This is a genomic window from Lawsonia intracellularis PHE/MN1-00, from assembly GCF_000055945.1.
Lineage (GTDB): Bacteria > Desulfobacterota > Desulfovibrionia > Desulfovibrionales > Desulfovibrionaceae > Bilophila > Bilophila intracellularis.
In genome coordinates, this window is record NC_008011.1 from 792,843 (window position 1) to 1,023,528 (window position 230,686).

Genomic DNA, 230,686 nt, shown 5'->3' on the forward strand with positions numbered 1-230,686 from the left:
CTTCCTGAACATAGTTTTCTCCAAAAGCTTTTTGTCCATAATTAAATACATTCACTATTGTTTTTACAGGATGGAATTTTGAAATAGCAATAAGTTTTACTGATTTTTTATCACGTCCAGAGCTTACAACGGCTTGCTGAATTTGATCATGTAAAAATTCTAATCGCTCTTTTAAAAATTCTTCAGATATCATCCTATTTCCTCTGTACCAAAACCAAGTTCATACAAAAACTGATTATCATTAATCCAACTTTCACGGACCTTTACCCATAACTCTAAATGTACTTTCTTCCCTAACAAAGCCTTAATTTCTTTACGTGCCATTGTTCCTATAGATTTAATCCTTTCGCCTGCTTGGCCAATGACCATAGCTTTATGTGAGGCTCTAGCTACATAAATGACAGCATATATCACCACTTGGTTCTTTCTAGATTCTTCATCCCATTTTTCTACTTCAACAGCTACAGCATAGGGAACTTCTTGATATAACTGCTCAAATAACTTTTCCCGTATTATTTCTGCTACCATGAAACGCACTGGAACTGTAGAAAGTTGATCCTCAGGGAATATTGCCTCACCTTCAGGCAACTTCAAACAAATTGTATCTAATAATTTATCTGTACCATTTTTATAACGTGCTGAAATAGGAAAGATTTCTGCCGTTGGGAAATACTCTCCAAGTTTAGCTAACATTGGTAACATACGAGACTTATCATGAAATACATCAATTTTATTTACTACAATAACTATAGGACGTACTTCTTGTCTCAAAACTTCAACAAAAGGCTCAATATCCCTATCCATAAGGTCAGGTTTTTTTAGATATAATCCACCATCTAAAACACAAACTATACTATCAGCAATAGCAAGACCTTGCCATGCAGATTGCAACATAAGCTTTCCAAGCTGACCCTGTACATGATTCTTTTCGGAACAAATTCCAGGTGTATCTAAAAAAATAACTTGCATATCATCTTGTGTAAGAATTCCACCTATCTTATTTCTAGTTGTTTGAGGCTTTGAGGTTACAATAGCAACCTTTTGACCTACAAAGGTATTTGTTAAGGTGGACTTCCCTGCATTTGGTGGACCTATAAGTGCTACCCAACCACAACGATATGTTTTTAATTTATCTCCAATATTACTGGATGACTGTGTATTCATATTAGTTACTTCATCACTCCTATAATTACTCTAAATACGTTAATAATATTGAGTAAGTAATGTTAACGTGACATAGTTATTCCATATATCTATATATAGTTAATTATTTTATTCTATTCATTCCACTTGGGACGACATAAACGTTAAACAAGCTAACAACTATTAATCACCTTAAAAGTTAAGATGATCCTTCAATTCTAAAACATGATTACATATATAAGACAAGTTAATTATGATTTTGGACCATAGCTCGTAATCGTATGACTCTATCATGAATATCGGGGTGGGTACTAAATAAAGTAGCCATATTCCCACTAAACAATGGTGCAACAATAAATAATTCTGAAGTTGATGGATTACCTTGTTGCATTGGAATCTGTTGGTTCCAATTAAAAAGTTTTTCCAAAGCCCCTGCAAGAACAAGAGGTTTACCTGTAAGCTTTGCACCTGTTGCATCTGCTAAGTACTCTCGTGAACGAGAAATAGCAAATTGAATGATTGTTGCAGCAATTGGTGCAAGTAATGCCATAGCTAATACTACAAGAGGATTTGAGTTTTCACCATCTTCATTGTGTTGTCCAAAACCAAAAATAGCTGTAAACTGTAATAAATTGGCAATAGAAACTATCGCCGAACCTATAACACTTGCTACTGTTTGAATAAGGATATCTCGGTTTGCAATATGTGCAACTTCGTGTGCTAAAACGCCTTTCAATTCTTCTGGAGATAAAATACGTATAATCCCTTCCGTAACAGCTACAACACTATGTTCTGGATCTCTACCTGTAGCAAAAGCATTTGGTGCATCTTCAGGAATAACCACAATCCGTGGCTTAGGTATACCTGCACTTTGTGCAAGCTCTTCTATCATAGTATGAATCATAGGTGCTTCATCAAATGATAAAGGTTCTGCATTATACATACGTATAACAAAGCTATCAGAATACCAATAACTCCAAATATTCATAAGTAAAGCTAAACCAAAGGCAATAATAAGGCCTGTCCTCCCACCTAACACCCCACCAATAACAATAAGTAAGCCAGAAAGGACTGCAAGTAGAATAAAAGTTTTTATTTGACTTGTCACAACTCTAATACTCCTTAACAACAATTTTGTATTGCAATCCATATAATCCAAATTATCTTACTATAGTAAGAACAGGAATACATTTTGACAAGAATTAATAAGCTAAACTTGATTCTTTAAGCATATTAGTTACCATTCAATCCTAGCCTAAAAGCTTTATTAATTATACTATACAAAGTAATTAGTTATATTGCTATGCATTAATTTACCATATGTTATAGGATAACTTTGACAATGACTTATCCACCTATAATGATTATTGCCTTACTAAGGAGCTAGTTATGTATATTGGACTTGATATGGGTGGAACTCATACTGATGCAGTTATCATTAATAATAAAACCGTTGTTGCTGAAGCAAAAGTACCTACAAATCATAAAAATTTTTCATCCTCAATAGAACAAGCTCTAACACAACTTTTTTTTACATCAAAAATTTCTTCCTCACTAGTTACACGTATAACCTTTGGAAGTACTCTTGCTATCAATGCTATTGTTCAGAACAAACAATCACCAGTAGGACTTCTCTTAGGTTCTGGCCCAGGGATTAATCCTAATTGGTTTACTATTGGCGAGCATAGCTTTCTTACATCTGCTAAGCTTGATCATAGAGGTATAGAGATTAATCCTTTACAAAGAGGTCCACTACAAACATGTATCAATGAATGGAAAAAAAATGGTATTAATACATTTGCGTGTGTATCTAAATTTTCTATTCGTAACCCTAAACATGAAAATGACATGGAATTAGTTATACAAAAAATATTTGAACACTATACAACACCAGTTATCTCAAAAGGCCATATGCTATCAGGCAGTTTAAATTTCCCACGTCGTATTACAACAGCATACTGGAATGCTGCTGTATGGAATATCCATAATAAATTTATAACTTCGATTGAACTTGTACTTAAAAAATTTTCTATTAATGCTCCAACTTTTTTACTGAAAGCAGATGGTGGATCCATTCCTTTAGCACTATCACGTTCTATCCCTATAGAGGCTATTCACTCTGGCCCTTCTGCAAGCATCATGGGACTCATCGCATTATATCCTACTTCTGAAACATGTCTCCTTTTAGATATAGGTGGAACAACAACAGATATTTCTATCATAGTAAAAGGTAAACCAATATTATCAACATCAGGGCTAATTATCCAAAAAAAACCTACATTGATAAGAGCATTAGCATCTTACTCTATACCTCTTGGAGGAGATTCTTTAGTAAATATTCAACTAATGGATGGAATCCCCCATATAAAAGTAGGACCACTACGTGAAGGACCTGCAATGGCTTTTGATGGGGAACACCCCACATTTCTTGATTGTCTTAATATCTTAGGCTATGCACAAGTAGGGAATATTACTAAATCTTATGATGGTATTTCCTTACTTTCTAAAAAATATAATATAATTCCACAAGATATTGCACAATCTGTTGTATACTCAGCACAACAACAACTACAAGAAGGAATTAGCCATCTTCTCAATGAAATAAACAGTAAGCCTATACATACAATTGAAGCACTTCTTGAAAACCATAATGTACAACCAACACTATGCATAGTTACAGGAGGACCTGCTAGTAGTATTAAACCATTATTAAATACTATACTAAATCTACCTATAATAACACCAACTAAGTATACTTTAGTCACAAATGCTATTGGAGCAGCACTGACAAAACCAACAGCTGTATTAGAACTTTATGCAAATACAGAAAGACAAGTTTGTTTAGTACCATCCCTCAACACCCAATATCCTATTCCTAATTCTTACTCACTCAAAGAAGCTTGTCATGACGCATCTAACATTCTGAAAAAATACCTTCAAGATATTACAAATACAACAACTTCCCCAATAATAGATATTATTGAAGCACAAGAATTTTCAACACTAGATATGGTTGGTAAAAAAGGAAAAGATATCAGAGTAGTCTGCCAAGTAAGACCTGAACTTGAATTCTCTTTGAATTAACAATAACTGTTATTCATAGTAGATTGAGTTATGTTATAAACGTTTCTATTCAGAATCTGTATTAAAGTTTGGCAAATTTTTTGTGGGTCAAAATAAGGAGCATAAGTTTTAGTTATCAACTCTGTAGAAATCAATTCTATACCATTTCTTATAAGCCATTTATAAGGAATACCTCCTGGATAGTTATTTGTATTTCTATCTACAAGTATTATATCTGGATAAATATTCTGTTTTGCTTCACCGCTTCTTAAGATATATCCTAGATATTGTATTTGTTCTTTTAAAGAAAGACCAAATAACTCTGGATCATTATTAAGATTAGGAATAAAAACTTTTGGACAACAGGTATTACATATTGCTTCAGCAATCCCCACAGGCAGTAAGTTTGCAACCACAGAAGAAAAAAAACTTCCCATAGGAAAACAAATCAAGTCAGCAGAATGAATATATTCACAAATAAACGTATCTGCCTTAAGAACAGCTAATTCTACTTTGTCCAGTGATTTTGAAAACCATATTTTACGTATTGGTGAAGAAACTTGGCTATCTTTCTTTCCTGTAAAACGATGTTGACCTATATAAATTTCACCGTTTTCTAACTGTACACATAAATGTATATTAGCATCTATAAGAGGTCTAACAACACCTTTACTCCCTAACCAGTGAGAAAAAAATGTCACTGCTGCAAAAAGATCTCTGTTTTCTTGTAAATACCTTGATGTCAAAAGAATGTTACCTATACTTGCTCCAGATAAATCAAAACCTTCTGGTAATTGTGTAAGAAAAAAACGAATTTCTTCCTTTACAAATTGTAAAGTGACATTTGAAAAATGATACATCATTGGATGGTTACCATCCCTCAGTTGACACATTTCATCTAATAATGCCTTTGATGATGCTTGTTTTGGTAACCTGTATTCAAATAAAAAAATCTTTTCTTTATATTCTGGAGAAGTTCTATCTGCTAGAGATATCAATCTTGAACGTAAATCCCCCACAGCAGGCATAGAAAAAGCTTGACGTAATACTGCAGAACTCCCACCAGAATCAAATGGTGTAATAAGATATGTAGCATTCTTTGTGTACTGTGTAAGACACGATGCTACTTCTCTAAGAGCTGTCCCACCACTAAAAAATACAATCTTAGGATCAACAACTAATCCCTGCTGTATACTTAAACCATAAGTAAGTGTTTGATATTTCATTAACGGTGACAACTTAGTCATTGATATACCCTCTTCCAAACTACCTATAATATAACTTAGCTATAATATCTAATAGTTTCTCTCTACATTAACTTAATAGATCTCTAAATAACCTTTGAAAATACTATATGTAACATATACCTAACTGTAATTTACTACTCTATCTATATTGACCATGAAAATAGCTAGTTACATCTGCATGCAATTATATATCAAGTTATAAAAACTTCAATTTATCTAATTTTGTATTAAATTTAATTGTGATAGATAAGTCCTATTACAACTAGCGAGCTCTCTATTTTTAACATCTAGCTATATTATAATTGTTAATAACAAACTTATTGAAAAGTTAAATTATTCAATTTTAACAAATCTAATATTTGTTGTACTACTTACTACTAAAGTTATTCTTCATCATAAGAATAGCGTATATAAAAGTACACTAACAATACATTAATATAATATTATTGCTAGCTAACCTAATTAGTTATCTACTAAGGCCTAATTATCACTACTCCTTATCCTTGATAATAAAAACTAATACATCTCTGTGTTTTTATTCTTTCTTTATAGATTTCATATAGACAAATAAATCTTGATGTCTTGTCAGATTAGATTATGTAAGCTATTTTTTATATACTACATTAGTAAGTAACAAAAAATCTGGCTCTATCTAAATATATCTTACTTAGAGATCAAACTAGATTAAATGACTTTATTCTTTTTAATCAAAAAACTATATATGATAATAGGACAAAACAATTTGTCTGCTGGAGATATTCATGACTGATGTAACACTCCCTAAAGCGTATGAGCCTAAAGACATAGAAACATATTGGCGTGACCATTGGGAACGTAACAATACCTTTACTCCTAACCTGAATGAAAAAGGGGAGCCATTTTGTATAGTCATTCCTCCCCCAAATGTGACTGGAATTTTACATATAGGTCATGCATTAAACATTACGCTTCAAGATATTCTTTGTCGTCATGCTCGACAACAAGGTAAAAAAGTTCTCTGGATACCAGGAACTGATCATGCAGGCATAGCAACACAACATGTTGTAGAACGTATGCTTGCTAAAGAAAATGTATCTCGTGAACAACTTGGTAGGGAAGCGTTTATCCAAAAAGTTTGGCAGTGGCGTGAAAAGTATGGTACACATATCCTTGAACAACTTCGTAGAATTGGGGCATCTGTTGATTGGACACGTGAAAGATTTACCATGGATGACGGCCTCTCTCAAGCTGTTCGAAAAGTATTTGTTGAGCTTTATAAACAAGGGTATATCTATAAAGGAAAATATATTGTTAACTGGTGTACGTATTGTCATACAGCCCTCTCTGATGATGAGGTCGAACATCGTACAGAGAAAGGGAATCTTTACTATGTCCGTTATAAACTTGAAGATGGTTCTGACGATCTAATAATAGCAACAACACGTCCAGAAACCATTGTAGCCGACACAGGGATCTGTATAAACCCTAAAGACAAACGATATACTAATTTCATCGGGAAAAAAGCTGTTGTTCCTATTATAAATAGAATTGTTCCAATCATTACCGATAGCTATGTAGATCAAAATTTTGGAACTGGAGTTTTAAAAGTTACACCTTGCCATGATGTTAATGATTGGATGCTTGGTCATCGACATAACCTTGCTTTTATCCAAGCCATTAATGATAAAGGTATCATGACTGATGAGGCAGGACCTTATACTGGACTCTCTAAAGAAGCATGTCGTAAGCAAATTGTAGAAGACCTTCAAAAACACAATCACCTTATCAAGATTGAAGATATTGAGCATACAGTAGGATACTGTTATCGATCTCATACAGTAATAGAACCGTATGTTTCTGAACAGTGGTTTGTTGCTGCAACCAAAATGGCTCCTCAGGCACGTGCTGCTGTTCCAGAACAAACAAAACTTTTTCCTAAAAGCTGGTTAAAAACTTATTACAACTGGCTAGATAACATCCGAGATTGGTGTATAAGCAGACAAATATGGTGGGGGCACCGTATCCCTGCATGGACTTGTACTTCTTGTAATAAACTTTTTGTAGAAGAAACTGAACCATCATCATGTCCATGTGGCTCTCATAATCTTATCCAAGAAACAGATGTACTTGATACATGGTTTTCCTCTGCAATCTGGCCATTTAGTACTCTTGGTTGGCCAAATAAAACTCCAGAACTGGCTATGTTTTACCCAACCTCAATCCTTGTAACTGGCTTTGACATATTATTTTTCTGGGTTGCCAGAATGATGATGTTTGGCCTTCATTTTATGAAAGATGTACCATTCCGTCATGTATATATTCATGCTCTTATCCGTGATTCAGAAGGACGTAAGATGTCTAAATCATTAGGTAATAGCATAGATCCAATCCAAATGATAGAAAAATATGGAACAGATGCTTTACGATTTACCCTTACTGCATTTGCAGCTATGGGAAGGGATATTCGCCTTTCAGAAGAACGAATTGAAGGCTATAGACATTTCATGAATAAGCTCTGGAATGCTTCTCGCTTTGCATTGATGAATCTTCCCACAGATTCTGTTCAATTAGTATCAATAGAAGAGATTACAGCTCTCCATCATAAATGGTTTTTACACCGCCTTGAAGAAGTAAAAATAGATGTAAACGACTCTATAAAAAATTATCGCTTTAATGATATGGCCCAAACACTTTACAAATTCTTTTGGAATGAATTCTGTGATTGGTATCTAGAAATCATAAAAATAGATTTCAAAGAAGAAGGATTACACAAAACTCAAGCACAATATGTTCTTTGGCTTGGATTAAAAGAACTACTTATTCTCCTACATCCTATTATTCCCTTTATCACAAGTGAAATTTGGAAGGCGCTTCCTGGTCATACACAAGAACTTGCTTGTGAACCCTTTCCTTCAACTCGTTCTCACTGTCTTTCTCCTAACGAAGCTAACCAGATGATCTTTTTACAAGAGGTAATAAGTGCTATTCGGACTATCAGAGCTGAACTAAATATTTCACCATCTTATAAACTCTCTGTACTATTACGTCCTATCGACTCTATCCAATTATCTCTTCTACAAAAAAATTCTAACCTTATTATAACACTTGCTAAATTAGAAACTCTTACTATTGATTCTAACCAAAAAGCTCCTGGTCCTTCAGCAAACCATATCATCCAACATTGTGAAATCATAGTTTTTCTATCTGGTGCTATTGACTTTAATGCAGAATACAAACGACTAACTAAAGAATTAAATAAAATTGATACTGAGCTTCAAAAAATAACAGAAAGGTTAAAAAATAAAAATTTTATACAAAATGCTCCTAAAGAAATTGTTCAAAAAGAACAGGCTAGAAAAGATGAACTTTTATCTTCTCATCAAAAAATATATGTATTAATGAACCAATATCTTAATAATATTGATAAATAACTACATTAATAGTATGTATAAATAATTTTATTACTTTTATAATAAAAAAATAAAAATGAGTATAAATAATACAAAATAAATATATAAATAGTATAATAATAAAAATTTATGTATATACATTAGTATAATTAATTATAAATTTATATTATAAAAATTTTAAGTTTTACTAAATAACTAAAAAAATTTTTATGTATAAAAATATGTTATATATTATTATATTTTTTATGTATTAAATCTAAATTATAAAATATATAGTACTAACTACTTAAAACTGTATAATTACCATAAAGATAGTAATACTACTTTTATATTTTTTCTTTTTTTTTTTGAAAAATATTTAAAAAAATGCTTGAATAACAACTTGTTATAGACTAATCTTATATCTAGTTAGTTGAGAATATTATATTGAATATATCTCTTTTAAAAATGGAAAAAAATTTTAAAGAGATATAATAATAAAATTAAGTAAAATTTCTAATAGTCATAATTATAGAAATACAAAAAAATTACATTAGAGTTATTTTTTAGTAAAAATATGACTGTGGAAGATAGAATAATAAATTTCTACAAAATAATAAATTCCTACAAATATTTTTAATTCAATAACTATAATAAATATATAGTCATATATTGTTTTACTACTAATAAAATATTGAGAATGACAAAAGAAGTAATGTAGTATTTATAGCTAGGTTTGTATACAAATTTAACCTTACTACTAATTATTACTATTAATAACTTTTAAGTTTAGCTTTATACTAGGACCTTTTATACATATTCTTTGAAAGAATTTAGTTATAAAAGTAAATTATAGGAAGTCATCAATGTAATAAATTTTAAATTTTTTAATTATGTAATTTAAGTTAGTTTTGGCATTAGTTAAATTTAGATGTAGTAATTTATTAATTTTAATATTTTTTACAGGAAGAGGTTATGGCATACCTATCTATTTCAAAAAATCAATGTAAGTCTTTTTTAATAACTCTAGTAACTATATTTATAATGACATCAATACCACAACTAGCTGAGGCTGTTGAACACTTTGCTAATGGTGTCCCCACAGTAGTACAAGATGTTAATGTCCCAGCTGACTCATACTTTGGTGGTGCTGACTCAGCTGTAGGTCCAAACCCAATAGCTTCTACTCACCTTACAATTTCTACAACTCAAGGGTTTGGACAAAATGCACTAGAATTTGTTGTGGGTGGTAGCCTTGCAAATGGTAATGGAAATCCAGCCAACATAAATGGAGATATAGTCCTTATTGTTGAAAATACAAATACTCAGAATAGTATTATTGGTGGTAGTATGGCAAATGCTGCCCCTGTAACTATTGGTGGCTCTATTTTTATGACTCTTAGAAATGTTACTGCAGTAGATCCAATTTTTGGTGGCTCTGTAGATGTACGCTTTTTCGCCCAACAGCAACCTAATGAGGATCAACTTGTAGGTGGAGATATTAATATAAATCTAGAGAATGTAACAACTCCAGAGTTTTATGGTCTAGGCTACGCAAATGGTGTAATACCTGTTAACGTCCTCAATAGAAATTTTTTGGTAGCTGTTCAGGGAAATATAACTACAAATATTTCTAATTCTAACATTGCAACCGTTATGTTAGGTTCACACTATGATACAACTATGGCTGTAGGAGGTAATGGAACAATAAATGTTGATAATTCAACAATTGGTTATCTTTCAGCTAGCAATAGTAGCGACTTTGTTAACCCTGACTTAACAAACACTGTTACTTTTAATATTGGTCCCAACAACAGAATAGCAAATATTTTTGCAAGCAATAATGGTGTTATCCCACATTTTATTGTAAATATGGATGGATCTGGAACAGAAATACAAGAGTTAACACTTGGTAATGTAATTCGAGGTGGCCTTGTACTTACTTCAGAGCTAAATCTATCTCAAGGAACAATAAATAATTTAATCACTGGTAATGAATATTACGATAGATCAGGATTAAGAACTACTGTAAATGTTAGAGGAGGTACAATTGGCGTATTGACTTCAGGAGGTTCTGACTATTCAGAATTAAACTTCATTCCTGGAGAAATATCCACTATATTAGCAACAAATTCAATAGGTAACCAAGATTTTGCATCTCTTTCTCAAGTTACAATACACCAAGGTGCTGAAACTCTTTGGGGAATGAGAGATGAAGTATTTGAACTTCAAACTAACAATCTACAGTTAGGTGGTGAACTATTTATTCCTGCTGATGGAACTGGAGGAGTAGCCCTAATCACAAATCATATTATTGCAAATTCAGGTGTGATAACTCCGGTAAATATGTCTCCAGAAAGGATGACCCCTATCATTGGATTTTTAGAACCTACTGGTGAGGTAGCACAGTTAACAATATATGGACCACTTACAGTTAACCTTAGCCATTCTCCAGAAATTCTTGGGAAAATTATTACACAACCTATCCCTATTGCAGTTACTAATAGTGATGTTTTTGGTACTTCTAAACTATTTGTGGAACATAACACAAAAGGACTAATTTGGAGTGATATCATTTTTAATCCTCAAGATAAAACATGGTATCTAACTAACTTTAGAGGTTCTGAAGACTTCTACGGACTTTCAGCAGCACGGGAAGCATCTAATTGGTTAAGACAACAACATATCTGGAGCCTACAACGTCGCTCTAATAAATTATTAGATCATGGTGTAGATGGGTTATGGATGAATGTTCAAGGTGGTTATGAAAAGCTTGATGCAGCAATTGGTGATGCTAAGATGCCTTGGATTATGGCAAGCTTAGGATATGATTTTATGCATAAGTTAAGTGATTTTTATAACTTAAAAGCACTTTATGGATTCGGATTTGGATTTGCTACAGGTAAAAATAAATGGAATACCATAAACTCAACTACTAATGATATCTACATGGGGCTGGTTGGTGCCTATGTTGGCCTTATGCATGAAGCCACAGGCCTTTATGGTACAGTATCCGGACAGTTTGCAACTAACCGTACAAAAACAAAATGTACAGGCTTTGATGAAACCTATAACTGGAAAGAAAATGTACCAACAGAAGCTATTGAAATTGGTTGGAAATGGAGCATTGATGAGTTTAAAATAAACCCACGTGGACAAGTTATTTTTGAACAATTATCTAAACATCACTTTAGTCTCTCACAAGAAGGTGATACTGCTATCTTAGATAAAGAATTCTTAACTACAACCGTTATAGGTATCTCTGGAGAATATGATTTAGATTTAAGAAGTAAAATAATAAAGCTTCAAGCTAGTGTTGACTGGATTAAAGGCATCTCTGGTGACTTTGCAGCTAAATCCGAAGTTCTTAATATGAAGTTTAAAGATAAAAATGATACTAGTACATTTAGAGGAACACTGGGTGCTAGTGCACAACTTCTAGAAAACTTTGAAGTTCACCTTGATATTTTTGGTGATCTTGGCAATGATAAAGGTATTGGTGGACAGGTAGGAGCTACTTATAGATTCTAACTGTAAAAATTAGATATGATAAAGAGGCTTATGGAATTATTCACAAGCCTCTTTTATATCTATTCAAAAAACTATAAATTTAATTTTCTGATTCCATCACCAGTAATCATAAAATTTTACAAAAAATAATTCATGTTTCAATAACTAATTTAAAATACTACAATCTTAAATAACTTTATCACATTATTATCTCTACGTTTTTTCTCTTACTCCTTGAAAAAACTTGCAAACTAAGCTAATAGACACTATTATATCTAAAGATTAGAAATAGTAGTTACCTACCTAACATATATCTAATCTATAACTATAGGTTAGGGAGAGCTGATATGGATAATGAACTATTCCAAAATACATTTAAAAATATTGTATTACGATTAGATAATGGTACAGAGATGTCTTTTTTAGGTAGACAGTTTGCAGGTGGTGCTTGGTATGATGAAGAAACAAATATACTTACACGACAACATCTTTATGTTACAGATACAAATGAACATATTTATTCTATTGTATCAATTGATGGAGGTAAAAAAAGCACTAGGGCTTACCGTGTAAAACTTTGTGGAAATCAATGTATACTTAATAATGGTCGTACAGAAATGATACTTGAATTTGAAATGCTTATGGTTGCAGTAAGAGCTTTAACAGGAATTGATAAAGAAGATACACCATCTCTTAACATAATTGAAGAAACACTTCGTGCTGCAAATGCATAATCGTACTTATTAACTCCTATAGATATTTATCCTTCCATAAGAATATTACATAAATGAATACTATACCATAAAAGTTCTATTATCTATAATAATATTATTACCCCTTGAATCCCCATAAGTTGTTTATATTTTATTTTTTATCATTAAAAGGAGCTAGGTTGTGAATACACATTATACTCTTATTCGTGAAGTTAAAATTCCTGAAGTTTCAGGTATTGCTAAATATTGGCGACATAATGGTACCAATGCTGAAATCCTTTCTATCTCTAACAATGATGAGAATAAATGTTTTGGTGTTACATTTAGAACACCTCCTCATGATTCAACAGGAGTAGCTCATATTCTTGAACATTCTGTATTATGTGGTTCAAAAAAATATCCTATAAAAGAACCATTTGTAGAACTACTTAAAGGTTCATTACAAACTTTTCTTAACGCATTCACATTCCCTGATAAAACTTGTTATCCTATTGCAAGTGCAAATTTGCAAGACTTTTATAACCTCATAGATGTATATTTAGATGCTGTTTTTTTCCCCCTGATTACTAAATCAATTTTTCAACAAGAAGGATGGCATATAGAGATAGAAGATACAAAAAAACCTCTTACATACAAAGGTGTTGTATTTAACGAGATGAAAGGTGTATATTCTTCACCTGATGCTATACTTATGGAAAAATCACAACAATCTCTTTTCCCCAATATGCTCTATAGCCTTGACTCAGGGGGAGATCCCAAAATTATACCTCAACTTACATATGAAAAATTTATAGAGTTTCATAGCTCTCACTATCATCCATCAAATGCACGGTTCTTTTTCTGGGGAGACGACCCTGAAGAAGAGCGGCTTATGCGATTACTACCTATTCTGTCACAATTCACAGAAAAAAAAATAGACAGCACTATCCCTCTACAATCCTACTTACAAAAAGAAAACGTATTAAAAGTCCCTTATGCTACTGGCGAACAATCTGAGAAAGGACATATTACTTTTAATTGGCTTTTATGTCCTACAACAGAAGCTGATGAAATTTTACTACTTGAGATACTTGAACATATCCTCCTAGGATTACCAGGTTCTCCATTACGTAAAGTGCTTATTGAATCTGGTCTTGGAGAAGATGTTACAGGTGTTGGATTTGAAAAAGATCTTCAACAAACCTATTTTTCTGTTGGATTACGCTCCATTAACCCAGAATCATCTCATAAAATAGAAAAATTGATTCTCCAAACACTAGAAGATCTCTCTAACAATATTCCTACGCCTATTATTGATGCTGCTATTAATAGCATAGAATTTAGCTTAAGAGAAAATAATTCTGGGAAATTCCCACGTGGTTTAACTGCTATGTTGCGAAGTCTTAGGACATGGCTCTATGACGCTGATCCCTTAATTCCATTACGGTGGGAAAAACCATTATCAGATATTAAACAACGTCATGCAAATGGAGAAAAAATTTTTGAGAAAGCTATCCGAAAATGGTTTATAGAAAATAAACATAAATCAATAGTTACTCTAATCCCAGATTCAAAACTTGCAGAGCAACGTGAAAATGATGAACAAAAACAGTTAAAACAAATTAAGGATAGTCTATCTGAACTTGAAGTAAACCAACTCATAAAAGATACTATTACTCTCCAAGAAAACCAACAATGTCCGGATACACCTGAAGCACTTGCAACTATCCCATCCCTTACATTAAAAGATTTACCACCTAAAAATGCTGTCATTCCCTGCATAGTTGAGAATGACAAACAAATTACTATTTTAAAACATCCAATTGATACCTCAGGGATTGTTTATGTTGAATGTCTCTTCTCTTTAGATGCTGTTCCTGATGACTTACTCTATCTTGTTCCTCTTTTTGGTCGCTGTTTAACGGAGTTAGGTACACACAAACATTCTTTTGTAGAACTTGGAGTACTATTAGCCTCAAAAACAGGTGGAATTGATATCTCTCCACTTATTACTACAACTAGGGGAACTCAACTACCTGTAGCTAAACTATGTATAAGTGGAAAAGCTACAGAAGATCATATTACAGATCTTTTTTCTATACTTGAAGAAATACTTTTAGAAACACAATTTGATCTCAAAGATCGCTTTCTACAAATGGCATTAGAAGAACGCGCAAGAATCGAACAGGCCCTCATCCCTGCTGGACATAATGTTGTTATAACAAGACTACGCTCACCCTATAGTATTGCTGGACAAATAAGTGAAAACATTGGTGGTGTCTCGTATTTAGAAGCATTACGTAATCTTACAGAACGCATTCATTCTGATTGGCATTCAATACATACAGATCTCACCAAGTTACAACAAATTATTATTAATAAGCAGCATACCATCTTTAACATTACTGCTAGTGAAACTCTTTTATTAAAAACATTACCACTTATTAATCAAATTGAATATAAGCTTCCATATGTAGAAAACAATCCTATACTACGCACTACCAAGAAACCTCTTATAGGAGAAATTCTTCAAGTACCATCACAAGTCAATTATGTTGGAAAAGGTTGTAATATCTATGAGTTAGGGTATAAATGGAATGGTTCTGCACATGTTATTACACGCCATTTACGAATGGCTTGGCTTTGGGATCAAGTCCGTGTCCAAGGCGGAGCCTATGGTGTCTTCTGTACATTGGATCGAATGAATGGTTCTCTCACACAAGTATCATATAGAGATCCTAATGTAGAAAGAACAATTAAAGCATTTGATCAGTCCGCCAATTATCTTAAAAATCTTCAGTTAACAGATAGAGAATTAACACGAGCTATTGTTGGTGCAATTGGAGACTTAGATAGTTATATGCTTCCTGATGCTAAGGGTATGGCTTCACTTACAAGGTATCTTACTGATGATCAAGATGAGATACGTCAACATATGCGTGAAGAAATTCTAAGTACAACAAAAAAACAATTTACAGAGTTTGCTGAAGTAATGGCAGAAGTAGCAAAAACTGGCTCTGTATGTATCCTTGGTGGCTCTGCAGCCACTGATATTGCACAACAAAATAATTGGGTTATTCATCAATTATTATAAAAAATAGGTATAACTTTGGTTAAAAAGTTAAAAATTTTATGTAAAAGGAAGAGGTATAGTAAAAAAAGTATTAATTTACACTGTAATTCCATATAAAAGGAGGACAAGATGTCTAAGCGTGTGATTATCATTGGTGCTATTGCTGCTGGGCCCAAAGCTGCTAGTCGCTTGAGACGTCTTGAACCTACAACAGAAATACTTATGGTAGATAAAAATGAATATATTTCATTTGGTGCTTGTGGAATTCCATACTATATCTCTGGAGAAATAAATTCTATAGATTCACTACGTTCTACTGCCTATGGTGTATTAAGAACACCTGAATACTTCCAACAAAAAGGGATTACGACATACAATAGGACACAAGCAATATCCATTGATCGAAAACAACAAATTGTACTTTTAAAGCATCTTCTTACAAATAAAGAATACACAGTTTCGTATGATAAGTTAGTTCTTACAACAGGAAGCAAACCTAAGCTTCCAACCATTAAAGGACAACATCTAAAACATATTGTAACTATTAGTAATACTAGCCTTGACTCTGCTCAACATATCCAAACATTATGTGCATCAAAAAAAATTAAACATGCTGTTATCATTGGTGGTGGTTTTATTGGATTAGAAATGGCAGTTTCCCTTGCAGGAAAATGGAAAATAAAGACCTCTATTATTGAGGTTAAGCCACAAGTTATGCCAGGCTATGTCTCACCTGACTTTGCTGATATGCTTTGTCATGATCTTACAAAAAATAATGTAGAAATTTTTACCTCTGAGCAAGTATTACAATTCAAAGGTAAAAATGATTCCGTTAATTATCTTATTACAGATAAAAGAAAAATTGAAACTGATCTTGTTATCTTTGCAACAGGTTTTTTACCTGAAACAACACTAGCCCAAGAAGCAGGACTTGCCCTTGATCCTAAGACAGGAGCTATACTTGTTAACCCATACATGCAAACCTCAGATCCAAATATTTATGCAGGAGGCGACTGTGTAGCTGTACCTAATCCTATTACTGGAGAACATAGTTGGTTCACTCTTGGCTCTTTAGCTAATCGACAAGGCCGTATTATTGGAACTAACCTTGCTGGAGGTAGTGATACATTTCCAGGTGCAGTAGGGAACTGGTGTATCAAACTTTTTACTTTATCTGCTTGTGGTGCTGGACTCACACTTGAAAAAGCAAAATCCCTAGGATTTGATGCCATCTCAGCTAGTATTGAGCAAGCAGATAGATCACAATCATACCCTGAACATAGTATAATCTCTTTAGAGCTTATCGTAGATTGTTCAAACCGTAGAGTTCTTGGCATTCAAGGTATATGTAGTGCTTCAGATGTTGTTAAAGCACGCATTGATGCTATAACTATGCTATTACAATATGGTCATCCTACAATAGATGATATTTCTAATGCTGAAATGTCCTATGCTCCACCATTTTCTTCAGCTATGGATCCTATTAATGTTGTTGCAAATGTAGCAGATAATATACTTTCTGGTCAGCTAGAATCTGTTACCTCAAAAACATTCACAACCATGTGGAATGATAGAAAAAATAATACTATCTTCTTTGTAGACACAAGACCTACAACTGCCTCAAAAGAACTTAAAGAAAAATATCCTAATGAATGGCATACTATTCCTTTTGAAGAAATTTCATCATATCTTTCAGAACTTCCTAAAACTCAGCCAATTGCATTAATTTGTAATACTGGCCTAAGAGCATATGAAACAATGTCATACTTGCGAGGGAAAGGCATAACAAACACAATAGATGTTCTTGGTGGGATGTATGCAATTAAAAAGCGAGGAGAAGAATTATAGTCTCACCTCTTACCTACTCATCATACTAATAATTTCAATCTTATGTAAATATGGCCATTAATTCTGGAGCTGCTCTTCTATCTTTCCCATTACAACTTATAAAACGCTGTACGCTAAAACAATCTATCTTTGCCATAGAATACAGTTCTCTTGTCACTGGTGTATCATGATTACTTAATACAACAGGGATGCCTTGCTCCGAAGCTTTATAAGCAAGATTAGCCAAATCTTTTTGATCATCATAACTGAAAACTGTTCCAGAGTATGTAGTAAAATTTGATGTATTTGAAAGTGGTAAATATGGAGGATCGCAATAAACAACATCTCCAGGATAAAGATTTTTAAAAGCATCCCTAAAATCACATACAGCAAAAGTAATAGATGTTTCTTTCATCTTCTTTAAAAAAGCTTCCATTTCTTTTTTAGGAAAATAAGGGTTATTATATCTCCCAAATGGTACATTAAATAATCCCATGGAGTTATAACGAACTAACCCATTGAAAGAATGTCTATTAAGGTATAAAAATAAAACTGCTCTTTCAAATGGATGTATAGAATGATTAAAAATAGTTCTTAATGTATAATAAGTGTTAGCATTATTATACCGAGTAGTAAAAAAAGTTTGACATATTTTTATAAAAAATTCGCCTTCTTGTTGTAATACTTGAAATAGCCCTATTAAGTCAGGACTGCTATCATATATACAAAATTCTTTAAATGAAGCATTTAAAAATACAGCACCTGAACCAACAAAAGGTTCTATAAGACGCTCTCCTTGAGGAAGATGATATAATATACGATCAAGTAATCTAAATTTCCCTCCTGGCCATTTGAGAAAAGGCTTCACTAACTGCATACAAATTTTCTTATAAAAAATTAATATAAAAACAGAGAGAGACTTATAGTTTCCCCAGAGGAGTTGGACCAGGTTTTCCTCCGGATTTTTCAAAACGTATTATAGCTTCTGGCATAATTTTTTCTAATGCCAAAATTCGATTCTCATTCACTGGATGCGTACTTAAAAATTCGGGTATAGACTTTTTATCTAATAAAGAAAAATTTTTCCATAACTGAATAGACTCTTGTGGGTCATAGCCAGCATCTGCCATTAAAAGAATTCCTACATGATCTGCTTCATATTCATGCTCACGACTATATGGTAATAAAATTCCAACAGTTGATGCTGTACCATACACTTGTCTAAATATCTCTGCATAAGATGATTTTCCATATTTATCAATAGTTGCTGCACCAACCTCTCCACCAATTTGCAAAAGGAGAGCCTGACTCATACGTTCTGAACCATGCCTCAAAATAACATGAGTAATTTCATGTCCCATGATAGCAGCTAGTTGTTCTTCTGTTTTGGCAACTTGTAAAATCCCTCTATAAACAAAAACTGAACCACCAGGCACAGCAAAAGCATTAACAGTATCATCATCAATAGTATAAAAACGCCATTCATACTCTGATTTAGGCAAAACTGCAGCAATCCGCTTACCTATTTCATTAACTTTCTTTGAAAATTTTGAATCTTTTTCTATTTTTTCTTTCTCTAAAAGAGAAGATGTTAATTCTGAACCTAAAATCTCTTCGACACAAGTGGGTATAAGGAGAAGCTGGCTTCTTTCTGTATATGGAGTTATTGCACATCCTGTTATTAAAATAGCTGTTATAAAAAAAAGACCTTGTAGTATTATAGAATGAATCATACTCTTTCCCATATGGTATGGTTAAAGATTATTAGCTTGACCTTATTAAAAACTAACATAATGCTATTTGTGGATATAGTAAACTTTTTATTAGACTTTTTTGAGGAACGTTTTTATGGGCAAAAATCTCATTATTGTTGAGTCTCCTGCTAAAGTCAAAACTATCAAAAAATTTCTTGGTTCTGGCTATGTAGTTCAATCAAGCGTTGGACATATCCGTGACCTACCTAAAAAAAATATTGGTGTCGATGAAAGTAAAAACTTTTCTCCTCACTATGAAATAATCCCTGGAAAAGAAAAAATTGTCCAAGGACTTCGTGAAACAGCAGCAAAAGTAGATACTGTTTATCTTGCACCAGATCCAGATCGTGAAGGTGAAGCCATTGCTTGGCATGTTGCAGAACTTATAAAAGATAAAAATAGTAATATACAACGAATTCAATTTAATGAAATTACATCTAAAGCTGTTCAAGAAGCATTAAGTCATCCACAAAAACTTAATAAAAATCTTTTTGACGCTCAACAAGCAAGACGTATTCTTGATCGCCTAGTAGGATATAAGATATCTCCATTATTGTGGAAAAAAGTAAAACAAGGCATATCTGCTGGGAGAGTACAGTCAGTAGCACTAAGGCTTATTGTAGAACGGGATGAAGAACGTTATACTTTTATTCCTGAAGAGTACTGGTTATTCAAAGCAAATCTTGAAGGTTCTAACCCTCCCCCTTTTAAAGTAGAACTTTGGAAAGTTAATAACAAAAAACCTATTATTCCTGATGCAGTAACTGCTGCTGCACTTGAACAACAAATAAAGGATAAACCATTTATTGTTGACTCAATAGAAGAAAAAGAACGTCAACGTTCACCAAAACCTCCTTTTATAACTTCTACACTTCAGCAAGCAGCTAATCAACGTTTAGGTTATACAGCAAAAAGAACTATGAATATTGCTCAACGTCTCTACGAAGGATTAGAGTTAGGGGATAAAGGAACAACCGCTCTTATTACTTATATGCGTACGGACTCTGTTCGAATTGCTAATGAAGCTAAACTTGCTGCAGCAACACTCATAGAACAAAAATTTGGGAAGGAATATTTAGCTAAAGGTGGTAATGGTAGAAACTTCAAAGGAAAAGCTGGAATTCAAGATGCCCATGAAGCTATTAGACCAATTGATGTTACAATCCTTCCTGAAGATGTGAAACCTTATCTTGCACCAGATCAATATCAAATTTATCGTCTTATCTGGTCACGATTTATTGCATCACAAATGTCTGTAGCTCAATTCCATGATACAATAATTACTATAAATTGTGAAAACTCTCAGTGGAGAACAAAAGGAGAACGTCTTCTATTTCCTGGATTTTTAGCTGCGTTTCCCAACACAAAAGAGGAAGAAGATACTAACTTACCCGTGCTACATAAAGGAGAAATACTAAAGCTACATTCCCTTATAAAGGAACAAAAATTCACCCAACCACCACCACAGTTTACCGAAGCATCCTTAGTCCGAGAGTTAGAAGAACTTGGCATAGGTCGCCCATCAACATATGCATCTATTATTTCCACCTTGCAAGATCGAGATTATGTACGTCTTGAAGATAAACACTTTATAGCTACAGATTTAGGCCGTGTTGTTTGTATGTTATTACAGGACTATTTCAAAAATCTTATGGATGTAACATTTACTGCCCATATGGAAGAACTCCTTGATAAAGTAGCTGAGGGGAAACAAGATTGGGTGGAACTACTCCAAAATTTCAGTGAAACTTTTAATCCCACATTAGAAGAAGCCACAAAAGCTATGAGTCAGGTCAAAACTGGTTTAGAAACTGATATTAATTGTCCTGATTGCAAAAAACCTCTTGTCATAAAATTTGGTAAGTCTGGACAGTTCTTAGCATGTTCTGGGTATCCACAATGTAAATTTACCTCTAACTATCTACGAGATGATAAAGGACAAATTCATCTTCAAGAAAAGGTCCAACCTGAACTGCAAAAAATAGGTATTTGCCCAAAATGTAATAAAGATCTTGTACTAAAAAAAGCACGTACAGGAAGTCGTTTTATTGCCTGTTCAGGATATCCTGAATGTAATTATACTGAAGCTTTTTCTACTAATGTGCCTTGTCCTTGTGAAGGCTGTAAAGGAATGTTAGTAGAAAAAAGTTCTAAAAAAGGTAAAGTATTCTATGCCTGTAATACATATCCAACATGTGATTATGCTATATGGAATTGGCCTATACAAAAATCATGTCCAACTTGCAGTTTTCCTATTTTAGTCGAAAAAATTACAAAAGCTAAAGGAAAACATCTTGCTTGCCCAGAAAAAAACTGTCGCTATACTTGTGAACTAGAAGAAAGCGATATAGAAACCTAATGAAACCTACACTGCTATTAAGTGAATATTATTCTATATGGTATTTCTTATTATTACTTCATCTTAAAAATACCTAAATTCAACTGATGGAGTCACCTTATGTCTATTTTTACTATTCCATTAGGGATGTTAGAAACAAATTGTTATATTATACAAAAAGGTAAAAATGCACTTGTTATTGATCCAGGTGGAACTTCTCCTGAGGATCTCTCTATAATAACTACATTTATTACACAAAATAAGTTATCTATCCAGGCTATATTGTGTACACACCTTCACTATGACCATATTTTTAGTACAGCAATGCTTCATAAACAAACAAATGTACCAGTATTTGCATCCACAAAAGATGATTTCTTATTAAAAACTCAGGCAAAAGGAGGAATAGGAAAACTAGCTTGTCCAAAAATAGAAATTTTTCAACATGAAGATTTGACAGAAGGTCTACACACATTTAATACATTTTCATGTGAGGTTATTAATACACCAGGTCACACCCCAGGAGGAGTATGTCTCTATTTTAAAGAAATGAATACTCTTTTTACTGGTGATACATTGTTCTACCACACTGTTGGAAGGACTGATCTCCCTGGTAGCAATACAAATGATTTATTTACATCTTTACATAAAAAAATCTTTGTACTTCCTAAATATACAATTGTATACCCTGGACATGGTCCTAAAACTTCAATAGAAGAAGAATTAACAAATAATCCCTACATCTAACTATTTTATTTTGCTAATTAATATAGATACTACCTATCTACAATTACAATAAGGAAAACTGTTGTGTCTAATAGAATAAAAAAAGTTGTTTTAGCCTACTCTGGAGGACTAGATACATCTGTTATATTAAAATGGCTTATTGCTACTTATAACTGTGAGGTCATTGCTGTAACTGCCGATCTTGGTCAAAATGAAAATTTTCATGACATTGAAGAAAAAGCAATAGTAACAGGTGCTAGCAAAGCATATGTTGTAGATCTTCGGAATGAATTTGCTAAAAATTTTATTTTCCCCATGCTAAGAGCAAGTGCTATCTATGAAGGACGATATCTCCTTGGGACTGCTATTGCTAGACCCTTAATTACAAAACTTCTTATTGATATTGCTAGAGCAGAAGAAGCTGATGCAATTGCCCATGGAGCTACAGGAAAAGGAAACGATCAAGTTCGATTTGAACTTGCAGCCGCAGCACTTGCACCAGATATTCACGTTATTGCTCCGTGGCGTGAATGGGATTTAATATCTCGAACTGCATTAACTACTTTTGCAGAAAAGCATAATATCCCTATATCTACTTCTCATAAACGTTACAGTAAAGATCAAAATATGCTTCACTGTAGCATTGAAGGAAGTGAATTAGAAAACCCTTGGGAAGAACCTCACATTGAATCATATACAATGACAGTCCCTATTGAACATACGCCTGATTCTCCAGAATATATTACAATTGATTTTGAAAAAGGAGACCCTATTGCTATTAATGGTCAACAAATGATCCCTGCTGATATTATGTTTACATTAAATGACATTGCGGGAAGACATGGTATTGGACGAATTGACATGGTAGAAAGTCGCTTTTTAGGGATAAAATCACGTGGTGTATATGAGACTCCTGGAGGGACAATTATCCATATAGCACACCAAGATCTTGAAGGTATTACCCTTGATCACATGACTCTTCTTACTCGTAATCAACTTATTCCTTCATATGCAGATGCTATATATAATGGATTTTGGTTCTCCCCAGAGCGTGAAGCCATACAAGCATTCATGGATAAAGCACAAGAACGTGTGACTGGCACAGTTAAACTAAAACTTTATAAGGGTATGGCTTATCCTATAGGCAGAAAATCTTCTAATAGTCTTTATAGCTCCCAACTTGCAACCTTTGAAGAAGACACTTCATATAATCACAATGATGCAACAGGTTTTATTAAACTTAAAAGCTTACGTATCCGTGGTTATCAAAAAAGTTAATGAAACTCTCATAACCTTATTATAATAATTATAATAAGATAATTATCTCTATTCCTATCGTTAAGTTAGAATTGAAGGGAAAGACATATGCCTAAAAAAAAACTTTGGGGAGGCAGATTCCATGAAAAGACAGCTAGTCCTGTGGAACAATATACCCAGTCTATTTCTTATGATAAAAAGATGTATGCTCAAGATATTGCTGGTTCAAAAGCGCATGCTTCCATGCTAGGCCGTCAAGGTATTCTCACCTCTGAAGAAGTACTACTATTACTCAATGGCTTAGACTCTATTCAAAAAGAAATTGAAACAGATACCTTTCCCTGGAAGATTGAACTAGAAGATGTCCATATGAACATCGAAAGCAGACTTACAGATCTTATTGGGACTGTGGGAGAAAAATTACACACAGGTAGAAGCCGAAATGATCAAGTTGCTCTTGACTTCAGACTCTTTGTTTCTGATAATATTAGTCTCTGGAAAAGACAACTCCTTGAACTCATAGGAATTTTTGTTGCAAAAGCAGAAGAATACAAAGATACTATCCTTCCTGGTTTTACTCATCTTCAACCTGCTCAACCTGTGAGCCTAGCACAACACTTACTTGCTTATGCATGGATGTTTAAACGTGATGTTCAACGTGTATATGAATGTAATCAACGTGTAAGAGTTTCGCCACTAGGTGCAGCAGCGCTTTCAGGTACTACCTACAACATTGACCCCTTCTTTATAGCAAACGAACTCCATATGTATGGTGTATTTGATAATAGCATGGATGCTGTCTCTGATCGTGATTTTGTTATTGAAGCTCTCTTTTGTGCAAGTGTTATTATGATGCACCTTTCTAGATTCTGTGAAGAACTTATTATTTGGTCAAATCCAGCATTTGGTTTTGTCCAACTTCCTGATGCATATGCAACAGGTTCATCCATTATGCCTCAGAAAAAAAATCCTGATGTAGCAGAAATTATGAGAGGAAAAGTTGGAAGAGTCTATGGTGCATTATACAATATGCTTACTATCCTTAAGGCATTGCCTCTAACATATAACCGTGATCTTCAAGAAGATAAAGAGCCTTTCTTTGATACAAATACAACAATACAGTCATCACTTTCCATTATGGCAGATATGCTTGCAGCAATTACATTTAATAAAAACAAAATGGCTAGTGCCCTTTCGGATGGATACCTTAATGCAACAGAATTAGCAGATTACTTAGTAACTAAAGGACTCTCATTTAGAGAAGCTCATCATACAACTGGATCAATTGTTGCATTAGCTGAACAACAAAAAATTCCATTAGAAGAATTATCTCTTCAGGATTTTCAATCAATATGTGATAAAATCGAATCAGATGTTTTTCATGTTCTTGACTACCATGTTTCTATAGAACGAAGAAAAAGTACTGGAGGTACTGGTTATCATTCTATAGAAAAACAAATAGAAAAACTCAAATCTTGGTTGACACAATAGATAGTATCATGAAAAGTATTTTTGACTTATAAAAACTCAACACCCTATAATAACTAAATTACTTTAAAAATAACTTTTAACTACAATTTACAACTATGAGAACATCAAACTCTATTCATGCTGTTGCATTACTTTCAGGTGGACTTGATAGTCTTCTTGCTACAAAGCTTATTATGGAACAAGGGTTAAACGTACGTTGTCTCCATATGATTTCCCCTTTCTTTGGCAAACCAAACAAAGTGCAACACTGGGAATCATTATATAATCTTACAATTGAAACTATAGATATCAGTGAAAAGTATATAGAGATGTTACAGCAACGACCAAGGTATGGTTTTGGGAAAGTACTTAATCCCTGTATAGACTGTAAAATGCTTATGATGAATATAGCATATAATCGTATGCTAGAATTAGGTGCTTCGTTTATTATTTCAGGAGAAGTCATTGGCCAGAGGCCTATGTCCCAACGAAAAGAAGCACTAAACCTTATATCAAACCGTGTAAATATACAAAATATACTTTTACGCCCACTTTGTGCTCAACACTTATCACCAACAGATCCAGAGCACTCTGGACTTGTAGATCGCACAAAATTACTTGCTTTTTTTGGTAGAGGTAGAAAAGAACAACTACAGTTAGCTAATTCTATGGGTATACAAGAAATACCTACACCTGCTGGTGGCTGTAAACTTGCTGAGAAAGAAAATGCCAGACGCTATTGGTTAGTACTTACTAAGTTAAAGAACCCAACAGTTCAAGACTTCAACCTTGCCAATGTTGGAAGGCAGTATTGGTATAATAATTATTGGCTTATTATTGGTAGAAACAAAGAAGATAATCAAAAACTTGAAGTTTTAGCTTCCCAAAATGATACTCTTATAACTCTTAAAGACATTCCTGGACCAACTGGACTAGCAAGAAATACAACCTTATGGGATTCAAAAATCCTTTATGAAGCTGCAAGTCTTGTTGCATCCTACTCCCAAGTAGCTATAAAAAAAGAAATGCCTATAGAACTACAACTAACATCTCAAACTGAAAGTATATGTCTAACCGTAATCCCATCACGAACAGGACTATTCACAAAAGAATGTTTTCAATTTGAAGATGTTAAACAAGCTATAAAAAATGAATTTCATCCATCAATAGCAACTGCAGTATCTTAATGAAAAATCTTATTGTTTCTTATCTCATTAACTACAACAATATTCTTAACTCATATTGAAATAATTACATAATATCAGATGGATAATCTAACTTAAGTTAGACCACTAATTTAATCTTTAAAAGTCAATAATAATAATAATAATAATAATAAGGGGAAATAAGAGATAATTTAAGATGATTCTTTATCTTACCTAATAAAACTATGATTAACTACTAAAAATAACTAAATAATTATCTTAAATAACCCTTTTAAAAATTATAACAATAGATAACATAATAACAAACCATATAGGATAAGACAATTAACCAAAAACTTATGCACTGCTAAGAATTAATGTAATTATACATTCAATCAAAAATTATAAAAAATAAACTATTATTACTTTAAAAATTAAGTCTTATTAGTGATTGTAAATGAAGTATAGTATCACGCCAACATGTATAAGTTTTATTGGGATATCAGACTTTAAAAAAGATTTTATTGGGAAATTATTTGCTCAATATATTAATTGGGCCTACTTAAATACAAATCACATTATAGAAGCATATTATGGGATGGCAATTAAAGACATTATTTATAATAATAAAAATGAATCATTTCTTACTATAGAAAGTAACATTATCTCTTCCCTCAATATAAAACGAACCATTATTTTTACAGGAAATACTTGTAGTTATAAAATGGAAACTATGCAGTATCTACAACACATTGGCCCTGTTGTATATATCTATACTCCATTTTTAAAAATTCTTCCATATCTTAACCAACTTAAAAGAAAAGATATGTTAATAAGTCCATCTATCACTACTAATAACTTTGAAGCATTTTTTTATGAAAGGGACACACTATATAGTTACTGGTCAACACACATAATAAATGACAATCAGCCTATTCAAAAAATTATAAACATCCTTCTTAACTTATTCTATAATTCACAAGTAAAAACTAACTAACTTGCTTTAGACTCTTCACTTACAAAACCTTTAGAAGGTATTTCTATTAATTTTGTTCCAGCAATTTTTGAAAGATATGTATCTCCAAGAGTTTTAATATGACCATCTGTATTTGAAAAGTAATTTAAATGTGACTGTTCTTCTTCAAGAATATTTTCAAAAAGCTTTGCACTAATAGAATCACCATTTTCTCTACAGATATTAAGAAGCCTATTGTACTCATCAATTGTTTTTGTCTCAAGATCTGTATCATAAGAAAAAACTATTCTAACTTTTTGCCCCTTAGTTACCTTCTCAGCAAGATCAGATGTTGGTTCACCATCAAGTTCTTTTATACGCTCTGCAAACATTTCTGCATGCCTCATTTCGTCAATTGCAATTAATTTAACATTTGAGGCAAACTGGCCATAATCAGAATTATCAAGATTATAATGCTGATTCATATATTGACTAATAGCATGTAACTCCATACTTCTTGCATAATTTAATGCATCAATTACCTTTGAAATACGTTGTTCTTTAATTGTTTTCTTTGCCATTCCGTTTACTCCATAGTATATTTAGTATAACAGGCTAAAAATGATACAGATACAATAAAAAGTTATTTTAAATAATCTACAAATTAAATTAAAGATTACTATCATCCATCTATTATATATAACGTATTTAATCACAACAATCTTAAATTAAATACAGTTATATTAAAATGGAGGATGTTTACTCTTTCTATATGTATTATTTTGAAAAAATAACAAACACGAATATAAACGTCAACTTTTATGATAGACTACCCTTTTCAAATATCTTATTATAATATATAATCTAATTTATCGTAATGAATATCAACATAACCTCACACAATAGATAAATTCTAACACAATTGTTATTATATATTGTAACCAGCTAATTAATGATTATTATAATAAATATATGCATATTTTCTAGTTAACCAAAATAAATGCGTTTTAAGGATTTTTTCAATGTGTGGAATTATTGCCTATGCTGGCCATAGACCTGCTATCCCTGTTATTATTGAAGGACTTCGCCATCTAGAGTATCGTGGGTATGACTCTGCTGGGATAGGCTTTATCCAAGGGGAAACGCTCTATCATGTTAAAGCAAAAGGTAAGCTTAATGCTTTAGAAAAAAAACTCTCTACCTATTCACCAATGCTTTCTACAGTTGGTATTGGCCATACACGATGGGCTACACATGGATCTCCCTCTGAGTGTAATGCACACCCTCATGTAAATGAAGAATGTGGTATTGCCATTGTTCATAATGGAATTATAGAAAACTTTCATGAGTTAAAACATACCCTTTCTGAAAAACAGTACCAGTTTAAATCAGAAACAGATACAGAAGTTCTTACTCATCTTATCGCAGAAGGATGTAAACAATATTCTTCTTTAATCGAAAGTTTTGCATGGGCATTACGCCAAGCAAAAGGGACATATGCTGTTGCCCTTATTAGTGAGAATAATCCTTCTATGGTACTTGCTGCACGTATGTCTGCTCCTCTTATTCTCGGCGTCGGTACTGGAGAATATTTTATTGCTTCAGATATTCCTTCATTCCTAAATTATACACGTGAAGTTGTATTCTTAGAAGATAATGAAATTATATCTATTACAGATAACTCATGGCAAGTTAATGATTTATTTACATTAAATCCTGTAAAAAAATCTATTCAGACTATCTCTTGGGATAAACATTCAGCACAAAAGAATGGTTATAAGCATTTCATGCTTAAAGAAATTTTTGAGCAACCACAAGTTATTGAAGAATGTCTTTCTGAAAGAATTAATCAAGAAACGGATCATATCTACTTCCCAGAATTAGATAATTTACCTATCCCAACACGTATAATTGTTGTAGCATGTGGATCTTCCTATCATGCTGGAATATGGGGAAGAAATATATTGGAACGTTGGGCAAAAATCCCAACGCTACCTGAAATTGCTTCTGAATTCCGATATCAAGAGCTTATTACTAGCCCTGGAGAACTAATAATAGTTATTAGTCAATCTGGAGAAACAGCAGATACATTAGCTGCACTTAAACTTGCTAAAGAAAAAGGATGTAAAGTTATTGCATTATGCAATGTTATAGGTTCAACAATTGCTCGTGAAGCAGATGCTACTATTTATACCCAAGCAGGACCAGAGTTAAGTGTAGCATCTACAAAAGCTGTCTGTAGTCAAATGATTCTTTTAGCTCTTCTTGCATTGTATTATAGTCAACGAAAAAAAACCTTAGATATTCAGTTACAACAAAATATTTTATCTGACTTAAAACAACTACCACAAATTTTACAACAATCACTTCCTACTATACAGGATAAAGCTAACGAACTTGCAAAATGCTACTCAACGTCTTCAAGCTTCTTTTTCCTTGGTCGAGGAGAAGCATACCCTTTAGCTCTAGAAGGAGCATTAAAACTAAAGGAACTCTCATATATTCATGCTGAAGGTTATGCCTCTGGAGAAATGAAACATGGCCCAATTGCTCTTATTGATAAAAATTTCCCAACAGTTGTAATTGCACTATACAATAATCTATTTTCTAAATCTCAATCGAATATTGCAGAAATACAAGCTCGAAATGGACCAGTTATTATACTCACGAATGCACCTCTTCATTCTAACACATATAATGAAAATCACTTATGGACTATACCAAACGCAGGTTTTTTTACAAACTTTGTAACCCTTTCAGCATTACAACTTTTTAGTTATGAAATGGCTGGATACCTTGGGAAAGATGTAGACCAACCTAGAAATCTAGCTAAAAGTGTTACTGTAGAATAACTAATCTTTTTTACTTATCTCCTTACTTTTCTTTTATAACTTAGTAATATATTTATTATATACTACTAACTTATAAACATAATAAACTATCTTATGTTACAGGATACCTAATTCCAATTATAATCTATAACTAAATCTTGCTATTATATAACATATCTAGCAACAATTACTATATATATATATATGTCTTATTGTACTAATTTTTATATCATATTTTCCTTATTAAAGTTAAAAAGGATATCAATAACACATATTATCTACTTTTTTTATACAATAGTACATCTATTTCTTTTTATACATCCTTCCTATGCAATAATTGATCTAGGTACACTTGGAGGAACAAACTCACAAGCGTGTGCTATTTCTCCTGATGGGCTTACTGTTGTTGGATTCTCAAATACCTACCTAGGCACTAAGCATGCATTTAAATACAAACTAGGCAGAATGTTTGATCTTGGTACACTTGGAGGAAAAAATTCAACTGCCATTGCAAGTTGTGAGTTTGGTAGCATTATAATTGGTAATTCAGATATACCAGGGAATAATCATAACCATGCATTTGTATATACAGATCATCATGGATTATATGATCTTGGTACACTTGGAGGAAAAGACTCAACCGCAAAAGCTATCTCACATGATGGGAAAGTTATTATAGGTTCTTCAATGACAGAAAATGGTGACGTTCAAGCTTTCATCCAAAAAATGACAACATTCTTTGTAAATGATCAAATATTTTTCACTCCTCAAGGCAATCTAATTAACTTAGGAACTCTAGGTGGACCATTCTCATATGCAACCGATCTTTCTTATGATGGAAGAGTTATTGTTGGCAGTTCAAGTACTCCACTTGGTGAAGTTCATGCATTTAAGCATACGCCTCTATTGGGAATGTTCGATCTAGGAACTCTAGGCGGAACATTCTCAATAGCAGAGTCTGTATCTCTTGATGGAGATACTATTGTTGGTTCTTCAACTACAAATCAAGGAACAACCCATGCATTTAAGTATACACCTCTATTAGGAATGTATGACCTAGGAACATTAGGTGGTACTTACTCAAAAGCTATAAAAGTATCTGGATTAGGAAACGTAGTAATAGGAGAATCATCAATTTGTAATGGGAATATACATGCGTTTAAGTATAGTGACTCAACAGGAATGGTTAATTTAGGGACCTTAGGAGGAAATCAGTCTCAAGCCATAGGACTTTCATATTATGGGACTATAGTAGTTGGAAATGCACATACTTTTCAAAATAAAATGCATGGATTTATACATACAGATCAAACAGGAATACTTGATATTGGAACATTAGGTGGAGAGGAGTCTTTTATTACAGGGATATCATTAGATGGACAAATAATTTGTGGGTATAGTAATACTTCTAATGGAGCTATTCATGCTTTTATCCATCGTACTAATATAGCTGATATTCCCCCAAGACCACAATCTGTAATAAGATTACAACAACCTCTTTCATCTCCTGATTATACTCCACCTGACTCTTTCAGCATCATTACTAGTAATCCTTCCACTCCTACCTCAGAAACAAGCTCTCTTAGTAACCATACTTCTCCTCCTTCCTCTCCCTCAACTTCAACCCCTCTTACTTCTTATTGTCACCACTTCCCTTCATCTTTTTATAAACTTACAAATATCACCCCTCTATCTAGTAATGATACCTCTATGGTCATGGCTTCTCCTCCTGCCTCTCCTTCAACTTCAACCCCTCTTACTTCTTATTGTCGCCACTTCCCTTCATCTTTTTATAAACTTACAAATATCACCCCTCTATCTAGTAATGATACCTCTACTGTTATAACCTCTCCTCCTGTTCATTCTTCCAATAAATCTTATCTATCAACGCCTAATAGTGATAACAGCTTAAAAAATAATGATTGTCTTTCTCCACAATCTAGCGCTAATAGCTCACCAATTTGTGGACCTGATTCAATATTACAAAGGTTACAAGCAGTAGCAACAAAGCTGGAAATATTTCAACAACAGCAACAAACCTCTTCTAGCAGTAATCCTGACCAAATAGATGGGACCTTACAACATAGCTCTTACGTTTCCTCCCCTCAACAACCTTCAAGAAATTCTGCTACCTATCATTCTTCTAACACTGAATCTCCTGATACTTCTGGGAACTTTACACCTCCAGAAGAAGAAGAAGAAGAGCAACAACAAATTATTCAGAGATTAGGAGCAACAAATCCTCAATTAAACCAAGCTAACTCTCAAGTAAGTACACAAACAACATCTTCATCACAACAAGTAACTCCTGAAACTGAAGTTTATATTCACCACCTATTTAACCCAAGAAAACTTGTTGATGTACATAATACATCACTAGCGTTAGAACTTGATGCAGCACAGTTATCAAATATTCTTGCAAACAATTATGAAGAAATTAACCAAGCACTCAACTCTGATTGTAATACATTTGGTCCATATGGATTTTGTTTAAATGTTGGGAACCGTTATTTATCGACTAAAGACTCAAAAGTATCTCAATCTATAGGTATGGTTAATGTTGCTTTCAAATTTACTCCTTATTTAAGAATTGGACTTGCTTTGGACAAAGCTCTAACAAAATACAATAATCAATATAAAATTAAATGTTCAGAACCGCTTACAACATTATATTGTGTCTATGAGCAATCAACACAGTCTACAGGAATTAAGTTTAAAATAACTGGAACCCAAAGAATATCTGATGTAAAGATTGCTCGAATACTACTACCATATACAGAAGAAGGTAAAGGACATACAAAAATGAAAAGTTTTGGATTTGAGGCACAAGCTGGTTATGGGTTTATGTTATCTTCTAATTGGTCTCTCCAGCCAATTGTTGGTGTACAGCATATAAATATTACTCGAAAAAAGTATCAAGAGTTTCCTCAAGTTCAATTCCCAATTACCTATAACCAAGCAGGAATTCAAATAACAAATGTAGAAACGGCTGCTCTTCTAGAAGGAAAAGTAACTAACTGGTTCACCATAGATTTTACAGGAAGTATAAAACACATTATACATCAAAATAATAAAAGTTATACTGGGACTATACCATATCTAGGAGAGTTCAAGTTACCTTTCAACACAAAAAAAAAAAATACTATGCTGTTAGAGTTGGTACAACATTTTTACTTGATTCTAAACAAACTTTACGTTTACAAATAGAATATAATCAATCTTTTTTTCATAAAAAAAATAACCTTTGTGTAACCCTTCAATATTGTGTTGGATTTTAAACACTAAAATAGAAAGCAGTACCTATTTATTAATTATTAGTTGTATCTTTATTTCTTATATAATATTAATAGATATATCTTTATGATAGTTATATAATTAAATTAATTTATTTAGTACTATTATATGCTAAGATGTGAGCTTAGCTTTATATTACACATGGTTAACTCACTATCTATCTATTAAGTTGTAACTTCTTTTCTTTCAGTTACATATTGTTCAAACTAATAACTAGTAAAAAATGCACTCATACCTATTAGCTGTACCTATGACAATTCTATTATACTAGCAGCATGTTCTCCACCACCAATAAGCATAATAATTACGGCAACTGAACTACAAATAGCCCCCTATGCCAAAAGTTCCCCATGAGAAAGATTTCCTAATAAGATCATAACCAAAGGAGCAACAATTAAAGGAGCATAAAATTGATAAGAAAATAAAAGAATATCCATTACATTTTGGATACTCATAGAATAATTACAGAACTAATTCCTATTAATAATGAAAGGAGTCTGGCAACAAAGGTTTCTCTTTAAGGATGTTCAGTTAACTTAGGAGCAAAGATAGGCTCAGCTACATCATGAATCAAACATATAACAGTAGCATTAAGAAAAGCATCTACGGATGACATTACAATTGAAATAACAGCTGCAATAGCTCTAACCCTCTTAGCCCTATTAGGAAGAATAACTTTCAAAATTCGTTAGCATCCTTTGTTAGGTTAACAGCCGGAGATAAAAGATCAATCTCACCTGTAACTAAAAAAATGGAATCGAAAGCAAGATAGTAAAAAATACCCCCTTAGACATTATTGATGCATTACGTCCAAAATTCTTTGGATATATGGAGGTAATAAAGATTCTCCCACTAAAAAAGATAAAAATAATCCAATAAATAATATTGATGTTAATTCATTATTAAAAATCTGTGTATGTTCTAAGGAAATTTTTGTTAAAAAAGCTTCAATTCCACCTAATTCTTGAAGCCCAATCCATAAAAAAGAGGAATTATAATTACTAATACAGTAAATTGAACAAGATCTGTTAATACAACTGAATGCATACTACCAAATATAGTATAACTAATTATAATACCACAACCCAATAAAATACCTTGTGTTGATGTTAAACTTGTATATGTACTAAACAATACACCCATAGCTCCAACTTGAGTGGCTAAAATACCTGTACATAATACACATCCTAAAATTTCTGCAATAATACGACCTTTTTTACCTAAATTAATTCCCATAATATCTCCAACTGGTATACCATGTCGAAAGTTATCCATTTTTAGGAGCTAATTTCATAAAAATAAAAAAGAGTGCTATAGAGAATCCCCATAATGTTATTGCAAAACCTATCCCACCACTAAATGCTTTAGCAGCATTACCACTTGAATAGCCGCCACAAATAAAAAATATAGATAATGTAACAAATAAAACTAAAGAAAGGTAAGAACGTCCTGCTATTACATACTCATTAAGATTTTAACATTACGACTAGCTATCATACCAACTAAAAATACAATAAGAAGATAATGTTCTATAATTAGTATATCTATTGAAGTAATGTATTCCATAAATTTATACTTTTCTTAAATATTAGAACTTTCTTTATATTAATTATATAAAATGTTTAATTGAATTAATTTATATAAAACTAGTAATAATAACTAAACATTATAAATAAGATATTCTATCTTTAGAATAAAATATTAATAGTTAATTTGTTACAAATAAAAGATAAAAAATAAGTATAATATACTATTTACTCTATAGTTATACTATTTGACATAGAAAATCATTTTTCTTAGAGAGAGTCCTCAGTTTATACAAAGACAAACTTATTTAATTTTTTTTTACTCCTAATAATTTTTATAAAAAATAAAAATTACTGATATTGACTTCTTACTATGATATCTTATTTTATGATATCTTATTTATTATTTTAAATAATACCAAAATACACTAAACTAGAAGGTTAGATTAATAAAAACAATAGTATAAGCTATAATATCCACTATATATAGGAAATGTTTCATGAGTTCTCAGTACTTCCAACAAATTATGGAAGATTTTTTTAAAGAACTTGGGATTGAATCTTATAAACAACCTGAATTAACTTATGTCTTAACAGCCCAAGACTTTGGGGAAATTATTATTGCTGAACAACCTACACAATGGGTTACACTACTAGCTCAAATAGGAGAAAAACCTTTTGATTCTAGTATATTATGGTATCAAGATATACTTATTGAAAATTCCCTTTTAGATAAAGCTACTCCTAAGCCCAGTCTTGGACTTATAGGGAAAACACTTATACAAAATGCACAACTCCCCTTAGAATACCTCACATTACAACTACTAAAACAATGGATTGAATTCTTTCTTAAAATTGCTGTTGAAAATCAAAAAAGATTTATCGTAAATTGGAAAGAAAATGTATAAAACTACTTACTATATTTAGTAGATTATATACTTTTACTTAGAGAGTATTAATCTTATTGTTGCTTACAATGCTAACACATTGTGAGTTGTTTGTTTTCCTATACCAATATCTATTTATCACTCTTTATTTCTAATTTTTAAATATCAAAATATATGTATTAATTATTGGGGTTGCATTCAAAATCTACTAATTATAGCTTACCAGATTAATGATACATATGATTTTCCTCATATAAAAAATTATTATTCAACTAACCTAATAGATCAACTCCTTATGTTTATTCTTATTTAACTATAAATAAAGGTAGTGATTATGTATCCTATAACTAGTCCACATAATACTTCTCAAGTCACATACAATATTCCTAACTGGACAATAAATAATGAAGAAACAAAATTAGCTAGGCTTCAAAATGCATTGGAACAAAAATATCATATAGGATTATCTTTAATGAAAACCTGTTTCTCCAGAACGCCTAGTTTAATTGTTGGTAGTATTGTTGGGGCAGGGGTAGGTTCTTTATCTTTACCACTTTCCTTACCTTCAGCTACTATTGCAGGTGGTATTACAACAGTTGGTATACATGCATATAATACTTTAAAAGAAAATAATAATAGTAGTAAACAAATAATAAATCTTATTACTAGTTCAATAGTATATGACATAGTTCATAATAACAATAAACTTCAAAAAGTATGCTTAGAACCTTTTTCTCAAATAAAAGGTGATTTTTACAGAACATTATGCCGTTTCTCCATTGATGAAACAGAACAAGCAAGCAATGGTATTTGTCATGGCCTTAGTTTTCTTTGGATTCGAGAAATGATCATTAATGCAAATGATCCAAGTTCTATGAAAGAAAGCCTCCAGCAATTGAAAACAATAAATAGTTTTCCTCCTAATGAACCTAACAGCATTACTATACATAGAGAACTATATACTAATGATGGGTTTGGTTACTTTAAATTACTACCTGAATGTGAAGCTTGTACACCAAAATTTCACTTTTGTAGAGAAAAAGAAACCTATGGCACAATAGCTAGTGAAGATAGACCTGAGAAAAATCCTATTACTTTTGGGAAGACATTAATCAAGTCCCTATTAGAAAGTGAGCTTAGTTTCAACCAAAAATATGCAACCATTACACTAAGTTTATCTTGCTCAAATTGGCTAGAAAAACATAGTTGTGCTGTCTCTATTGAAACACCACCTTTAAAAAATGAAGAGAGAGAAGATATTGATAACAGTAGCCAACCAGTTATAATTAATTATTTTGATCCTAATTATGGTCAGTTTCAACTTAAAACATCAATTTCAGAAGCTCCTCAAACTTTTTCTGAATTCTTTCAATATTTCAATAGTATTGCCTATCCTTTTGTAAATAAAAATTACTCTTGTGAAATAATATTCAAACCACATAAAAATGCTAAAAATAGAATACCTCAAAATGCATTAAGATTAACATTGTGATAATAAATGAGTAATTAAAAAATTAACTACAATAATTAAAAATAGTAAAAATAATTATATATAATATATGCTGACTACATTGTTTAATTATTAATAATTATATCCTCATTATAGTACTAAGCAATAAATAAAAAATTGCCTTACTAATGATATGATACTGTTATATAAATAATATAATTTTACTAGTATCACTATATAGTAATATATAATTACCTATACTATCTATATAACAAATATCGTTAAGAACATATATTTTATAATAACGTATAAAATCTATTTTTTTAACTTAATTAAAACGTATTACAAATTTTTCTACATTAACTTTGTAAGATAGAAAATATTTTAGCCTCTGTATAAAGAATTTTTGACTACCTTCATTATATTTTGTAAACTAGTATAAGTAAGGAAACAACACAACAGAGATATCAATACAACACCACTAGCTTACTCTTGTGGAATAGATGGTAATGGATGATGTGCTTTACTGTTATCTTGTACAGAAGTCTTATTGCTCTGTTGTTGAGTGCCTGATACATCCAGATAATTTACATAAATTGGCTCTTGCTTTAGCTCTGGCTGATGATGTTGTCCCTCTCCTGGATTTAAACTAGAACCTTCTGACTGAACTTGTCTAGTCCTATAGGAACATAATCCTTTAACTCCATTAACAACATATTGCACTCCATGAATAATAGCTGCTCCTACCCTACCTAGACTACTTTGAATCGATGTAACCATCCTTGACAAAAAGGAAGACTTTGTTTTCTTTAGTATAGACTTACCAGGAACAGCATCTGGATCATATGTAGTTCTGACATCACTTCCTGGAGAATATACATACGTGCTATTACTACTCTGATCAAACCTAACGCCTCTATCTCCAGTAGTCTGTTTTAATATAGACTTACCAGGAATGGCATTTGGATCATACTTAGTGTTAATTCTTTCCTCTTCGTGTGTTACGTCATCTTCATGAGGATAGGAATAACCGGAATTGCTATTTTCATCGAATGTCACTCGTGGGCCATTATTAAAAAGTTTCATTACTTTTATCCTCCACATATATACTTTAACATATTGATATTATTAATATATAAATATACATTGTTATGGGGACTAATTATAATCTAAGCTGTATATTCTCAAACAAATAATGTCCTATTTATTAACCTAACCAATTCTATGTAACAATTACCTAACTGACTCCATTCATTTCAACTATCTTTAGTTATTCTTCCCTTTATTACCACTTGTAGAGATAGAAGTTGTTTTAATTTCAGCATAAATGGGTTCTGTTACATGTGGACCTGGTGATACACTCTTTAAATTTTCGTATATAACAGGCTTCATTTTACCAGGAGAATTAGGCCCAAGGGTAAAATCAAGTTCTGCATAAATAGGCTCTGATGAAGGGTTGTTTTCTGGAATAGGAGGTAACGGACGCTGTGCAAGAGGGGTACTAGGATGAACAACTGTAGCATAAATTGTATCTGGAGAATCAACAGGATTTGATGTAAATGGTCCAGATGTATTCTCGTGACGAGGAACTATCCTTGGTGTACTACTTACTTTCTTTCCTTCTGAAGTACCTGTTGTATCTTTTTTTGCATCATAATCTTTTAAAGCTTGATGTGTACGAGCACCAATCATTTTCATAGTAGAATGCTTTACCCTCTGAAGAGTATTACTCCATGACGCACGCAATTTGCTTAAAATTGAGCTCTCTTTTTTAGTAGGCTCTAAAGATTTGTTTTTTACAGAACTACTAGTACCAGTGGCATTACCATTTTCTTCTACTCCACTATTATGACTACTGCTATGTTTAAATTGAATTTTCATCTTACCCTCTTACTTCTTTACGTTGAATACTATCAAGTAGAGCAATAACAATCCTATATGATATGTAAAAAGTATATGTATCTCCTAACTATATGCCCAACTAAAAACTCATTAATATTACTCTCATAGAAATTTTTACAAGACGGTAATGTCGTTATGGAAAAAGCAAACTAATATATCTTCATCTACATCCTAGTATTGTCATAACTCTATAAAAAATTTATAATTAATCAGTAAATTTTGCTAAATAGACGTTAATCTTTTTCCCCTGCTTTGCTTCATAAAAAATACACATGTTAGAACACACCAAATATTAACCCATCACAATCTTGTCTCATTTTTCTTCTTCCAAACAACGATAACTCAGCTAATTAATATTTAGATAGTCCATACTACACAACAATCATTTACTGGTATTAACGCTATCTAGACAAATAACTAATTACCTTTGATAGAATCATAGGTAACTATCTCCTACTATTTTCCTTTTCAGGTCAGAAAAAAATTTTAGGACAATTACAACAAAAAATAATTCTAGCATAAAGTATACCTTTAACTACTTCTTAATAAAAATTCAGGGGATTAACTAAAGTAATACATAAAAAAATTGAAGGAAATAAAACAAAATCAATTAATCTTGCTATTATCATTTTAAAGAAAGTATAAAAACAATTTTATAGTATAGTTATAGTATAGTTATAGTATAAGATATTATGATGTATTTTAGCATAATGTTTACTAAGTCAAAAAATTGATTGTAATCAGCTGTTAAAAAGGTAGAAATATCTTGAAAGATATTCCTACCTTTTTAACAGCTGATTACATATTTATATAAATATTTTTATGCTTGTTTCTTAAAATATACATAGCTACATATTGTACTCTCTCGTAGAGGGCAAATAAAAATGTACATTATGTTATGTATAGTTAAAAAAAACATAATATGCTTCTCAGTAATAGCCTTACTCAGCCAGACTATAGTTATACTCCACAAAAAATAGTGTATTTCTCCTCATCTTAATATAAAGAATGCTCTTCTTTAGTTACATGAAGGGGAAAATACAATTCAACCATGGAGGTTTATAGAAAAAGTATTCCTAAGGGATAGTAAGACATTTGATGACATATTGATAAAGACTAATATTAAGCTTAACAATATCTTATTGATAAGAAAGCAACTTTTTTTTACCTGTTACAAACTATAATCAATATTTTCTTTTTTTAATTAAAACTCATCTAAATAAAAATATAATCTAAGGAATACTCCTTAAATTATATATTACTCATCATTAATAATGTTAAAAAATCAAAAATAAATAGATATCTCAACCAATAAAAGATTATCTGTCAATCTGTAAAACTCTTAAAACTAGATAAGTTACCTATAGTAAAGAAAGAGATTCAAAAAAATATTGTTATAAAAATATCTATCCACAAACTGCACTCTAAAATTGAAGTTAAATATCTTGCATACTTCTAAGTAGATTACTAAAATTTACTCCATAGTAACCCCTACCAATATTTATTCTTATGTATTCTCTATAACCTTTATTTCACGTTTATTAATTAATAAGCTATAACAATCTATCTCTTTATATCTTGCTGTATTATATATAATTTCTCTCATATCAACTCTCAACCATTTTACCTTAAAAGTCGTACCAGAAATGAATTCCCATACATTGAGGTTTTATACTTTTATCTTTTTCACCATCTTTTGTACGGATTCCAACATTAACACCAACTCCACAATTATGAGTAATTTTAAAATCAATGTTACTTCCAACTTCAAGCTGTTTATATCTTGATTTATCTTTACCGCTTGAGATACTTACTGAATACAATGATATTGGTTTTGCGGTTACACCTGTATTATTTCTCTCTCCTAAAATAGCAGCCCCCCATGCTTGGATTTTACAAACATCTGAAATATGCCAATCGACTTTCAATCCAGCTCTATGTTCAATAACATGTTCTCTAGTTGCACTTATTTTTGCGGGTAATATCCGACCAGATTCTTTATATGAATCCCAACGAGCTGTTGCAATAGATACTTCAGCATAAGGTGTAAGCATCATCATTGGAGTAATTTCTATATTATACCCTACACGTGCTATGCCACCATTTGTTGAAGTATGTGCTGCACCTTTAGTTGTGATACGTTCACCAGCATGAGTAAATACACGTGTATTTTTTGTTTCACCCCATCCAAATGTGCCTTCAACATATCCCATAAGCCCTGGTTCAGCTACATTCCATGCAGCAATAACTGAAGCTTGATTTGTTTCTGTTTTAGCTTTAGCTCCACCATATGCTTTTGCTATATCTACTCCTTGATACTCTTTTTTTCTCTCCCTACCTTGAGATATAGCTGTACCAACCCATAATTTTGGAAACATAGGTATAGCATACATTACACCAGCTTGTGTTGAAGCCCCGCTATTTCTTTGACTACTTGCTTGTCCACTGAGTGAACCAAATATACGGAATGGTTTCTCAGATGTTAATCGTGCTGTATTCATATTTAATGCTAACACTCTCATAGAATTTTGTACTTCTTGTATAGCTCCATGTATAACATAACTCAGTCCTTTTACAGACCCTTGATTTGCTATTACATTATAGCCTGATTGAGGTTGTGTTGGTTTTTTATCTTTATCTTGATATACTAATAAGTTTAAAAAATCCTTCACTTTCTCTAATAATTGTCTACTATCTCCTTGTCCTTGAATATTATTAGCACCAAACCCTGGAGCTGGAGCCATATTCCCAAGAGGATTTCCAGAACCAGAATCTATCAAAATAAATTCACTCCAATCACCTTCACTTCCTAGATCACTTGAACTATCACTGCTATCTAGATCACTTGAACTATCCTGAGTATCACTAGTATAACTAGTAATGTCACTGGAACTATCATCAAAATCATCTTCGAAATCACTGTCATCGAATTTATCATCAAATTCGTCTGCACTATCACTAACAGAACCTTCACTGTTATCAGTATCAGTATCAATATCAGAAGAAACCTACACTAACCCCCTATGCCACATATCTTCTAACTCTTGTCCAAGAGACTCTAATTCTGATTTCAAACTTTCATTTTTTTTATGTATAGCAAAAAGTTTTGCACGTAACTCTTCATTTTGATTGGAAATCTGGAAAAAACCATACATACCTTCATACACTCTTTCTCCTTTTTCTAGGTCTTCCTTAAGCTTAAGCCATTTTTGTCTTCCTTGTTCATAATTTTCAACCAAACAAGAAGAAGATAATGATGATGGCGATGATAACCTATCTCTCTGATAATCTTGTATATCTTGATGTTGAGCAATCACTCCAGCAAATAAAAGCTCCATAGCAGCTCTATTCTTTTTATAGTCTTCACTTTGTCTTCCTGTCGGCTTTAAAGGCTCTTTTAAGCTTTGTGCATTCCACCCTTCTTCTTTAAAAAAAAAAGCACCAAGTTTACTTTGTGCCTCTTTAAATGCATTGTTTGGCTCATCTCTTGGACCTATAGGCTTCTTTGTTGGCTGCTGTGGTGGCTCATGCCGTTTTTGCATAAAGACTTCCAGTTTGGCTTTAGCAGTATCAAATGAATCACCAGGCTCTCCCTCCTGATGAAGACTTAATGGACAAGAACTAGATGAATCCACCAAACGTCCATTTTGATAAGAGCTTGCTGAGGGAGAAGCAGATGACTGATCTCTTTCTCCCCTTTCGCTTATAGTATTCCTAGAATATGTCCCATTTAAAACAGAAGAAAACAATGACTGTCCTTGCTCTAAAAAATCTTGTTTCATTCCATGCTCTACAGCACTACTTTCAGGATGAGGAGCATCCCAACCATCATCACCCCAGTCTTCATCATTATCAGAGTTATTTGATGTAGTTAGTTTTACAGAGGTAGTTAAGGGAATACTTAATCTTTGAGGCTTTTGAGGTACTAGTGGTGCCTGTTTTATAGAGGAGTCTTGTGTAGTAGTAGTAGTAGTTGTTGTTGTTGTTGTTGTTGAAATATTACTTGTTGAGTCTATTTTCACAGACATCTTACTACTTGAACTTTTAGTTAATGGTTTATCCACCTCTTGAGTTACTTTTACCACAGAAGAGCTTGAAACTACACTTGATAATGTTGCCGTTGAAATAACAGAAGAGCTAACTAGAGAAGAAGGACTGGCTGAAGCAAAAGGTGCTCTCACTTGTTGCCCTTCTGGGACTGGCTGTTGTCTTTCTTGACTATATGCTACTTCCAGTTTATGTAGTCTATGTTCCGCACTTTCTACATTACTGGCAGCTTCATTTAACTTTTTCTGTAATCTAGGATCATCAGGATTTCTCTCAACTTTTTTATTTACTTCCTTATATCTTGTAACACACTTCTCAAGCTCAACTCTTGCCTTTGTAAGATCTTTTTTTTTATTTTATGTGGATCGGTCTTACCTTTTTGTTTACTTATAGTATGACTACTTAAATCCTCATCCCTTTCACTTGAACTAACACTAGAAAAATATTTTCCTAACATTTCTTTAAGCTCTGATTCTAAAATCCCAAGTACTGTTTGAGCTTGTTTAACTGTTTGAAAGGAGGCATTTAACCCCTCTTTTGTTTCATGAGTACTAACCTGCTGTGATCTAAGATCTTCTAATAATTTTTTTGCTTCTTCAATTTTCTCTACTTTTTTTTGTATTTCTTTTCCTGAAGGCTGATGTGATTTATGTTTAGAATGATGAAGAGGTTGTTTCACTTGTTTAACATGCTGTCTATCACTACTTTCTCTATCTGAAGCAAATACTTTACTCTTTCCACATAACAAACAAAGTAAATAAAATGTTGTCAAAATCAGTTCTTTTTTTAACCATCTTGCTCTTAAACTCTTTTTACAGATAAATTTAGTTGTAAGAAACTTTAATAAAATTTGCTTTACTCTTATAATAACTGTAAAAAAATATATATATATATATTATTTTAATTACATTAAATAAAAATGTATCTATATTCTTACTAAATTTTATATACATAATGCATTTCTCCATAAAATACACTATAATATATTTATCGTGTAATAATAAATTATATATAAATTATGAAAAATTTTTTATGATCTATAAAAATAATTATTTAAGTATAAATAAATATAATTATAAATAAATGTATGTAGCTACATTACTATATTGAATAGATATATAGAAAATTATGAATAAATAAATTGTTAAAATCTATATTAACATTATTTATAAAATTAAATATTTATGTTTTATTATAAACTTTATTGAATAATAAAGAGATACGTATAAAAACATACAATTAAAAATTAACTGCATGTATTTATATTACTATAAAAAATACATATGTAGTAGATTATAAATAAATTAAATTATCTAAATCTATATTACTATATTTATATAGATAATATGTTCTACTTTATTAGACACTATTTTGATATGTAATAAGCAAAAATAAAGACTGTTAAAAATTAACTATGTTCTTTTCTTTGATGGGACAAGTGATATGAAGGAATTACTATAGTAACAAAATATCCTAATTTTTTACCATATTAAACTACTATTTCAATAGGTTAAACAAACTCCTATTTATTTTTTATTATAACTAATAAAAACAAAATATACTTTTATCCTAACTGAGGAATAAGTAAAATATATTTTAATATATTTTATGTCAACTAAAAAATTATTTTTACATACTTTTTATAAAGTTAAAGGTATAATTTATTATTTTACTATAAAAAACTATTTTTTATTTGTATAACTATTTAACACATAGCTATATAAAAGTATAATCAGTTTTTATATAGTATAATACTTCTTATATAGTACTATATACATATAGATATAATTATTTTTTACATAGATTATACAAAATATTTTGACTATTGATACATTTATATTATATTCAGCAGTAAACAGTAGAGGATATTATCATTTTTTTGACTTACAAAATATTTTCATTTTGTATTTTATACAAGGCTAATTATATCGAATAAATGTTCTTTATAAGGACAATATAGTCACTCATCATGAATACAAAATATCTTTTTATATCTAAAATGAAAAATTACCTAATTCCTTTAAACTAATTCTTTTTAAGCAATATTATAATATATAAATATATTATAAAAACATATCATAACTCTTAGAAAGAACATAAACCTTTCAGCTTGAGCACAAACAGCAATCATAAAGCATCTCGAGCATGTGTATCTCTAACAACTATTTCACATCTATTATAAATAAACTCTTATTTTAAACGTCAAATTAATGACTGCCTTGTTTACTCCCATAAATAACACAACCACATTTATACAAATCGATCCTTCCTGTTGCTATCTTTCCACTTTCTGCTAGTGAGCAAAAACTTTAAAAAACTATATGTTATCAATAATTGTTGCTTTAAATGATGTTAGGAGATGGAACCTCAAGGACATAAAATAAAAAAGTTTATCTCCTCCATAGGACATCCATTTTACAATAATACCTTAACAAGAGATAATTCATTAATCTTTTGAAAACACAAATGAAAATAAAAAATAACTACTAACTATAATATAATAATTTATCTATTAATTTAGAATAGTTCATAATCATATAGCTAAAAGATATCCTTAACTACTTTGTAATAAAACTTAACTGATACCTATTTTTGTTATTAGGAGTTTTAGCAATATTTTTATCCTTAACCTTCACTTTTAAAAAAGTATAGCACTGGCAATACATAACACTACACCTTCTTAAGCTCACAGGACATACAATGATTGGCTCTTTTTAGAAAAATTGAAAGTTATTAACTAAAAAGATACGTTTGGATTTATAATTAAATAGAAGACACAATCCAGACTATTTACCAAACTAATCATAATAACAAACTAATTTATTTTAATGTATTATCAATAAGTACTCTATACATTAAAAAGTCAGGATAAAAACAGGATAAAAGCAGATAAAATTATAGGATAAAATTATAAGATATGAATAACACCTTTAAAATACTGGTCGGGATGGCGAGATTCGAACTCACGACCCCTTGAACCCCATTCAAGTGCGCTACCAAGCTGCGCCACATCCCGACGGGCTGACAGATACCTTTAATATGACAATTATGTCAATAGACTTTTCTTACCTTATTTGTATATAATTATTAAAATAATAACTAGCAGATTGTCTTAGCGTACATACTGTATCTAAAAAATAAACCTATGAATAAACGACATTGATTATATATACATTACCTGTTAAAGAATTATCTTATTTTAATAATTAGTTAATGTTATCATTTTTTTACTATTTAATGATACCGATAAAGCAGCTTTTGGAGGACTCCAATGATTCAGACTTCCCCTATTCCAGTTAATCTTTCTTTACCCTATAAAATTGCTGATATCTCTCTAGCAGATTTCGGGAAAAAAGAAATGCAACTTTCAGAAAGGGAAATGCCTGGTCTTATGACATTGATCCAACGCTATAAGGAGAAAAAACCTTTAAAAGGCCTAAAAATTACAGGTTCTTTACACATGACTATCCAAACTGCTTTACTTATAAAAACACTTTATTACTTAGGTGCAAATATTCGTTGGGCCTCATGTAATATTTTCTCAACACAAGATCATGCTGCTGCTGCTATCGCAGACCTAAATTATGCCAGTGTTTTTGCATGGAAAGGAGAAACATTAGAAGAATACTGGTGGTGTATAGAGATGGCACTTACATGGCCTGATGGTTCTGGCCCTGACCTTATTATTGATGATGGTGGAGATGCTACACTTATAATCCATAAAGGGGTAGAAATCGAAAAAAATCCTGAGTTATTAAAACAAAGCCATAGTGATAAAGAAATAAAAATTATTATGGATCGACTTAAAGTAATGTATAATACTTCTCCTACTCACTGGACGAAAATAGCTAAAAATATTCGTGGAGTCTCTGAAGAAACAACAACAGGGGTACATCGTCTTTACCAGCTTGCTGAAGAAAATAAACTTCTTTTCCCTGCAATTAATGTTAACGATTCAGTAACAAAGTCTAAGTTTGATAACCTTTATGGATGTAGGGAATCTTTAGCAGATGGAATTAAAAGAGCTACAGATATTATGATCGCAGGGAAAGTAGTTGTCATTGCTGGATATGGTGATGTAGGGAAAGGGTGTGCACAGTCTATGCGCGGCTTTGGAGCTCGTGTAATTATTACAGAAATTGATCCTATTTGTGCATTACAAGCTGCTATGGAAGGCTTTGAAGTTATGACAATGGAACAAGCTGCAGCTGAAGGCGATATCTTTGTAACAGCTACAGGCAACCTTCATGTTATTACACATAACCATATGAATAAAATGAAAGATGAAGCTATTATTTGCAATATTGGGCACTTTGATAATGAAATTGAAATGAGCTGGCTAGAAAATAATTCAGAATGTAAAAAAGTAAACATTAAACCACAAGTAGATAAATGGGTCCTCCCCAATGGACGATCAATGATTGTTCTTGCTGAAGGAAGACTTGTTAATCTTGGATGTGCCACAGGTCACTCAAGTTTTGTTATGTCTACAAGCTTTACAAATCAAGTCCTTGCTCAACTTGAATTAGCCCATAATAAATTAGAAAATAAAGTCTATATTCTTCCTAAAAAGCTTGATGAAGAAGTCGCACGCCTACACCTTGAACGTCTTGGAGTAACTCTAACAACATTAACACAAGAACAAGCTGACTATATTGATGTCCCTATTGAAGGACCATATAAATCAGAACATTACAGATATTAAAAATAATATTTAACTATAAATTTAATAATGCTAGTTAACCATATTCAAAATATATTTTTTAATATATTGTATATTCCAATAATAAAAAATATAATTAAAACAATTAATGGATTAACACTTATATATTTTGCTGAATAATAGCATATAGCATTTAACATGGATATACCCCCAACCTCTTCTAACTAACGTTTCTAACTTAATAGTTAATTTTTACTAATTACCTATCATTCTACCTAATTCAATATGTTTTTATTTTTTATATTGCATAAATAAGGAAATACTCATGAGAGTAGCAATTATATCATCTTCTTTTGCTCGATATGATAAAAAACCACTTGAACTACTTAGCCAAGCTGGAATTGAATATATCCTTAATGAACAGGGGTATCATCTCACTGATGAAGAACTAATACAAATAATAGATGGTTGTGCTGGTATCATTGTTGGTTCAGAACCATTACCCAAAAAAGTTTTAGAGACTAACCCAAGACTCAAAACTATTGCTTGCTGTGGGAAACATCTTGATAATATTGACGTTGAATATGCTCAAGAAAAAAATATTATTATTTATAATCCTCCTAAAGGTTATGCAATTGCTGTTGCAGAATTTACAGTGGGCCTTATCCTATCTCTTATACGTCAAATACCATACCAAGATAAAGAAGTTCGTTCAGGAGTATGGCATAAACGTATAGGAAATCTTTTACATGGGAAACGTGTTGGTATCATAGGTCTTGGACAAGTAGGAAAAGCAGTAGCTGAACGACTATTACCATTTGGTGTAGACATTGCTTATAATGATCCAAATGTATATAGTACTACATTCCAAAAATTTGATCTTGATAAACTTATAGATTGGTCAAATATTATTACTATTCACTGTAGTAAACCTATAAAAGCCGGCCCTATTCTTGACTTGGGAAGACTTTCACTAATGCAACCAGGAAGTTATATTATTAATGTAGCACATGGAGGATTAATTGATGAAAAAGCATTATGTGGACTTTTAACTGCAGGTCATTTAGCTGGAGCTGCTCTGGATGTCTTTGGGAAAGAACCATATGATGGTCTTCTAAAAAATATTAATAATACAATTCTTACACCACACATAGGAGCTTATGCAAAAGAATCAAAAATAATTATGGAAACAGATGCTGTAACAAACATCATTGATACATTAAAAAACTCCTAATTTAATAATTGCTCCTTAACAAAAATAAACATGTTTGATACCTCTACTCTTAATAGTGCTCAACTTGAAGCTGTCACTGCACCAGATGGTCCTGTCCTTGTTATTGCAGGAGCAGGTAGTGGTAAAACTCGAACTATTATCTATAGACTTGCCTGGTTAGCTGAACAAGGTATTCCCCCATCTTCTATGTTACTTCTTACCTTTACTCGTAAAGCTAGCCAAGAAATGCTTCATCGTGCTACAATGCTTCTTAATTATAGTCTTGGTGACGTTAATGGTGGAACATTCCATAGCATAGCTTTTTCTACTCTACGTCAATATAAACCCTCCTGGGCAACAGGGAAAGTCACTATAATAGATGCACAAGACACCCTAACTTCTCTCCAACACTGTAAAGAAGAACTCAAAATTGCTAAAGGTGATCGTTCGTTTCCCAAACTACAAACAGTTGCAGCTTTATTAAGTAGAGCAAGAAATAAAGAAATAACATTTAAGGAACTTATACAAAAAGACTCTCCTCATCTTATCTCCCATATTGATTCATTAACAACTCTTGTTGAACGTTATACTACATATAAAAAACAACAAAATTTACTTGATTATGACGATCTTCTTTTTGAGTTTGAATTACTTCTTAAAGGTGATGAATCAAAAAACATTCCTCCATTAGCTCCATTATTTCAAGAACGTTATCAATATATTATGGTAGATGAATATCAAGACACAAATCGTGTCCAAGCACGTCTTGTTCGGCTTCTTTCTGGAAACACAAATAATACAATGGCTGTCGGGGATGATGCACAATCTATTTATGCTTTTAGAGGAGCGACAGTAAACAATATCCTAGAATTTCCTAATCTATTCCCAGGGACCAAAATTATACGTCTAGAAGAAAATTATCGTTCTACCCAACCTATATTAGATACAGCAAATGCTATACTTAAAGAGTCACAAGAAGGTTTTCATAAACATTTATTTACTAATCGTATAGGAGGAGAAAAAGTTCGCCTTATACGATCATTAAGCGATCTTACTCAGGCAAATCTTATTGCTAATCGAATAAAAGAATTACTATCTATATATCCTCCCAAAGAAATTGCAATCCTATTTAGAGCAGGATATCAATCTTACCATTTAGAAATTGCTCTTGCCAAGCATACTATTCGATTCAGAAAATATGGCGGCCTCAAATATACTGAAGCTGCCCATATTAAAGATATGATGGCATTTATAAGGCTTATTGTTAATCCACTAGATATGCCATCATTTTTACGTATTGCTGCCTTTTCAAAAGGAGTTGGCCCCAAAACAGCTCAAAAAATTTACCAAATAGCAGCACAAGGAAATTTTTTAGAGCTTCAAAAAGTTTGTAATAAATACCCTGATCTTCTTAGTGATATGACTCTACTTGATGAGATACGACAACAGCCTTTAGAACCTACAGAAATATTAACCAAAGTCTTTGAACATTATCAACCAAAACTTATAGTCCATTTCCCTGAAGATTGGCCACGCCGTCAACAAGGGCTTGAAGAACTTATACATATTGCTTCTGCCTATACAGATCTTGAACAATTTATTGCCGATCTTTCTTTAGAGACTCCAGAAGAAGAGCTGAATGAAGAAGAAAGCATTGTGCTTTCTACTATTCATTCTGCAAAAGGTCTTGAATGGGATGCTGTTATTATCCTTGACTTAGTAGAAGATAGATTTCCTTCTAGACATTCGCTTATACGCTCTGAAGATTTTGAAGAAGAAAGACGCCTTATGTATGTAGCATGTACTAGAGCCAAAAAACAGCTTGAACTTTCTGTTCCTACTACACTCTATAATAAACAATATGGATGCAATGAACCTGCAATCCCAAGCCCTTTTGTACAACAACTTCCAAGTATAGTAATAGAGGAGTGGCAAGAAGGTTATTCAGGCAACATATATAAAAAAATTACAATACCTACTAATCAACCAGATAGCAAAACATGTTCCCAAATACCTGCTTCTAACAATACATATAATAAAGAAGAGTTATCTTATAGTTTTTGTCGACACAAAATTTTTGGTAGAGGTAAAATTATAGAATATTTATTACCTGATAAATGTAGAGTAAACTTCCCTGGATTTGGCCTTAAAGTTATCTTAAAAGACTACCTAACTATTGAAGATTAATAATAAAGGGATATTATGAACCAGTATTCTTCATTGGTTTCAGAAGAACATATCCTCTCGTGTATTAATAAATATTTTCCTGATCAATCTCATTTTATCACAGCTGGTAGAGGTGATGACTGTGCCATACTTTCTGTAACATCACCTCTATGTATTAGCACTGATATGTTTATTGAGAATATTCACTTTCGCCATAGCTACTTTAGTCCAGAAGATATTGGTTGGAAAGCATTAGCTGTAAACCTAAGTGATATAGCTGCATGTGGGGCACAACCAATAGGCTTTACTGTAGGACTTGCTTTACCCTTAAATACATCTATAGATATTCTAGAAGGAATATATTCTGGAATGTCCCGTCTTGCTAAGCAATTTAACTTACCGTTATTAGGAGGAGATCTCTCCCAAGCATCAGAACTCTCTATTTGTATTACAATATTAGGGGAAACTCATGCTCCTTTATTAAGAGCCCAAGCACAGCCAGGGGACATTATTTTTATAATAGGACAAGTTGGACTTGCTCATACTGGACTTCAACTTTTAGAACAACAGGGGACAAAAGCTATTGAACTATATCCAAAATCATGTATGGCTCATTTAAGACCTTTTCCTCTTATTCATGAAGGTCTTGCTCTTTCAAAAATGGCAAAAAGTTGGTCTCAGCAAACCAACACTCCTCACAGACTAGCATTAATAGATAACTCTGATGGTCTTGCACAAGATATTCCTAGATTACTAGGGAAAGGAAAAGGAGCAGATATCACCATACCTGCCCTTGATCATGAAATCATTCAATTCATTGAGTCACATTATACAGAAAATGAATACTCTCCTGACTTACATGCAGTTATAGGAGGTGAAGACTATAGTCTTATTGGTACATGCTCTCCTAACTTTGGAGCAAAATTAAACATGGTTATATCTAATCTTACTATTATTGGTTCTGTTACAGACTCAGAACCTATCTTATTTAATGGACAACAAATGCAAGGATTTGATCACTTTAGGGGGAATTATATTAACCCCTCGAACAAATTATAGAACATATATCTATAACTTAATGTAGTTATACATTCTCCTTAGCTTCATTAATCCATTGCATAAGTGGTGTCTCCACTTCTTTACGGATAGACATTAAATGCTCTTCTGTGTCTGCTTCAAATCGTGTTACTAATACAGGTTGTGTATTTGATGCTCTTACTAAACCCCAACCATAAGGGAAATTAATTCTAGCACCATCAATTTCAATTGTTTCATATTGAGATTTAAAATAATTTTTTACTTTTTCAACTACAGCAAACTTAATTGTATCTTTACAAGGAATATTAATTTCTCTAGTAGCAAAAGAAGGAGGCCAACCAGGAAGTTCTGACATTGGTTTTTCTTGAGCAGAAAATAAACTTACTAAACGAGCTGCGCCATAAATAGCATCATCAAAACCATACCATCCATCTGAAAAAAACATATGTCCTGACATTTCTCCTGCTAATGGAGCATTAAGCTCTCTCATTCTAGCTTTTATAATAGAGTGACCTGTTGCTGACATCACAGGATTTCCACCATGCTTCTGGATATCATCAAAAAGTCTATTTGAACACTTCACATCTCCAATAACAATTGAACCTGGCTTATGTACAAGGAGTTCTCGTGCATAGATAGACAGTAATTCATCCCCAAATAATAAACGACCATTTGAATCAATGATACCCAATCTATCAGCATCACCATCTAACCCTATACCTAAATCTGCATGTTCAGCTTTCACTTTATTAGCCAAATCTTTCATATTTTCTTCTACCACAGGATCAGGATGATGATGAGGAAAATTTCCATCTGGCTCACAATAAAGACAGGTTACCTCTGCACCTATCCTCTTTAAAATATCTGCACAAATAGTACCACCAACACCATTGCCCCCATCAACAACTACTTTAACTGGACGTAACAGTTTACACCATGCTTCAACAGCAGCCATATATGATGGTATAATATCATGGAAAGATAAAACACCTTGCCCTGAAGCAAACGAACCTACTTCAAATAATTTATGTATACTTTGAATCTCATCACCATAAATTGTAGATTCACCTGCCCAAATCTTAAAGCCATTATATTGCGATGGATTATGACTTGCAGTAATCATAACACCACCATGACGATTCAAATACTTAACTGCAAAATATAAAACTGGCGTTGGAATCATCCCAATACTAATTACATCAACTCCAGTTGATAACAATCCTTTCACTAATGCATTATTATAGTCCACCGATGATTTTCGACAGTCATAACCCACAACAGCCGATGAAATACCCTGACTTACAAAATATGTTCCAATGACCTTACCTAACTTTTCTACCCAATCCAAATCAAAATCTACATCTACAATACCTCGGATATCATATGCACGAAAAACATTACTTGTTCCCATGAATTCTCCCTATTTATTGTACAAAAATTAATATAATAAAATTATTTTTCTCATAGTATAAAAAAATTCTATCTTAATCCTGTAGAAAACCTTATTAAATAATCATTCTACAACTATTTCATAAATAATGCCAGTAAACTAAAATCAATATACATACTATATTACCTCTTATAATATTTAAGATTATAGATATACTACTAAAAATATATACACTTCTAAATTAAAGTTAAATTTAGTAACTTCCTTGACCGTAAAAATATTATGTTCTATTGTTATCCATTATGAATTGGGACTGGGAAAAGCTACAAGAAAAACGACAGAGGCAAAACTGGGGACAAGGTCGTACGCCAAAAGACTCAGGTAATAACACACCACCACCAAATGGCTCAGATCCTAACCCTGAACAACTTTTTGGAAATTTTTTCAAACAGTTCAGACTTAAACCTAACAGTGGGAAAGTAAAATGGATTATACTTATCCTTATTTCTTTGTGGTTATTATCAGGGATTTATATTGTAAATCCTGATGAACAAGGTGTAGTCCTCCAATTTGGAAAATATAACCGTACAGTTGATGCAGGCCCACACTATGCTCTACCTTACCCTATAGAAACAGTATATAAGCCAAAAGTTACCCAAGTAAGACGGGTGGAAGTTGGCTTTCGTTCAACCTCTCTTGGTGGTACATTTCAACAAGGTGCTACACGAACTCTACCTGAAGAAGCATCTATGTTAACTGGTGACGAAAATATTGTTAATGTTCAATTTAGTGTACAATACCAAATTAACAATCCTGTAGAATACCTTTTTAATGTTACTAATCCTACAGCAGTTATTAAAAGTGCAGCTGAAGCTGCTATGCGAGAAGTTATTGGTAATAGTATGATTGACTCTGCTCTGACTGATGGAAAACTTCAAATTCAAAATGAGGCTACAGAATTATTACAAGAAATTCTTGATCGTTACAAAGTTGGTATACATGTTTTAGCAGTTCAACTACAAGACGTACATCCTCCTAAAGAAGTAAGTGACTCTTTCAAAGATGTTGCTAGTGCTCGTGAAGATAAAAGTCGTATTATTAATGAAGCTGAAGCATATCGAAATGAGCTTATACCTAAAGCTAGGGGACTAGCAACAGAAATTGAAAATAAAGCTCAAGCATACAAAGAAACACGTATTCGTAATGCAAAAGGTGAAACAGCAAAATTTCAAGCTTTGCTTTTAGAATATAATCAAGCAAAAGAAATTACTAAAAAACGTATGTACCTTGAAGCAATGGAAGGGATATTAAGTCAACCTGGTATAGAAAAAATTATTCTTGATAACAAAGTTGCTGGAAAAGCCTTACCACTTCTACCCCTTTCCCAAAAAGGACTCTCAGAATATTCTGTACCAAAAGATAAAATAAAGGAAAATAAGTAAATGCAACACAAAATTTCTATTCTTGTGAGTGTACTAGTTATTATCCTTATTATTAGTTCACAATCCATTTTCATTGTAAATGAAACAGAAAAAGCTCTTGTTTTACAACTTGGAGATCCTGTTGATCGTATTTTTGGGCCAGGATTACATTTTAAAATCCCATTTATTCAAAAGGTAATTTTTTTTGATGCCAGGATATTAGATTATGATGCACGTGCAGCTGAGGCTCTTACAAGCGATAAAAAAACAATAGTCCTTGATAATTATGCTAGATGGCGTATTGTTAATCCATTAGAATTTTACCGCACCGTCAGAACTATTCCTGGAGCTCAAGCACGTCTTGATGATGTAGTATACTCACAGTTAAGAGCTCAAGTCGGTAGCCATACTCTCACTGAAGTTGTATCTCAAAATCGTAGTAACATAATGTCAGATGTTACACGCCGCACTTCTGATATTATGAAAGAATATGGGATTGAAGTTATTGATGTTCGTATCAAAAGGACAGATCTCCCTTCAGAAAATCAACGTGCTATTTTTGGCCGTATGCGTGCAGAACGTGAACGACAAGCAAAACAATACCGCTCAGAAGGTGTTGAAGAATCTACTAAACTTCGCTCTCAAGCAGACAAAGAACAAGCAATTATCTTAGCAGAAGCTAATCGTAAGGCATCTATTATACAAGGTGAAGGTGATGCTATTGCTACAAAAATATATGCAGATACATTCCAAAAATCACCAGAATTTTATGAATTTCAACGAGGTCTTGAAGCACTTAGGAACGGACTAAAAGAAAATACTCATATGGTCATCACAAATGATGATCTATTCTTTCGCCCCATTCAAAAATAATATGAGGCAAACTCTCCGGGAGAACGCTATGACTTTCTTTCAAGAAGTTTATGACCGAGTTCGATTTGCCACAAATACAAAGACTCAAGCTGAATTGGCAAATATACTTGAAATTAGACAGTCTAGTATATCCGATGCAAAGCGAAGAGATTCTGTCCCCCCTGAATGGTATATAAAACTCTTTGAAAAGTTTGGATTAAATCCGGATTGGATTAAGCAAGGAGTGGGGCCTATGTATCTCCGAACAGAACAAGGATATATTCCTAGAGAGCTTCCATTAACAGGTGTACAAGAAACACCTATGCATTATGGTGATCCTATCTCAAAAAGTGTATTACATACTGTCTTTTCTATGAGGTGCAATTACATAGAAAATAGTAATTCACTACCTATCTTACAGCCCACTGGGAAAATTGCATTACCTCAACCATATACAGGAGCAAATATCCTTGTATTTCAAACCGAGTCAGATGCGTTTCTTCCTCTAGTTCGTCGGTATACCTATCTAGGTATTAATACAGACTTTACACATCCTCAATCTGGAGAAATTTACGCTGTTTTTATGCCATATGAAGGAATAGCTCTTAAACGTCTTTTTTTAAGTACACAAAAAAATGGTTTTTGTTTATGTACAGATCAAAATGATAGTCACGAAAGCTTCTTACCTGCTCAAGAATGTCCTATACGTATACTAGGCCGGCTTGCTTGGGTTTTCCAAACCTTTTAAATATTAACATTAATCTATAATATTAATAAACTAAAATTTAGTTACCCTAACAGAACTTCTAATAACTATCTGCTAGGGCAACTAAATCATATGAATGAGATTCCATAATATCGGCCTCTATGAGTTCCCCAGGCTTTATATTTGGTCCACTTATATATACCATACCATCAACTTCTGGAGCTTGAAACCATGCTCTTCCTGTATACAACTCTGGCCACTCTGGATGAACATTGTCTACAATAAGGGATAACCGCTTACCAACAAAATTTTTAAGCCATTTTTCACTAATTTTTAATTGAATTTCCATTAATTCTGCTTTTCGTTGTTCTTTTACTTTTTCACCAACTTGATTTGGCATGACAGCTGCCGGAGTTCCTGCTTCAGCTACATATGAAAAAATACCTAAATGCTGAAATTTAATTTCCTCTATAAATTTGCTTAAATATACATGATGTCCCTCTGTCTCTCCAGGGAAACCTGTAATAACTGATGTTCGAAGGACAGCTTCAGGAAACACAGATCGAATATTATCTATAACTTTTCTTGGATTTTTTGCAAATGGTCTTCCCATACAGGAAAGAATATCTGGATGTGCGTGTTGTATTGGAACATCAAAATATGGAACAAAAGGTTCACCTACCGATTTCAAATAAAGTAAAAAATCCTTTGTTAATCCTGTAGGATATAGATACATAAGTCGTAATCGCTTTAATCCATCTAAAACTAATAAGTGATCCAATAGAGTTTTTAAACCATAGTTATTAGGAAGATCTCTCCCCCATGCTGTTACATCCTGAGCAACAAGTACTAGCTCTTTTACTCCTTGATCAAGAATATGACGACTTTCTTTAACAAGTTCATCTATTGAATATGAGTGTAACGAACCACGTATAGAAGGAATTGTACAAAAAGAACATGAGTGTTGACAGCCATCACTTATTTTAAGCCATGCATAAGATTTGCCTGTAGTTATTATACGATCAGTGACTAAAAATGTAGACTTTATATTTAATGCTAACAAAATTTGTTCGTTCCAACTTTCTATCTCTTTATTATCAAGCCATAAATCTACTTCAGGAATATCTTTCTTCAAAATTTTTTCACCATAACGTCCAACAAAACATCCAGCAACTATAATAAAAGGTTTTTCAGATAACTCTTCAACATCAGCAACAAGTTGTAAAATAGTATTTACAGACTCTTGAACAGCTGTGTGTATAAAACTACATGTATTGATAAAAACAAAATCGGCATTATTAGGATAATCTATAAAAGTTAAAGGAATACCTAATGAACCCAATAATCTTTCGGTATCTACCCTATTTTTTGGACAACCAAGGCTTATAGCATGACAACGTAATGATGGAGAGTGACTATTCATAAAATAACCTCAATAAAAACTTGACCCATTACAATGTTAAGGTCACTGTATGGCGATAAAAATTACCTAATATACCTTGCTAACGACATAAAAGGAATTTCAATGGATTCATCCTTCAACCTTCAAGCACCTGATATAAAAACTACAGAAAAAAACAATGCTATCCCTACAGTAATACTTGCCACACGAAATACAGGGAAAATTCAAGAATTAAAAGATATGTTATGTAATTTTAAGTTACATATACTTTGTCTTGAAGATTTTCCTGAAATTCCAGAAATAGAAGAAACAGGCAAAACTTTTGAAGAAAATGCATTAATTAAAGCTAAGGTAGTATCACAATATACAGGACTCATAGCTATTGCTGATGACTCTGGACTTGAAGTTGATATATTAAACGGTGCCCCAGGTATATATTCCTCAAGATACGCAGAAGATATACCAAATATACATAATTTAACAATAGATCAACATAACATATCAAAACTTCTTTCCATACTTACAAACGTTCCCTTAACACAACGAACAGCAAAACTATGCACAACAATAGTTGCCTATAATACAAATGGAAAGTATATCACTGCAAAAGGAATAACAAAAGGTTTAATCTCATTAACATCAAAAGGAAATAACGGCTTTGGTTATGATCCTATTTTTTTTGATACTAACTTAGGAAAAACATTTGGAGAACTCCCTCTTAAAGAAAAAAAACAATATAGCCATAGAACAAAAGCATTAAAGAAACTTTTAGAATTATGGCCAACATTATATAATGAGATATAATAGTTGTATTCTACTATTCTACTTTCATTTTTTTATAAAATAAACAAAGTTTTGGTCTAGTTATCATGATTAATTTACTAAATATTACTTATCCTGAATTTGAATCACTTATTGTAACTACGCTTCAAGAAAAAACATATAGAGCTATGCAAATATGGCAGTGGGTTTGGCAAAAACAAATAACAGATATTGAGTCAATGACCAATTTACCCCAAAAAATTCGAGCTTCTCTTACTGCCTTAATAAAAATTAATTTGCCTGAAATAGTTACAATACAACAGTCATCTGATGGTACTAAAAAATTTCTACTTCGTCTTTCTGATGGAGCTTTAATAGAAACTGTCCTAATACCTAGCATAGATAAAGCAGGAAATATAAGAATAACACAATGCTTATCATCTCAGGTTGGATGTTCTATGGGGTGTACTTTTTGCAGTACAGCTACAATGGGATTTATTCGAAACCTGACAGCAGGAGAAATTGTAAGCCAAGTACTTTTAGCAAAACTACACTTAAACGATAATAAGCCAGATAAACCTATTATCCGTAACATTGTTTTTATGGGCATGGGAGAACCACTACTCAACCTAACTGAACTTACACGTGCTTTACATATCTTACATTCAGAAAAAGGACTAAACTTCTCTGCTAGACGAATTACTGTTTCTACCTGTGGCATAAAAAAAGGAATCCAAGCCTTAAGTGAAAATGGCTTAGCCTTCTTAGCACTATCTCTCCATGCCTCTAATCAAGAGCTACGGAGTACAATAATGCCTAAGGCTGCAAAATGGGATCTTAAAGAACTTATAGACACACTAAAAAATTATTCCCTAAAAAAAAGAGAAAAAATTACATTTGAATATTTACTATTAGGAGGAATTAATGACTCTCCTGAACATGCAAAAGAACTTGCTAAACTTATTACTGATATAAAAGGAAAACTCAACCTTATTCCTTATAATCCTGCGCAAGGACAGCCTTACTTAAAGCCAACAGAAGAAAACATTCTCAAATTTCAAAAAGTATTATGGTCTAAGGGAATTGTTACGATCCTCCGTAAAAGTAAAGGACAAGACATTAATGCAGCTTGCGGTCAACTAAAAACAACTTATCTCTCTCAGTCTTCTAGCACTATTTATTAAATATAATAAAAATTATTGCTCTAACATAGATATTATAAGAGATGCACATTTATCTGCCCCTCCCTTTCTGCTCTCAAGCCAAGTATTAAAACGTGATATAATCTCCTCTTTTGGTTCAGGATGTTGTAACTGACGTTCTAACTGTTCTATTAATTCAAACGGAGTATGACAAATTCTAATAAAAAAAGAAAAATCTTCATGTTCTACATTTAATGGCTCAAAAACCCATGAAAAATTATCTAAGTACTTACCAACACATGGAATTTTTCCAACACTTAATGGTTCAAGAAAATTTTGTCCTCCAAGGGGTACTAAGCTTCCACCAACAAATACTGCTTGAGCTAAATTATATAGCTTATCTAACTCTCCAAATGTATCCCAAATTATAACTGGTATACTAGTTTGATATAGTTCTTCTTTATATGGTGTTAAAACAGACCTTAGCTGAGTGGTTATTCCAACAAAATTTAATTTTTTTATCCACTCTTTTACTCTAGATTCATGCCGTGGTGCAACTATAATACAAGTATCTTTTCCATGACGAGAATATAGTTTTTTAATAACAGGAACTAACAATGCCTCTTCTTCTTCCCTAACTGAAGCTAACAATATAATAGGTTTATCAGGTAAAATTTCAGTCAATACATTTTTTGAGGAATCGCTTTGAGATAATGTACAAATTGCTCTATCAAACTTAATATTTGGTACCACTCCTACACAATATTCACCAAAAAGAGCAGTAAACCGTGCTGCATCTGCAGAAGAAATAGCCGCTACATACTTAGGTGCTATAGCTCTCCAAAATTCTGGGAAAAACCAACTAAACCAGTCATAACCTCTCAAACTTTTTTCTCTTACACGTCCATTAAGAACTAAGACTGGAATATTTCTTTTATTACAGGCAAAAAGTAGCCCAGGCCATATTTCTGCTTCTATTAATACTACTAACTGTGGAGAGACTTGTATTAACGCTTTTTCCATAAGTGCAGGTTCATCTAATGGAACATATTGAACTTGAATAGAAAGATCTGATCGAGAAGATTCTAAAATACTTTTTGTTTCTTCTAAAATAATACGGCCTTGGGGAGTCCAAGTTGTAAGAAGAATATGTAGAGTGGAATCCTGTATTGGTAAATGTTCAAGTAATGAACGTACTAAGTAGGCTTCTCCTCCTGAGGAAGATTGAATCCAAATAGTTGCAGGCTCTGCCCAATTAGTAGGAACTAGACGTTGAGAAAAATTTTCATGTAACCGTTTATGTTGTTGCAAAAATGGTCTAGCAAGACGCCACAAAAAGGTATACCCTTTTGAAAACACATCAAAACTATTCACTCTTTTATTTCCTATGATCTCTGATTGCAAGCTGAATCAACTTTTCAACTAACTCTGGGAAAGTGAGCCCCATAGCTGCTGCCTCTCTTGGGACAAGACTTGTAGCAGACATTCCTGGGATTGTATTAACTTCCAAAAGAAATAACAACTCATCGTCTCTAAGAATAAAGTCTGCCCGACTACATCCCTGTAAATTTAATGTATTATGAGCTCTAAGGGCATACTCTTGGATATGTTTTAATACATGAGGCTCAAGAGGCGCAGGACAAATTTCCTCTGCACCATTCTTAGCATACTTATTATAATAATCAAAAAATTTACCCTGACTACGTATTAAAATAGGAGGTAATGCTTGATCATCAATAACACCACAAGTTACCTCTTGTCCTATAATAGCTTCTTCTAATAAGACTTCCTCACCTGCATTAAACAATGCTTCCATAGCAATAAATAGCTCTTCATAATTAGTTACCAGATGTACATTTACACTTGAGCCACCAATATTAGATTTAACAAAAATTGGATAATTTAACCCAGGTTCCCAAGTTACTTCTGGCTTTAAAGGCAGAAAGACACTTTTGGGTGTAAGAAGCCCTTCTCTACGGAAAAGAGCTTTAGCTGCAGCTTTATGTAGTGCAAGCAGTGAACCTGCTGGACTTGCCCCTTGGTAGGGACAGCCCACTCTTTCTAATAAAGCTTGTAATATTCCATCTTCTCCTGGTGAACCATGTAGTAAAATAAATGCAACATCTTGCTTTTCAGCCACTTCTACAATTTTATCAAAATCATATAGTGGATCAAGACAAGTAACTGTATGTCCATATTCTATCATAGCAGAAGTTATCAATTCTGCACTCTGAAGGGATACTTCACGCTCGGAAGACCAACCTCCTGCCAATAAGAGTATATTCATATAGAGGTAACTCCAACTGCGTTGAAAGAACGCGTTCTATATTTTTAAGATGTTCCCAACTTCTATAAATAGCTTTACGGGAATCTTCTGTTTTACCATAACGAAGTATTAAGTCTGTGTAACGATTTTCAAGAGATACAGGAATATTATGTTGCACTCTCTTATCTGAATACATAACAATAAATAATGGATGTATTAAACATTTTGGTAAGCTCCATTTCCACTCTACATGATTTAAAACAACTTGGCCAAGCCTATAGTTTCCTGTAGAAGATATTACCCATGAAGCTCCTAGCTGAGCATGACTACCTCCATAGTGCACTGTATAACTTTTTGCAATATCATGAAGAAGCCCTCCAGCTCTACAACTTTTTATATAGTTTGTATAGCCAACCTTTACAGCTTGCTTGGCTAATGCTTCTGCAAAATTTGCAACTACTACACTATGTTGTCTGATATTATCAAATACACCATATTTATCCCATAATGTTATACAGTCTTTATCACTTGGAACAAAATTTGAGTCTATATCATAGTAAAGCGTAGGTATGACATTAGAGTTTATCATATATTTTAGATTTTCAACAGTTTGACACAACAGTTTGAGGAATAAATATTTAATGAAGTATTTGAGAAACAGCAGTAACGATTTTATAGCCGTACGATTTTCAGTAGATTACGATGCTATGCTGTCAAATAACCCTTTCTAACTACAAGTGTCAATTTAATAATAATAATAATAATAATTATTATTATTATTATTATTAAGAATATGATTATAATTCCGTAGGATGCACCGCTCTAAATTGTACTCATTTGTTTTTATTAACTCTTCCATAACCAAATTAGTAGCTAGTCGTTTTTCTATGACTTTTTCAAATCGTAAAATATTACAAAGATGACTTTCTATATATTTCCTATTAAATATTAAACAGATATATTTTATCTGTTGTGGATACTTGATGAGAAATCCTTTTCCCAATAAAAAGGGATATCATCCCTCCATAATAATATTTTGAAAACTCAATACAGGTTTTTATTATTTCACAGCCTATCGGCCATAAATAATTAGCCAACTCAACGTCATTACTATTAACCGAAAGTTTACATTAACCACTATCTAATGAGACCTATTTTCAAATGTTTTATTAATAAATATAGATAGTTATGCTTTCCCAATACTCTTTATGCCAATAAAGTTTTTCCTGTATGTATATCTCCAGGAATCAATATGGCCATAGTTTATAATTCTTTTCTCATTATGTAATTTTTGAAAAAAACCCCTTGCTTTTCAACTTCTTGAAGTCTAATTATCTTATATCCCCAATTTTCAAAGAAGGACTTAGCCGTAATTGAAGCATAAACAATGATACATTTTGTTCCAACTTCGTTTTCCAGCCGATTGCATAGTGCTGTTGCTACACCTCTACCTTGAAAATCTTTATGAACAAATAATCTGTCTAAATATCCTGTTTCATCAATGTCTCCAAAACCTATAATCAAATCTTTTTCAATTGCAGCATAAGTAAGATGTTTCAGAAATGAAGTATCCCATTTCTTAAAATTAATATTCCCTGTTGCCCATACATTTAATTGTTGCTCAGTATAATCTTTTATATTCACAGCATGGACTGTTTCATAAAACAATCGTGTTATTTGTTCTAAATCAATAGATTTATATTGTCTGATTTTCATATTTCAAAGTTACAAAAAGCAAATTAAGATACAAAGTAAAAAGGTATTATTTTTATCCTAATATGACTCCAATAATTTTTAGGAAGTCAAAATAAACCTAAAAGATTCCTGTAACTAACTATAAAACTTTACTTCAACTTAGTTAATAAAGACAACACTAATTTATTATTATATAGTACTAATAAATTAATAATAAGTAGCTAGAAAAAGGAAAATAAATAAAATTAAACTTGTTATATATTTTTAATTAATATCTTTTGAAACAAAAGATAAAAAACACATAACGTAATAATGTAATTTATAAGTAATAAAATAGTAAAAGATAATCTATTCAATCAAAAAACTAAAAAAATTATAGCTAGTAGCCTCATTCAAGCAATACCTTCAATTACTGAAAAAGTATTATATTATCTCTAATAATTTGTACTAACAAAAAAGGAGGGTGGTGACTCCCTCCTCTAAAAAACTACTTAATATAATCCTACAAGGGAAAAAATATTTCTATATCACTAAAAAGTAGTTATATAGAAAAACTTCCACCTGTTGAAGATGATGAACTATGAGGTTCAAGACGATATCCCATTTCTAAAGCCATCTTTTCTAAAGGTGACACATTCCCTGTTGTCTTCATAATATGTAATAAAGTCTCTGCTCCTAATTTTGCTCCTGTGTCATAAGGATTTACTTCACGTAATAAGGTTGAATAAGGCTTACCAACTGCTTGTGCAATTGCTTTTGCTCCAAGAGGACTTTCTAATACAAGATCATGAACTGCACTAATAAGATCGTTAGGCATGACTCTTCTCCTAAACTACAAGTTTACATTTCCAAGATTACTAGAAACTTTCATAACCACATACCCATAAAGTCATTAAAATTATTAATACAAAAAAATTAATTTACATTACACTCCATGCATTGGAGTTTAAACTTTCATCCTTCATTTTTTGTTAGTGTTATAATGGAGCAAAAAAAATGACTAATGTAAGGAGTATTATAAGGGTAGCAACTTACAAGATCATAATACCCATATTTATACCCCCCCCCTATAATGGATCTAATAAAAAACATAACTCCCTAAAATAAATATTGTATCAATACAATTAATACATATAAAAAAATACTACTTCCTATTATAACTTTTGATCTCTCATAATAACATAATAACATTACATAGTTATTACACTTTAATAATTTTATACCTTGTTTTGACTATAAACTATTAGTGTATACTTTATGTTAGTATCATTAAAAATAAAATAATTCATTAACAATGAATTATAATATATCAAAAAAATTTCTTTTTTTATATAAATGTCAACTATAAAAATTAGTTACCATCTATATAATAACAACATACAAAAAAAAAAAAATTACAAAAAATTATGATTGTACTGTAAATTATTAGACGCTATAATAGTTATACTATATTAATACTATTAATTTAATAGTATTAATATAGTATAACTATTAATAAAGAAATATTTAGTCTATTAATATAATAGAAACTAGTTTTTTATGATTATAAGAAGGGATAATTTAGAAAGGACTATAACAAACAAATATTATAAGGATGGCTATTTCATACCTATGGCTTGACCAAGTTTCCTTGCAACTTTTTTCACTTTTTCTATTGGACGACCTTCTGTAATTGCCTGAAATTCCATTAAAAGTTCTTGTTGTCTCTCTGTTAACTTTGTTGGAGTAACAACAGATATCTTTACAAGTAAATCACCATGACGTTTCTGCCCCACATAAGGGAGTCCCTTATTTGGAATGCGTAACACAGAACCACTCTGAGTTCCTTTAGGCACTTTTAATTCTAATGTTTCATCATCTAGACCAGGAATACTTAATGTACAACCTAGTGAGGCCTGTGGAAAAGAAATATCACAATAGTAAAAAAGATCTTGTCCTTGCCGTTGATAAATTTTGCTATCTTCGACAGTAACTGCAATATGTAAATCTCCAGATGGTCCACCATGTGTACCAGGCTCTCCCTCTCCACGTAACCTCAAACGTGTTCCACTAGCTATCCCTGCAGGGATATGTACAGTTAGTTCTTTAGACTGTTGTGTAACCCCTTTCCCTTTACATCGAGGACACAAATGGGGGATGGTAGATCCTTCACCATGACAAACTGGACAAGGAATAATAAACTGAAAAAATCCTTGAGAATTACGGACCTGCCCAGAACCATTACATTCCTTACAAGTTTCTGGTAAAGTTCCTGGTGCAGCACCTGAACCTCCACAATCCTCACAAGAAACATCTTTTGGGATAGTTATAGAAATGTCAGAACCTTTTACAGCTTGCTCAAAAGACACTGTAAGTTTATACAATAAATCAGAACCTGCTGTTGCTCTAGGTGTATTTTTTCTACGGCTTCCACCCATCGAAAAACCAAAAAAATCACCAAATATATCACCAAAATGAGAAAAAATATCCTCTGCAGAAGAAAAGCCACTAAAGCTTCCACCTAAGCCTGCAGCTCCAAACTGATCATATCTTGCACGCTGTTCAGGATCACGCAGCACTTCATAAACTTCTGCAGCCTCCTTAAAGCGTTGCTCTGCTTCTGGATTGTTTGGATTATGATCTGGATGATTTTGTAGGGCTAATTTTCTATAGGCTTTTTTAATCTCTTCTTGAGAAGCATTACGAGAGACACCTAGTACTTCATAATAATCACGATGAACCATAATATTTATTAACTAACTAAATAAAATGTTAAATATTAATCAATAGGGCTATAATAACTCATATCTTCAGGGAAAATTTTACCAGAAGCAATTTCACGCAATGCTGTTACAATTTCTTTATTACGAGAGGGAACTAATGATTCATAGCCTTCACGATATTGATGTACACGTTTTATTGTCATCTGAACAAGCAAAAATCTATTCCCAACACGTTTCTGGCAATCTTCCACTGTAATACGTGCCATTCAACCCTCCAACAATAATGAATAAAAGCTATCTATAGCTTGATTAGCTTTATTTAAAAAGAAAAAAAAAAAAAATAATTCTCATCACTCATAATGTCAACTGGATATTTTCTATAGATTATTATCATTATATCAAAAAGTTATATAATAACAACAATCATATTCTATTTTAGCTATAGTCCATAACAAATTCAATAAGTGTTCTAACAGAAAAACCTGTTCCACCAGTAGGACATAGATCCTTTTTTTTAGAAGTAAAGCTAGGGCCAGCAATATCTAAATGTGCCCACTTTGTATCTTCTTTTACAAATTGCTTTAAAAATACTGCAGCAGTTGAAGCTCCTCCTTCTCTACCTCCAACATTTTTAAAATCGGCAAAGTCACTCTTAAGACTTTCAAAAAATCTATCATCAAGAGGTAAAGACCAATACGATTCTCCAACTAACTCACCAATATTACGAATTTTATTTACAAGCTCTATCTCATCACAAAAAACCCCTGCGATATCGTCTCCAAGAGCCACAACACATGCACCTGTTAGTGTTGCAATATCAATAAGAACAGCTGGAGTCCAATGTTTTTGTGCATATGTCATAGCATCACATAATACTAATCTTCCTTCAGCATCTGTATTAACAATCTCAACAGTCTTATGGCTTAATGTGACAACTACATCGCCAGGACGAGTAGCTTTTCCATCAGGCATGTTTTCTGCGCATGCAAGTAGCCCTATAACTTTAACTTGTGGTTTAAGTTGACCCAATGCCTCAAATAATCCAAGTATAGCACCAGCACCAGACATATCACACTTCATTTCTTCCATTTTAGCTGAAGGCTTAATAGAAATACCACCTGTGTCAAAAGTTATACCTTTACCCACAAAAACAAGAGGATCATCATTTTCATGCCCTAATGGTGCATACTCCAAAATAATAAACTGAGGTTCCTGGGAAGAGCCTTCAGCCACAGATGCAAAAGCACCCATACCCGCAGAAATAATACTTGCTCGATCCATTACTTCACACTTCATATTATATTTTTTAGCAATCTCAATAGACTTTTTAGACATCTGGATAGGTGTCATTATATTAGCAGGAGTATTATCAAGAGTACGTGCTAAATTAACGGCAGTTGCATGAACTTCACCTCTTCTGGCAGCATTACAAATAGTTTCATCAGCAACAGTATCACGAAAAAGTACCCCAATCCATTGTGGGTCCTCTGGAAGCTCTTTAAGATCCTCTTGAGATTTACAGTCAACAAATCTATATAGTGCTAGTCCAATAGCACAAATGACTTCTTCAATTATTCTTTCAAGATTATAATCAAAGCGTTCAAATGATCTTACAAGAATAGAAAAATTCTTTAATCCTAACTCCCTACAATAACTACTTGCTTTACCAATAGTATTCCTTAAGTTCTCAAGAAGTTTAATTGGGGTAATTTTTTTACGCTTTCCAAGTCCTACGATAACAACTCTTGGGATAGTTGTTGAAAGTGGACCATATACCACTACCACCTCTCCTTTTTTCCCTTTTACATCTTCTAATGCTGGAGCAACTTCTAACCATGGAAGTACATTAAGTAATTCAGCATAAGCCTCTTTAAAAATTTCATCTTCAAAAAAAGGTATAATAATAGCATCTGTTGACCAGCTAGATACTCCAATCTGAAAACGTACTTCCATAAAGGTCTCCTTATACAAAAAATAAAGTCAAAATAGATCACTCAGACAGATAAATACCATAGCTTTTTAGCTTTCTATATAAATAACTTCTTTCAAGTCCAATAGCTTCTGCTAATCGGGTAATATTTCCTTGATAAGCATGTAATTTTTCAGTTAAAAATTTTGTTTCAAAAGCTATTTTAGCCTGTTTAAAATCTATATCTGAAGAAGTTATAATGGAAGAAATTTCTTGAGAAATATTAAATTGCTTTTTACTAGGATCAATACTTCTTTTAGTATGCATTTCCTGAGGTAGATCTGTCAAACATACTTTCTTCCCTGAATAAAGAATAACCATTCGTTCTACAAAATTAAGTAATTCTCTTACATTCCCTGGCCAACAATATTGTTTCAATACAGGGAAGACCTCATCTAAAAAAATAGGCGGCTCACGTCTATAACGTTTACTCAACTGAATCACAAACCTATTTAATAATAGCTCAATATCAGAATCACGTTCACGAAGAGGGGGAAGATGCAATGGAACAACTCGTAAGCGATAATACAAATCTTGACGAAATGTTCCATCGCTAATAGCGTCTTCAAGATTCTTATTTGTTGCTGCAATAACTCTTACATCAACTTTAATAGTTCTAACACTACCAATTTTTTCAAAACATTGTTCTTGCAAAATACGCAAAATTTTTGCTTGTGTTTTTAAACTCATATCTCCTATTTCATCAAGAAATAATGTTCCTTTATGTGCCAACTCAAAACGACCTGCACGAGAAGCATCGGCACCAGTAAAGGCCCCTTTTTCATGACCAAATAGTTCGCTTTCAATCAATTCTTCAGGGATAGCAGCACAATTAACAGCTATAAATGGTTTTTGATATCGTGAGCTTCCTTTGTGCAATGCTTGTGCAGCTAACTCTTTACCTGTACCATTCTCTCCTGTAAGTAGTACCCAAGCATCTGTTGGAGCGACCTGTGATAATAAACTTTTAAATTTTAAGATAACAGGAGACTGTCCTATAAACTCACTCTCCTCAGGTAATACAGTACGTAGTAATTTGTTTTCCCTTCTTAATCTTACTGTTTCTATAGCTCTATTAGCTGTAATAAGGACTTTTTCCAAAGAAAGAGGCTTTTCAATAAAATCATAAGCACCTTGACGGATAGCTGTTACAGCAGTTTCAATTGTGGCATGACCTGAAATCATAATAACAGGTAATTCCTGATGAAGAGCCTGAATATGGTCTAAAGCCATAAGACCATCCATCCCAGGAAGCCAAATATCAAGAAAAACAAGATCTGGAGACTCTACATCAACACACTTAAGTCCTTCTTCTGCTGAAGCTCTTTCTAAAACTTCATGGCCCTCATCTTCAAAAATTCCTTTCAATGAAAATCTAATAGAGTCTTCATCATCTATAATAAGTATACGTGCTGACATGATTACTAGCCCCTAACCTATACTGCTTTATATATGTTAGAATTAATATATCTAAATAACAAAAAACTAACTAGTTAAAATTATACTAATAAAAATTTTTATAATAAGAATATCAAAATAATCGTCTTACTATCTTATATAATATAACTAGTTATATTTTGCTGTTGACTATAGCTATTAAATAATACATAGCTGTTACTCTTTAAATAAAAAACAATAAAACTTCTTGACCAGATCTATCTCTCAGCTTCATTATACTAGTTATGCAAAAAGTATGTTATTTTTTTCTTATAACCTTTTTCTACTTTTTCATAACAGAAAATTATCTCTTTGCTACATCAATTACCACTTCCACAATTAACCAACAACATATAGCATATACAGTTACTTTTACCTCTCCAGAAAATCCTAATCTTGCAACAGAGATGGAAACACATAGTGAATTAGTAAAGCTTGCAAATCAATCTTTAGATAGTAAAATAGGTTTAAATTTACGTGTTAAAGAAGATATAAGTACAGCACAAAAAATTCTTGACTCGAATGGTTATTATAGTGGAAGTGTCGAGGGAAAGATTGACTGGCAGACGAACCCTATTAGTATCCAAATCCAATTTAAACCAAATGTACAATATAAAATAAATACAATACATATCCAATACCTTGATAGTGAACTTGCATATCTCCCTCTTTCCTTAGAAGAATTCAATCTCTCTAAAGGTAATCCTGCTCTTGCTGTTAATATCCTATCCTCTGTAAGTAGCCTCATGCAATATATACATAATAATGGATATCCATTAGCCAAAATAAAAAAAACTCAATACATAATTAATCGGATGGATTATACATTTGATATTGATTTAGTAATAAGACAAGGACCGTTACTCCATATGGGTAAAGTACAACCTCAACATAATCTCAATATTTCAACAATATTCCTAAATAAAATTGCTACATGGAAGGAAGGAAGGGTATGGAACAATGCACTCCTTGATTCTTATCGAACACGGCTTCAACAAACAGGCCTTTTCAGTTCTATAACTCTCAATCCAAGGAATCAAAAAGAACAAAATGGTAACACCTCTATAGAACTTGTTGCAACAGAAGCCCCTCCAAGGACTATTAGTGGTGGCTTACAATACTCTTCTGATCAAGGTATTGGTGCACGTGGGACTTGGGAACATCGAAATGTTTTTGGTAATGGAGAACTTTTTCGTATAACAGCACCAATAAGTCGAGATGATCAAAAAATTATGGCAAACTTCCAAAAACCAGCCTTTGGCCGTCCAAATCAATCATTAATTAGTGAAGCACAACTTAAAAAAGAAAATACAAAAAGTTACAAACAACAACTTGCATCTATTGCTTTAGGAATTGAACGACAATTTAATAGACGTTGGTTTGGTAGTAGCAGTCTTTCAGTTGATACAGGATTTATGGATGATCGAGATTCTATAAAAAAAATATTTACTCTTTTTGGCATCCCCTTATCAATAACAAGGGATAGTTCTAAAGATCCTCTTAATCCTATCCAAGGAACAAAAGCTACCTTAAATGTTACTCCTTATATTGGTAAATATAAAAAAAAGATTTTGACTTTACGTAGTCGGTTTGATTTTAGCTTTTACATAGACGTTCTTAAAACAGGGAAACTTATCTTGGCTAACAAAATAGCAATAGGTTCCCTCCTAGGGAAAGATATAGAAAACTATCCTGCAATACTAAGGTTTTATGCTGGGGGTGGTGGTAGTGTAAGAGGGTATGACTATCAATCATTGGGACCAAAAAATAAATATGGGGATGCTATTGGAGGACTTTCTTTTTCAACTATTAGTTTTGAGTTACGATTAAAAATAACAGAATCCATTGGCATTGTGCCATTTATTGATGGAGGAAATATTTACGAAAAAAAATTTCCTGACTTTAAAAAATCAATATATTGGGGGGTAGGCCTTGGGCTACGATATTATACAAGTTTTGCCCCCATACGTTTAGATATAGCAACTCCACTTCAAGATAGAAGCCATAATAAACACTTTCAACTTTATATTAGTATTGGGCAAGCATTCTAATGAATAACACAAAAATACTTTCTAAGTTACTCTATACCCTCTTAGGAGCATTTACGTTATTTTTAGGACTTATTATTACAGGCATTCTTTTTATACGGACCTCTACAGGCATTGCTTGGATTAAAAATACAGTTTCTTCTTTACTTCAACAACAAGGAATTATACTACAAGTATCTTCAATTATTGGACCATTCCCAGAACAAATTACTATTAATGAACTTAGCCTTAGTGATGTGAATGGAACTTACCTTACAATATCTAACTTAGAAATCCAATCAAACTTATGGGCTTTATTCAAAGGTCAACTTGAAATTCTGTCTTTTGAACTTAATGATCTTGTATTATATCGCTTACCCTCAAATAATAATCTAAAAAAATCATCTACAAGTTTTGTGTTACCTCACATATCATTTGATTTAACTCCATGGTGGACTGAACATATTCGTATTCAAAACATCCATATTAACAATACACAACTTTCCTCTGATATTATAGGTATTCCATTGGTATTATCCCTTGAGGGTGATGGTACATTAACAAATTGGAATGGAACATTTCAACTATCCTCTTCTAACAAAACAAAAATTATAGGAACGCTTCGTTACCAAGGGAATAAGACACAATTTTTTGAATATGTTCATCCTACACGGATAGTAACACTAGAGATAGACAGCGTAGCTGATAAAAAGTCATATAATAATAGTATCCTTGAACAACCTCTACATTTACACCTTTCTATTTATCCTGAACATAATAGAATTATCTTACACTCATTACTAGCTGAATATGGTAGCTGGTTACTTACATCAGAAAGTATTGAAGTATCTAATGAGCAATTAAAAGGAAATATTTTATTAAAATATAATGGAGAAGCTACTCATCAACTTCCTATAAAAAAACTTAACTCATCAATTACCCTCAGTGGCTCACTAAATAAACCTAATTTTAGTATACAAATGACATTACCTGAAATTAACATTACAAAAAACATAATAGATCTTCAAACAGAACTTGTTATTAATCTAGGACTTTTCTCTACTCACTCTGATATTCTTACATCTGGGACAATTACAGTACAGGGAGAAACTATACCCAATAGTATTCTTTCCAGTGCAGTTGATATAATAGCCTCTACAACAACACATACAATTACCTTAGAGCATGCAACCTTAACATCTCCAGAAATGCATTTTTCCCTATCTGGAGAATTTAATAGTCTTCTAGGAAATATCGATGCAAACCTAAAAGGTAATACTCCAACTCTTAGTATATTTTCTTCTCTTCTTGGACTACCTGATCTTACTGGGCAAAGTAACATTACTATAGGATTACACCGTCAAGGGTCTTCCTCTTCAATAGAAGGAACAGCAACTGTCTCACTTAATAATATGAACTGGGGAGTACAAGCATTACAGGGGACATTAGGTGATAATGCAACTCTAAGTGGAATATATAATTTAACTCCCATAGACTGGTCTATTTCTTTAAACAAATTGAAATTAACAGCAAAGAATGTTTATGCTGAAGGCCTTATTAATTTTCAAAAAAAATACATAGATAGCTCTATAAATCTTATAATTCCTAACCTTCAGCTAATAGCTCCTCCTATATCTGGAGAGTTACAATCCTTAATTACAGTGTCTGGAAAACTTGACGCACCTTCTATAGAAAGCAAAATTTTTTCATCACAACTCACCTGGAATGCGCTCCAACTTAATAATCCTCAACTCATAATAACTACTACTCAATCTTCTTCCTCTGCGATTAAAGGTAATATAACACTCTCGGCTGAGCCAGCTTCATCTGAGGCATTAACCTTTTCAAGTAATTGGGGAATCCTACCTACGGAAATACTAGTAGAAAAAATTATAGGAAATATATTAGGAGTAAATCTTGATGGTAATATTAAAATAACAAAAAAAGATTACCTTATAAATGGTGATATTATTGCAGAAGTTCAGTCTTGGAAAGATATTGCAAACATATTGCAAATACCTATTAGAGGTTCAGCATCAATAAAAATACAGTTTGATCCAAAGAATCAACAATGTATTTCTACTCAATGGCAATTAAAAAATTTCATATTAGGTAATAATTTTAATGTAACTACTATAAAAGGAAGAGCAGATACAATACAACTTCATAAGAATCCTACAATTGCTCTCTCTTCAAAAATTGGTGCTGGTACATATGAAGACTTTCAATGGACACAAGGGACGTTAGACATAAAAGGCACATTAAAAAATTTTAATAGTAAAATAAATATAGCAGGACAAACAACTGTAAACGCAAACTTTCAAACAAATCTTTTTGAAAAAAATATTAATATAACTACTCTTAATTTAAAAAATATTCAAAAAAATATAGGAATTAAGCTCCTTCAGCCAATAAAAATTATAGTCTCACCTCAACAATTTGTTCTTAATAACTGTTCACTAGCAATTCTTCCATCTGGAACAATTACAACTGATATATATGTTACTCCTCAACGACTTAATGCTAATGCAATCATTAAAGAAGTTTCACTTCTCTCTTTCCAACCATTTAGTATACTTCTTCCTCAAGGAAATATAAATGGACACATAACACTTACAGGAATACCTAGTAAACCTAAAGGAACACTCTCATTTGATATTCTAAACATACATTATCCAAGGCCAAATCCATCAATAGCAAACTTACATGTAGAAGGGGAAATTATATCTTCTCCTAACAATATATGTAAACTTAATGCAACCCTAACAGAAAAAAAAGAGCCTATACCTATATCAATACAAGCAACACTCCCTTTTGAGTTCACAGAAAACAATATCCCTATGCTATCTAAAATGAGGCCTTTTTCTGCCCATATCAAGTGGACTGGAATATTAGATACACTTTGGAAACTCATTCCACTTACTGATTACATTATGGCTGGGAATGGATCTTTAGATGCTTCTCTTTCTGGGACTTTAGATAGTCCAACATATGCAATTATAACAACACTTTCTAATGCTAACTTTCAAGATCTCTCCCTTGGTCTTTACTTAGAAAATATCAATGCTAAATTACAGGTCTTTTCTAATAGAATCTCCCATATTCAAGCTACAGCATCTGATGGTAAACAAGGTAGTATACAACTTATTGGTAATATTGGCTCATCTAAAGAACACTTTCCTTTGTCTATTAATGGCTCCTTTACAAACCTTGCTCCATTACAACGTAAAGACCTAAGTCTTACACTTTCAGGAGCAGCTACTCTTGAAGGAACATTAAAACAGTCTGAAGTTAAAGGCGATATTGTTATTAACCAAGGCGAATTTCAACTTACTGAAGGGTTAACCAGTAATATTCCAACTCTTAATGTAGTTGATAGCACTCAACAACAAAATACAAAGACCAAAAAAGCTACCTATCAACAACCTACCTTATCTATTGCGTTAAGTATCCCGAATCGTTTTTTTGTCCGTAGTAGTATGTTTGAAAGTGAGTGGGGAGGGAACCTAACTATTAACAAAGTCATAACAAGTCCTGTTATTACAGGAGCACTAACTTCTATAAGAGGAAATTTTAATTTACTAGGAAAACAATTTTCTCTTGCTAAAAGTACAATATCATTTTCAGGATCAGTTCCACCAAACCCACTACTCAATATTTCTTTAACATATTCATCACCTTCTATTACAGCTATAGGCATTATTAAAGGTACAACTAGTAATCCTAATATTACTTTTTCAAGTACACCACCTTTACCTCAAGATGAAATAGTTTCCCAAGTTCTTTTTGGTAAAAGCTCACAAAGTCTTAGCAGGATACAAGCCATACAACTTGCTCAAGAATTAGCAAACTTAACAGGATTTAATACTGGAAGTATGAATTTCCTAACAAATATTCGACAGACATTAGGGTTAGATATACTTAGCTTAGGGACAACTTCTAATAGAAAAGCCAATACATCCAACTCAAACGATCAAATAGAAGATATCCCTGTTATAGAACTAGGTAAATATATTACAGACACTGTTTATGTTGGTGTTGAACAAAGTTATTTAGATAGTAATGATACTGGGGCAAGAATATCAGTTGAACTTGCACCTAATTTTAATCTTGAAGGTAGAACAGGGACTCAATATAGTGAGATAGGTATTAATTGGAAAAAAGATTATTAATGGCTTATTTTTTATATCTAAAAAGGATATTTTGTTATTAATACAAAATATCCTTTTTAACAAAATTATTTCCCTCTTCCACTTTTCAATGGAGTCATTGGAGCTCCAGAATCAGGTTCCATATTATTATATCCACCCATACCATAGTATCCCATACCATGACGATGCATCAACCCGCTACCATAAATATAGTGGCCACGAATGCCTACTTCACTAGATAACTTCTCATACATTTTTTCATATTCAGATGATAATTCTGTATGCATTTTAGCAATTTCACGAGAGAGCTCTTGAATCACTGAACGATCAGGTTTGCTACTTTGTGCCATAGCTTGCAACTCTAGACGTTTTGCTAAAATCTTTTCTCTTAATTCCTGGGTCTTTTTAGCAAACTCTTTAACAATGGTATCACATTTAGTTTGCATCTCAGGTGTTAAATATTGATAAACACCACTACCACTTTTTCCATTATTATCCCCCCCTGGACAAGGAGAAAGCCTTTTTGCGTCAACTAATGTAGTATTAATACATATTAATCCTACCATAACAAACATAATAAAATATTTTTTTAAAATGCCATTCATTAACCAACCTCCATAGATTAAACTTCAATAGATTTACTACTCACCCTTATCTTCATTAACTCATCTTTTAACATTTAACATTAAAAATTCACTATAATTACAGTACATATTAGATCAAACTATAATAATTATATAATCATCAATGACAAAAATTTGTCTCTTGTTAAGAGCTTACTAAAGTTAACACAGCTATGCAACTAGTTGTAACTAAATAATCTTTTATCTTCTAATAATAACAAGACATTCCAATTAAGATATTATATATAGATTATAAATATAGTAGGACCTCAGCTAAGCTGAGGTCCTACTATATTTATAATTTTCTGGTCGGAGCGACTGGATTCGAACCAGCGGCCCCCTGGTCCCAAACCAGGTGCGCTACCAAACTGCGCCACACTCCGCTATTTTATTATATCTATTACACCACAAAATAGGTAACATCACAATAAATCAAAATTACTTGGCAATAATACGAAAATCATCACGACGATTTTTTGCCCATACAGCTGGCCCTGTTCCTTCAACAGCTGGACGCTCTTTCCCAAAACTTATTATCTCAAGCTGAGATGGATTTACTCCAAGCATGACTAAATATTCATATGCTGCACGTGCACGACGCTCTCCAAGTGCTAAATTATACTCTTGAGTACCACGAGCGTCACAATTACCTTCTATACGGACACGAATACAAGGATATTCTTTTAAAAGTTCAGCTTTCTTCTGCAACATATCACGATATTCAGGTTTAATATCATATTTATCAAAATCAAAATAAATAATCCCATCAGTTATAGTTTCTGCAGCTGCATTAATTGCTGGTGCTGGAGCAATACACTCCGTTGCTAAAGATTGTTCTACATCAACACTCTTTTTACAACAACCAAAACCTGCACTTAATACTACTAACAGAACCAGAACTATGCCATAACGTCTAAATACTTCCATTTCCTTTCCTCCTAAGTCTCTTCACACACTGTGTTTCCCCAGCCATCGATTAACACACCACTAGTTAATTCTAATATTTTTTTACTTTAACAAAATTTACTTATTTATTATACATAAATATATTCTAGCTGGACTAATATAATAGCTATCTAGCTTTATTTGCAACTGTTATTTTCCCCCAACGTGGGAACGATGCATCGCCATGTCCTGTAGGGATTTGCTTTGCATCTCCACCATGACGTGTTATCAAATAAATCTGCTTTTTACCACTACGTGTTGATGTAAAAGCAATAAAATAGCTATCAGGAGCAAAAGATGGTTGCTCATCATTACCAGGGCCAAAAGTAACTTGTCTCTCAATTCCTGTCAGCAAATCTTGTACAAAAATACGATTACCATCATCTGTCAATCGAGAAAATGCGATGAGTGTCCCATCAGGACTCATAGTAGGCTCTGTATTATAACAACCTTGACGGCTAACACGACTAACTTGTCCTGAAGAAAAATCTTTCATAAAAATTTGTGGATTACTTAGCCTATTAGAACAAAATGCCATTTTTGTTCCTTTAGCATCAAATGATGGAGAAACATTTATAGCAGGGCTTTCCTCTAGCACTTTCTCTTTTTGAAAAGTATGATCCAATAAAAAAATATCTGGATACTTACCAGTAGAAAGGCTAACTGCTACTTTATTGTCTGGCATAAACACAGGTCCTATAACCGTATTCCCAGGGAAACGAATTCTCTGGATTTTATTTGTTAACCTATCCCAAACACCTAGAGCATGTGATCGATCGTCTAAATGTGTAAAGACAATAAACCTTCCATCTATAGACCATGAAGGTGACATTGCCGTTCCTGAAATATCTGTTATCTGACGTAATTCTTTCCCTGTTGGTTTAACTAGCCACACATCTCTTACATTCTTCCCATTACCTTGTTTCACAAAGGCTAATGTAGAAAGAAAAAAATCCCCACTACCGGTTAAAGTCTTCATAAGATCTGCGCAAAACTTATCTGCTATATTAGAAATTTCACTTTTAACAACACCACTATATGCTGTACCAAAAACAAACTTGCCAGAATATGTTTCATATAATCTTAATTCAACACTAGAGTCAGAATGATCTCCCTTTGGCCAACCAACAGTTATAAGTAAATCGGAACCTGCCAATTGAAAACGTTTAAAATCTATATTTGGCGGCTGATAACCCTCTAGCGAACTTCCATTTAAAATTGCCTTTTCATCAGTAAGCCTCATAAATGGAAGATAACTTAGATTATTACGAATAGCTCTATCAAGATCAATGCCAAGATCTGTTGCAAGGACTCCTGGGGAGATAATTGGTCTAGCCATAGCTACATGTACAATATTTTGACCAGGACCATAAATATCTATCTGCATAGCTGATAAGGCTGGATGACATAAGCATACTAATAATAAAATTATCAATATTCCTAATGATCTGTAAGTGTTACCTCTACTCATAATAATAAACACCAATAAAAATTATATAGTTAGGTATAGTTAGTAAAAATAGTCAGTATTTAACTTAGGGTACTAATTTATTTATCCTCTAACACAAAAAATCATTTTAAGTGATTACTCTCTCTATTATCAGTTTACAATATCGGCTACTAATCCCTTATTATCTATCAAAAATTAGATTTCCTCGAAAAGACTAAAAATATTTCTTAATAAAATTATCATATCTATAGATGAAGTAGCAACATGTTAGTTCACTTTCTACATAAAAAGCTATCTATATAACAAAAAACGTTAGAGAAAGAGTAAAATAATTCTATTTTAAAATATCTATAACAAATTATAACTATTATAATATTACTTTTTTAAGAGCCAAATATCCTTAACTCAAATTAACCTAAAAAATATTTTCTTAATTAACAAGATATTACAATAAGTAAAATTTTTAAGTTGTCTAACCTGTTACAACATACGGAAAGTATTACTGAACTTCTAGCGAGTTAAAAACAATAATCATATCTTGCTGTGCAGGTGTTGGTGGTGGTGGTAATATTTTTGTCCTAATTACCGCATTTACAGCAGAAGCATCAAAATCTGATCTACCAGAACTACGCTCAATTACACAGGAAAGAACATTACCATCTGCATCAATACGTACATGGACTAGTGCAACTAAATTATCACGAGAATACGTTGGGATACTCCAGTTTGGTCGAACAGACATCATTACTAATCCAGCATAAATATCATGTAATCCACCACCTCCACCATTACCATCACTTACTCCACCTCCACCACCGACTGTAGAAGTTTGTTTTTTAAACCCAGCTAACGCATTAGTTACAGAAGTATTAGGAGAAACTTTTTGTGATTTTTGAATATTTGTCTTTTTCTTTGCATCTAATAATGCATCTTTTAAAGAAGCACTCCCTCCTATTGGTTCTGTCTTCTTTACTATTTTTTTAGCTGGTTCTCCTTTTGGTTGCATTTTTTCAACTTTTTTAGCTAATTCTTGTTTTGCCTTTGGAGTATCTAAAATTTTTTCTGTAGGAATTTTTTGCTCTATCCTTTCATTAACTGCTATCTCTTCCCTTACAGGAACTGCAATTGGTTGAAGTTGGTTTTGAGACTCATGACCACCTATTGTTTCTTGTCTAAGAGGTACAAAATCAGAACTAGTCTGAACAGAAGGATTCTTTAGAACTGGAATATTTTCTATTGGGATAGAAGGTGTAACTGTTGAAGTTTTAGTAGGAACAGGGATCTGCTGTCCTAATACAGGAGAGGGTAGTCTACCACCTCCTATAGACTCCATAGTTAAGCTAATCTGAATTGGACGCTCAGGTCTTACAATAGTCTTAGTAGGCCAAAAAACTATAATTAAGATCAACCCAATATGTAGAATGAGTGATGCGATATAACTAATAAATCGCATAATTCTATTTACCTTTCACCTATGACACAAAAATACATCTATTCAATAAATGAATAATAACATAAAAATTTTGTCCTTGACCATAGTAATCAAAATATCATTACTTTTTAGAGGTTACCCCAGAGCCAATCTCTTCCCTAGTCGCAATCATACCAAGTTTATCAATACCTGCCTCACGAACTCTCCCCATTACCTCTACAACAACGCCATAAGGTATTTCTTTATCCGCCTGTAACAAAAGCTCTTTATTTTGAGACCTCACTAAAAGATCTAATTTTTCTTGGAGTTCATCCATAGAAACAGGATAGGTATCAAGGTACATGTTACCATCTCTACGGATGGTTAAAATAAGATTTTCTGACTCTAGTGGTAGTGTTTCTACAGCTCTAGTTTGAGGAAGATCTACTTCTAATCCTTCAGTCATCATAGGTGCTGTCACCATAAAAATGATAAGTAAAACTAACATAACGTCTACAAATGGCGTCACATTAATCTCAGAAACAAAACTACTTTTCCCCCCTAAAGATGCCCCCATAATTCCACCAAAAACTTTCTCTATTTTTTCTACTAATTAAGTATGAATGTATAAGTCTAAATAAATTATCCTTAACCTATCTTTATGTCTTATTTGCATTAAGCTCACGATGGACACGATTAAGAAACATTCCTGCAAAATTAACTAATTTAGATTCAAGATCCCCTAATTTCCCAACAAAAATATTGTAACCAACAGTTGCAGGAATAGCTACAGCAAGCCCAAAGGCAGTAGCTATTAGTGCTTCAGAAATACCAGGTGCAACAGTAGCAAGAGAAGCTGACTTCATAGCACCTATAGAATGGAAAGTATGCATTATACCCCAAATTGTTCCAAAAAGTCCTATAAAAGGAGCTGTATTTGCTGTTGTTGCAAGGAAAGAAAGAGAGCTAGATAATCGTGTCATTTCTGTACTTACTCCCTGACGTAGTGCTCGACGGACATTTTCTACAATAACCTCCTCAGAGTTCCCAGCCTCTTTTGAACGATTAAATTCTGTCACTCCTTCATGTGCAACGACATACAACGGTGAAACCATGTCTCTTCCAATTGAGTGCACAGCATTTCGTAATTCTCTAGCATCATGAAAACGCTCACTACCTAACACTGTTTTTTTCATGGCTAACCTAATAGCTATCCACTTCTGGAACATCATTGCCCAACTTAGTACACTCATGAGCAAAAGAATTAGTAGCACAACCTGACCAACAACTGTTGCTTGAGCAATTAAAGAAATTATACTCAAATCCATTCTATTCACCTTAACAAGAAATAATAAGCACAGAAAATGTTTTCAATCTTCTTTATAACTAATATTAATACCTTCAATATCTTTAATTATAAGAACTTATCCTTACTAATAAACATATTAGCCTTAAATTTCGTACAGATACTACTATGATACGTCAAGCTATATCATAAAGAAGATACAATAACTAGCCATAGCTAATAAGTTACTGTTACTGTTTTTATAGCATATATATTACTTTTTAATTAAGCAATGCCTGTTTTTTATAGATAAAAAACACACAGAGCCTACAAGGCTACTTGACAGATACTTTTTAGGACAATATTTAATAATTCTTAAATGCTAGCTGACTCATATCTATCTAATTTAATATAGTTTCTCAGTTTAGCATATAGAAGGAATTTATATAATAAAAGTTGTAGTTACTCATACTACCTTAATTTAATTAATTTTTAACTAAGCTATATCTCTCTTTATTTTTAACAAATTAAGTACTATAATTAGACTATGTCTCAAATATTATCTACAACTATTCTTAATTAAAAAACCTTCTTCTAATCAAATTAGCAGTCTACATTTTTAATTATAAAATTGGCTAAAATAAAAATATAAATACTAACTTAAAGGAAATATTTATGAAATCTTTAAAGGGCACTAGAACAGAAAAAAATATCCTTACTGCTTTTGCTGGTGAATCCCAAGCAAGAAATCGATATGACTACTTTTGTGTAACTGCACGAGAAGAAGGTTTAATGCAAATATCTGAAATATTTGCTGAGACTGCACTTCAAGAGAAAGCTCATGCTAAACGCCTTTTTAAATTTCTTGAAGGTGGTGAAGTAGAAATTCAAGCTGCATATCCTGCTGGAGTTATTTCTACTACAGAAAATAATCTCCTGGCTGCAGCACATGGGGAACATTATGAATCAACAGAAATGTATCCTCAATTTGCTCAAATTGCTGATCAAGAAGGTTTTTGTGAAATTGCATGTGTTATGCGTAACATAGCAGAAGCTGAAGCATACCATGAAAAACGTTATCTTGCCTTTGCAAAAAACCTAAAAGAAGGTAAAGTGTTTGAACGTGAAGTTGCTATTTCCTGGCGTTGTTTAAAATGCGGCTATATTCATCATGGGAAAAATGCGCCAGAAGTTTGCCCAGCTTGTGGACATCCAAAAGCATACTTTGAAGTCTTACATAACCCATGGTAATAGAGATCCTTTTATGTCAGAAAGTCCAATCATGACAGAGCCAAAAGAAATGTGGCATTGTCAAATAACAAACTGTGGATATATCTATAATCCTGAAAGAGGAGATAAAAGAGCTAAAATTCCACCAGGAACGGAATTTGAATCGCTACCTGATAATTGGCATTGTCCTGTTTGTGGTGCTTCTAAAAAAAGTTTTAAGCCACTAACAGATAGTTAACTTACTTATAAGTCAAGGAGAGAAATTTCTCTCCTTGACTTATTTTTTTAAGAAATGCATTCAATTTTTCTAGCTAACTAACTAAAACTTTTTTTAATAATTTATGAAAAATATTGCTGTATGGAATACTGCTTTTCTTGGAGACACAGTACTTACTCTTCCTCTTATCCAAACTCTTGCAAAAACTTACCCAGAAGCCTCTATTGATTTCTATGTTCGTAAAGGTAATGGCTCTCTTTTCTCTTCACATCCAAATATTAAAAATATTATTGAATATAATAAAAAACAACAATTCATAAAAAGTACAATAAAACTTATCCAACATATAAAAAAACAAAACTATGATCTTTGGATTAATGCACATACAAGTATTCGCTCTTCTATTATTACACTATGTTCAAATGCTAAACTACGTATAGGTTATTCTGAAAATATCATCCAACCATTATGTTGTACACAGCTCATTAAACGTAAACTTGGTTCTCTTGATGAGATAGAGCGTCTTTTAGATCTTCTCTCAAATTTGCCTATAAAAAAATCAAATATCCAATACTGGCCTAATATTGTCTTAACCCAAGACGCACAGCAACAAGCAAATACCTTCTGGAGGAAATATATTTTAGGTCCTGTTTTAGGAATTAATCCTGGTTCAGTATGGCCTACAAAACGTTGGTTACCAGAACGATTTGCAGCTATTTTACATAGAGCTATAAAAAAAAATATTCATGTACTGCTCTTTGGAGGACCAGGAGAGGAACAGCTTGCAAGTGAAATTATTTCATTATCTGGTATGACTGGACACCCCTTACTCCATAATCTTTGTGGAACACTCACGTTACAAGAATTAGCTGCATTTATAAAAAAATTGAATTGCTACCTTACTAATGATTCTGGCCCCATGCATATTGCATGGAGCCAACATACGCCTGTTACTGCTATTTTTGGCCCTACCGTAAAATGCCTAGGATTTTCTCCCAGAGGTGAGCATTCAACTGTAATAGAAATATCTCTTTATTGTCGACCCTGTAGTCTACATGGAGGAAAAACTTGTCCTGAAAAACACTTTAGGTGTATGAAAGATATTACTATTGATGTCGTATGGGAAAACATAGAAAAAAAACTCTTCCTATAACTATAATAAATGTAATGCCTCTAAATATAACATAACCAAAAATTGCATGGCAACCTTTTTCTTCTTTCCTCCTCTTCCTTCTATTACAGGGGGTATGTATGTTATACTTACTATTGCAAAACATTTACATACAATTGGCCATAAAAGTACATTAGTCTTTCGTGAGTACTCACCTTATATTGATAGCATTACACCTCAAATCCCTACTACACACTGGGACAAACTTACACTTAGCAAAGATGATGTTTGGGTTGTTCCTGAAGGTTGGCCAATGGCTCTTATCCCAGGACTACGTTCTCAAAGTCGTTGTGTTGTCTATGTACAAAACTGGGCATATTTACATGGGAAACTTCCAGACAATGCTTCATGGGAACAACTTCCTGTGACAATGATCGCTGTTTCAAATCCTGTAGCTTTCTTTATAAAAGAAACAACAGGAATAAATGCTCATATATTACGCCCTGGGATTAACCTTAATATATTTCATGTACCAACTTGTAAGTCTTTTAAATCTCAAAACAGACCTATACGAATTGCTTGGATGCCTAGAAAAAATAAAGCACTTGCACATCAAATACAACAAAGTATTAAAGCAAAACTTTCTAGTTGTAACTCATCAACTTCTTTAGAGTGGATAGAAATTCATAAAAAAACACCAGAAGAAGTTTCTGCCTGCCTTAAAACTTCTGATATCTTTCTTGCTACAGGATTTCCTGAAGGATGCCCATTGCCTCCATTAGAAGCACTAGCATGTGGATGTCTTGTAGTAGGATTTGGAGGATTTGGAGGATGGGATTATATGCGTCAAGCACTACCTAATGGTTATACACCTTGGTGGCCCTTAGAAAATCTTCCATGGGGAGGAAATGGACTATATGTAGCTGATGCTGATATATTAGGAACTATTTTTGCCTTAGAATACGCTATAGATTTACTACACTCTCATAATGAAGAACTTAACTCTATATATTTGCAAGCTGAAAAAACAGTTAAAGAATATTCCCTTAATAATCACTATAATGCTGTCTCAAATCTTTGGGAACAGCATTTTATATAATTTAGTAACTATTTATAAGATATTAACATAATTTATTTAAATTTTTATAGAAAAAACTCTGGAATTTTATATCCCAGAGTTTTATCGATACCCCTTGCTTTAAATTTTAATAATATTCTAGCTAACTCTAAAAATCTCTGGAGGAGATTAAATTATATGTAATACTTTATAATAACTACTTATAGTTATTACTATGCTGCCAACATAATATGATTGAAAAATTCTCTAGCAACAATACTAGATGGGTTATATTCAAGGACTGTTTCAATTTGTTTTATAGCTTCTTTATTACGACCTAAAGAAATTAAACATCCAGCAAGAGAAATACGAAGCTCCTCTCTATCTGGGAAAATATTTACACACTCTTCAAGAACTGAAACAACTGACTCAAGGCGATTTAATTTATAGCCTTCACGGACAAGGCAATTAAGTGCTACTGCATTTGCAGGATTAGCATGTGCTGCTTTTTCAAAATAAGAAAAGGCTTCTTCATCTTCGCCTAATTCCATCTTAATAAGACCCATACCAGCTAATGCTTTATCTTGAAGACCAAAATCAAAAGCCTTATTATAAAAGTCCATTGCTGTATCAAAGTCTCCACGTTGTATAGCTATAGTAGCAAGACCCATATAAGGTTCAGGCTGTGTTTCCATAGAAGTATTAGCTTTTTTATAATAATCTTCAGCCTTATCAAAATCACCCATAAACAAATAGCATTCACCTAACTCTTTGTTAATTTCATAATCAAGCTGATTTTGGCTACTCATAATCTCCTCCATATCCTTTTTACTAAAAGTTATACTTAACTAAATTAATAAGGGTGTATTGATATAAAGGATAAAGCAATGCACATGCCAAAATATCTTTTTTAAGTAAATTTATAGAGTTCCATGTAATATAGAGCTTATCTATAAGATATTGTCAGTGATTTGACCCTATCATATCAAATATATTAATAGAATTATCACTGGTTACGTAATGACTGCAATCTCTCTGCCAACATACGAGCTTTTGCTTCACCAATCCCAGGAATAGCTTCTAAATCCTTTATGGTAGCACATGTCATTGCTTCAACAGTCTTAAAATGACTCCACAAAAGTTTTGCTGTGGCTTGTCCTATACCAGGGATACGTAATAACTCACCTAACAGAGCTGTATTTTTTCTAGCTTTTCTATGTTTGCCAAGTACAAAATTATGTGCTGTATCTCTCACATATTGCAAAAATAATAACTCTGGAGATCCTTCTTTTAAGGTCAGAGGATTCATTCTTCCTACGACAAAAATTTTATCTCCAATATTCCCTGCACGACGATCTACTCTACCTTCTTCATTCCTTGCTTTAGCTATTCCTGCTAATATAAATACGTCTTTAAGATGATGCTCATTAAAAACACGTTGTACGGCATTTATTTGACCCTTTCCTCCATCAATAAGAACTAAATCTGCCCAAGGAGGGCCTGACTGTATTCTTCGTTTTGCCCATGATGCAAGAGCAGCATAATCATCTCCTTTAATAAAAGGACTATTATCTTCTGTTGTACTATATATTCTATAATCATTTTTAAGAGGTTGAGAATCTTCAAAAACAACCATTCCTACACGAGTATTTGTCCCACTTATATGTGATACATCAACACATTCTATTCGAAAAATGGGTTTATCAGTATGAAAAACTTTTGCTAATTTAGCTGACATAGGCTCCCCTAATTTTGTCTGTACAGCTTCACGAGCATTAGTTACTGCAATATCTACCAAATTACTTTCAATTATATTTTTAGGAACCTCAATACGAACTGTACTATTACGTATATCTTCTAATACATATTTTAATGTTTCAAAGGTATCTTCACTTATTTCGTCTTTATTATTTGTTGATTCAGGAAGCCATGGGACAATAATTCTTGGAGGGATTGAAGATATAGGACTATAAAATTGACTTAAAAAACTTCCTAAAAGCTCAGGACCATCATCAAGTTCAAGACCTGGCCAAAAAAATGTCCTTCCATCTAACAGTTTTCCTTCTCGAACAAACAAAAAACCAAGAGCTAACCCATTATTAACTACCGCAATTCCAATAACATCCATATCACCTCCCTCAGGGAGAACAACACTTTGTCTCTCTATAGTATGCTTAATAGCTTGGATTTGATCTCTTAAGGTTGCTGCCTTTTCAAACTCTAATGCTTCAGAAGCATACAACATATCTTTCTGTAATAACTCTACAAGTTCTTTGGATTTCCCAGATAAAAATAACTCTACTTTTTGTATCAATACAGCATAGTCTTTAGGGTCTACTTCTTCTGTGCATGGAGCAAGACATTGTTGTAAATAAAAATAAAGACATGGACGTATACGATTATTAAAAACTTTATCTGAACATCGACGAAGAGGAAAAATTTTATGGATAAATTTCCATGTATCACGGACAGATGTACCAGATGTAAATGGACCAAAGTAAACAGCATTATCTTTATAAGATTGCCTTACAATTTCAAGTCTAGGGAAAGGAATTCCTTTTTGAATTCGAAATAGTAAATACTGCTTATCATCACGTAATACAATATTATAGCGTGGACGATGTTTTTTTATCAGGCTAGCTTCAAGTAATAATGCTTCTTTCTCTGTATTAGTAGATATTGTTTCCAATAAATTAGCATGATTCATCATTGCCTTTGTTTTAGGCGTTATCACTAACCCATCACGAAAATAAGATAATACTCTCTTTCTTAAGTTTCTGGCTTTACCTACATAAATAATCCGACCTTGTGAATCTTTGTATAAATAAACACCAGGAGTTGTTGGAATAGATGATGGATGAGGTCTCTCCATATTTCCTACTATCTTGAATACGTTAAAAAATCAGAGGATATAGTCTCTTCACTATTTTTATTCAATACAACTTTTATTGCTTTCCTCTTTAATAAACGTTTTACTAACTGGGGAAGAGGTAAACCTAATATCGTAGTATAGTTACCTTCAATAATATCTATTAAAAAAGCTCCTATACCTTGTATTGAAAAAGCTCCTGCTTTATCATTTGACTCACCTGTACTTACATAAGAAGATAAAATATCTTTATCCCATTGGCCAAATTGGATACTTGCTGTATCATAAAATATTTCATATTGCACAGAAGTGATATTTTCTTCTAATGGCCACACAATACAGCAACCTGTTATAACTTGATGTTTTCCTCCCTGAAAACGAGAAAGCATAGAAAAAGAATCATTGCCTGATTGAGGTTTGCCTATTATTTCAAAAACATCATCTTTAGTATATATAACTACTGTGTCTGCAGCAATGATAACTGAACGTGGTTCTAATGCAGCAGCAGCAAAAGCTTTTACTTTTGCAGCCCTTATAACATACTCTAAAGGATGTTCAGAAGAAAGTGGTAAAGGCTCACTGTCTACACTAACAATTTTAAATAAAAGACCTAATTGCTCAAGCAAACTTCTACGTCTTGGAGAGGCTGATGCTAATACTATTGGTACGGTTTCTATAAAAACACTTGATACTCTTTGTTGAGTCATAGTTTAGTCCTAATCTATCTCTTTCTCTAACATATTTATTTAATTATTGACTTCGTAATTAAAATATAGGTTTATTGATGTATAAAAAAGTAATATAGAGAACTTCCATATTATCTTTAAATAAGGTATGAAACGGTATCTGATCTGAACCGTTATCATAATGGTGCCTTTGCCTTTTCTGAAAGACAATTAATAAAGCTAGAAGTAGTAAAAGAGCTATAGATCAGACTTATTGAAAAGTCATTCAAAGGATTTGCAATGCCCATTTACCGTAAAGTTGGTGCTCGTCTTACCCAAATGCAGGAATTATTCTCCCGAAATGATAACTGGCTGATCATAATTAATGCTGATCCTGATGCTATTGCATCAGCTATGGCTCTAAAACGTATTATGTCCCGTCGAACTGGGAAAGTATTTATTGCACGTATTAATGAAATTACCCGGCCAGATAACCTAACTATGTTGAGACAGTTATATATTCCTCTTGTCCCATGGAGTGAAACACTCCTCCCCTTTTTCCAAAAATTTGCTTTAGTAGACTCTCAACCACATCATAGTCCTATATTCCAAGACATACCATTCTCTATTGTTATAGATCATCATCCTATTCTACCTGAATTTCCTTCAAAAGCTACATATTCTGATATTCGACCTGAATATGGTGCGACTAGTACTATCTTTACTGAATACTTGCGTAGTCTTCATATTAGACCTGGAAGACGTCTTGCAACAGCGCTACAATATGGTATTCGAACAGATACTGGAACATTCACTCGTAAATTTACAGATGCTGATATCAGAGCCTATCAATGGCTAGCTAAACATGCAAGTAATACACTGCTAATACGTATTACCCGTAGTGAATACTTACAAGACTGGTTAAAGTATTTTACTCGAGCCTTTACTTCTCTTCATGACTGTGGGAAAGGGAAATTTGCCTTCTTAGGAAATATTGAAAATCCTGATATTTTAGTTGTTGTAGGTGATTTTTTTACTAAAGTTTATGGGTTAAAATGGACTGCTATTTGTGGAGTCTATAAAGAACAAGTTGTTATTGTTTTTAGAGGAGATGAAAGTATAGATCTTGGAAAATTTGCTAGTGAACGTTTTTCATCATTAGGCTCTGCAGGTGGTCATAGGGCTATGGCAAGAGCTGAATTCCCACTGAAACTTGTTGAAGGAAAAAATTTAGAAGTTTTTATATTTCGAAAACTTTCAGAACGTCTACATTCAAAAAAGAAAAACTCTAAGAAAGAATCAGAGAATAATGAAGAACTATCAACAAAAGAAGAACATAAACATCCATCAGAACCATTAAATACAAATCAAACTAGTTAACTATTATTAATTTCTTAATCTTCTTTTACTCTCTATGTACCTTACGTTACCATTCAATTTTAAAAACTAAAATTACATTCCTTTAAAATTCTAAATAACCTGGTGTTCTGGGAAATGGTAATACATCACGAATATTAGAAACACCTGTTAAAAGCATCACTAACCTTTCAAACCCTAGACCAAAACCAGCATGTGGGACAGTACCAAATCGTCGTAAATCCAGGTACCACCAATACTCTTCTATAGATTGACCTAGTTCTCTAATTCGAGACAAAAGATTATCAAGTCTTTCCTCACGTTGACTCCCTCCAATCAGTTCGCCTATACGAGGAACAAGTAAATCCATTGCTGCAACAGTTTCTTCGTCATCATTTTGGCGCATGTAAAATGCTTTTATTTCTTTTGGATAGTCAAAAATAATGACAGGATGTTTAAAATATTCTTCAGTAAGATATTTTTCATGCTCAGATTGAAGATCTAACCCAAAAGTAACTGGAAATTCAAAATCTTTATGGCTAGATAATAATATTGTAATAGCATCATGATATGAACAACGTATAAATGGCTTGGCAATAATATTCTCTAACGCCTTAATAAGTCCTGGTTGAACATATTTATCAAGTAACATTATGTCATCTATATGACACTGAAGAACTTTCCTAATAACTTCACAGGTTAACTCTTCTGCTAGATTCATATTATCTTGTAAATCAGCAAATGCCATTTCAGGCTCAACCATCCAAAACTCTGCTGCATGTCGAGGTGTATTAGAATTTTCTGCACGAAAAGTAGGACCAAATGTATATACTTTTCCAAGTCCCATAGCTAAACATTCAGCCTCAAGTTGTCCTGAGACTGTAAGACTACATTCCTTACCAAAAAAATTATCACTAGATTGAGAATCATTGCTTGAGTGTGCTGTAGTAACTCTAAACATTTCACCAGCTCCTTCACAATCAGAGCCTGTAAGAATTGGAGTATGGATGTAATAAAACCCTTTCTTATAAAAATAATTATGGATAGCCTGTGCAGCCTCAGCACGGATTCTAAAAATAGCGCCATACTTATTTGTACGAACTCGTAGATGTGCAATAGTTCTTAAGAATTCATCAGAATGACGTTTCTTTTGTAAAGGAAATACCTCAGGAGCAGCAAGACCATGTACAACCATTTTTTCTACTTGAATTTCCCAGTCTTGACCTCTGCCAGGAGAAGGTACAAGCTTACCATAAACAGATACACAAGCTCCTGTATTAACACCGTCAAGCATATCCCAAGCAGCACTACCTTCATTTATAATACATTGTATATTCTTTAGACATGAACCATCATTAAGTTCAAGAAACACAAACCCCTTAGCATTACGCCTTGTCCGTATCCATCCACCAACATGAACATCTGCTTGTGCTGTTTTCGAACAAAGAATTTCTACAATAGTACTAGGTAGCATATATACACCTTAATAAACAAATATACTAGAATGATAAAAGGAAATAAAAACAATATATATACATTATATTCTCTTCCGTCTCACTCCTAACCGAACCCACTCAATAATAATAGGTAATAAAGAAACAATAATTATTCCATAAATAACTAAACTAAAATTTTTCTTTATTAATGGCATATTACCCAAAAGGTATCCTGCAGAGACTAAGCCTATCACCCAAATAGCTGCACCAACAATATTATAAAATAAAAACCTGCTAGGATTCATATAGGTAACTCCAGCAACAAATGGAACAACGGTACGGATAATAGGTATAAAACGTGCAAAAATAACTGCTTTCCCACCATGCTTTTCATAAAAATTATGCGCTTTAATAAGTTGATCTTTATTCAAGAGCCATATGTTACGACTAAAAACATTTGGACCAATATAGTTACCTATCATATAATTTACAGCATCACCCATAATTGCTGCAGTTAAAAGGACAATAACAAGTATTGGATAATATAAATAACCTGCACCTACAACTGTCCCTGCAGCAAACAGTAAAGAGTCTCCAGGCAAAAAGGGAGTAATAACTAGTCCTGTTTCACAAAAAACAATAATAAAAAGAATCACATATAAAAAAATTCCATACTCAGCCACTAAGGGAAAAAGGTGTGTATCAATATGTAATATAAATGAAAAAAACTGTCCCAGCAATGATGAATCCATAACTCTCCTTTGAATAACAAGGTCGCTTTCTACTAACATCTTATTAATTATACATTATAGCATGCTATAGTATATTAAAGTTAATGCAAAGTTTACAATAGTAGCTTTTGAATAAAACTAATGTTAAAATAAAGAAAGTTGACTAGGTTTTTTTTGTATATGTTTCATCAGCTGACTACGCTGAAACATATCTGGAAGATTAACTAAAAATCTAGAAGGAGCAAGCCTTAACACATTACCAAATATAGTTCTTTGCTCTGAATAGCTTAAAAATAATGCATCTTTGGCACGTGTCATCCCAACATATAATAACCGTTTTTCTTCAGCAATAGTCTCACTATTTTCATACTCTTTCTCTGCCTTTTGTAAAAGTCGTTGTGTACCTAAATATGGTAAAAGTCCTTCCTCTAATGCTGGTAAAAAAATAACTTTAAATTCAAGTCCCTTAGACGCATGTAGTGTCATAATTTGAACCTGTTCTGAATGACTTTTTACTAAATCAATTTCTTGTCGCAAACAAAGCCAATTCAATAAACTCTCCCAAGAACCATGTACTTTATAGGCTTTTAACAACTTCTTAAAACTACTGGATTCACGAAATAAAGGATCAAATGGTGGGACAGATTCTAACCATGAAAGAAGTGCTGAAGGTCCTCCATTCCAAATATGTGTTGCAATAGAAGAAGGATCAGGAACTGTTTGTATTCCAAAAGGTCTTCCAAATTTTCTTCCTGCAAGACCTAATAACAAAGCTACACGCTGATCTTCCCAAAATAATTCAGTTTCTGGAACAGAACAAGGTACACCTAATCTTACCAAAGACTCTTGGAATGGCTTCATGAGTGCCTTCATTCTGACAAGAATAGCAATATCACCAGGACTACATAGTCCTGCTAATGGATGAGGTTCATTACCAGCCCGTGCATCTACCAATGTATGAGAACTTCCTCCAATTAATTGAGATACCTTACTTGCAACCCATGAAGCTTCACGGCAATAATCAGGTGCTGTAAAAAGGTGTAATAACCCTTTATCCTTTCTAGTAGAAGTAAGGTTTTTACTTTGCTTACCAGAAGCAAGAAGAGCTGAAGCTGAGTAAACAACTTCTTTTACAGAACGATAGTTCTCTGCAAGAGTAATAACTTTTATACCAGGCCACATTTTACTAAGAGCTAATTGAACATTAGGATGAGCACCTCTAAAACCATAAATTGACTGGTCAGGATCACCTATACCAAAAAACCCCTTACCTGATGATGGAACAAGTAATTTTACTAATGCAAGTTGAAGTGAAGAAAGATCTTGAATTTCATCAACAAGGACTGCCTTCCAAAATGTTCCTCTGCTTTTCTGCAAAGTAGAAATCCATTGTTCTAATAAGTCGCTATAATCAACCATATTGCGTATTTTTTTATACTGTCTATATTTTTCAAGCATAGGAAGATATGCCTGTTCAGGCAATACTGACGTATCAACTTGCTTTTCACGTACTAGATTTAAAATCTCCCAAGCTTTTTTGATTAACTTTGGTTCATTCTCTTCGTTAGCTTTAATAAATACAGCCTGTGAAGCCTCCTCAGAAAGGACATGTGGCTGACTGCCATCTTCTTTTTTGGGCCAGTATCCAAGAGCTAAAGCATGAAGTGTATCGACTCTAATTGTTCCCTTCCCTATAGAATTTCGTATACGTTCTTGTAGCTCCTCTGCAGCTCTACGGCTAAATGTAACAGCCAAAATTTCACTGGGTTTTATCCCACTGAATAGCAAATGTTCTATCCTTCCTATTAATGTCCTTGTTTTACCTGCACCTGGTCCAGCAAGAACTAATATAGGTTGGATATCAGCCTTTATAGCTTCATTTTGAGAAGTTGAATAAGAAAAGTTAGAAGAAGAACTAGTAGTAGTTATTATCTTTTTATCATGATCTTTTTTAGTTAAAAAAATATCACCATAGCTAGCCGCCGTTACACTAGAAGATTTTGGGGAAGACGTTTCTTTCTCTCCCTCCAAAAGAACGCCTGTAGCTGCTAACAAAGGCATAGTCATATATTTGGGTGATAAATTCTTTATTGTTTTTGATTTTTCTTGTGTTGTTACTCGAGGCTTTGAGCTTCTAGAAAACATTTTTCCAGGTAGAAATGAAGCTCTTTCTGCATCACTAAAGACTCGGATAATGCCATACTCTCCATCATAACCACCTTGACGTATAACTTGCCCACGACGCATACGCACAATAGCTTCACCTAATTCATTCCAGTATTGGCGAAGATCACGTTCAGAAACCACATGAAGTATATTAAATTCCGTTCCAAATCGATGAATAAGTTGTCCATATTTATCAAGCACTCTCTTACTCATTGAGCCAACTCCCAATATCTCTCCTAGTAACTCCACAAGAGGGATAAAGGGATAATAAGGAGGAGTAGCTGGCATATAGGCTTCTGTCCTATCAGCTAATTCAAGAATTCGATGCAACACTCCAATTGTAAGCTCATTCCCACAAACAGGACACATATTTCCCATACGCATGGCTTCTTTTGGCTCAACAACAACACCACAAGCACGATGGCCATCTAAATAATATTTCCCCTCATCTGGGAAAAATTCAACTGTACCTTTATATTGAACATTATTAGGTATAGAAGGGAATCTTCCAGTAGAAAAACGTAGTGCATTAAAAATTCCATCATAAGATGGTAGTCCCTCAAATAAATTGGCTTCTCGACCAATTTTATCCCCAGAATGTGCATCAGAATTAGAAATTAAAGCACAACCATCTAAATGACTCCAAAGACGATTCATTTCAGGATCAGAAGAAAGACCTGTTTCTAAAGCAAAAATATGTGGTGCAAGATCACCAAAACACTCATCCAAACTATTAAATCCTGACTTTGAACCAAAAAGAGAGAACCATGGTGTCCAAATATGGGCAGGAACGACAGTTCCTCTTTCGTCAACTTCTAAAACAATCTCAAGTAAATTACGACAATCAAGACCAAGAATAGGACGACCATCTGAACGTAAATTCCCAATTGACTCTAATTTTCGACATAGTTTCTCTATGCTATCAAAGTCAGGCATGAAAATCATATTATGAACCTTACGTACTAATCCATCTTTTTTGTAAATAGAGCTAATTTCACCCTGAAGTAAAAATAAAGGATCTGGTGAATCAGAAGGAATCTCTATTCCTGGGACTTCACTCTGAAGGACTTCTTTAGAAACAGGAAGCTTATAAAGCCCTGAGGCTTCATCTAATATAAGTTGTTGTTGTAACTCTTCTCTCCACACAGGATGTGTAATATCTCCTGTAGCAATAACAGAAATACCTTTGATGCGGCTCCAAGCAGCTAAATGTGGTGCTGTAAGCTTTTTACTGGTAGCTCTAGAAAAACGAGAATGTATATGTAAGTCAGCACAAAATATACTCATATAAGATCCTACAACTGTAATATATTAATTAATTATAGATAATAAATAGAAGAAAAGAAAAACATTATTGAGAGATAATAACATTATAATAAAATGAGATATAGTTATTTTTAGAAAATAAAAAGTTTACAACATTTTATTATTATAGAATTTTTTATATATTAATAAAAATAATAGATAAAAATAGTATAATATAATGCTACCCATAGAGCATAATTAAGTATCCTATAGTACATTTATAATAGATTGAAAACTTTACTATAAAGGAACAATAAAAGATAACCTTTCTTTCTAACAACTATAGATTATATTAAATTACAATCAGATATAATTTCAGTCAGGTTAAATTATATCTCACCATTGTTGAACTCTATCTTTTAGGGATAGTTACTATCAAGTCAAGCTAAAACCATGCTAGCCCAATAAGCTTGTCCAAAACTAATTCCTCCATCTCCTGATGGTACATTTTTATGCATAAGTGGTGTAAGCCCTCGATACCTTAATGCTTTGGGTAATAAAGAAGATATAGTTTGATTATTTAATACTCCACCAGATAACCCAACAGTTTTAACTCCTGTATTCTCTGAGCCAATCAAGGCTAAATCTGCTAATCCTTCAACTAGCCCTATATGAAACCTGCGTGCTAATATAGAAACAGATATTTTTTGTTGTAATAACTCTATTAATTCTTTTAAAAAAACTGTTGTATCTAATTCATAAATACTATCTTTTTCAACTATAGAAATAGTAAGACTCTCATTACATGACATATCCTGTTGATGTTCAAGACGAATAGCTGCTTGCCCTTCATATGTAATGTAATCACATAATCCAAATAAAGTAGAAACTGTATCAAATAACCTCCCACAACTTGAAGTCAACTTCACTTTATCTTTGGATACCATTTCTCTGATTGCACTATGAATCGTCCATCTCTCAGGAGAATTTTTCCATAGCTGTCTTACAAGGCTATCTACTCCTTCTAGTTCATGTATTTTTAATAATGCTAAAAAACCGCTTAACAAACGCCATGGTTCATGAATAGCTTTTTCTCCTCCAGGAAGAGGAAGGAGTGATAGTCTAGCTAGTCGTTCCCCTTGCTCATATGACTTCCCTTTTACAGCTTCTGGATATAAATAAAATAATTCTCCTCCCCATATAGTTCCATCCATACCATATCCTGTACCGTCAAGAGTCAATACGAGTGCCGGCTCTTTATGTCCATGTTCAGCTAACACACTATAACCGTGTGCAATATGATGCTGTAACTGTAAGATTGGTAAACCAAACTCTGCGGCATACCGTGTAGTAAAATAGTCTGGATGTAAATCACAGACAACAACTTCAGGAGAAAATCCAAATAATTGGGAAATATGTTTTACTGTTTGACAAAATGACCATTCTGTTTCTGGTTCAGAAAGATCTCCTATATGTTGACTTAAAAATATATCCTGTCCCCTTGTAAAACAAAATGTACTTTTATGTTCTGCACCTAATGCTATAATGCAAGGAGTATTATCCTTTAAAGTTTTAACTGTTATAGGTAGTGGTGCATATCCTCTTGCACGTCTGATAAAATGCCAATTAGGTGATTGTCCTATGTTGTCCTCTCTTAAACAAACAACAGAGTCATCAACTGGCACAATAATATTTCTATTATGAAATAAAAAAAAATCTGTAATAGTATTAAGTCGTATCAGTGCATCGTCATTATTATATATTATAGTACCACCACTTACATTAGCGGAGGTCATAACAAGAGCAGGAATTATTCTTTCTAGCTCAGCAACTTTTGTTAATGTATTACATAAAATGTGATGCAGTGGAGTATAAGGAAGCATAAGACCTATAGTAGAAACATCTGGAGCAATATTTTTTGGTAAACTATGAGGAATTGCTTTCAAAATAACTATAGGACACTCTGGTGATTGCATTTTTTGGATTTCTACTTCACTAATATAAGCAATTTGTCGAGCAATATTTATATTTGGAACCATAACAGCTAATGGTTTATCTGGGCGATTTTTCCGATAGCGTAATGTATTAACTACGTCAGCATTAGTAGCATCACAAATAAGATGAAAACCACCAATCCCTTTCATAGCAATAATCTTACCTTTATAAATATACTCTATAGCTAACAATATTGCTTCACTATTATAAGTAATATATCTATTATCATGATCTGTTAACCATAACTGTGGGCCACATGTTGGACATGCATTAGATTGTGCATGGAATCGTCTATCTAAAGAATTATTATATTCTTTTTCACAGGTAAAACAAAAAGGAAAAGAGGACATAGAAGTATGATGTCGATCATAAGGAGCTTTATGTATAATAGTATATCGAGGACCACATAGTGTACAACTTATAAAAGGATATTGATAACGATGATCAGTAGTTGTATTCAATTCCTTAACACAATACTCACATGTAGCAATATCTGGACTTATTAATGAAGTATACTGTATCCCATCAGAGCTTTCTTCAATAAGAAACTCTGTTTCTTTATCCTGAAAACCAAGAGATTGCATAGTAATTGACGTAAATTGAGCAATAGAAGGTTTTTCATTAGTGATCATTTCTTTAAATATATTTAATTTACTATCATCCCCTTGAACTTCAATCCATACTCCATATATAGTATTTTTTACTTTACCTGTAAGGCCTAATTTTGTAGCAGTACAGTATACAAAAGGACGAAAACCTACACCTTGTACTCGACCTTTTATTGTATAACCTTGTCTCTTTAACTGCATATTATATAACCTATTTAACACGCCCATTAATCAAGAGTAAAATATAAGAGTATTACTCCTATGCTAGTGATTAATTAGCATAATGCTATCTATTCTCTCAACAAATATTATATAGAAATATAACAACATTTATAAAGACTTGCCACAAAATCATAGTCTCGATATATTAATTTTTTCTATTGTAAAAACTGCATTAACTTTCTAAATTTTTATTTAGAAAAACACAGAGGTAAAGATAATGCTCTTTTCTTTTCGTTTTATTACCTATCCCCTCATAACAATTTTTATATTATATACTTGTCATAATGCGCTTGCTAGTAATAATGATTCAATGATTACCTCTGAAAATTTTGAAAGCCAATTACGACTTCTTCTTCATAACCATCCTGAGCTTGTCCTTGATGTACTAAGAGAGCATAGCGAACTTGTCCTTGAAATTGCCCAACAAGGTTCTAAACAGCGTCAACATAAATCCCTTATAGCACAGTGGAAAAAAGACATAACTACTCCAAAAAATATGCATCTGGAAAATAGACCAATCCGAGGGAATCCAAAAGCACCCGTAACTATTGTAGCATTTTCAGACTTTACATGTTTGTACTGTTCACAAGCTTCTAAAACTGTACAACAAATGCTTATTGATTATAAAGATAATGTAAAATATATTTTTAAACACTTCCCGCTTAAAGGACATACTATTTCACAACAAGCGGCAATATATTTCATTGCTGCATCTTTCCAAAGTAATGAAAAAGCATGGGCACTTTATGATCTTCTTTTTCAAAAAAGAGATGAGCTATTACAAAACGGTGAACAGACTCTTAAACAAGCAGTAAAAGAAGTGGGACTAGATATAAAAAAGTTAATGAGTGACCTCAACAAAGCAGAAGTAAACAATATTCTTGGACAAGACATAAAAGATGCTGCACAACTTGATATTAGTGGTACTCCATACTTTATTGTTAATAACCTTATCCTTCGTGGTGCATTACCTCCTGAATTATTCACAGAAGCAATTAATATGGCCTTAAAAAATACAAAAGAAGTGTCAACATCTCCAAAATAAATTCTAAAAGGTGTCATAACTACAACACATTACTATATAATGAAACCTATGCTAGTATATTTATTACAATACTTTTTAGTTAGCTTTTTTAACATGTTATCCATCTTTTCATGATTATCAAATGTGATATTGATACAATTGCCCTCCCTAAAAACTTTCTTAAAGAAAAAAAGACAACCATTACTTTAGGAAATTTTGACGGTGTCCATCTTGGACACCAAGCTTTGTTAAAAACTATTTATTTAACAGCTAAAAAACAGCAATCTATCTCAACGGTTATTACCTTTGAACCACATCCACAGGCCGTCCTTATAGGAGAATCCCCATCTCTCCTGACTACAAAAAAAGAAAAATTAAAGCTAATTAAATCAATGGGGATAGATCTTATCTTCCAGCTCAACTTTACATCTACATTAGCAAATATGACAACGGAACAATTTGTGCAATCGATTTTATTGGAAAGACTTCATATGGAAGGTATAGTTTTAGGACACGACTTTTCTATGGGGAAAGAAAGATTAGGAACACAACATGTTTTATCAACCCTAGGAAAAACAATGGGATTTACAGTAACACATCAACCTGTTTTCACATTTAAAGAACAGCCTGTTAGCTCAAGTCTTATCAGAGAAGCTATCCAAGAAGGAGCTATAGAAAAAGCTAACTTACTCTTAGGTCGTTGTTACTCAATAGATGGTACTATTATACATGGGAAAAAACGTGGTAGAATGCTTGGGTTTCCTACAGCTAATCTTGCATTATCATCTAATTTAATTCCATCTACTGGAGTTTATGCAACATTAGTCACCCTAGAATCAAATCAAGATAATACCTTTTATATACCTGTACAACATCAAAAAAATACATTTTTAGCTGTGACTAATATAGGAATAAATCCAACTTTTGGAGATTCAATTCCTAAAATTGAAACTCATTTATTAAATTTTCATAATGATCTCTATGAGCAACATATGACAATCAATTTTCTAAAAAAATTAAGAGAAGAAGCCATATTCTCTAATATCTCTTCTCTAATAACACAAATTAAAGATGACATATCCCAAACCAAAACAATTTTTAAGAACATGTTGTGGCCTCAATCACTCAGTTTAGAAGATCCAGTTGATCGCATGGATGCGACCCTAAAAACCTAATAGACGGGTATATTCAAGGAGGAATTATATGTCTCTTGTCATTAATAACAACCTGATGGCCGTCAATGCTCAACGTAACTTAAGCAAGTCTTATGGAGAACTGAGTTCTTCTGTTCGAAAACTTTCTTCAGGTCTTCGTGTAGGAACTGCTGCTGATGACTCAGCAGGGTTAGCCATTCGAGAACTCATGAGATCTGACATTGCAACAACACAACAAGGAATACGAAATGCGAATGATGCTATTTCTATGATTCAAACTGCGGATGGTGCACTTGGAGTCATCGATGAAAAGCTCATTCGAATGAAAGAACTTGCTGAACAAGCTGCTACAGGTACATATAACTCCACTCAGCGTATGATTATTGACTCTGAATATCAAGCTATGGCCTCAGAAATTACTCGTATTGCTAATGCGACAGAATTTAATGGTATAAAACTTCTTGATGGTTCATTATCAGGTAATCATGATGGGAAAAAAATAAATTCAACTGGTGCAGTACGTATCCACTTTGGGACATCTAACAGCTCTGCTGAAGATTACTATGATATTAAAATTGGTGGCTCTACAGCTTCTGCATTAGGACTTGGTAATACAGTAAAAGGTGCGGGTGCTACAGTCTCTACTCAAGCTGCAGCACAAAATGCCTTAAAAGCTATAGATAATGCCATTGTTTCAAAAGATAAAATTCGAGCACACCTTGGTGGATTACAAAATAGACTTGAAGCTACAGTTGATAATTTAAGTATACAAAATGAAAACTTACAAGCTGCTGAATCTCGTATATCTGATATAGATGTAAGCCAAGAAATGACACAATTTGTACGTAACCAAATACTTACACAAACAGGTGTTGCTATGCTTTCACAAGCTAATTCTCTACCACGTATGGCTCAGCAACTTATTGGCTAAAAAAAAATATATATATACAACGGCTCCTCTTTATTAAGGGAGTCGTTGAAATATACAATTAACTTCACTCAAAATATCTTTATCTGGTAACTAAAGAACTAACTATTATCTATGAAACTATTTATTGTAATATGAGTTATAAAAATTTAAATACTACGTTCATTACCTATAGAATGCTTAATAAATTCTCTAAAAAACGTATCATGCTTTTTGACAAAAGTAACTATTTTTGACTCCAACACAAAAGGTTTTGAATCTGCTGTATATTCAAAAACAGCTATAATAATCATACAAAAAACAAAAGCTTTTAATGCACCAATTACTCCTCCTCCCAGCCAATTTATCCAACCTCCAGACTTCCATCCTAAATGCTTCTGCAATAACCCACTCATAATAGAGGAAATAATCATTACACTAAAAAAGATTGCTATATATGCTAAAAAGTAAGACCATTTTTGAGAACCTATATAACTTAATAACATATTACCGAATTTTATATATAACATATAAGCAGTCCATAAGCTTATAATAAAAATTATTATACCTGCTAATTCTTGTAATAACCCCCTATTAAGACCTTTTAAAATAAAGAAAATACATAAGATAACTAATACAAGATCTAATATATTTAGTTGATATAATAAGTTCATAATATAAAATATATCTATAATATTGTTATTAAATTTTTAACATATCTCTAGTCTTCTTTAACTATATATTAAAGTAGGCTAGATTAGCCTTCAAATTTATACTATATATAAAAATAGTTATAAAGTATACTAAGATATTTCTAAAAATGTATAAAAATATAAAAAGTATTGTTAAAAAATCTACTAAAAATTTTTCTACAAAATAATTTTTTTAAAAGATAGAAATTTTTTCAAATATTTTAAAAAATAATTTAGAATATAAAAATATATTGTGAAACTATATTCTTTCTCTAACTAATATTTATTAGTCCCCAACAGCATAGAAAGCAATATTATGTAACTTAATTTGCTTAAGTATAATAATATTACCTTTCTTATAAAATTATAATAATATCTTAATAGGGAATTGAGTTATTTCTAACTTGACCAATATATCAAATTCAGAATACATTATAACTGTGACTAATCAATGGAAGGGTGGCAGAGTGGCTTAATGCGGCGGTCTTGAAAACCGTTGACGTTGCAAGGCGTCCGGGGGTTCAAATCCCTCCCCTTCCGCCAGAATCCAAATAATACCTTTAATCTTTAATATAATTTTTTATATAAAAATTATAAGACAAATTTTTAATCTACTCTTATCCAAAAATTCTTTATAAATAAAAATAGACAATATTTTACTCTACTTGCAATGAACCTCTGAATGAATCAAAGTTTTTGATACCAAGTTCATTACAAATAATAGGTAATGCCTCAGCAATACGAAATGCAATATCTGGTTGAATAAAATTCATTGTTCCAATCTGTACTGCATGAGCTCCTACAAGAATAAATTCTAAAACATCTCTTGCTGAGGTAATCCCACCAATACCTATTACAGGAATGTTTACAGCCTTACACACTTCCCAAACACATCGTAGTGCAATAGGTTTAATTCCTGGACCAGATAGGCCACCTATAACTGTAGATAACAATGACTTACGTTTTCTAATATCTACAGCCATTCCAGTTAGTGTATTAATACAAGAAATAGCATCAGCTCCAGCACTCTCAACAGCTTTGGCAATAATAGTAATATCTGTTACATTAGGAGAAAGTTTAACCATCACAGGTTTACTTCCTGCATTCTTACACACAGCTTCAGTAACCTTAGCTGCTAAACTAGGATCCTGGCCAAAAAATGTTCCACCACTTTTTACATTAGGGCAAGAAACATTAACCTCTAAAGCAGCAACTCCCTCTTCTGCTGCCAAAATAGCTGTAAGTTCACTAAATTCTTCAACTGATGTCGCATATAGATTAGCTATAACTGGAGTTTCTTTCCAAGGTAAGCGTGGAAGCTTTTTTTGTATAAATAATTCAACACCATCATTTTGTAAGCCTATAGTATTCAACATCCCACATGGTGTTTCAGCAATTCTAGGTAATGGGTTTCCTTTTCGTGGCTTTAACGATAAGCCTTTAACAATAATCCCTCCAAGTTGAGACAAATCACCATACCCTATAAACTCTGCTCCATAACCAAATGTTCCAGATGCTGTTAAAACAGGATTTTTCAAAACTAAAGGAATGCTTGAAGTCGTAGTAAGAGATACGGTATAGTTATCCATGGTGATCCTCACAATGTAATTTGATCAGCCCAAAAAACAGGTCCATTTGTACATGTAGGAACAGGCATACCAGCCATATTTTTTACTGGCCATTTATCTGTAGTTTGCACAACACAACCAAGACAAGCACCAACCCCACAAGCCATTTGTGACTCAAGAGAAAGTTGTGTTCGAACATTATTTTCAAGAGCAATAGACTGCACAAACTTTAAAAATGGGGTAGGTCCACAAACAAGGATCAAACCATTACAAGCAGCATAGTTTTTAACTTGTGTACTAACTTGTTCAAGAAATACTTCTCTATCTTGAAGAGTATTTTCTTGGAAAGAAAAAAAATTTACTTTTTCTGATAAATTTTCAATAGGATAGCAATCATTAGGATATTTATGACTAAACATCATATAAAGATTTTTAGGGTTGGGATGAGAATCAATATATCCAATAAAAGGAGCAATACCAATCCCTCCGGCCAAAATCAGTGTAGGCTTTTCTTCTGTACTAAAACGGTTGCCTAATGGTCCCCATAAATGGACCATATTACCACTCCGTAAGTAAGCCATCCGCTCTGTACCTTTACCAGAAACTTGAAAAAAAATAACTAATTCTTCTTTAGTTACCCTACAGATAGAAAAAGGACGTGCCCAAGGAATTTCTAAATTCCAACTTTGAGGACGTATCATAACAAACTGTCCTGGAGCCCAACCTTTCCAATCTGGAAGTTCCAAACGTAGTGCAAAAAAATGTCCTTGCATACCTGCAAGACCAAAAGGGATATTATCAATAACTGCAAGGTTATAAAAATTGGCACTTGCCATAATAGACCTAGCCTTATTGGTTTAATCAATTAATGATAACAAAGGATCATCTTAAAGGTAGTGTCCTATCAAAAGAAGGTCAAGAGCAGAAAACTTGTTTTTTCTTTCAAAAACACTCTTTACCTTTTTACTATTGTTACCTAAATTATATTGTTAGGTAAAGATAATAAAACCTCCTCCAATGATATACTATCTACTATAAAAAATTACTAAACAAATAAAAGGCGTTAAACAGTTATGTATAATATGCCCAAAGGATTTCGTTTTGCTACAGCTAGAGCTGGGTTCCGTAGAGCATACTGTAATGACACAGCTCTTGTTGTTAGTGAAACACCTGCTGTTGCTGCAGGCACGTTTACTTTGCACAAATTCCCAGCAGCTCCTGTCCAAATAGGAAAGGAAAGACTATCTAATAATCTAACAATGCGAGCTATTCTTATCAATTCAGGACAAGCCAATGCTTGTACTGGCTATGAAGGATTAAAAAACTGTCGCCACACTCTTGAACTCCTTTCTAATGCTATTGGTTTTAATTCACAAAATATTTTACCTGCCTCTACTGGAGTTATTGGTGTTCAATTCAACATGGCTCTCTGGGAAAAAGTTATTCCTGTCCTTATAGAACGACTAGGTAAAGATGGTCCAGAAGACTTTGCTAAAGCTATTATGACTACAGATGCTTTCCCTAAATTTACTCATAAAAAAGTTCAATTATCTCAAGGTACAATTAATATTGTAGCAATGGCCAAAGGTGCAGGAATGATCTGCCCACAGATGGCAACAATGCTAGCTGTTATACTTTGTGATGCTGACATTCAAGTAGAGTGTTGGAGAGAACTTATCTCCCATACAGTAAACATAACATTCAACCGAATAACTGTTGATGGTGACACATCTACTAATGATACTGTTTATGCTCTTTCTAATGGCTGTTCTGGTATTTCTATTACAAATAATGAATCATTGAATCTTCTTCAAGAGGGGCTTACGTCTATATTAAGCGAACTTGCTTATATGTTGGTACAAGATGGTGAGGGAGCCACAAAGGTTGGACATATTTATGTCACAGGTGCTTTATCTGACACCGACGCAGAGACTGTTGCACGTACCGTTGGCAACTCTCAACTTGTAAAAACAGCTCTTTTTGGCCAAGATGCTAATTGGGGCAGAATTATAGCAGCTATTGGGCGTAGTCATGCAACATTTGACCCACTAGCGGTTTGTGTTAAACTTTGTGGTGTAACTGTTTTTTTAAATGGTCAACCCACCAAAGATAACTTTGATGACATACTTAAAGAACCATTACAACAAAAAGATATCCTAATAGAAATTCAACTAGGACATGGACCTGGTATGTATAAACTTCTAACCTCTGACTTAACACACGATTATATAACATGTAATTCAGCATATAGAAGCTAACTTCCCATATATAAATTATAGAAAAAATCTTTTTAAGAGTAATACTCTACTAGTAAAAAATTCTTAAACCTTACTTCTTAGCTATAACTTATAGTAATTTTATACAGTTATAATAATTATAAGTAGATATCTTCTTATTATCTATATGTTTTTTAGTATAACTTTTGTATATCGAGCTTATTATGCAACCTATTATAGTTAGTTCAAATGAGGCAGGACAAAAACTTTTTCAATTTTTAACTCGCCGTTTAACTGTACCCAAAAGCATATTACACCGCTGGATCCGTACAGGACAAACCCGTATTAATGGGAAACGTGTGACCCCCTTTACTATAGTAAACTTTAAAGACAAAATACGTATTCCACCTTTTGCATACGAATATAAAAAAAAAGATTTAACAACCTCTCTTATACATAATCAATATGATATAAGCCCTATAAGCTCTCATACTACTTCTCCACTTCCCCCAGTTATAGCTCACTCCCCAGAGTTTATTATATTTTATAAGCCAGCTGGCCTAGCTGTTCATGGTGGGACAGGACAAACAGATAGTTTAGCTCACCGATTATCACAACATTATGCACATAGTACTTTTATGCCAACACCTGTACATAGATTAGATAAAGATACATCTGGGCTTCTTCTTGTTGCTAAAACATATAATAGTCTAAGATATTTTTCTGAACTTTTTGCTTCACATAGTACACAACTAACAAAAGAATATCTTGCATGGGTAGTTGGGATATGTCCATGGACTCAACCCATCTGCCTTGAAGATATCCTTACTAAAAAACAAAAACAGGATAACTATTCAAGACTTAATAGTTACCAAAATAAACTACAACAAACTTCAGCTCAAAAGGCTTCATTAACAGTACGTTGTATAAAACAGTATAAAGATAAAAGCCTATTACTTATCAAGCTTCATACTGGCCGTACACACCAAATTAGAATTCAACTTTCTATTCATGGTTTTCCAATTATTGGAGATAAAAAATATGGGAATACAATACGTTCTCACAATCTTAAACTTCATGCTTTCAGATTGAGTTTTCCAGGATATACGTTTACTATTCTTCCCTCATGGGATGATAAGTGGCAAGTTACTCAAGAAGATATACCTAACTAATTTAATTATGAGATATTATATAACTTGTTACAACAATAGCATATTGTAGATATTTTTTTTATACCTTATAGTAACTAGCAAATTATATTGTAATAGCTAAAACAACATTATATGTTTTCCAAAAGATAACTGGGACTATTCATGAAGTACATGCTTTCTCTATGGATTAATATCTTATTTTGCTTTTTTTTTATTGTAAATCCAATATATGCTGAAAAAAAAGAACATTATATTAATGGAATTGACGCTCATTATCCACCTTTTAGTTTTATAGATGAACATGGGGATCCTACAGGATTTGATGTCGAAGCACTTAATTGGATTGCAAACAAACTAGGCTTTACAGTTGAACATCGTCCTATAAGTTGGGATGGAATTATTCCTGCACTTCTTGCAAAAAAAATTGATATGATCTGCTCAGGAATGAGTATTTCTCCAGAACGTGAAAAAAATATTCTTTTTACAAGACCATATTGGATAACACAAAAAATACTTATTGTTCATAAAGATAGTAAATTAACTCCTGAAGAAATTTTTTATGGAGAAAATATCATAGTAGGAGTACAATGTGGTACAAATGAAGCAACGTTTCTTGAAAAAGAGCTAAAAAACAAAGGTTATAAATATAAATTACGCTATTATGACTCTTCACCTCTTGTAATTAAAGACTTGCTTAATGGAAGAATTAATGCCGCAGTCATGGATTGCCTTCCTGTTGATAATGCTATTAAACATAATAAAGCTATAAAAAAGCTTTATATCATAGATTATAGCGATGCCTTTGGTGTTGCTGTTAGAAAAGAAAACACTCAACTAGCAAAACGTATTGAAGATGGGTTTCTACTTTTACAGGCTGATCCATTTTGGGAAACACTAAAGCAAAAGTATCTACCTTTAAGAGAAAACCCTTAGCCAACTTATATTTATTTAATATAATCTTTATATATGAAGGGGATTATATTTTAAAATGTTGAATATTTCCTCTGAACTACTACATTCTATTAATATTATTATAGAAGCTCTTCCTAATATTTTCCAAGGAAGTTTAGTTACTATAATAACTGTACTTCTAGCCCTTTTTATTGGACTTATTCTTGGTATACCAATGGCAATTTTACAAGTATATGGACCACCATATATTAGGTATAGTATTCAAATTTACTGTTGGTTTTTTAGAGGAGTCCCTATTCTACTCCTCTTATTTCTTTTTTACTTTGGTCTCTTTGAACTTCTTCAACTTAACTTCTCTGCAGTCACTACCTCATGTATTGTCCTTGGGATTGCAAGTTCAAGTTATCAAACACAAATAATCAGAAGTGCTATCCAAATGATACCTTCTGGTCAACTAAAAGCAGCAAAAGCTCTTGGAATGACCAGTACTCAAGCTATCCTTGTAATTATTCTACCACAAGCATTAAGGTTATCAATCCCTGGTTGGTCAAACGAATACTCTATCCTTCTTAAAGATTCTGCCATATGTTTTGTTCTTGGGACACCAGAGATTATGGCACAGACACAATTTGTAGCTTCAAGAACATATGAACACTTACTACTATATATTGTTGCAGGAATCCTTTATTTCCTTATTACACTTATAGGTGTTTCCTTACTCCGTCGACTTGAACAATATCTTTATCTTCCTGGATATACTGCCTCTCTCCATTAAGGATGTCTTTATGATAGATTCTACATATCCTATTCTCTATGTTAAAAATATTACAAAATCATTTAATAATAAACTGATTCTTAATAATATATCGGTTAACATTAATAAGGGCGACATTAAAGTGTTGATTGGCCCTTCAGGTGCTGGGAAAAGTACTTTTCTCCAATGTCTTAACTGCCTCATTTTACCTGATAGCGGAGGTATTTACCTATATGGAGATAAAATCGATTTATCAAATCACTATAGCTTATCTGAATTACGTAAAAAAGTTGGAATGATTTTTCAAGACTTTAATCTATTTGATCACCTAACCACAGAAGAAAATATTTCGATTGCTTTACGTAAAGTAGCTAATTATTCTTATAAAGCTGCAAGAGAAAGAGCATTAGAAGAACTTGCACAAGTAGGATTAATAGACAAAGCAAATCTATACCCTGCACAACTTTCTGGAGGACAAAAACAACGTTTAGCAATTGCACGTGCTTTGGCAATGGAACCTAATGTTATGCTACTTGATGAACCAACTTCAGCTCTTGATCCTAAATTAACATGTGAAGTCCTAACTGTTATCCAAAAATTAGCTAATAATGGTATGACAATGGTGATTACAACACATCAGATGGACTTTGCCTGTGCTATTGCTACAGATATTCTATTTATGGAACATGGTGAAATTGTTGAGCAAGGTTCACCATGTCAACTTCTCTCTCCAGAGGCTCAAACAAGAACAAATGGCTTCTTCAAATCTTTTATTTCTCCTCTTCAAAGTAATTCATTATCTATAGAGAAACCATCTATCAGCATGTTACTTTCAGGAGATCTTTCTCATGATCTAACTAATAGTGGTACAGAATCCATTTCTTTCCCTGAAAAAAACGAAAATTAATATGCTGTTAGATATTACATTTATTACCCAGACTGTTGTACCTACTCTTAATAAAGGTCTACTGGTATCTATTGCTTTAATTATTCCATCAGCTATTATTGGTTTTCTACTTGGTGTTTGTATAGGTATAATTCGTGTATTCGGAAAACGTTGGTTACAACGTTTAGGAAATATATTCACTCTCATTTTCCGAGGAGTTCCCCTTACCGTCCAACTTATGATTTTATATTTTGGCCTTCCTAATATAAATATTTATTTTGAACCATATATTGCAGCAGTTATTGGATTTACCCTATGTACTGGTGCATACCAATCAGAATATATCCGTGGAGCATTGCTCTCAATAAAAAAAGGACAACTCCAAGCAGCTTATGCTCTTGGCTTCACTCGACTAAAAGCTATACTTTTTATTATTATTCCTCAAGCTACACGATATGCTTTACCAGGATGTGGAAATGAGCTTGTTTATCTTATAAAATATTCTTCTCTTGCATACCTTATCACATGTATAGAGCTCACAGGTGAGGCAAAAATTCTTGTCTCTCAAACAGTTAAGCCCATGGAAATATATTTTATAGCAGCTATATACTATTTAAGCTTTGTTTCTATTGCTACCTGGATACTAAAAAAATTAGAAACACTGTATGCTATCCCAGGGTTTGGCAAAAAACATATCGACTACTTATAACATATACTATACTAAAAAAACTTCTCTTATGTTATCTAAAAGTAGTTAAATGAAGGATCTCCTCATGCCTATCCAAGAAAATATTAGAAACTTTAGTATTATTGCCCACATTGATCACGGGAAATCTACTCTTGCAGATCGGATCCTTGAATATACTAACCTTGTTTCGGATAGAGAAAAACGTGACCAATATCTAGATAAAATGGAGTTAGAAAGGGAAAGAGGTATTACAATTAAAGCACAAACAGTGCGAATTCCATATATAACTGCTGATGGAAAAACTTACATATTAAACCTTATTGATACACCTGGTCATGTAGATTTTAATTACGAAGTCTCTCGTTCTTTATCAGCCTGTGAAGGATCACTACTTGTTATAGATACTACTCAAGGAGTAGAAGCCCAAACTCTTGCCAATGTATACTTAGCTCTAGAACATAACCATGAGGTTATTCCTATCCTTAATAAAATTGATCTTCCTAGTGCTGATATAGAAAAAGTTAAAGCTGAAATTGAAGAAACTATTGGACTTGATTGCTCGACCGCTATCTCTATAAGCGCAAAAACAGGGTTAGGAGTAGATAGTGTTCTTGAGGCTATTGTTCAACAACTACCAGCACCAAAAGGAGATCCAAACAACCCACTAAAAGCTCTGATATTTGACTCATGGTATGATGCATATCAAGGTGTTGTTGTACTTTTTCGTATAATGGATGGAACAATAAAAAAAAATGATATAATAAAACTTTTTTCAACAGAAAAAAGTTACGAAATTACTCGACTAGGAGTTTTTTCTCCAGAAGCAATAGATATCCCACAACTTTCTGCTGGAGAAGTAGGATTTTTATGTGGTAATATCAAAACACTAGGTGACGCTAAAGTTGGCGATACGATTACACTTCTTCATAATCCCTGTACCAAAGCAATCCCAGGATTTAAAGAAATTCAACCTGTGGTATTCTGTGGGCTTTATCCATCTGAATCAAGTGATTATGATATACTTAAAGCAGCATTAGAAAAACTTCAACTTAATGACGCAGCATTTTCATGGGAGCCAGAAACATCACAAGCTTTAGGATTTGGTTTTCGTTGTGGATTTCTTGGTTTATTACACATGGAAATTATTCAAGAACGTCTTGAGAGAGAATTTCAAGTAGAACTTATTGCTACTGCTCCCTCAGTTATTTATAAAGTTGAAACAACTGACGGGAAAATACAAGAAATTGATAATCCATCAAAACTCCCTGAACTAGGGAAAATTGTTCACTTATATGAACCATATGTTCATATTGATATTCATGTCCCAAGTGAATTTGTTGGAAATGTTCTTAAATTATGTGAAGAAAAAAGAGGTATACAAAAAAATATTGCTTATCCTGCTCAACAACGTGTAATTATTACATATGAACTCCCGTTCTCTGAAATTGTTTTTGATTTTTTTGACCGTCTTAAGTCAGCAACAAAAGGATATGCCTCTATGGACTATGAAGTCATAGACTACCGCATATCTAATCTTGTACGTCTTGATATTTTACTAAATGGTGAACCTGTTGATGCGCTTGCTGTTATTGTTCATCGCGATAAAGCATATCACTATGGCCGCTCATTGGCTATCAAACTCAAAAAAACTATTCCTAGACAAATGTTTGAAGTAGCAATCCAAGCAGCTATTGGCCAAAAAGTTATTGCTCGAGAATCAATCTCTGCTCTACGTAAAAATGTAACTGCTAAATGCTACGGAGGAGATATAACACGCAAACGTAAATTATTAGAAAAGCAAAAAGAAGGTAAAAAACGAATGAAACGGATGGGGAATGTAGAACTACCCCAAGAAGCGTTTCTTGCAGCACTACAAATGGGAGACGATTAGTACTATAGACTACCCAACTAGCATAATAATATAATAATACAAGGGATTGTGATAATTGAAAGTGCTGTATTTAAAAAAATATCAAGAGAAGCATATCATGTATATACATAATATTTTTCAGCAATAATATAAGCTATAATACCTTTTGGCATAGCTACAATTAATACTATAACACCTACCAACTTACTATTCAAACCTAGTAATGTAAAACAACAGTAAGTTATCAATGGTTGAATAGCTAATTTAAGAATATGTACTGGTAAATGTTGTATAAACCAGCCTGCTACAAAACCCTCTGAAGAAGACAATTGTGCTGTCAAAATCATACCTATACAAAACAATGCACAGAGTGCTGCCGTTCCACCAAGTATAGTAGCCATAGTTAATAGCGGAGTTGGTATAAAAAAACTAGTAATATTCCATAATCCAACAAGAATGGAATCTAAAAATACTGGATTTCTCATAAAAGAAAAAAACTTTTGTAAAGCAATCCATTGTGTTTCTGATTTATCTTCAAATAACCTTAGCTACCCATCTACAAAGAGTAAAATAAACGAACTAAAGACAGTTAATAAACCTCCTATAGCAACAGCGATTGTATCTCCTGGGAACAATAGTGCTACTATTGGTACTCCCATAAGCCCTGCATTATAAAAACTTGCCAATGATATCAAAATGATATTTTCTTCAAATATTTTTTTTAAGAAAAAGAAAAATACTATATGCTATAAGATAGGTGACAACTATATCTAATAAAATCCCCAAAATAAACGTTGAAAAAAACTCACCAGGTTCTATTCTTACTAATTTATAAAAAACAATGCATGGTAAAGCTACGTTATATGTAAACTGATTAAGACCTACGGAAAGACTTGCAGGCAAAAATCCTGAATAGTAAGTAAGTGCTCCAAAAAGAATAATACCAAAAATAGGAATAAGAGTTGTAATAATATCCAATTGAATCACTTAGTATAAGTTATGTACTATATAAATTTTTATCTTTCTATAACACTATATGATGCTACTATATAAAACTATTTCTTTAATAATAGTTCAATTTCTTCACGAATAACTCGTACAGCTGCTTCAGCAGCAAATTTATCAATCTCTGGCTGCAATCTATCAACCACTTCTTTTACAAGTATATCCATCTGCAAAGAATTATCTATCTTTTCATCTATAGAATTAAAACGCATCACATTTGAATCTTGTAACTCCTCTACTTCTGACTCATGAGCCATAATAATTAACTCTAATGCACTTACTCTTTGCTTAAGAGCCTGAGACTCATTTTCTAACTGTTGGATTCTAACATTCAACTCATCTATAACTGTATTAGTAACAGAAGGAAGTACACTACTAACTTCTAAAGTTGTATCAGAAGATTGCACCTTTTTTGCAGCTGTCTCCATTACTCTAGAATCATTACTACTAATTTGAATCTCTTCAGAAGATACTGCTGATAGTGATTGTGGCACATTACTATTATTATCTAGTAGATTCTTTTCATTTGCTAAAAATGCTGGATCTTTTACTGCATCAAGAATAGCCTCAACTTCTCCTTTATCTTTATCTGATAGTATATGTTCTACATTTGTTACATCTTCAACCACAACATCAGGTAACGTCTTATCAATATCTTCTAACTGATTAGGACTCTCCTCTTGTTCAACTACATCCACAATTTTTTTAGGTGAAATATCAACAGTAGAGTCTAAGTCTTCTTCCATAAGTAAATCATCTAGGTCATCAAGGCCATCAAGTGCCTTTTCTAAAAAGTTTGTTTTATCTTCATTAGTCGAAAATTCTAATTGACCTAAATTCAAACTTGCATTGGATGATTCTTTTTGATTTTTAATTGGCTCTTTTTCTTCTTCACTGAATAAATTATCAAGCAGCGCATCTAAATCTTCTGGGTCAGAGTCTATTTTACTTAAAACATTTGTTTCAACCTTTTCTTCTCCAAGATTATCAAGAAGATCTTCACTATCAATATCAACTTGTTGAGAGTTATTTTCTTCTTTTACCTCTTCAGACTCTTCTGCAAAAAGTTCATCTAAGTCCGGAATATCCTCTAATGAAATGGGATCATCATTACTAAGTATATCTGAAAGCTGTGAATCAAAGTCAACTTTTTCAGAATCCTGACTTTCACTTTTGTCAGAAGATTGAACAATATCTACTAAGTCAATGATATCATCTAGTGACTCAAGAGTTGCATCTTTTGCCATATTGGCCTCTATTAATAATGTTTATTAATCATCCCTTCTAACAGATATATAGAACTATAGTAGTTATAAGATTCAAAAATAAATAACAGTTATACTTATATACTTATACTATAGTTTTACCTATGCCATATTTTTTCTACTTTGCAAGTAATATCCATGCATTACCCATTCCAGACAAAGAAATGCTTTCTTGATAAGCTTGTTGACCACTACCACAAAATATATCTATCTTTTTCCCCTTAACACCACCACTATCTTGAGCAATACCAATACCACAGGTTTCTTTTGTAAACTCATTAGTAGAAGCATTATTAGATAAGTCAAAAGCTATAATTGCCCCCAAAGGAAATACAGAACGATCAACAGACATACTTATCCAGGGAGAAAGAATATATCCACTACTACCAATTGGTCCATCTTTATACAGTTTAAAAAATACATACCTATTATTTTTGTATAATAATTCTGACATGCGTAATGGATTTTCTTGAATCCAATTTCTTATTAACTCAATATTTTTATTCCCTTGCGGGATAATACCTTGTGTTTCAAGATAACTAGCTAAACTATGATACTCTTGTCCATTACTGCCAGCAAACCCAATATGTATAGAAGAACCATCTTCAAAAACTAATAAACCTGAGCCTTGGATATGTAAAAAGTAAGAATCTAATGGATCTTTCAACCATGCGACCTCTAATCCCTTACCCTTCAATACTCCCTTATCATCAATTTCATACCGACTATAGTAAGGAATAGGCCCTTTTTCTGTTTGTCGATATATAATATGAGATCCTACCAACTCTTTTTTAAATAACCCTAGGTTGAGCTGATGCAAGTCTGGTGGTGTTTTATATAAAGGATATCTATACTCCTTACTTGGTTTATAGCTTGCCTTAAACATAGGCTCATAATAACCTAAAAAATTTATATCTTCTGTTAAACCTATCCACTGAAAATCCTTTGAAAGAACTTCTGGATGTTCATCTAATTGATCAAGTAATGTTTCAAGTCGATTAACTGTATTAAAAAGTTGACCCCATGTAATTGCAATATCACCATGTGCTATTGCCACTTGCTCTAAGTCTTTCTTACTTAAATATTGATGAGTTGCCTCCAAAGCTGGCCTAAGTTCTTTCCATGAGCGAAGATTTTGTTTTCTTGGAGAAAATGTCTTTGCAATAGCTGTTGCACTCTGTTGTTCTTTTATATTATAAAAAGGTCTTAAATTTGTATATGATAAGCCATTAGATGACATAGATTCCATCAAACTATTGCTACAACCAACTATGCCTAAGAAACATATTATAATAGATAGATATCTCCATCTAACTAAATACCTTCCCATAATAGGAATAAAAATATGCAACATACACCTTCTCATACAATATGTTATTCTCACCGTGTTTCTTATGGTGAGACAGATGCTATGGGTTACTTATATCATGCAGAATATTTACATATTTTTGAAATAGGACGTACTGAATTTCTCCGTAGCCTTGGTATAAGTTATGCAGAGATTGAAAGTAGAGGCATCAGATTACCTGTATGTCATGCAACATGTCACTATCGCCATCCAGCCCACTATGATGAAGTCCTAAACGTTCATATCAAAATTAATGAAATAAAAAAAGCTTCTTTGACTTTTAGCTATTCTGTTATAAACAAACATTCTAATAAGTTACTTACTAATGGGACTACAAGACTTGCCTGTACCAACATAAATGGACAACTTATAAAAATTCCTGAATGGCTTATCAATATTTTCTATGGTTCTTTACTAATGATTCCCAACAGTCATAACTGTAGTTAAAAATAACTATTTATTAGACTAGAAATAATGACAACTTCTAATATAACTATGTATTTTCTTAACTTAACCTTCACTCTGCTTTATTTAAAGTAAAATTATTGTACTTGGTTTATCTCATCATAACTAATAGAAATTCTTATAAATATTATCTTAGTAAGGGTTAGTATTAATATTTAATAAAAAATAACAAGTAACTTATGCTAATTCAAAAAAAAAACATACGCTTATATCAAAAAATATCAACTTATTCAAAAAGTTATTACTTTAGCCTTCCCTTTTTCAAAAATCCTATAAGCACAATATCCAACACTCTTAGTGTAATAAAAAAGTTGGTTAAATGCAAAACCAATTGTATTTTTACAGTGAGCGTCAGAACTAAAACAAATTGATACACCTTGTGCTTTAGCCATTTTTATTATTTCTAAACAAGGATATATTTCCTTACAAAATTTACGTAGCCCTGCAGACGAAACTTCAAGGCTCATACCACTATCACGAATAGCTATCAATAACTCTAAAACTATTTTTTGTCCTTCTGCACTATTAATCCAAGTTCTAAATATAGATGGAGTAAAAATTTTAATAAGATCAAAGTGAGCAACAACATGCATAAGTTTACTGCACACCATTTCTTTTAAAGAAGAAAAATAGTTTTTATAATGCATATAACACTGAGATAATGACAAGTTACGCCAGTCTTCTATAGTAAAATCGAAACCCCAACTCCCTAAAAAATGTACTCCACCAATAATATAGTCAAAATTATACATAGAAATCACTGAGTCCATAAAAAGACTTTCACTAGGTAACCAGTCAATTTCTACACCCAATAATACTTTATGATGCTCAAAACCACACTTTTTAATATGAGACACATTTTCAATATACTGAGGGAAATTATAACTCAAATGTTTATTATATTCAATAGGATATGAATATTTATGTGGTCTTGGTGCATGCTCAGAAAAACCTTGAATGTCTATGCCTTTATCTTTTGCTGCATAATACATTTCTTCAACTGTATTTTTGCCATGCGAAGCACTTGTATGCATATGTATATCAGCTAGCAATAGTATTCCTTTACTTTCATTATGTAGTTATTAAAAAAGAATCTACTTTTATTTCTAAAGTAGATTCTTTCATAACAAATTATAACTATTGTTATATTTTTAAAGCTGTTTGTAAATCTTTAACAGCATCTAATTGTTCCCAAGTAAATTCAGGTAATTCTCTTCCAAAATGCCCATAACAAGAAGTCTTACTATAAATTGGTCTTAGTAAATCTAAACGCTTTGTAATAAAATAAGGTCTTAGATCAAAAACCTCAAGTACAGCTTTTGTTAAGACTTCATCAGGAATATCGCTTGTACCTAAAGAAGATACTAAAACAGAAACAGGCTTTGCTACACCAATACAATAAGCAATTTGTACTTCACAGCGTTGTGCTAATCCAGTACCAACTACATTTTTTGCAATATAACGAGCCATATATGCTCCTGAACGATCAACTTTTGAGGCATCTTTCCCTGAGAAAGCTCCACCGCCATGATGGCCTGACCCCCCATACGTATCTTGAATAATTTTTCTTCCTGTCAAACCACAATCACCCATAGGGCCACCAACAACAAAACGTCCTGTTGTATTAATATATATTTCGCATTCTTTCTCATCGAACATTCCTGTAGGTTCAAGTACAGGACGAATCACTTTACTCTTAACAGCTTCAATAAGGTCACTTTGTGATACAGAAGGGGCATGTTGTGTAGAAACAACAACGTTGTTAATTCTTACAGGAACCCCATTATAATACTCAAAAGATATTTGTGTTTTCCCATCTGGCCGAAAAAAGGACACTTCTCCATCTTTTCGTACTTTTGTTAATTTTTGAGAAAGCTGATGTGCCCAATAAATAGGTGCTGGCATTAACGTTGGAGTTTCTCTACAAGCAAAACCAAACATCATTCCCTGATCTCCTGCACCTTGCTCTTCAGGTTTTGCACGATCAATTCCCTGAGCAATATCTAATGATTGCTTATCAATTGTGGAAAGAACTGCACATGTCTGCCAGTCAAAACCCATCTCAGAACTATTATAACCAATGGACTGTATGGTCCTTCGAACTACACTTAGCAAATCTGCATAACCATTTGTTGTAATTTCCCCAGCGATAATAGCCATCCCAGTAGAAACTAAAGCCTCACAAGCTACTCTAGAATGTGGATCTTGCTCTAACAACGTATCTAAAACAGCATCAGAAATTTGATCAGCAACTTTATCTGGATGACCTTCTGTTACTGATTCAGAGGTAAAAAAGTATCTCCCCTTTTCAATGGTCATATCTTCTCCCCTAAAAATACAAGCAAAAAACTGTATCAAAATTATAAATTCATTATATAATTTTCTTGTGTTTAACGTTAACTATATTAACACAATAAATATAATAAGTAACAATAGAATATTGCTATCATGTATGATTAGACTATGTCCAGAGGGGCTCATAAACTAAAATAAAAAACCAATCTAACTTTAAATAAATACTATTATGATAAAAAAACCTGTTTACCAAGGACAAATTGACGTTTTTTGTGCTGCATATGCAGCTATTAATAGTATTCGAATTGCCCAAGGAATAAATTTAATTAATGCACGCAAACTATTACATGAAGCTTTACTTAATGTTGCTAAGGATCTTGAACTATTCCAAAAAGTTCTTGATCAAAAAACAGATTATGTATTTTGGGTTGATAACATATTAGAACAAGAGTCAAAACGTGGTTCTATTACAGTAAAAAAAGCATTCCCTCATGCGACTGAAAAACTGGATAACCATATCACTAGCGATGATGTTTGGTGTTCTATTATAAATTGGCTTTCTAATGGAGAAAAACGTTCATGTCTCTTTCAGTTTATTCGCTATTTACCTACAAAAGGGTTATTTCTCCAACACTGGACATGTGGCTATAACTTACTATACAATAATACATTACTTCTCTTTGCTGATTCCTCATTAGAGCCAGACTCTCTCCAATATATATACAAAAAGGAACTTGGCACTACTTTTAAAAATCTTCATGATGAAGTAATAATTAAACCATATACGTTACGTTTAGTAGAACCAATTCTAATCTCTTAAAAACCTTGATAATAAAGGTAGAAAAATATATGCAAGTAATACGAGCAAAAACAGCAGGGACATGTTGGGGTGTTGATCTTGCTTTACGTAAACTTTCTCAGTCTATTGAAAATAAAGAAAAAGCTAATACACGTTTTGTCATGTATGGACTTATTATCCATAATCCTCAAGTTATAGTAGAATATAAGGCTCAAGGAGTTATATGTGTTGACTCTATTGAAGAAGTCCGTGCTGGAGATACTGTTATTATAAGAGCACATGGAATTCCTATCTATGAAGAACAACAACTAACTGACATTGGGATTAACCTCATAGATGCCACTTGTCCAAAAGTAAAAAAAACTCAACTTGCAATTGCGAATGCAACTAACAGTGAAACAATATTACTTCTCTTTGGTGAAGCAAACCACCCTGAAGTAAAAGGACTTATTTCCTATTCTCAAGGCCCATTCCATGTTTTTGACACAAAACAATTTGTTGAAGACTTTGATAATTCTCAAAACAAAACAATAGTTCTCGCCTCTCAAACAACACAAGATGAAATAACTTTCAAAGAAATACAAGAAATACTCCATCAAAAAGGAATACAACCTGTAATTCTTAATACCATATGTGATGCCACATATAAAAGACAGAGAGAACTTCTTTCTATTACAGAACAAGTGAATACTATGGTTGTAGTTGGTGGATTTACTAGTGGTAACACTCGTAGACTTGTTGAGCTATCAAAAGCAAAAGGAATCAAAACATTTCATATTGAAACAGTAGATGCCCTTTATGGAAATAATGAATTAGATCAAAATGATATTATTGGACTCACCGGAGGAGCATCTACCCCAAAACAGCTTATTGATAAAGTGGAAGATTTCCTTAGTAATAATCTAAGTTAATCCCATAAAAAAAGTAGATAGATTATACCCATTCTTTACTTGGAAGACATAAGTTGGAGGCAACATGTCACAAACAGGTATTCTTCTTGAATCTGGAACAAATGAACTAGAAATAGTAGAATTTTTTCTTGATGAGGATGATGACAATGGAGAAGTGTATCGAGGATATTATGGTGTGAATGTTGCTAAGGTACTTGAAATTATTAGAATGCCTAAAGTGACAGAACTACCTGATACTCAAGATGAGTCGATACTTGGAGCGTTTAATTTACGCTCACATGTTATTCCCCTTGTTGATCTAGGTCACTGGCTTGGGAAAAAACTTGCAAAAACAGATGAGCCCAAAAAAGTTATTGTTACAGAATTTAATGACGTAACAACATCTTTTATGGTCTCTGGAGTGAATAGAATCCATCGTATTAGTTGGGATGAAGTTGAGCCCCCAAATGACTATGTCTCTCAAGTTTCTAAAACAACCATTACTGGGATTATAACTATTGAAGATCGTATTGTTTTTATTCTTGATCTAGAAAAAATAGTAGCTGAACTTAACCCTGCATTAAGTCTCCGACTTGATGAGGCTGTAACATGGGGAAGCGAAATTCGTTACCGTGCTCTAATTGCAGACGATTCAAACCTTATCCGTGAAATGCTCAAGGATTTGATGCAAAAAGCAAATTTTGAAGTCGAAGCTGTTAATAATGGCCGTGAAGCATGGGAACGTTTAACTGAACTTAAAAATAGAGCTACTGAGGAAAATAAAAATATTACTGACTACGTACAAGCAGTTATAACAGATATTGAAATGCCAAGTATGGATGGACTTAATCTTTGTAAAAGAATAAAAGAAGATCCTCAACTACGAAAACTTCCTGTTGTACTTTTTTCTTCAATTATTACAGATAAACTTCGTCATAAAGGAATTGATGTTGGTGCAGACGATCAAATTTCAAAACCTGAGGTCACTCATCTTGCTAAACGTGTATATGCCCTTATTGCTGAACGACAGAGCTAACCATTCAACTAGATACTATCCTTTACCATACCTTTTCCCATACTAAAAAAAAAAAAAAATCATTTCCCATATCCAATACAATAATAGGTAAAACCACATTGCCTCATAAAGGAAGGAGAGTAAAGATTACGTCCATCAAATATTACAGGCATGTTGAGCAATGTTTTAATTTTTTCAAAGTCAGGATTACGAAACTGATTCCACTCTGTTACAATAAGTAGTGCATCTGAATTATTACATATAGTATAAGGATCTGCTTCAATACTCACAAGCATATTATCATGAAGAACAGCTTTTGCTGTGTCATAGGCAACAGGATCAAATGCACGGATATACATACCTCCTGCTGTCAAATTATTAATAATTGCTATTGCTGGTGACTCACGAACATCATCTGTATTAGCTTTAAATGCAAGCCCCCATAATGCAAGTGTCTTACCCTTAATACCACTCTGGCCAGAAAAATATTCCTGAATCTTTACAGCCATTGAATGTTTCTGACGATCATTCACAACTTCTACTGCCTCTAACAACTTTGAATCTATACCAATTTGGTTTGCTGTATGAATAAGTGCCTTAATATCTTTTGGGAAACATGAACCACCATAGCCAACACCAGGATAAATAAAATGGTACCCAATACGATGATCTGCACCAATACCTTTACGCACTTCACGAATATCAGCACCTAATTTTTCACACAATAAAGCCATTTCATTAATAAATGAAATCTTTGTAGCTAGCATACAGTTAGCTGCATATTTTGTTAGTTCTGCACTCCGTACACTCATTACAATAAGCTTCTCTCTATTCCGTGCAAACGGTGCATAAAGCTTATGTAGTAAATGTGCTGATGATTCAGAGTCTGTCCCAACAATAATTCTATCCGGCTTCATAAAGTCAGCAATGGCATCACCTTCTTTAAGAAATTCTGGATTAGAAACAACATCAAAAGACAGTTCTATTCCTCGAGTCTTAAGAGCTTCTTTAACTAATATTCGAATTTTATCTGCTGTACCAACAGGAACAGTTGATTTATTTACAATAATAAGAGGAGAACTCATACATTGACCTAATGATGATGCAACATGTTCTACATAAGATGTATCACATGTACCTTCTTCTGTAGAAGGTGTCCCTACAGCAATAAAAGCAACTTCTGCATCTTTAATCCCTGTACTCAAATCTGTAGTAAAATATAATCGCCCTTCAGAAGTATTCCGTTTAACTAAATCAGATAGCCCAGGTTCAAAAATATGTATCTTGCCATGACAAAGCCCTTCAATTACTGCTGGGTTAATATCTACGCAATAAACATGATTACCCATTTCAGCAAAACAAGCAGCACTTACCAGTCCAACATATCCTGTTCCTATTACACAAATATGCATGAAATACTCCTTCAGTACCCTTTATATCCATAGGTATTGCTTGTAAACAGATGCAACCATATCGTCAACTTGATCTTGTATAATACAATAAGACAAGCTATATAATCTTTATGTTATATTACTATAGAGGTATTATATGGCTATCATTGGCTTAGGAATGGATTTGGTAGAAATTTTACGTATAAAAAAAACCTTTTCTACATTTGGTGATGTATTTCTCTATAAAATTTTTACTAGTATTGAATACAATAACTTTTTACTAAAACCTTCTATAGCATCTCTAGCTGCAAGATTTGCTGCTAAAGAAGCTGCCTCAAAAGCGTTAGGAACTGGTTTTAGTGACGGGATCACATTCAAAAATATAGAAATTTCTTCTTTACCCAATGGTAAGCCACAGCTACATTTTCAAGGCAATGCAAAAAAAAAAGCTATCTCCCTTGGTGTTAACAATATAATGATTACATTAACACATAGTCATAATACAGCTGGTGCGGTGGTTATATTAGAAACATAAAAAATACAACTTAAAAAGGAAACAAGATGGAAATTCGTGGAACAACTATTCTTGCTGTAAGACATAAAGGTCATGTTGCATTAGCTGGAGATGGACAAGTCACATTAGGTCAATCAGTTGTTATGAAACATACAGCAAAAAAAGTTCGTAGAATGTATAAAAATCAAGTAATAGCTGGATTTGCAGGTACAACAGCTGATGCTTTCACTTTATTTGAACGTTTTGATAACTATTTGGAAGAAACAAATGGTAATCTTGTTAGAGCGGCTGTAGAGCTTGCTAAAGAATGGCGTAAAGATAAATACTTACGTCGCCTTGAGGCAATGTTACTTGTTGTAGATAAAGATCATACATTTGTACTAAGTGGAACTGGGGATGTTATTGAGCCAGACGATGGGATTGCAGCTATTGGAAGTGGCGGATTGTATGCTGTGGCTGCAGCAAGGGCTTTAGTCGCTCATAGTGAGTTAAGTGCTGCAGAAATTGCTCGTGAAAGCATGCGTATTACTGCAGAAATATGTGTTTTTACCAACTTAAATCTTACCCTAGAAACTTTATAGTGATTAAAACAGTATAACAAAATAATGTAATATACCTAAATCAACATTATTATAATAATATAACTAATATCCTTCTATCACTAAAAATTTAGTATATAACTATATACAAAGATAGTTATATGTTTGTATTATTTATTTCATTATATAATAAATCATTGAAATGATACTTATTTCATAGAATTATCCTCAATATAATATCAGCTACTATTATTTATATTATTATTTAATAGTTCGAAATACATATAACTATTAATATACTACAAGGATGATATGAAAAAACTTCTTATAGTATTATTAGCTATTATAGTATGTTCTTATAGCTATACTCATGCAAAGATGGAACCTCTTATAGAAGGTGTCATCAAACGTGGTGTGCTTCGTGTAGGATTTGCTCCTTTTTTACCATGGATTATACAAAATAAAGATGGTGAATACGTAGGATTTGATATTGATATCGCTAAAAGACTTGCTCAAGATTTAGGTGTAACCTTACAACTAGTTCCAACAAGATGGACAGAAATTATCCCATCTCTACTTGCAAACAAATTTGATATAATCATTAGTGGGGCTACGATAACTCTTGAACGTAATCTTCAAGTCAATTTTTCTAACCCATACCATCAAACAGATATTGAAGTCCTGGCTAATGCAAAAAAAGTTAAAGGGATGAAGTTTCCACAAGACTTTAATAAACCTGAAGTTATAGTTGCTATACGTAATGGTAGTACAGTTATTACTCCTGCAAAGCAACTTCTTCCTAAAGCATCTTTTAGACTCTTTGATGATGAAGTTGCATCTATAAAAGATGTAGAATCTGGACAATCACATATATTATTAGCTTCAGCACCATTACCAGCGATTCAAGCTATAAACTCAAATGGCAACCTTATTCGTTTAGATACACTCCCCATTACTCATCAATCTGTAGGATTTGCAATAAAGAAGGGAGATCCAGATAGCCTTAACATATTAAATAATTGGATTAAATTCATAGAAAATGAAGGTTGGCTTAGCGAAAGAAAAAACTATTGGTTTAATTCTCTAAAGTGGAAAAATGAAGTTATATGATTACTTTCTTATTGTTAATTCTCAAAAAATACTATATATTAAAACTAGATTATTATAATATTCTTTAACTTGTAACCTCTATTAAAGTAAAGCTTTTTACAATACTAAAAAATAGTAACACTACCCTGACAATCTTACTAACCCAATAACAAATTATCATGAAATGGTTTACACATAAAGCTATTGCTATTGCAGGGGCTTTAGCTCTTGAAGCTTCGCCTCCTGGACTTTTTGCTACACTTGTAGGAAGTATCTTACCTGATCTTGCAGATAGGACCTTTGCTATGGGGAACAAACAGCAATGGAGACGTATACACAGACAGACCTCACATTGGATGGGATGGTATCTACTCTTAATGATTTTAGGACTAATGAATTTTCCATTAAAACATTTTGCATTATCACCAATAGCAAATCAACTTTTTTCAGAAATAATGTTATGGGTTGGGTTTGGAGGTATTACGCATGTTCTTCTAGATAGCCTCACCCCTATGGGTATCCCCATGTGGCCATTTGGTAGTAAAAAGCGTATTGGGCTTAGCCTTATATCAACTGGCAGTGTTGGTGAGCTTGTATTTCTTATTATTTCAATTAGTTGTATTATATCACAGTATAATTGGTCAAAAATGTTATCCAAATAAAGTGTAGTAATATAAGTAGTAAGTTAATTCAATCAATTTTTATCATTGTCATAATGATTTTATTTTATTGTTTAGAAAAGCTATCGTTATATATTAATTATGATTTATTCTCACCTTTCTAGTACCAGTTGTACGATTACTACTGGATGTAAAGTAAATCTTAATCTATATATTACAGGAATTCTTCCTAATGGTTGGCATAAAATAGACTCTATTTTTCTACCACTATCTGAACCTCATGATGAACTTCATATTGAAATAACTAATCATAACCAAGGGCTTCATCTTTCCTGCAATATTCTTGATATTGAGTTAGAGAATAATATTCTGACAAAAACTTATACCCTTTTTACTAAGGCTACACATTTTACCCCTTCTATTTCTATATATTTAAAAAAAGGGATCCCTTATGGAGCTGGTCTTGGTGGTGGTAGCTCAGATGCTGCTGCATTACTAACTTGGTTACAAAAAAATAGTCCACTTCCCTTATCTCCATCAAAACTACTAAAACTTGCTGCTGAGATTGGTGCAGATGTCCCATTTTTTCTTAAAAATAAACCTTGTCGAGCTACTGGCATTGGAGAGAAGTTAGAAGAAATCTCTCTTTCTAACCTTAATATTTCAGGCAATACGCTTTTTATTATTTGTCCAAACCTAAAAATTTCAACCCCATATGCATATAAAATGTGGGATGATTATAATAAAAAACAGATAGCTACCTCCTCACGTTATAACAATAACTTGACAAAAAAATACTCTTGGGATAGAAGCTCACCATCCACCCATCTGTCAGACTACTTGTGGATGAAAAATGATTTTGAGCCAGTTATCTTTTCTGAATACACAGAATTAAGTGTATTCAAAGAACAACTCCTTCAGTTTGGAGCGCGAGCTGCTGTACTAAGTGGTAGTGGATCATCAATATATGGCTTATTTAAAGAATATAACCAGACGTCAATTATGACTGAGTTTTATAAGAAAAAAAATATTTTAACATTCAGTCAGTTATTGCAGTAGATATTTTAAGAACAACTTAGTTAAAAAGTTGGGGTGTCGCCAAGTTGGTAAGGCAACGGGTTTTGGTCCCGTCATTCGAGGGTTCGAGTCCTTCCGCCCCAGCCATTTTTATTAATGGCTATAAAGCCAAAGGCCTTCAGTTTTATGTATGGTGAGTTAAAAATTCTTTCAGGAACAGCAAACCTTCCTCTTGCACATGCTATTTGTAACAACTTAGGATGTCCCCTCACACCATCGCTCTGTGAAACATTTAGTGATGGAGAAACTCGAATTGAAATTAATAGTAGTGTCCGTGGTGGTGATGTATTTGTCATTCAACCTACATGTGATCCAGTCAACTATAATTTAATGCAATTATGTCTTATGCTTGATGCGCTTAAAAGAGCAAGCGCAACCCGTATCACAGCAGTAATACCCTATTATGGGTATGCCAGACAAGATAGAAAAGTTAATCCACGTGCACCAATAAGTGCAAAGTTAGTAGCTGACTTCCTTTCTACTGCAGGTGCAAATCGTATTGTGACAGTAGATCTTCATGCAGGTCAAATTCAAGGTTTTTTTAACTGCCCTGTAGATAACCTCTTTGCATCAAAAGCATTATTAGAGCCTTTCTTTAGTATGAAAGATGAAATTGTTGTTGTATCCCCAGATGCTGGAGGTGTCGAAAGAGCACGTGCTTTTGCTAAAAAAATCGAAGCTCCCCTTGCTATCATTGATAAACGACGAGATAATCCAAATCAAGCTATTGCCACCAGTGTAATTGGAGATGTAAAAAATCGTATTGCAATACTTGTAGATGATATTATTGATACTGCAGGAACTATAACTGCTGCGGCTGAACTCCTTCTTCGTGCTGGAGCACGTGAGGTAAACGCAACAGCCACACATGGCGTTCTTTCAGGACCTGCAATTGAAAATCTAAATCGCTCTGTATTTACCAAAGTACTAGTTACAGATACTATCCCAATACAAGATAAAAACAAAGAATGCTCAAAAATACATGTAATTTCAGTAGCAGGTTTATTAGCAACAGCTATTTATAACATTCATAATAGCTCTTCTGTTAGCGTTCTTTTCTAACAATCAACTATAAGATAATCAAAGGTATGATCAAGGAGTTCCTATGGATAACTTAAAAACACTTGTAGTTCAAAAACGTTTAGATCTTGGGAAGGGTCCAAATCGCCGTCTACATAAAAAAAACTTAATCCCAGGGATATTCTACACATCTAGTGGTAAAAATATTCCTATACAACTCCCCGAGCTTCCCTTTACCAAAATTTTTAGTGAAGTAGGACGTACTACAGTTTTTAATCTAAAAATTGAAAGTGATAAAGAAAACATCACGCATCCTGTTATTATCTGGGAACTACAGTATTATCCAGTAAAAAATCGTTTTATGCATGTAGACCTTTATGGTGTAGAGCTTAATAAACCTATAAAAATTGTAGTTCCTCTTGAATTCACTGGTACTGCTAAAGGAACAAAAGTTGGAGGAAAACTTGAAACATATAGAGAACAGCTTACCCTTATTGCAAACCCACTTGATATACCCTCAAAAATTACATTAGATATTTCTGATTTAGATATAGGTAAAAGTATATATGTAGCAGATTTAAAACTCCCAGAAGGTGTCAAAACTTCTTATGACACTAACTATGCTATAGTATCTGTAATAATGCCAGGTGGGAATACTGCAACAGAACAAGAAGGATAGCTATCTTTCACAGTTTATATACTGATCTGATTTATAACCATTATCATATTAACACTTGTTTAATACTTACTAAACATGAGCATTAAAGGGATTATTGCAGGTCTTGGTAACCCTGGAGGACAATATGAAAAGACCCGACATAATATTGGGTTTATGGTTATTAATAAACTTATTACTATAACATCAGCAAGTAAACTTTCTGGCAAAAAATTTTATTGTGAATTATGGAAAACAACAACTATAATAGATAATTATCTATTAGCTAAACCACAAACATATATGAATCTATCAGGAGAAGCTATCCATCCCCTAGTAGAATGGTATAATATAACCAAAGATAACCTTTTAGTTATCCATGACGAACTAGACTTACCTATTGGGAAAATGAAACTTCAACAAGGTGGAGGAACTGCAGGTCATAATGGACTAAAATCTATTATTCATAACTTAGGAACCAAAGATTTTTATCGCCTCCGAATAGGCATTGGTCGTTCTCCTCTTCCCTCTGAAAATACAGTAAACTGGGTCCTTGGCCACCTTTCTATGAAAGAGCTTACTACTCTTAACAATCTCTTCCCTACAATTTTTGATGCACTCTCCTTCTTTATCAAAGATGAGAAAGAGACAGCTATAAGAATGATTAACAGTTTTACTCTTAGTGAAACAGTTAACTTAAGCTAATCTATTAAAAAATTTACTATTACTTCTTTTATTCTATAAAGCTACACAAAAATATTAACTCATAAGCCTAGAAATCTCTATTCGAAAAAATTTGAAAATTTTATCTTTTATTTATTCAGTTGCTATAAAAGATTACTAAATTAGTAATTTTTTATTTACTAACATTAATAATAAGTTGTAATAGAGTATTTACTCAATGTTAATGTTAAGTTAATTTTAACTAGTTATATTTAATCTAATTTTTATTAGTTTCTTATGAAGAATTCTTGGCCGCTTATAATATCCATTAGCTTTATTATTCTTATAACTGGTTGTGCAACAAAAACCATATGTATCATAGATCAACAAGAATTTTCTGTAATGTATCGTCACCTTGCTCCATTATTATGGAATAAAAATGTTGTTGATAACAATGGCTATTATCAGGAACAAATAAATAAAAAACTATCCCCTAAGATAGGAGAATATTTATTTCAACATCTTCCAGTAAACCTTACCTCACCTACAACTAAAACTAATGTATTAACATTTGCACAATCCCAAAATCCATATACAAAAATTACTATAACTCATTATGGATTTTCATTTCAAGACAACAAACGGAAAATACAAATTAAACTTATTGCTCAAACTGACTGGTTCAACAAAGGAAATAATGATTGGATAATATTATACCATGTTCACTCTTCTAATATTTCTACAAATTATTATCTTATTCTACCTCATCCTAAGGAAAGTTTACCTATTGAGCCACAATTAATTGCTATATGCGATGAGCTAAATAATACTTGTACAATAATAAATGATAATTCAACTAACATTCAAAACTTTGGCACCTCCTATTTTGAGGTAGAACCAGAGATTTACTCTATCATTTCAAGTCCAAAAAAACAAAATATACAAGAAAATAAAGAAACAACGGTTACTATAAACCAATTACAAAAATAATTCTTGGTATAACTTTTGCTAGTTTCTCTATAGAGAAATAATATCCTAATAACCTAGTAAAAATACTACAACTAAGCTAATTAAAGATATATTTTAAGGTATAAGGTTTGCATATTCTCATCCTGTACTCAAAAAAAGGAGTAAGCACCATGCAACAAGCTAAATTTAGTGGCTTATTTGCTGCATTAAGTGCAGAACACAGGATGAACTTCATTGCCAATAACTTGGCTAATGTAAATACTGCAGGCTATAAACAAGATAAACTTGCATTTAAAGATACAATGATCCAATTTGCTCACGATCAAATTAGAGAACCAATAGCCACTGTTCGCTCAAAACCACTATTCCCTGAGCCAAATAATGCTGCAAGAGTTCGTATTGCTGTTTCTAATACAGACTTTGCCCAAGGAAGCATGCAGTTTACAGGCAATCCATTAGACTTTGCTATTACAGGAGAGAATGGATTTTTCCGGATTCAATCACCTCAAGGAAACTATCTCACCCGTAATGGTTCATTTGTCCTTGATGCAACAGGACAACTAGTTACTAAACAAGGATGGCCTGTATTGGGAGATGGTGGACCAATAACTATACCAGAAGGAACAAAAAAAATCTCTATTACTCCTGACGGTAGAATTTTTGCTGATGATGCAGAAGTTGGAACAATTCAATTTGTTTCTTTAGATGATGTAAAAAAACTTGAAAAAGTTGGCGCAAACTTATATCGCCCAAAAGAAGGGTTAGAAATTATTGAAGGAAATGCTAATGAAACAGGTGCCATTATCAATCAAGGATTTTTAGAGAGCTCAAATGTTAATGTTGTTGAAGAAATGGTCAAAATGATTGAAGTTAATAGACAATTTGATGCCTATCAAAAAGTTATGCAAACTTCTGACTCCCTCGATCGTGAAGCTTATTCAAAAGTAGGTCGTACTAGCCGATAAGGGGAAATAATACTATGATGCGCTCTCTTTGGACAGCTGCTACAGGCATGGTAGCACAACAACTTAATATTGATGTTATATCAAATAACCTTGCCAATACAAATACTTCTGGTTTTAAAAAAAGTCGTGCTGAATTTGAAGATCTTATGTATCAAACTATGAAGATTGCAGGTTCAGCTACAGATGGAGATAATAGGATTCCTGTAGGAATTCAGGTTGGTATGGGAGTTCGCCCTACAGCTGTCCATAAATTTTTTACACAGGGGGACTTCCAAAACACAGGTAATCCTCTAGATATGGCTATTGAAGGCGAAGGGTTTTTCCAAGTATTGGTTGGTGATCAATTAATGTATACAAGAGCAGGTGCTTTTAAACTTAATCAGGATGGGACTCTTGTAACAGCCAATGGATACCCCCTACAACCAGAATTTACAGTTCCTCCTGATGCTAAATCTGTTGCTATTTCTGAAAGAGGTCGTATTACTGCTTTAGACGCAAATGGACAAGAAATCGCTGCTGGAGAAATACCTTTATATAGCTTTGTTAATCCAGCGGGACTGGATGCAAAAGGACGTAATCTCTATATTCCCACAGAAGCATCCGGTGAAGCGGTAGAAGGTGTCCCTGGTGAAGAAAACTTAGGGACTATAGCTCAAGGATTCCTTGAAATGTCTAATGTAGAGGTTGTTGATGAAATGGTACAAATGATTGTAGGACAAAGAGCATATGAAATGAATTCAAAAGCAATCCAAACTTCAGACAACATGCTTCAAACTGCAGTCCAACTTAAACGTAGTTAATCCTATGAGATAAAATACTTTTAAGATGAAATACATTCGTCTTCTATTATTCACACACTGTATTGCTTTTATTTTTCATATAACTATAGCACATAATTGTGCTGCTAACTCTCTTGGATCAGATTGGCGTATTCATATTAAAGAAGCTTCTGTTGTCCATGGGGATATGGTCACCCTTGCTGATATAGCTAAAGTATATGGGACCCCTCCTCCAGGAGTTTGGGAAAAAATTTCTTCCATACCCTTATGGGAATCTCCAGAAAAACCTGGTGTACCAATGAAAATTAACAGGGTTAGGCTAGAAAAAGCATTAAAAGAGACCCTTGGAGAAGCCTCTTTTTTTTCTGTTATACCTTCTAATGTAGCTATACAAAAAGGTGGAGAGATTCTTTATGAGAACCAACTTCAAGACCTTACCCAAAAAGCTATTAAAAACGTATACCCAATGTTAGCTTCTCATGGAGAACTCTCAGATTACCGTATCCCAGCATATATTTTTATTCCTCAAAAAGGTCAATATGTAGAAGTAGTACTACCTACTATTTCTCCTAAGAGATTGTCTCTACAGTTTGTTTTAAAAGATATTGATGGAACTGTATTACGTCAATATACTGGCACTGTGCTTTTAAGCGTTTGGCAGCCTGTCCCTTCAGTTGGGAAACCTCTAAATAGAGGTGATTATGTAAATCCTGAAGATGTTACATGGATTAATAAAAACATTGCCTTTTTAAGAGATGATATATGGGATGGCAAAGGAGGTCCTTGGCAAATTAAAAGATCTATTGGTATTGGACAGCCCATCTATCAATCTGACCTTGAACCTTTAGCTGTTGTACGTAAAGGAGATATTATAAAACTTAATTACAATAAAGGATCAATACGTCTTAGCGTTAATGTTGAAGCCCTTGAAAATGGAACACATGGCTCTTTTATCCAAGTACGAAACTTGCAAAGTAAAAAAATAGTTCATGCTACTGTTGTAGATTCTAATACAGTAGAAATACGCTAACGTATTGGAAACCCATTATGAAAAAATTACTCTTTACTTCAGGCTGTATTCTTATTTTAACAGGTTGTTCTGCTCCAAACAAAACTCCTGTTGTTGCTCCTCCTATAACACCTCCTCCAGCATATGTAGAACCTGAAGACTCCTATAGTAATCCTGGCTCTCTTTACTCATCTGCTGAATCTGATGGTCTTTTTGCTGATACTCGTGCTCGACGTGTAGGTGATATTGTTATGGTAAAAATTGTAGAAAATAATACTGCTAAAAATAAAGCAGATACAACAGCTGATAAAAAAACTGCAAATACATACGGAATTGATGCGTTTTTTGGTAGACAATATATTGGTGGAGGATCAACAAAAATTCCTGTAGGTAGTGTTGCTTTTGATACAACCTCTGAAAGTGGAACCACTAGTACAGGAGAAACAAAACGTGAAGGAGCTATAAATGGAACAATTGCTGCTCGTGTATTACGAGTTATGCCAGGTGGATTATTAGAAATAGAAGGCGTCCGTGAAACACGTGTAAATAATGAAACACAGTATATTGTTATCACAGGACTTATACGACCAATGGATATAGAGCCAGACAACTCCATTATGTCAAATAGAATCTCTGATGCAAAAATTGCTTATTATGGTCAAGGTGTTCTTTCCGAGAAACAAAAACCTGGTTGGTTTACACGCTTTATGGATACCCTCTGGCCTTTCTAGTAGTCTAATATACTAAGTATAACTCAATATCTATAAGGTAAACGTATGTTATCTTCTATTATCAGACCTACTAAAAATTGCCTACTACACTTTATTATACGTTCTTCCTATCTTACATTATTATTTATTGCTGTATTTCATAATCCAGCACAATCTGTTCGGATTAAAGATATTGCAACATTCTCTGGTGTCCGTAACAACCAACTTATTGGATATGGTCTTGTTATTGGACTCGCTGGGACTGGAGATAAAAGAGACTCACCTTTTACAGCAAGCTCAATGACAAATATGCTTGAACGTATGGGAGTTGCTGTCGATGCTAACAAAATTAAGCCTAAAAATGTAGCAGCTGTTATGGTTACTGCAAATATGCCTGTATCCGCAAGACCTGGGACAGAGCTTGATGTTACAGTTTCCAGTGTGGGTGATGCAAAAAGCCTTCAAGGAGGTGTATTATTACAAACTCCACTAAAAGGTGTTGATGGAAAAGTCTATGCTCTTGCACAAGGTTCACTTATCATTGGAGGATACTCTGCTGAAGGAACTGCAGCTAGCGTTCAAAAAAACTCAACAACTGTAGGCTCTATCCCTGGAGGAGGTATTGTTGAAAAAGGTATTCCTTTTGACTTTAATACTCAACAAAATCTAACACTTAATATGAATAGCAACGACTTTTCTACTACAATGCAAGTAGTAAACCGTTTAAATGCTACTATGGGAGGGAATTTTGCCTCAGCAATAGATGCAGGAACTGTTCGTATTGATATTCCGCCAGCTTATAAAGGAAATCTTGTTCCATTAATTGCTTCTATAGAAAATTTAGAAATTAATCCTGAATCTGTGGCAAAAGTTGTAGTTGATGAAAAAACAGGGACTATTGTTCTTGGACGTGAAGTGCGATTATCACGTGTAGCTGTAGCACATGGTAATCTCCAAGTTGTTATCCAAGAAAGCGCCCAAGTTTCTCAACCTGGACCCTTCAGCCAAGGACAAACAGTTATAACACCTGAAACTAATCTTACCTTACAAGAAGAAACTAAAAGGCTCAATTTGTTAGAAGGAGCCTCTCTACAAGAACTTGTTGATGGACTTAATGCTATTGGTGCTACACCACGTGATATGATTTCTATCTTACGTGCATTGAAAGCCGCAGGTTCTCTCCATGCACAACTGGAGGTTCTATAACCATATGATTAATCCTATTGATCCTTCTTTAGCTCAAAATTCAGCTGAAGAACAAAACTTAAAAGAAATAAAACGTAAAGCAGATAAAGAAATACAAAATCTTGATCCAAATGCTGCTGCAGCTAAAGAAAAAAAACTTCGTGAAGCTGCAGAAGGATTTGAAGCTATCTTTATTCAACAAATGTGGCAAAGTATGCGTGCAAGCCTTCCTAAAGAAGGTATAATGCATAGTCGTGAAGAACAATTTTGGCAAGGGATGTACGATCAAGAGTTAGGCAAAAGTATGGCTTCAGCTGGAGGGATTGGACTTGCTGATATGATGATGGCTCAACTATCTAAAAAATTAGAAAATGCTAGTGAAGTTACAGCAGAAAGTATGCATCGAACACCACTAGATATAAAACCAGTTCCACTTATTGAAGAAAAAGCACCTCAAGAACTAAAACCTACTAATAAAAAACTAGAACATATCTATAATGGCGAATTAAGCCAACATAACTCTTCTATAAAAAATAATACAAAACCTTCTACAACTACTAACACACTTACACCTGTTGAAGAAGCTCTAAATGAATTTTCTAAGCAAATAAAAACACCTTCTTCAACACCTACAGAAAATATAACATCTTCAGACTCAAATACAAAACCTCCTATTATATCTAATACAGTTACTATCCCAAAAAATTAATTAACCTTAGACAAATAAGACCTCTTATATAAAAACTACTTTCCTCTTTTTATAAAGAGTAGTCCTTTATCTGGCATAAAAGCTGATTTGTAACTCCTTAGACAGGAGAAATATACCAATATTTATAACTACTATTAAATATTATTTGGTATAAAAGCTGCATTATTTATAACTAGGCAAAAAAGATCTTTTTTTGTCGGCACAAAATGCCTTGTATTACATTGTTGAACAAAAACAGCTTTCTAATTTATAGGAGATTACTTATGTATATGATCATACATGGCAGTCTTGATCGACAAAAAAAAGGACTTGCTCTATTACAAGAGTTATTAAATGAAGAATTTTCTTTATTAATGGATAGAAAGACAGAAGAAATTATGGCATTAGAATTTTCTATCCACTCTTTATTACGTCAGCTTGCTGGAGAAAAGATTTTTATACAGAAACGGCTTAATGGAGGCAAACTTCTTGACTATGCAGAACTATTATCAGACCCTGAACAAACTAAAGCCATTAAGCAGTTATGGCAAAATATTGACACACTTGAACAAGATTGTTCCCGTCAGGCCTCACTAAATGCAGAACTTTCACTTGCATTGCTTGATCAAAGTAAAAATTTACTTTCTTTCTTGCATAAAAATGTTCAACCTCAAGAAACTCTATCTACATATGGACGATCAGGAACCTATAATCACCATTCACGTCCTGAGGGCACCCTTCTTTCTGGGAGATTGTAATGTCGATCAATACACTTTTCGGTATTGGGAAAAGTGCAATAGCTGGAAACCAGACAGCTCTAAACGTTACTGGTAATAATATAGCAAATGTTAATACACAAGGATATTCCCGCCAAAGTGTACGCTTCGAAGATAGGTATGGACTTAATCAAACTCCAGGAATGCTTGGGCAGGGTGTCCATACAGCTGAAATATACCGCAATTTTAATAGATTTGTAGAAGATGCTTACCTTAATCGTTTTTCCCAAAATACTCGATGGGACGAACAAAGTGCTATTATGAACTCTATAGAAAGCATTTTTAACGAATCAAACCGTACAGGAATTAGTTCACTACTAGGAGAATTTTTTAAAGGATGGCAAAATCTTTCCTTACGTCCAGAAGATGCAGCTACTCGTGAAGCAGTGCTCTCTACAGCTAAAAATCTCACACAACTTATTAACGATGCAAAATCAAGTCTACAAAAAACCCAACAAGAAATGGATCTCTACATCCAACAAAGTGTTAATAAAGTTAATGAGTTAGTAGATGCTATTAAAAACATTAATAAACAAATCTCAGCAACTTATATTCCTGGTCAACAAAACCCTAATCAATTACTTGATCAACGAGATCAACTTGTTCGAGAATTAGCAAACCTGGTAGATATAGAAGTAAAGGATAAAGGTGGAGGAAATTTTGATATACAATTAAAATCTGGACAACCTCTCCTGGAAGGACAAATAGGTTATACACTTAGCGTTGGGGGACAACGAGTTGAAAACTATTTAAAACAAGATTCAAAATATACAGGCACTATAACCTCTAGTGGTTCAGACTCCCATGAATATTCATTTGAAATTATTAATCCTCCTTCTGGTGGAGCACCTGGGAGTATGCGTGTATCACTTGATGGAGGAAAAACTTGGCTTCGTAACGAAGATGGATCTGAACTTAACGTACCTATTCCTACTACGCCTGGTGAAACTATCAAAGTAAAAAATCTTGAAATATCTTTTGATCAAGATCCTTCGCAATTAGTTTCAGGAGACAGGTTTGATGTTATTCCAAAAACAGGTTTATACTGGAATTCACCCACAAGACCTCCGATCAATATTACTCCCCAAACACTAAATGATGGTACAGAAAATACAGGGCGTCTCACTGGAGGAAAACTTACTGCATATTTTAGTACTCGTGATTATAATGCAGGAAGATATATTGATAAACTTGATGCATTAGCAAACTCTATTGTATGGGAAGTAAACCGAATCCACAGTCAAGGTGCTGGAGAACAAAAAATGACTTACTCTTTAGGGAGTAGTCAAGTAAATCGTACAGATGTACCACTGGGAACATCTCAATCTGGTCTTGCCTATGGAAACCGTCTTACAACTGGGAACTTATCATTCCAAATCTATGATGAAAATGGAAAACCTTTACCTGTAGGCACACCTCCAAATGGAATCCCAGAATCTTTAGATCTTGATCCAGGTACGCCTGGAGTTCAAAACTTTGATCCTTCAATTCATAGTCTTGAAGATCTAGTTAATGCCATTAACCACCCTAATAACTATGGTGAATTTATGAAAGCTTCTATTGTTAATGGAAGTCTCCAACTTACCAGTCGTCCTGGAACATCATTTGCAGCAAAAACAGATACAACAGGTTTACTTGCAGCCCTTGGAATCAATACTTTTTTCCAAGGTTCAGATGCTACAGATATGGCTATAAAACCTGATGTTATTCAAAATACAAATTTTATTAATGCTGGAAAGGTTAATGCTAATGGTGAAGTTTCTACAGGTGATAATAGTATAGCTAAAGAACTTGCTGACCTTGCTACAAAAGAAGTAACAATTTCTACTGGATGGGAAACTACACACCAAACATTAGGTGCTTATTATGGTGCACTAGTTGGTCTTGTAGGATCTGATACTCGTACAGCAAAATTTAATGCTGATTATAATAAAACACTTTCAAACGAACTAGAACAACAAGCTTTATCTATTACAGGCGTTAACCTAGATGAAGAAATGACTCAGCTTATTAAATTTCAACATTCATATACTGCAGCAGCAAAACTCATTACAACAGCAGATCAAATGCTGCAAACTTTACTTTCTTTAAAACAGTAGGGAGTAAACATGAGGGTTACCCACCAATCAATGTATTCTGGCATGATCAGTCAGATGAACAAAAGTTTATCTGACTATATGGAGACTAATATACAAGGCGGTACAATGAAAAGAATAAACCGTCCTTCTGATGATCCTGCAGGTACAGCTAGAATCCTCTCTTATCGTGGAAGTATTGGTGGAATAGAACAATTTAAAACAAATACTGATACAGCTATGGGATGGTTATCTCTTGCAGATGAAACACTTAATCAAGTTTCAACAGTTGTTACTAAAATTAAAGAACTTGCCGAACAAGCTGCTACAGATACATATACCCCTGACCAACGTGAAGCTATTGGTTTCCAACTCCGCCAACTTATGGGAACTCTTATAAACCTTTCAAATAATCAATTTGAAGGCAAACATATTTTTTCTGGGCAAGATTATAATAAATCATCCTTTCTAGAAGGACTCACAGTCACAAGCGGAGATCCCAATGTTAACCCTAATCCACCAATGCAGGTTACTGGAACACTTGAAAAAACTGGACTTATTCGCTTTGAAAAAGATGAAACAATCCCTCCAGCAGCAGATCTAAATTATCAGTGGTCAACTGATGGTGGTAAAACTTGGCAAACTGCAACCATCCCTGCTGGGGGACGAGAAATAACTATAGGTGGTGCAGTCGTAACTGTTCCTGCTCCAGCTACAACAAATGTAACAGCATTTGACCCAGATAAACCTCTTGGAGATACTAATGGTTCCTTACTATATGTACGTCCTACAGCTATATACCAAGGGAGTGATAATAACTCAAAACCTATTGTAGACAGATATGGCACTGTACCAATGCCTCCACTTAATACCAATACAGTAGGGACTTTTTCTGATAATGTCGTTGTAAAATTCCCTAATGGTGTTGATTTATCAACTCCTGGATCATTTGATTTCTCTTATAGTACAGATGGAGGCAAAACATGGACAGCAGGAAACTCTGAAGTCATTGTTTCTCCTGGACCACCATCAACTAGTACTGCAAGACTCATTCTGCCTGGTGGCTATATGGATATAGGTTCTGCTGATACTACAAGTCCAAATAATACTATTCCTCCTGATGGACAACTTATCCTTCGCCCCCAACGAACAGATCTTAGTTTTGAAATCATGGAAGGACAAAATATTACTGTCACAAATGTAGGAAAAGATATTTTTGGTGGAATATATTCTACAAATGGCTCATCTAATTTGGAACCTATGTTTGGACAAAATGATGGACGTAATTTATTTGAAACAGTTGGAAATCTTATTGCGTACACTGAAACAAATAATCAAGAAGGCATTGCAAACGCCCTTAAAGATCTTGAATTAGCACAAAAAAATATCCTAACTCAAGCTGCACGTATTGGAGGTAAAGAAAACCGTCTTGAAATCACAAAAGAAGCTCTTGATACAAATAAATATGATCAAACACAACGCTTAAGTGGTGTTGAAGATGCAGACCTTACAGAACTAGTAAGCCGCTTAGCACAACAACAAATGGCTTATTCTACTATATTAAAATCTTCTTCTATGATTATGCAGTTAAATTTAACAAAATACATTTAATCTATTACTAAATAGCAATAGTATGAAAAAATTCTATAATTAATTATCAGATGGTTTAATGATAGTACCTCTATGCCTTTTAATAATTAGTAAATGGAGTTGTCCATGCTCATTTTAACACGGCGTGCAGGGGAAAGCCTATACTTAGATGATAACATACGTATAACTATTCTTGGAGTACAAGGTAAACAGGTAAAAATTGGTCTTGATGTCCCTCCTGAAATGAATATTTATAGGGAAGAAGTTTATCAACGTGTCAAAGAAGAAAATACATTAGCAACTACAATCAATAATAATGATTTAATTGCAGCTGCTCAATTAACAAACAAAGAAGAAATAATAATAGACACTAGATTAGGACAACAAACTATTGAACCTGAAAAAATTATTAATTTCCCTCAAGGATTAATAGGTTTTGAAAATAAACAAAAATTTATACTATTACAAATTCAACCAGCATCACCATTTATTATCTTACAAAGTATTGATAACCCTAAGCTTGGTTTACTTGTAGCAGATCCATATAGTTTTATAAAACACTACACTGTTCAACTTAATGATACAGAAAAAACTATTCTACAATCAGAAGTACACAACTTAGCTATATTAGTTACAATGACTATTCCTAAAGGGAAACCAGATCTTGCAAGACTCAATCTTACAGGGCCAATCCTCATAAACTATGATACCAAAATAGGCCTTCAAGTCCCACAAACTAATTTAGAAACAACAAGTCATGTTTATCTATATCACCCTGGGGAAGAACCAATCCTCAACAAATAGCATTATCTCTTTACTCTTACTCATTTTACATTATTTACTCTAAATTCTCTTTCCTTCTTTTTTCTAATTATCAATCTATATCATGAACATATCTCTATCTCACTATATAAACTAATCATATACTAACTAAATACAATTCTATAATAGAAGTTGCAATAATTATATCTAAGTTTATAATACAACAAAAATGTTTTCACTATTAATTAGATAAGTTAAGAAATTATACTATGTTTCTACCATTACCAACTCCACATGAAATGTCTTTATGGGATAAAGAATCAATCAATATAGGTGTTCCAGAAACTGTTTTAATGGAAAATTCAAGTAGAGAAGCATTACATGTTCTAAAAAAAACCTTTGGTAGTATAGAAAATAAGTATATTCTTATACTAATGGGATCTGGAAAGAATGGTGGTGATGCAGTATGTCTTGCACGCCATTTACATGATGCAAAAGCAAATGTACTTGTACTACATACTCGCTCATTCATTCACTACAAAGGAACTACAAGACAATACCTTAAACTAGCAAAACACTGTGGAATACTGTTTTCTTTAGCAGAAAGCTGGATTACAAAATATAATAAAACCCCTTGGGGGGAACCTGATATTATCATAGACGGACTAATAGGAACAGGACTCTCAAGCAACTTACAACAATTAGAACTAGAATTAGTTAATACAGTTAATAAACTTTCAAAAAAAAGCTTTATATTAGCACTAGATATCCCTTCTGGGCTATCAGGACTTACAGGTAAGCCACAACCTACTGCTATCACAGCAGATATAACTGTTACCTTTGAAGCTGCAAAACCAGGTCTTATCTTACCAGAAGCGTCAAACTATGTAGGCGTGTTACATATTTGTTCTATTGGAATCCCATTATGTGTACGTAAAAAAAATCCACCTTCTTATCAAATGATTAATCAAAAATCTAAGCTTCCCCTACCTAAACCTCAACCTATGTGGTATAAAGGAAATGCTGGTCACTTACTTATTATTGGTGGATCTTCTAACTCAGAGGGGATACTCACTGGTGCACCATGTCTTACAGCATTAGCTGCACTAAGAACAGGTGCTGGCCTTGTTACAATAGCTGCTCCTTACAAGCTATGCAATGAAATTAAAGCAAATTATCCAGATATAATGATGCTTCCACTTGGGACACCAGAAACCTATGAGTGGGGGCCTGATCTTATAGAACAAATACTATCTAAGCTACATAAATATAATTGTATTGTTATTGGACCAGGAATAGGAAGAACTATAGGTACAACCCAATTCATAGCAAAATTGCTTAGTACTCCTAGTCGTATACCTAAAGTGATAGATGCAGATGCCATTATTGCATTAGCTGATGAGACTACTATATTAAAAAATCTTAACCATACAGATATTCTTACTCCACACCCTGGAGAAGCTGCTACTTTATTAAAAACAAATACAACATTAATCCAAAAAAATAGGTTTGATGCTATCCACCAACTTACTTCCCTTTCTTCATCTACATGGATACTTAAAGGTGCAGGAACTATGATAGCCTCTCCTCAAAGTCCTACAACTATTTTCCCTCAGGCTATTCCAAATCTTGCTATTGGAGGCTCTGGGGATGTTCTTTCAGGCTGTATAGGGACTCTCCTTATTCATTATCATGAACAACCTCATATTGCTGCTTGTTTAGCCACACAACTTCATCTTGAAGCAGGAGCAATTCTTTCAAAACAGTTTCTTTATAGAGGGAATACTGCATTAGATATTGCTAATGCTATACCTAATGCATATATAAACCTTATGAAAACATATTCATAAACTTTATGATAATATATAAATACTATTTTGTACTAAACTAATTTAAAAATTCTCTATCAAGAACTCTACAGTTAATTGCTTCAGCTAAATGCTTTACTAAAACTTGTTTTACACCTGCAAGGTCTGCAATAGTTCTACTAATACGCAAAATTCGTGTATAAGCTCGTGCAGATAGAGCTAATTTTTGCATAGCCTCTTTCAAAAAATTTTGTCCATCCGGTCCAATTTGACAAAATTCTTCAAGAAGACGTCCAGATAAATCAGCATTGGTTCGACAATTAGAAAAACTTTTATACCTAACTGACTGTATCTCTCGAGCACGTAAAATATTCTCTAACAACTGAGAAGAACATCTATGAGATGTTAAACTTCTTAATTCTTCATAAGAAACTGTAGGAACAGTGATATGTAAATCAATTCTATCAAGCAAAGGACCTGATAGCCTTGCACGATAACGTTGAATCTGTGAAGCTGTACATATACAACTATGATTTGGATCTGTAGAGTAACCACAAGGGCAAGGGTTCATAGCAGCAACAAGCATACAATCAGCAGGGAAAACAACAGAAAACATAGAGCGAGAAATAGTAACTTTACCTTCTTCAAGTGGTTGTCGTAATACTTCAAGCGTACTTTTAGCATATTCAGGGAACTCATCTAAAAATAATACGCCTCTATGAGCTAAAGAAACTTCTCCTGGACGAGGAGATACACCTCCACCAATAAGTGCAATTTCTGAAATTGTATGATGTGGTGCTCTAAATGGCCTTTTTTGTATCAGCCCTTGCTGATTAAGCAATCCTGCTACACTATATATCTTCGTAACCTCCAAAGATTCTTCAAAATCTAACTTAGGTAATATAGTAGGAATACGTTTAGCAAGCATAGTCTTACCACTTCCAGGAGGTCCTACAAATAGAAGGTTATGTGCGCCTGCAGCAGCAATTTCTATAGCCCTTTTAGCATGCTCTTGTCCTTTAACATCAGCAAAGTCTAAGATTGACTCAACTTCAGGTAAATCTGGTTCAACTGGCTTCACTATAGGTAATGATATTTTCCCTAACAAAAAATCTATTACTTCACTCAACGTTCTTGCACCAAATGTAGATAACTCAGCAACAACACTAGCTTCAGCTGCGTTTTCTGATGCTACAATAATACCTTTTGCTTTTTCTTTCCTAGCTAAAAGTGCTAAAGGAAGAATTCCTGGAATTGGCTTTAACGTCCCTGTAAGTGAAAGCTCTCCACCCATGAACCATCCACTTATAACTTCAACAGGCAAGTTATTAGAAGCCACAAGTAAACCTATGGCTAAAGGTAAATCATACCCACTGCCACCTTTACGACGGTTTGCTGGAGCCAAATTAACTGTTATCCTGGCAGGAGGTAGTGTAAAGCCACAAGAACGCAATGCAGCAAAAACACGCTCTTTAGCTTCACGGACAGCACCCTCAGCAAGGCCAACCATTACAAATGACGGTAATCCTTGACGTAAAAAATCTACTTCAAGATCCACACGAAAAGCATCAACACCTTCTAAAGCTCCACAAGCAAGCCTTACTGTCATGCAGTATCCTCAACAAACTTAGTAGATTCTTCAACTGCACTTTGGAGTGTAGGGAAAATGTTTTCTTTACCTACTGCATGGATAATACCAGCACGGTCAAGAGTAGATCTTGTTGCAGGATGAATATCTGCAAGAAATATTTTACAACCAGACCTTCTTTTTTCAATAAAGGACTCTAATGTATGGATAGCTGTCATATCTATTGTAGGCATATTATGCAAATATAAAATAAATACCTTAGGAGTAGTTTCCATTGCTTCTAAAAGTTTTTGTAAACGATCTGCAACACCAAAAAAGAGAGGACCATTTATTGAAAAAATATGCACTCCTTTTGGCAACTTATCCTTTTCAACCGGTATATCTTGGACTATCTCATGAGATTGATATTCTTTTGTAACTGTTTGTAACTGTGTAATTTCACCCATCCTCCCCATAAAAAATAATGATGCCAAAATAACACCTACATAGACAGCAGTCGTAAGATCTAAAACTACAGTCAAAATAAATGTAAGCAACATAAGCGCCCAATCTGCTGTTGGTCCATAGAACATACGTCTGACTGTCATTAAGTCACTCATATCATAAGCAACGACAACAAGGACACCAGCAAATGCAGATAATGGGATCAACTCTATTGCAGGCATCAAATAAAGAATAAAACCAAATAAAAATATAGCATGAAAAATAGAAGAAATAGGTGAATATGCTCCTGAACGTATATTAGTCATAGTTCTACCGATAGAACCTGTCGCAGGCATCCCATTAAATAAAACAGAACCAATATTACCTACCCCTTGAGCTATTAATTCCATATTAGAATTATGACGTTTCCCTGTCATACTATCAGCAACTACACATGAAAGAAGGGACTCTATTGCAATTAATAATGCCATAGTGAAAGCATCTGGTAATAAGATACGTAACCTCTCAATACTAAAATCTAATGGTACTAAAAAAGATGGGATATCAGATGGGAGTGTTCCAAAACGACTACCTATTGTTTCTACAGGTAAATCAAATAGCCAAACAATAACCGTTGTAAAAATAACACCCATCACTGGTGCTGGAAAACGAGGAATATAAAAACGAACGCTAATAATAACTAATAATGTAAAAAAAGAAGTAAAGAGTGTTGAAGGACTAAATGAAAGTGCATTACGTAAGTATAAATGCCACTTATCAAAAAATTCTGGTGGAGTTTCAGCCATAGGTAGGCCAAAAAAGTCTTTTACTTGTGAAGAAAAAATTAATAAAGCAATCCCTAAGGTAAAACCTATTGTTACAGGATATGGAATATATTTTATAAGAAATCCAAGCCGAGTAATGCCACAAAAAATAAGGATTGTACCTGAAATAATTGTTGTAATAATTAACCCATCATATCCATATCGTGAAATAATAGTAAAGATAATAATAACTAAAGCCCCTGTTGGACCACAAATTTGAAAATTACTCCCACTTAAAAAGGCCATGATTAAACTTGCAACTATACTTGAATAAAGACCTTTTTCTGGTGTTAACCCAGACGCTATTGAAAAAGCTAAACTAAGAGGAAGTGCGATAACAGCAATATTACATCCTGCAGAAAAATCTTTAAAAAGCATTTTATAGCTATAACCCTGAGCTAGGGTTTTAAATAGACTAGGGACAAATGGAATCTTATCTAATGCTTTTTGTTTATAGATATCCATAAAAAATCCTCATAAAAAATCCTTAGTTAGTATTGGAGCTCAAGTATAAAATAAAATCCTGTACAAATTTGTACAGGATATAAAAAACGTTATATCAAAAACTTCTTTAATATTGTTTACCAGCATATTGAAGTCTTCCAGGTAAAACAAGTCGACGCTCAAGATACTTTAATAGCGCTGAAATACTTAATGTCATTATTAAATAGAATATTGCGACAGTGAGCCATACTTCAAAAGCACGGAAATTTACAGAAATAATTTCTTGTCCCTGCCTTGTTAATTCTCCAACACCTATAACTACCAATAATGAGGTATCCTTCAAAGAAATAATACACTGATTTGTCAATGGAGGGATCATGCGTCTAAAGGCTTGTGGCCAAATAATATACAACATTGCTTGGGCATGGGTCAATCCAGTAGAACGTGCAGCTTCCATTTGCCCATGAGATATAGAAATAATCGAACCTCTAACAATTTCAGCGATATATGCGCCAGAGTTTACTCCAATTGCTATTACTCCTGCCCAATTAGGAGGAATATGTATATCAAGAGCCAAAGGAAGGGCAAAATATAAAAACATTACAAGTACTATTAAAGGAGTTCCTCTAATAATTTCTACGTATATTACTGCCAAAGTACGTAAAAAAGGAAAACGTGGGGTATTTATAAGTCCTACAAGTATCCCTAAGGCCAAACCTAAAAAAAGACCACCAATTGTAATTATAAGTGTTAATTCAACACCTTCTAGTAATAGTGGTGCTGTCTCTAACATAACTTGTGGTTGAAAATCAAAACTCATTTAATCACCAGGCATTTGAAAGTAATATTAATACTCTCCCCATTATATATCACTTGTATCATTTCAATAAATATAACAAAACATATATTATATAACTACTTATACTTATTAGCTTTAATGTATTATTCAGGGGGAAGTCCAAACCATTTTTTATAAAGTTCTGTATAGATCCCATTTCTCTTAAGTTCATTAAGCGCAGTATTTACTTTTTGAACTAACTCCTCTGAATTTTTTCGAAAAGCAATTCCATATGGTTGTCCTTTATATTTAGGACCAACTAGTTTAACTTTTCCTTTTCCTGCTGAAGAGGCAAAATACTGTAATACTGGAGCATCAAAAACAACAGCATCAACGCCACCAGTCATAAGATCAAAAAACATTCCATCATTAGTAGGGAAAAGCTTTAATGACCTTTGCTTACCAAAGCTCTTCATAAAATCTACAGAAGAAGTTCCTGTTTTTACACCAACAGTTTTCCCAACAAGATCTTCCAACTTTGAAATTGACTCTTCTCCTGCACGAACAAGAATCATTAATCCTGATTCATAGTAAGGCTGAGAAAATAATATAACTTTAGCTCGTTCAGGAGTAATTGTCATTCCTGAGATTGCAATGTCAATACTACCAGTTTGTAATCCAGGAATAATGCCATTAAAATCCATAGGTTGAAAAGTATAGGGTATATTAGCAATCTCTGCGATATGCTCCCATAGTTCAATATCGAATCCTACAAAATTACCCTCTTTATCTTTAAACTCAAAAGGCATTAAATTTGTATCATGGGCAACGACTAACCCTTTTGCATTAGCAAAAAAACCAAAAGTATTAGTAAAAAATAGTCCTAAAATAAAAACAAATATTTTATATTTCATATTGCCTCTATAAACATTCTTTCAAATGCTTTAATAATATTAAAGTAGGATCTATTTAGTTAAATAATCATTAGATAGCTAAGGTATGGTTTATAGTTAGCTTATAATTATAATAGAATAATTATAATAAAGTTGATTATTAATTCTAACTTTATTTTGATAAAATATCAAGTTAGTTGTTATTTAAGAAATAGTTGTTAGACGTAGTTCTAAAAAATAATGTTGTATGCATAGCAAAATAACTATTACTATTTAACATAAATAATATAATAATTATCTCTGATAGGAGATAATAAATAAAAATTAAACTAACAAACTAAATTTACTACATATTTAGTCTTGAATTTTCTATTTTAGAACTATTTAAAAATTTTAAATATAACATTACTTATTATTTTCATCGATATTTAATTATTACCATAAATTAAAAATGATATAGAATAATTACTATATAATCCCCTATATAAATAGCTAATTATATATTCTCAAAATTAAAAGAGCTCCATTAATGGAGCTCTTTTAATAACGTATATTAATTCGTTAATTTTCTGTTGGCTCCTCAAGTTTCATCTTTAGCAGATCTCCAAGGCTTTGACCAGAGTCAGGGCCTGTTCTACTATACTCCCGAGATTTACGATGCTCTTCATCTTCTTTTAGTTGTTTTATTGAAAGCCCTAAACGACGCTCTTCAGCACTAACATGAATAATTTTTGCCTGAATTTCTTCACCATCTTTATAAATTTCAGAGGGTGATTTTATTTTTTTAGAGCTTAATTCAGAAACATGTACAAGACCTTCAATCCCCTCCTCGACCTCAACAAATAAACCAAAATCGGTAATATTTGTAATGATGCCTTTCACAATACCTCCAACAGGATACACAGAAGGGGCATTTGACCATGGATCTTCAGTAAGCTGCTTGATGCCAAGGGTAAACTTTTCATTTTCCTGATCAACAGTGAGCACTTTTGCCTGAACAGTATCTCCTACTTTAAATAACTCATTTGGATGACGAACTTTTTTCGTCCAACTGATATCAGAAACATGAATTAATCCATCAATTCCATCCTCAATACCAATAAACATCCCAAATTCTGTAATATTTTTAACTACACCCTCAAGTATTGTCCCTTCTGGATATTTCTCACCTACTAATTCCCATGGATTAGGCTTGACTTGCTTCATCCCTAGAGAGATACGCTTTTTATCCTGATCAATACCAAGAATAACAACTTCTACTTCATCTCCTTGATGAACCATTTGAGATGGATGACGAAGCTTTCTTGTCCAAGACATTTCGGAAATATGGACAAGTCCTTCAACTCCTGACTCAAGTTCCACAAAAACACCATAATCAACAAGATTTGTAACTTTTCCAACATGATGAGAAGTTTCAGGAAAGCGTTCTGTGATGTCTTGCCATGGATCTGGAACAAGTTGCTTCAAACCTAAAGAAACTTTTTGATTCTCTTTATCAAAAGAAAGAACTTTTAACTCTAACTCCTGACCTAAATTAACCATTTCTCGAGGATGACGGATACGCTTCCAAGACATATCTGTGATATGAAGGAGACCATCAAGCCCACCAAGATCAACAAATACACCATACTCAGTAACATTTTTGACTTTACCAACAACAACCTGGCCTTCGGAAATTGTTTGGAGTAAATCCTGCCGCTTTGAATCACGCTCTTCCTCTAAAAGAACTCGACGAGAAACAATTACATTACTCCGTCTACGATTAATTTTTAGTACACGAAATTCATACTCTTGATTTACTAACATATCCATATCTGGTACAGGACGAAGATCAACATGAGAACCAGGTAAGAATGCTTCCACTCCCCTAAGGTCAATTGTATAACCACCCTTTATACGACGTACAATACGTCCTTTAATAATACCATTTTTCTCTTGTAGATCTTCAAGTTGATCAAAAAGCTGCATTCTTTTAGCTTTTTCAAAAGACAAAATAATAGTTCCTTCTTGCTCATTCTTTCGAACAACAAAAACATCTATTTTATCTCCAACTTTAGCTGTAATATTCCCATCAGTATTTTGAAATTCAATAGTAGGAATTTGTCCTTCAGACTTAAAGTTTACATCAACAAGTACATTATCATCATCTATACGAACGATCTCACCTTTGACAATGGTTCCTTCCTCAAGATCACCAAAATCTGTACTGAGATAGTCTTCAAGTGCGCTTTCAAAATTAAAGTCTAGGTCTGTACCGTTATTTTCCATAGTTTCCTCAGTTTCCATATAACCTCCACAAGGCCCACATACTTTTTTCAACCTAAGGTAAGTCGTTTTCAATAACAACTGTCATGGATTATGGCAAGGGTCGAAAATCTCTTTATAATTTTTATTTGTATAAAAAAAGGTTCATTAAGAACCTTTTTTTATACATAACTAAATATAAAATCGTAATAATATCTGATAGTAATTATTACTATACTATAACTAAATTTATAGATTATAAGTAGCAAAAAATTGTTTAAATAAATTTACAACATAATCTATAATAATAACTACATTCATTATAAACTAGGTTAAATTTTATAACATAATTACTATTACCCCTCATTGATAAACCCACAATCTTTGGGCAAATTTGAACGAGAAGCTTCCATTCGTGCAAGATTATCACATCGTTCATTTTCAAAATGACCACTATGCCCTCTAACCCATGTAAATATAACATTATGGCGCTCAAGTTGACGTTGCAGTCTTTTCCATAGGTCTTGATTTTTCACTGGTTTTTTACTTGCAGTTTTCCAATTATTTTTCTCCCAAAACACTAACCACTGTTTCTCCACAGCATTACGTAAATATTGAGAATCAGTATATAACATAACTAAACAAGATTCTTTTAGCTTTTCAAGAGCATAAATAGCTGCTATCATTTCCATTCTGTTATTTGTTGTGTAACTAAAACCACCCGAAATCTCCTGTTCATAGTCTCCATAACGTAAAATAGCTGCCCATCCACCTGCCCCTGGATTACCAAGACAAGAACCATCTGTGAATACTTCTACCGATTTCAAGTAGTTACTCCTCACCTCAAATAACTATACATACTATATTGAATAGCATAGATTAACTAATTGTTCATATCATTTCAGTAAAAAATAACATAAACTTTTAGGGCTACTTATACTAGTTACCATCTTATATAACACCTTTAAATTTTTACTTTTAATTATACTTATATCTTACCAGCCTAAGTAACCCTCACTATACATAAACAAAAGGACTTAGTAATATCCCAATAATAAAAAATAAACCAAAAAGAAAATGAAAACCTGCTGTCCACTTTACAAGATTTTTTATTTCAACTGTTATATCAGGGTATTTAATACGTTGGAACTTTCTAATTAAAAGAGGAAAAAGAACTAATGGTAATAAAGCAACTGTTGGTAATATTCTTAGCGCAACTAAACATACTAACACAACAAAAGCCATTATGCAGATTACCTTATAAAGTAACAAACTGCGCTTAAACCCTAACCATAACGCTATTGTTTTAATACCTGAAGCATTATCATATTCAATATCACGAAGATCATTTGCATGCATAATAGCTGTAACTAAAAAAGCTATCGGTATTGATACAAAGAATATATTCATATTTAATGAGTAAGTTTGTATATAATATGCAGGAAGTACCATAAATGGCCCCATTAAAAAAAATACAAAAATAGGTCCAAGCCCTTTATACTTATATGGGGACCATCCTGTTGTATATGATGCAGCTCCCAAGAACCCTATAAAACCAAAAACAAAGACAGGCCAACCACATAAAAAAATTAAAAATAAGCCAATGATAATAGCAGTAGTAAGCATACCAATCCCAACATATTTCATTTTATATGCTGGAAGAATACCAGTGACAATTTGAGGACATGTAATAGCTGAATCTATAGTATCTACCCCTGACATATAGTCACCATATGTGTTAAGAAAATTAGCACCAGCCTGTAAAAAAATACCACCTAATAAAGCTAAAATGAATAAAAATAGATCGAAATGGTATCCATCACTAATTGCTAGCGATGTTCCTAAAGCAATAGGAGTAAATGCAGCTGTAAATGTCCAAGGTCTACTTGCAATAATCCATTGATATAACATAACAACTCCCTTAACAACACTACATATCTTATTAATACTATTATTATTTATTATTGAGGGAATCTTCTTAAGAAACTGTTTATAGCTTCACAAAGGTATTTAGATTAACTTTTAACCTAAAATAGGGAAAAGAACAAAAACCATGAGGGTCCATAAAGAATGAGAAACAATGCAAGGAATAAGGTTGCTTGTCCTCCAAAAAATGAGCCCCCAAAATAATCCTGCAATAGCAGCAGAAAAAATTAGCATACTATTCATTGACCATATATGAACTCCTGCATAACTGACTCCAGCTAATAGCCAACCACCTAAGTCCCCAAAACGTGTCATAGCCCAACGTTGAAAAAATCCACGCCAAAAAATTTCTTCTGCAGGACTAGTAATAAATAGCAAAATAAACCCTATAAGTACTGAGTTACTCTGTTCACGAATACTATAAATATCTGCTACTTGTGCTTGAGCAAAAGGAAGTAACTTTGTAGCAATCATATCTCCAAGATAAAAAATACTATACAAAATAAATGCAGAGCCTATACCTAACAAGCATACTTTCCATGAAAATTTACTATAATGAAACGGAGAACCCAATAAAAAAGAAAAAAAAGCTAACACCATAGAAGAACAGCTCATACCTAACCAAAAATTTATGTATGTTGTTCCAAAGACTATTGCCCAAAAAATAACAGCTAATAAAACTAAAAATAAAACTTGAAGTCCAGAAGGTGTATGATTTTTCATAATATAACTTGTATAATACCCCATAACAAAACTCCCACAACATAAAAGACCCCAAAAAGAAAGTGAAATTGAGCTGTCCATCCTTCAAGTACTATTAATTCATTATCTATTTCAGAAGCTCTTAGCCTTTTAAGTTTACTATTTAAATACGGAGTAAGAGCTAATGGAAGTATCCCTGTAATAGGAACAAGACCAAAAGCAACAACAAAAATCAGTGATACAAATGCACCTAAACATAATATTCTATATAGTACCAAACTACTTTTAAGCTCTAGCCAAATAGCAACTGTACTAATATTGGCAAGTTTATCATGTTGAATATCTCGTAAATCATTTGCATGCATAATAGCTGTAACTAAAAACGAAATAGGTAATGAAGCAAAAAATGAGCTCCAAGTAAGGACGTCTGCTTGAACATAATAGGCTGGTAAAACCATACATGGTCCCATAAGAAAAAATACAAATATAGGTCCAAGCCCTTTATATTTATATGGAGAGCTACCTGTTGTATAAGTAGCTGAACCAATAAGACCGATTACTCCAAAAAGTAATATAGGCCAACCTGATAATAAATAAAGGATTAAACCTAAGATAACAGAAAGAACTAATAAAGCTATCCCCACCTGCTTCACTTTCTCAGGTAAAAGGATTCCTCTAACAAGCTGCGGACAGGTTACTGCCGAGTCCAACGTATCTACTCCTGAAATAAAGTCACCATATGTATTAAGAAGATTTGTTCCTGCTTGTAAAAGAAGCCCAGATAATAATATAAGCAAAAAGCAAAAAAAATGAAAAGGAACACCAGGTGTTTTTACCGTTCCAGACCAAGCTAAAGCTGTACCTAAAGAAATAGGGATTAAAGCAGCAGTAAAAGACCAAGGACGTGTAGCAATAATCCATGTATATAACATAACTATTCTCCAACTACCTAAAAAAAAAAAAAAAAAAAAAAAAAAAAAAAAAAAAAGTAAGAGATACCTTAATCTCTTATAAATAAAACTAGTTTAAATTACACTATTTCTCTTAAAACACTAACCGACTGTTGAAATAAATCTTCTGGGGTTGTATCCGCATTAAGAATAGTAATCCTATCAGGATTTCTTCCTGCCCAATGTAGGAAACCATCACGTATACGGTTATGAAAATCCATAGGTTCTGATTCAAATCTACCTTCTACAATGTTTAACCCTAGTGCTTCATTTCGAATACATGCTCTTTCAAGTGCTTTCTCTACGTCTATATCTAATAAAAGTGTTTTTTGGGGCCATATACCTTTTATAGCTACCTCATTAAATTCCCACAACTTACCAATATTCATACCTCGACCATAACCTTGGTATACAATAGTTGAATCAGCATAACGATCACAAAAAACTGTTTTCCCATTCATTATCGCCGGCTGTATGCACTCAGATACATGTTGAGCACGATCCGCAAGAAATAAAAAAAGTTCACTTTCTGCTGTAAGCCCTAACTCTGAAGAAAGAACAAGAGATCTTAATAAACCTCCCAACTCACAACCACCAGGCTCACGAGTAACAATAACATCTTCCCCTCTACTACTAAAGTATTCTGAAAGACGATTTATTAATGTGGTTTTCCCTGATCCTTCAATACCCTCTATAGTAATGAACACTGGCTAACCTTCTGTTTGATACTCTGATCTTCTAACTTATTACTTTCTAGTGGGGTCTTAGTTGCTTGATATAATTGGCGTTCAAGTGTTTTTTGATATGAAGACCAACCTGTCTCTCCTGATGAAATATCCTGTAGTGCTGCAATACTTTGAGCTATTTTAGCATCTAGATTATCTATATAGTGAAGAGCAAATGCTTCAGCTGTTTGAGGCAACCTTGGTGAAGCAAACTCATAAAGACCATGATGACTAAGAACAAGATGTTTAAAATGCATAGCAAGACCTTCTTCTAAGCCTGACTGTATAAGATAACTTTGAAACTTTTCAAGACTTATATTAATATGACCTATTAACCGACCTTCATCTGTATAGTTATTATCTAATCCTCCTGAAAGTTCCCATAGTTTTCCTATATCATGAAAAATGGCTCCAGCTAGTAGCGTTTGACGATCTAAACAATTATAATGATCACATATTAATAAAGATACTTTTACTACAGAAAGAATATGTTCTAATAACCCTCCAACCCATGCATGATGTACACCCTTTGCTGCAGGAGCAACTAATAGTTTTGGTTTCACCTCAGGATCATTTAATATACTAAAAACAAACCTATGCCATGGTTTATGTGTAAACTCTTTATTACATATTGCTTCTAACTCACTAAACATATCTTGTGAGTTTCTTACACTTGCAGGTAGAAACATGCCTATATCTATAGTTAGTAACTCATCTTCATCTATAATATGTAATTCTATAATATTAATTTGTAGTTGCTCTCTATAACTTTCAGCTCTTCCTTTTACATAAGCTATAATTCCAGTTGGAATTTTTGGATATTCAAGGCTCATTGGACTCCAAATACGGGCCTCTATAGTACCTGTTACATCTTTAAGTTCTAATCGCCAAAAAGGTCCATTTTTAGCTTGTTGTTGTGAACTTGCTGCAATTAAAAACAAAGATGCCACCTCTTCACTTAACGTAACATCTTTAATCCATTGATTTTTATTAAAACTTTTGTTGGAAGATTGCATTCCGTCCATGATTATCCTATATTATATCTTTTTTAACAACTTATAATAGTAATTTCTAATCTGTTCTTTAAAAATCTTCTGTTTTAGATATGATGTCAAGTTTACATTTTAATAGCTACTAGGAGGTTGCTCATGAACATTCTTTTAACAAATGATGATGGTATTCATGCTTCTGGACTACGAGCAATCTATAATGAGTTGGTGAAGTTAGGGCATAATGTATTCCCTTTTGCACCAACCGTTGAAAGATCAGGAGCAAGTAACTCCGTTTCACTTAATGTTCCATTAACTACTCAAGATGTATATGATGGAGATTTCAAAGGTACAGCTATAAATGGAACTCCTGTAGACTGTGTAAAGGTTGGGCTTGCAAAGCTTCATGAAAATCCACCGGATCTTATTATTTCTGGGATTAATGCTGGACATAATGTAGGAACAGATATTTTATATTCTGGAACAGTTGCTGCTGCTATGGAAGGATGTGTTGCAGGGATACCATCTATTGCTTTTTCTAGACCACGTGAAGAAGTGGATCCCACACAAAGCTATGCAGAACATGCTGCTAACTTACTAAAAAAAATTGACTTTTCATTAGTTCCAAAAGGCCAAATACTTAATATTAACTATCCATCTATATCTATTAAAAAAACTTTAGGAATTAAAGTATGTGCTATGTCCACACAGGGATGGGAACATAAGCTTCATAAAAAAAAGGATGATAATGGAAAACCATATTGGTTTATTTCTCCTTATATTCCATATAGTCATGGTATCTCACAAACTGATGTTTTTTTTCTCCTTGAAGGATGGATTACAATAACTCCATTAATGTTTAATATGACTGCTCAAACTACACTATCTAATCTTGAACAACACTCTTTTACATAACCTACTAAAATAAGTTATAATAACTTTATATTTTCATAAATACTATTTAATTTAGAGATGTTATTTATGCTATTTATTTCAGCGTGATGCCTTCCTTTTATAAAAAAAAATTTCTATAATACACTATTACTATGTTAGAAAGGTATCTGGTTGTTCTTATAAATACACACTCATATCACAAAGAGGTTAACTATGCCACTTACCGGACCTAAAGTCATGTTTGAAAAGGCCTACAAAGAAGGATACGCCATTGGAGCTTTTAATGTAAATAATATGGAAATTATACAAGGTATCCTTATGGCTGCAACAGAAGAAAGGGCACCAGTCATCTTACAAGTTTCTGCAGGAGCACGAAATTATGCTGGTAAAAACTATATTGTAAAACTTATTGAAGCAGGAGTATTAGATACAGATATCCCTATTGTTTTACACCTTGATCATGGTGCAGACTTTGCAATTTGTAAAACATGTATTGATGATGGTTTTACATCTGTAATGATTGATGGTTCCCATCTTCCTTTTGAAGAAAATATTGCACTCACCAAACAAGTAGTAGACTATGCACATGCACATGGAGTCTGGGTAGAAGCTGAACTTGGACGTCTTGCTGGTGTTGAAGATGATGTATCTTCAGAGCACAGCGTATACACAGATCCAGATCAGGCTGTAGAATTTGTCCAACGCTCTGGATGTGACTCATTAGCTATTGCCATTGGTACAAGTCATGGTGCATACAAATTTAAAGGTAAACCTGAACTAGATTTTGCTCGTCTTGAAACTATTGGTAATCTACTCCCAGACTTCCCATTAGTTCTACATGGTGCATCCAGTGTTTCACAACAATATGTTGATATGTGTAACAAATATGGAGGAAAAATTGCTGGCTCTGCTGGAGTCCCAGAAGAATTTCTTCGAAAAGCTGCCTCTTTAGCTGTTTGTAAAATTAATATTGACACTGATATTCGTTTAGCTATGACTGCATCTATCCGTAAATTTTTTGTAGAACATCCAGAAGAATTTGATCCCAGAAGTTACCTTAAACTTGCAAGACAAGCTGTAAAAGATATGGTACAACACAAAATTAAATATGTTTTAGGATGTGCTAATACTATTTAGCTAGACAAATCACTAAATTAACCATAATGAATGGATGAAATATCCTATCTTTTTATACGTCTTATTAACTTTAACATAAATATAACATTGCATAAGGACCTCTTCAATTATGTCAGTTCGTATTGGACTTAACGGATTTGGACGTATTGGGCGTTATCTTATAAGACTTATGGCAAATCAATCATATATGCCAGTTGTTGCAATAAATGCTCGTGCTGACAATGCATCTTTAGCTCACTTGTTTAAATATGACTCTATTCATGGACCCTTTAAAGGTTCTATTTCTTATGATGATGATGGACTTATTATTAATGGACACCATATCAATGTCTCTAGAAAAAAAGTAGGAGAGTGGATATGGAAAGATATGGATGTTAACTTAGTAGTTGAGTCTACAGGAGCTATCAAAACAAGAGATGGACTTGAAGCACACATCCAAACTGGAGCAGCAAAAGTTATTATATCTACAGCTAGCAAAGATACTGATGCCCTTATTATAATGGGAGTTAATGATTCAGACTACCTTCCCAAAGATCACCATATCCTTTCTGCTGGCTCTTGCACAACAAACTGCTTAGCGCCTGTAGTAAAAGTACTTAATGATGTATTTGGTATTGAACATGGTGTTATGACCACAATTCATTCATATACCATGAGTCAAAGAATACTTGATGGCTCTCAAAAAGATTTACGTAGAGCACGAGCTGCCACGCTTTCTCTTATTCCTACAACAACAGGAGCAGCAAAAGCTATTGGGCTTGTTATTCCTGAACTTGAAGGGAAAATTGATGGAATGGCTATCCGTGTCCCAACACCAAATGTTTCTTTAGTAGACTTCACTTGCGAACTAAAACAACCAGTTACTGTTGATGATATAAATAATACATTAAAAAATGCTGCTGAGGGGAAACTCAAAAATATTCTTGGATATTGTGATGAACCACTAGTATCTATTGATTATACAGGAGATATCCATGGTGGGGTTGTAGATGCGCTTTCAACATCTGTTATTAGCTCTAAACTTGCTAAAATCCTTGTTTGGTATGACAATGAGGCAGGTTTTACAAACCAACTCCTTAGACTTATCAATCTTGTAGAAAAATCTATGTAAAAATAATTTATTTGTAACCAAATACTATTGGATAATCTTTTCAGATTGAGCAACAATATTAGTATATTCAGAGGGTGGAATCCACTTCTTTAAAGGAGTAGTTTCTGACTTTTCTTCATTAGAAAAGTGAAGAGAAGGAATAAATTTTTTTAATACCTTTCTTAATCTACTCACATTTATCAATGTATCTATACAGGGGCCATTAGGACATTCATTAAGAAAACCATAAACAGGGAAAAAAGAAGGAATATCATGTATACCTTCCACTAAATCCCGTTCACAAGCTATACCAACAATCATCTTAGGCCTTACTTCTTTTATAATACGTCTAGCCATTGTCCCACCTGTGGCAGATAAAACTTTTACTCCTGACTCATCACGTAACTCTAATAATGAGCCAATAGGACACTTTCCACACCGAGCGCAGTTATCATTATTGTATGTCAAACGAAGTTTACAACGGCTTGCTTGTGAACAATGTGGTGCTAACACAAGAACATCATGTGGTTCATATGATAACTTTGCCTTTAATAACAACAAGTTATTTATTGCAATAAACGAGCGGCGAACTGGCTCAATTGGACCTTTTATGACTCTAACAAAAAGCTCTACCATAGGTAGTGCAAACCTAATAACTATACTTCTAAGTTTGAGAGGACTCATTACTGTCCACCCCATATAAAAATGAAGAAGTAATTCAACTGATATCCAACTAATTGGAGAAACTAGTAAAAAACAAAAAAGAATAACAAACAAAGAAACTGTAGCAGGTTGATTATTAGAACCAATAGTAAAAACTAACCATAAAGAAAATAACATAATACAAATAAGCAATGCACTTATCCCAACAAAAAATCCAACAAAAATTTTTAACTCTGCTTCATCAGTTGCAATATATTGAGATAATACATCTCTATTAATCATTTATATCTCCCTAAGTTACACATTACTCAACCTAACCATTTATTTATGATCAATCACTAAAGATATCCATTCCAAAAGTCTTTAGCAGTCATTGTTTTTCTTCCTTCAGGACGTAATGTATAAATTAAATAAGGAACATCCTTACAAGCAATAGCAATAGCATTACCTTTTAGACCTAAAATACTTCCTGGTAAAGGAGAATCACCCTCATTATACTTAAAAAGTTCATTACTACCTATTTCTCCTGGTTGAAATAATATATTTATAGGGTTACGGTTAACCAACTTAAAGCTTGTTTGAGCTCCAGGCCATGGAGTTACACCACGAACAACAGCATGAACATTTTCTGCAGGCATATCCCAATAAATACACCCATCAGACTTGGTCAACTTAGGTGCATAAGTTGCCTGTATATCATCCTGTGGGGTAGGATCAGATAAGGTCCCCTGAATAATCTGCTCAAAAATATTTATTAATAACTTTCCTCCAAGTTGAGCAAGCTTTTCATGCATTGTTGCAGCAGTATCTTCCATATTGATAGGAATCTCTTCATGGGTAAACATAGCTCCTGTGTCTAACCCTTTTTCCATACGTATAATTGTAACTCCTGTCTTCTTGTCATTATTCATAAGTGCACGTTGAATAGGTGCTGCACCACGATAACAGGGTAAAAGGGATGCATGAACATTTAAAGGGGAAATTGCGGGGATATCAAGCACTGACTGAGGCAAAATAAGTCCATAAGCTGCTACAACAAGAAGATCTGGTTTAAGAGCATATAGTTTTTCTATTTCATACTCACTCTTAAAGTTAACTGGTTGGTATACTGGTATTCTTAATGAATTAGAAAGAATTTTTACAGCTGAAAATTGAACTTTATGCCCTCGACCTACGGGTCTATCAGGCTGACAATAACTAGCTATAATATCTACTTTCCCAGATGCAACAATTTTTTGTAAAATTATTGCTGCAAACTCAGGTGTACCCATAAAAACAATACGTAGAGGTTTATTCTGTAGTATCATATAGCATTTTTTAATAATCTTTTCTTCAATCGACCATCATAAAGTTTACGTTTCAAATAACTCACTCTATCAATAAATAGTTTCCCATCTAAATGATCTATTTCATGTTGTAAACAAACTGATAACAACCCTTCTGCTTCAAAGGATACAGGATTACTATCAAGATCAATAGCATCAAGCAACACTTTAGCATGCCTTTTAACTTTTGACCTATAGTCTGGGACAGAAAGACAACCTTCTTCGCCCTCAATAAATCCAGAATCTATAACAGGTGTAATTTTAGGATTAATAAGAACCAGTAAGCTACTTTTTTGCTCTGGACCACTCACATCAACAACAATAAGACGTAAAAGATAACCAACTTGTGGAGCAGCTAGCCCTATCCCATTTGCATCATACATAGTTTGTACCATCTGTTTAGCAAGATTATGTATATCTTGTGTTATATCTTGAACTTCAAGGCTTATTTTTTGTAAACTTATATCTGGATACTGCAATATTTTTAAAGACATACTTACTCCATATAAATAAAAGTACCATTTATTATAGACTAAAAATACTATCTATATGTATTATTAGGTATGTTAACCGTTGCTAATTACAATATAATAATTATCATATTGTTGAAGTAATGCACAGTATTATATCTGTCCAGATCAAAAGAATGTATTATGTTATATAATCAACCTCTTCCCTTTTCTCCTGAAACACCTTGGCTTGCACCCATTGCTGGATGGTCTGATCTCCCATTTCGTTTGCTCTGTCGAGAACATGGAGCTGCTGTATGTTATACAGAAATGATTAGTGCTAAAGGACTCATTTACAATAATCCAGGGACAGAAAGTCTTTTAAAAACTATCCCTGAAGATAATCCTCTTATTGTACAACTTTGTGGATCTGAAGCCTCATGTATGAAAGATGCTCTTACTATACTCCTAGAAAAAGGGTATAAATGGTTTGATTGTAATATGGGGTGCTCTGTACCAAAAATAACACGTACAGGTAGTGGTGCTAGTATGATGAAAAATATTGATAACTCTATTAAGATAGCAGAGGCTATGATCCATACCGTAAACAAAAAATCTATAGGATTTAAGTTACGCTTAGGTTGGGATGAAAAGCATGAGACATGGCCCATTTTAGCAAAATTACTAGAAGAAGCTGGTGCTGGCTGGATTACTTTACATCCTCGAACTGCTCAACAAGGTTTTACAGGAACTGCAAACTGGGAAAAACTTTTAGAACTAAAACAGCAAGTAAAAATACCAGTAATTGCAAGTGGTGACTTACTCACAGCATCACATGGAGTTGATTGCATAAAAAAAACACATGTAGATACTGTAATGTATGCACGAGGAGCTTTAAAAGATCCAAATATCTTCACTAAACATAATCAAATTCTTAAAGGAAAACAGATTACTACAACCAACTCGAACAGTTTATTTTCTATGATAATGCGTCATAGTTACTTAGCATGTAAATATAGCTCTTATGATACTGCATTATTAAAAATGAGAACTATTGTTCCTAGATATATTCGTCATTTAAAAGGTGCAAAACAACTTCGTTTAAATATTATTAGTTGCCGTACATGGAGCTCATTTGAAGATATATTACAACAATTTTTAAAAAAAGAACAAGTAGCCTCCTGTAATGAAAATTAGTAACGTTTTAATATCCTTACTCTATCCATATGAGACTTCCTTGTCGGCCACACTTGCTATCACGTCGATAAGAAAAAAAAAGCTCAGGTAAAAGATACGTACAAAGATCCAAACTAAAAATATTCTTAGAAAGAATCCCTACAGATTTAAGCTGAAAACATGTTAACTCCCATAAATCCATTGTTTCTGTTTCTATAGAAAACCAAGGATCAAAATCTTCATCCCATTCTTCCTTAAAACTTGTGAACTTAGCATATGCTGGTGAAAGGCTTGGACCTCTTACAACTAAAACTTCTGATGGTTCTACTTTATAATAACTACAAAAATTTTTTACTGCTGTTTGAGGAAACTCAATACGATTTCCACGCCAACCCACATGAATAGCAGCTATATAATGGCCACTTTTATGCGCTAATAAAATAGGTTGGCAATCTGCTGTTCTAATTAATAACCCTACACCTTTTTTTGTTGTACTGATCCCATCTGCTTGTTGAGTGACCCCAGAGGCATTCCCTTTATAAAACGTTGGTTCTGATTCAAACAATAAAACATCCCCATGAACTTGCTCAACTTCAATAAGTTGGCTAATATTAGCCTGCTTCATAATTCGACGACGACCAAAAGTTTTCTTCTCTATATCAGCAGGGAAATGGTTACCCAAGTCATTGGGATAGGTCCCCTCTTTTGTTTTATCTAAACATGGAGTTTGAAATAAACAACGGACCCCTGAGACTCCTGGAAATATAAATGGAATACCAACTAAATCCATATGAAACCTAACTCTGTTATATATCCATGCATAGGTACATCAGATATACTGGGATTAAATTCTACAATTTGACTTTGATAAATCAAAGCTACCCTTACTATCCGATCCCATCCAGACTTAGAAAGAAGTTTATCATAATACCCTTTACCATAACCTAACCGAGCTCCAAAACTTGTCAATCCAACTGCTGGGACTATAATTAACTCAGGAAGATTCTTGCCAGAAACAGCAATACACCTTTTATAATCTGGCTCTAAGATCCCAAAAGGACCAACAACAAGCTCTTCCCAACCTCGACAAAGGGCAAATTCCAACTCAGGTTCACCACTTAAAATACATCTAGGTAATAATACTTGTTTTCCTTCCTGCCAGGCTTGCCTTAAAAGTGACTCTGTAGAAACCTCATTTTTTATAGAAGAATACAAAGCTACAGAGCGAGCTCTCCTCCAGACATCATCATTAAATAACTTTGCTGCAATTATACGAGAAGCACTATGAACCTCTTCAGATGAAAGTGCCTGACGGCGAATAATACAAGAGTTTCGAACAAAATCCTTATCTAGCATATACATAAGCCTTAAATATCTTTTGCAAATATCCCTTTGTCAATTATCAATCACTCTGTTACAATTAATTTTATATATTATAAACTACTTTTTATCTAAGAGAAAATGGTGTACTAACTAAGTTTTTACAATATTGTTTTACTAGTTCTGTGCAAATCAATAATTTAGATATAAATAATAATCTATAAGAATTACTATTAATTAAGATAAAGTTGCTAGTTCTGAATTAGAATAACAAAAAATAAATTTTATAACGCTCAATATGTTATTAGCATTTTCAGCCTAATGTTATTCAAAATAGTGATAAATAAAAAATGCAAAATCAATATATGGACACACCTAATGGAATATTTATACCAAAGATTATAATATAACAATTTTAAGCTGCACATGAAGATTTTACATCATCCTAACACTAATATAACATAATGCCTCTAAATATAGGTGACAAGTTCTATCTAGCTTACTAAGCTAAAGCAAAGCTAAAAAACACCTAAAAAAATAGACAAGTATACTTATGTCATAATATATCAAACAGTTCAATGATAACTAAAAGATAACAAACTGACTAAAAGTTATTAGTTATGAAGTATCGAAAAATTAGAGTATATATTGTTTTGCTTAACATTTGTGACTAAATTATATTTAATGAGATAATTAATTATTCCTTTTTATAATTGAGTATAAAACGTTATAAAAAACAACTTTTTGACGATATTGCTGTTATATGCCACTATAGCTTCTGGTATTTATAACTCTTTAAATTTGATGTACATGGATTAGCCTTAATTAAATAATATATAGTAACTAACACGTTATAACCTACAAAAAAATATGCAAAAAGTTCAACAAAATAAAAGTATTTCTAGAAATTTATCATACTATTCTCTCACTATTATTACAGTTAATTACTCTAATATTATACTAAAAAATTTACCTAAAAAGTTATGTCTAGCCTTGAATGTTCTATTATAAAACAAACCATTACAAATGATAAAAGAATAATGTCAGAAAAACATGAATATTTTCAAACAGAAAAGTCTATTTCTAGTAATAGACACAATAGCAATAATAAACCTCACGCACAATATATTCAACTTACCCTAAAAAAAGATACAATGACACAGTTAGAAGAAACTATCCCTGTAATGGCAGAGCACTCTAATCAAAAAACTGCTTCACCAACAACTCATAACCATAGCATAATTAATGAAATAGAAACTCAAGATACTCAACAGACACTTGAAAGTCAGCCTATAGTGACTCATAGCCTAACTTTACAACAAACTTCCCAAGCAACACCAGAACATTCAGAGCAAACAAGTACTAACTCATGGAGTGAAAATAATATATCTAAAAAAATACCTCATAATGTATACCAAGCTAGTACAAAAAAACTAAAAACTCGTTCACGTTCAAAAAATAAAAATAGAACAACAAAAAATTCAACACTACCTGTGCCTACAACAAATCACTTACCTGCACTTATATCCAAAAACTCTGGATTAGAACAAAATTCCCCTGAAATAAATAAAAAAATGCTTATTAGTGTTATCCCTGGTGAACAGGTAGAAGTCGCTATCTCTAGTGATGGTCAACTTTTTGAATATTTTATTGAAATGAACCATCATGCAAAAATTAGAGGTAATATTTATAAAGGTGTTATTAATAATATTGATGCAAATCTTCAGGCAGCATTTATTAACTATGGCAATACAAAAAACGGATTCCTACAAATAGATGAAGTTCACCCAGAATACTACCTTCAACCTCATGAGCCAACAAAACTAAAAAAATATCCACCTATTCAAAAAGTACTTAAAGCTGGTCAAGAAATACTTGTACAAGTTGTAAAAGAGCCTACTGGTAATAAAGGAGCTTTCCTTACCACATGGCTTTCTCTTGCTGGACGATTTCTTGTACTTACACCAGGACAAGAACAAATAGGTATTTCCAGAAAAGTAGAGGATGAAGAAGAACGTACCCGACTACGTGAACTTATTAAAGGGCTTGATCCAGGGAGCGGTCTTGGAGCAATTGTTCGAACTGTTAGTATTGGTACAAGTAAAACAACACTTCAAAAAGACCTTAGTTTTCTTAAGCGTGTTTGGAGAGAAATTCGTAAAAAAGCTACAACAGAAAAATCCCCATGTCTAATCTATGAAGAACCTGGTCTAGCTACTAGAGCCGTTCGAGATTATCTTGCTGATGATATAACTGAAATTTGGGTAGATGATCCTGAAACCAAACAAGCTATACAAGAAGTAACTACACTGCTCTTTCCCAGAAAAACAAAACTTGTACATTTATACCAAAATAACAATGAACCTCTTTGGGAACACTTTAAACTTAACAAACAAATTATACAGGTACATTCTAGAGAAGTTATAATGCCTTCCGGAGGCAGACTTGTTTTTGATCAAACAGAAGCATTAATGGCTATAGATATCAACTCAGGGAGAATTGCAGGAAAAACAAACTTTGAATCTATGGCCTATCGTACAAATATGGAGGCTGCTGCAACTATAGCTCAACAACTTCGCTTACGTGATATCGGGGGACAAATTGTTATTGATTTTATAGAAATGAAAGAACCTGCCCACTGTAGAGATGTAGAAAAAGAGCTTCAACTGGCTATGAAAGCAGATAGAGCTCGGCATGACGTAGGGAAAATGAGTTCTTTTGGCTTGTTACAAGTTGTCCGTCAACGTATTGGGTCATCTGCTATCTCTATTAGCCAGGAAACCTGTCCATACTGCCAAGGAACAGGTCAAAGACGAAATATTGAATGGCAGGCTATTCAAACTTTAAGAGAAATTCATAAAAAAATGCAACAAACTGTTACCGCTGGTAAACATGAATATATTCATACTCTAGATCAAGAACTTGGTCTTTATCTTCTTAATAATAAACGTAATCGTTTAATTGCTCTTGAACAAGAATTTGGCATTCATCTTGACATTCGTATTTCACTCCTACAAAAAATAGAAAATAGTGATTTATAAGATATGAAAAAAGTGCTTATCCATTTATGCTGTGGCCCATGTAGTATTATTCCTATACAAATACTACAAGATAAAGGCTATAAAGTTAGCGGATACTTTGCTAATCCTAACATACATCCACTATCAGAATATTTACGCCGAAGAGAAAGTACTGAAGAAGTTGCAAACAAAATGGGTATTACTATGTTTTGGCAAGATGACATCTATAATGTTTCTAACTGGTTAGAAACTGTCTATCAGAAAGGAATTGCAGATAACAAAGGTGGTCTTCGCTGCCTTTATTGCTATGATAGCCGATTAAAACTTACCCAAAAAACAGCTCAAGCTCATGGATTTGATGCATTCACAACAAGTCTTTTTTACTCAAGACATCAAAGACATGAACTTATTTTAAAAGCAGGAGAAAAAATTGAACAAGAATCTCCTAATGTTCAATTCCTCTATCAAGACTTTAGATCTGGATGGCAAAAAGGCATTGATACTGCAAAAGAATGGGGACTTTATCGACAAAATTATTGTGCTTGTATTTTTAGCGAAACAGAACGCTTCCAAAAGAAGCTTAATAAATTATCAAATGTTACTACCCCTTCTTATTAATATTCTTTTATAGAAAAAATTTAATACTAAAATTATACCTGTGCTCTAAATAGCTCTATAGATTGAGAAATACCAAAAGATGTCCCAAAAAGAAAAACTGTATCTCCAGCTAATAACTCTTCATCGGGACCAGGAGAAGCTATTATATTCTCCTTTCTACGAATACCTACAATAGTTACACCATGTTTGCGACGTAAATCTGTATGTAACAATTTCTTATTTTCCATATCAGATCCAGCTTCTACTTTACATGCTGTAACTTCAAGCCCAGAAAGAAGCTCTTCTGTCAATGAAGGTAAGTTTGCCCCATGAAAGTTTAAATCCCTCACCATCTCATAGTTTTCGCTTCGAATACTATGAACAAATTTTTCAATAGTTTGTCTAGGAATAAGGTAGTATCCAAGAACTCGAGTAAAAATTTCTATAGACGTTTCAAAATCTTCAGGGATGACATCATTTGCACCAAGCTCATGTAAATATGGGACCTCACCTAAAAATCTTGTACGTACAATAAGGTGTAAAGATGGGTTCAACTTTCTTGCTGCAGCAGTGATACCTCTAGTTGCTGCAGAATCAGAAATAACAACAACAAGTATTCTTGCTTTTTCAACCCCAAAATGCTTAAGTACTAATGGATGTGAAGCATCCCCATGGTAAATAGGCTCTTGATCTCTAAGCCTTCGGACTGTATCAGGATTCATTTCAAGAATAACATAAGGAATCCCTGTTTCTCTAGCTGTTCGTGCAAGATACTTCCCTCCTAAACCAAAACCAACTATAATAAGGTGATCTTGTAATTCTCCTTGATGAGTTAGAAGAGGTTTTTCTTGGGAATTATCATGATTAAAAAACTTCCCAATAAACCTTGCTGTCTTTGGGGCTATACTTATGAGTCCTGGAGTTAAAACCATAGTTAGGATACTAGCAGCAAGAAAATTTTGATATCCAATAGCATCAAGAAATCCATGGTCTACACCAGACTTAGCAAGAACAAAAGAAAACTCTCCAATTTGTCCCAAACTCATTGCCGCCATTATAGCAACTCTTAATGGATAACCAAGAAAAGTCATTGCAGGAATTGCTAGCAAAACTTTGATGGTGATCAATATTACTGCCAATGCAATGACACTTCCAATATGATCTATAAAAAAGTGTACATCTAGCAACATCCCTACAGCAATAAAAAAAAGACTAGTAAAAACATCTTTAAATGGCAATATACCCTCAACTACACTCATACTATATTCAGATTCTGCTAGTAGAAGTCCTGCTAAAAATGCTCCTAAAGCAAGAGATAATCCTAAATAAGCTGTACCAACAGCAACAGCTAAACAAAACCCTAAGCTGGTCATAAGAAACAATTCACGACTTCGAGTACGCATTACTTGTCTCATAAGAACTGGAACTACACGATATGCAAGAAACCAGCCACCACCTAAAATTAAAACCAACCGTCCTGCAGATAACAAAAATGAAATAGGATCAGCCTCTCCCTGCCCTGCTAATAATGGAATAGAGAGCATCATAGGGACAATAGCTAAATCCTGAAAAATTAATACAGATAAAGCAAGCCTACCATGTGGAGCTTCTGATTCACCTCTCTGTTGAAGGATACTTAAAACAATTGCTGTCGAAGAAAGAGTAGCAAGATAACCAATTAAAATACTCTGAGGGAATGTCCTTCCAAAAAGCATAGCAATACCACACATAACACCTGTGGTTAAAACAACCTGTATAGTACCTCCAACAAATACAGGTTTTTTAAGACGTGCAAGTTCTTCACCTGATAACTCCATGCCAATAGTAAAAAGAAGTAAAACAACACCTATCTCAGAAAGAAGTTCAACAGCATGGACATTTTCTACAAGCCCTAAAGCAGATGGACCACAAAGTACACCTGTTAATAAAAAACCAACAATCGCAGGAACTTTCAACCTGAGACAGATAAGCAAAACACCAATTGAAAGACAAAAAATATAAACTAGGTCTTTAAGAAAAGGAATCTCCATGTATGCCTCTTTTATTACAGCTATTTTACATATTTTTTAATACAATGAAATATAACCGTACAATAAGTATATTACAACTAGCAATTACATTAAAAATAATCTTTTTGATAAACTTATCAATAAGTACACTTACTATAAATACTACCTTAAATAAAAAATAAGAAAAAATATCTCTTAATAAAAAAAAAAGAAAAAAATACAAGTGCCTTCTTAAAAAAAAGCTGATAGACTATAATATATTCTAGTTATGTTGTGAGGCATACCCATAATGCTTTTCTCACCAATTCGTCATAAAATTGAAAATTTAAAAATTATTATTGTTGGTGCTGGTGAAGTAGGCTTTCATATTGCTCAACGTCTTTCTGAAGAACATAAGCAAGTTATTGTTATTGACACAAGCCAAGAAGCATTACGAAGAGTCCAAGAAAACTTAGATGTTCAAACTATTCATGGTTCTGGATCAAGTCCTTCCACATTAAAAACTGCAGGCATTGAAACAACAAATATTTTTCTTGCTGTTACAGATAGTGATGAAATAAATATTACAGCTACACTTTTTGCATATGCTTTATCACCCCATATTATTAATTTAGCACGAATTCGTAATGAAGAATATGCCTCTTATCCTGAACTTATTGAAAAAGGTCCATTAAATATAAGTATGCTTGTTAACCCAGAAGAAGAAGTTGTTAGAACTATTGAACGACTTCTTATGCTTCCTGGTGCAGTAGAATATGGAGAGTTTGATGGTGGACGAATTAGGTTAGTTGGTATACGTGTAATAGATGGTCCCTTAATAGATCAACAGCTCTATCACTTTCGAGATATTGTTAATAATGACGGTATAATGGTAGCTGCCATCTCAAGACAAAAAAAACTTATTATACCTAGTGGAATAGATACCATTCAAAAGGATGATATTGTATATTTTATATATAAATCCAAAAATCAAAAAGAACTTCTAAGAGTTTTAAATAAAAGCCATGGAATAATTAATGTAGCATGTATTATAGGTGGGGGTAATATTGGTGTCCGACTTGCAAAAGCTTTTGAGCAAAGAGATATTAAAGTAAAGCTGATTGATAATAATGAAGCTCGGTGTAAAAAACTTGCTGATAGATTAAATTCTACTCTTGTTTTGTATGGAGATGGCACTGATAAATCTCTTTTAGAGGAAGAACATATTGATCAAGCTGATGCATTTATAGCTGTAACAAGTAATGAAGAAGTAAATATACTTGCTTGTCTTTTAGCAAAATCGCTTGGCGTCAAAGAAGTTGTAGCAAGAGTTAATAAACATGCGTACTTACCATTAATTGAAGCTACAGGTATTAACCACATTGTAAGCCCAAGGTTATCTGCAGTAAATAGTATCCTTCATTATATACGACAAGGTGGTGTACTCTCAACTTTAACAGTTGGAGGAGAAGCCGCAGAAATTATTGAAGTATTAGTTCCTGAAACATCTAACCTTCTTAAAAAACCTATTAGTAAACTCAATTTCCCACATGGAGCCTTACTCTTAACTATATTAAGAGAAAATAAAAGCTTTATTCCTAGTGGACAAACGATTATTGAGCCTGGAGATCGTATTGTTATTATCTGTCTTAGAGAAATTATGAACCGTGTTGAACAACTACTTACAGAACCACCCCTAGAAGAAAGTACCTCTGTCACGTTATAATTAACTACTTAATAGGTATGACAAATGCTATCTAAATATAAGGGTACTTGGGACATAGAATAGATAAGCCTGTATTCCATAAGGTGTTACATGCAATTACGCTCTGTTTTTTTTATTATTGGTGTTCTCTTAATATGTATTGGAACATCTATTATTTTCCCTTTACTTACCTCTATTTATTATAATGATGGAGTAGCAAAAGACTTAGCATTGTCTTTATCAGTAGTTATTATAAGTGGATTTTTATTAGCCTTTATTTGCCATCAAAATAACCCCATAATTCTCAGTAACCAAGAAGGATTTGCTGTAGTAGGCCTATGTTGGATTATTGCTAGCATTGCTGGTTCACTACCTTATGTATATATTGGTATCCCCTTTACAGATGCTGTATTTGAGACTGCATCTGGTTTTACAACAACTGGAGCAACTATTTTAACAGATATTGAAGCCATACCTAAAAGTATACTCCTATGGCGAAGCTTAACACACTGGCTTGGAGGAATGGGAATCATTTTACTCTCACTTGCTGTACTCCCATTACTTGGAGTTGGAGGGATGCAACTATATAAAGCAGAAGTTCCTGGTCCATCACCAGATAAGTTAACACCTCATATGCAAGATACTGCAATGCTTTTATGGAAAGTTTATGGTATTATGACTCTTTTCCAAATTATACTTCTCTATCTTGCAGGAATGGATCTTTTTGATGCTATTAATCAAACATTTTCAACAGTATCTACAGGTGGATTTTCTACAAAAAATAATTCCATTGCTGCCTTCCCAACTCCAGTAATTCAATGGATAATTATTCTATTTATGTTTGCATCAGGTATAAACTTTACTCTTCACTATAAATTACTATTAGGACTACTACCACACTACACCCATGATACAGAATTTAATCTATATACACTACTCCTTATTATAGGAGCTATCACTATTGGTGTGTTACTTATTTTTTATCATATCTATCCTTCTAATACCTTATCTCAAATAGAACAAATAGTTAGAGCTAGTGTCTTTCAACTTGTTTCCATCTGTACAACAACAGGATTCATCACAGAAGACTACTCTAAATGGCCTCAACTAGCTCAAGGTATTCTACTTTTTTTTATGTTCATGGGGGCATGTGCTGGTTCTACTGCTGGTGGCCTAAAAACTATGCGGATTATAGTTATTGCAAAAGTTGCCTATCAAGAAATATTTAGACTATTACATCCTCACTCTATACGTTTTGCCAAACTTGGCGATAAAACTATTCAAAAAGATGTTCTCTCTGGTATTATAGGATTTCTAATTCTTTACCTTTTTATTTTACTCATAAATACGCTTGCACTTATGGCACTAAACTATGATCTTATTACCTCTTTTTCTGCTACACTTACCTGCCTTTCCAATGTAGGACCAGGACTTGGTAGCGTTGGACCAGTAGATAACTTCCATCACCTTGATAACATAGCTAAATGGTTTCTTATTTTTTGTATGTTATTAGGAAGATTAGAAATTTATGCTATCCTTATTTTATTCATTCCTGAATTTTGGAAAGCATTAAAATAATATTCAGTTATACCTAAGCATTGTAAAAAAGCTACTTAGGACTTGCATAGGAACTACTTTTAAGTCAAAATTATATAAAAGAATTCTAAAAATGAAGGGTATATTAATGGGTAAAACAAACTTAGGTATTGATCAAGAAGGATTCCCCTATATTGCTATTTTTGCTTTTTCATCACTCATTTTTGCTATATTAGGCTGGTGGCTTTTGGCTGTTCTTTGTTTAATAGGGACAATATTTTGTGGCCACTTTTTCCGTGATCCAGAAAGAATTATACCAACAGAAGCAAATATTGCCGTTAGTCCTGCAGACGGTAAAATTATTCGTATTGAACCTCGACAAGATCCTATTAGTGGAGAAAGTCATACTTGTATTAGTATTTTTATGAATATATGTAATGTACATGTAAACCGCTCACCAATAAAAGGACAAATTGAAGCAATTCAATATGTACAAGGTCACTTTCTTAATGCATCCTTAGATAAGGCAGCTAAAGAAAATGAACATTGTTCTTACCTCCTTAGGGATCAAGATGGTAAGCAATGGGTAGTTGTTCAAATTGCAGGCCTTATTGCTCGACGTATTGTTTGTCGTACCAAAGAAGGAGATATTTTAAATCGAGGGGAACGATTTGGGATCATCCGATTTGGCTCACGTGTTGATTTATACTTACCAGAAGAATATACTCCTACAGTTAATCTTGGAAATAAAGTTATAGCTGGAGAAACTATCTTAGCAAAAAAAAATCAAGAATAGTATAAAAATACTTTTAAGTTAATTAAAAAATAATCTTCATTAAAATAATACTGTTATCCTTATGCAAGAAAAAAAAATCACTCCTAAAGGGGTATATATCCTACCAAATATTTTTACTCTAGCTAGTTTATTCTTAGCCTTTATTGGTATGATACAAGTTATAGGGAATAAATTTCATATATGTGCACTTATTATTCTTGGTAGTGCTGTTTTAGATGGGTTAGACGGGAAAATAGCTAGGCTTACAAATACATCTAGTGAATTTGGTGTACAACTAGATTCTCTTGTAGACCTTGTAGCATTTGGTGTCACACCTGCATTTTTAGCATGGAAATTTGGCTTAGAACAATTTGGTAAACTTGGGATTTGTATCTCATTTCTTTTTATTGCTTGTACAGCACTAAGATTAGCACGTTTTAATATTTCTACATCAATTCTATGTAAAAAATTTTTTGTTGGGCTACCTTGCCCAACAGGAGGATGTTCTCTAGCATTGTTTATCCTATTTACACCATACCTTCCTAATTTTTTTAATAAAATACTTCCACACATACTACTTACACTTACTTTTATTCTTTCTTTACTTATGGTTAGTCGAATAAGATACTTTTCTTTTAAAGAATATGGATTTTTAAAAACACATACTTTTAGCTCTATGGTTACTGCTTTACTTCTTTTTGTATTACTTTTATCAGAGCCAGCAGTTATGGGTTTTATCCTATGCATAATATATTTATTATCTGGCCCAATCTATACATATATTTTCCTACCTAAACGTAGTTATCCTTTAGGGAAAATTGATCTTCTTTAAAAGAATACCTTTTGTTTTTAATAGATAACAAAGCTTCCTTATAACAATAATAGTTAGCTATTTTATACCATTATGTGGACAAAATGTATTCATTTCACAAAGAGTACATAGTGGATTTTTTGCTTTACATACATGCCTACCAAACCAAACCATTCTATGATTTATAGCACCCCATTCACTTTGGGGGAACAAATTCATTAAATCTTTCTCAACCAAAGATGGATCTTTATTTGCTGTTAAACCTAAACGATAGGAAATACGCTTTACATGTGTATCAACAGCAATACCAACATTAATACCAAATCCACCCCAAAGAACAACATTAGCAGTTTTACGTGCTACTCCTGGAAGAGTGATAAGTTCATCCATAGTCTGTGGTACTACTCCATTATAATTATACATAATACGTTTAGCTGTTTCTATAATATGCTTTGCTTTACTTTTATAAAAACCTGTTGTTCTTATTACTTGTTCAACCTCCTCTAACATTGCTAAAGCTAAAGCAGAAGGGTCAGGCCAACGTGTGAATAAAATAGGAGTAACTTGATTAACACGTGCATCTGTACACTGTGCTGATAAAATTGTTGCTATTAGTAACTCCCAAGGATTGCTTGCTACTAAATGTGTTTCAAAGGTAGGATATCTTTTTTTTAATAGTGATAATACACAAGCTGCACGCTGCTTTTTTATTGTATTTTCTTTTATCATTAATATAACCTAACTAATTATATATTTATCACAATTCTATAATAAAAAGAATTATTGAATAAAAAAGGGAAAATAGCTATATGTAACATATTAATCTTGATACTATAATTGGAAGAGTTTTGGTTATACTTGTTTACATCACAGCACCAAATGAAAATGAGGCAGAGTATCTTGCGACTATGTTAGTAAAACAAAAAGTTGCTGCCTGTGTAAACATTATCCCTAAAGTACAGTCTGTTTATCTATGGGGAAATAGCATTCATAAAGATAATGAAGTTATTTTATTAGTGAAAACTATTGAATCCCACTTTAACAAGATAAAAGAAATTGTATGTAGCATCCACAGTTATGATACCCCTTGTATTATTGCACTGCCTATTATCTTAGGAGAGAATAAGTTTCTTGCCTGGGTAGAAGATACAGTCAAAGAGGAGCATTAAATGATCTATATTGCTGGTTCATTAGCTTATGACAAGATAATGAATTTCCCAGGGAAATTTGAAGAGCATATTTTAGCAGATAAACTCCATGTTCTTAATGTATGTTTCTTAATAAATGGACTTATAGAAAAACGTGGGGGAACAGCTGGAAATATTGCATATACCCTTTCTCTTATGAATGAAAAGTCTTATATCCTTTCTTCAGTAGGAACTGACTTTGAAAATTATGAAAAATTTTTATCATCCTTAAAATTACCTCTTGATGGGATCAGAAAAATTCCAGATACACTAACAGCTGTAGCCTACATCACAACAGATCAAAGTAATAACCAAATAACAGGATTTTATCCTGCAGCTATGAACTTCCCATGCCTATATGACTTACCTCAGCTTAACAAAATGCATGATTGGGCTATTATTTCTCCAACAAATATAGAAGACATGCAAAAACTACCAACTATCTTCTATGAAAAACAAATAAAATATATTTTTGATCCTGGTCAACAACTTCCAGTCCTTTCTAAGGATGATCTTTTAAATGCAATCACAGGATCATCTATTCTTGTAACTAATGACTATGAATTTGAAATGATTTGTAAAAAAACAGATAAAACAAGAGCTGAATTACGCTCTCTAACAGGAGCAATTATTACTACACTTGGTGATCAAGGGGCATTAATACATACAGATAAAGAAATATCTATTGGAATTGCAGTTCCTAATAAAATTATGGACCCTACTGGTGCTGGAGATGCCTTTCGTGCTGGACTTCTAAAGGGCTTAATACATAATTTGGATATAGTAGAGTCTGCATATCTTGGTTCGACTGCAGCCAGCTTTTGTATAGAAAATAGTGGAACACAAGAACATACATTTACTTATACTACATTTTCAGAGAGATACAAAAAAGCGTTTAATGAATATCCCACACTATCTTGGTAGAAGATAAACAAAAAATTAACCACAGTTATTTCATTTAGTTAATCTCTAAAAATAAGAGTTCAAACTTGTTGGAAATCACTAACTTCTTGAGAGTAAAAAAGTCATAGTAACTATCAAGATATATTGTCTATCTTTTTTATATTAATTATTATGGCCTATTTTTAATATAATACTTATATATTCAACTAGCTAATCTAAATAAATTTAATAAAAAACTTTTATTACCTTTCATATAATTTACAAAGTTAGATTTTATTTTCATTCTTTATATACAAAGGCACTCATAGTGATAAAAAAAGACATTTTATACCAAGACATTACATTAGATAGAAATAATAATAATAATAAAGAAAAAAAAATAGCTATAACAAATAGCCACCAAATATACAATAAAAACAATGTATTAACAAACCTACTTTCACTTGATAAAGAAATTATTACCCTACTTGCTAAGCGAGCACATTTACTTTCAAAACTTCCAAAAACAGGTTTATCAGCCCATGAGAAACAACTACGTATTTCATGGGAAAAAAGTGTTACAATGCTCAGTAAAGATCCACAGTTTACTCGTCAACTGTTTACCTTAATTCAAGGAATTGAAGTCATACCAGAAGCTATAGAACAGATTTCTGCTTTCTGCCTTTCACCAAAAAATAAACCTGTGAATATTGTATTACCAATACCATCATGTTTTCGAACAACACAGTTAAACATTGCAATGGCTGTCTGTTCTAATTCTGAAGGGACATTACAACATGTATTACTAAATGACCCTATCATAGAATGCATAAAAGCATTTAACCAATTAGGTGCATCTCTCCACTGGGAAGAATCTGGCTGTATTATTTGTAGTAACCCAAACTTTACAAGAAAACATTATAAAAAGTCTATACAAATAGATACAGTTATACATATAGGTAATGATACCTTATCCTTATACCTCCTTATTTTTTTTATAGCTACTTGTCCAGCACGAGTTAAGTTTATAGGGAAAAACTCTCTTAAACTTGCAGACTTTTCACCTTTACGTAAATTTCTTCCTATGATTGGTTCTAGACTTATAAATATTATTCCTGGGCAAGATGGGCTTCCTATAAGAATTGAATCTTCAGCAATACTTCCATCTGAAATTATAATCCCTACAGATTTACCTGTTGATGCTGTTATTGCTTTGTTTATTGCTGCAACACGGTGGGATAAAGAGCTACTTATTGATATTAAAGAACATCCTAATGTAACATATATTTTAGATAAGATAATTCCACTATTTGAACAGTGGCAAATACCTTTTCAAAAAATTATATTCAATAAACAAGTTACAGCAATATCTATTACTCCAAATAAAATAACTTTTCCTGAAAATCCAATGATAGGAACATACGTCCCTGGGACAGCAACATTACTGGCCCTACCTGCATTTGTTGGAGGAACAGTTACTTTAAAACGCCAGTACCAACAACATACCGATATTTGTTTATTAATAGAAGTATTAACTCAATTTGGTCTTAATATTACAGAAACAGCAGATACAATTTGCTGTACAGGAAGACAAATAGGTCTCACTTCCTCTTCTTTGAATATAAAGACACTTCCTAAAGAACTATTTCCACTTATACTCACATTACTATGCATTCCATTACTCAAAAGTGAAACAAACCTTCTTCCAGAGCTTCCTGACTATGTTGATGAATCAATCCTAGACAGTTATTTAGCACAACTTGGACTTGTCAGAATGGGTTCAAAAGTAAAACTTATTTCACCAACACAAACACCTTGGACTAGTCCTTCAGACACATGGGGATTAGCTATCTCTTTAGCAGCCTTTTTACGCCCACAAATTAAACTTAGTAATCCTGGATGTGTAGAAGCTATTTATCCTAACTACTGGAAAATATATAACAAACTACCAACAGGAGATTATACAATGCAATCTTCTAAAAAATATTCCCCAACACCTGTTGAACTATCTGAAACAAAAAAAGTTAATCGACGTAGAATTATTACTGAATAACAAAAAGGTTATAAAATTTATGGGAAAAAGTTCACCATCAAATCCACCATGCATACTCACTATTGCAGGTTCTGATTCAGGTGGAGGTGCTGGCATTCAGGCAGATCTTAAAACTATTGCTATTCTTGGTGGATTTGGTTTAAGTGTTATTACCGCTCTTACCGCACAAAATGGACTTGGAGTTACAGGTATTCATACACCAGATCCAAGCTTTATAGAACTCCAACTTAATACTATTTACAAAGGTTTTTTTGTAAATGTGTTAAAAACAGGAATGCTCTTTTCTGTTCCTATTATTGAAATAGTTAAAAATATCATAAAAAAACAACAGACTCTAGCAGTAATTGATCCTGTATGTGTAAGTCAAAGTGGATACCAACTACTAGAACATACTGCTATAGATGCATTAAGAACTCATATTCTGCCTCTAGCAATGTTGGTTACTCCAAATAAACCTGAAGCAGAACTTCTTACAGAAATGCAAATAGAATCTGAAAAAGACATCTATATTGCTGGTAAAAGACTCATTGATATGGGAGCAAAAGCTGTTCTTATTAAAGGTGGCCATTTTTATAAAAATAACTTAGTAACTAATTATGTTGATTGGTATATTGAAAAAAATAGTACTAATCCAATACCTCTTTCTCAACCAGCTATAAAAACAAAAAATAATCATGGAACAGGCTGTACCCTTTCTGCAGCAATAGCTACCTATATTGGCCTTGGGTTAGAACTAAAAAAAGCAATTCTACAAGCACAAACCTATTTAAACTATTGCCTCAAGTTTAGTTATACTCCAGGGAAAGGTATAGGGCCACCTAATCATACAGCATGGCTCAATAGAAAACTATAATATCTACTACTACTACTACTAATAATAATAATAATAATAATATGTTTTGCTAGCTTTTTATATAAAAAGTAAACAGGGAAAGAAATATATTCTTCTTTCCCTGTAGTATATTAATCCTAGAATGAATATATTAATTACATTTCACTAACGGTAATAGCGCTAAACTCGCATACTTCTACGCAAGATTCACAACCAATACATTCTTCTTCATTAACAGGAACAGATTTTTCATCCATCATTTCGAAAACTTCTACTGGGCAAACATCTATACATTCACCACAAGAAGTACATTTATCAGGATCAACAATAACACTCCAAGCCATTATGGTCCTCCAGTTTTCATACACCTAACAAGCTCTATTTTATATGTTAACTGCCTTTAGCTTCTTGTCATAGAACTGTCAATAGGCGACAATGACTTAACAATAGTTTTAATGACAATATATATATATATTAATGCTTATTCTTTGCTTGTAATAATTGTAATCTCTGATCAACAACCATTGCATTAGGATAATATTCCCTTATAGATTTAAATAGTTCTATTGCTTTTTGAATATTACCTTGTTGTTCTTTAATATCTGCAAGGATAAATCCTGCCTTACCTTTTAATTCAATTGAAGCTTCGTCTGACTCTAAAACAAGTAAAGCATAAGATGCACCTTCATCAAAAAGCCCCATTGAAGAAGCAACATCTGCTCTATCTAATAAGCATTCTAGTCGGTTAGTTGAAGATAGTGGTAATTCTAAACAATTTTTAAGATAATTATTTGCTATATCAAAACGATGTATTTTAACACTACTACTTGCCAACTTACGAAGAATGTTTGCCTGCTGTTCAACAGATAATCCTGGCTGAATAAAAAGTTTCTCCCAATATTCCATAGATTTATTATAATTTCTAATACGATCATATGCTAATGCTAAACGCCATAATACAGACTTTATTTGTTCAGGCTGGTCTTCAAATTCACTATACATTTCTTCTAAGCAACTAATCATCCAACTATCATTATATGTAAGGTAACCGCCAACTTCTAAAAGTTTGTTCCATGCCTCAAAACGTAAATCTAATCTTTCTTCCTCATGCAAGTATAATTCAAGATACCTTTCTGCTGCACTCCACTCTTTTTTTTCTATATACTGATAAGCTTCTGTAAGATTATTAAGGGAAGTATTAGATTCGCAGCCACAACAACTAAAAATTATAAAAGAAAATATACCTAGAAAAAAGTGGTCAAAAATATTTCCCCAATAAGTTAATATCATATTTTGAAAGAACCTTATCTAAAAATTTAGCTTTAACTCTTAAAATCTTATCACTAAGTATTGATTGTGGCATCATCACAACTATCATCTACTGTGCCATCTACTGTATCAAAACCAACAACATATGCTCCATCATCTAATTTCACTAGTCTCACCCCCATAGTAGCTCTACCGGCAGAACGAACTTCATCAACACTCATACGGATTATTTTATTTGTAGAGGTAAGTAAAACAAGAGCATTATCATCAGAAACTGGTTTAGCTCCTATAACAAGACCAGTTTTTTGTGTCACCTTAAAATTAATGATTCCTTTGCCGCCACGAGTTTGAACTCTATAAAGATCAATACTGGTACGTTTACCATAACCAAGATTAGATACAGTCATAATTGCTGGTGTATCTTGTTTTTCTTGAAGAATAAGGCAAGCAACAACCGAATCTCCAGGGCGTAAAGCAATACCCTTTACTCCAGCTGCTCCTCGACCCATATTACGAACATCCTCACAACTAAAACGAATAGCAAAACCTTCTGCTGTTGCAAGAACAATAAAGTCATTATTAGTAACCTCTTTAACCATAATCAGTTCATCATCTTCGCGTAGTCCAACAGCAAGTAAACCTGTTCTACGAGACCTAGCATAATAAGAAGCACTTGATCGTTTTACCATCCCTTTACGTGTGGCAAAAAGAAAAAACTTATTGTCTGAAAATTCTCTTACAGTCAGGATTGTTGTCACCCATTCTTCTTTTTCTAATGGGACTATATTTGCTATATGTGTCCCTTTTGCTGTACGACTACCCTCTGGAACTTGATGAACCTTTAATTGATGCATTCTTCCTTTATTAGTAAAAAGCAATAAAAATTGATGATTTGTTGTTGTTATAAACTCTTGTACAAAATCATCTTCACTTGTATGAAGTCCTGCAACACCTTTTCCTCCTCTACGTTGTTGTTGATAAATTGCAAGATTTGTTCGTTTAATATATCCTCTTCTAGAAAGTGTAATTACAACATCATCATCAGGAATAAGATCTTCAATTTCTATATTTGTAAGGGTTTCACGTATTACTTCTGTACGACGAGGGGTTGTATACATTTCTTTGATTCCAGTAACTTCGTCACGGATAACACCCCAAAGAATTTTTGTATCTCCAAGGATTGATTCATACCAAGCAATTTTTGTTTGTAACTCATGCATCTCTTCTTCTAATTTTTCTCTTTCTAAACCTGTTAACCGTTGTAAACGCATATCTAAGATAGATTGTGCTTGAATTTCAGAAAGAGAAAAACGTTCTATAAGTCGTATTTTTGCTTCTGCAGGAGTAGAAGAACTTCGTATTAAGTTTACAACTTCATCTATATGATCAAGAGCATGAATAAGACCAATTAAAATATGTAATCTTGCTTCTGCTTTGTTAAGTTCAAAACGAGTACGACGTACTATTACTTCACGTCTATGATCAAGAAAGTATGTTAATGCACTTTTTATAGTTAAAAGTTGAGGACGGTTATCTACAACAGCTAGCATATTAATACCAAAAGAAGTTTCTAGTGGTGTAAATTTATATAATGCATTAATAATAATCTCAGGAATAACACCTTTCTTAAGTTCAATAACTACACGGATTCCTTTACGATCAGACTCATCTCGTAAGTCTGCAATCCCATCAATTTTTCGCTCATTAACTAATATTGCTATTTTTTCTACCAGACTAGATTTATTCAAACCAAAAGGAATTTCTCTAATAACAATAGATTGAGCTCCTTTTTTTCTCTCTTCAATTTCTACTTTCCCACGAACTTTAACTGTTCCACGACCTTTTGTATAAGCATCATAAAGACCTTGCCCCACATATATAAAACCACCTGTTGGGAAATCAGGACCATGTATAATGTTTAAAAGATTATCAATAGGAACATCTGGATCATCAATAATTTTTAAGAGAGCATTACAAAGCTCCCCAAGATTATGCGGTGGAATATTCGTAGCCATACCAACAGCAATTCCAGAAGAACCATTTAGTAACAAATTAGGAACTTTTGTTGGTAATACAATAGGCTCCTCTAATGAGTTGTCATAGTTAGGGCGAAAATCAACAGTTTCTTTATCAATATCTGATAGGAACTCACTTGCTAATCGTGACATGCGGACTTCTGTATATCGCATAGCCGCTGGTGCATCACCATCAATAGAGCCAAAATTGCCCTGACCTTCTTCAAGAGGGTCTCTCATAGAAAAATCTTGTGCCATACGTACAAGTGCATCATAAACAGCACTATCACCATGAGGATGATATTTACCAATGACATCACCAACAATACGAGCACACTTTTTAGGTGGACGTGTATAACTATTTCCCAGTTCTTGTTGTGCAAACAAAATACGTCGATGTACAGGTTTAAGTCCATCACGAACATCAGGAATAGCACGCCCAATGATAACACTGAGTGAATACTCCAAATAAGATTTTCTCATTTCCTGTTCTATAGATATATGGTGTTCTGTTTGCGACATGTTTATAATCTCACTTTTACACAACCCTAATTAGTGGGTAATTGGTAAAGATATATATTTAGTATACATTGATTGACAAGCTAGTAATACTAGGAAAACATTTTATCTAGCTATTTATTTAAATATCTAGGTCTCTTACATTTAATGCATTACGTTCAATAAATTCACGGCGAGGCTCTACACGTTCACCCATAAGTTGTTCAAATGTCTCATTTGCCTCTTCTGCATCATTTATTGTTACTTGAAGAAGTGTACGATTTTGAGGATCCATTGTTGTCACCCAAAGCTGTTCAGGGTTCATCTCTCCAAGACCTTTATACCGCTGTATATTTATCCCTTTACGTGCCTCATCAAGTGTAAATTGATAAAGTTTAAAAAGATCATTAATTGTATGAGATGTTCCACTATGAAAAACAATAAAATTTATTCCACCACACATTGTTAGAAGTGAATCCATCACGTCCCAAGTACTGGAATAAATTTTAGAAGCAAAAAAATCTGCAGGTATACGTGTTTTATGTCCATTTTTATTTTCAAAAATAGTAAATAATCTATCTCCATCCTCATGACTTTCATTTTCTACAGTAATGTTGTAACCTGATGTATTTAAATATAATTGAATTTCTTCTAATGAAGATAAAACGTCAGAAGTAAGTTTTTTAGGACTAGTAATTAATAACATAAAAAGATTTTCAGAAATTCCTGCTAATTCAGCATCTTTAGTTCGTTGTGATATAGATTCTATCTGCTTCATAGTTGTAATAATATCAGAACCTTTTAAAAGTTTTCCACTCTCTGTTTGAATTTCTAGTTCACTACTTACACGATGAAGGAGAAAATCATTAAGAGAAGGATCATCTTTTATAAATTTTTCTGATTTACTGTTATGAACACGGTATAGTGGGGGTTGTGCTATGTATAAATGCCCACGTTCAATAAGTCCAACATAGTTACGAAAAAAGAATGTAAGTAATAATGTTCGAATATGAGCCCCATCAACATCTGCATCTGTCATGATAACAATTTTATAATAACGAAGCTTTTGATAGTCAGTATCTTCTTCTCCAATGCCAGCTCCCATAGCTGTAATTAATGCTTTAATCTCTTTATTTGCTAGCATCTTATCAAAACGTGTACGTTCTATATTTAAAATTTTTCCTCTAAGAGGTAATATTGCTTGAATATTAGGATTTCTTCCTTGCTTAGCAGAACCACCTGCAGAATCTCCCTCAACAATAAAAAGTTCAGATTCAGCAGGGTTTTTACTTTGACAATCAGCAAGTTTACCAGGGAGTGCATTATCAAACAACGCTCCCTTTCTTCTAACAAGTTCTTTTGCTCGTCGAGCAGCTTCACGTGCTCTAGCTGCATCAATAGCTTTATCTATTATACATCGAATATCTTTTGGGTTTTCTTGAAAATATGTGTCTAAACTTGTATATACAGCTCCACCAACTATTCCTGCTATTTCGCTATTCCCTAGTTTTGTTTTTGTTTGTCCTTCAAACTGTGGGTTTGGTAATTTTACACTTAAAACTGCTGTTAAACCTTCACGAACGTCATCTCCAGAAAGAGTTTGTCCTTTCAACTTCTTAGATAAATCTGGCTGACCTTTTATATATCCATTTATAGCTCTAGTTAATGCTGTTTTAAATCCAGCAAGATGGGTTCCACCTTCCTTTGTTCGAATGTTATTTGCAAACGTAAGTGTATTTTCTTTATAACCAGCATTATATTGTAGTGCAAAATCAATCATTACACCTTCAACAATGGATTCTCTTGAAATAATTGAATGTAATATGCTTTCACCTGTATTTATATCTTTTACAAACTGATGAATTCCACCCTCAGCTTTAAAAAGGTGTGTTTCACTTGTTCTTTCATCTGTACAATGAATTTCAAGCCCTTTATTTAAATAAGCAAGTTCTTCAAATCGTCTTTTTAATGTTTCATATGAATATTCTGTTGTTTCAAAAATTTCTTCATCTGCTTTAAAACGTATTGTTGTTCCATGATTATCAGATTCACCTATACGTTGTAAGTTTTCTAGTGGAACACCTCGACTATATTTTTGTTTCCAACGATAACCACCACGTAAAATTGTTACTTCAAGTTGTTCAGAAAGAGCATTTACACAAGAAAGGCCAACACCATGTAATCCACCAGAAACTTTATAAGTGTCATTATCAAATTTTCCTCCAGCATGGAGTTTTGTCATAACAACTTGGACAGCAGGAACACCTTCTTTAGGATGTATATCTACAGGGATACCACGACCATTGTCTCTAACAGTTATACTATTATCAAGATGAAGAACAACATCAATCCGAGTACAAAAACCAGCCATAGCCTCATCTATTGAGTTATCTATAACTTCATAAACAAGGTGATGAAGTCCACGTGTATCAGTACTTCCAATATACATAGCTGGACGCATACGTACAGCTTGAAGGCCTTCAAGAATAGTAATAGAATCTGCTGTATAATCTTTTGGTATTATTTCGCTATTTGATGCCATTAGGTTATCCACTAGTATCTTGTAATAGTTTTTTATACTTCTTCTGTATAATAATTTTGTTCAACAATTTTCATAGGCATAATAATTACAGTATAATCTTTATCTTCATCACCTGTTATTCCACATGGCCCTTCAACACTTGACATTGCTAAAGTGATAGTAGGTGATTCAAAGTGATTAAATATTTCCATAAGACTTTTAGTCGGAAATGCTATTTTATTTATATTACCTGTATAAGTAACATCTAGGTATTCATTGGCAGATCCTGTGTCTTGCCCTTGTGCAGATAGAATGAGTTCATTTTCCTTTATATCAAAATAGGTACATCTATCACCTTCAGTATTAAAAATAGATATTCGATCAAGTGACTCAAGACAATCTTTTCTTTGAAGTTTAAGAAAAGACATATTGTCTCCTGTTAGTCGAGTGAGAAAAGCTGTATAATCAGGATAGGTAAATATCGCCCTTGGGACACTTATTGTTTCTTTACTATCTATTGTTCGTGCAAAAAATCGTTTTTCTGTTATAGCTATTTCTATTTCTGTTTCTCCTAACCATTTACGAAGTTCTGTTATATATTTTTTAGGAATAAGTATTCCTTCACTAGGAATTTTTTCACTTAACTCATTATTTATAAACCGTGTTAAAGCAAATTGATGTCCATTTAAACCACATACATTTATATAGTTATCATTAGAAGGTTGAATATAAAGACATGAAATAGCATCAGAACCTTCATCATCACTAATACAAAATGATACTCGATCAATGACTTCTTGAAAAAAGTCAGCTGACCATACTACACTTTCTTCTGAAGGGAATAAAGTTAAAGGTTGAAACCAAATAGGGTCATTAATAGGCATTTTATATGTACGACGTTCTTGTTCAAGAATAAGTGTTCCTGATGTTGAATCAAAACGTAGACAAAGTTCTTTTGCAGGTAATCTACGAATAAGATCAATTAAATTTCTTCCATTTACTCCTACAAGTCCAGTTTCTTTTATATCAGCTTCATAATTCCCTATAAATTCAATATTTGCATCTGTAGCCATTATTGTCAGCGTTGAATGTTCTGCTTTCATCCAAAGTGTACGTAAATATGCAGCACCTGAGCGTGCAGGAATAATATTTGCAACTTTTTGAAGACCATCAATAATGTGTTCTTTATTTATATATAACAACATAATTCTTTAAATCCTTATTATAAATATTAGGGCGTTACTTGTTTATATGTATTATATCATGTTAATATTATTAATAAAATTTTATACATTTATGTGATATTAATAGAAACAATATGAACATTATCTTTCATCATTTTTTACATTTTTACACTTTTGTATAAGTTCATGTATCATGGTGTGTATAACTCGGTCATTATCTTGTAATAATGCAATTTTTTTTACTGAATGAAGTACAGTTGTGTGATCTCTTCCACCAAAAAGTCGACCAATAGCAGGGTAGGAATATCCTAGAAGTTCACGACAGAGATACATTGCTACTTGACGAGCTAATACTAGTTGTTGCTGTCGGCTTTCACTAATAATATCATTAGCTGAAAAACCATAACATTCTCCTACAAGCATAATGATAAGTTGTGGAGAAATAGATGTTATTTCTCCTGTCTGCTTAATAAGTGTAATAAGTTCTTTTTCTGAAAGTTCTCTATTCAATAATGTTTTATGAGCAATTGTTCTATGTAGAATTCCAGAGAGACAACGTAGACTATGACAATGTTGTGAAATAATAAGTAGTTGTTCTTTTGGAAGGATATATTTCTTTTCTTTAGAAAGTTGCTGTGCATATCTAAATCGAATATCAAGATCAGGTTCTGGGAGTTCACCCCAGAGTCCAACTTCAAGACGTGAATATATTTCTTTAGATACATTCCATGTTAAAGGATGATCTGTTCCAGAGATTATAAGAATTTTTTTATTATCTTTATAATAATCAAGTAAAATAGTTAGTTCTAATTGAAGTTCAGGGTATGATGATACTCTTTGGAAGTCATCAATGAGAATAATATGATGACTTTGTATATGTTCTCTAAATAAAAAAAGAGGTTCTTTATTTAAAGAAAAAGCTAACTCATCAGTAGTGGTATATTTAAAAGAACAGGATGGTATTTTTGAGAGTTCATTGGCTATTGCCCGTAATAAGTGTGTTTTTCCTGTTGTTTGTTTCCCAAATAGAACAAGGAGTTGTGTAATTTCTTCAGATGTATTTTTAAGTATATTTTCAGAAACTGAGCAAAGTATATTTTCTATAATAGAAATAATCCAACTATGTTTTCCATTAATAATAAAATTATCAAAATGTTGTGATATGTTAGTAGGTTGTGTAGATTTGTTTTGTTTTATTGGATAATATAAAGGTTCTTTTGTTGTAACTTCATCATAATAAAAATTAACTCCATAACCCCAAAGTTCATATGAGGTTTCTTCAAATATTTTTTGAAAGGTATTAGCAAACCAGGATCCAAAAAAACGATGTGGAAAAGTAACATATATGGATGGAGGATTCTCACTATGTTTGATTGTTAGAGGATCAAACCAACTTTGAAGTTCTTCATTAGAACAAAAATTTTTTTGAGAGGCTAAAAGAGATCGACGTAATTGTTCTTTCATCTCAGTATTCTTTGAGTATCCTTAAGAATAGCAGTAATAAGTTACTTCATAAATAGAATAGAATTATATATTAATATAATTAATTATCAGAAAGTAATATATGAAACAAGCCTATCTAATCATCATAAAAGATAAAGCAAAATATTATTATAAATTTAGTTATTAGGTGTTATAGTTTTTTCTAGACTTTATATGTTTACTTAGATAATTTTTTATTTATTAGAAATTGAACACATATTTGAGAGTTTTTCTTGCAAAAATATTATGTAAAAACATACTCTACTGGTGCAATCTTTTTCATTTTTTTCTTACTATTAATTGGTGGATATTTCTTTTTTTTGAAGCATAAAGAAATATTCTATTCCCACGGGAAAACTAATGAAAAAATTTTTTTAGAAGAAAGAAGTACTAGTTATTCTTTTTTGAACAGTAAAGATAATAATACAATAATAAAGAAAAAACAGGATGCTCAACAGGTACACATTGTTTCTGGAGTTGTAAAGAAAGGTCAAAATAGTTTTGAGATAATAGGAACACATGTTTCCCCTGAAAATTTTTATAAAATAGTCAAAGCATCGGAACAAGCACATTCTCTTAAAAAACTTAGAGTTGGACAACCATATACTCTTTTTAAATCGTCTTCTAATGGAAGTTTAATTCGTTTTGAATATGAGATAAATCAAACTAAAAAGTTGGTTATTGAAAGTAATAATTCAGAATTTAAAGCATATCTTCAGCCTATAGCATACGACTGTCAACTCTCATGTATTTCTGGTGTGATTCATTCTAATTTATTTGATTCAATTATTGCTACAGGTGAATCACCTCTTTTAGCCCTATCAATGGTAGATATATTAAGTTTTGAAATTAATTTTATTAGAGATTTAAGGGTAGGTGATTCTTTTACCATACTGGTTGAAAAACTTTTTAAGGATAATGTATTTAAAGGGTATGGTAAGATTTTAGGTGTAACTTTTTATAATAATGGTTCTTGTTATGAGGGCTATAGATTTATAGATGATAATGGGGTTGAGCAGTATTATAATGCTGAAGGAAAGAGCTTAAAGCGAGTTTTTCTTAAAGTCCCATTAGATTTTAAACGTATTTCTTCAAAGTATAGTTTAAACAGGGTTCATCCAATTTATTGTGATGTTCGTCCACACTTGGGGATAGACTATGCTGCTCCATTTGGCACTCCAGTAAAGTCTATTGGTAATGGGGTTATTATGAAGGCTGGTTGGGGGAATGGTTTTGGAAAGATGGTTATTGTAAAACATAAAAATAATATTGAATCTATGTATTCACACTTATCTGGTTTCTCTTCTAATTTAAAAGTAGGAACAAAAGTTAAGCAAGGGCAAGTTATTGGATATGTAGGTAGTACAGGTCTTTCTACAGGCCCACATCTTGACTTCAGAATTAGGGAAAAAGGACAATATATAAATCCTGAAAAAATTTTCAATCCTCGTATGGGACCTGTTTCACCTCATCAACTTGAAAAATATAAAGATTTCATTGTTGAGATAAAATCTTATATGGATGGTAATCGTAATCCTGAAGAATATACTCCTGACAGTTTTTTATAGATATATACAGTTAAATTAAGGGATTAAATATAGTGTCTTCTATTACAGAAAGTGATTTTTTATTATCTTCTTATATGTTCTCTTTACCTAAAACTCAGATTGCACAATATCCCTACGAGAGAGGGAAATCACGCCTTCTTGTTTTAACTAAAAAAAATAGTACTATTATTCACACAGATTTTTCAAAAATTGAACACTATCTTCCTAACAATTCTTTACTTATAGCTAATAATTCCCGTGTGTTCCCTGCTCGTATTTTTTGCTCTTATGACAAAAGAAATATAGAAGTTTTTTTATTAACCCCAATATCTTTTTTAGAAATTCAAGCTAAAAGTTCTGATGAACACTATGGAGCATGGAGTACCGCCATAGGAGAGTGCCTTATAAGACCAGCTAAAAGGGTAAATATAGGATCAAAGCTTTATTTACAGCAAGAGTTAGAAATTGAAGTTTTGAAAAAAGAAGACTTTGGGCGTCATATTGTTAAATTATGCTGGAAAGGTTCTTTATCAAATATTTTTTTTTCCTATGGGGATATCCCGCACCCACCTTATATACATCAAAGTAATAAGGTTCAGGATAAGGAAAGATATCAAACAGTATACTCTAGATTAGATAAGCTGGGTTCTGTAGCAGCTCCTACAGCTGGATTACACTTTTCTGAAACGATTCGTAATAAATTACAAAAAAATGGTATTAGTTGGGCAGAAATTACACTACACGTGGGATATGGAACATTTAGTCCTGTACGCTGCAATGACATAAGAAAACATATTATGCATTCTGAGTTTGTAGAAGTTCCTGAAACTACAGTTCAAGCTATAAAAAAAGCACGGTTTGAAGGGAGACCTATTTTTGCAATAGGGACTACTGTTGTAAGAGCATTGGAGGGTGTAAGTACTATTTGCGGTTCCCTTCAACCTTATACAGGTTTTATAAATATTTTCATTTCTCCTGGATATAAGTTTAGTTATGTTGATGGATTAGTCACTAATTTTCATCTACCTGGTTCAACCTTACTAATGCTTGTTTCTGCATTTACAAAGAGAAGCATAATGATTAATACTTATAATAAGGCTATTGAACTTGGATACCGTTTTTTTTCTTATGGAGATGCAATGTTAATTATATAAGTTTGCTTAATAGTATTTAGATATATTTTAGATATGGCAATAGTAAAATTTTTTTGTAACTGTTTATAAATTAATAACAAAATAAATTAACATTTAGTTAAAAATTTTTTATTCATATATAGCGATAGGTTACTGCAGATTTACTTTCTAAAGTATAATAAGTATCTTTCTAGATATTTATTATACTACAGTTTACAAGCCGATATGTGTAACTATTTGTAGTCTAAGTATTTTTTTTTTTTTTTTTTTTTACCTTCCTCTAAATTTTTTTCTTTTTTGTTAATTATTGCAAAGAGATATCTGCACACCCTTCCCTAATTTTTCTAAAAACTTTTTTTAGATATTTTTTTAATTAATTTATATTATAAGAAAATATTTAAAAATAATTAATAACTTTAGTCTGTTAGTATATATTTTTTGTTTTGAATAAAGTTTAGTTTTTATTGTTATAGATAACTATTTGATATTGTTAAAAAAATATTTTTAACAATATTTTTCTGTTTATTTTTTTAACAAATTATGTCTATAAAATATCTTGTTTTCATATAGAATCTTTTTTGTATTCTAGCTAAAAAATTAGTTCTTATATAAGAATTGTTAAAATAAAGAAAAGTTATTGTGATGTAACTTTATAAGGATAAAAGTAAAAATATTACTTGTGCTGCTTAACATAAGCAGTATAAAATTGTTATTTGTTATATATATATATAGTTGTTTCCATCAGTAAGAGAGAATTGTAGTTATGTCACATATTGAAATTATTGAAGAACGTTGTAAAGGGTGTTTATTATGTACAGATGCATGCCCTAAACAGTTGATTCGTCAATCTACAAAACTTAATAAACAAGGATATAAAGTTTCAGAGTTTATAGAAGGTGGAGAGTTAACTTGTATAGGCTGTACAGCTTGTGCTGTTATGTGTCCTGATGCCGCAATACGAGTTTTTCGAACTCGGAAGGTAAAAAGTAAGTAGTATGGAGCAAAAACGTATTCTTATAAAAGGTAATGAGGCTGTAGCTTATGCTGCAGTTGCAGCTGGATGTCAATGTTACTTTGGATATCCCATTACACCTCAAAGTGAAATCCCAGAAATGCTTTCCCACTTACTTCCAGAGAGTGGGGGAGATTTTGTACAAGCAGAAAGTGAGATAGCAGCAGTAAATATGTTGCTTGGTGCAGGTGCTTGTGGTGTTCGTGCAATGACATCTTCTTCAAGCCCAGGTATATCTCTAATGCAAGAATGTATTTCATATATGGTGGGGAGTGAAATCCCAGGTGTGATTATTAATATGACACGTGGTGGTCCTGGCCTTGGAAGTATAGATGCTTCTCAGGCAGATTATTTTCAGTCAACTAAAGGTGGAGCACATGGTGGTGCAAGGACATTTGTCTTAGCTCCATCAACTTGTCAGGAATGTTATGATATGACTATAAAAGCTTTTTCTCTTGCTTTTATATATCGAAATCCAGTTTTAATATTGGGTGATGCTATGGTTGCTCAGGTCAAAGAACCTGTGGTATGTTGGAAGCCAGAAAAAAAGTTAGAAGATAATGCTGATTCTTGGAGATTAAATGGAAATAAAGGAAGAAGTTCTCGTTTATTACGTTCACTAAACTTAAAAGAAGGTGGACTTGCAGAACATAATAATAATTTATTAAGAAAATATCTATCAATGCAACAAGATATTGAAGCAGAAGAGTACTTTATTGAAGATGCAAAACTTGTTGTTGTAGCATTTGGATCTATTGGACGTATAGTAAGAAGTGCTATTAATACCTTGAGAGAACAGGGATATAAGGTAGGACTATTTCGTCCATTAACATTATTCCCATATCCTTCATCTATGCTTGAGTCATTGGCTAAACAAGGGAAAAACTTTTTTGTTATTGAGCAAAATGGTGGCCAAATGGTTGAAGATGTAAGGCTTGCAATACGTCACTACACAGATGCCAATGTACATCTTGTTCCTGTAGGTGTTTCTATAGGCGCAGAAGATCTTTTACAGCCAATATCTGAATTTTTTAGGAGAATATAATGTCTGTAGTACCTATAGAAATAGAAGAACCTAGTTATATTATAACAGAAGAAAATGCATTCCCTATTTCACCACTACTTAAAGAAGAAATAACACACTACTGTGCAGGTTGCCATCATGGGATAGCACACCGTTTAATTACAGAAGTTCTTAGTGAAATGGCCTTAGCAGGAGAAACGATAGGTATAGCTTCTATTGGATGCTCTTCTTTTATCTATGACTATATAGATATTGATTGGGTTGAAGCTCCGCATGGGAGAGCCTCAGCTGTTGCTACAGGAGTGAAGCGTGCCCTTCCAGATAAAATAGTTTTTACCTATCAAGGTGATGGTGACTTGGGTGCTATTGGACTTTGTGAGTCAATTCATGCAGCTAATAGAGGTGAGCATATTTCTGTTTTATTTATCAATAATACAGTATATGGTATGACAGGTGGTCAAATGGGACCAACAACACTTGTAGGTCAAAAGACAACTACTTCTCCAAAAGGGAGGAATGCCTCAAAAGAGGGGGCTCCATTAAGGGTTGCAGAAATTATGGCTGGTCTTGATGGTGTTGCTTTTTCTGCTCGTTGTTCTTTACACTCCATGAAGCATGTTTTAGCTGCTAAGAAAGCTATACGTAAGGCCTTTGATATTCAATATAAAGGTATAGGCTATAGTTTTGTAGAAATGTTAGCTGGTTGTCCAACAAACTGGAGAATAGATCCAAGAGCAGCAAATAAATATATTGCAGATGCAATGATTCCTGTATTTCCATTAGGAACATTTAAAGATATTGTAGAAGATAATAAACGAGGATAGAATGGTATCCTATCATAATGTTGTTATAGCAGGCTTTGGTGGGCAAGGGGTTATGCTTATTGGTAACCTTTTAGCGCAAGCAGGTATGGAGGCTGGAAGGAATGTTACATATTTCCCTGTATATGGAGCAGAAATGCGTGGAGGGACAGCTAACTGTACTGTAGTTATTTCTGAAGAATTAGTTGGTTCTCCTGTAGTTATTTCTCCTCTTTCTACAATTATTATGAACCAACCATCGTTAGATAAATTCCAACATCGTATCTGTGCAGACGGAGTGCAAATTGTTAATACATCAATGATAGAAAAAGAAGCTATTGACCCATCTAAAAAAACAGTATGTGTTCCTGCTAATGAACTCGCAGATAAAATAGGTAATATTAAAGGTGCTAATATGGTGGCCTTAGGAGCTTTTTTAAAAGCTACAGGCTGTTTATCTCTTGATGTTGTTATAAGTGCATTAGAAAGAGTCATTTCTTCACATTATCATCATCTTATTCCTAGTAATATAGCTGCTCTTGAAGCAGGGTATACTTTTTATGCATAAGTCTTGACTACAATAGTCATTAGAATATAATTTAGCACATTATATATTATACTATTTTTGTCTCACTATATTAATTTAAGTCTTTTTAACACTATTAGTAAGTTAGATATAATTTAAAAGGCAATGAACTGATTATAATTTTTAGCAACTAGGTATAAATGCTTTTATTATGTGCGAGAGTGGCGGAATTGGTAGACGCACTGGACTTAGAATCCAGCGGTTATGCCGTGAGAGTTCAAGTCTCTCCTCTCGCACCACTGATTATATCTATAAATTAGTAGCTTGTTTATAGACAAGATAATTCTCCTACGATAAACTCATTTCTTTATAGAACAATAAAGAATGCCTATTTGTGAGTCCTCTTTTTATTTAGTATTATACTATTGGTAACAATAAAGTAGTTATGTATGAAATAATAAGCGTTGTATTACAAGAGGTTAAGTAATACACATTTTTTTATTTTATTCATCTGTTACTAGTTAATCCCATATTAGAACATGGCAAGTATATGTTGCTTTTGTTACTATAACTCAATCAAGGAGTTTTGTTATGGAGTTTGTTCTTGAGTCTATTTCTCCTACAAAAAAGAAACTTACTATCTCTTTAACCCCTGATGAGGTGAATACAGCTTTAGATAGTGTTATTGCTCAATATAAAAAAGATCTTTCTTTACCAGGTTTTCGTAAGGGGAAAGTTCCTAATAGTGTTGTCTTTAAAAAATTTTCAGAAGAAATTACTAATAAAGCAACAGAAGAGACACTAAAAATTTATATAAAAGAAATTTTTCAAAAAGAGCATATCAAGCCACTATGTAATTTACTGACAGAAGATACAGATTTTATTCGTAATGAGAGTTTTTCCTCTACATTGACCTTTGAAGTTTTACCTGAAATTACATTTCCTAACTATGAAGGACTTGAAGTTCACCAAGATGTTGTAAAAGTAACAGATGAAGAAGTTGCAGAGCTTCTTAAGAATATTCAGCTAGCTATGGCAGAGTTAGTAGATGTTAAAGAAGATCGTTCCCCTCAAAATGGAGATGTTGTTGATGTTGATTATAAAGGATTTGAAAATGGTTCTCCAGTAACTGATGTTAGTGGTGAACATTTTGTTTTAACTTTAGGTCAAAGACAGGCATTAGAAGATTTTGAGCAGTTAGTTAAAACAGCTAAGGTTGGTGAAGAAAAAGTTGGTATTGTGAATTTCCCTAGAGATTATGCTCATAAGGGTTTAGCAGGTAAAAGTATTGATTTTCATATTAAGCTTAACAGTATTAAAACATCTATTCTTCCAGAGCTAGATGCTGACTTTGCTAAAAAAGCTGGATATGAAGATATAGATAAACTCAGAGAGGCTGCAAAAGTACAGCTTGAGATTAAGAAAAAGCAAAATGCTAAATCAAATGCAATGAAGAAGCTTATAAATGGTCTATTAGAACAAGTTACATTTGATGTTCCTGAAACAATGCTAGAAACAAGAATTGAACGAATATTAGGAGATCATAATATTCGTTCACAACAAACGGTGCAGGTTCAAACTGGTGAGGAACGGTCAGAATCAGAAGAAGAGTTATATAATAATGCAAAAGTGGAAGCATTAGCTGTTCTTCGTCCTCAAATTTTTCTTATGGCTTTGGCGGAAAAAGAGAAACTTGTTGTTATGGAGCAAGAGGTAGAAAGAGCTTTGTATAATATGGCTATTCGTGCTAGACAAGACTATAATAAATTTCGTGACGCATATTACCGTAGTGGTTTAGTTTATGAGTTACAAGATCATCTCCTTGCAGAAAAGGCAATGGAACTTATATATAATAAAGCAAATGTAGTAGAAGTAGAGCAGTAGAAATTTTTGAGGATTTTATCCCATGTCTTTACTAGAAGATAACTAGTTAAACAAGATAAAGTCATTTAACTGACAGAGTTATATACTTTATTAGTTAATTCTTATGATATCTATTATTTATTAACTAATTTATTATCCTAAGTATGGAGATCCTTAATGGATGATATTTTTAATATGACAGTCCCTATTGTTGTTGAAAATAACGGAAGAAATGAAAGAGCTTATGATATTTACTCAAGACTACTAAAAGATCGTATTGTTCTTCTTGGTACAGAAGTAAATGATCAAGTAGCATCCCTTATTTGTGCACAACTTTTATTTTTAGAGTCACAGGATCCAGAAAAAGAAATTTATTTATATATTAATAGCCCTGGAGGTTCAGTAACTGCAGGTCTCGCAATATATGATACTATGAACTATATTACACCAAATGTAGCAACGGTTTGTATGGGGCGTGCCGCAAGTATGGGTGCTTTGTTATTAGCTGCTGGTGAAAAAAATATGCGTTATGCCTTACCTAATAGCCAGGTAATGATTCATCAGCCATTAGGCGGTTACCAAGGACAAGCTACAGATATTGATATCCATGCCAGAGAAATTTTACGTATGCGTCAACGGTTAAATGAAATTTTGATGGAGCAGACAGGACAGTCACTTGAAAAGGTTGCACAAGATACTGAGCGTGACTATTTTATGACGGCAGAAGATGCTAAAGCTTATGGACTTATTGATAAAGTCTTGGTTTCCCGAAAAGATTTAGATATAGAGCATGAAAAAACAGAATAAGTTATATAGTTTCCTTTTTGTTTTAGAATGTTATGGAAAGTACTAATATAAGTTATGGCTAATTCAATTAAGGTGCATAGGATTTTTGAAGGTTTAGTAATAATTATATCTAACTATTCATCCACCCTTGTTTTTTATTAGTCCTTTTATTAAGTATGATTTTTGCACTAACTAATGCTAACTATAGCCTATAAAACCCATCTGATAGATTAACTAACATATCCTCTTAAGAAAGATTATTGTTTTGTTTAATTTTGATATGGTAAGGAATAAGCATGAGTAGAAATGATGAAAAAAATCCTCAATTATTGTGTTCCTTTTGTGGGAAAGGGGAGTATGAAGTAAAGCAGTTGATAGCAGGAGATGGCGTTCATATTTGTGATGCTTGTATTGCTTCATGTAACGAAATTCTTGTTCGTCAGGAGTTAGAAACAGTAGAAGAGCAACTACTCACACCCCAAGAAATAAAGGAAAGGCTTGATGAGTATGTTATAGGACAGGAAGAGGCTAAAAAAATTTTAGCAGTAGCTGTTCATAATCACTATAAACGTGTTTTCTATGCAGAAAAAATATCTTCAGAGCATGGAGATGTTGAATTAGAAAAGAGTAATGTTCTTTTAGTTGGACCATCAGGAAGTGGGAAAACACTTTTAGCAAAGACACTAGCTAAAATTCTACGTGTACCTTTTGCAATAGCTGATGCAACAACATTAACAGAGGCTGGATATGTCGGGGAGGATGTGGAAAATATTCTTGTCCAACTTCTTCAGAATGCAGACTATGATCTTGATACTGCAAGTAAAGGGATCATTTATATTGATGAAATAGATAAAATTTCTCGTAGAAGTGATGGTCCTTCTATAACAAGAGATGTTTCTGGAGAGGGTGTGCAACAGGCTCTCCTTAAGATTATTGAAGGTACAGAAGCAAATATCCCACCTAAAGGTGGACGTAAACATCCACAACAAGAATTTATTCGTATGAATACATCAAATATTTTATTTATTGTGGGTGGAGCATTTATTGGGCTTGATAAAATTGTAGAGCAAAGAATTCGTGGTGGTTCCATGGGGTTTGGGGCTAAAGTTTCTGGTAAAAAAGAGCGTCCTCTTGGACAACTACTTGAACAGGTACATCCAAATGATCTTGTTCAGTTTGGACTTATCCCAGAGTTTGTAGGTCGTATCCCTGTATTAACGCATGTTGATGATTTAAGCGAAGAAGATCTTGTTAGAGTGTTAGTTGAACCTAAAAATGCTTTGACACGTCAATATCAGAAATTGTTTGAGTTAGACAATGTAACATTAAGGTTTACATCAGATGCCTTAAAAGCTATTGCGCATAAAGCAATTGAACGTAAAACAGGTGCTCGTGGATTACGTAATGTTATGGAGTCAATTATGCTTGATATTATGTATAAACTTCCTTCTATGGTTGGGGTGAAAGAGTGTGTTATTAATGATGTTGTGATAAATACTAATGGTGAGCCATTGTATATTTATGATTCAGAAGTACAAGTAGCTCTATAATTGGAAGAAAAGATTAAGGTAAATAAAATTAGTTAGTTATAAATAGGTATAGCTAGAGAAAGTTTATGTCTGTAAAAGGAGCTTTTCATGCATACATTAGGAGATGAGCATAAACAAACTTTAGATGATGAGTATGTTGAACTGCCCCTTATGCCATTGCGTGAAGTGGTTATGTTTCCCCACTCTATTATTCCATTGTTTGTTGGTCGAGAGGCATCTATAAAAGCAATAGAGCATGCTGTAACTAATTATGATAGAAAAATTTGTTTGGTAGTACAGCGTGAACCAGAAGTAGAGAAGCCTTCTCTTGAAAGTTTATATCCTATTGGAGTTGTAAGTAGAATTTTACAGTTTTTACGTCTTCCTGATGGCACAATAAAAGTTCTTTTTGAAGGTTTATATCGAGTACATTGGGAACACTTAGACTCTGAGAAAAGTATTGAAAGTTTTCATAAAGTTATGGTGAAAGCTGTCAAAGAATCTACAGCTTCTTTTCTAGAAAGTGAAGCACTTGTTCGTGCCACCCATGAAGCCTTAGAGGAATACACAAAAAATAATAAAAAGATTACTCAAGAAGCATTAGCTGCCATTTCAGGTTTACGTGATCCTGGAAGACTTGCTGATGCTATAATGCCTCATTTAAAAGTAGACTACATTGAGAAACAGTCTGTTTTAGAACAATTAGATCCTGTTGCTCGTCTTGAAAAAGTATATGAGCTATTGAGTGGAGAAATTACAGTTAGTACAATTGAACGGAGAATTAAAAGCCGTGTGAAAACTCAAATGGAGAGAAATCATAGAGAATACTATTTGAGTGAACAAATAAAGGCAATTCAAAAAGAGATGGGGCGAGATGATGATCCTCAAGCTGAATTAGCTGATTTAGAAAAAAAACTTTTTGAAAAAAATATGCCTGAATATGCAAGAGAAAAAGGTTTAAGTGAGTTAAAAAAACTTAAACATATGTCCCCTTCTGCAGCAGAGTATGCAGTTGTCCGTAATTATGTAGATTGGGTTTATGAGCTTCCATGGAATGAAGTGAAAGAAACAGAGATTGATATTTCAAATGCTAGACAAATACTTGATAGGGATCACTATGGTCTAGAAAAACCAAAACAACGTATTTTAGAATACCTTGCTGTACAAAAACTTACAGGTTCTTGTAAAGGGACTATTTTGTGTCTTGTTGGTCCCCCAGGAGTAGGAAAAACATCTTTAGCACGCTCTGTAGCTAAGGCTACAGAGCGTGAGTATGTCAGGTTGTCCCTTGGAGGTGTTCGTGATGAGGCTGAGATCCGTGGGCATCGTCGTACCTATGTTGGTGCTATGCCAGGTAAACTTATCACTGCTCTAAAGAGGGTTAAGTATAATAATCCATTATTTTGTCTTGATGAAATAGATAAAATGAGTGCAGACTTTAGAGGAGATCCTGCTTCTGCTTTATTAGAAGTGCTTGATCCTGAACAAAATAGTACATTTAATGATCACTATCTTGATTTAGACTATGATCTTTCTCAGATTTTTTTTATTACTACTGCAAATTCACTTCAAGGGATTCCTGCTCCACTAAAAGATCGTATGGAAATTATAGAACTTTCTAGTTACCTTGAAGTAGAAAAGAAACATATTGTTAAAGATTTTCTTTTGCCTCGACAGGTTATAAAACATGGATTAAAACCTGAAAATATACGTATTTCTGAAAATGCATTAACAGAGGTTATTCGTTCTTATACAAGAGAGGCTGGAGTACGTAATCTAGAACGTGAAATTGCTGCTCTTTGTCGTAAGGTTGCTATAAAACTTGTTGAAAAGAATGATATGGATAAGACTATTTCTATTACACGACAAAACTTAGGTTCACTTCTTGGTGTGAAAAAATATCGTATAAATGAGAGTGAAAAAACGCCTAAAATTGGTGTTGTTAATGGATTAGCTTATACAAGTGTAGGTGGTGTATTACTTAATGTTGAATCAGTAATTATGCCAGGTAAAGGAAATGTCTCTACAACAGGAAAGTTGGGAGAAGTAATGATAGAGTCTGCACGTGCAGCACTTTCATATGTACGTTCCCGTTCTGATATGTTTGGATTAAGACCAGATTTCCATAGTGAAGTAGATATTCATATCCACTTCCCAGAAGGAGCTACTCCTAAGGATGGTCCTTCTGCTGGGATAGCTATCACAACTTCTCTTGTATCTGCATTATTAGGGATTCCTGTTCGGCATGATGTTGCAATGACAGGAGAAGTGACTTTACGGGGACGTGTTTTACCTATTGGAGGATTGCGAGAAAAGTTGTTAGCTGCTAGTCGTGCAGAGGTTACTACTGTAATTGTTCCTCGTGAAAATGAAAAAGATTTAAAAGAAGTTCCAGAAGAAATTCTCAAAGCTTTACATATTCAGTTTGTAGAACATATAGATGAAGTCCTACCCTTGGCTTTAATTTCTGAATCAGAAGATATTTTTTCAGAAATACATACTGATGAGCCATTTACTACTTCTTTACGACGACATACTGTAGAAATAACTACAGCACAATAATAACTATAATAAAATATAGCTATCTTAACTTGTTGCCCAGTATCCTATACTAATAAGTTTCCCATCTTGAGGGGTCCATTCACCACAAGATTCAAAATATTTCATAACCTGTTGACACTCAATAGGGATATAAGAGTCAGGGAATGATGTATAGTATTGTTTGAAAAAGTAGGCAAGATCTTCAAATAATTCGAGCCAATGCCCTTCATCACATAGAGGTAAATTATTTAATGTATGGAAGAAATGTTGTTTAAAAGGACAATTTTTTGGGATAGTTTTATCCATTGGCTCTGCTAATTTTATGAGTTGTTGTATACCAGAGCAAACAAGTTTTCCTAATGATGTATTATCATCAAGGACCCTAAGTACATTAAGAGCCTGGCTCATTGTAGTGATTTTTTCTTTAAACATATAATACCTTATAAAAAATATTTGATATTTGATATAGGTTATATGAATACCTTTTAACTTCTGTCAACCTGCTAATTTGATAGTCTATCTATTTTTATTAACTTACTATTATTTTTTTACTAATTTATTATAATAGGTTTATTGTGATCCATGCTAAATTCAAGTCAATGTCTGACTATAAAAAATAAAGTTTATTAAAGAAGATGAGCAATAAAAAATAAATATACTAAAAAGATAGCAGTGTTATTATAATTTTTTTTATTGTTGGGAGGAAAGTTTCTATTTTTCTAGAATTGGAATATATACATATAGTCTTAGAAGCTAAATGATTTTATTTATGCAGCTAATATTTAAATACATTATACTTTACCCAATAATAAAAAAAGGCTATTTAGTTTTGTAGAGTCATAAAAATTTTTTGATAGAGGTGCACCATGGGAGAAAATAAAACACATGGTATCCTTATCTTACCATTTATTTTAAGTATATTAGGTATCCTTTTCTGTTTTTGGAACTTATTAGCTCCATCTACTGTACCATGTATATCTTCTGGCTGTAATCTATACCAAGGTGGTGAATTTGGTGGATTAACATTTTGGTGGTTTGGTATTTTGGGATTTGGACTTCTTGCTATATTAGCAGTAATTGGGAGGGCTAAATTAGGATTATTTATTGCTGGAGTTGGATTATGTATTGATATTATCTTATTTATAACTATGGTAATGACACTTCCTTGTATGGCATGTATGTTTGTTGGGTTATTACTTGCTTTAACATTTTATTTTTTTAGGAAAAGAGTTTTTTTAGCTGAGTCAGATTCAGAAGATGTAGAAAATAATCGTTCTTTAATATTAATATGTTGGTGGTTTTTCTTTTTATTAAATATAATTCTAGTGATTAAGGGTGCAGTCCCCCCATGGGCTTTACCTGTTGGAGATACCAGTTCTTCATCATCTGTTGCGATATATTTTTCACCTTCATGTACGGCATGTCAAAAGCTTATAATGAATTTAGCAGAGTCTGAAGTTCAAAAAAGTTCATGGTATCCTGTGGCAGAAAAGTCCAGTGATATTGCAGTGATTGCTAAACTTGAACAGCTTCTTAAAAGTAAAAAATTTACACTAGCAGAAGCTTTTTCTTTATCTATCTCAACTCAGCCACTCACTACATTAGAAAAGTTATCTCCCAACCATGTATTGTTACAGTTAAAGTTGTGGATTAATAGATCTCATGTTTTAAAAGATGGAGATGGGCGTATGCCTTTATTAGAGTTTAGGGGTACACCAGCTATGTTGCTTTCTAGCATTAAGACAAATCATTTGCCTGTAGTAGGTAAAGATGATGATATGCTTTCTTTGGAGTTTGATAAAGTAGGAATATGTGGTGAGGGTGATGCACCTAATTCTCAATCATGTACTGAATAATTATTACTATCGGATACCAATCCACTTATGTGATTGTAATCCTAGTTTCCAATAGGGGTGTTTCATACAGTACTCAATACATATTTGTATATTATTACTTAAGTTTTTGTCATCTTTAGGTTGTAAAATGAAATTATCAAACTCAAGGGTTAAATATTTTTCAGGGTCACAGTTTTGTTGAGGCCAAACAAGTTTAAGTTCATTCCCTACAGTGGTTACTAACTCATTCCCCTCTTTAGGACTGACTGTAATCCAATCAATGTGTTTTGGTAAAGGAATTGTTCCATTTGTTTCTATAGCTATTTCAATATGGTATTTATGTAGTAGGTTTATAATAACTTGATTTAGCTGTAATGATGGTTCTCCACCAGTAAAAACAACATATGGTTTATAGCTAGGATGGGTATAGTTGTTTTGAGGAAATGTTTGAAGAATATTAGCTACTAATTGTTCTTCAGAATCTAAGATACCAAAATCAGCGTTTAAAAAGTCTGTATCACAGAATTGACATTTTGCTATTGCTCTATCTTTTTCTTTTCCAGACCATAAATTACATCCAGAAAAACGACAAAATACAGCAGGTCGACCTGTTTGTACTCCCTCACCTTGAATGGTATAAAAAAGTTCTTTGATATAAAATGACATTTATTATTTTTGCCTATTCAAGTAATTAGTTATGTAGTGAGATTAATATTAATTAGCTCTTTTTTTCATTAAAAATGTTTCCCATCCATTTTTTCGAAGTTTGCAAGCTGGACATGTACCACATCCATATCCCCACTCATGAGATGTAGTATGATCATTAAGATAGCATGAGTGCGTCTCATTACGTATAAGATCTACAAATTTAGAGCCACCTAAATGTAGGGCAAGTTCCCATGTTTGTGCTTTTGTAAGCCACATTAAAGGGGTATGTATTGTTATATCTTCCCCTAGTCCTAGACTTAAAGCCAGTTGGGTTGCTTTTATACTGTTATCTTGGCAGTCTGGGTAACCAGAAAAGTCAGTTTCACAGGTACCTATTATGAGATGGCGTATACTATTTCTCCATGCAAATGCTGCTGCTATTGTGAGGAAGAAAATATTTCTTCCTGGTACAAAAGTATTTGGAAGGCCTTGTTTGTCAAAAACAATTTCCAACTCTGATGTTATAGCTGTCTCACCTAGTTGAGAAAAAATATCAAGAGAAAAAATATAGTCTTCACCCAGTCGTTGTTCCCAGATTTTTGACAGTTTTGATATTTTATTCCGTATATTAGTGCGACATTGCATTTCAACACTATGTCGCTGTCCATAACTAAAACCAATAGTAATGATATGGCTAAAGTTAGAAAGCGCCCATCCAAGACAAGTTCCAGAATCTTGTCCTCCAGAAAAAAGAAGTAACGCTTTTTGATTTAGATGATACATATTAATTATAGTATGAGCTTATATTGATAATTAGTTTTGTTAAGATTGTTTTTTTAAGAGCATAATTATATATAATTATTATAATGATGTGAAGAGATGTTATTTTTCTTTTTTAACTATAAGGTTATTAAAATAGCAAGATTAAAATAAGAGGTTTTTTATGGATCAGGATGCTTGTACTCATAGTGCTGCTCTTATCTTAGCTGCAGGTAAAGGAACCCGTATGTGTTCTAATAAACCAAAAGTTCTTCATACACTATTAGGAGAACCACTATTATTCCATGTTATTTCAGCACTAAGACCACTATTTGGAAGTAATATTTGGGTAGTCATTGGCCATGGTTCATCTCTTATACAGTCTATATGTAGTGACCTATCGTTAAATTTTATTTATCAAGAAAAACAGCTTGGTACGGCTAATGCTGTGTCAATAGCTCTACCGGTATTACAACAGTCAAGAATTAAACGACTTATGGTAATAAATGGAGATATGCCACTTATTACATCAGATTTACTTGAATGTATCATAAAAAAATCTGATAAGACAGACTTTGTGTTTGCAACCTTAAAACTTCCTTTACCTAATGATTATGGTCGAATTCTAAGAAGAGAAGGGAAAATTTATTCCATTATTGAGGCAAAAGATATTGAGCCTTCATTACAACATGATACTACTGTAGAAGTTAATGCAGGACTCTATTATTTTTCTTTAGAAGTTGTAGATAAATGTTTACCTATGATTAAAAATGAAAATAAAAGTCAAGAATATTACTTTACAGACATAATAGAACTGGCAGTAGAAAATGGTTATCTAGTTGATTCTATTTATTTTGAGGAAGATTGGCATTTTTTAGGAGTTAATACTCCAAAAGATTTGTCGTATGTGGAGTCAATTCAGCAAGCTTTTATTATAGAAAAGCTATTACAATCTGGTGTTATTATTCATTCTCCTGAAAGTGTCCGTATTAGTCCTTTTGCAACTATTGAACCTGGTGTAGAAATTTATGGTCCCTGTGAAATTTACGGTGCTTCATATATAGCCTCTGGATCCATTATTTATTCACATAGTTGGATAAAAAATACTACAATATCACATGATGTATGTATTTACTCTTTTTGTCACTTAGATACAGTTATTATAAAAGATAAGTGTTCTATAGGTCCTTATGCGAGATTAAGGCCAGGTTGTCATTTAGAGGAGCAAGTTTGTATAGGAAATTTTGTTGAAATCAAAAAAACACAATTAGGAAAGCATGTAAAAATAAATCACTTAAGCTATATTGGGGATGCTATTGTTGGTGATGAAAGTAATATTGGTGCTGGGACAATAACATGTAATTATGATGGAGAAAACAAACATCATACGTTTATAGGTAAAAAAGCTTTTATAGGAAGTAATACAGCTCTTGTTGCACCTTTGACTATTGGAGAAAAATCATTAATTGGTGCTGGATCTGTGATTATTAGAGACGTTCCTGAAAATATGGTTTCTATAGCTAGAGGAAAACAGAAAAATTTTTCTAAGCGGAAGTAGTTTTATTTGGTAATATGATGAGATAGATAATGTATTTGTATAAGTATCTCATAGAATATAGTATTGCTATCTTTTAGGAAAGGACATAGAATAATTTTATGGAACTTTTTGATCTTTTAGAACAGCGAGTGATGGATTTATATAAGGAAATTCTTCTTCTCCGAGAGGAAAATAACATGTTAAAGGTAACCTCTGTTGGTCTTGCTGAGATGAGAGAAGAGAATCGTGTACTTAAAGAAGCATTAGAAAGAGAGCAGAGTATTCATGAGCAGATCCATAAGCGTATTGATAACTTGCTTGCAACAATACATGAAACTAACATACCATCCTAGTGGTAGTGTAAACCATAATGCATAATTTTCAATTCAATGTCCTTGGTGTGGACATCTCTTTTAAAGCTCAAGCAGATCCTGAGCGAATTGAGCAAGCAAGAGCTTTTATAGAAGAGCAGTATGAAAGGTTAAAAAATTGTGGAGGACAGCTTAGCAGAGATAAACTGCTAGTGCTTTTGGTTTTAGGTGTAGTAGATGACTTATTGCAATCACAGCAACAGTTAGATGAGCTTGAAAGCCGTTTTTCATCATTGCTGAAATGTATAGAAGAGATAGGTTAGTTTAAAGCTTAAATATTATGTTGATAAGATATAATATGTGTTGATAAGCCTAAGAAATTACCTGGGGCGTTTGTGGACTTGTATGATGCTAACCTCACAAGTAAAAAAATGGAATTACTATTATGTTAACAGGTGTGTTTACTCCATGTGAGTATACCTAAACGTTAGCTAATAGTTCCCACCTGGTTTTATTCAGGTTCTGAATCTGCATGTATACGGCGTCCTTGGGTACTATTTATATAAGATAAATTAACCTGTTATTAGGTTTAATAAGTTATACATAACTCCTTACCATAAGTCCTTTTATTATTTGCTTTGGCTTAGAGCTTATTTGTTTCGACATTATTGGGGGAGGAGTTATGTCGTTTATACTTGTTCTCTGTACAGTAAGTTCTCTTTTTGTTGGAGGAGGTACAGGGATTTTTCTTTATAAAAAAGTGAGTAAAAAATATATTGGGGATGCAAAAGAATTAGCTATACGTATAGTTGAAGAGGCCAGAAAAGAAGGGCAAGCACAAAAAAAAGAAATTTTGCTCCAGGGACAAAATGAAATTTTTAATCAAAAAAAAGAATTTGAGTTTGATTTTAAACAAAGGGAGAAGGAGCTTAGTATAAAAGACAAAAAGCTTCAGGTCCAAAGCGAAAGATTAGAAGAACGTCTTGAAAGAGCTGCAGAAAAAGAGCATGAAATTTTAAAAGTAGAAAAAGAGCTTTCTATTAAAGAACGTAATCTTTTAACTCTTGAAGAGCAGCTAAAAAGTCGTATAGATGAACAAGAAAAACAGCTTCAAAAAATTTCCGGATTAACTGTAGAAGAGGCAAAACAATCTCTATTTGAAGAGGTAAAAAACCGTTCTCGCCATGAGTCAGCAAAAATGATGCGACTTATTGAAGCAGAAGCTGTTGAAACTGCTAATCGTAAAGCAAAAGAAATTATTGCAAATGCTATACAGCGCTATGCTGGTGATTATGTTTCTGAACATACAGTAACTGCAGTTACACTCCCCAGTGAAGATATGAAAGGCCGCATTATTGGTCGTGAGGGGAGAAATATTCGTGCATTAGAGTCTGCAACTGGTGTTGACTTTATTATTGATGATACTCCAGAAACTGTTGTTTTATCTGCTTATAGTCCTATGCGTCGTCAAGTAGCTAAAATGGCACTTGAACGTCTTATTCAAGATGGACGTATTCACCCAGCACGTATTGAAGAAATTGTTCGGAAATGTGAGGAAGATCTTGCAATTCAAGTTCGGGAAATAGGCGAGCAAGCTACATTTGATATTGGTGTTTATGGTATTCATCCTGAGCTTATACGTATTTTAGGCCAGTTGAACTATCGTACTAGTTATACGCAAAATGTGTTACGTCATTCTATAGAAGTTGCATCATTATGTGGTATGATGGCTGCAGAACTTGGTGTTGATATCAAAAAGGCAAAGAGAGCAGGTTTACTCCATGATATAGGAAAAGCTGTTGATCATGAAGTAGAAGGTTCTCATGCTATTATTGGTGCTGAGTTAGCAAAAAAATTCAATGAAACTGAAGAGATTGTTCATGCAATTGAAGCACACCATGAAGAGAAAGGGAAACCAGAAACTGCCCTTGCTATTCTTGTTCAAGCTTCAGACTGTCTTTCTGGTGCAAGGCCTGGCGCACGACTAGAGCTTCTTGAAAGCTATGTTAAACGTTTAGAGCATCTTGAAAATATTGCAGGTGAATTTGAAGGGGTATCTAAAGCGTATGCTATTCAAGCAGGACGAGAGGTCCGTGTAATGGTTGATGCAGATTCCATAGGTGATGATCAAACATACCTTTTGTGTAAAGATATTGCTGGAAGAATTGAAGAAAGTTTAACATACCCAGGTCAAATTAGAGTTACGGTAATTCGAGAACATCGTGCTGTTGGGTATGCAAAATAACTGAGATATATAGTTTGTTAATATTTATAGAGAGCGTTATTACAAACTAGGTAGTTAATTAGATGTAACTTATCTTGTTAAAATGAGATGTAGAACATTAATGCGTATTGCTACTATTATTTTACACTATGGGAATCCAAAGCTTACAGAAAAAGTATATAGAGCACTTTGTGAAAAAACTTCACAAAGTGATATTGTAGAATCTTCTATCTTTGTTTTTGATAATGCATCTCAAGTACCATATCCTAATGCATGGAAGCGTAGTAGTTCAAATTTGTATTGGGCTGGTGCTCTATCTTATTGTTTTCTTCTTGTAAAAGAAATGGGGTTTACACATTTATGGTTTCTTAATAATGATATTACATTTATAGGGAATGGCTCATATTTAGCAAAAGCGTATGCTTCTATTCAACGTATAGAGAGAGCAACAGGAAAGTTAGTTGGTATATGGAGTCCATCTTTAATGTATAATAGCTATCATCCACAAATGTGCAATAGGAAAGATTTTTCTTATAGTCAAGTGAAGCTGATAGATGGTGTAGCTGCACTATACAACCTTACATGTCTTGATTCTATAGGTGGCATAGATGCGTTGGATAACTTATATGGATATGGCGTAGATTTATGGATATCTATACGTTCTGATAGAAAAGGGTGGCTTCTTGTAGTAGATCACTCTATGGTTATACGTCATATTCAACATGGCTCCGCCAAAAATATTAAGGGCTTTATAGAGACTGCTGCTTTTTCTGAAGAAGTTTTTTTTAGAAAGAGGTTAGGAATAGAGTGGAAACAGCAAATTGAAAGTATGAAAGAACAATATTCATCATTTACTTTTTGATAATAAATATTTTTTAGTTTACTTTAAAGATTATTGATTAATATAGGAATAAGTATAGTTATTCACTAACTAGTTGTAATATCTTTAGTCCTAGTGAATAATAATGTATTTCATTGTGAGCATTCCCATGGCTGCATTCATTATGCTAATAAGAAATAATACCTTATAGTGTGAAGGTTCTATCCCGGCTACTGCAAGAATACGTCCCATATATTGGAGCTGTCCACCCATTAGAAATATCCCAGGAATAAGTATACTAATATGGGTGCTATTAAGGATACCTTCAGTGCAGAGACTAGCCGCTACGCCAACACCTCCCACAGCTGAAAGCCATGAAGTAAGCAAGACTGTCATAGCTTCACCAGGTAAACTAAATATTGACATAATAGGGGCAAATAGTTCTCCAATAATTTTTAGTAACCCTATTATATTTAATGCTTGTATAAGTACAAAAGCCATAATGACGTTTGGCAGGAGATTCATGGTTCCCATTTGCCAGCCTTTACGTAATCCAGCTATAAAGACATCATTAATATTTTGTTTAACCATGGGTTTGCTCTATAGTAACATTTTTTTGTGTAACTAGTATAAGGTAAAGACGTATGACGTTCATTCCCACCACTTTATAGAAAAGTATAACACACAGGGGAATAATAATTTTTACAGAAAGAAATGGGAATAAGGCTAAACCTGTAGTAAGATAATTTGTGACTGCTGCTCCTGCAGAAAATTGAAAAGCACCAAATATTGTTCTTTCATTATTAGAAATAAAGCCTTTATCATACAGCTCTCGAGTCATTACACTAGCAGAATCAGAGCTGTGTAGACTGCTAATAAGTGCAAGCCCTGAAATCCCAGGTAATCCAAACAAAGGTTTCATTAATGGCGTTAATAAGTGTTGTGCAGCATATAGTGCACCAAGGTGTTCAGCAAGTTCTACAATCCCAAGTGCTAACATAATCCCAGGGATAAGAGAAAGACTGAATAAAAATCCCTGACAAGCTCCAGAACCACCTAGTCCTACAAATGTAGTAGGTGTTGAGTCTCCTATTGTTCCAAACTTACCAATGAATCTACTGAAGTCCATGATACCAAGCCAGTTTTGAAATTTTGAGAAATATCCAGAAAAAAAGAGGATAACAAGTATAAGTATAATATATGAACTTATTTTTATTTTTTTACTTTGGTCAATTTGGGGTATATGGGTATTCTTTTCCATTGTTATTTTTGCCCCTTATTATAAGTTTGGTTGTATTATCAAAATATAATATTTTTATTTACTATTAAATTGTTGTGAAAAAATTTTATATGCTAGTTCTTTAGCTTTAGCTCTATTTACTTTATCTGTATCGGTTTTTGGTAATTTTTGAACCTGAATGACATGTTTAGGGCACCAGTATAAAGGTAGGTTGGCTTTACAAATAGCTAAGTAATCACATACTTTTTTTTCTACAAGGATAACAACAAGTTCTCCGAATTTATGATCAGGAATAGAGGTTATTATAAAAGGTTGTAATATAAATTTTTTTAGTAGATTTTCTACTAGTTCAATTTGTATTTTTATTCCTCCACTATTGATTATATTATCTTTTCGTCCAATTATTCGGAAATTACCACATTCATTTACTTCAGCAATATCATTTGTAACAAGTGGTTTTTTACATATGTTTGGAGCAGTTATAACAAGTGTTCCTTCTGGTGATAATGAGACTTTTATACTCTTAAAGGGTGTATACCACTCAGAAGCATTTACTCCATTGAGTTTCCTAAGGGCAATATGTGAAAGTGTTTCTGTCATCCCATACGTTGACCAAACAGCATGAGGGAAATCTGCTAATTTTTTTGATAGTGATGTATCAATAGATCCTCCACCAATAATAAGATGTTTGATATTTTTTAGATATGTTGTGTCTTTTTTATATTCAAGTGTTGTACAGACTTGCATAGGGGTCATAGCAGCGAAAGTAGGTGAACTTTTTATTTGTTTAAGAGGTCTACTTGATGGTGTAACATAGAGTAAGTTAAGTCCAGCAAGTAAGGAGCGAACTACAACCATTTTTGCACCAATATACTTTAGAGGCATGCATAGTAAAGCAGTATCGTTAGGCTTTAATCCTAAAAATGAACATGTTAAATAAGCACTTTGTAGCATACAAGTTTTTTTTACATGGAGAGTTTTTGGCTTCCCTGTAGAGCCAGATGTAGATACTTGAATTGTGATTGACTGATTAAACCATTCCTTAAGAAATTGAAAAAGTTCACTTTGAATTTTTTCATTCTTGTTGTTTTTTAATATATTTGTTTTAGAAAATTTTTCCCCATTGATAAGGATAGATTGTCTTTCTATATTAAATTCAAACATATGTTTATCTTTAATTTGAGAAATATCTTACTAAGATCGTGTAAAGGTATTATTACTAGCTAGTGGGGATTAATTTAATAATATTTTGTGTGGTTATATTAAGGTAATTTGGGGTATTGCTTAAAGTTAGGTTTACGTTTTTCTAAGAAAGCATTACTACCTTCTTGTGCTTCATCTGTTAGATAGTAAAGCATAGTCGCATCACCAGCAAGTTCTTGAATTCCAATTTGTCCATCAAGCTCAGCATTTAGACCAGCTTTAATCATTCTTAATGCTAATGGGCTATGTTGCATTATTATTTCTGACCATGCTACGGTTTCTTTTTCAAGATCTTTTAGTGGTACAACCTTATTTACAAGACCCATCGTAAGAGCTTCCTGTGCAGTATATTGACGGCATAAAAACCAAATTTCTCGTACTTTTTTTTGTCCTACAATACGTGCTAGATATGATGAGCCAAGTCCAGCATCAAAGCTCCCCACACGAGGTCCTGTTTGACCAAATATTGCATTTTCAGATGCAATTGTTAGATCACATACAATATGTAATACATGCCCCCCTCCTATTGCATAACCATTAACCATAGCAATAACTGGTTTAGGTAGAAAGCGAATTTGTTTCTGTACATCTAATATGTTAAGGCGTGGGACACCATTTTCATCAATATATCCACCACGACCTTTAACATTCATATCTCCTCCGCTACAGAAGGCTTTATCACCTGAACCTGTTATTATAACAACAGCAATATCTTGGCATTCTCGGCAATATAATAATGCATTACTGATTTCAAATGTTGTTGTAGGAGTGAATGCATTACGATAACGCTCTCTATTTATAGTTATTTTTGCTATTCCTTTGTAATATTGGAATAAAATTTCTTTATATGTTGTAATGGATTCCCATGCATAATTTGACATATAATTATACTAACCTTTATTTGAGTTACTTTTTATAATATGGTTTACAACACGTGCTGTTGAAACTATCTCTTCTTCCTCATTTACAATATCTATATGCCATAGATGTGTGGTATTTCCTTTATGTATAATTTGTCCTTTCCCTTTAACAAGTTTACCAATAGGAACATTTTTAATATGGTTCCCACTAACTTGAATTCCACATGGGAATTCATTTTCAAGACATAATAAATATGAGCCATGACCTGCAATACTTTCTGCTAATGCAAGGGATGCACCTCCACTTAAGTAACCAAATGGTTGAGATGTATGATTTGTCACAGGCATAGAGGCAATCACTGTACCTAGTTTACTCTCATGGAATAGGATACCAAGATGTCCAATAAGAGAATTTTTGTATTTAGTATTGTATGTTATTATGTTATGTTGTTGAGAGTTTTTCATAGGTATATTGGGAGAGGATAAAATATTTTAATAAGTTAGCTAATAATAGAGCTGGGCTATATAGAGTTATTATAATATACTGTTAATATTATTAGGTCTAGTTTTTCAATAACTGAAAAATTTTTTATTTGGAAATAAGTTTTAATATAGTAAAAAGCCTCTACAGTTAAAACTGTAAAGGCTTAAGATTTTCTGGAGCCAGCATGGAGAGTTGAACTCCAGACCTGCTGATTACGAATCAGCTGCTCTACCAACTGAGCTATGCTGGCAAGTATATATAATGCCCTAAGGCTACATATCTTGCCACTAACTGCAAGTCAAGCAATAGGAAATTAGTATTATGTACTATTTTATATTATTTTTTCATTACTTTTTTCATATTATCTATAGTCATATCTTTATCTGTAAGGTATTGTCCATCAGGAAGAAGTGTAACATCCCCTGCCTTATCTAATGGTAACCCAATCCAACTAGATTCATTCCCATTTTTATCTGTTACAGTAATATCCCATGCTTCAGCATTTTCTGTTCTACTGATTTCAACCATTGCTTTATCACCATTTTTAAGGGTCTCTTCTTGTAAAAGATTTTCTTCCCATTGATTAGCATTTGTTGGGGAAACTTTTAATGTATAAATGTCCATTTGGGAGCCATTCATGATATCAAGCTTTTTATTAAGAGCGAAAACTGATTCTGCAGCAGATAAAACACATACAATAGAAAGTACTATAACTAAACGTTTCATAATTCCTTTCTCCTTTTGTGTTTAGGGGAAATAACTTCTCCTTAATACTAATGGCTTTTAACATAATACAAGTGTATTACTAGTAACTCTGCTAGACTTTTACTATAAGCATTTGAAAAGAAGAGGCTATAGCTGTTATAATAAATATAACAGTAAATTTGGATTATAATTATTTATAAGTTATGTTATAGTTGTTATAAATCATATTAGATCTATGTATTGCTTTGACTAAATAAAGTGATTATATTATTTATACCTAGTCTTAATTTATATCTATAGAGATACAAATGAACTGACTCAGTATAGTTGAGTGGGTGCATTTTTGGAGGTTAAAATGGAGATTCTTCGTGATGGTACCAAAGGAGTTGCATCCTCTGTTACTTCTATATTTATGAGATATGTTTATTGGTGGATGACCATAGGCTTGTTAGTGACAGCAGGATCAGCTTTTTATGTTGCAAACTCACCAGCTTTACTTCAAACATTATTCAGTAATACGTTAAGCCTTGTTATTCTTGCTATAGCTGTTATTGCTCTTCCTCTTGTTTTAAGTACTATGATCTCACGTTTATCTTCTACTGCAGCAACATTGTTATTTATTTTATATAGCTTGTTAATGGGGGCTTTTTTATCCTCTGTTTTAGTTGTTTATACAGGAACATCTGTTGTACAAGCTTTTGTTACAACTGCAGGAACTTTTGCTGCAATGAGTATTTATGGTACAGTAACTAAGCGTGACTTAACAAGTATGGGAAGTTTTTTGACTATGGGGTTAATTGGTTTAATTATAGCTATGGTTGTTAATATATTTTTAAAAAGTCCAATGATGGAATTTATTATTAGTGCCATTGGTGTATTGATTTTTACAGGTCTTACAGCCTATGATACACAAAAAATTCGTACATTTGGTGAGAATGCCCCTTTAAATGATTCTTTAGCTATACGACGTGGGGCTCTTTTAGGAGCTTTAACACTTTATCTTGATTTTATTAATTTATTTTTAATGATGTTAAGACTTATGGGCGATCGTCGCTAATATTTTTATAATTTTTATTTATGTAAGGCTTTTATTAAGAATAATAAAAGCCTTATTTTTAGTTAGATAAACCTATAAAAGAGAAAAAGTAAAAAAAAGCAATACCTATAATCGCTGATGCAGGGATTGTAATCATCCATGCTTTCACAAGAGTTATTGCTACAAACCACCGAACCGCAGAAAGTCTTTTAGTAGAACCAACACCAAAGATACAAGCTGTAATAGTATGGGTAGTACTTATAGGAGCACCTAATATTGATGCAATTGTAATCACCGCTGATGCAGATGTTTCTGCAGCAAACCCATGTACTGGTTCTAATTTAAAGATGCTATTACCCATAGTTTTTATTATTTTCCATCCACCAACAGCTGTACCAGCAGCCATTGCTATAGCACAGACTACTTTTACCCAGAATGGTACTGTAATAGATTCAATTTTATTAAAAATAAAGAGGGCAAGAGTAATAACACCCATAGTTTTTTGAGCATCATTTAAAGCATGGCTTGTAGCCATAAAGGCAGCAGAAAGAATTTGTAGATGTGTAAATTTTTTAGTGAGTTTTTTCCTATGAGTTTTGGCAAATAGGAAACTAAGAAGAGTCATAAAGCTAAATCCAGTAAAAAAACCTAAGAGAGGTGCAAGGAATAAGGGTAAAATAATCTTTTGTAAGATGGATAAGATATTAAGACTAGTAAAGCCAGCAGATATGATAGAAGATCCAATAAGTCCACCAATAAGTGCATGAGAAGAAGATGATGGAATACCATAGTACCATGTAATAAAATTCCAAGTTATTGCACCAGATAGTGCTGCAAGAACTAGTATTTGATTTCCAGATACAACTTCTGTGTTAACAATTCCTTTTCCTAATGTTGAGGCAACCTCTGTGCCTAAAAATGCTCCAAGAAGGTTTAAAACAGCTGCCATTAATACAGCTGTCTGTGGTGTAAGAGCTTTTGTAGATATAACAGTTGCAATGGCATTAGCACAATCATGTGCACCATTGGTAAAATCAAAAATTAATGCTATTATTATAATAAGGATAAGAAGGAGGGGAATTTCAAACATATTTAATCATCGTTTTTTCTAATATATCAGCGAGATTCAATGTTTGTTCCATAGCTAGAGCTAATTTATCATAATATTTTGATAAAATAAAAAGTTCTTTAGTAGTACTAATGTCAGTAAAGTTAAAATCTTGTATTTTTTTTAACCCCATTACTAGAAGGATTGCTCCATTTTCTTTTTTTTCTCTAATTTCTCGAAGATTGGAACTAATATCTGTTTTTTTAGGAAGTTCTTTTATCATACTTAGAATATCATCTATCATATTTTGCTCGTTAGCAATTAGTAATTCTAGAGAAGATGGAATAGAATTAGGTATTCTGCAATAAAAAAATAGTGTTCCTAATTCATAACAGGTACAAGATAAATATAGTTGTCCTAAGTTAATAGCATGAATATCTTCTTTATCTATTGGTGTGATAAATGTTCGAGAGAGGTGTTCTGTAATAGTATTATAGAGTTGACTTATTTCTTCTTTTGTATTTTGAAGTGTTTGTATTTCTATGGGGTGATTGTTTTTTGCTTGTTCATTAATTATTATAAGTTGGTGAATTTGCTTTTGTAGAATAGTGCCTTGTTTAGCAAGTAATTCAAAAAATGGAACTGATTGGGGCATAAATCGTGCCAACATTAAAAGCTCCTTTGATTTAAAAAAGCACTAATAAGAGAGTAGAGATATATTGTAAATGCTATTCTGTTATATTCTTTAAATGGTCTAAATAGAAGATTCATTAGTTATTTTTTGAAATAGATACTATTTTAATTGTTATTTTTTTATTGTATTAAGAATTAATAAATAAAGAGTAATTACATTTGGTTCTTGATTCTACTTTGCTTTTTTATAAATAATTAAAAGATAGTATAGGTACATGACTTATTACCTATAATTCAGAAGAAGCAATTTATATTTATAAAATGCTAGTAGTATTATAAATTAACTATAATAATTTTGATCCATTAACTTACTATTTATTATACCCTATCATTATATTCTATCAATAGTAACAAGTATAAAATTCCCCTAGGTAGTTAAAAGCAGTATGATAAAAATAAACTGTAATTGCTTTACGCACTCCTTCACTATAAATTTAATAAGGAAATTTTAGTAAACTTAATTAAACTTCTATTATAAAGAATTTGTATATCAGTATGTTATTTTTTTGTCGAGTATAGAGCCTATATTTTTTTGATTAAAACATTAATATATCTATTTATAGTTATATGAATAGTTTTATTAATAACTATAGAAAGTTTTTAGAGTAATTAGTATTACTAATTTCTTATAGATAGATGTTAGTGATGACGAATAATAGGGTGATTAGACTTTTTTGATAAACGTAGTATTATGGCAGCAACTATAATAATAGCAAAAACAATGATGACTTCCCACATTTTTTATCCCCTTTGCAACATAGTTGTGTTAGGTTTTATTATTACTGTGCTAAATCATTATTTGTTCTTTTTATGAACTCATTGTTTTAAGTTACTAAATAATTGTTCCAAGTCATTTATTTAGGTTTGAATATTGTGTAGATATGTTAACATATTTGCTCTGTCCATTATGGGATATCCATCTGCAATAAGTGATCCTTGTTTGTTTTTTCTATATGAAATAGAATTATTATTATTATTATTATTTATGATATAAGATATTATTTATATAGTGAACGTTAACAGCAGCAACAGAATATCTTTTAGCAGATAAGTAGTATAATTATTGATAATAATGAATAATTTTTATGGAGTTTAGAAGGAAGAATTTTTAGATAAGAAGTTTTACATAACCTTGTTTAAAAACTTACTTGAATAGTCGTTATATAGTTAGCTATTTCCATGAGTTAAAAATAGAAATTTTGACATAAATTTTTGACAGGTTGTTTTAGTAAATAGAAGATTTATTAATTGGCATATTAGTGTAAGTTCATCTTTTTTTATTAAAATTTTTATTGATTTATTAGTAGCTAATTTTGAACGATAGTCGTTATATTATTACTTTTTGAGTTAAATGAGTAAGTAATAGTGGGAGCAAACAATTTCTTTTTTATAGTTTCAGAGGTAACCTTAGTTCGTTTAGATCAATTTTTATATAATAATTTATGTACACATGGAGTTTCTCGTGAAAGATTAAAAAAAGTTATTGTATCAGGAGGTTGTAAGATTGATGATAAGGTATGCTTTTCTCCAAGTACACGATTAAAAGTAGGAATGCATATTTTTATTCAGCTACCTGAAGTTGTTTCAGCATTGCTCCCGGAGGAAGGATTTTTAGAGATTCTTTTTTCTGATGAACATCTTGCTATAATAAATAAACCTCCCGGATTAACAGTGCATCCTGCACCAAGCTGTCAAGAGTCAACGTTGGTTCATAGATTGTTAAAGTATTTCCCAAAGCTTATAGAGCAAGGTGGCCTACGTCCAGGGATTGTACATAGAATTGATAAAGACACAAGTGGACTTCTTTGTATTGCTTTAACGGAAGACACACGTTTAAAGCTCTCAAAAATTTTTTTAGATAGAAAGATTAATAAAGAATACTTAGCGTTAGTCCATGGTGTTCCTTCTATGGAGGGATATATAGCAGTACCACTTGGAAGAGATCCAAAAACAAAAGTAAAGGTTGCTGTTAACCCAAAAGGGAAACCAGCTCATACAGAATGGCGTGTTTTGCATAGAGGTAAAAATGATGTTTATTCAATATTAGCATTGACAATTCAAACGGGAAGAACACACCAAATTCGTGTACATATGAAGCATATTGGTCATCCTTTAGTTGGAGATAAACTTTATGCTGGAGGACATGTTAATAAGACTTTTCAATGTAACAGACAGATGTTGCATGCTTGGAAATTGAGTTTTGAGCACCCCATTACAGGCAAAAAAATGAATTTTTTATGTCCTCCCCCAAAAGATTTTTTAGATACAGTATCACTTTTAGAACAAGAACCTATACGGATTGTTATTACTGGAGTCGCCGGGTCTGGAAAAACAACAGTATTAAAATATTTTGAACAACATAGTGATATTATTATATGGAGTGCTGATAAAGCTGTAGAAAAACTTTATTCTCCAGGAGGAGAGGTTTGGAGTATTCTTCAAGAAAGATATGGAGATAGATTTGTCCCAGATAAAAATCGTTCTGTGGATAAATTAAGGTTGTTATCTGCCCTAAATGGAGAAACAGAACCGCTTTTAGATATAAGAGATTTAAACTATATAGTACATCCCATTATGTTAGAACAGTTGTCAAAATTTTGGGGGGAAGCGTTTTATAAAAAATATAAATATGCTATAGCAGAGGTTCCACTATGGTTTGAAGTCGATCATATCATTAGTCAATTAGTAAAAGAAAATAGAGTTTCATCCAATATTAGACCCAATTTTGTTATAGGTGTTTCTTGTCCTGAGAATATTAGAGAAAAACGTTTAAAGGAGGCTCGTTGCTGGTCAACTGCACATAAAACTACTATTGATAATTGGCAATTTCATCAAGATATGAAGCTTAAACTATGTGACTATATTGTTGATAATTCAGGTTCTGAAGTTCAGTTAAAAAATAACATACAGGATATTATGATGCTAATAGAAGCAAAGGTTACATCTTTTCAAGATGACTTTCTTCAGTTTTTACAGAAAATTATTACATAATTACACATACACACACACACACACTCTCTCTCTCTCTCTCTCTCTCTCTCTCTCTGTTTCATGTGAAACATTTTTATTTTTACTAACATATTTTTTTTTTTTTTTTTTTTTTTTTTTTTTTTTAGTTGTTTGACATGGTTTACTCTGTTGTTTATGTATAAATTTTATATAGACAACTATTGTCCTTTGAGAAATGAAAGAAGGTTATTATGGCTAGGGTTATTGCTATTGCAAATCAAAAGGGTGGTGTGGGGAAAACAACAACAGCTATTAATTTAGCAGCATCACTTGCTATTATGGAAAAACGTGTTTTACTTGTAGACTGTGATCCTCAGGCAAATACAACAAGTGGTTTGGGTTTTTCTGTTAATATGTTGTCACATAGTTTATATTCTGTCCTTTTCCAAACAAAACCTGTTGAGTGTGCTATTATGTCTACTGTTTCTTCATTTCTTTTTCTTCTTCCCTCAGGGACGGAGCTTGTTGCAGCAGAGCTGGAATTGGTGGATAAAATAGGTCGAGAATATTATCTTTCAGAATTATTAGCTCCGCTGGAGAAAAAGTTTGAATATATAATTCTTGATTGTCCACCTTCTCTAGGACTTATTACGTTAAATGCTCTTTGTGCGGCAAAAGAAATCCTTGTTCCTCTACAGTGTGAATTTTTTGCACTTGAAGGAATTGTAAAACTACTTCAGACACATGATCAGGTGAAAAAAAGATTGAATCCTAAACTATCATTATTAGGAATTGTTTTAACTATGTATGATGGACGTAATAAAGTAACACGTCAGGTTCAACAAGAAGTTATACGTTGTTTCCCAAACCATATTTGTGAAACTGTAATTCCTAGAAACATTAGGTTATCTGAAGCCCCTAGTCATGGGAAATCTATTTTACATTACGATATAAAGTCTAAAGGGGCAGAAGCATACCTTGAACTTGCCCGTGAAATAGTAATGAGAAAAGTAAAAACTGACGTACTATCAATATAAATTTTTTCTTTTGTAGTAAGAAGTTTTATTGTATTTTGAAGTTCTTTTAGTATATTTTAACCAGTTATTAGGAACGATTATGGCAACTCAAGAACGTGGACTTGGTCGAGGGTTAGATATCCTTTTTGGTAATACTTCACCTGAAGTTGAGCAAGATCATATAAAAAAGCATAGTAAAGATGGATTAGTGCTACCTTCAATTACAAAACTTCCTATAGCTATTTTGCGTCCTAGTTCAAGTCAACCTAGGAAAAGTTTTGATAAAAATGCCTTGGAAGAACTTGTATTATCAATCAAAAACCAAGGTGTTGTCCAACCTATTTTAGTAAGACCGTATAGAGAGCAATCATCTATTCGTTATGAAATTGTTGCAGGAGAAAGGCGTTGGCGTGCTGCCAAGTTAGCTGGGCTTGTTGATGTTCCTGTTTATATTAAGGAGCTTAATGATGAAGATGTATTAACTATAGCCTTAATTGAGAACCTTCAAAGAGAGGATCTTAACCCTATTGAAGAAGCATTGGCTATAGAGTCATTAAGAAAAAAATTATCTCTTAGTCAAGATGAGCTTGCACATAGGCTTGGGAGAAGCAGATCTGCTATTGCAAATACCTTAAGGTTACTTCATCTTACACCTGAAGTTCAAGAGGGACTTTGTAATCATACCATTTCTTCTGGGCATGCTAGAGCACTATTAGCATTATCTGATATGGAGTTACAGCAAGTGCTTTATAAAGCTATTTGTTGTAATCAACTATCTGTACGTGATGTTGAAACATCTGTCACATACTGGAAAAAAAATGGAGTACTGCCACCTTCTATCAGTGGTATCACAAAGGATACAGTAAAAGTTAAGCAAAAAGAAAGATCAGAACGTCTTAAAAATGTTGTTAATACGTTACGTTTTAACTTACATCCTAAAGTAACTATCTCAGGTTCAGAGTGTATGGGTAGAATTACAATCCCTTATGATTCACAAGAGCAGTTTACAACTATTCTTTTAAAGCTTGGAATAAATGCTTCTGATACAATTGACACATAATTACTAGTTAGATAGTTAGACATCAATTAATTTATAATCTTTTTATTTGTAACAAGACAACCAATGTTCTTTCTTGTTATAACTAATATTAACAAGCTGATAAAAGGTATAAAGTATGGTTGATAGCCATTCTGCAGTGATGGTCAAATCTGATTTTGTACGATTATTAAATGATAAGCCTGTTCTTGTCGTTGGTGATATAATGTTAGATAATTATCTTATTGGTGTTTCAGATCGTATTTCTCCTGAGGCACCTGTCCCTATTGTAAAAATAGAGAATGAAAAGCAATCTCTTGGGGGTGCAGGGAATGTAGCAAGGAGTATTGCTGCTCTGGGTGGAAAGGTAACGATTATTGGGGCTGTAGGACAAGACCAAAGTGGAGAAAAAATTCAAGATCTTTTAAGTACAAGGGGAATTTTATCTTCAATTATAACATTTGCAAATCGTCAAACAACAGTAAAAACACGTGTGATGGCTCACAGACAACAGATGATACGACTTGATCATGAGGAAAGTACATCATATAATTCTAAAGAATTAGCTATGGTATTAAGTAATTTTGAAAAATATGTATCTCAACATGAGATTATTATTTTATCAGATTACAATAAGGGTCTTGTATCAAAAGAGTTTATGCTTGGTTTTCAGGATATACTGTTAGCTAAGAATCCTAATGCAAAAGTATTAATAGATCCTAGACCATGTAACATAATGTATTATGCATTATGTAAAAATATATTTGCTCTTACACCTAATACAAAAGAAACTGGAGAATGTGCAGGTGGTATGGCTACTTCTAGTCAGCCAGAATTGTTAGCTGCAGGTCATACTATAATGAAACTTCTTTCTACAAAGCATTTGTTAACAACTCTTGGTGATAGTGGTATGGCATTGTTTCTTTCTCCTAAAAAGATATGGCATATTCCTACAGTAGGCCGTGATGTCTTTGATGTTACTGGTGCAGGAGATACAGTAATTGCTACATTTGGCCTTGCATTAAGTGCAGGACTTGATCCACTTATCTCTGCGATATTAGCTAACTATGCTGCTGGCGTTGTTGTTAGTCAAGTAGGAACTGCAACAGTATCTCCTGATGAGTTAGAAGAAGCTATTACATCTTTACCTCAACCAAAATTAGCTTTTTGGAATTAACTATTATTCATATACTGTTAGCAACTTTAGATTTTTTTGTATTTAGTATTAATTGATACATAACAAAAAATTCTTTTATTATACTATTAGAAACTAATTGTCCTAATGGTGTAAGTTTTAGATAATTACTATCTATTTTTATAAGTTGTTCTTTTTCTAATTTGAAAATTAGATTTTTATAGCTATCTATAAAGTTATTTTTTGCTATAGTATTATATTCATTAATATTAAGTCCTTTTGTTGTTCTTAGGCGTAACATAAAAAGTTCTAGTACTTGAGTTTTATTATCAATATATTCTTTGGGGGGTTCCTTTTTCTTTTCTACTAATAAACTCCAAAGAGAAAGGTCTGCTGGATTTGTCCAACGATAGTGGTTTAGTGTTGAAGTTGCAGATGGTCCAACACCAAGATAATCTTTCCCTTCCCAATATCCATTGTTATGTTTACATTGATAGCCAGGCTGAGCAAAGTTTGATATTTCATATTGTAGTAGTCCTTTTTCTTCTAAGTATGTTTTTGTTTGAAAAAACATTGTTATTTGTTCTTCTTCTGATGGGAGAGTAAGTTTTTTATTAACATATTGTTTATTAAAAATAGTCCCTGGTTCTAGAGTTAAATTATAGCTAGAAATATGATTTGGTTTAAGTTCAGCAACATATTTTATTGTGGTTAACCATTTTTGTACAGTTTGATTAGGTAGTCCCCATATGAGGTCAATATTAATATTTGTACATAATGCATCTCTAAGCATATTATATGATTGTATAGCATCAATTATATTATGTGTCCTTCCTAAATGATGAAGTTGTTTATTGTTAATAGCTTGAAAACCTAAAGAAACTCGATTAATTCCAGCCATTAAATATTCTTTAATTAAAGATAAAGTGGTTAGGGACTCAGGGTTAGCTTCAAGAGTGATTTCTATTTTTGATGTTAGTCTGTAGTATTGAGAGATATGTTCTAATATTTTGTAAATATATTGGGGTGAGAGTAGACTTGGTGTCCCTCCACCAAAAAAAATAGTCTCTATCGTTGGTTTTTGAAGTTTATTCCCCCAGTATGAAAGTTCATTTTTTAACGTAACAAAATATGTTTGAAGTTTTTGTTGCCCATCTATACTTGATGTGTCTAGAGGTTTAGAAAAAAATGAACAATAATAACAACGAGTTTTACAGAAAGGGATATGTATATAAAGCAGCATATAATTAATTAAAAGAATAAATTATAGGTATAAAGTGGATTAGTTAATTTTTATAAGATAAAAAAGTTATGAATTTTTAGTGATAAAAATCTTTACATTCAATAATATAAGTATTATTTATTATTAATGTATTATATTATATATTATCTTGTACTTTCCATATATCGTCAATAATAATTTATATTTTTTTGATAAATAGTTTTTTATTGTATTATATTCTATAAATAAAAAAAGAAATGTATTACATATACCTTAATATAGTTTTATCCCCTTCCCTTTAGGGGTATTTTTTTTTTTAGCCTTTATCGATTTTATATCGTTTATACTAGGCATCCTATGCAAGAAAAAAATGTATTTAATTGGCTACATAAAGACTTACTGGATATTGATCAGCTTTCTCAGACAGATATCTTTAATATATTAAATACAGCAAGTAGCTTAGATGAAACAAATAGTAGAGTAATAAAAAAATTACCAACATTGCGTGGTAAAAATATTATACTATTTTTTGCTGAGCCAAGTACCAGAACAAAAGTTTCTTTTGAAATCGCAGGGAAAAGACTCTCTGCAGATACTATAGGGGTTAATGCTTCTTCTTCAAGTATTCAAAAGGGTGAAAGTTTAAAAGATACAGCTTTAACCTTACAAGCAATGTCCCCAGATGTTATTGTATTGCGTCATTCAAGTAGTGGTGCTGCATTGTTTCTTGCAGATCTTTTAGAGTGTAGTGTAATAAATGCTGGGGATGGTTGGCATGCACATCCTACCCAAGCACTTCTTGATGTATTTTCACTATGGAAAGTTTGGGGAAATCATTTTCATGGTAAAGAAGTTCTTATAGTTGGAGATACAGCACATAGTAGAGTTTGTCGTTCAAACGTTACATTACTTAATTTAATGGGGGTAAAGGTTAGGCTATGTTCTCCTAGAACATTACTTCCCTCAGGAGTAGAACATTGGCCTGTAGAAATATATACAGATTTGCATCAAGCTATTTGTGGTGTAGATGCTGTAATATGTCTAAGAGTCCAATTAGAAAGACATAAAAAGAGTTTTTTCCCTAGCATAGAAGAGTATGCAAAACGTTTTTGTTTAACTCCAAAACACTTAATGTCTGCAAAAACTGAAGCAAAAGTGTTACATCCTGGTCCATTTTTACGAGGTGTTGATCTTGCATCTTCTCTTATTGAAACCCCTCAGTCATTAATTTTTGATCAGGTTTCTGCTGGTATTGCTATACGCATGGCTATATTATTTCTTTTTTTAACTTGTAATGACTTATAAAGAGTTAACTTATGTCCTCCTTGTTTCTATATAATGCTTATTATGATGGAAAGCTTGTATCATTAGAAGTTAGAGATGGAAAGATTATTACATTAAAGGAGGGAGAACAAAATAGTACTTCTAGTCCAATAGATTTACATCCTGTAGATGCAAAACAGAAACATCTTTTCCCTAGCTTTATTGATGTTCATACTCATCTTAGGGAGCCAGGGTATGAATGGAAAGAAACTATAGCTACAGGACTAGCTGCAGCTGCTCATGGTGGATTTGGAAGTGTATTATGTATGGCTAATACAAATCCTGTTAATGATTCAGCTACAGTAACATGTAAAATCCTTGAAAGTGGGAAATATGCATTTCCTAATGGACCTTATGTTTATCCTATAGGTGCTGCAACTATAGGGCTTAAAGGTGAACAGCTTTCTCCTATGCATGAATTAGCAGAAGCAGGTTGTATAGCTATTTCAAATGATGGTCTTCCTATAAAGAATACTGAGCTGTTTCGAAGGATATTAGAGTATGCTTCAGATTTAGGACTTATTGTGATTGATCATTGTGAGGATCCTTATTTAGCTTGTGATACACATATGAATGAAGGTTTCATTAGTGGTAAGCTCGGGCTAAGTGGACAGCCAGATATTGCTGAAACATTACAGGCTATTAGAAGTATTTTGTTAGCAGAATACCTCAATGTTCCTGTGCATATAGCACATGTTTCAGCAAAGCGGACTGTTGAAGCCATAAGTTGGGGGAAATCTCGAGGGGTTAAAGTTACAGCTGAAACATGTCCACATTATTTGTTATTAGATGAGAGGGCTGTAATAGGGTATAATACAAATGCTAAGGTCAATCCACCGCTGAGAACACAAGAAGATATTATGGCTTTGAGAGAGGCTATTAAAACTGGAATAATTGATATGTTAGCTACAGATCATGCTCCTCATGCTGCTTATGAAAAAGAAGTTCCTTTTGATAAAGCTCCAAATGGTTTTACAGGCTTTGATGTAGCTATCCCTGTTATGTACTCTCTTGTTAGAGAAGGCGTCCTTTCTGAGTCTGATTTGATAAGATTGTGGTCTAACAATCCTGCTGGTGTATTTAATCTACCTATAAATAACTTTAAGCCAGGAGATCCTGCTAACTTTTTTTTATTTGATCCAGAGTTAGAATGGACTGTTTCTAAAGAAAATCTTTATTCTAAAAGTTGGAATACACCATGGTTAGGTGAAACACTAAAGGGTAGAGTCGTTATGCATTGGATTAATGGGGTAAAAGTTGTTTAGTTAGAAAAAATTTTATAACTAATTAGTGATAGGTAGATATAGTCAATAATAGTTTTATTTATACATATAACTAATTAGAAGTGAATAAATCTATTGTTATTTTATTACTGAACAATTGTCTCCATGGGTAAATATTCTTCTATAGGGTTAATCAATATTCCTACGTTTTCGATGCTTGTTTGAACTATATCCCCATCACTAATAAGTAATGAACCTTTAGGTGTTCCTGTTAAGATAAGGTCTCCAGGGTTTAGTGTCATAATGTTGGAAAGAAAACTAATAAGTTCCAATGGTGGGAATATCATATCAGCAGTAGTGCTTACCTGCCCTAGTTCACTATTAATGCTATTTCTAATTTGAAGATTTTCTATATTGGGGACATCTGTTTCAATCCATGGCCCTACAGGGCAAAATGTATTATATGCTTTGGCATGACTTGTAGTATATTCTTGCTGTTGAATGTCTTTTGCTGTTATATCATTAGCACATGTATATCCAAAAATATAATTAGATGCTGCTTCAGGAGTAACTTTATAGCAAGTTTGTCCTATAACTATACAAAGTTCTGCCTCAGAAACAACGCGGCCTATATTTGTTGGTAACAAAATAGGTTGTCCATTACCAACAATACTACTAGGTGGCTTGAAAAAAAACGTAGGATTAGTTGGAATTGGTTGTTGTAGCTCTTGAGCTTTTTCATGATAATTAATATCAATACAAATAATTTTTGTGGGAGAAACAAGAGGTAACACTTTTATTTTTGATAGTGGAATTGGTTCATTAAGTCCAAGGGGACTATGTAAACATTGAATAGTATTTTCAGCGCCAAGAGCTGCATAGAATGAGAACTCATTATATTGAACACGGATAATTCGCATAAAACATCTCCTAGATTGGAGCAACAGCTCATATACTTACTTGTTGATATGTCAAATTATTTTTTTATAAGTGTGGTATAAAAACCTTTTTTGTCAACTCTAAGTATAGCGCTTGTTAGTAGGTTGAAGTAGTAATTATTTTTATTTTATAGCTTTTTTGATTGATTATCAGTCGTTATATTATAGTATAGTAATATTTTTATATTTACTTCTTATTAAAGAAAAATAACTATGTTGTTAATGATAATATCTGGGAAGTAAGTATTAAAAGTAACAATGAGGTTAGAATGTTACAGCGTAATTTTCATATAATTACATTTGGTTGTCAAATGAATACAAATGATTCTTTTTGGCTTAGTTGTAGTCTTCAGAAAAAAGGATTTCAAGAAGTTTCATTAGAGGATGCTTCTATTATAATTATTAATACATGCTCTGTTAGGGAAAAACCAGAACAAAAGGTCTATAGTATACTTGGTAAAATTCGACATGCCACAAAAAATAATCCTGACTCATTTGTAGTTATAGCAGGTTGTGTAGCCCAACAGTTGGGGGCAACATTTTTTGAAAAATTTCCACAAGTACGACTTGTTAGTGGGAGTGATGGCATTGCTATGGCTCCTGATGCTATTGAACGTCTTTATGCTGAGCCAGATCTAAAATTAAATCTTACAGATTTTTCAGAATACTATCCTGAAAGAGAATATGCATTTTCAAAGTTAACTCTTTCAAATAACAACACGCTAGCATTAATGGCTTATGTAAATATTATGCAAGGCTGTGATAATTATTGTACATATTGTATTGTACCCTATACTCGTGGCAAGCAAAAGTCACGTTCAGTACAAGCTATTGTAGAAGAATGTCAACAGTTAATTGATAGTGGTGTTAAAGAAATTGTGCTTCTTGGACAAAATGTAAATGCTTATGGACTTGATAAGGATAAGAATTCTCCTGCAAATGGAGTAAACTTTGCAATGCTAGTCCATACTATAGCAAGTTTACCTGGGCTTGAGAGATTACGTTTTTTTAGTGCTCATCCTAAAGAGTTTTCTTCTGAACTTATTGATCTTTTTGGAGAATTTTCAACTTTATGTCCAAGGTTACATCTCCCTTTGCAATCAGGTTCAGATAAAATACTTAGACGTATGGGACGAAAATATTCTATGGACGAATACATATCTATTATTACAAAGTTAAAAAAAGTACGTCCTGATATAGCGTTATCTACTGATTTTATTGTAGGTTTCCCCGGGGAGACAGAGGAAGATTTTTTACAAACATTACAGTCAATAAATACTATTAAATTTATGTCTAGTTTTTCTTTTTGTTATTCTGATAGACCTGGGACACGTTCTTCTACTTTTTCTAATAAAGTTGACCATGAGGTAAAAATTAAGCGACTAGAGCAACTTCAAGCAACCCAGCTAGAACATTCAACAAGTTGGCTAAAAAGTAGAGTAGGGGTAGAAACTACAGTACTTTTAGAAAAAGTTAGTCGTAAAAAAGCAGAGGATAATAATAGTTGGCAAGGTCGAGATCCATGGGGAAATGTTGTAAATGTTATTTTACCTCAATCTACTAATATAAGTAATACTCTTCTTCCTGTTCGTATCATAGCATCAAAAAAACATTCATTGGTAGCAGAACCTTTAATTATTTAATATGGAAATTAGTCTTTAATAAGACCATATATTATTATGATATGTTTTTTGCAGTTAGGTTATAAAGTAGGAATAGGGTACTAATATATTTTTATGTAACTATTCAGTATAAGTAGTATAGCTAATGTATTTCCACTAATTATAGATAAAACTTATGATTGATTTTCATATTGAAGTTTCTTGTCTAGGAAAAGGGTTATTACCATCAGAAGCATTAGCTTTTGCTTCTTTTTCTGGATTTAATTCAGTAGGTCTTGTTATTAAATCTGATGCTATTAGTTATAAGTATGAGCTACCATTATTAATTAACACAATACAACAGAGTTTATTATATACAGAGTTAAATGTATTTCCTGGAGTAGTTTTTGCTCATGTCCCTCCAGAATTACTTAAAGACGTTGTATGTAGCGCTCGAGAACTAGGAGCACAGCTTATATTAGCACAAGGAGAGGGTAGTTTTTTGGGTTATTCATTATCGACTGCAATAGGAACTAACTTTGCAATAATTAACTCTGGAATTGATATATTGACATGTCCTGGATTGATTTCAAGTGAAGATGCAGCATTTGCTACAGAGAAAGGAATATCTATAGAGTTAACAGGAGGCTATCCCTGTAATTTGTTTAATGGACATATAGTATCTATGTTTTCTTTATTTAATTTTAATCTAACAATTTCTTGTGGAATTACAAAAAAAAGTTGTTTTTCTTCTCCAGAGATTACAAGAAACTTTTTCCAAGGAATTGCCTTTGGTGCTGGACTTGATAAAAAAAGTTTTGATTATATTCATTGTGAGTCAAGAAAAACTGTTCAAAGGTTATTATTAAGCACTAAATAGGACATAACTATTTTTTGTAAAAGGAGTTTAAACGTTGGATATACTACTTCCCTTTGAAAAAAGACGTGAACAGTTACATAAGGTTATGTCTGAAAGAAAACTGGATGGACTTTTAGTATATCATGCTGCTAATAGATACTATTTATCAGGTTTTGAATTACATAATCCTCAATGTAATGAAAGTGCAGGCTGTTTAATTATATTAGCTAATGGTAAAGACTGGTTATGTACAGACTCAAGGTACACTGAGGCAGCAAAACGTCTATGGGATGAGGATTTCATATATAGTTATGGACACAACATTCCAGAACAACTTGGATTACTTATAAATAAAATATTACCAAAAGGTAGCTGTATTGGTTTTGAGTCAAAAGTACTTTCAGTAAATTTTTTTGAAGCTTTTGTTGAACAATTACAAGATATTACACCTGTAAGTGCTGATGGTATAGTTGAAGATTTAAGAGTAATAAAAGACGAACAAGAAGTTCGATTAATGGAACAATCGTGTTTATTAAACCATCAACTTTTAACCTGGGTTCCATCAATATTGCGTCCTGGAGAGAGTGAAGCTTCTGTTTCTTGGGAAATAGAATTATTTTTTAGAAAACATGGTGCAAATGAATTAGCTTTCCCAAGTATTGTTGCATCTGGAGGTAATGCAGCATTACCTCATGCTATTCCAAGTTCAGATACACAAATTGAGAGTGAAGAGTTAGTACTTGTGGATGTTGGTGCTAGGCTATATGATTATTGTTCGGATCAAACACGGACATTTTGGGTTGGAGATAATCCCTCTAAACGTTTTCAGCAAACATTAGCATTAGTACAGGAGGCACAGCATAGAGCTATTAAAGCTATTCAGCCTGGAGTGTTAGCAAAAGATGTGTATAACACAGTTTATACATTTTTTATAGAATATGGGGTAGAAAAAGCTTTTAAGCATAATCTTGGACATGGAGTTGGTCTTGAAGTGCATGAAGCACCCTCATTAGGGCCACGTAGTGAAACAATCCTTAAACCTGGGATGGTTATTACTGTTGAGCCAGGCTTATATTATCCTGAGTGGGGAGGAGTCCGTTGGGAGCATATGGTGCTTGTTACAGAAGATGGTGCAAAAGTATTTTAAAGTTTGTTTTGAGGGAATTATAAATGCGTATTGCGTTTATCAACGCTACAAAGCGTTGGGGTGGTGTAAAAACATGGATGTTAGAATTTGCTAAAATTTTTTCTAAAAAAGGTCATCATGTTTATATTTATGGTCGTCAAGAAGCGTTTATTACAAGTGCACAAAAAGAAGTTGGCCACGGCCAACTAGTTTCATTTGGTTTAGATTTAAATCCTAAATCTATTTTGTATTTTTGGAGAGAGTTTCGATTACATCAAATTG

193 protein-coding genes, 6 tRNA genes, 1 other RNA gene and 1 pseudogene (2 of these 201 only partly in view) are annotated in these 230,686 nt (G+C 32.9%); 112 read left to right on the top strand and 89 right to left on the bottom strand.

The features are described 5' to 3' along the window. The 3 genes from LI_RS03525 to LI_RS03535 all read right to left on the bottom strand — a co-directional run. A protein-coding gene (locus LI_RS03525) for a YggS family pyridoxal phosphate-dependent enzyme (RefSeq protein WP_011526726.1) crosses the window boundary here: on the bottom strand, positions 1-193 show its 5' end (the start). It extends 509 nt beyond the left edge of the window; 193 of the gene's 702 nt are visible here — the first part of the coding sequence; it begins with the start codon at positions 191-193; the stop codon falls past the left edge of the window. Then, the gene (gene era, locus LI_RS03530) at positions 190-1,164 is read right to left on the bottom strand and encodes a GTPase Era (protein WP_011526727.1); all 975 of its coding nucleotides are present in this window, start codon (positions 1,162-1,164) and stop codon (positions 190-192) included. The genes LI_RS03525 and era overlap by 4 nt, the downstream gene beginning before the upstream one ends. A 226-nt stretch (positions 1,165-1,390) precedes the next feature. Further along, positions 1,391-2,251 carry a zinc metalloprotease HtpX gene (locus tag LI_RS03535; RefSeq protein ID WP_011526728.1) on the bottom strand — a complete coding sequence of 287 codons (861 nt, stop codon included), beginning with the start codon at positions 2,249-2,251 and terminating at the stop codon, positions 1,391-1,393. Positions 2,252-2,532: 281 nt separating this feature from the next. Between LI_RS03535 and LI_RS03540 the strand changes: the two genes are divergently transcribed. Continuing rightward, the gene (locus LI_RS03540) at positions 2,533-4,227 is read left to right on the top strand and encodes a hydantoinase/oxoprolinase family protein (protein WP_011526729.1); all 1,695 of its coding nucleotides are present in this window, start codon (positions 2,533-2,535) and stop codon (positions 4,225-4,227) included. Here the strand turns inward: LI_RS03540 and LI_RS03545 are convergent. Then, a complete protein-coding gene (locus LI_RS03545; protein ID WP_011526730.1) occupies positions 4,224-5,453 on the bottom strand; it encodes a GAK system CofD-like protein in 1,230 nt (409 codons plus the stop codon). The genes LI_RS03540 and LI_RS03545 overlap by 4 nt on opposite strands. Positions 5,454-6,214: 761 nt before the next feature. Here LI_RS03545 and LI_RS03550 point away from each other — a divergent pair. The 5 genes from LI_RS03550 to LI_RS03570 all read left to right on the top strand — a co-directional run bounded on the left by LI_RS03550 (position 6,215) and on the right by LI_RS03570 (position 17,944). Beyond that, positions 6,215-8,863, top strand: a complete 2,649-nt coding sequence (locus tag LI_RS03550) for a valine--tRNA ligase (RefSeq protein WP_011526731.1) — start codon at positions 6,215-6,217, stop codon at positions 8,861-8,863. Positions 8,864-9,796: 933 nt separating this feature from the next. Beyond that, a complete protein-coding gene (locus LI_RS03555) occupies positions 9,797-12,352 on the top strand; it encodes an autotransporter outer membrane beta-barrel domain-containing protein (protein ID WP_011526732.1) in 2,556 nt (851 codons plus the stop codon). A gap of 326 nt (positions 12,353-12,678) precedes the next feature. Next, complete coding sequence (locus LI_RS03560) at positions 12,679-13,065, top strand: hypothetical protein (protein WP_015353759.1); 387 nt, start codon at positions 12,679-12,681, stop codon at positions 13,063-13,065. Between the two features lie 160 nt (positions 13,066-13,225). Then, positions 13,226-16,117: an insulinase family protein gene (locus LI_RS03565; protein WP_011526733.1), complete on the top strand. Its 2,892-nt coding sequence runs from the start codon at positions 13,226-13,228 to the stop codon at positions 16,115-16,117. A gap of 108 nt (positions 16,118-16,225) precedes the next feature. Continuing rightward, positions 16,226-17,944 carry an FAD-dependent oxidoreductase gene (locus tag LI_RS03570; RefSeq protein WP_011526734.1) on the top strand — a complete coding sequence of 573 codons (1,719 nt, stop codon included), beginning with the start codon at positions 16,226-16,228 and terminating at the stop codon, positions 17,942-17,944. A gap of 40 nt (positions 17,945-17,984) precedes the next feature. Here LI_RS03570 and LI_RS03575 read toward each other — a convergent pair whose 3' ends face one another. Both LI_RS03575 and LI_RS03580 read right to left on the bottom strand, forming a co-directional pair. Continuing rightward, complete coding sequence (locus LI_RS03575) at positions 17,985-18,800, bottom strand: DNA adenine methylase (protein WP_011526735.1); 816 nt, start codon at positions 18,798-18,800, stop codon at positions 17,985-17,987. A gap of 43 nt (positions 18,801-18,843) precedes the next feature. Next, positions 18,844-19,656: a M48 family metallopeptidase gene (locus tag LI_RS03580; protein ID WP_011526736.1), complete on the bottom strand. Its 813-nt coding sequence runs from the start codon at positions 19,654-19,656 to the stop codon at positions 18,844-18,846. A 115-nt stretch (positions 19,657-19,771) separates the two neighbouring features. Between LI_RS03580 and topA the strand changes: the two genes are divergently transcribed. From topA to LI_RS03610, 6 genes are all read left to right on the top strand, one after another. Beyond that, entirely contained in the window at positions 19,772-22,036 is a 2,265-nt protein-coding gene (topA, locus tag LI_RS03585; protein WP_011526737.1) for a type I DNA topoisomerase, read from the top strand. A gap of 99 nt (positions 22,037-22,135) precedes the next feature. Next, complete coding sequence (locus LI_RS03590; protein ID WP_011526738.1) at positions 22,136-22,762, top strand: MBL fold metallo-hydrolase; 627 nt, start codon at positions 22,136-22,138, stop codon at positions 22,760-22,762. A gap of 63 nt (positions 22,763-22,825) precedes the next feature. Next, positions 22,826-24,019: an argininosuccinate synthase gene (locus tag LI_RS03595; RefSeq protein ID WP_011526739.1), complete on the top strand. Its 1,194-nt coding sequence runs from the start codon at positions 22,826-22,828 to the stop codon at positions 24,017-24,019. Positions 24,020-24,106: 87 nt separating this feature from the next. Further along, positions 24,107-25,489: an argininosuccinate lyase gene (argH, locus tag LI_RS03600; protein ID WP_011526740.1), complete on the top strand. Its 1,383-nt coding sequence runs from the start codon at positions 24,107-24,109 to the stop codon at positions 25,487-25,489. Positions 25,490-25,584: 95 nt separating this feature from the next. Continuing rightward, on the top strand, positions 25,585-26,655 hold the full coding sequence (locus tag LI_RS03605) for a DUF814 domain-containing protein (protein ID WP_015353760.1): 1,071 nt from the start codon (positions 25,585-25,587) through the stop codon (positions 26,653-26,655). 415 nt (positions 26,656-27,070) lie between these two features. Next, positions 27,071-27,610 carry a shikimate kinase gene (locus LI_RS03610; RefSeq protein WP_011526742.1) on the top strand — a complete coding sequence of 180 codons (540 nt, stop codon included), beginning with the start codon at positions 27,071-27,073 and terminating at the stop codon, positions 27,608-27,610. Here LI_RS03610 and LI_RS03615 read toward each other — a convergent pair. Beyond that, a complete protein-coding gene (locus tag LI_RS03615) occupies positions 27,607-28,149 on the bottom strand; it encodes a ferritin-like domain-containing protein (RefSeq protein ID WP_011526743.1) in 543 nt (180 codons plus the stop codon). The genes LI_RS03610 and LI_RS03615 overlap by 4 nt on opposite strands. Positions 28,150-28,590: 441 nt before the next feature. Here LI_RS03615 and glmS point away from each other — a divergent pair, with 441 nt between their 5' ends. Both glmS and LI_RS03625 read left to right on the top strand, forming a co-directional pair. After that, positions 28,591-30,420: a glutamine--fructose-6-phosphate transaminase (isomerizing) gene (gene glmS, locus LI_RS03620; RefSeq protein WP_011526744.1), complete on the top strand. Its 1,830-nt coding sequence runs from the start codon at positions 28,591-28,593 to the stop codon at positions 30,418-30,420. Between the two features lie 183 nt (positions 30,421-30,603). Then, complete coding sequence (locus LI_RS03625; protein WP_011526745.1) at positions 30,604-33,606, top strand: autotransporter domain-containing protein; 3,003 nt, start codon at positions 30,604-30,606, stop codon at positions 33,604-33,606. 419 nt (positions 33,607-34,025) lie between these two features. Here the strand turns inward: LI_RS03625 and LI_RS07685 are convergent, their stop codons facing one another. The 3 genes from LI_RS07685 to LI_RS07350 all read right to left on the bottom strand — a co-directional run bounded on the left by LI_RS07685 (position 34,026) and on the right by LI_RS07350 (position 34,968). Next, on the bottom strand, positions 34,026-34,148 hold the full coding sequence (locus LI_RS07685; protein ID WP_257616133.1) for a hypothetical protein: 123 nt from the start codon (positions 34,146-34,148) through the stop codon (positions 34,026-34,028). A gap of 62 nt (positions 34,149-34,210) precedes the next feature. Next, positions 34,211-34,375: a hypothetical protein gene (locus LI_RS07520; RefSeq protein ID WP_155800198.1), complete on the bottom strand. Its 165-nt coding sequence runs from the start codon at positions 34,373-34,375 to the stop codon at positions 34,211-34,213. Positions 34,376-34,650: 275 nt separating this feature from the next. Further along, the gene (locus LI_RS07350) at positions 34,651-34,968 is read right to left on the bottom strand and encodes a sodium:solute symporter family transporter (RefSeq protein ID WP_113622400.1); all 318 of its coding nucleotides are present in this window, start codon (positions 34,966-34,968) and stop codon (positions 34,651-34,653) included. A 751-nt stretch (positions 34,969-35,719) separates the two neighbouring features. Between LI_RS07350 and LI_RS03635 the strand changes: the two genes are divergently transcribed. Together LI_RS03635 and LI_RS03640 are read left to right on the top strand one after the other, a co-directional pair. Then, positions 35,720-36,127: a CesT family type III secretion system chaperone gene (locus LI_RS03635; RefSeq protein WP_011526746.1), complete on the top strand. Its 408-nt coding sequence runs from the start codon at positions 35,720-35,722 to the stop codon at positions 36,125-36,127. A 313-nt stretch (positions 36,128-36,440) separates the two neighbouring features. Then, positions 36,441-37,598, top strand: a complete 1,158-nt coding sequence (locus tag LI_RS03640) for a hypothetical protein (RefSeq protein ID WP_011526747.1) — start codon at positions 36,441-36,443, stop codon at positions 37,596-37,598. A 444-nt stretch (positions 37,599-38,042) separates the two neighbouring features. Here LI_RS03640 and LI_RS03645 read toward each other — a convergent pair whose 3' ends face one another. From LI_RS03645 to LI_RS03670, 6 genes are all read right to left on the bottom strand, one after another. Further along, positions 38,043-38,642, bottom strand: coding sequence for a hypothetical protein (locus LI_RS03645; RefSeq protein WP_011526748.1), 600 nt, complete (start codon positions 38,640-38,642; stop codon positions 38,043-38,045). 180 nt (positions 38,643-38,822) lie between these two features. Beyond that, positions 38,823-39,437 (bottom strand): hypothetical protein, encoded by a 615-nt coding sequence (locus LI_RS03650; protein ID WP_011526749.1) that lies wholly within the window; start codon positions 39,435-39,437, stop codon positions 38,823-38,825. A gap of 1,649 nt (positions 39,438-41,086) precedes the next feature. Continuing rightward, complete coding sequence (locus LI_RS03655; protein ID WP_015353761.1) at positions 41,087-42,238, bottom strand: autotransporter outer membrane beta-barrel domain-containing protein; 1,152 nt, start codon at positions 42,236-42,238, stop codon at positions 41,087-41,089. 228 nt (positions 42,239-42,466) lie between these two features. After that, positions 42,467-43,639, bottom strand: a complete 1,173-nt coding sequence (locus LI_RS03660; RefSeq protein WP_011526751.1) for a hypothetical protein — start codon at positions 43,637-43,639, stop codon at positions 42,467-42,469. 152 nt (positions 43,640-43,791) lie between these two features. Further along, positions 43,792-44,277, bottom strand: coding sequence for a hypothetical protein (locus LI_RS03665; protein ID WP_015353762.1), 486 nt, complete (start codon positions 44,275-44,277; stop codon positions 43,792-43,794). 2,167 nt (positions 44,278-46,444) lie between these two features. Continuing rightward, positions 46,445-46,521 (bottom strand) — tRNA-Pro (locus LI_RS03670). A 255-nt stretch (positions 46,522-46,776) separates the two neighbouring features. Here LI_RS03670 and ahcY point away from each other — a divergent pair. The 4 genes from ahcY to thiL all read left to right on the top strand — a co-directional run bounded on the left by ahcY (position 46,777) and on the right by thiL (position 52,606). After that, the gene (ahcY, locus tag LI_RS03675; RefSeq protein ID WP_011526753.1) at positions 46,777-48,210 is read left to right on the top strand and encodes an adenosylhomocysteinase; all 1,434 of its coding nucleotides are present in this window, start codon (positions 46,777-46,779) and stop codon (positions 48,208-48,210) included. A gap of 283 nt (positions 48,211-48,493) precedes the next feature. Continuing rightward, a complete protein-coding gene (locus LI_RS03680) occupies positions 48,494-49,402 on the top strand; it encodes a phosphoglycerate dehydrogenase (protein ID WP_011526754.1) in 909 nt (302 codons plus the stop codon). Between the two features lie 30 nt (positions 49,403-49,432). Beyond that, entirely contained in the window at positions 49,433-51,568 is a 2,136-nt protein-coding gene (locus LI_RS03685; protein WP_011526755.1) for an ATP-dependent helicase, read from the top strand. 15 nt (positions 51,569-51,583) lie between these two features. Continuing rightward, entirely contained in the window at positions 51,584-52,606 is a 1,023-nt protein-coding gene (gene thiL / locus LI_RS03690; RefSeq protein WP_011526756.1) for a thiamine-phosphate kinase, read from the top strand. A 25-nt stretch (positions 52,607-52,631) separates the two neighbouring features. Here thiL and LI_RS03695 read toward each other — a convergent pair whose 3' ends face one another. Further along, the gene (locus LI_RS03695) at positions 52,632-53,996 is read right to left on the bottom strand and encodes a phosphomannomutase/phosphoglucomutase (RefSeq protein WP_011526757.1); all 1,365 of its coding nucleotides are present in this window, start codon (positions 53,994-53,996) and stop codon (positions 52,632-52,634) included. Between the two features lie 281 nt (positions 53,997-54,277). On the opposite strand from LI_RS03695, the gene hflK reads away from it, so the two are divergent. From hflK to LI_RS03710, 3 genes are read left to right on the top strand one after another with little or no spacing between them, the layout of a single operon-like run. Further along, on the top strand, positions 54,278-55,417 hold the full coding sequence (hflK, locus tag LI_RS03700; protein WP_015353763.1) for an FtsH protease activity modulator HflK: 1,140 nt from the start codon (positions 54,278-54,280) through the stop codon (positions 55,415-55,417). Continuing rightward, a complete protein-coding gene (gene hflC / locus LI_RS03705; protein WP_011526759.1) occupies positions 55,418-56,269 on the top strand; it encodes a protease modulator HflC in 852 nt (283 codons plus the stop codon). A 28-nt stretch (positions 56,270-56,297) separates the two neighbouring features. Further along, positions 56,298-56,996 carry a helix-turn-helix domain-containing protein gene (locus LI_RS03710; RefSeq protein WP_041817046.1) on the top strand — a complete coding sequence of 233 codons (699 nt, stop codon included), beginning with the start codon at positions 56,298-56,300 and terminating at the stop codon, positions 56,994-56,996. A 58-nt stretch (positions 56,997-57,054) separates the two neighbouring features. On the opposite strand, the gene rimO is transcribed toward LI_RS03710, so the two are convergent. Continuing rightward, a complete protein-coding gene (rimO, locus tag LI_RS03715) occupies positions 57,055-58,377 on the bottom strand; it encodes a 30S ribosomal protein S12 methylthiotransferase RimO (protein WP_011526761.1) in 1,323 nt (440 codons plus the stop codon). A gap of 102 nt (positions 58,378-58,479) precedes the next feature. Between rimO and rdgB the strand changes: the two genes are divergently transcribed. Further along, positions 58,480-59,160 (top strand): RdgB/HAM1 family non-canonical purine NTP pyrophosphatase, encoded by a 681-nt coding sequence (rdgB, locus tag LI_RS03720; protein WP_223604149.1) that lies wholly within the window; start codon positions 58,480-58,482, stop codon positions 59,158-59,160. 65 nt (positions 59,161-59,225) lie between these two features. Beyond that, on the top strand, positions 59,226-60,302 hold the full coding sequence (rlmN, locus tag LI_RS03725; protein ID WP_011526763.1) for a dual-specificity RNA methyltransferase RlmN: 1,077 nt from the start codon (positions 59,226-59,228) through the stop codon (positions 60,300-60,302). Between the two features lie 12 nt (positions 60,303-60,314). Here rlmN and LI_RS03730 read toward each other — a convergent pair whose 3' ends face one another. The 9 genes from LI_RS03730 to LI_RS03770 form a co-directional block, all read right to left on the bottom strand. Beyond that, positions 60,315-61,634 (bottom strand): 3-deoxy-D-manno-octulosonic acid transferase, encoded by a 1,320-nt coding sequence (locus LI_RS03730; protein WP_011526764.1) that lies wholly within the window; start codon positions 61,632-61,634, stop codon positions 60,315-60,317. A 4-nt stretch (positions 61,635-61,638) separates the two neighbouring features. After that, entirely contained in the window at positions 61,639-62,547 is a 909-nt protein-coding gene (locus LI_RS03735) for a D-alanine--D-alanine ligase family protein (RefSeq protein ID WP_011526765.1), read from the bottom strand. Then, a complete protein-coding gene (locus LI_RS03740) occupies positions 62,504-63,115 on the bottom strand; it encodes an HDIG domain-containing metalloprotein (RefSeq protein WP_223604150.1) in 612 nt (203 codons plus the stop codon). Before LI_RS03740 ends, LI_RS03735 begins: the two co-directional genes overlap by 44 nt. 674 nt (positions 63,116-63,789) lie before the next feature. Next, a complete protein-coding gene (locus LI_RS03745) occupies positions 63,790-64,242 on the bottom strand; it encodes a GNAT family N-acetyltransferase (protein WP_011526767.1) in 453 nt (150 codons plus the stop codon). A gap of 520 nt (positions 64,243-64,762) precedes the next feature. Further along, complete coding sequence (locus LI_RS03750) at positions 64,763-65,038, bottom strand: phage regulatory CII family protein (protein ID WP_015353765.1); 276 nt, start codon at positions 65,036-65,038, stop codon at positions 64,763-64,765. A 781-nt stretch (positions 65,039-65,819) separates the two neighbouring features. Then, positions 65,820-66,944 (bottom strand): molecular chaperone DnaJ, encoded by a 1,125-nt coding sequence (gene dnaJ, locus LI_RS03755; protein WP_011526768.1) that lies wholly within the window; start codon positions 66,942-66,944, stop codon positions 65,820-65,822. Between the two features lie 35 nt (positions 66,945-66,979). Beyond that, on the bottom strand, positions 66,980-67,189 hold the full coding sequence (rpoZ, locus tag LI_RS03760) for a DNA-directed RNA polymerase subunit omega (RefSeq protein WP_015353766.1): 210 nt from the start codon (positions 67,187-67,189) through the stop codon (positions 66,980-66,982). 169 nt (positions 67,190-67,358) lie between these two features. Continuing rightward, complete coding sequence (locus tag LI_RS03765) at positions 67,359-68,876, bottom strand: leucyl aminopeptidase (protein WP_015353767.1); 1,518 nt, start codon at positions 68,874-68,876, stop codon at positions 67,359-67,361. 37 nt (positions 68,877-68,913) lie between these two features. Further along, positions 68,914-70,311, bottom strand: a complete 1,398-nt coding sequence (locus LI_RS03770; protein ID WP_011526770.1) for a sigma-54-dependent transcriptional regulator — start codon at positions 70,309-70,311, stop codon at positions 68,914-68,916. A 263-nt stretch (positions 70,312-70,574) separates the two neighbouring features. On the opposite strand from LI_RS03770, the gene LI_RS03775 reads away from it, so the two are divergent. Together LI_RS03775 and LI_RS03780 are read left to right on the top strand one after the other, a co-directional pair. Beyond that, positions 70,575-72,380 (top strand): autotransporter assembly complex protein TamA, encoded by a 1,806-nt coding sequence (locus tag LI_RS03775; protein WP_011526771.1) that lies wholly within the window; start codon positions 70,575-70,577, stop codon positions 72,378-72,380. Next, the gene (locus LI_RS03780) at positions 72,380-76,528 is read left to right on the top strand and encodes a translocation/assembly module TamB domain-containing protein (RefSeq protein ID WP_011526772.1); all 4,149 of its coding nucleotides are present in this window, start codon (positions 72,380-72,382) and stop codon (positions 76,526-76,528) included. Before LI_RS03775 ends, LI_RS03780 begins: the two co-directional genes overlap by 1 nt. Before the next feature lie 65 nt (positions 76,529-76,593). On the opposite strand, the gene LI_RS03785 is transcribed toward LI_RS03780, so the two are convergent. The 7 genes from LI_RS03785 to tolQ form a co-directional block, all read right to left on the bottom strand. After that, a complete protein-coding gene (locus tag LI_RS03785) occupies positions 76,594-77,112 on the bottom strand; it encodes a periplasmic heavy metal sensor (RefSeq protein WP_011526773.1) in 519 nt (172 codons plus the stop codon). Positions 77,113-77,436: 324 nt separating this feature from the next. Beyond that, positions 77,437-77,513, bottom strand: a tRNA-Pro gene (locus tag LI_RS03790). A 55-nt stretch (positions 77,514-77,568) separates the two neighbouring features. After that, positions 77,569-78,057, bottom strand: coding sequence for a peptidoglycan-associated lipoprotein Pal (pal, locus tag LI_RS03795; RefSeq protein WP_011526774.1), 489 nt, complete (start codon positions 78,055-78,057; stop codon positions 77,569-77,571). A gap of 145 nt (positions 78,058-78,202) precedes the next feature. Beyond that, entirely contained in the window at positions 78,203-79,546 is a 1,344-nt protein-coding gene (locus tag LI_RS03800) for a PD40 domain-containing protein (RefSeq protein WP_041817047.1), read from the bottom strand. 478 nt (positions 79,547-80,024) lie between these two features. Beyond that, positions 80,025-80,978, bottom strand: a complete 954-nt coding sequence (gene tolA, locus LI_RS03805) for a cell envelope integrity protein TolA (RefSeq protein WP_011526776.1) — start codon at positions 80,976-80,978, stop codon at positions 80,025-80,027. A 100-nt stretch (positions 80,979-81,078) separates the two neighbouring features. Beyond that, positions 81,079-81,513, bottom strand: a complete 435-nt coding sequence (locus tag LI_RS03810; RefSeq protein ID WP_011526777.1) for an ExbD/TolR family protein — start codon at positions 81,511-81,513, stop codon at positions 81,079-81,081. An 82-nt stretch (positions 81,514-81,595) separates the two neighbouring features. Next, on the bottom strand, positions 81,596-82,264 hold the full coding sequence (tolQ, locus tag LI_RS03815) for a protein TolQ (protein ID WP_015353769.1): 669 nt from the start codon (positions 82,262-82,264) through the stop codon (positions 81,596-81,598). Between the two features lie 632 nt (positions 82,265-82,896). Between tolQ and rbr the strand changes: the two genes are divergently transcribed. From rbr to LI_RS03835, 4 genes are all read left to right on the top strand, one after another. Continuing rightward, positions 82,897-83,472, top strand: a complete 576-nt coding sequence (rbr, locus tag LI_RS03820) for a rubrerythrin (protein ID WP_011526779.1) — start codon at positions 82,897-82,899, stop codon at positions 83,470-83,472. 13 nt (positions 83,473-83,485) lie between these two features. Further along, positions 83,486-83,689, top strand: a complete 204-nt coding sequence (locus LI_RS03825; protein ID WP_011526780.1) for a rubredoxin — start codon at positions 83,486-83,488, stop codon at positions 83,687-83,689. A 103-nt stretch (positions 83,690-83,792) separates the two neighbouring features. After that, the gene (locus LI_RS03830) at positions 83,793-84,821 is read left to right on the top strand and encodes a glycosyltransferase family 9 protein (RefSeq protein ID WP_011526781.1); all 1,029 of its coding nucleotides are present in this window, start codon (positions 83,793-83,795) and stop codon (positions 84,819-84,821) included. A gap of 46 nt (positions 84,822-84,867) precedes the next feature. After that, positions 84,868-85,878: a glycosyltransferase gene (locus tag LI_RS03835; RefSeq protein WP_011526782.1), complete on the top strand. Its 1,011-nt coding sequence runs from the start codon at positions 84,868-84,870 to the stop codon at positions 85,876-85,878. Between the two features lie 191 nt (positions 85,879-86,069). Here LI_RS03835 and LI_RS03840 read toward each other — a convergent pair whose 3' ends face one another. The 3 genes from LI_RS03840 to LI_RS03850 form a co-directional block, all read right to left on the bottom strand. Further along, a complete protein-coding gene (locus tag LI_RS03840; protein ID WP_011526783.1) occupies positions 86,070-86,657 on the bottom strand; it encodes a tetratricopeptide repeat protein in 588 nt (195 codons plus the stop codon). 185 nt (positions 86,658-86,842) lie between these two features. After that, complete coding sequence (gene uvrC / locus LI_RS03845) at positions 86,843-88,708, bottom strand: excinuclease ABC subunit UvrC (RefSeq protein WP_011526784.1); 1,866 nt, start codon at positions 88,706-88,708, stop codon at positions 86,843-86,845. An 8-nt stretch (positions 88,709-88,716) separates the two neighbouring features. Continuing rightward, positions 88,717-89,412, bottom strand: a complete 696-nt coding sequence (locus LI_RS03850; protein ID WP_011526785.1) for a Maf family nucleotide pyrophosphatase — start codon at positions 89,410-89,412, stop codon at positions 88,717-88,719. Between the two features lie 258 nt (positions 89,413-89,670). Between LI_RS03850 and LI_RS03855 the strand changes: the two genes are divergently transcribed. Beyond that, the gene (locus tag LI_RS03855) at positions 89,671-90,750 is read left to right on the top strand and encodes a DHH family phosphoesterase (RefSeq protein WP_011526786.1); all 1,080 of its coding nucleotides are present in this window, start codon (positions 89,671-89,673) and stop codon (positions 90,748-90,750) included. A gap of 82 nt (positions 90,751-90,832) precedes the next feature. Here the strand turns inward: LI_RS03855 and asnS are convergent, their stop codons facing one another. The 4 genes from asnS to hypF all read right to left on the bottom strand — a co-directional run bounded on the left by asnS (position 90,833) and on the right by hypF (position 99,108). Further along, complete coding sequence (gene asnS, locus LI_RS03860; protein ID WP_011526787.1) at positions 90,833-92,200, bottom strand: asparagine--tRNA ligase; 1,368 nt, start codon at positions 92,198-92,200, stop codon at positions 90,833-90,835. A 63-nt stretch (positions 92,201-92,263) separates the two neighbouring features. After that, positions 92,264-92,914, bottom strand: coding sequence for a VTT domain-containing protein (locus LI_RS03865; protein WP_015353770.1), 651 nt, complete (start codon positions 92,912-92,914; stop codon positions 92,264-92,266). A 123-nt stretch (positions 92,915-93,037) separates the two neighbouring features. Continuing rightward, positions 93,038-96,346: a UvrD-helicase domain-containing protein gene (locus LI_RS03870; RefSeq protein ID WP_011526789.1), complete on the bottom strand. Its 3,309-nt coding sequence runs from the start codon at positions 96,344-96,346 to the stop codon at positions 93,038-93,040. Between the two features lie 398 nt (positions 96,347-96,744). Then, positions 96,745-99,108, bottom strand: coding sequence for a carbamoyltransferase HypF (gene hypF / locus LI_RS03875; protein WP_015353771.1), 2,364 nt, complete (start codon positions 99,106-99,108; stop codon positions 96,745-96,747). Positions 99,109-99,346: 238 nt separating this feature from the next. On the opposite strand from hypF, the gene LI_RS03880 reads away from it, so the two are divergent. The 3 genes from LI_RS03880 to LI_RS03890 all read left to right on the top strand — a co-directional run bounded on the left by LI_RS03880 (position 99,347) and on the right by LI_RS03890 (position 102,238). Continuing rightward, entirely contained in the window at positions 99,347-100,174 is an 828-nt protein-coding gene (locus tag LI_RS03880) for a DsbA family protein (RefSeq protein ID WP_011526791.1), read from the top strand. Positions 100,175-100,284: 110 nt separating this feature from the next. Then, positions 100,285-101,328, top strand: coding sequence for a bifunctional riboflavin kinase/FAD synthetase (locus LI_RS03885; RefSeq protein ID WP_011526792.1), 1,044 nt, complete (start codon positions 100,285-100,287; stop codon positions 101,326-101,328). Between the two features lie 28 nt (positions 101,329-101,356). Next, positions 101,357-102,238, top strand: a complete 882-nt coding sequence (locus LI_RS03890; RefSeq protein ID WP_011526793.1) for a flagellin N-terminal helical domain-containing protein — start codon at positions 101,357-101,359, stop codon at positions 102,236-102,238. 146 nt (positions 102,239-102,384) lie between these two features. Here LI_RS03890 and LI_RS03895 read toward each other — a convergent pair whose 3' ends face one another. Continuing rightward, the gene (locus LI_RS03895) at positions 102,385-102,888 is read right to left on the bottom strand and encodes a CvpA family protein (RefSeq protein WP_011526794.1); all 504 of its coding nucleotides are present in this window, start codon (positions 102,886-102,888) and stop codon (positions 102,385-102,387) included. A gap of 471 nt (positions 102,889-103,359) precedes the next feature. On the opposite strand from LI_RS03895, the gene LI_RS03900 reads away from it, so the two are divergent. Next, positions 103,360-103,449 (top strand) — tRNA-Ser (locus LI_RS03900). Positions 103,450-103,562: 113 nt separating this feature from the next. Here the strand turns inward: LI_RS03900 and LI_RS03905 are convergent. Beyond that, the gene (locus LI_RS03905) at positions 103,563-104,495 is read right to left on the bottom strand and encodes a dihydroorotate dehydrogenase (RefSeq protein ID WP_015353772.1); all 933 of its coding nucleotides are present in this window, start codon (positions 104,493-104,495) and stop codon (positions 103,563-103,565) included. An 8-nt stretch (positions 104,496-104,503) separates the two neighbouring features. Continuing rightward, entirely contained in the window at positions 104,504-105,310 is an 807-nt protein-coding gene (locus LI_RS03910) for a dihydroorotate dehydrogenase electron transfer subunit (RefSeq protein ID WP_011526796.1), read from the bottom strand. 237 nt (positions 105,311-105,547) lie between these two features. Between LI_RS03910 and argJ the strand changes: the two genes are divergently transcribed. The 7 genes from argJ to lepA all read left to right on the top strand — a co-directional run bounded on the left by argJ (position 105,548) and on the right by lepA (position 112,972). Beyond that, positions 105,548-106,732: a bifunctional glutamate N-acetyltransferase/amino-acid acetyltransferase ArgJ gene (gene argJ, locus LI_RS03915; protein WP_011526797.1), complete on the top strand. Its 1,185-nt coding sequence runs from the start codon at positions 105,548-105,550 to the stop codon at positions 106,730-106,732. A 182-nt stretch (positions 106,733-106,914) separates the two neighbouring features. Then, positions 106,915-107,862, top strand: coding sequence for an RluA family pseudouridine synthase (locus LI_RS03920; protein WP_223604152.1), 948 nt, complete (start codon positions 106,915-106,917; stop codon positions 107,860-107,862). Positions 107,863-108,003: 141 nt separating this feature from the next. After that, complete coding sequence (locus LI_RS03925; protein WP_041817133.1) at positions 108,004-108,774, top strand: ABC transporter substrate-binding protein; 771 nt, start codon at positions 108,004-108,006, stop codon at positions 108,772-108,774. 55 nt (positions 108,775-108,829) lie between these two features. Beyond that, a complete protein-coding gene (locus LI_RS03930) occupies positions 108,830-109,528 on the top strand; it encodes an amino acid ABC transporter permease (RefSeq protein WP_011526800.1) in 699 nt (232 codons plus the stop codon). A gap of 10 nt (positions 109,529-109,538) precedes the next feature. Then, positions 109,539-110,414 (top strand): amino acid ABC transporter ATP-binding protein, encoded by an 876-nt coding sequence (locus LI_RS03935; RefSeq protein ID WP_011526801.1) that lies wholly within the window; start codon positions 109,539-109,541, stop codon positions 110,412-110,414. 1 nt (position 110,415) lies between these two features. Continuing rightward, positions 110,416-111,102: an amino acid ABC transporter permease gene (locus LI_RS03940; RefSeq protein WP_011526802.1), complete on the top strand. Its 687-nt coding sequence runs from the start codon at positions 110,416-110,418 to the stop codon at positions 111,100-111,102. A 64-nt stretch (positions 111,103-111,166) separates the two neighbouring features. Beyond that, a complete protein-coding gene (gene lepA, locus LI_RS03945; protein ID WP_015353773.1) occupies positions 111,167-112,972 on the top strand; it encodes a translation elongation factor 4 in 1,806 nt (601 codons plus the stop codon). Between the two features lie 95 nt (positions 112,973-113,067). On the opposite strand, the gene LI_RS07355 is transcribed toward lepA, so the two are convergent. From LI_RS07355 to LI_RS03960, 4 genes are all read right to left on the bottom strand, one after another. Then, positions 113,068-113,436 carry an AEC family transporter gene (locus LI_RS07355; RefSeq protein ID WP_011526804.1) on the bottom strand — a complete coding sequence of 123 codons (369 nt, stop codon included), beginning with the start codon at positions 113,434-113,436 and terminating at the stop codon, positions 113,068-113,070. A gap of 223 nt (positions 113,437-113,659) precedes the next feature. Continuing rightward, positions 113,660-113,929 carry an AEC family transporter gene (locus LI_RS07365; RefSeq protein WP_050812173.1) on the bottom strand — a complete coding sequence of 90 codons (270 nt, stop codon included), beginning with the start codon at positions 113,927-113,929 and terminating at the stop codon, positions 113,660-113,662. Positions 113,930-114,006: 77 nt separating this feature from the next. Then, the gene (locus tag LI_RS03955) at positions 114,007-115,203 is read right to left on the bottom strand and encodes a hypothetical protein (protein WP_011526805.1); all 1,197 of its coding nucleotides are present in this window, start codon (positions 115,201-115,203) and stop codon (positions 114,007-114,009) included. 136 nt (positions 115,204-115,339) lie between these two features. Beyond that, complete coding sequence (locus LI_RS03960) at positions 115,340-116,461, bottom strand: MltA domain-containing protein (protein ID WP_231850137.1); 1,122 nt, start codon at positions 116,459-116,461, stop codon at positions 115,340-115,342. 105 nt (positions 116,462-116,566) lie between these two features. Between LI_RS03960 and LI_RS03965 the strand changes: the two genes are divergently transcribed. Continuing rightward, on the top strand, positions 116,567-117,016 hold the full coding sequence (locus tag LI_RS03965; protein WP_011526807.1) for an acyl-CoA thioesterase: 450 nt from the start codon (positions 116,567-116,569) through the stop codon (positions 117,014-117,016). Positions 117,017-117,264: 248 nt separating this feature from the next. Here LI_RS03965 and LI_RS03970 read toward each other — a convergent pair whose 3' ends face one another. Further along, the gene (locus LI_RS03970; RefSeq protein WP_223604154.1) at positions 117,265-118,068 is read right to left on the bottom strand and encodes a histidinol-phosphatase; all 804 of its coding nucleotides are present in this window, start codon (positions 118,066-118,068) and stop codon (positions 117,265-117,267) included. A 109-nt stretch (positions 118,069-118,177) separates the two neighbouring features. Further along, positions 118,178-119,353, bottom strand: a complete 1,176-nt coding sequence (gene metK / locus LI_RS03975) for a methionine adenosyltransferase (protein ID WP_011526809.1) — start codon at positions 119,351-119,353, stop codon at positions 118,178-118,180. A 205-nt stretch (positions 119,354-119,558) separates the two neighbouring features. Between metK and LI_RS03980 the strand changes: the two genes are divergently transcribed. The 3 genes from LI_RS03980 to LI_RS03990 all read left to right on the top strand — a co-directional run bounded on the left by LI_RS03980 (position 119,559) and on the right by LI_RS03990 (position 122,054). After that, the gene (locus LI_RS03980) at positions 119,559-120,149 is read left to right on the top strand and encodes a hypothetical protein (protein WP_011526810.1); all 591 of its coding nucleotides are present in this window, start codon (positions 119,559-119,561) and stop codon (positions 120,147-120,149) included. A gap of 29 nt (positions 120,150-120,178) precedes the next feature. Further along, entirely contained in the window at positions 120,179-121,039 is an 861-nt protein-coding gene (gene ispH / locus LI_RS03985) for a 4-hydroxy-3-methylbut-2-enyl diphosphate reductase (protein ID WP_015353774.1), read from the top strand. Between the two features lie 64 nt (positions 121,040-121,103). Continuing rightward, a complete protein-coding gene (locus LI_RS03990) occupies positions 121,104-122,054 on the top strand; it encodes a chemotaxis protein (RefSeq protein WP_011526812.1) in 951 nt (316 codons plus the stop codon). 59 nt (positions 122,055-122,113) lie between these two features. On the opposite strand, the gene LI_RS03995 is transcribed toward LI_RS03990, so the two are convergent. Continuing rightward, positions 122,114-123,445 (bottom strand): UDP-glucose dehydrogenase family protein, encoded by a 1,332-nt coding sequence (locus tag LI_RS03995; protein WP_011526813.1) that lies wholly within the window; start codon positions 123,443-123,445, stop codon positions 122,114-122,116. A 136-nt stretch (positions 123,446-123,581) separates the two neighbouring features. Between LI_RS03995 and acpS the strand changes: the two genes are divergently transcribed. The 22 genes and pseudogenes from acpS to LI_RS04100 all read left to right on the top strand — a co-directional run bounded on the left by acpS (position 123,582) and on the right by LI_RS04100 (position 142,959). Next, on the top strand, positions 123,582-123,959 hold the full coding sequence (gene acpS, locus LI_RS04000) for a holo-ACP synthase (protein WP_011526814.1): 378 nt from the start codon (positions 123,582-123,584) through the stop codon (positions 123,957-123,959). A 26-nt stretch (positions 123,960-123,985) separates the two neighbouring features. Next, complete coding sequence (gene hslV / locus LI_RS04005; protein ID WP_011526815.1) at positions 123,986-124,519, top strand: ATP-dependent protease subunit HslV; 534 nt, start codon at positions 123,986-123,988, stop codon at positions 124,517-124,519. Positions 124,520-124,789: 270 nt separating this feature from the next. Beyond that, the gene (locus LI_RS04010) at positions 124,790-125,587 is read left to right on the top strand and encodes a transporter substrate-binding domain-containing protein (protein WP_011526816.1); all 798 of its coding nucleotides are present in this window, start codon (positions 124,790-124,792) and stop codon (positions 125,585-125,587) included. Between the two features lie 158 nt (positions 125,588-125,745). Continuing rightward, entirely contained in the window at positions 125,746-126,228 is a 483-nt protein-coding gene (locus tag LI_RS04015) for a metal-dependent hydrolase (protein WP_011526817.1), read from the top strand. A 99-nt stretch (positions 126,229-126,327) separates the two neighbouring features. Next, entirely contained in the window at positions 126,328-127,245 is a 918-nt protein-coding gene (ispE, locus tag LI_RS04020) for a 4-(cytidine 5'-diphospho)-2-C-methyl-D-erythritol kinase (RefSeq protein WP_011526818.1), read from the top strand. Between the two features lie 29 nt (positions 127,246-127,274). Next, positions 127,275-127,350 (top strand) — tRNA-Gln (locus LI_RS04025). Positions 127,351-127,389: 39 nt separating this feature from the next. Further along, complete coding sequence (locus LI_RS04030; protein ID WP_015353775.1) at positions 127,390-128,325, top strand: ribose-phosphate diphosphokinase; 936 nt, start codon at positions 127,390-127,392, stop codon at positions 128,323-128,325. Positions 128,326-128,368: 43 nt separating this feature from the next. Then, positions 128,369-128,962, top strand: a complete 594-nt coding sequence (locus tag LI_RS04035) for a 50S ribosomal protein L25/general stress protein Ctc (protein ID WP_011526820.1) — start codon at positions 128,369-128,371, stop codon at positions 128,960-128,962. A gap of 75 nt (positions 128,963-129,037) precedes the next feature. Further along, entirely contained in the window at positions 129,038-129,643 is a 606-nt protein-coding gene (gene pth / locus LI_RS04040) for an aminoacyl-tRNA hydrolase (RefSeq protein WP_011526821.1), read from the top strand. A gap of 255 nt (positions 129,644-129,898) precedes the next feature. Next, positions 129,899-130,591, top strand: a complete 693-nt coding sequence (locus tag LI_RS04045) for a hypothetical protein (protein ID WP_011526822.1) — start codon at positions 129,899-129,901, stop codon at positions 130,589-130,591. A gap of 149 nt (positions 130,592-130,740) precedes the next feature. Beyond that, positions 130,741-131,535 (top strand): flagellar basal-body rod protein FlgF, encoded by a 795-nt coding sequence (gene flgF, locus LI_RS04050; protein ID WP_011526823.1) that lies wholly within the window; start codon positions 130,741-130,743, stop codon positions 131,533-131,535. A gap of 14 nt (positions 131,536-131,549) precedes the next feature. Then, positions 131,550-132,335 carry a flagellar basal-body rod protein FlgG gene (gene flgG / locus LI_RS04055; protein WP_011526824.1) on the top strand — a complete coding sequence of 262 codons (786 nt, stop codon included), beginning with the start codon at positions 131,550-131,552 and terminating at the stop codon, positions 132,333-132,335. A 25-nt stretch (positions 132,336-132,360) separates the two neighbouring features. Next, entirely contained in the window at positions 132,361-133,344 is a 984-nt protein-coding gene (gene flgA, locus LI_RS04060; RefSeq protein WP_011526825.1) for a flagellar basal body P-ring formation chaperone FlgA, read from the top strand. Between the two features lie 17 nt (positions 133,345-133,361). Beyond that, on the top strand, positions 133,362-134,054 hold the full coding sequence (locus tag LI_RS04065) for a flagellar basal body L-ring protein FlgH (protein ID WP_011526826.1): 693 nt from the start codon (positions 133,362-133,364) through the stop codon (positions 134,052-134,054). Between the two features lie 45 nt (positions 134,055-134,099). Continuing rightward, complete coding sequence (locus LI_RS04070; protein WP_011526827.1) at positions 134,100-135,239, top strand: flagellar basal body P-ring protein FlgI; 1,140 nt, start codon at positions 134,100-134,102, stop codon at positions 135,237-135,239. A 4-nt stretch (positions 135,240-135,243) separates the two neighbouring features. After that, positions 135,244-135,927, top strand: coding sequence for a rod-binding protein (locus tag LI_RS04075; RefSeq protein ID WP_011526828.1), 684 nt, complete (start codon positions 135,244-135,246; stop codon positions 135,925-135,927). 263 nt (positions 135,928-136,190) lie between these two features. Beyond that, positions 136,191-136,664: a flagellar protein FlgN gene (locus LI_RS04080; RefSeq protein ID WP_015353776.1), complete on the top strand. Its 474-nt coding sequence runs from the start codon at positions 136,191-136,193 to the stop codon at positions 136,662-136,664. Next, positions 136,664-138,781 carry a flagellar hook-associated protein FlgK gene (gene flgK / locus LI_RS04085; RefSeq protein ID WP_011526830.1) on the top strand — a complete coding sequence of 706 codons (2,118 nt, stop codon included), beginning with the start codon at positions 136,664-136,666 and terminating at the stop codon, positions 138,779-138,781. Before LI_RS04080 ends, flgK begins: the two co-directional genes overlap by 1 nt. Positions 138,782-138,790: 9 nt before the next feature. After that, positions 138,791-140,368, top strand: coding sequence for a flagellar hook-associated protein FlgL (gene flgL / locus LI_RS04090; RefSeq protein ID WP_011526831.1), 1,578 nt, complete (start codon positions 138,791-138,793; stop codon positions 140,366-140,368). A 105-nt stretch (positions 140,369-140,473) separates the two neighbouring features. Further along, positions 140,474-140,689, top strand: a pseudogene (csrA, locus tag LI_RS07615) (carbon storage regulator CsrA); the annotation flags it as partial. Beyond that, positions 140,672-141,151 carry a flagellar assembly protein FliW gene (fliW, locus tag LI_RS07620; protein ID WP_258524476.1) on the top strand — a complete coding sequence of 160 codons (480 nt, stop codon included), beginning with the start codon at positions 140,672-140,674 and terminating at the stop codon, positions 141,149-141,151. The pseudogene csrA and the gene fliW, both read left to right, overlap by 18 nt. A 227-nt stretch (positions 141,152-141,378) precedes the next feature. After that, positions 141,379-142,959 carry a bifunctional ADP-dependent NAD(P)H-hydrate dehydratase/NAD(P)H-hydrate epimerase gene (locus LI_RS04100; protein WP_011526833.1) on the top strand — a complete coding sequence of 527 codons (1,581 nt, stop codon included), beginning with the start codon at positions 141,379-141,381 and terminating at the stop codon, positions 142,957-142,959. Between the two features lie 37 nt (positions 142,960-142,996). On the opposite strand, the gene LI_RS04105 is transcribed toward LI_RS04100, so the two are convergent. From LI_RS04105 to LI_RS04155, 11 genes are all read right to left on the bottom strand, one after another. After that, positions 142,997-144,526 carry a YifB family Mg chelatase-like AAA ATPase gene (locus tag LI_RS04105; RefSeq protein WP_011526834.1) on the bottom strand — a complete coding sequence of 510 codons (1,530 nt, stop codon included), beginning with the start codon at positions 144,524-144,526 and terminating at the stop codon, positions 142,997-142,999. After that, on the bottom strand, positions 144,523-146,217 hold the full coding sequence (locus LI_RS04110; RefSeq protein ID WP_011526835.1) for a SulP family inorganic anion transporter: 1,695 nt from the start codon (positions 146,215-146,217) through the stop codon (positions 144,523-144,525). Before LI_RS04110 ends, LI_RS04105 begins: the two co-directional genes overlap by 4 nt. A gap of 106 nt (positions 146,218-146,323) precedes the next feature. Then, entirely contained in the window at positions 146,324-147,016 is a 693-nt protein-coding gene (locus tag LI_RS04115) for an amino acid ABC transporter permease (protein ID WP_011526836.1), read from the bottom strand. A gap of 122 nt (positions 147,017-147,138) precedes the next feature. Beyond that, positions 147,139-147,888, bottom strand: coding sequence for a glutamine ABC transporter substrate-binding protein (locus tag LI_RS04120; RefSeq protein WP_011526837.1), 750 nt, complete (start codon positions 147,886-147,888; stop codon positions 147,139-147,141). Between the two features lie 540 nt (positions 147,889-148,428). Then, entirely contained in the window at positions 148,429-150,153 is a 1,725-nt protein-coding gene (locus tag LI_RS04125) for a 30S ribosomal protein S1 (protein WP_011526838.1), read from the bottom strand. 314 nt (positions 150,154-150,467) lie between these two features. Further along, on the bottom strand, positions 150,468-150,938 hold the full coding sequence (gene rnhA / locus LI_RS04130; RefSeq protein WP_041817134.1) for a ribonuclease HI: 471 nt from the start codon (positions 150,936-150,938) through the stop codon (positions 150,468-150,470). A gap of 190 nt (positions 150,939-151,128) precedes the next feature. Further along, on the bottom strand, positions 151,129-152,022 hold the full coding sequence (gene menA / locus LI_RS04135; RefSeq protein WP_011526840.1) for a 1,4-dihydroxy-2-naphthoate octaprenyltransferase: 894 nt from the start codon (positions 152,020-152,022) through the stop codon (positions 151,129-151,131). Positions 152,023-152,133: 111 nt separating this feature from the next. Next, entirely contained in the window at positions 152,134-152,760 is a 627-nt protein-coding gene (locus tag LI_RS04140; protein WP_011526841.1) for a CPBP family intramembrane glutamic endopeptidase, read from the bottom strand. Further along, entirely contained in the window at positions 152,757-153,671 is a 915-nt protein-coding gene (gene menA, locus LI_RS04145; protein ID WP_011526842.1) for a 1,4-dihydroxy-2-naphthoate octaprenyltransferase, read from the bottom strand. The genes LI_RS04140 and menA (LI_RS04145) overlap by 4 nt, the downstream gene beginning before the upstream one ends. Positions 153,672-153,769: 98 nt before the next feature. After that, entirely contained in the window at positions 153,770-154,396 is a 627-nt protein-coding gene (gene tmk, locus LI_RS04150) for a dTMP kinase (protein WP_011526843.1), read from the bottom strand. Then, positions 154,381-155,439 carry a 3'-5' exoribonuclease YhaM family protein gene (locus tag LI_RS04155; RefSeq protein ID WP_011526844.1) on the bottom strand — a complete coding sequence of 353 codons (1,059 nt, stop codon included), beginning with the start codon at positions 155,437-155,439 and terminating at the stop codon, positions 154,381-154,383. Before LI_RS04155 ends, tmk begins: the two co-directional genes overlap by 16 nt. A gap of 123 nt (positions 155,440-155,562) precedes the next feature. On the opposite strand from LI_RS04155, the gene surE reads away from it, so the two are divergent. The 3 genes from surE (at position 155,563) to gap (ending at position 158,545) form a co-directional block, all read left to right on the top strand. After that, positions 155,563-156,318, top strand: a complete 756-nt coding sequence (surE, locus tag LI_RS04160; protein ID WP_011526845.1) for a 5'/3'-nucleotidase SurE — start codon at positions 155,563-155,565, stop codon at positions 156,316-156,318. A gap of 192 nt (positions 156,319-156,510) precedes the next feature. Beyond that, positions 156,511-157,434: a class II fructose-1,6-bisphosphate aldolase gene (gene fba, locus LI_RS04165; protein WP_011526846.1), complete on the top strand. Its 924-nt coding sequence runs from the start codon at positions 156,511-156,513 to the stop codon at positions 157,432-157,434. Between the two features lie 109 nt (positions 157,435-157,543). Further along, the gene (gene gap / locus LI_RS04170; RefSeq protein WP_011526847.1) at positions 157,544-158,545 is read left to right on the top strand and encodes a type I glyceraldehyde-3-phosphate dehydrogenase; all 1,002 of its coding nucleotides are present in this window, start codon (positions 157,544-157,546) and stop codon (positions 158,543-158,545) included. Between the two features lie 24 nt (positions 158,546-158,569). Here gap and LI_RS04175 read toward each other — a convergent pair whose 3' ends face one another. From LI_RS04175 to def, 3 genes are read right to left on the bottom strand one after another with little or no spacing between them, the layout of a single operon-like run. Beyond that, a complete protein-coding gene (locus LI_RS04175) occupies positions 158,570-159,469 on the bottom strand; it encodes a DUF116 domain-containing protein (RefSeq protein WP_011526848.1) in 900 nt (299 codons plus the stop codon). A 56-nt stretch (positions 159,470-159,525) separates the two neighbouring features. After that, on the bottom strand, positions 159,526-160,494 hold the full coding sequence (fmt, locus tag LI_RS04180) for a methionyl-tRNA formyltransferase (RefSeq protein ID WP_011526849.1): 969 nt from the start codon (positions 160,492-160,494) through the stop codon (positions 159,526-159,528). Continuing rightward, complete coding sequence (gene def / locus LI_RS04185) at positions 160,491-161,006, bottom strand: peptide deformylase (RefSeq protein ID WP_011526850.1); 516 nt, start codon at positions 161,004-161,006, stop codon at positions 160,491-160,493. The genes fmt and def overlap by 4 nt, the downstream gene beginning before the upstream one ends. Before the next feature lie 159 nt (positions 161,007-161,165). Here def and LI_RS04190 point away from each other — a divergent pair, with 159 nt between their 5' ends. Further along, the gene (locus tag LI_RS04190; protein ID WP_011526851.1) at positions 161,166-162,158 is read left to right on the top strand and encodes a tRNA dihydrouridine synthase; all 993 of its coding nucleotides are present in this window, start codon (positions 161,166-161,168) and stop codon (positions 162,156-162,158) included. 16 nt (positions 162,159-162,174) lie between these two features. On the opposite strand, the gene LI_RS04195 is transcribed toward LI_RS04190, so the two are convergent. Next, complete coding sequence (locus LI_RS04195) at positions 162,175-162,927, bottom strand: purine nucleoside phosphorylase YfiH/LACC1 family protein (RefSeq protein WP_011526852.1); 753 nt, start codon at positions 162,925-162,927, stop codon at positions 162,175-162,177. Beyond that, a complete protein-coding gene (locus LI_RS04200; protein ID WP_015353780.1) occupies positions 162,918-163,493 on the bottom strand; it encodes a 5-formyltetrahydrofolate cyclo-ligase in 576 nt (191 codons plus the stop codon). The genes LI_RS04195 and LI_RS04200 overlap by 10 nt, the downstream gene beginning before the upstream one ends. A 947-nt stretch (positions 163,494-164,440) precedes the next feature. Here LI_RS04200 and LI_RS04205 point away from each other — a divergent pair. Together LI_RS04205 and LI_RS04210 are read left to right on the top strand one after the other, a co-directional pair. After that, positions 164,441-166,498 carry an Rne/Rng family ribonuclease gene (locus tag LI_RS04205; RefSeq protein ID WP_015353781.1) on the top strand — a complete coding sequence of 686 codons (2,058 nt, stop codon included), beginning with the start codon at positions 164,441-164,443 and terminating at the stop codon, positions 166,496-166,498. Between the two features lie 3 nt (positions 166,499-166,501). Beyond that, positions 166,502-167,095 carry an epoxyqueuosine reductase QueH gene (locus LI_RS04210; RefSeq protein ID WP_011526855.1) on the top strand — a complete coding sequence of 198 codons (594 nt, stop codon included), beginning with the start codon at positions 166,502-166,504 and terminating at the stop codon, positions 167,093-167,095. A 32-nt stretch (positions 167,096-167,127) separates the two neighbouring features. On the opposite strand, the gene LI_RS04215 is transcribed toward LI_RS04210, so the two are convergent. Continuing rightward, positions 167,128-169,104 (bottom strand): cation:proton antiporter domain-containing protein, encoded by a 1,977-nt coding sequence (locus tag LI_RS04215; protein ID WP_011526856.1) that lies wholly within the window; start codon positions 169,102-169,104, stop codon positions 167,128-167,130. Positions 169,105-169,372: 268 nt separating this feature from the next. Here LI_RS04215 and trkA point away from each other — a divergent pair, with 268 nt between their 5' ends. The 4 genes from trkA (at position 169,373) to pssA (ending at position 173,910) form a co-directional block, all read left to right on the top strand. Further along, positions 169,373-170,788 carry a Trk system potassium transporter TrkA gene (gene trkA, locus LI_RS04220; protein ID WP_011526857.1) on the top strand — a complete coding sequence of 472 codons (1,416 nt, stop codon included), beginning with the start codon at positions 169,373-169,375 and terminating at the stop codon, positions 170,786-170,788. A gap of 90 nt (positions 170,789-170,878) precedes the next feature. Beyond that, positions 170,879-172,345: a TrkH family potassium uptake protein gene (locus LI_RS04225; RefSeq protein ID WP_011526858.1), complete on the top strand. Its 1,467-nt coding sequence runs from the start codon at positions 170,879-170,881 to the stop codon at positions 172,343-172,345. 106 nt (positions 172,346-172,451) lie between these two features. After that, positions 172,452-173,099: a phosphatidylserine decarboxylase family protein gene (locus LI_RS04230; protein ID WP_015353782.1), complete on the top strand. Its 648-nt coding sequence runs from the start codon at positions 172,452-172,454 to the stop codon at positions 173,097-173,099. Positions 173,100-173,160: 61 nt separating this feature from the next. After that, positions 173,161-173,910: a CDP-diacylglycerol--serine O-phosphatidyltransferase gene (gene pssA, locus LI_RS04235; RefSeq protein WP_011526860.1), complete on the top strand. Its 750-nt coding sequence runs from the start codon at positions 173,161-173,163 to the stop codon at positions 173,908-173,910. A gap of 57 nt (positions 173,911-173,967) precedes the next feature. Here the strand turns inward: pssA and nth are convergent, their stop codons facing one another. Continuing rightward, the gene (gene nth, locus LI_RS04240; RefSeq protein ID WP_011526861.1) at positions 173,968-174,618 is read right to left on the bottom strand and encodes an endonuclease III; all 651 of its coding nucleotides are present in this window, start codon (positions 174,616-174,618) and stop codon (positions 173,968-173,970) included. A 119-nt stretch (positions 174,619-174,737) separates the two neighbouring features. On the opposite strand from nth, the gene cutA reads away from it, so the two are divergent. From cutA to thiD, 4 genes are all read left to right on the top strand, one after another. Next, on the top strand, positions 174,738-175,058 hold the full coding sequence (cutA, locus tag LI_RS04245) for a divalent-cation tolerance protein CutA (protein WP_011526862.1): 321 nt from the start codon (positions 174,738-174,740) through the stop codon (positions 175,056-175,058). Continuing rightward, positions 175,059-176,000, top strand: a complete 942-nt coding sequence (locus LI_RS04250; protein WP_011526863.1) for a carbohydrate kinase family protein — start codon at positions 175,059-175,061, stop codon at positions 175,998-176,000. A 286-nt stretch (positions 176,001-176,286) separates the two neighbouring features. After that, complete coding sequence (locus tag LI_RS04255; protein ID WP_011526864.1) at positions 176,287-178,011, top strand: 3-phosphoshikimate 1-carboxyvinyltransferase; 1,725 nt, start codon at positions 176,287-176,289, stop codon at positions 178,009-178,011. Between the two features lie 19 nt (positions 178,012-178,030). Beyond that, entirely contained in the window at positions 178,031-178,864 is an 834-nt protein-coding gene (gene thiD, locus LI_RS04260; protein ID WP_011526865.1) for a bifunctional hydroxymethylpyrimidine kinase/phosphomethylpyrimidine kinase, read from the top strand. A gap of 134 nt (positions 178,865-178,998) precedes the next feature. Here thiD and LI_RS04265 read toward each other — a convergent pair whose 3' ends face one another. The 6 genes from LI_RS04265 to LI_RS04290 form a co-directional block, all read right to left on the bottom strand. Further along, on the bottom strand, positions 178,999-179,187 hold the full coding sequence (locus LI_RS04265) for a ferredoxin (RefSeq protein WP_015353783.1): 189 nt from the start codon (positions 179,185-179,187) through the stop codon (positions 178,999-179,001). 130 nt (positions 179,188-179,317) lie between these two features. Continuing rightward, positions 179,318-180,133 carry a tetratricopeptide repeat protein gene (locus tag LI_RS04270; protein ID WP_011526866.1) on the bottom strand — a complete coding sequence of 272 codons (816 nt, stop codon included), beginning with the start codon at positions 180,131-180,133 and terminating at the stop codon, positions 179,318-179,320. Between the two features lie 53 nt (positions 180,134-180,186). Next, on the bottom strand, positions 180,187-182,649 hold the full coding sequence (gene gyrA, locus LI_RS04275) for a DNA gyrase subunit A (RefSeq protein WP_011526867.1): 2,463 nt from the start codon (positions 182,647-182,649) through the stop codon (positions 180,187-180,189). Positions 182,650-182,767: 118 nt separating this feature from the next. After that, entirely contained in the window at positions 182,768-185,167 is a 2,400-nt protein-coding gene (gene gyrB, locus LI_RS04280; protein WP_011526868.1) for a DNA topoisomerase (ATP-hydrolyzing) subunit B, read from the bottom strand. A 32-nt stretch (positions 185,168-185,199) separates the two neighbouring features. Next, a complete protein-coding gene (dnaN, locus tag LI_RS04285) occupies positions 185,200-186,351 on the bottom strand; it encodes a DNA polymerase III subunit beta (RefSeq protein ID WP_011526869.1) in 1,152 nt (383 codons plus the stop codon). A 120-nt stretch (positions 186,352-186,471) separates the two neighbouring features. Further along, on the bottom strand, positions 186,472-187,794 hold the full coding sequence (locus LI_RS04290) for a DnaA/Hda family protein (protein ID WP_011526870.1): 1,323 nt from the start codon (positions 187,792-187,794) through the stop codon (positions 186,472-186,474). 251 nt (positions 187,795-188,045) lie between these two features. Here LI_RS04290 and LI_RS04295 point away from each other — a divergent pair, with 251 nt between their 5' ends. From LI_RS04295 to lon, 11 genes are all read left to right on the top strand, one after another. Next, positions 188,046-189,380: a M23 family metallopeptidase gene (locus tag LI_RS04295; protein WP_011526871.1), complete on the top strand. Its 1,335-nt coding sequence runs from the start codon at positions 188,046-188,048 to the stop codon at positions 189,378-189,380. Positions 189,381-189,409: 29 nt separating this feature from the next. Beyond that, a complete protein-coding gene (queA, locus tag LI_RS04300) occupies positions 189,410-190,513 on the top strand; it encodes a tRNA preQ1(34) S-adenosylmethionine ribosyltransferase-isomerase QueA (protein ID WP_371982781.1) in 1,104 nt (367 codons plus the stop codon). 742 nt (positions 190,514-191,255) lie between these two features. Beyond that, positions 191,256-191,486, top strand: a complete 231-nt coding sequence (locus LI_RS04305; protein ID WP_015353784.1) for a 4Fe-4S dicluster domain-containing protein — start codon at positions 191,256-191,258, stop codon at positions 191,484-191,486. Position 191,487: 1 nt separating this feature from the next. After that, on the top strand, positions 191,488-192,549 hold the full coding sequence (locus LI_RS04310; protein ID WP_011526873.1) for a 3-methyl-2-oxobutanoate dehydrogenase subunit VorB: 1,062 nt from the start codon (positions 191,488-191,490) through the stop codon (positions 192,547-192,549). Next, a complete protein-coding gene (locus LI_RS04315) occupies positions 192,549-193,352 on the top strand; it encodes a thiamine pyrophosphate-dependent enzyme (RefSeq protein WP_011526874.1) in 804 nt (267 codons plus the stop codon). The genes LI_RS04310 and LI_RS04315 overlap by 1 nt, the downstream gene beginning before the upstream one ends. Before the next feature lies 1 nt (position 193,353). Then, a complete protein-coding gene (locus LI_RS04320) occupies positions 193,354-193,896 on the top strand; it encodes a 2-oxoacid:acceptor oxidoreductase family protein (protein ID WP_011526875.1) in 543 nt (180 codons plus the stop codon). A gap of 173 nt (positions 193,897-194,069) precedes the next feature. Beyond that, positions 194,070-194,153: transfer RNA gene (locus tag LI_RS04325), tRNA-Leu, on the top strand. Between the two features lie 292 nt (positions 194,154-194,445). Continuing rightward, positions 194,446-195,738 carry a trigger factor gene (tig, locus tag LI_RS04330; RefSeq protein ID WP_011526876.1) on the top strand — a complete coding sequence of 431 codons (1,293 nt, stop codon included), beginning with the start codon at positions 194,446-194,448 and terminating at the stop codon, positions 195,736-195,738. Positions 195,739-195,894: 156 nt separating this feature from the next. Then, the gene (gene clpP, locus LI_RS04335) at positions 195,895-196,524 is read left to right on the top strand and encodes an ATP-dependent Clp endopeptidase proteolytic subunit ClpP (RefSeq protein ID WP_011526877.1); all 630 of its coding nucleotides are present in this window, start codon (positions 195,895-195,897) and stop codon (positions 196,522-196,524) included. 275 nt (positions 196,525-196,799) lie between these two features. Further along, positions 196,800-198,053, top strand: a complete 1,254-nt coding sequence (clpX, locus tag LI_RS04340; protein WP_011526878.1) for an ATP-dependent Clp protease ATP-binding subunit ClpX — start codon at positions 196,800-196,802, stop codon at positions 198,051-198,053. 87 nt (positions 198,054-198,140) lie between these two features. Next, a complete protein-coding gene (lon, locus tag LI_RS04345; RefSeq protein WP_011526879.1) occupies positions 198,141-200,594 on the top strand; it encodes an endopeptidase La in 2,454 nt (817 codons plus the stop codon). A gap of 24 nt (positions 200,595-200,618) precedes the next feature. On the opposite strand, the gene LI_RS04350 is transcribed toward lon, so the two are convergent. Next, positions 200,619-201,005, bottom strand: a complete 387-nt coding sequence (locus tag LI_RS04350) for a hypothetical protein (protein ID WP_011526880.1) — start codon at positions 201,003-201,005, stop codon at positions 200,619-200,621. 434 nt (positions 201,006-201,439) lie between these two features. Here LI_RS04350 and LI_RS04355 point away from each other — a divergent pair, with 434 nt between their 5' ends. Then, positions 201,440-202,429, top strand: coding sequence for a hypothetical protein (locus LI_RS04355; protein ID WP_011526881.1), 990 nt, complete (start codon positions 201,440-201,442; stop codon positions 202,427-202,429). Positions 202,430-202,435: 6 nt separating this feature from the next. Here the strand turns inward: LI_RS04355 and queE are convergent, their stop codons facing one another. Next, entirely contained in the window at positions 202,436-203,074 is a 639-nt protein-coding gene (gene queE, locus LI_RS04360; RefSeq protein ID WP_011526882.1) for a 7-carboxy-7-deazaguanine synthase, read from the bottom strand. Positions 203,075-203,122: 48 nt separating this feature from the next. Next, on the bottom strand, positions 203,123-203,839 hold the full coding sequence (gene queC, locus LI_RS04365) for a 7-cyano-7-deazaguanine synthase QueC (protein WP_011526883.1): 717 nt from the start codon (positions 203,837-203,839) through the stop codon (positions 203,123-203,125). Between the two features lie 160 nt (positions 203,840-203,999). On the opposite strand from queC, the gene glmU reads away from it, so the two are divergent. The 6 genes from glmU to LI_RS04390 all read left to right on the top strand — a co-directional run bounded on the left by glmU (position 204,000) and on the right by LI_RS04390 (position 208,749). Continuing rightward, a complete protein-coding gene (gene glmU, locus LI_RS04370) occupies positions 204,000-205,373 on the top strand; it encodes a bifunctional UDP-N-acetylglucosamine diphosphorylase/glucosamine-1-phosphate N-acetyltransferase GlmU (RefSeq protein ID WP_011526884.1) in 1,374 nt (457 codons plus the stop codon). 98 nt (positions 205,374-205,471) lie between these two features. Then, positions 205,472-205,705 (top strand): cell division protein ZapB, encoded by a 234-nt coding sequence (zapB, locus tag LI_RS04375; protein WP_015353785.1) that lies wholly within the window; start codon positions 205,472-205,474, stop codon positions 205,703-205,705. 17 nt (positions 205,706-205,722) lie between these two features. Then, entirely contained in the window at positions 205,723-205,986 is a 264-nt protein-coding gene (zapA, locus tag LI_RS04380) for a cell division protein ZapA (RefSeq protein ID WP_015353786.1), read from the top strand. 55 nt (positions 205,987-206,041) lie between these two features. Beyond that, a non-coding RNA gene (gene ssrS / locus LI_RS07445) (6S RNA) lies at positions 206,042-206,221 on the top strand. A 124-nt stretch (positions 206,222-206,345) separates the two neighbouring features. Then, complete coding sequence (rny, locus tag LI_RS04385; RefSeq protein WP_011526885.1) at positions 206,346-207,908, top strand: ribonuclease Y; 1,563 nt, start codon at positions 206,346-206,348, stop codon at positions 207,906-207,908. A 100-nt stretch (positions 207,909-208,008) separates the two neighbouring features. After that, the gene (locus LI_RS04390) at positions 208,009-208,749 is read left to right on the top strand and encodes a glycosyltransferase family protein (protein WP_015353787.1); all 741 of its coding nucleotides are present in this window, start codon (positions 208,009-208,011) and stop codon (positions 208,747-208,749) included. Positions 208,750-208,839: 90 nt separating this feature from the next. Here LI_RS04390 and LI_RS04395 read toward each other — a convergent pair whose 3' ends face one another. From LI_RS04395 to LI_RS04425, 7 genes are all read right to left on the bottom strand, one after another. After that, positions 208,840-209,298 (bottom strand): YjiG family protein, encoded by a 459-nt coding sequence (locus LI_RS04395; RefSeq protein WP_011526887.1) that lies wholly within the window; start codon positions 209,296-209,298, stop codon positions 208,840-208,842. Beyond that, positions 209,291-209,968, bottom strand: coding sequence for a nucleoside recognition domain-containing protein (locus tag LI_RS04400; RefSeq protein WP_011526888.1), 678 nt, complete (start codon positions 209,966-209,968; stop codon positions 209,291-209,293). The genes LI_RS04395 and LI_RS04400 overlap by 8 nt, the downstream gene beginning before the upstream one ends. A gap of 54 nt (positions 209,969-210,022) precedes the next feature. Further along, on the bottom strand, positions 210,023-211,111 hold the full coding sequence (locus LI_RS04405; RefSeq protein WP_011526889.1) for an AMP-binding protein: 1,089 nt from the start codon (positions 211,109-211,111) through the stop codon (positions 210,023-210,025). 98 nt (positions 211,112-211,209) lie between these two features. After that, the gene (gene menB / locus LI_RS04410; RefSeq protein ID WP_011526890.1) at positions 211,210-212,031 is read right to left on the bottom strand and encodes a 1,4-dihydroxy-2-naphthoyl-CoA synthase; all 822 of its coding nucleotides are present in this window, start codon (positions 212,029-212,031) and stop codon (positions 211,210-211,212) included. A gap of 9 nt (positions 212,032-212,040) precedes the next feature. Beyond that, complete coding sequence (locus tag LI_RS04415; protein ID WP_011526891.1) at positions 212,041-212,475, bottom strand: PaaI family thioesterase; 435 nt, start codon at positions 212,473-212,475, stop codon at positions 212,041-212,043. 193 nt (positions 212,476-212,668) lie between these two features. Beyond that, positions 212,669-212,744: transfer RNA gene (locus LI_RS04420), tRNA-Thr, on the bottom strand. A gap of 86 nt (positions 212,745-212,830) precedes the next feature. After that, positions 212,831-213,220 (bottom strand): hypothetical protein, encoded by a 390-nt coding sequence (locus LI_RS04425; protein ID WP_011526892.1) that lies wholly within the window; start codon positions 213,218-213,220, stop codon positions 212,831-212,833. A gap of 334 nt (positions 213,221-213,554) precedes the next feature. On the opposite strand from LI_RS04425, the gene LI_RS04430 reads away from it, so the two are divergent. Further along, on the top strand, positions 213,555-214,256 hold the full coding sequence (locus tag LI_RS04430) for a Bax inhibitor-1/YccA family protein (RefSeq protein ID WP_015353788.1): 702 nt from the start codon (positions 213,555-213,557) through the stop codon (positions 214,254-214,256). A 58-nt stretch (positions 214,257-214,314) separates the two neighbouring features. Here the strand turns inward: LI_RS04430 and LI_RS04435 are convergent, their stop codons facing one another. Both LI_RS04435 and LI_RS04440 read right to left on the bottom strand, forming a co-directional pair. Further along, positions 214,315-215,325, bottom strand: coding sequence for an inorganic phosphate transporter (locus LI_RS04435; RefSeq protein WP_011526894.1), 1,011 nt, complete (start codon positions 215,323-215,325; stop codon positions 214,315-214,317). Further along, entirely contained in the window at positions 215,318-215,953 is a 636-nt protein-coding gene (locus LI_RS04440; RefSeq protein WP_011526895.1) for a hypothetical protein, read from the bottom strand. The genes LI_RS04435 and LI_RS04440 overlap by 8 nt, the downstream gene beginning before the upstream one ends. 1,388 nt (positions 215,954-217,341) lie before the next feature. Here LI_RS04440 and coaE point away from each other — a divergent pair. From coaE to LI_RS04460, 4 genes are all read left to right on the top strand, one after another. Next, a complete protein-coding gene (gene coaE / locus LI_RS04445; RefSeq protein ID WP_011526896.1) occupies positions 217,342-218,967 on the top strand; it encodes a dephospho-CoA kinase in 1,626 nt (541 codons plus the stop codon). Between the two features lie 209 nt (positions 218,968-219,176). Beyond that, on the top strand, positions 219,177-219,962 hold the full coding sequence (locus tag LI_RS04450; RefSeq protein WP_011526897.1) for a ParA family protein: 786 nt from the start codon (positions 219,177-219,179) through the stop codon (positions 219,960-219,962). 79 nt (positions 219,963-220,041) lie between these two features. Beyond that, entirely contained in the window at positions 220,042-221,001 is a 960-nt protein-coding gene (locus LI_RS04455) for a ParB/RepB/Spo0J family partition protein (RefSeq protein ID WP_011526898.1), read from the top strand. A gap of 115 nt (positions 221,002-221,116) precedes the next feature. Further along, on the top strand, positions 221,117-222,154 hold the full coding sequence (locus LI_RS04460) for a bifunctional heptose 7-phosphate kinase/heptose 1-phosphate adenyltransferase (RefSeq protein WP_011526899.1): 1,038 nt from the start codon (positions 221,117-221,119) through the stop codon (positions 222,152-222,154). A 7-nt stretch (positions 222,155-222,161) separates the two neighbouring features. Here LI_RS04460 and hemW read toward each other — a convergent pair whose 3' ends face one another. Then, positions 222,162-223,355: a radical SAM family heme chaperone HemW gene (gene hemW / locus LI_RS04465; protein ID WP_011526900.1), complete on the bottom strand. Its 1,194-nt coding sequence runs from the start codon at positions 223,353-223,355 to the stop codon at positions 222,162-222,164. Between the two features lie 336 nt (positions 223,356-223,691). On the opposite strand from hemW, the gene LI_RS04470 reads away from it, so the two are divergent. Next, complete coding sequence (locus LI_RS04470; RefSeq protein ID WP_011526901.1) at positions 223,692-224,639, top strand: aspartate carbamoyltransferase catalytic subunit; 948 nt, start codon at positions 223,692-223,694, stop codon at positions 224,637-224,639. 11 nt (positions 224,640-224,650) lie between these two features. Next, complete coding sequence (locus tag LI_RS04475; protein WP_011526902.1) at positions 224,651-225,922, top strand: dihydroorotase; 1,272 nt, start codon at positions 224,651-224,653, stop codon at positions 225,920-225,922. A gap of 104 nt (positions 225,923-226,026) precedes the next feature. Here LI_RS04475 and LI_RS04480 read toward each other — a convergent pair whose 3' ends face one another. Beyond that, the gene (locus LI_RS04480; RefSeq protein WP_011526903.1) at positions 226,027-226,800 is read right to left on the bottom strand and encodes a fumarylacetoacetate hydrolase family protein; all 774 of its coding nucleotides are present in this window, start codon (positions 226,798-226,800) and stop codon (positions 226,027-226,029) included. A 287-nt stretch (positions 226,801-227,087) separates the two neighbouring features. Between LI_RS04480 and miaB the strand changes: the two genes are divergently transcribed. The 4 genes from miaB to LI_RS04500 form a co-directional block, all read left to right on the top strand. Continuing rightward, complete coding sequence (gene miaB / locus LI_RS04485; protein ID WP_011526904.1) at positions 227,088-228,461, top strand: tRNA (N6-isopentenyl adenosine(37)-C2)-methylthiotransferase MiaB; 1,374 nt, start codon at positions 227,088-227,090, stop codon at positions 228,459-228,461. Positions 228,462-228,615: 154 nt separating this feature from the next. Then, a complete protein-coding gene (locus LI_RS04490; protein ID WP_011526905.1) occupies positions 228,616-229,299 on the top strand; it encodes a histidinol phosphate phosphatase domain-containing protein in 684 nt (227 codons plus the stop codon). A gap of 34 nt (positions 229,300-229,333) precedes the next feature. Continuing rightward, positions 229,334-230,425 (top strand): M24 family metallopeptidase, encoded by a 1,092-nt coding sequence (locus tag LI_RS04495; protein WP_011526906.1) that lies wholly within the window; start codon positions 229,334-229,336, stop codon positions 230,423-230,425. Between the two features lie 23 nt (positions 230,426-230,448). Continuing rightward, a protein-coding gene (locus LI_RS04500; protein ID WP_011526907.1) for a glycosyltransferase crosses the window boundary here: on the top strand, positions 230,449-230,686 show its beginning. The gene runs 821 nt beyond the window's last position; 238 of the gene's 1,059 nt are visible here — the first part of the coding sequence; it begins with the start codon at positions 230,449-230,451; its stop codon lies beyond the right edge, outside the window.

What these genes read in the sequence shown, in the direction of transcription:
- era (WP_011526727.1), bottom strand. Translation starts at nt 1,164, where the DNA reads ATGAATACACAGTCATCCAGTAATATTGGAGATAAATTAAAAACATAT.
- LI_RS03540 (WP_011526729.1), top strand. Translation starts at nt 2,533, where the DNA reads ATGTATATTGGACTTGATATGGGTGGAACTCATACTGATGCAGTTATC.
- LI_RS03545 (WP_011526730.1), bottom strand. Translation starts at nt 5,453, where the DNA reads ATGACTAAGTTGTCACCGTTAATGAAATATCAAACACTTACTTATGGT.
- LI_RS03550 (WP_011526731.1), top strand. Translation starts at nt 6,215, where the DNA reads ATGACTGATGTAACACTCCCTAAAGCGTATGAGCCTAAAGACATAGAA.
- LI_RS03555 (WP_011526732.1), top strand. Translation starts at nt 9,797, where the DNA reads ATGGCATACCTATCTATTTCAAAAAATCAATGTAAGTCTTTTTTAATA.
- LI_RS03560 (WP_015353759.1), top strand. Translation starts at nt 12,679, where the DNA reads ATGGATAATGAACTATTCCAAAATACATTTAAAAATATTGTATTACGA.
- LI_RS03570 (WP_011526734.1), top strand. Translation starts at nt 16,226, where the DNA reads ATGTCTAAGCGTGTGATTATCATTGGTGCTATTGCTGCTGGGCCCAAA.
- LI_RS03575 (WP_011526735.1), bottom strand. Translation starts at nt 18,800, where the DNA reads ATGCAGTTAGTGAAGCCTTTTCTCAAATGGCCAGGAGGGAAATTTAGA.
- LI_RS03580 (WP_011526736.1), bottom strand. Translation starts at nt 19,656, where the DNA reads ATGATTCATTCTATAATACTACAAGGTCTTTTTTTTATAACAGCTATT.
- topA (WP_011526737.1), top strand. Translation starts at nt 19,772, where the DNA reads ATGGGCAAAAATCTCATTATTGTTGAGTCTCCTGCTAAAGTCAAAACT.
- LI_RS03590 (WP_011526738.1), top strand. Translation starts at nt 22,136, where the DNA reads ATGTCTATTTTTACTATTCCATTAGGGATGTTAGAAACAAATTGTTAT.
- argH (WP_011526740.1), top strand. Translation starts at nt 24,107, where the DNA reads ATGCCTAAAAAAAAACTTTGGGGAGGCAGATTCCATGAAAAGACAGCT.
- LI_RS03605 (WP_015353760.1), top strand. Translation starts at nt 25,585, where the DNA reads ATGAGAACATCAAACTCTATTCATGCTGTTGCATTACTTTCAGGTGGA.
- LI_RS03610 (WP_011526742.1), top strand. Translation starts at nt 27,071, where the DNA reads ATGAAGTATAGTATCACGCCAACATGTATAAGTTTTATTGGGATATCA.
- LI_RS03615 (WP_011526743.1), bottom strand. Translation starts at nt 28,149, where the DNA reads ATGGCAAAGAAAACAATTAAAGAACAACGTATTTCAAAGGTAATTGAT.
- glmS (WP_011526744.1), top strand. Translation starts at nt 28,591, where the DNA reads ATGTGTGGAATTATTGCCTATGCTGGCCATAGACCTGCTATCCCTGTT.
- LI_RS03625 (WP_011526745.1), top strand. Translation starts at nt 30,604, where the DNA reads ATGTCTTATTGTACTAATTTTTATATCATATTTTCCTTATTAAAGTTA.
- LI_RS07685 (WP_257616133.1), bottom strand. Translation starts at nt 34,148, where the DNA reads ATGAGTATCCAAAATGTAATGGATATTCTTTTATTTTCTTATCAATTT.
- LI_RS07350 (WP_113622400.1), bottom strand. Translation starts at nt 34,968, where the DNA reads ATGGATAACTTTCGACATGGTATACCAGTTGGAGATATTATGGGAATT.
- LI_RS03635 (WP_011526746.1), top strand. Translation starts at nt 35,720, where the DNA reads ATGAGTTCTCAGTACTTCCAACAAATTATGGAAGATTTTTTTAAAGAA.
- LI_RS03640 (WP_011526747.1), top strand. Translation starts at nt 36,441, where the DNA reads ATGTATCCTATAACTAGTCCACATAATACTTCTCAAGTCACATACAAT.
- LI_RS03645 (WP_011526748.1), bottom strand. Translation starts at nt 38,642, where the DNA reads ATGAAACTTTTTAATAATGGCCCACGAGTGACATTCGATGAAAATAGC.
- LI_RS03650 (WP_011526749.1), bottom strand. Translation starts at nt 39,437, where the DNA reads ATGAAAATTCAATTTAAACATAGCAGTAGTCATAATAGTGGAGTAGAA.
- ahcY (WP_011526753.1), top strand. Translation starts at nt 46,777, where the DNA reads ATGATTCAGACTTCCCCTATTCCAGTTAATCTTTCTTTACCCTATAAA.
- LI_RS03680 (WP_011526754.1), top strand. Translation starts at nt 48,494, where the DNA reads ATGAGAGTAGCAATTATATCATCTTCTTTTGCTCGATATGATAAAAAA.
- LI_RS03685 (WP_011526755.1), top strand. Translation starts at nt 49,433, where the DNA reads ATGTTTGATACCTCTACTCTTAATAGTGCTCAACTTGAAGCTGTCACT.
- thiL (WP_011526756.1), top strand. Translation starts at nt 51,584, where the DNA reads ATGAACCAGTATTCTTCATTGGTTTCAGAAGAACATATCCTCTCGTGT.
- LI_RS03695 (WP_011526757.1), bottom strand. Translation starts at nt 53,996, where the DNA reads ATGGGAACAAGTAATGTTTTTCGTGCATATGATATCCGAGGTATTGTA.
- hflK (WP_015353763.1), top strand. Translation starts at nt 54,278, where the DNA reads ATGAATTGGGACTGGGAAAAGCTACAAGAAAAACGACAGAGGCAAAAC.
- hflC (WP_011526759.1), top strand. Translation starts at nt 55,418, where the DNA reads ATGCAACACAAAATTTCTATTCTTGTGAGTGTACTAGTTATTATCCTT.
- LI_RS03710 (WP_041817046.1), top strand. Translation starts at nt 56,298, where the DNA reads ATGACTTTCTTTCAAGAAGTTTATGACCGAGTTCGATTTGCCACAAAT.
- rimO (WP_011526761.1), bottom strand. Translation starts at nt 58,377, where the DNA reads ATGAATAGTCACTCTCCATCATTACGTTGTCATGCTATAAGCCTTGGT.
- rdgB (WP_223604149.1), top strand. Translation starts at nt 58,480, where the DNA reads ATGGATTCATCCTTCAACCTTCAAGCACCTGATATAAAAACTACAGAA.
- rlmN (WP_011526763.1), top strand. Translation starts at nt 59,226, where the DNA reads ATGATTAATTTACTAAATATTACTTATCCTGAATTTGAATCACTTATT.
- LI_RS03735 (WP_011526765.1), bottom strand. Translation starts at nt 62,547, where the DNA reads ATGAATATACTCTTATTGGCAGGAGGTTGGTCTTCCGAGCGTGAAGTA.
- LI_RS03740 (WP_223604150.1), bottom strand. Translation starts at nt 63,115, where the DNA reads ATGATAAACTCTAATGTCATACCTACGCTTTACTATGATATAGACTCA.
- LI_RS03745 (WP_011526767.1), bottom strand. Translation starts at nt 64,242, where the DNA reads ATGAAAATCAGACAATATAAATCTATTGATTTAGAACAAATAACACGA.
- LI_RS03750 (WP_015353765.1), bottom strand. Translation starts at nt 65,038, where the DNA reads ATGCCTAACGATCTTATTAGTGCAGTTCATGATCTTGTATTAGAAAGT.
- dnaJ (WP_011526768.1), bottom strand. Translation starts at nt 66,944, where the DNA reads ATGGTTCATCGTGATTATTATGAAGTACTAGGTGTCTCTCGTAATGCT.
- rpoZ (WP_015353766.1), bottom strand. Translation starts at nt 67,189, where the DNA reads ATGGCACGTATTACAGTGGAAGATTGCCAGAAACGTGTTGGGAATAGA.
- LI_RS03765 (WP_015353767.1), bottom strand. Translation starts at nt 68,876, where the DNA reads ATGGAAGTACGTTTTCAGATTGGAGTATCTAGCTGGTCAACAGATGCT.
- LI_RS03770 (WP_011526770.1), bottom strand. Translation starts at nt 70,311, where the DNA reads ATGTCAGCACGTATACTTATTATAGATGATGAAGACTCTATTAGATTT.
- LI_RS03775 (WP_011526771.1), top strand. Translation starts at nt 70,575, where the DNA reads ATGCAAAAAGTATGTTATTTTTTTCTTATAACCTTTTTCTACTTTTTC.
- LI_RS03780 (WP_011526772.1), top strand. Translation starts at nt 72,380, where the DNA reads ATGAATAACACAAAAATACTTTCTAAGTTACTCTATACCCTCTTAGGA.
- LI_RS03785 (WP_011526773.1), bottom strand. Translation starts at nt 77,112, where the DNA reads ATGAATGGCATTTTAAAAAAATATTTTATTATGTTTGTTATGGTAGGA.
- pal (WP_011526774.1), bottom strand. Translation starts at nt 78,057, where the DNA reads ATGGAAGTATTTAGACGTTATGGCATAGTTCTGGTTCTGTTAGTAGTA.
- LI_RS03800 (WP_041817047.1), bottom strand. Translation starts at nt 79,546, where the DNA reads ATGAGTAGAGGTAACACTTACAGATCATTAGGAATATTGATAATTTTA.
- tolA (WP_011526776.1), bottom strand. Translation starts at nt 80,978, where the DNA reads ATGCGATTTATTAGTTATATCGCATCACTCATTCTACATATTGGGTTG.
- LI_RS03810 (WP_011526777.1), bottom strand. Translation starts at nt 81,513, where the DNA reads ATGGGGGCATCTTTAGGGGGGAAAAGTAGTTTTGTTTCTGAGATTAAT.
- tolQ (WP_015353769.1), bottom strand. Translation starts at nt 82,264, where the DNA reads ATGGATTTGAGTATAATTTCTTTAATTGCTCAAGCAACAGTTGTTGGT.
- rbr (WP_011526779.1), top strand. Translation starts at nt 82,897, where the DNA reads ATGAAATCTTTAAAGGGCACTAGAACAGAAAAAAATATCCTTACTGCT.
- LI_RS03825 (WP_011526780.1), top strand. Translation starts at nt 83,486, where the DNA reads ATGTCAGAAAGTCCAATCATGACAGAGCCAAAAGAAATGTGGCATTGT.
- LI_RS03830 (WP_011526781.1), top strand. Translation starts at nt 83,793, where the DNA reads ATGAAAAATATTGCTGTATGGAATACTGCTTTTCTTGGAGACACAGTA.
- LI_RS03835 (WP_011526782.1), top strand. Translation starts at nt 84,868, where the DNA reads ATGGCAACCTTTTTCTTCTTTCCTCCTCTTCCTTCTATTACAGGGGGT.
- LI_RS03840 (WP_011526783.1), bottom strand. Translation starts at nt 86,657, where the DNA reads ATGGAGGAGATTATGAGTAGCCAAAATCAGCTTGATTATGAAATTAAC.
- uvrC (WP_011526784.1), bottom strand. Translation starts at nt 88,708, where the DNA reads ATGGAGAGACCTCATCCATCATCTATTCCAACAACTCCTGGTGTTTAT.
- LI_RS03850 (WP_011526785.1), bottom strand. Translation starts at nt 89,412, where the DNA reads ATGACTCAACAAAGAGTATCAAGTGTTTTTATAGAAACCGTACCAATA.
- LI_RS03855 (WP_011526786.1), top strand. Translation starts at nt 89,671, where the DNA reads ATGCCCATTTACCGTAAAGTTGGTGCTCGTCTTACCCAAATGCAGGAA.
- asnS (WP_011526787.1), bottom strand. Translation starts at nt 92,200, where the DNA reads ATGCTACCTAGTACTATTGTAGAAATTCTTTGTTCGAAAACAGCACAA.
- LI_RS03865 (WP_015353770.1), bottom strand. Translation starts at nt 92,914, where the DNA reads ATGGATTCATCATTGCTGGGACAGTTTTTTTCATTTATATTACATATT.
- LI_RS03870 (WP_011526789.1), bottom strand. Translation starts at nt 96,346, where the DNA reads ATGAGTATATTTTGTGCTGACTTACATATACATTCTCGTTTTTCTAGA.
- hypF (WP_015353771.1), bottom strand. Translation starts at nt 99,108, where the DNA reads ATGCAGTTAAAGAGACAAGGTTATACAATAAAAGGTCGAGTACAAGGT.
- LI_RS03880 (WP_011526791.1), top strand. Translation starts at nt 99,347, where the DNA reads ATGCTCTTTTCTTTTCGTTTTATTACCTATCCCCTCATAACAATTTTT.
- LI_RS03885 (WP_011526792.1), top strand. Translation starts at nt 100,285, where the DNA reads ATGATTATCAAATGTGATATTGATACAATTGCCCTCCCTAAAAACTTT.
- LI_RS03890 (WP_011526793.1), top strand. Translation starts at nt 101,357, where the DNA reads ATGTCTCTTGTCATTAATAACAACCTGATGGCCGTCAATGCTCAACGT.
- LI_RS03895 (WP_011526794.1), bottom strand. Translation starts at nt 102,888, where the DNA reads ATGAACTTATTATATCAACTAAATATATTAGATCTTGTATTAGTTATC.
- LI_RS03905 (WP_015353772.1), bottom strand. Translation starts at nt 104,495, where the DNA reads ATGGATAACTATACCGTATCTCTTACTACGACTTCAAGCATTCCTTTA.
- LI_RS03910 (WP_011526796.1), bottom strand. Translation starts at nt 105,310, where the DNA reads ATGGCAAGTGCCAATTTTTATAACCTTGCAGTTATTGATAATATCCCT.
- argJ (WP_011526797.1), top strand. Translation starts at nt 105,548, where the DNA reads ATGTATAATATGCCCAAAGGATTTCGTTTTGCTACAGCTAGAGCTGGG.
- LI_RS03920 (WP_223604152.1), top strand. Translation starts at nt 106,915, where the DNA reads ATGCAACCTATTATAGTTAGTTCAAATGAGGCAGGACAAAAACTTTTT.
- LI_RS03925 (WP_041817133.1), top strand. Translation starts at nt 108,004, where the DNA reads ATGAAGTACATGCTTTCTCTATGGATTAATATCTTATTTTGCTTTTTT.
- LI_RS03930 (WP_011526800.1), top strand. Translation starts at nt 108,830, where the DNA reads ATGTTGAATATTTCCTCTGAACTACTACATTCTATTAATATTATTATA.
- LI_RS03935 (WP_011526801.1), top strand. Translation starts at nt 109,539, where the DNA reads ATGATAGATTCTACATATCCTATTCTCTATGTTAAAAATATTACAAAA.
- LI_RS03940 (WP_011526802.1), top strand. Translation starts at nt 110,416, where the DNA reads ATGCTGTTAGATATTACATTTATTACCCAGACTGTTGTACCTACTCTT.
- lepA (WP_015353773.1), top strand. Translation starts at nt 111,167, where the DNA reads ATGCCTATCCAAGAAAATATTAGAAACTTTAGTATTATTGCCCACATT.
- LI_RS07355 (WP_011526804.1), bottom strand. Translation starts at nt 113,436, where the DNA reads ATGAGAAATCCAGTATTTTTAGATTCCATTCTTGTTGGATTATGGAAT.
- LI_RS03955 (WP_011526805.1), bottom strand. Translation starts at nt 115,203, where the DNA reads ATGGCAAAAGATGCAACTCTTGAGTCACTAGATGATATCATTGACTTA.
- LI_RS03960 (WP_231850137.1), bottom strand. Translation starts at nt 116,461, where the DNA reads ATGTCATCTAATGGCTTATCATATACAAATTTAAGACCTTTTTATAAT.
- LI_RS03965 (WP_011526807.1), top strand. Translation starts at nt 116,567, where the DNA reads ATGCAACATACACCTTCTCATACAATATGTTATTCTCACCGTGTTTCT.
- LI_RS03970 (WP_223604154.1), bottom strand. Translation starts at nt 118,068, where the DNA reads ATGCATACAAGTGCTTCGCATGGCAAAAATACAGTTGAAGAAATGTAT.
- metK (WP_011526809.1), bottom strand. Translation starts at nt 119,353, where the DNA reads ATGACCATTGAAAAGGGGAGATACTTTTTTACCTCTGAATCAGTAACA.
- LI_RS03980 (WP_011526810.1), top strand. Translation starts at nt 119,559, where the DNA reads ATGATAAAAAAACCTGTTTACCAAGGACAAATTGACGTTTTTTGTGCT.
- ispH (WP_015353774.1), top strand. Translation starts at nt 120,179, where the DNA reads ATGCAAGTAATACGAGCAAAAACAGCAGGGACATGTTGGGGTGTTGAT.
- LI_RS03990 (WP_011526812.1), top strand. Translation starts at nt 121,104, where the DNA reads ATGTCACAAACAGGTATTCTTCTTGAATCTGGAACAAATGAACTAGAA.
- LI_RS03995 (WP_011526813.1), bottom strand. Translation starts at nt 123,445, where the DNA reads ATGCATATTTGTGTAATAGGAACAGGATATGTTGGACTGGTAAGTGCT.
- acpS (WP_011526814.1), top strand. Translation starts at nt 123,582, where the DNA reads ATGGCTATCATTGGCTTAGGAATGGATTTGGTAGAAATTTTACGTATA.
- hslV (WP_011526815.1), top strand. Translation starts at nt 123,986, where the DNA reads ATGGAAATTCGTGGAACAACTATTCTTGCTGTAAGACATAAAGGTCAT.
- LI_RS04010 (WP_011526816.1), top strand. Translation starts at nt 124,790, where the DNA reads ATGAAAAAACTTCTTATAGTATTATTAGCTATTATAGTATGTTCTTAT.
- LI_RS04015 (WP_011526817.1), top strand. Translation starts at nt 125,746, where the DNA reads ATGAAATGGTTTACACATAAAGCTATTGCTATTGCAGGGGCTTTAGCT.
- ispE (WP_011526818.1), top strand. Translation starts at nt 126,328, where the DNA reads ATGATTTATTCTCACCTTTCTAGTACCAGTTGTACGATTACTACTGGA.
- LI_RS04030 (WP_015353775.1), top strand. Translation starts at nt 127,390, where the DNA reads ATGTATGGTGAGTTAAAAATTCTTTCAGGAACAGCAAACCTTCCTCTT.
- LI_RS04035 (WP_011526820.1), top strand. Translation starts at nt 128,369, where the DNA reads ATGGATAACTTAAAAACACTTGTAGTTCAAAAACGTTTAGATCTTGGG.
- pth (WP_011526821.1), top strand. Translation starts at nt 129,038, where the DNA reads ATGAGCATTAAAGGGATTATTGCAGGTCTTGGTAACCCTGGAGGACAA.
- LI_RS04045 (WP_011526822.1), top strand. Translation starts at nt 129,899, where the DNA reads ATGAAGAATTCTTGGCCGCTTATAATATCCATTAGCTTTATTATTCTT.
- flgF (WP_011526823.1), top strand. Translation starts at nt 130,741, where the DNA reads ATGCAACAAGCTAAATTTAGTGGCTTATTTGCTGCATTAAGTGCAGAA.
- flgG (WP_011526824.1), top strand. Translation starts at nt 131,550, where the DNA reads ATGATGCGCTCTCTTTGGACAGCTGCTACAGGCATGGTAGCACAACAA.
- flgA (WP_011526825.1), top strand. Translation starts at nt 132,361, where the DNA reads ATGAAATACATTCGTCTTCTATTATTCACACACTGTATTGCTTTTATT.
- LI_RS04065 (WP_011526826.1), top strand. Translation starts at nt 133,362, where the DNA reads ATGAAAAAATTACTCTTTACTTCAGGCTGTATTCTTATTTTAACAGGT.
- LI_RS04070 (WP_011526827.1), top strand. Translation starts at nt 134,100, where the DNA reads ATGTTATCTTCTATTATCAGACCTACTAAAAATTGCCTACTACACTTT.
- LI_RS04075 (WP_011526828.1), top strand. Translation starts at nt 135,244, where the DNA reads ATGATTAATCCTATTGATCCTTCTTTAGCTCAAAATTCAGCTGAAGAA.
- LI_RS04080 (WP_015353776.1), top strand. Translation starts at nt 136,191, where the DNA reads ATGTATATGATCATACATGGCAGTCTTGATCGACAAAAAAAAGGACTT.
- flgK (WP_011526830.1), top strand. Translation starts at nt 136,664, where the DNA reads ATGTCGATCAATACACTTTTCGGTATTGGGAAAAGTGCAATAGCTGGA.
- flgL (WP_011526831.1), top strand. Translation starts at nt 138,791, where the DNA reads ATGAGGGTTACCCACCAATCAATGTATTCTGGCATGATCAGTCAGATG.
- LI_RS04100 (WP_011526833.1), top strand. Translation starts at nt 141,379, where the DNA reads ATGTTTCTACCATTACCAACTCCACATGAAATGTCTTTATGGGATAAA.
- LI_RS04105 (WP_011526834.1), bottom strand. Translation starts at nt 144,526, where the DNA reads ATGACAGTAAGGCTTGCTTGTGGAGCTTTAGAAGGTGTTGATGCTTTT.
- LI_RS04110 (WP_011526835.1), bottom strand. Translation starts at nt 146,217, where the DNA reads ATGGATATCTATAAACAAAAAGCATTAGATAAGATTCCATTTGTCCCT.
- LI_RS04115 (WP_011526836.1), bottom strand. Translation starts at nt 147,016, where the DNA reads ATGAGTTTTGATTTTCAACCACAAGTTATGTTAGAGACAGCACCACTA.
- LI_RS04120 (WP_011526837.1), bottom strand. Translation starts at nt 147,888, where the DNA reads ATGAAATATAAAATATTTGTTTTTATTTTAGGACTATTTTTTACTAAT.
- LI_RS04125 (WP_011526838.1), bottom strand. Translation starts at nt 150,153, where the DNA reads ATGGAAACTGAGGAAACTATGGAAAATAACGGTACAGACCTAGACTTT.
- menA (WP_011526840.1), bottom strand. Translation starts at nt 152,022, where the DNA reads ATGTTATATCAATGGATTATTGCAAGTAGACCTTGGACATTTACAGCT.
- LI_RS04140 (WP_011526841.1), bottom strand. Translation starts at nt 152,760, where the DNA reads ATGAAAAATCATACACCTTCTGGACTTCAAGTTTTATTTTTAGTTTTA.
- menA (WP_011526842.1), bottom strand. Translation starts at nt 153,671, where the DNA reads ATGTTATATACATGGATTATTGCTACACGTCCTTGGTCTTTTACTGCT.
- LI_RS04155 (WP_011526844.1), bottom strand. Translation starts at nt 155,439, where the DNA reads ATGGACGGAATGCAATCTTCCAACAAAAGTTTTAATAAAAATCAATGG.
- surE (WP_011526845.1), top strand. Translation starts at nt 155,563, where the DNA reads ATGAACATTCTTTTAACAAATGATGATGGTATTCATGCTTCTGGACTA.
- fba (WP_011526846.1), top strand. Translation starts at nt 156,511, where the DNA reads ATGCCACTTACCGGACCTAAAGTCATGTTTGAAAAGGCCTACAAAGAA.
- gap (WP_011526847.1), top strand. Translation starts at nt 157,544, where the DNA reads ATGTCAGTTCGTATTGGACTTAACGGATTTGGACGTATTGGGCGTTAT.
- LI_RS04175 (WP_011526848.1), bottom strand. Translation starts at nt 159,469, where the DNA reads ATGATTAATAGAGATGTATTATCTCAATATATTGCAACTGATGAAGCA.
- fmt (WP_011526849.1), bottom strand. Translation starts at nt 160,494, where the DNA reads ATGATACTACAGAATAAACCTCTACGTATTGTTTTTATGGGTACACCT.
- def (WP_011526850.1), bottom strand. Translation starts at nt 161,006, where the DNA reads ATGTCTTTAAAAATATTGCAGTATCCAGATATAAGTTTACAAAAAATA.
- LI_RS04190 (WP_011526851.1), top strand. Translation starts at nt 161,166, where the DNA reads ATGTTATATAATCAACCTCTTCCCTTTTCTCCTGAAACACCTTGGCTT.
- LI_RS04195 (WP_011526852.1), bottom strand. Translation starts at nt 162,927, where the DNA reads ATGGATTTAGTTGGTATTCCATTTATATTTCCAGGAGTCTCAGGGGTC.
- LI_RS04200 (WP_015353780.1), bottom strand. Translation starts at nt 163,493, where the DNA reads ATGCTAGATAAGGATTTTGTTCGAAACTCTTGTATTATTCGCCGTCAG.
- LI_RS04205 (WP_015353781.1), top strand. Translation starts at nt 164,441, where the DNA reads ATGTCTAGCCTTGAATGTTCTATTATAAAACAAACCATTACAAATGAT.
- LI_RS04210 (WP_011526855.1), top strand. Translation starts at nt 166,502, where the DNA reads ATGAAAAAAGTGCTTATCCATTTATGCTGTGGCCCATGTAGTATTATT.
- LI_RS04215 (WP_011526856.1), bottom strand. Translation starts at nt 169,104, where the DNA reads ATGGAGATTCCTTTTCTTAAAGACCTAGTTTATATTTTTTGTCTTTCA.
- trkA (WP_011526857.1), top strand. Translation starts at nt 169,373, where the DNA reads ATGCTTTTCTCACCAATTCGTCATAAAATTGAAAATTTAAAAATTATT.
- LI_RS04225 (WP_011526858.1), top strand. Translation starts at nt 170,879, where the DNA reads ATGCAATTACGCTCTGTTTTTTTTATTATTGGTGTTCTCTTAATATGT.
- LI_RS04230 (WP_015353782.1), top strand. Translation starts at nt 172,452, where the DNA reads ATGGGTAAAACAAACTTAGGTATTGATCAAGAAGGATTCCCCTATATT.
- pssA (WP_011526860.1), top strand. Translation starts at nt 173,161, where the DNA reads ATGCAAGAAAAAAAAATCACTCCTAAAGGGGTATATATCCTACCAAAT.
- nth (WP_011526861.1), bottom strand. Translation starts at nt 174,618, where the DNA reads ATGATAAAAGAAAATACAATAAAAAAGCAGCGTGCAGCTTGTGTATTA.
- LI_RS04250 (WP_011526863.1), top strand. Translation starts at nt 175,059, where the DNA reads ATGATCTATATTGCTGGTTCATTAGCTTATGACAAGATAATGAATTTC.
- thiD (WP_011526865.1), top strand. Translation starts at nt 178,031, where the DNA reads ATGGGAAAAAGTTCACCATCAAATCCACCATGCATACTCACTATTGCA.
- LI_RS04265 (WP_015353783.1), bottom strand. Translation starts at nt 179,187, where the DNA reads ATGGCTTGGAGTGTTATTGTTGATCCTGATAAATGTACTTCTTGTGGT.
- LI_RS04270 (WP_011526866.1), bottom strand. Translation starts at nt 180,133, where the DNA reads ATGATATTAACTTATTGGGGAAATATTTTTGACCACTTTTTTCTAGGT.
- gyrA (WP_011526867.1), bottom strand. Translation starts at nt 182,649, where the DNA reads ATGTCGCAAACAGAACACCATATATCTATAGAACAGGAAATGAGAAAA.
- gyrB (WP_011526868.1), bottom strand. Translation starts at nt 185,167, where the DNA reads ATGGCATCAAATAGCGAAATAATACCAAAAGATTATACAGCAGATTCT.
- dnaN (WP_011526869.1), bottom strand. Translation starts at nt 186,351, where the DNA reads ATGTTGTTATATATAAATAAAGAACACATTATTGATGGTCTTCAAAAA.
- LI_RS04290 (WP_011526870.1), bottom strand. Translation starts at nt 187,794, where the DNA reads ATGAAAGAACAATTACGTCGATCTCTTTTAGCCTCTCAAAAAAATTTT.
- LI_RS04305 (WP_015353784.1), top strand. Translation starts at nt 191,256, where the DNA reads ATGTCACATATTGAAATTATTGAAGAACGTTGTAAAGGGTGTTTATTA.
- LI_RS04310 (WP_011526873.1), top strand. Translation starts at nt 191,488, where the DNA reads ATGGAGCAAAAACGTATTCTTATAAAAGGTAATGAGGCTGTAGCTTAT.
- LI_RS04315 (WP_011526874.1), top strand. Translation starts at nt 192,549, where the DNA reads ATGTCTGTAGTACCTATAGAAATAGAAGAACCTAGTTATATTATAACA.
- LI_RS04320 (WP_011526875.1), top strand. Translation starts at nt 193,354, where the DNA reads ATGGTATCCTATCATAATGTTGTTATAGCAGGCTTTGGTGGGCAAGGG.
- tig (WP_011526876.1), top strand. Translation starts at nt 194,446, where the DNA reads ATGGAGTTTGTTCTTGAGTCTATTTCTCCTACAAAAAAGAAACTTACT.
- clpP (WP_011526877.1), top strand. Translation starts at nt 195,895, where the DNA reads ATGGATGATATTTTTAATATGACAGTCCCTATTGTTGTTGAAAATAAC.
- clpX (WP_011526878.1), top strand. Translation starts at nt 196,800, where the DNA reads ATGAGTAGAAATGATGAAAAAAATCCTCAATTATTGTGTTCCTTTTGT.
- lon (WP_011526879.1), top strand. Translation starts at nt 198,141, where the DNA reads ATGCATACATTAGGAGATGAGCATAAACAAACTTTAGATGATGAGTAT.
- LI_RS04350 (WP_011526880.1), bottom strand. Translation starts at nt 201,005, where the DNA reads ATGTTTAAAGAAAAAATCACTACAATGAGCCAGGCTCTTAATGTACTT.
- LI_RS04355 (WP_011526881.1), top strand. Translation starts at nt 201,440, where the DNA reads ATGGGAGAAAATAAAACACATGGTATCCTTATCTTACCATTTATTTTA.
- queE (WP_011526882.1), bottom strand. Translation starts at nt 203,074, where the DNA reads ATGTCATTTTATATCAAAGAACTTTTTTATACCATTCAAGGTGAGGGA.
- queC (WP_011526883.1), bottom strand. Translation starts at nt 203,839, where the DNA reads ATGTATCATCTAAATCAAAAAGCGTTACTTCTTTTTTCTGGAGGACAA.
- glmU (WP_011526884.1), top strand. Translation starts at nt 204,000, where the DNA reads ATGGATCAGGATGCTTGTACTCATAGTGCTGCTCTTATCTTAGCTGCA.
- zapB (WP_015353785.1), top strand. Translation starts at nt 205,472, where the DNA reads ATGGAACTTTTTGATCTTTTAGAACAGCGAGTGATGGATTTATATAAG.
- zapA (WP_015353786.1), top strand. Translation starts at nt 205,723, where the DNA reads ATGCATAATTTTCAATTCAATGTCCTTGGTGTGGACATCTCTTTTAAA.
- rny (WP_011526885.1), top strand. Translation starts at nt 206,346, where the DNA reads ATGTCGTTTATACTTGTTCTCTGTACAGTAAGTTCTCTTTTTGTTGGA.
- LI_RS04390 (WP_015353787.1), top strand. Translation starts at nt 208,009, where the DNA reads ATGCGTATTGCTACTATTATTTTACACTATGGGAATCCAAAGCTTACA.
- LI_RS04395 (WP_011526887.1), bottom strand. Translation starts at nt 209,298, where the DNA reads ATGGTTAAACAAAATATTAATGATGTCTTTATAGCTGGATTACGTAAA.
- LI_RS04400 (WP_011526888.1), bottom strand. Translation starts at nt 209,968, where the DNA reads ATGGAAAAGAATACCCATATACCCCAAATTGACCAAAGTAAAAAAATA.
- LI_RS04405 (WP_011526889.1), bottom strand. Translation starts at nt 211,111, where the DNA reads ATGTTTGAATTTAATATAGAAAGACAATCTATCCTTATCAATGGGGAA.
- menB (WP_011526890.1), bottom strand. Translation starts at nt 212,031, where the DNA reads ATGTCAAATTATGCATGGGAATCCATTACAACATATAAAGAAATTTTA.
- LI_RS04415 (WP_011526891.1), bottom strand. Translation starts at nt 212,475, where the DNA reads ATGAAAAACTCTCAACAACATAACATAATAACATACAATACTAAATAC.
- LI_RS04425 (WP_011526892.1), bottom strand. Translation starts at nt 213,220, where the DNA reads ATGAAACGTTTAGTTATAGTACTTTCTATTGTATGTGTTTTATCTGCT.
- LI_RS04430 (WP_015353788.1), top strand. Translation starts at nt 213,555, where the DNA reads ATGGAGATTCTTCGTGATGGTACCAAAGGAGTTGCATCCTCTGTTACT.
- LI_RS04435 (WP_011526894.1), bottom strand. Translation starts at nt 215,325, where the DNA reads ATGTTTGAAATTCCCCTCCTTCTTATCCTTATTATAATAATAGCATTA.
- LI_RS04440 (WP_011526895.1), bottom strand. Translation starts at nt 215,953, where the DNA reads ATGTTGGCACGATTTATGCCCCAATCAGTTCCATTTTTTGAATTACTT.
- LI_RS04450 (WP_011526897.1), top strand. Translation starts at nt 219,177, where the DNA reads ATGGCTAGGGTTATTGCTATTGCAAATCAAAAGGGTGGTGTGGGGAAA.
- LI_RS04455 (WP_011526898.1), top strand. Translation starts at nt 220,042, where the DNA reads ATGGCAACTCAAGAACGTGGACTTGGTCGAGGGTTAGATATCCTTTTT.
- LI_RS04460 (WP_011526899.1), top strand. Translation starts at nt 221,117, where the DNA reads ATGGTTGATAGCCATTCTGCAGTGATGGTCAAATCTGATTTTGTACGA.
- hemW (WP_011526900.1), bottom strand. Translation starts at nt 223,355, where the DNA reads ATGCTGCTTTATATACATATCCCTTTCTGTAAAACTCGTTGTTATTAT.
- LI_RS04470 (WP_011526901.1), top strand. Translation starts at nt 223,692, where the DNA reads ATGCAAGAAAAAAATGTATTTAATTGGCTACATAAAGACTTACTGGAT.
- LI_RS04475 (WP_011526902.1), top strand. Translation starts at nt 224,651, where the DNA reads ATGTCCTCCTTGTTTCTATATAATGCTTATTATGATGGAAAGCTTGTA.
- LI_RS04480 (WP_011526903.1), bottom strand. Translation starts at nt 226,800, where the DNA reads ATGCGAATTATCCGTGTTCAATATAATGAGTTCTCATTCTATGCAGCT.
- miaB (WP_011526904.1), top strand. Translation starts at nt 227,088, where the DNA reads ATGTTACAGCGTAATTTTCATATAATTACATTTGGTTGTCAAATGAAT.
- LI_RS04490 (WP_011526905.1), top strand. Translation starts at nt 228,616, where the DNA reads ATGATTGATTTTCATATTGAAGTTTCTTGTCTAGGAAAAGGGTTATTA.